212 protein-coding genes and 1 tRNA gene are annotated in these 225253 nt (G+C 68.2%); 101 read left to right on the forward strand and 112 right to left on the reverse strand.

Annotation, left to right across the window (positions count from 1 at the left end; genetic code table 11):
• Nucleotides 1-67: 67 nt before the first annotated feature.
• From ACP7A3_RS10110 to ACP7A3_RS10120, 3 genes are all read left to right on the forward strand, one after another.
• Nucleotides 68-2797, forward strand: a complete 2730-nt coding sequence (locus tag ACP7A3_RS10110) for an ATP-dependent DNA helicase (protein WP_426255492.1) — start codon at nt 68-70, stop codon at nt 2795-2797.
• Nucleotides 2794-3333: a SixA phosphatase family protein gene (locus ACP7A3_RS10115; RefSeq protein WP_426255493.1), complete on the forward strand. Its 540-nt coding sequence runs from the start codon at nt 2794-2796 to the stop codon at nt 3331-3333. Before ACP7A3_RS10110 ends, ACP7A3_RS10115 begins: the two co-directional genes overlap by 4 nt.
• A 69-nt stretch (nt 3334-3402) precedes the next feature.
• Nucleotides 3403-4503, forward strand: coding sequence for an AI-2E family transporter (locus ACP7A3_RS10120; RefSeq protein ID WP_043060993.1), 1101 nt, complete (start codon nt 3403-3405; stop codon nt 4501-4503).
• 115 nt (nt 4504-4618) lie between these two features.
• Here the strand turns inward: ACP7A3_RS10120 and ACP7A3_RS10125 are convergent, their stop codons facing one another.
• The 12 genes from ACP7A3_RS10125 to ACP7A3_RS10180 all read right to left on the reverse strand — a co-directional run bounded on the left by ACP7A3_RS10125 (nt 4619) and on the right by ACP7A3_RS10180 (nt 16523).
• Entirely contained in the window at nt 4619-4993 is a 375-nt protein-coding gene (locus tag ACP7A3_RS10125; RefSeq protein ID WP_426255494.1) for a hypothetical protein, read from the reverse strand.
• 85 nt (nt 4994-5078) lie between these two features.
• A complete protein-coding gene (gene ftsH, locus ACP7A3_RS10130; RefSeq protein WP_017980441.1) occupies nt 5079-7058 on the reverse strand; it encodes an ATP-dependent zinc metalloprotease FtsH in 1980 nt (659 codons plus the stop codon).
• A gap of 74 nt (nt 7059-7132) precedes the next feature.
• On the reverse strand, nt 7133-8158 hold the full coding sequence (gene tilS, locus ACP7A3_RS10135; RefSeq protein ID WP_426255495.1) for a tRNA lysidine(34) synthetase TilS: 1026 nt from the start codon (nt 8156-8158) through the stop codon (nt 7133-7135).
• A complete protein-coding gene (locus ACP7A3_RS10140) occupies nt 8121-9065 on the reverse strand; it encodes a hypothetical protein (protein WP_426255496.1) in 945 nt (314 codons plus the stop codon). Before ACP7A3_RS10140 ends, tilS begins: the two co-directional genes overlap by 38 nt.
• Nucleotides 9066-9141: 76 nt before the next feature.
• Nucleotides 9142-10125, reverse strand: coding sequence for a helix-turn-helix domain-containing protein (locus ACP7A3_RS10145; protein ID WP_426255497.1), 984 nt, complete (start codon nt 10123-10125; stop codon nt 9142-9144).
• 102 nt (nt 10126-10227) lie between these two features.
• Entirely contained in the window at nt 10228-12501 is a 2274-nt protein-coding gene (gene ptsP / locus ACP7A3_RS10150; protein ID WP_043060989.1) for a phosphoenolpyruvate--protein phosphotransferase, read from the reverse strand.
• A 45-nt stretch (nt 12502-12546) separates the two neighbouring features.
• Complete coding sequence (locus ACP7A3_RS10155) at nt 12547-12735, reverse strand: hypothetical protein (RefSeq protein WP_244057197.1); 189 nt, start codon at nt 12733-12735, stop codon at nt 12547-12549.
• On the reverse strand, nt 12728-13753 hold the full coding sequence (gene ruvB / locus ACP7A3_RS10160) for a Holliday junction branch migration DNA helicase RuvB (RefSeq protein WP_426255498.1): 1026 nt from the start codon (nt 13751-13753) through the stop codon (nt 12728-12730). The genes ACP7A3_RS10155 and ruvB overlap by 8 nt, the downstream gene beginning before the upstream one ends.
• Before the next feature lie 203 nt (nt 13754-13956).
• Nucleotides 13957-14553 (reverse strand): Holliday junction branch migration protein RuvA, encoded by a 597-nt coding sequence (gene ruvA, locus ACP7A3_RS10165; protein WP_017980432.1) that lies wholly within the window; start codon nt 14551-14553, stop codon nt 13957-13959.
• On the reverse strand, nt 14550-15056 hold the full coding sequence (gene ruvC / locus ACP7A3_RS10170; protein WP_017980431.1) for a crossover junction endodeoxyribonuclease RuvC: 507 nt from the start codon (nt 15054-15056) through the stop codon (nt 14550-14552). The genes ruvA and ruvC overlap by 4 nt, the downstream gene beginning before the upstream one ends.
• A gap of 154 nt (nt 15057-15210) precedes the next feature.
• Nucleotides 15211-15954, reverse strand: coding sequence for a YebC/PmpR family DNA-binding transcriptional regulator (locus tag ACP7A3_RS10175; RefSeq protein ID WP_017980430.1), 744 nt, complete (start codon nt 15952-15954; stop codon nt 15211-15213).
• Between the two features lie 29 nt (nt 15955-15983).
• Nucleotides 15984-16523 (reverse strand): DUF1003 domain-containing protein, encoded by a 540-nt coding sequence (locus ACP7A3_RS10180; protein WP_116460241.1) that lies wholly within the window; start codon nt 16521-16523, stop codon nt 15984-15986.
• A 122-nt stretch (nt 16524-16645) separates the two neighbouring features.
• On the opposite strand from ACP7A3_RS10180, the gene ACP7A3_RS10185 reads away from it, so the two are divergent.
• The gene (locus ACP7A3_RS10185) at nt 16646-18109 is read left to right on the forward strand and encodes an ATP-binding protein (RefSeq protein WP_017980428.1); all 1464 of its coding nucleotides are present in this window, start codon (nt 16646-16648) and stop codon (nt 18107-18109) included.
• 6 nt (nt 18110-18115) lie between these two features.
• Here the strand turns inward: ACP7A3_RS10185 and ACP7A3_RS10190 are convergent, their stop codons facing one another.
• The 4 genes from ACP7A3_RS10190 to ACP7A3_RS10205 form a co-directional block, all read right to left on the reverse strand.
• Entirely contained in the window at nt 18116-18553 is a 438-nt protein-coding gene (locus tag ACP7A3_RS10190; protein WP_426255499.1) for a nuclear transport factor 2 family protein, read from the reverse strand.
• Between the two features lie 68 nt (nt 18554-18621).
• Entirely contained in the window at nt 18622-18912 is a 291-nt protein-coding gene (locus ACP7A3_RS10195) for a DUF1294 domain-containing protein (RefSeq protein ID WP_017980426.1), read from the reverse strand.
• A gap of 52 nt (nt 18913-18964) precedes the next feature.
• The gene (locus ACP7A3_RS10200; RefSeq protein WP_018250588.1) at nt 18965-19228 is read right to left on the reverse strand and encodes a DUF2312 domain-containing protein; all 264 of its coding nucleotides are present in this window, start codon (nt 19226-19228) and stop codon (nt 18965-18967) included.
• 118 nt (nt 19229-19346) lie between these two features.
• Nucleotides 19347-19736, reverse strand: coding sequence for a DUF1244 domain-containing protein (locus ACP7A3_RS10205; RefSeq protein WP_426255500.1), 390 nt, complete (start codon nt 19734-19736; stop codon nt 19347-19349).
• 75 nt (nt 19737-19811) lie between these two features.
• On the opposite strand from ACP7A3_RS10205, the gene pyk reads away from it, so the two are divergent.
• Nucleotides 19812-21266, forward strand: coding sequence for a pyruvate kinase (pyk, locus tag ACP7A3_RS10210; RefSeq protein WP_017980423.1), 1455 nt, complete (start codon nt 19812-19814; stop codon nt 21264-21266).
• Between the two features lie 167 nt (nt 21267-21433).
• Nucleotides 21434-22453 carry a glycosyltransferase family 2 protein gene (locus ACP7A3_RS10215; protein WP_426255501.1) on the forward strand — a complete coding sequence of 340 codons (1020 nt, stop codon included), beginning with the start codon at nt 21434-21436 and terminating at the stop codon, nt 22451-22453.
• A gap of 179 nt (nt 22454-22632) precedes the next feature.
• Here the strand turns inward: ACP7A3_RS10215 and ACP7A3_RS10220 are convergent, their stop codons facing one another.
• Nucleotides 22633-23361 (reverse strand): class I SAM-dependent methyltransferase, encoded by a 729-nt coding sequence (locus tag ACP7A3_RS10220; RefSeq protein WP_063686912.1) that lies wholly within the window; start codon nt 23359-23361, stop codon nt 22633-22635.
• A gap of 3 nt (nt 23362-23364) precedes the next feature.
• Nucleotides 23365-23796 carry a GtrA family protein gene (locus ACP7A3_RS10225; RefSeq protein WP_043060904.1) on the reverse strand — a complete coding sequence of 144 codons (432 nt, stop codon included), beginning with the start codon at nt 23794-23796 and terminating at the stop codon, nt 23365-23367.
• Between the two features lie 59 nt (nt 23797-23855).
• Between ACP7A3_RS10225 and ACP7A3_RS10230 the strand changes: the two genes are divergently transcribed.
• Nucleotides 23856-25637, forward strand: coding sequence for an AcrB/AcrD/AcrF family protein (locus ACP7A3_RS10230; RefSeq protein ID WP_426255502.1), 1782 nt, complete (start codon nt 23856-23858; stop codon nt 25635-25637).
• Between the two features lie 184 nt (nt 25638-25821).
• On the opposite strand, the gene ACP7A3_RS10235 is transcribed toward ACP7A3_RS10230, so the two are convergent.
• Complete coding sequence (locus ACP7A3_RS10235) at nt 25822-27093, reverse strand: dicarboxylate/amino acid:cation symporter (RefSeq protein WP_426255503.1); 1272 nt, start codon at nt 27091-27093, stop codon at nt 25822-25824.
• Between the two features lie 327 nt (nt 27094-27420).
• Between ACP7A3_RS10235 and ACP7A3_RS10240 the strand changes: the two genes are divergently transcribed.
• Nucleotides 27421-27981, forward strand: a complete 561-nt coding sequence (locus ACP7A3_RS10240) for a hypothetical protein (RefSeq protein WP_426255504.1) — start codon at nt 27421-27423, stop codon at nt 27979-27981.
• Between the two features lie 226 nt (nt 27982-28207).
• On the opposite strand, the gene ACP7A3_RS10245 is transcribed toward ACP7A3_RS10240, so the two are convergent.
• Nucleotides 28208-28282, reverse strand: a tRNA-Thr gene (locus ACP7A3_RS10245).
• Nucleotides 28283-28388: 106 nt separating this feature from the next.
• Between ACP7A3_RS10245 and ACP7A3_RS10250 the strand changes: the two genes are divergently transcribed.
• Nucleotides 28389-28544, forward strand: coding sequence for a hypothetical protein (locus ACP7A3_RS10250; RefSeq protein WP_244057170.1), 156 nt, complete (start codon nt 28389-28391; stop codon nt 28542-28544).
• Here the strand turns inward: ACP7A3_RS10250 and ACP7A3_RS10255 are convergent.
• The gene (locus tag ACP7A3_RS10255; RefSeq protein WP_426255505.1) at nt 28541-30343 is read right to left on the reverse strand and encodes an aminopeptidase P family protein; all 1803 of its coding nucleotides are present in this window, start codon (nt 30341-30343) and stop codon (nt 28541-28543) included. The genes ACP7A3_RS10250 and ACP7A3_RS10255 overlap by 4 nt on opposite strands.
• Before the next feature lie 152 nt (nt 30344-30495).
• Entirely contained in the window at nt 30496-31425 is a 930-nt protein-coding gene (locus tag ACP7A3_RS10260) for a DUF808 domain-containing protein (RefSeq protein ID WP_426255506.1), read from the reverse strand.
• A gap of 186 nt (nt 31426-31611) precedes the next feature.
• Here ACP7A3_RS10260 and ACP7A3_RS10265 point away from each other — a divergent pair, with 186 nt between their 5' ends.
• The 3 genes from ACP7A3_RS10265 to ACP7A3_RS10275 are packed head-to-tail and all read left to right on the forward strand — an operon-like array spanning nt 31612 to nt 34630.
• Nucleotides 31612-33672 carry a S9 family peptidase gene (locus ACP7A3_RS10265; RefSeq protein ID WP_426255661.1) on the forward strand — a complete coding sequence of 687 codons (2061 nt, stop codon included), beginning with the start codon at nt 31612-31614 and terminating at the stop codon, nt 33670-33672.
• Complete coding sequence (locus ACP7A3_RS10270; protein ID WP_043060919.1) at nt 33669-34235, forward strand: DedA family protein; 567 nt, start codon at nt 33669-33671, stop codon at nt 34233-34235. The genes ACP7A3_RS10265 and ACP7A3_RS10270 overlap by 4 nt, the downstream gene beginning before the upstream one ends.
• Nucleotides 34232-34630, forward strand: a complete 399-nt coding sequence (locus tag ACP7A3_RS10275) for an acyl-CoA thioesterase (protein WP_426255507.1) — start codon at nt 34232-34234, stop codon at nt 34628-34630. The genes ACP7A3_RS10270 and ACP7A3_RS10275 overlap by 4 nt, the downstream gene beginning before the upstream one ends.
• 1335 nt (nt 34631-35965) lie before the next feature.
• On the opposite strand, the gene ppc is transcribed toward ACP7A3_RS10275, so the two are convergent.
• The 3 genes from ppc to ACP7A3_RS10290 form a co-directional block, all read right to left on the reverse strand.
• The gene (gene ppc / locus ACP7A3_RS10280) at nt 35966-38650 is read right to left on the reverse strand and encodes a phosphoenolpyruvate carboxylase (protein WP_426255508.1); all 2685 of its coding nucleotides are present in this window, start codon (nt 38648-38650) and stop codon (nt 35966-35968) included.
• A gap of 227 nt (nt 38651-38877) precedes the next feature.
• The gene (locus tag ACP7A3_RS10285; RefSeq protein ID WP_426255509.1) at nt 38878-39333 is read right to left on the reverse strand and encodes a hypothetical protein; all 456 of its coding nucleotides are present in this window, start codon (nt 39331-39333) and stop codon (nt 38878-38880) included.
• Between the two features lie 28 nt (nt 39334-39361).
• Entirely contained in the window at nt 39362-39928 is a 567-nt protein-coding gene (locus ACP7A3_RS10290; RefSeq protein WP_017980402.1) for an HNH endonuclease, read from the reverse strand.
• A gap of 116 nt (nt 39929-40044) precedes the next feature.
• Between ACP7A3_RS10290 and gluQRS the strand changes: the two genes are divergently transcribed.
• The 6 genes from gluQRS (at nt 40045) to ACP7A3_RS10320 (ending at nt 45709) form a co-directional block, all read left to right on the forward strand.
• Nucleotides 40045-40938 carry a tRNA glutamyl-Q(34) synthetase GluQRS gene (gene gluQRS, locus ACP7A3_RS10295; RefSeq protein ID WP_426255510.1) on the forward strand — a complete coding sequence of 298 codons (894 nt, stop codon included), beginning with the start codon at nt 40045-40047 and terminating at the stop codon, nt 40936-40938.
• A gap of 9 nt (nt 40939-40947) precedes the next feature.
• Nucleotides 40948-41178 carry a twin transmembrane helix small protein gene (locus ACP7A3_RS10300; RefSeq protein WP_017980400.1) on the forward strand — a complete coding sequence of 77 codons (231 nt, stop codon included), beginning with the start codon at nt 40948-40950 and terminating at the stop codon, nt 41176-41178.
• A gap of 18 nt (nt 41179-41196) precedes the next feature.
• Nucleotides 41197-41745, forward strand: a complete 549-nt coding sequence (locus ACP7A3_RS10305) for a cob(I)yrinic acid a,c-diamide adenosyltransferase (RefSeq protein WP_147037443.1) — start codon at nt 41197-41199, stop codon at nt 41743-41745.
• 835 nt (nt 41746-42580) lie between these two features.
• Nucleotides 42581-43915, forward strand: a complete 1335-nt coding sequence (locus ACP7A3_RS10310; protein WP_147035880.1) for a NupC/NupG family nucleoside CNT transporter — start codon at nt 42581-42583, stop codon at nt 43913-43915.
• A 4-nt stretch (nt 43916-43919) separates the two neighbouring features.
• Nucleotides 43920-44345 carry a hypothetical protein gene (locus ACP7A3_RS10315; protein WP_426255511.1) on the forward strand — a complete coding sequence of 142 codons (426 nt, stop codon included), beginning with the start codon at nt 43920-43922 and terminating at the stop codon, nt 44343-44345.
• Nucleotides 44342-45709 carry an amino acid permease gene (locus ACP7A3_RS10320; protein WP_426255512.1) on the forward strand — a complete coding sequence of 456 codons (1368 nt, stop codon included), beginning with the start codon at nt 44342-44344 and terminating at the stop codon, nt 45707-45709. The genes ACP7A3_RS10315 and ACP7A3_RS10320 overlap by 4 nt, the downstream gene beginning before the upstream one ends.
• Before the next feature lie 71 nt (nt 45710-45780).
• Here the strand turns inward: ACP7A3_RS10320 and ACP7A3_RS10325 are convergent, their stop codons facing one another.
• Together ACP7A3_RS10325 and ACP7A3_RS10330 are read right to left on the reverse strand one after the other, a co-directional pair.
• The gene (locus ACP7A3_RS10325; RefSeq protein ID WP_017980396.1) at nt 45781-45927 is read right to left on the reverse strand and encodes a hypothetical protein; all 147 of its coding nucleotides are present in this window, start codon (nt 45925-45927) and stop codon (nt 45781-45783) included.
• Between the two features lie 11 nt (nt 45928-45938).
• Nucleotides 45939-46808: a 3-hydroxybutyryl-CoA dehydrogenase gene (locus ACP7A3_RS10330; RefSeq protein ID WP_426255662.1), complete on the reverse strand. Its 870-nt coding sequence runs from the start codon at nt 46806-46808 to the stop codon at nt 45939-45941.
• 92 nt (nt 46809-46900) lie between these two features.
• Between ACP7A3_RS10330 and ACP7A3_RS10335 the strand changes: the two genes are divergently transcribed.
• Nucleotides 46901-47746, forward strand: coding sequence for a CPBP family intramembrane glutamic endopeptidase (locus tag ACP7A3_RS10335; RefSeq protein WP_244057147.1), 846 nt, complete (start codon nt 46901-46903; stop codon nt 47744-47746).
• 11 nt (nt 47747-47757) lie between these two features.
• On the forward strand, nt 47758-48825 hold the full coding sequence (locus ACP7A3_RS10340; RefSeq protein ID WP_426255513.1) for a DUF1176 domain-containing protein: 1068 nt from the start codon (nt 47758-47760) through the stop codon (nt 48823-48825).
• 22 nt (nt 48826-48847) lie between these two features.
• Here the strand turns inward: ACP7A3_RS10340 and egtD are convergent, their stop codons facing one another.
• On the reverse strand, nt 48848-49825 hold the full coding sequence (gene egtD, locus ACP7A3_RS10345) for an L-histidine N(alpha)-methyltransferase (RefSeq protein WP_294313707.1): 978 nt from the start codon (nt 49823-49825) through the stop codon (nt 48848-48850).
• Nucleotides 49825-51081 carry an ergothioneine biosynthesis protein EgtB gene (gene egtB / locus ACP7A3_RS10350; protein WP_426255514.1) on the reverse strand — a complete coding sequence of 419 codons (1257 nt, stop codon included), beginning with the start codon at nt 51079-51081 and terminating at the stop codon, nt 49825-49827. Before egtB ends, egtD begins: the two co-directional genes overlap by 1 nt.
• Before the next feature lie 371 nt (nt 51082-51452).
• On the opposite strand from egtB, the gene ACP7A3_RS10355 reads away from it, so the two are divergent.
• The 6 genes from ACP7A3_RS10355 (at nt 51453) to ACP7A3_RS10380 (ending at nt 55355) form a co-directional block, all read left to right on the forward strand.
• Nucleotides 51453-52133: a queuosine precursor transporter gene (locus ACP7A3_RS10355; RefSeq protein ID WP_426255515.1), complete on the forward strand. Its 681-nt coding sequence runs from the start codon at nt 51453-51455 to the stop codon at nt 52131-52133.
• A gap of 148 nt (nt 52134-52281) precedes the next feature.
• Nucleotides 52282-53181: an acetylglutamate kinase gene (argB, locus tag ACP7A3_RS10360; RefSeq protein ID WP_043060974.1), complete on the forward strand. Its 900-nt coding sequence runs from the start codon at nt 52282-52284 to the stop codon at nt 53179-53181.
• A gap of 69 nt (nt 53182-53250) precedes the next feature.
• Nucleotides 53251-53562 carry a YggT family protein gene (locus ACP7A3_RS10365; protein WP_017980388.1) on the forward strand — a complete coding sequence of 104 codons (312 nt, stop codon included), beginning with the start codon at nt 53251-53253 and terminating at the stop codon, nt 53560-53562.
• 10 nt (nt 53563-53572) lie between these two features.
• Nucleotides 53573-53875: a DUF167 domain-containing protein gene (locus ACP7A3_RS10370; protein WP_426255516.1), complete on the forward strand. Its 303-nt coding sequence runs from the start codon at nt 53573-53575 to the stop codon at nt 53873-53875.
• Entirely contained in the window at nt 53872-54738 is an 867-nt protein-coding gene (folD, locus tag ACP7A3_RS10375; RefSeq protein ID WP_426255517.1) for a bifunctional methylenetetrahydrofolate dehydrogenase/methenyltetrahydrofolate cyclohydrolase FolD, read from the forward strand. The genes ACP7A3_RS10370 and folD overlap by 4 nt, the downstream gene beginning before the upstream one ends.
• Nucleotides 54735-55355, forward strand: coding sequence for a MarC family protein (locus ACP7A3_RS10380; RefSeq protein ID WP_043060971.1), 621 nt, complete (start codon nt 54735-54737; stop codon nt 55353-55355). Before folD ends, ACP7A3_RS10380 begins: the two co-directional genes overlap by 4 nt.
• Before the next feature lie 6 nt (nt 55356-55361).
• Here ACP7A3_RS10380 and ACP7A3_RS10385 read toward each other — a convergent pair whose 3' ends face one another.
• A complete protein-coding gene (locus tag ACP7A3_RS10385; RefSeq protein ID WP_017980384.1) occupies nt 55362-55946 on the reverse strand; it encodes an NADPH-dependent FMN reductase in 585 nt (194 codons plus the stop codon).
• A gap of 133 nt (nt 55947-56079) precedes the next feature.
• Between ACP7A3_RS10385 and ACP7A3_RS10390 the strand changes: the two genes are divergently transcribed.
• Both ACP7A3_RS10390 and ACP7A3_RS10395 read left to right on the forward strand, forming a co-directional pair.
• Entirely contained in the window at nt 56080-58278 is a 2199-nt protein-coding gene (locus ACP7A3_RS10390; RefSeq protein WP_426255518.1) for a transglycosylase domain-containing protein, read from the forward strand.
• A 67-nt stretch (nt 58279-58345) separates the two neighbouring features.
• Nucleotides 58346-58654 (forward strand): hypothetical protein, encoded by a 309-nt coding sequence (locus tag ACP7A3_RS10395; protein ID WP_426255519.1) that lies wholly within the window; start codon nt 58346-58348, stop codon nt 58652-58654.
• 4 nt (nt 58655-58658) lie between these two features.
• Here the strand turns inward: ACP7A3_RS10395 and ACP7A3_RS10400 are convergent, their stop codons facing one another.
• Complete coding sequence (locus ACP7A3_RS10400; protein ID WP_426255520.1) at nt 58659-60461, reverse strand: DUF885 domain-containing protein; 1803 nt, start codon at nt 60459-60461, stop codon at nt 58659-58661.
• Nucleotides 60462-60557: 96 nt separating this feature from the next.
• On the opposite strand from ACP7A3_RS10400, the gene ACP7A3_RS10405 reads away from it, so the two are divergent.
• Entirely contained in the window at nt 60558-61559 is a 1002-nt protein-coding gene (locus tag ACP7A3_RS10405) for a threonine aldolase family protein (protein ID WP_426255521.1), read from the forward strand.
• The gene (locus ACP7A3_RS10410) at nt 61556-62488 is read left to right on the forward strand and encodes a DMT family transporter (protein WP_426255522.1); all 933 of its coding nucleotides are present in this window, start codon (nt 61556-61558) and stop codon (nt 62486-62488) included. Before ACP7A3_RS10405 ends, ACP7A3_RS10410 begins: the two co-directional genes overlap by 4 nt.
• Here ACP7A3_RS10410 and ACP7A3_RS10415 read toward each other — a convergent pair.
• Together ACP7A3_RS10415 and ACP7A3_RS10420 are read right to left on the reverse strand one after the other, a co-directional pair.
• Complete coding sequence (locus ACP7A3_RS10415) at nt 62401-63216, reverse strand: NAD(P)-dependent oxidoreductase (protein WP_426255523.1); 816 nt, start codon at nt 63214-63216, stop codon at nt 62401-62403. The two genes, ACP7A3_RS10410 and ACP7A3_RS10415, sit on opposite strands and share 88 nt — an antisense overlap.
• 142 nt (nt 63217-63358) lie before the next feature.
• Nucleotides 63359-65032: a M28 family metallopeptidase gene (locus ACP7A3_RS10420; RefSeq protein ID WP_426255524.1), complete on the reverse strand. Its 1674-nt coding sequence runs from the start codon at nt 65030-65032 to the stop codon at nt 63359-63361.
• 119 nt (nt 65033-65151) lie between these two features.
• On the opposite strand from ACP7A3_RS10420, the gene pepN reads away from it, so the two are divergent.
• The 4 genes from pepN to ung all read left to right on the forward strand — a co-directional run bounded on the left by pepN (nt 65152) and on the right by ung (nt 70636).
• The gene (pepN, locus tag ACP7A3_RS10425; protein WP_426255525.1) at nt 65152-67770 is read left to right on the forward strand and encodes an aminopeptidase N; all 2619 of its coding nucleotides are present in this window, start codon (nt 65152-65154) and stop codon (nt 67768-67770) included.
• Nucleotides 67771-68227: 457 nt separating this feature from the next.
• Nucleotides 68228-69544 carry a S41 family peptidase gene (locus ACP7A3_RS10430; RefSeq protein ID WP_426255663.1) on the forward strand — a complete coding sequence of 439 codons (1317 nt, stop codon included), beginning with the start codon at nt 68228-68230 and terminating at the stop codon, nt 69542-69544.
• Between the two features lie 51 nt (nt 69545-69595).
• Nucleotides 69596-69925, forward strand: a complete 330-nt coding sequence (locus ACP7A3_RS10435) for an alkylphosphonate utilization protein (RefSeq protein ID WP_017980375.1) — start codon at nt 69596-69598, stop codon at nt 69923-69925.
• The gene (ung, locus tag ACP7A3_RS10440; protein WP_426255526.1) at nt 69926-70636 is read left to right on the forward strand and encodes a uracil-DNA glycosylase; all 711 of its coding nucleotides are present in this window, start codon (nt 69926-69928) and stop codon (nt 70634-70636) included. It abuts the gene before it with no gap.
• 246 nt (nt 70637-70882) lie between these two features.
• On the opposite strand, the gene ACP7A3_RS10445 is transcribed toward ung, so the two are convergent.
• Nucleotides 70883-71596 (reverse strand): hypothetical protein, encoded by a 714-nt coding sequence (locus ACP7A3_RS10445; RefSeq protein WP_017980373.1) that lies wholly within the window; start codon nt 71594-71596, stop codon nt 70883-70885.
• A gap of 140 nt (nt 71597-71736) precedes the next feature.
• Between ACP7A3_RS10445 and ACP7A3_RS10450 the strand changes: the two genes are divergently transcribed.
• Together ACP7A3_RS10450 and ACP7A3_RS10455 are read left to right on the forward strand one after the other, a co-directional pair.
• Nucleotides 71737-72000 (forward strand): type II toxin-antitoxin system Phd/YefM family antitoxin, encoded by a 264-nt coding sequence (locus ACP7A3_RS10450; RefSeq protein ID WP_426255527.1) that lies wholly within the window; start codon nt 71737-71739, stop codon nt 71998-72000.
• Nucleotides 71997-72263 carry a Txe/YoeB family addiction module toxin gene (locus tag ACP7A3_RS10455; RefSeq protein WP_294313685.1) on the forward strand — a complete coding sequence of 89 codons (267 nt, stop codon included), beginning with the start codon at nt 71997-71999 and terminating at the stop codon, nt 72261-72263. The genes ACP7A3_RS10450 and ACP7A3_RS10455 overlap by 4 nt, the downstream gene beginning before the upstream one ends.
• Nucleotides 72264-72279: 16 nt before the next feature.
• On the opposite strand, the gene ACP7A3_RS10460 is transcribed toward ACP7A3_RS10455, so the two are convergent.
• From ACP7A3_RS10460 to ACP7A3_RS10490, 7 genes are all read right to left on the reverse strand, one after another.
• Nucleotides 72280-72843, reverse strand: a complete 564-nt coding sequence (locus ACP7A3_RS10460; protein WP_244057108.1) for a hypothetical protein — start codon at nt 72841-72843, stop codon at nt 72280-72282.
• A complete protein-coding gene (locus ACP7A3_RS10465) occupies nt 72833-73357 on the reverse strand; it encodes a hypothetical protein (RefSeq protein ID WP_426255528.1) in 525 nt (174 codons plus the stop codon). Before ACP7A3_RS10465 ends, ACP7A3_RS10460 begins: the two co-directional genes overlap by 11 nt.
• A gap of 66 nt (nt 73358-73423) precedes the next feature.
• On the reverse strand, nt 73424-75331 hold the full coding sequence (gene thiC / locus ACP7A3_RS10470; protein WP_426255529.1) for a phosphomethylpyrimidine synthase ThiC: 1908 nt from the start codon (nt 75329-75331) through the stop codon (nt 73424-73426).
• A 374-nt stretch (nt 75332-75705) separates the two neighbouring features.
• Complete coding sequence (locus ACP7A3_RS10475; RefSeq protein ID WP_294210730.1) at nt 75706-76728, reverse strand: ferritin-like domain-containing protein; 1023 nt, start codon at nt 76726-76728, stop codon at nt 75706-75708.
• 41 nt (nt 76729-76769) lie between these two features.
• On the reverse strand, nt 76770-77885 hold the full coding sequence (locus tag ACP7A3_RS10480; protein WP_017980367.1) for a ferritin-like domain-containing protein: 1116 nt from the start codon (nt 77883-77885) through the stop codon (nt 76770-76772).
• Between the two features lie 919 nt (nt 77886-78804).
• Nucleotides 78805-79857, reverse strand: coding sequence for a ferritin-like domain-containing protein (locus tag ACP7A3_RS10485; RefSeq protein ID WP_244057096.1), 1053 nt, complete (start codon nt 79855-79857; stop codon nt 78805-78807).
• An 11-nt stretch (nt 79858-79868) separates the two neighbouring features.
• Nucleotides 79869-80882, reverse strand: a complete 1014-nt coding sequence (locus ACP7A3_RS10490; protein WP_017980365.1) for a ferritin-like domain-containing protein — start codon at nt 80880-80882, stop codon at nt 79869-79871.
• A gap of 199 nt (nt 80883-81081) precedes the next feature.
• Here ACP7A3_RS10490 and ACP7A3_RS10495 point away from each other — a divergent pair, with 199 nt between their 5' ends.
• The gene (locus ACP7A3_RS10495) at nt 81082-81675 is read left to right on the forward strand and encodes a sigma-70 family RNA polymerase sigma factor (RefSeq protein ID WP_426255530.1); all 594 of its coding nucleotides are present in this window, start codon (nt 81082-81084) and stop codon (nt 81673-81675) included.
• Nucleotides 81662-82402 (forward strand): anti-sigma factor, encoded by a 741-nt coding sequence (locus tag ACP7A3_RS10500; RefSeq protein ID WP_426255531.1) that lies wholly within the window; start codon nt 81662-81664, stop codon nt 82400-82402. The genes ACP7A3_RS10495 and ACP7A3_RS10500 overlap by 14 nt, the downstream gene beginning before the upstream one ends.
• 177 nt (nt 82403-82579) lie before the next feature.
• Here ACP7A3_RS10500 and ACP7A3_RS10505 read toward each other — a convergent pair whose 3' ends face one another.
• From ACP7A3_RS10505 to hemC, 7 genes are all read right to left on the reverse strand, one after another.
• Complete coding sequence (locus ACP7A3_RS10505) at nt 82580-83425, reverse strand: MipA/OmpV family protein (RefSeq protein ID WP_043060957.1); 846 nt, start codon at nt 83423-83425, stop codon at nt 82580-82582.
• 67 nt (nt 83426-83492) lie between these two features.
• Nucleotides 83493-83879, reverse strand: a complete 387-nt coding sequence (locus tag ACP7A3_RS10510) for a DUF2141 domain-containing protein (protein WP_017980361.1) — start codon at nt 83877-83879, stop codon at nt 83493-83495.
• Nucleotides 83848-84660, reverse strand: coding sequence for a sterol desaturase family protein (locus ACP7A3_RS10515; RefSeq protein ID WP_426255664.1), 813 nt, complete (start codon nt 84658-84660; stop codon nt 83848-83850). Before ACP7A3_RS10515 ends, ACP7A3_RS10510 begins: the two co-directional genes overlap by 32 nt.
• Nucleotides 84661-85315: 655 nt before the next feature.
• Nucleotides 85316-85822 carry a GNAT family N-acetyltransferase gene (locus ACP7A3_RS10520; RefSeq protein ID WP_426255532.1) on the reverse strand — a complete coding sequence of 169 codons (507 nt, stop codon included), beginning with the start codon at nt 85820-85822 and terminating at the stop codon, nt 85316-85318.
• A gap of 8 nt (nt 85823-85830) precedes the next feature.
• The gene (locus ACP7A3_RS10525) at nt 85831-86781 is read right to left on the reverse strand and encodes a hypothetical protein (protein ID WP_426255533.1); all 951 of its coding nucleotides are present in this window, start codon (nt 86779-86781) and stop codon (nt 85831-85833) included.
• Complete coding sequence (locus ACP7A3_RS10530; protein ID WP_426255534.1) at nt 86778-87476, reverse strand: uroporphyrinogen-III synthase; 699 nt, start codon at nt 87474-87476, stop codon at nt 86778-86780. The genes ACP7A3_RS10525 and ACP7A3_RS10530 overlap by 4 nt, the downstream gene beginning before the upstream one ends.
• A complete protein-coding gene (hemC, locus tag ACP7A3_RS10535) occupies nt 87473-88387 on the reverse strand; it encodes a hydroxymethylbilane synthase (RefSeq protein ID WP_426255535.1) in 915 nt (304 codons plus the stop codon). Before hemC ends, ACP7A3_RS10530 begins: the two co-directional genes overlap by 4 nt.
• Nucleotides 88388-88565: 178 nt before the next feature.
• Here hemC and tsaD point away from each other — a divergent pair, with 178 nt between their 5' ends.
• From tsaD to ACP7A3_RS10550, 3 genes are all read left to right on the forward strand, one after another.
• Nucleotides 88566-89594, forward strand: coding sequence for a tRNA (adenosine(37)-N6)-threonylcarbamoyltransferase complex transferase subunit TsaD (gene tsaD / locus ACP7A3_RS10540; protein ID WP_426255536.1), 1029 nt, complete (start codon nt 88566-88568; stop codon nt 89592-89594).
• Between the two features lie 151 nt (nt 89595-89745).
• A complete protein-coding gene (locus ACP7A3_RS10545; RefSeq protein ID WP_426255537.1) occupies nt 89746-90723 on the forward strand; it encodes an NAD(P)H-dependent glycerol-3-phosphate dehydrogenase in 978 nt (325 codons plus the stop codon).
• A gap of 230 nt (nt 90724-90953) precedes the next feature.
• The gene (locus ACP7A3_RS10550) at nt 90954-93998 is read left to right on the forward strand and encodes a TonB-dependent receptor domain-containing protein (protein WP_426255538.1); all 3045 of its coding nucleotides are present in this window, start codon (nt 90954-90956) and stop codon (nt 93996-93998) included.
• Nucleotides 93999-94247: 249 nt separating this feature from the next.
• Here ACP7A3_RS10550 and purD read toward each other — a convergent pair whose 3' ends face one another.
• Nucleotides 94248-95507 carry a phosphoribosylamine--glycine ligase gene (gene purD / locus ACP7A3_RS10555; protein ID WP_426255539.1) on the reverse strand — a complete coding sequence of 420 codons (1260 nt, stop codon included), beginning with the start codon at nt 95505-95507 and terminating at the stop codon, nt 94248-94250.
• Here purD and xseA point away from each other — a divergent pair.
• The 5 genes from xseA (at nt 95506) to ACP7A3_RS10580 (ending at nt 105136) form a co-directional block, all read left to right on the forward strand.
• Complete coding sequence (gene xseA, locus ACP7A3_RS10560; RefSeq protein WP_426255540.1) at nt 95506-96924, forward strand: exodeoxyribonuclease VII large subunit; 1419 nt, start codon at nt 95506-95508, stop codon at nt 96922-96924. The two genes, purD and xseA, sit on opposite strands and share 2 nt — an antisense overlap.
• Nucleotides 96925-96952: 28 nt before the next feature.
• Complete coding sequence (locus ACP7A3_RS10565; protein WP_241890371.1) at nt 96953-97153, forward strand: DUF2093 domain-containing protein; 201 nt, start codon at nt 96953-96955, stop codon at nt 97151-97153.
• Entirely contained in the window at nt 97150-98040 is an 891-nt protein-coding gene (locus ACP7A3_RS10570; protein ID WP_426255541.1) for a M23 family metallopeptidase, read from the forward strand. Before ACP7A3_RS10565 ends, ACP7A3_RS10570 begins: the two co-directional genes overlap by 4 nt.
• Before the next feature lie 556 nt (nt 98041-98596).
• Nucleotides 98597-101671: a TonB-dependent receptor domain-containing protein gene (locus ACP7A3_RS10575; RefSeq protein WP_017980348.1), complete on the forward strand. Its 3075-nt coding sequence runs from the start codon at nt 98597-98599 to the stop codon at nt 101669-101671.
• A 90-nt stretch (nt 101672-101761) separates the two neighbouring features.
• Nucleotides 101762-105136, forward strand: coding sequence for a TonB-dependent receptor domain-containing protein (locus tag ACP7A3_RS10580; RefSeq protein ID WP_426255542.1), 3375 nt, complete (start codon nt 101762-101764; stop codon nt 105134-105136).
• Nucleotides 105137-105192: 56 nt separating this feature from the next.
• Here the strand turns inward: ACP7A3_RS10580 and clpB are convergent, their stop codons facing one another.
• Nucleotides 105193-107772 carry an ATP-dependent chaperone ClpB gene (clpB, locus tag ACP7A3_RS10585; RefSeq protein ID WP_426255543.1) on the reverse strand — a complete coding sequence of 860 codons (2580 nt, stop codon included), beginning with the start codon at nt 107770-107772 and terminating at the stop codon, nt 105193-105195.
• Between the two features lie 155 nt (nt 107773-107927).
• On the opposite strand from clpB, the gene ACP7A3_RS10590 reads away from it, so the two are divergent.
• From ACP7A3_RS10590 to ACP7A3_RS10600, 3 genes are all read left to right on the forward strand, one after another.
• Nucleotides 107928-110762 carry a M16 family metallopeptidase gene (locus ACP7A3_RS10590; RefSeq protein WP_426255544.1) on the forward strand — a complete coding sequence of 945 codons (2835 nt, stop codon included), beginning with the start codon at nt 107928-107930 and terminating at the stop codon, nt 110760-110762.
• A gap of 12 nt (nt 110763-110774) precedes the next feature.
• Nucleotides 110775-111074, forward strand: coding sequence for a hypothetical protein (locus tag ACP7A3_RS10595; RefSeq protein ID WP_017980344.1), 300 nt, complete (start codon nt 110775-110777; stop codon nt 111072-111074).
• A 148-nt stretch (nt 111075-111222) separates the two neighbouring features.
• Nucleotides 111223-111510 (forward strand): hypothetical protein, encoded by a 288-nt coding sequence (locus ACP7A3_RS10600; RefSeq protein WP_426255545.1) that lies wholly within the window; start codon nt 111223-111225, stop codon nt 111508-111510.
• 171 nt (nt 111511-111681) lie between these two features.
• Here the strand turns inward: ACP7A3_RS10600 and ACP7A3_RS10605 are convergent, their stop codons facing one another.
• The 5 genes from ACP7A3_RS10605 to ACP7A3_RS10625 form a co-directional block, all read right to left on the reverse strand.
• Entirely contained in the window at nt 111682-112737 is a 1056-nt protein-coding gene (locus ACP7A3_RS10605; protein ID WP_426255546.1) for a 5-(carboxyamino)imidazole ribonucleotide synthase, read from the reverse strand.
• Entirely contained in the window at nt 112737-113219 is a 483-nt protein-coding gene (purE, locus tag ACP7A3_RS10610) for a 5-(carboxyamino)imidazole ribonucleotide mutase (protein ID WP_426255547.1), read from the reverse strand. The genes ACP7A3_RS10605 and purE overlap by 1 nt, the downstream gene beginning before the upstream one ends.
• A gap of 501 nt (nt 113220-113720) precedes the next feature.
• On the reverse strand, nt 113721-114407 hold the full coding sequence (gpmA, locus tag ACP7A3_RS10615) for a 2,3-diphosphoglycerate-dependent phosphoglycerate mutase (protein ID WP_426255548.1): 687 nt from the start codon (nt 114405-114407) through the stop codon (nt 113721-113723).
• 346 nt (nt 114408-114753) lie between these two features.
• Nucleotides 114754-115863, reverse strand: coding sequence for a M14 family metallopeptidase (locus tag ACP7A3_RS10620; RefSeq protein WP_426255549.1), 1110 nt, complete (start codon nt 115861-115863; stop codon nt 114754-114756).
• A gap of 131 nt (nt 115864-115994) precedes the next feature.
• Nucleotides 115995-116600 (reverse strand): DUF4136 domain-containing protein, encoded by a 606-nt coding sequence (locus ACP7A3_RS10625; RefSeq protein WP_017980338.1) that lies wholly within the window; start codon nt 116598-116600, stop codon nt 115995-115997.
• A 138-nt stretch (nt 116601-116738) separates the two neighbouring features.
• On the opposite strand from ACP7A3_RS10625, the gene ykgO reads away from it, so the two are divergent.
• Nucleotides 116739-116864 carry a type B 50S ribosomal protein L36 gene (gene ykgO / locus ACP7A3_RS10630; protein WP_003046794.1) on the forward strand — a complete coding sequence of 42 codons (126 nt, stop codon included), beginning with the start codon at nt 116739-116741 and terminating at the stop codon, nt 116862-116864.
• A gap of 11 nt (nt 116865-116875) precedes the next feature.
• Nucleotides 116876-117511, forward strand: coding sequence for an HAD family hydrolase (locus ACP7A3_RS10635; protein ID WP_426255550.1), 636 nt, complete (start codon nt 116876-116878; stop codon nt 117509-117511).
• A 276-nt stretch (nt 117512-117787) separates the two neighbouring features.
• Here the strand turns inward: ACP7A3_RS10635 and ACP7A3_RS10640 are convergent, their stop codons facing one another.
• Together ACP7A3_RS10640 and ACP7A3_RS10645 are read right to left on the reverse strand one after the other, a co-directional pair.
• Complete coding sequence (locus tag ACP7A3_RS10640; RefSeq protein ID WP_017980336.1) at nt 117788-119890, reverse strand: RelA/SpoT family protein; 2103 nt, start codon at nt 119888-119890, stop codon at nt 117788-117790.
• Between the two features lie 122 nt (nt 119891-120012).
• Entirely contained in the window at nt 120013-120336 is a 324-nt protein-coding gene (locus ACP7A3_RS10645) for a CC_3452 family protein (RefSeq protein WP_426255551.1), read from the reverse strand.
• 145 nt (nt 120337-120481) lie between these two features.
• Between ACP7A3_RS10645 and ACP7A3_RS10650 the strand changes: the two genes are divergently transcribed.
• Entirely contained in the window at nt 120482-120991 is a 510-nt protein-coding gene (locus tag ACP7A3_RS10650; protein WP_017980334.1) for a winged helix-turn-helix transcriptional regulator, read from the forward strand.
• A gap of 97 nt (nt 120992-121088) precedes the next feature.
• Entirely contained in the window at nt 121089-122018 is a 930-nt protein-coding gene (locus ACP7A3_RS10655; RefSeq protein ID WP_426255552.1) for a GGDEF domain-containing protein, read from the forward strand.
• A gap of 36 nt (nt 122019-122054) precedes the next feature.
• Here ACP7A3_RS10655 and ACP7A3_RS10660 read toward each other — a convergent pair whose 3' ends face one another.
• The 4 genes from ACP7A3_RS10660 to ACP7A3_RS10675 all read right to left on the reverse strand — a co-directional run bounded on the left by ACP7A3_RS10660 (nt 122055) and on the right by ACP7A3_RS10675 (nt 126561).
• Nucleotides 122055-122831, reverse strand: coding sequence for a sulfite exporter TauE/SafE family protein (locus ACP7A3_RS10660; RefSeq protein ID WP_294313653.1), 777 nt, complete (start codon nt 122829-122831; stop codon nt 122055-122057).
• A gap of 16 nt (nt 122832-122847) precedes the next feature.
• On the reverse strand, nt 122848-124071 hold the full coding sequence (locus ACP7A3_RS10665) for an LL-diaminopimelate aminotransferase (protein WP_017980331.1): 1224 nt from the start codon (nt 124069-124071) through the stop codon (nt 122848-122850).
• Between the two features lie 67 nt (nt 124072-124138).
• Nucleotides 124139-125317, reverse strand: coding sequence for a GGDEF domain-containing protein (locus tag ACP7A3_RS10670; RefSeq protein WP_426255553.1), 1179 nt, complete (start codon nt 125315-125317; stop codon nt 124139-124141).
• Nucleotides 125317-126561, reverse strand: coding sequence for an HD-GYP domain-containing protein (locus tag ACP7A3_RS10675; protein ID WP_294210261.1), 1245 nt, complete (start codon nt 126559-126561; stop codon nt 125317-125319). The genes ACP7A3_RS10670 and ACP7A3_RS10675 overlap by 1 nt, the downstream gene beginning before the upstream one ends.
• 219 nt (nt 126562-126780) lie before the next feature.
• Here ACP7A3_RS10675 and ACP7A3_RS10680 point away from each other — a divergent pair, with 219 nt between their 5' ends.
• The 3 genes from ACP7A3_RS10680 to clpS all read left to right on the forward strand — a co-directional run bounded on the left by ACP7A3_RS10680 (nt 126781) and on the right by clpS (nt 129961).
• The gene (locus tag ACP7A3_RS10680) at nt 126781-128553 is read left to right on the forward strand and encodes a PHA/PHB synthase family protein (protein ID WP_426255554.1); all 1773 of its coding nucleotides are present in this window, start codon (nt 126781-126783) and stop codon (nt 128551-128553) included.
• Between the two features lie 94 nt (nt 128554-128647).
• Nucleotides 128648-129460: a TIGR01841 family phasin gene (phaP, locus tag ACP7A3_RS10685; protein WP_426255555.1), complete on the forward strand. Its 813-nt coding sequence runs from the start codon at nt 128648-128650 to the stop codon at nt 129458-129460.
• Nucleotides 129461-129619: 159 nt separating this feature from the next.
• Entirely contained in the window at nt 129620-129961 is a 342-nt protein-coding gene (gene clpS / locus ACP7A3_RS10690) for an ATP-dependent Clp protease adapter ClpS (protein ID WP_017980326.1), read from the forward strand.
• Between the two features lie 110 nt (nt 129962-130071).
• Here the strand turns inward: clpS and ACP7A3_RS10695 are convergent, their stop codons facing one another.
• Nucleotides 130072-130803: a Crp/Fnr family transcriptional regulator gene (locus ACP7A3_RS10695; protein WP_017980325.1), complete on the reverse strand. Its 732-nt coding sequence runs from the start codon at nt 130801-130803 to the stop codon at nt 130072-130074.
• 133 nt (nt 130804-130936) lie between these two features.
• Between ACP7A3_RS10695 and murA the strand changes: the two genes are divergently transcribed.
• Complete coding sequence (gene murA, locus ACP7A3_RS10700) at nt 130937-132220, forward strand: UDP-N-acetylglucosamine 1-carboxyvinyltransferase (protein ID WP_063686748.1); 1284 nt, start codon at nt 130937-130939, stop codon at nt 132218-132220.
• Between the two features lie 400 nt (nt 132221-132620).
• Here the strand turns inward: murA and ACP7A3_RS10705 are convergent, their stop codons facing one another.
• The 3 genes from ACP7A3_RS10705 to ACP7A3_RS10715 form a co-directional block, all read right to left on the reverse strand.
• On the reverse strand, nt 132621-133553 hold the full coding sequence (locus tag ACP7A3_RS10705; protein WP_426255556.1) for an AEC family transporter: 933 nt from the start codon (nt 133551-133553) through the stop codon (nt 132621-132623).
• Nucleotides 133554-133581: 28 nt separating this feature from the next.
• Complete coding sequence (locus tag ACP7A3_RS10710; protein ID WP_331362083.1) at nt 133582-134100, reverse strand: phosphoribosyltransferase; 519 nt, start codon at nt 134098-134100, stop codon at nt 133582-133584.
• Between the two features lie 212 nt (nt 134101-134312).
• Nucleotides 134313-136001, reverse strand: coding sequence for a class I adenylate-forming enzyme family protein (locus ACP7A3_RS10715; RefSeq protein WP_426255557.1), 1689 nt, complete (start codon nt 135999-136001; stop codon nt 134313-134315).
• Nucleotides 136002-136067: 66 nt separating this feature from the next.
• On the opposite strand from ACP7A3_RS10715, the gene lgt reads away from it, so the two are divergent.
• The 8 genes from lgt (at nt 136068) to phbB (ending at nt 145202) form a co-directional block, all read left to right on the forward strand.
• Nucleotides 136068-136985, forward strand: a complete 918-nt coding sequence (lgt, locus tag ACP7A3_RS10720; protein WP_426255558.1) for a prolipoprotein diacylglyceryl transferase — start codon at nt 136068-136070, stop codon at nt 136983-136985.
• A gap of 261 nt (nt 136986-137246) precedes the next feature.
• Complete coding sequence (locus ACP7A3_RS10725; protein WP_426255559.1) at nt 137247-138323, forward strand: class I SAM-dependent methyltransferase; 1077 nt, start codon at nt 137247-137249, stop codon at nt 138321-138323.
• Nucleotides 138320-138829, forward strand: a complete 510-nt coding sequence (locus ACP7A3_RS10730; protein ID WP_426255560.1) for a GNAT family N-acetyltransferase — start codon at nt 138320-138322, stop codon at nt 138827-138829. The genes ACP7A3_RS10725 and ACP7A3_RS10730 overlap by 4 nt, the downstream gene beginning before the upstream one ends.
• Nucleotides 138826-139593: a peptidoglycan editing factor PgeF gene (pgeF, locus tag ACP7A3_RS10735; protein WP_426255561.1), complete on the forward strand. Its 768-nt coding sequence runs from the start codon at nt 138826-138828 to the stop codon at nt 139591-139593. The genes ACP7A3_RS10730 and pgeF overlap by 4 nt, the downstream gene beginning before the upstream one ends.
• Nucleotides 139594-139783: 190 nt before the next feature.
• Nucleotides 139784-141097, forward strand: coding sequence for a cystathionine gamma-synthase family protein (locus ACP7A3_RS10740; protein ID WP_018250601.1), 1314 nt, complete (start codon nt 139784-139786; stop codon nt 141095-141097).
• A gap of 85 nt (nt 141098-141182) precedes the next feature.
• Nucleotides 141183-143384 (forward strand): molybdopterin cofactor-binding domain-containing protein, encoded by a 2202-nt coding sequence (locus ACP7A3_RS10745; RefSeq protein WP_426255562.1) that lies wholly within the window; start codon nt 141183-141185, stop codon nt 143382-143384.
• Nucleotides 143381-144382 (forward strand): ferrochelatase, encoded by a 1002-nt coding sequence (gene hemH, locus ACP7A3_RS10750; RefSeq protein WP_426255563.1) that lies wholly within the window; start codon nt 143381-143383, stop codon nt 144380-144382. Before ACP7A3_RS10745 ends, hemH begins: the two co-directional genes overlap by 4 nt.
• 97 nt (nt 144383-144479) lie before the next feature.
• Nucleotides 144480-145202, forward strand: a complete 723-nt coding sequence (gene phbB, locus ACP7A3_RS10755) for an acetoacetyl-CoA reductase (protein WP_426255564.1) — start codon at nt 144480-144482, stop codon at nt 145200-145202.
• 362 nt (nt 145203-145564) lie between these two features.
• On the opposite strand, the gene ACP7A3_RS10760 is transcribed toward phbB, so the two are convergent.
• Nucleotides 145565-145933: a glycine zipper 2TM domain-containing protein gene (locus tag ACP7A3_RS10760; RefSeq protein WP_017980312.1), complete on the reverse strand. Its 369-nt coding sequence runs from the start codon at nt 145931-145933 to the stop codon at nt 145565-145567.
• A 176-nt stretch (nt 145934-146109) separates the two neighbouring features.
• On the opposite strand from ACP7A3_RS10760, the gene ACP7A3_RS10765 reads away from it, so the two are divergent.
• Entirely contained in the window at nt 146110-147123 is a 1014-nt protein-coding gene (locus ACP7A3_RS10765; protein WP_426255565.1) for an esterase-like activity of phytase family protein, read from the forward strand.
• Between the two features lie 135 nt (nt 147124-147258).
• Here the strand turns inward: ACP7A3_RS10765 and rpmB are convergent, their stop codons facing one another.
• Nucleotides 147259-147558: a 50S ribosomal protein L28 gene (gene rpmB, locus ACP7A3_RS10770; protein ID WP_017980310.1), complete on the reverse strand. Its 300-nt coding sequence runs from the start codon at nt 147556-147558 to the stop codon at nt 147259-147261.
• 168 nt (nt 147559-147726) lie between these two features.
• Here rpmB and ACP7A3_RS10775 point away from each other — a divergent pair, with 168 nt between their 5' ends.
• Nucleotides 147727-147936: a hypothetical protein gene (locus ACP7A3_RS10775; RefSeq protein ID WP_017980309.1), complete on the forward strand. Its 210-nt coding sequence runs from the start codon at nt 147727-147729 to the stop codon at nt 147934-147936.
• Nucleotides 147937-147999: 63 nt separating this feature from the next.
• On the forward strand, nt 148000-148428 hold the full coding sequence (locus ACP7A3_RS10780) for a nucleoside deaminase (protein WP_043060924.1): 429 nt from the start codon (nt 148000-148002) through the stop codon (nt 148426-148428).
• A 278-nt stretch (nt 148429-148706) separates the two neighbouring features.
• On the opposite strand, the gene ACP7A3_RS10785 is transcribed toward ACP7A3_RS10780, so the two are convergent.
• A complete protein-coding gene (locus tag ACP7A3_RS10785) occupies nt 148707-149381 on the reverse strand; it encodes an OmpA family protein (RefSeq protein WP_018250602.1) in 675 nt (224 codons plus the stop codon).
• A gap of 187 nt (nt 149382-149568) precedes the next feature.
• On the opposite strand from ACP7A3_RS10785, the gene ACP7A3_RS10790 reads away from it, so the two are divergent.
• A complete protein-coding gene (locus tag ACP7A3_RS10790; protein ID WP_017980306.1) occupies nt 149569-150870 on the forward strand; it encodes a hemolysin family protein in 1302 nt (433 codons plus the stop codon).
• Between the two features lie 125 nt (nt 150871-150995).
• Nucleotides 150996-151436 (forward strand): DUF983 domain-containing protein, encoded by a 441-nt coding sequence (locus tag ACP7A3_RS10795; protein WP_017980305.1) that lies wholly within the window; start codon nt 150996-150998, stop codon nt 151434-151436.
• A gap of 9 nt (nt 151437-151445) precedes the next feature.
• Here ACP7A3_RS10795 and ACP7A3_RS10800 read toward each other — a convergent pair whose 3' ends face one another.
• The 3 genes from ACP7A3_RS10800 to ACP7A3_RS10810 all read right to left on the reverse strand — a co-directional run bounded on the left by ACP7A3_RS10800 (nt 151446) and on the right by ACP7A3_RS10810 (nt 154260).
• Nucleotides 151446-152138 carry a hypothetical protein gene (locus ACP7A3_RS10800; RefSeq protein WP_426255566.1) on the reverse strand — a complete coding sequence of 231 codons (693 nt, stop codon included), beginning with the start codon at nt 152136-152138 and terminating at the stop codon, nt 151446-151448.
• A 45-nt stretch (nt 152139-152183) separates the two neighbouring features.
• The gene (locus ACP7A3_RS10805; RefSeq protein WP_426255567.1) at nt 152184-154001 is read right to left on the reverse strand and encodes an AsmA family protein; all 1818 of its coding nucleotides are present in this window, start codon (nt 153999-154001) and stop codon (nt 152184-152186) included.
• 97 nt (nt 154002-154098) lie between these two features.
• The gene (locus ACP7A3_RS10810; protein WP_078462240.1) at nt 154099-154260 is read right to left on the reverse strand and encodes a DUF1674 domain-containing protein; all 162 of its coding nucleotides are present in this window, start codon (nt 154258-154260) and stop codon (nt 154099-154101) included.
• A gap of 57 nt (nt 154261-154317) precedes the next feature.
• On the opposite strand from ACP7A3_RS10810, the gene ACP7A3_RS10815 reads away from it, so the two are divergent.
• The 4 genes from ACP7A3_RS10815 (at nt 154318) to purH (ending at nt 160152) form a co-directional block, all read left to right on the forward strand.
• Entirely contained in the window at nt 154318-155646 is a 1329-nt protein-coding gene (locus ACP7A3_RS10815; protein WP_426255568.1) for an RsmB/NOP family class I SAM-dependent RNA methyltransferase, read from the forward strand.
• Between the two features lie 218 nt (nt 155647-155864).
• A complete protein-coding gene (gene rpe / locus ACP7A3_RS10820; RefSeq protein WP_043060902.1) occupies nt 155865-156521 on the forward strand; it encodes a ribulose-phosphate 3-epimerase in 657 nt (218 codons plus the stop codon).
• Nucleotides 156522-156528: 7 nt separating this feature from the next.
• Entirely contained in the window at nt 156529-158292 is a 1764-nt protein-coding gene (locus tag ACP7A3_RS10825) for a heparinase II/III family protein (RefSeq protein ID WP_426255569.1), read from the forward strand.
• Between the two features lie 297 nt (nt 158293-158589).
• Nucleotides 158590-160152 (forward strand): bifunctional phosphoribosylaminoimidazolecarboxamide formyltransferase/IMP cyclohydrolase, encoded by a 1563-nt coding sequence (gene purH, locus ACP7A3_RS10830; RefSeq protein WP_426255570.1) that lies wholly within the window; start codon nt 158590-158592, stop codon nt 160150-160152.
• A gap of 169 nt (nt 160153-160321) precedes the next feature.
• Here the strand turns inward: purH and ACP7A3_RS10835 are convergent, their stop codons facing one another.
• The 4 genes from ACP7A3_RS10835 to nadB all read right to left on the reverse strand — a co-directional run bounded on the left by ACP7A3_RS10835 (nt 160322) and on the right by nadB (nt 167801).
• Nucleotides 160322-161836, reverse strand: a complete 1515-nt coding sequence (locus ACP7A3_RS10835; protein ID WP_147037470.1) for a lipopolysaccharide biosynthesis protein — start codon at nt 161834-161836, stop codon at nt 160322-160324.
• 130 nt (nt 161837-161966) lie between these two features.
• Nucleotides 161967-164735 (reverse strand): DNA polymerase I, encoded by a 2769-nt coding sequence (gene polA, locus ACP7A3_RS10840; RefSeq protein WP_426255571.1) that lies wholly within the window; start codon nt 164733-164735, stop codon nt 161967-161969.
• A gap of 246 nt (nt 164736-164981) precedes the next feature.
• Entirely contained in the window at nt 164982-166052 is a 1071-nt protein-coding gene (locus ACP7A3_RS10845) for a serine hydrolase (RefSeq protein ID WP_426255572.1), read from the reverse strand.
• Between the two features lie 156 nt (nt 166053-166208).
• Nucleotides 166209-167801 carry an L-aspartate oxidase gene (gene nadB / locus ACP7A3_RS10850; RefSeq protein ID WP_426255573.1) on the reverse strand — a complete coding sequence of 531 codons (1593 nt, stop codon included), beginning with the start codon at nt 167799-167801 and terminating at the stop codon, nt 166209-166211.
• Between the two features lie 300 nt (nt 167802-168101).
• On the opposite strand from nadB, the gene ACP7A3_RS10855 reads away from it, so the two are divergent.
• Nucleotides 168102-168458, forward strand: coding sequence for a hypothetical protein (locus tag ACP7A3_RS10855; RefSeq protein ID WP_426255574.1), 357 nt, complete (start codon nt 168102-168104; stop codon nt 168456-168458).
• 31 nt (nt 168459-168489) lie between these two features.
• Here the strand turns inward: ACP7A3_RS10855 and ACP7A3_RS10860 are convergent, their stop codons facing one another.
• The 3 genes from ACP7A3_RS10860 to ACP7A3_RS10870 form a co-directional block, all read right to left on the reverse strand.
• A complete protein-coding gene (locus tag ACP7A3_RS10860) occupies nt 168490-170121 on the reverse strand; it encodes a TadG family pilus assembly protein (RefSeq protein WP_426255575.1) in 1632 nt (543 codons plus the stop codon).
• The gene (locus tag ACP7A3_RS10865) at nt 170118-170588 is read right to left on the reverse strand and encodes a TadE/TadG family type IV pilus assembly protein (protein WP_426255576.1); all 471 of its coding nucleotides are present in this window, start codon (nt 170586-170588) and stop codon (nt 170118-170120) included. The genes ACP7A3_RS10860 and ACP7A3_RS10865 overlap by 4 nt, the downstream gene beginning before the upstream one ends.
• A gap of 152 nt (nt 170589-170740) precedes the next feature.
• Nucleotides 170741-171661, reverse strand: coding sequence for an ABC transporter ATP-binding protein (locus ACP7A3_RS10870; protein WP_017980289.1), 921 nt, complete (start codon nt 171659-171661; stop codon nt 170741-170743).
• A 151-nt stretch (nt 171662-171812) separates the two neighbouring features.
• Here ACP7A3_RS10870 and ACP7A3_RS10875 point away from each other — a divergent pair, with 151 nt between their 5' ends.
• Nucleotides 171813-172049, forward strand: a complete 237-nt coding sequence (locus ACP7A3_RS10875; RefSeq protein WP_017980288.1) for a zinc-finger domain-containing protein — start codon at nt 171813-171815, stop codon at nt 172047-172049.
• Nucleotides 172050-172085: 36 nt separating this feature from the next.
• Nucleotides 172086-173513 carry a metalloprotease TldD gene (gene tldD, locus ACP7A3_RS10880; RefSeq protein WP_426255577.1) on the forward strand — a complete coding sequence of 476 codons (1428 nt, stop codon included), beginning with the start codon at nt 172086-172088 and terminating at the stop codon, nt 173511-173513.
• Nucleotides 173514-173517: 4 nt separating this feature from the next.
• On the opposite strand, the gene ACP7A3_RS10885 is transcribed toward tldD, so the two are convergent.
• Together ACP7A3_RS10885 and ACP7A3_RS10890 are read right to left on the reverse strand one after the other, a co-directional pair.
• Complete coding sequence (locus ACP7A3_RS10885; protein ID WP_294216949.1) at nt 173518-173814, reverse strand: CcdB family protein; 297 nt, start codon at nt 173812-173814, stop codon at nt 173518-173520.
• Nucleotides 173814-174059 (reverse strand): type II toxin-antitoxin system CcdA family antitoxin, encoded by a 246-nt coding sequence (locus tag ACP7A3_RS10890; protein WP_294216855.1) that lies wholly within the window; start codon nt 174057-174059, stop codon nt 173814-173816. The genes ACP7A3_RS10885 and ACP7A3_RS10890 overlap by 1 nt, the downstream gene beginning before the upstream one ends.
• A 47-nt stretch (nt 174060-174106) precedes the next feature.
• Here ACP7A3_RS10890 and ACP7A3_RS10895 point away from each other — a divergent pair, with 47 nt between their 5' ends.
• From ACP7A3_RS10895 to ACP7A3_RS10905, 3 genes are all read left to right on the forward strand, one after another.
• Nucleotides 174107-174307 carry a DUF2007 domain-containing protein gene (locus ACP7A3_RS10895; RefSeq protein ID WP_426255578.1) on the forward strand — a complete coding sequence of 67 codons (201 nt, stop codon included), beginning with the start codon at nt 174107-174109 and terminating at the stop codon, nt 174305-174307.
• 141 nt (nt 174308-174448) lie between these two features.
• Entirely contained in the window at nt 174449-174787 is a 339-nt protein-coding gene (locus tag ACP7A3_RS10900; RefSeq protein ID WP_017980283.1) for a P-II family nitrogen regulator, read from the forward strand.
• 10 nt (nt 174788-174797) lie between these two features.
• The gene (locus ACP7A3_RS10905) at nt 174798-176156 is read left to right on the forward strand and encodes an ammonium transporter (protein WP_426255579.1); all 1359 of its coding nucleotides are present in this window, start codon (nt 174798-174800) and stop codon (nt 176154-176156) included.
• 558 nt (nt 176157-176714) lie between these two features.
• On the opposite strand, the gene ribH is transcribed toward ACP7A3_RS10905, so the two are convergent.
• From ribH to ACP7A3_RS10935, 6 genes are all read right to left on the reverse strand, one after another.
• Complete coding sequence (ribH, locus tag ACP7A3_RS10910) at nt 176715-177134, reverse strand: 6,7-dimethyl-8-ribityllumazine synthase (protein WP_043060888.1); 420 nt, start codon at nt 177132-177134, stop codon at nt 176715-176717.
• 3 nt (nt 177135-177137) lie between these two features.
• Nucleotides 177138-178277, reverse strand: a complete 1140-nt coding sequence (gene ribB / locus ACP7A3_RS10915) for a 3,4-dihydroxy-2-butanone-4-phosphate synthase (RefSeq protein ID WP_063686709.1) — start codon at nt 178275-178277, stop codon at nt 177138-177140.
• Nucleotides 178267-178881 (reverse strand): riboflavin synthase, encoded by a 615-nt coding sequence (locus ACP7A3_RS10920; protein WP_426255580.1) that lies wholly within the window; start codon nt 178879-178881, stop codon nt 178267-178269. The genes ribB and ACP7A3_RS10920 overlap by 11 nt, the downstream gene beginning before the upstream one ends.
• Nucleotides 178866-179912: a bifunctional diaminohydroxyphosphoribosylaminopyrimidine deaminase/5-amino-6-(5-phosphoribosylamino)uracil reductase RibD gene (gene ribD, locus ACP7A3_RS10925; RefSeq protein WP_426255581.1), complete on the reverse strand. Its 1047-nt coding sequence runs from the start codon at nt 179910-179912 to the stop codon at nt 178866-178868. Before ribD ends, ACP7A3_RS10920 begins: the two co-directional genes overlap by 16 nt.
• A gap of 20 nt (nt 179913-179932) precedes the next feature.
• The gene (locus ACP7A3_RS10930; protein ID WP_017980277.1) at nt 179933-180280 is read right to left on the reverse strand and encodes a hypothetical protein; all 348 of its coding nucleotides are present in this window, start codon (nt 180278-180280) and stop codon (nt 179933-179935) included.
• A 156-nt stretch (nt 180281-180436) separates the two neighbouring features.
• Nucleotides 180437-181510, reverse strand: coding sequence for a DUF3667 domain-containing protein (locus ACP7A3_RS10935; RefSeq protein WP_043060885.1), 1074 nt, complete (start codon nt 181508-181510; stop codon nt 180437-180439).
• A 79-nt stretch (nt 181511-181589) separates the two neighbouring features.
• Here ACP7A3_RS10935 and ACP7A3_RS10940 point away from each other — a divergent pair, with 79 nt between their 5' ends.
• The 13 genes from ACP7A3_RS10940 to ACP7A3_RS11000 all read left to right on the forward strand — a co-directional run bounded on the left by ACP7A3_RS10940 (nt 181590) and on the right by ACP7A3_RS11000 (nt 191429).
• The gene (locus ACP7A3_RS10940; protein ID WP_426255582.1) at nt 181590-182852 is read left to right on the forward strand and encodes a glutamate-5-semialdehyde dehydrogenase; all 1263 of its coding nucleotides are present in this window, start codon (nt 181590-181592) and stop codon (nt 182850-182852) included.
• A gap of 31 nt (nt 182853-182883) precedes the next feature.
• The gene (locus tag ACP7A3_RS10945; RefSeq protein WP_017980274.1) at nt 182884-183138 is read left to right on the forward strand and encodes a hypothetical protein; all 255 of its coding nucleotides are present in this window, start codon (nt 182884-182886) and stop codon (nt 183136-183138) included.
• Entirely contained in the window at nt 183135-183422 is a 288-nt protein-coding gene (locus ACP7A3_RS10950) for a type II toxin-antitoxin system RelE/ParE family toxin (protein WP_426255583.1), read from the forward strand. Before ACP7A3_RS10945 ends, ACP7A3_RS10950 begins: the two co-directional genes overlap by 4 nt.
• Complete coding sequence (locus ACP7A3_RS10955) at nt 183419-184000, forward strand: nicotinate-nucleotide adenylyltransferase (RefSeq protein WP_017980272.1); 582 nt, start codon at nt 183419-183421, stop codon at nt 183998-184000. The genes ACP7A3_RS10950 and ACP7A3_RS10955 overlap by 4 nt, the downstream gene beginning before the upstream one ends.
• Nucleotides 184001-184027: 27 nt before the next feature.
• A complete protein-coding gene (rsfS, locus tag ACP7A3_RS10960) occupies nt 184028-184471 on the forward strand; it encodes a ribosome silencing factor (RefSeq protein ID WP_426255584.1) in 444 nt (147 codons plus the stop codon).
• A gap of 1 nt (nt 184472) precedes the next feature.
• Nucleotides 184473-184895, forward strand: coding sequence for a 23S rRNA (pseudouridine(1915)-N(3))-methyltransferase RlmH (locus ACP7A3_RS10965; protein WP_063686692.1), 423 nt, complete (start codon nt 184473-184475; stop codon nt 184893-184895).
• Nucleotides 184895-186154, forward strand: coding sequence for a murein hydrolase activator EnvC family protein (locus tag ACP7A3_RS10970; protein WP_426255585.1), 1260 nt, complete (start codon nt 184895-184897; stop codon nt 186152-186154). The genes ACP7A3_RS10965 and ACP7A3_RS10970 overlap by 1 nt, the downstream gene beginning before the upstream one ends.
• Before the next feature lie 215 nt (nt 186155-186369).
• Complete coding sequence (locus tag ACP7A3_RS10975) at nt 186370-187722, forward strand: S41 family peptidase (protein WP_017980268.1); 1353 nt, start codon at nt 186370-186372, stop codon at nt 187720-187722.
• The gene (locus tag ACP7A3_RS10980) at nt 187719-188213 is read left to right on the forward strand and encodes a disulfide bond formation protein B (RefSeq protein WP_426255586.1); all 495 of its coding nucleotides are present in this window, start codon (nt 187719-187721) and stop codon (nt 188211-188213) included. The genes ACP7A3_RS10975 and ACP7A3_RS10980 overlap by 4 nt, the downstream gene beginning before the upstream one ends.
• Nucleotides 188210-188773, forward strand: a complete 564-nt coding sequence (locus tag ACP7A3_RS10985) for a demethoxyubiquinone hydroxylase family protein (protein WP_241890331.1) — start codon at nt 188210-188212, stop codon at nt 188771-188773. The genes ACP7A3_RS10980 and ACP7A3_RS10985 overlap by 4 nt, the downstream gene beginning before the upstream one ends.
• Nucleotides 188774-188784: 11 nt before the next feature.
• Nucleotides 188785-189291: a hypothetical protein gene (locus ACP7A3_RS10990; protein WP_426255587.1), complete on the forward strand. Its 507-nt coding sequence runs from the start codon at nt 188785-188787 to the stop codon at nt 189289-189291.
• Between the two features lie 217 nt (nt 189292-189508).
• Nucleotides 189509-190018 (forward strand): DUF2306 domain-containing protein, encoded by a 510-nt coding sequence (locus ACP7A3_RS10995; RefSeq protein WP_426255588.1) that lies wholly within the window; start codon nt 189509-189511, stop codon nt 190016-190018.
• A gap of 4 nt (nt 190019-190022) precedes the next feature.
• The gene (locus ACP7A3_RS11000; RefSeq protein WP_426255589.1) at nt 190023-191429 is read left to right on the forward strand and encodes a hypothetical protein; all 1407 of its coding nucleotides are present in this window, start codon (nt 190023-190025) and stop codon (nt 191427-191429) included.
• Here the strand turns inward: ACP7A3_RS11000 and ACP7A3_RS11005 are convergent.
• On the reverse strand, nt 191420-192058 hold the full coding sequence (locus tag ACP7A3_RS11005; protein ID WP_017980262.1) for a DedA family protein: 639 nt from the start codon (nt 192056-192058) through the stop codon (nt 191420-191422). The genes ACP7A3_RS11000 and ACP7A3_RS11005 overlap by 10 nt on opposite strands.
• Before the next feature lie 74 nt (nt 192059-192132).
• Between ACP7A3_RS11005 and ACP7A3_RS11010 the strand changes: the two genes are divergently transcribed.
• The gene (locus tag ACP7A3_RS11010; RefSeq protein ID WP_426255590.1) at nt 192133-192927 is read left to right on the forward strand and encodes an aldo/keto reductase; all 795 of its coding nucleotides are present in this window, start codon (nt 192133-192135) and stop codon (nt 192925-192927) included.
• A 414-nt stretch (nt 192928-193341) separates the two neighbouring features.
• Here ACP7A3_RS11010 and ACP7A3_RS11015 read toward each other — a convergent pair whose 3' ends face one another.
• From ACP7A3_RS11015 to ACP7A3_RS11025, 3 genes are all read right to left on the reverse strand, one after another.
• A complete protein-coding gene (locus ACP7A3_RS11015; protein ID WP_426255591.1) occupies nt 193342-194736 on the reverse strand; it encodes a UdgX family uracil-DNA binding protein in 1395 nt (464 codons plus the stop codon).
• Nucleotides 194737-194972: 236 nt separating this feature from the next.
• Nucleotides 194973-195455, reverse strand: a complete 483-nt coding sequence (locus tag ACP7A3_RS11020) for a hemerythrin domain-containing protein (protein WP_043061101.1) — start codon at nt 195453-195455, stop codon at nt 194973-194975.
• A gap of 64 nt (nt 195456-195519) precedes the next feature.
• Nucleotides 195520-196767 (reverse strand): putative DNA modification/repair radical SAM protein, encoded by a 1248-nt coding sequence (locus ACP7A3_RS11025; protein WP_426255592.1) that lies wholly within the window; start codon nt 196765-196767, stop codon nt 195520-195522.
• 118 nt (nt 196768-196885) lie between these two features.
• Between ACP7A3_RS11025 and ACP7A3_RS11030 the strand changes: the two genes are divergently transcribed.
• Nucleotides 196886-197092, forward strand: a complete 207-nt coding sequence (locus ACP7A3_RS11030; RefSeq protein WP_426255593.1) for a hypothetical protein — start codon at nt 196886-196888, stop codon at nt 197090-197092.
• Here ACP7A3_RS11030 and ACP7A3_RS11035 read toward each other — a convergent pair.
• The 4 genes from ACP7A3_RS11035 to ACP7A3_RS11050 form a co-directional block, all read right to left on the reverse strand.
• Nucleotides 197034-200423, reverse strand: a complete 3390-nt coding sequence (locus tag ACP7A3_RS11035) for a chromosome segregation SMC family protein (RefSeq protein ID WP_426255594.1) — start codon at nt 200421-200423, stop codon at nt 197034-197036. The two genes, ACP7A3_RS11030 and ACP7A3_RS11035, sit on opposite strands and share 59 nt — an antisense overlap.
• Before the next feature lie 209 nt (nt 200424-200632).
• Nucleotides 200633-201367 carry a thioredoxin domain-containing protein gene (locus ACP7A3_RS11040; protein WP_017980256.1) on the reverse strand — a complete coding sequence of 245 codons (735 nt, stop codon included), beginning with the start codon at nt 201365-201367 and terminating at the stop codon, nt 200633-200635.
• A 23-nt stretch (nt 201368-201390) separates the two neighbouring features.
• Complete coding sequence (locus tag ACP7A3_RS11045) at nt 201391-202059, reverse strand: DsbA family protein (protein WP_147036841.1); 669 nt, start codon at nt 202057-202059, stop codon at nt 201391-201393.
• The gene (locus ACP7A3_RS11050) at nt 202059-202571 is read right to left on the reverse strand and encodes a DUF721 domain-containing protein (RefSeq protein WP_226341869.1); all 513 of its coding nucleotides are present in this window, start codon (nt 202569-202571) and stop codon (nt 202059-202061) included. Before ACP7A3_RS11050 ends, ACP7A3_RS11045 begins: the two co-directional genes overlap by 1 nt.
• Before the next feature lie 26 nt (nt 202572-202597).
• Here ACP7A3_RS11050 and ACP7A3_RS11055 point away from each other — a divergent pair, with 26 nt between their 5' ends.
• From ACP7A3_RS11055 to nudC, 3 genes are read left to right on the forward strand one after another with little or no spacing between them, the layout of a single operon-like run.
• Nucleotides 202598-203656 carry an A/G-specific adenine glycosylase gene (locus tag ACP7A3_RS11055; RefSeq protein WP_426255595.1) on the forward strand — a complete coding sequence of 353 codons (1059 nt, stop codon included), beginning with the start codon at nt 202598-202600 and terminating at the stop codon, nt 203654-203656.
• Nucleotides 203653-205032: a serine hydrolase domain-containing protein gene (locus ACP7A3_RS11060; RefSeq protein ID WP_426255596.1), complete on the forward strand. Its 1380-nt coding sequence runs from the start codon at nt 203653-203655 to the stop codon at nt 205030-205032. Before ACP7A3_RS11055 ends, ACP7A3_RS11060 begins: the two co-directional genes overlap by 4 nt.
• Nucleotides 205029-205922 (forward strand): NAD(+) diphosphatase, encoded by an 894-nt coding sequence (gene nudC / locus ACP7A3_RS11065; protein WP_426255597.1) that lies wholly within the window; start codon nt 205029-205031, stop codon nt 205920-205922. The genes ACP7A3_RS11060 and nudC overlap by 4 nt, the downstream gene beginning before the upstream one ends.
• A gap of 225 nt (nt 205923-206147) precedes the next feature.
• Here nudC and ACP7A3_RS11070 read toward each other — a convergent pair whose 3' ends face one another.
• Complete coding sequence (locus ACP7A3_RS11070; protein ID WP_426255598.1) at nt 206148-207458, reverse strand: glycoside hydrolase family 130 protein; 1311 nt, start codon at nt 207456-207458, stop codon at nt 206148-206150.
• 178 nt (nt 207459-207636) lie between these two features.
• On the opposite strand from ACP7A3_RS11070, the gene ACP7A3_RS11075 reads away from it, so the two are divergent.
• The gene (locus ACP7A3_RS11075) at nt 207637-208635 is read left to right on the forward strand and encodes a PfkB family carbohydrate kinase (RefSeq protein WP_426255599.1); all 999 of its coding nucleotides are present in this window, start codon (nt 207637-207639) and stop codon (nt 208633-208635) included.
• Here the strand turns inward: ACP7A3_RS11075 and rarD are convergent.
• The gene (rarD, locus tag ACP7A3_RS11080) at nt 208602-209510 is read right to left on the reverse strand and encodes an EamA family transporter RarD (protein WP_426255600.1); all 909 of its coding nucleotides are present in this window, start codon (nt 209508-209510) and stop codon (nt 208602-208604) included. The two genes, ACP7A3_RS11075 and rarD, sit on opposite strands and share 34 nt — an antisense overlap.
• Nucleotides 209511-209592: 82 nt before the next feature.
• On the opposite strand from rarD, the gene ACP7A3_RS11085 reads away from it, so the two are divergent.
• Nucleotides 209593-209823: a hypothetical protein gene (locus ACP7A3_RS11085; RefSeq protein ID WP_017980247.1), complete on the forward strand. Its 231-nt coding sequence runs from the start codon at nt 209593-209595 to the stop codon at nt 209821-209823.
• 283 nt (nt 209824-210106) lie between these two features.
• On the opposite strand, the gene ACP7A3_RS11090 is transcribed toward ACP7A3_RS11085, so the two are convergent.
• From ACP7A3_RS11090 to ACP7A3_RS11145, 12 genes are all read right to left on the reverse strand, one after another.
• The gene (locus tag ACP7A3_RS11090) at nt 210107-210529 is read right to left on the reverse strand and encodes a MarR family transcriptional regulator (protein WP_017980246.1); all 423 of its coding nucleotides are present in this window, start codon (nt 210527-210529) and stop codon (nt 210107-210109) included.
• 101 nt (nt 210530-210630) lie between these two features.
• Entirely contained in the window at nt 210631-210978 is a 348-nt protein-coding gene (locus ACP7A3_RS11095; RefSeq protein WP_017980245.1) for a hypothetical protein, read from the reverse strand.
• The gene (locus tag ACP7A3_RS11100; RefSeq protein ID WP_063686656.1) at nt 210975-211988 is read right to left on the reverse strand and encodes a chemotaxis protein CheB; all 1014 of its coding nucleotides are present in this window, start codon (nt 211986-211988) and stop codon (nt 210975-210977) included. The genes ACP7A3_RS11095 and ACP7A3_RS11100 overlap by 4 nt, the downstream gene beginning before the upstream one ends.
• Before the next feature lie 41 nt (nt 211989-212029).
• A complete protein-coding gene (locus tag ACP7A3_RS11105) occupies nt 212030-212473 on the reverse strand; it encodes a chemotaxis protein CheW (protein ID WP_017980243.1) in 444 nt (147 codons plus the stop codon).
• Nucleotides 212474-212493: 20 nt separating this feature from the next.
• Nucleotides 212494-212874 carry a response regulator gene (locus tag ACP7A3_RS11110; protein ID WP_017980242.1) on the reverse strand — a complete coding sequence of 127 codons (381 nt, stop codon included), beginning with the start codon at nt 212872-212874 and terminating at the stop codon, nt 212494-212496.
• A gap of 29 nt (nt 212875-212903) precedes the next feature.
• Complete coding sequence (locus ACP7A3_RS11115; protein WP_017980241.1) at nt 212904-213473, reverse strand: chemotaxis protein CheD; 570 nt, start codon at nt 213471-213473, stop codon at nt 212904-212906.
• A complete protein-coding gene (locus ACP7A3_RS11120) occupies nt 213470-214492 on the reverse strand; it encodes a protein-glutamate methylesterase/protein-glutamine glutaminase (protein ID WP_024310334.1) in 1023 nt (340 codons plus the stop codon). The genes ACP7A3_RS11115 and ACP7A3_RS11120 overlap by 4 nt, the downstream gene beginning before the upstream one ends.
• Nucleotides 214489-215355 (reverse strand): CheR family methyltransferase, encoded by an 867-nt coding sequence (locus ACP7A3_RS11125; protein WP_241890318.1) that lies wholly within the window; start codon nt 215353-215355, stop codon nt 214489-214491. The genes ACP7A3_RS11120 and ACP7A3_RS11125 overlap by 4 nt, the downstream gene beginning before the upstream one ends.
• Nucleotides 215352-217583 carry a chemotaxis protein CheA gene (locus ACP7A3_RS11130; RefSeq protein WP_426255665.1) on the reverse strand — a complete coding sequence of 744 codons (2232 nt, stop codon included), beginning with the start codon at nt 217581-217583 and terminating at the stop codon, nt 215352-215354. Before ACP7A3_RS11130 ends, ACP7A3_RS11125 begins: the two co-directional genes overlap by 4 nt.
• Nucleotides 217584-217594: 11 nt before the next feature.
• Nucleotides 217595-217879: an STAS domain-containing protein gene (locus ACP7A3_RS11135; protein ID WP_043061119.1), complete on the reverse strand. Its 285-nt coding sequence runs from the start codon at nt 217877-217879 to the stop codon at nt 217595-217597.
• A 56-nt stretch (nt 217880-217935) separates the two neighbouring features.
• Nucleotides 217936-219375: a methyl-accepting chemotaxis protein gene (locus tag ACP7A3_RS11140; RefSeq protein WP_426255601.1), complete on the reverse strand. Its 1440-nt coding sequence runs from the start codon at nt 219373-219375 to the stop codon at nt 217936-217938.
• 276 nt (nt 219376-219651) lie between these two features.
• Nucleotides 219652-221088: a methyl-accepting chemotaxis protein gene (locus tag ACP7A3_RS11145; RefSeq protein WP_426255602.1), complete on the reverse strand. Its 1437-nt coding sequence runs from the start codon at nt 221086-221088 to the stop codon at nt 219652-219654.
• A 176-nt stretch (nt 221089-221264) separates the two neighbouring features.
• Between ACP7A3_RS11145 and ACP7A3_RS11150 the strand changes: the two genes are divergently transcribed.
• A complete protein-coding gene (locus tag ACP7A3_RS11150; protein WP_426255603.1) occupies nt 221265-221792 on the forward strand; it encodes a gamma carbonic anhydrase family protein in 528 nt (175 codons plus the stop codon).
• Here ACP7A3_RS11150 and ACP7A3_RS11155 read toward each other — a convergent pair.
• Genes ACP7A3_RS11155 through hmgA form a run of 4 tightly spaced genes read right to left on the reverse strand, consistent with a single transcriptional unit; the run spans nt 221783 to nt 225097 of the window.
• Entirely contained in the window at nt 221783-222748 is a 966-nt protein-coding gene (locus ACP7A3_RS11155; protein WP_426255604.1) for an alpha/beta fold hydrolase, read from the reverse strand. The two genes, ACP7A3_RS11150 and ACP7A3_RS11155, sit on opposite strands and share 10 nt — an antisense overlap.
• Nucleotides 222749-222807: 59 nt before the next feature.
• On the reverse strand, nt 222808-223164 hold the full coding sequence (locus ACP7A3_RS11160; RefSeq protein ID WP_147036458.1) for a Rieske (2Fe-2S) protein: 357 nt from the start codon (nt 223162-223164) through the stop codon (nt 222808-222810).
• Complete coding sequence (gene maiA, locus ACP7A3_RS11165; protein WP_426255605.1) at nt 223161-223790, reverse strand: maleylacetoacetate isomerase; 630 nt, start codon at nt 223788-223790, stop codon at nt 223161-223163. Before maiA ends, ACP7A3_RS11160 begins: the two co-directional genes overlap by 4 nt.
• A complete protein-coding gene (gene hmgA, locus ACP7A3_RS11170) occupies nt 223787-225097 on the reverse strand; it encodes a homogentisate 1,2-dioxygenase (RefSeq protein WP_147036456.1) in 1311 nt (436 codons plus the stop codon). Before hmgA ends, maiA begins: the two co-directional genes overlap by 4 nt.
• Nucleotides 225098-225253 lie beyond the last annotated feature (156 nt).

The raw sequence follows: 225253 nt of genomic DNA on the forward strand, positions 1-225253 counted from the left end.
AGGATGACGTTCGCCGCGCGCGGGTTGGCGAGTTGCCATTCCGTTCCGGTGGAGTACAGCGGCACCGGTGATCCCTTATCCCGCCCTCCACGCCAGCCATGGCGGCATCTGGATCGCGACCGCGGAGGGTACGCGGCCGATCGGGCGCGGCGAGGCGATCCGCATCGCGGCGGATACGCCGGTGATCCTGCTCAACGCCGCATTGGTCGCGCAGCGGCTGGGCTACCCCGAGCTGTCGGGCCTCGACCTGCTCGAACTGTTCGCCTTCCTCCACCCCGCGCGCTTCGCGGTGCCGACGCCCAAGGGGCTCGCGCGGGCGGTCGATCTGTCACCGCCGACGCGTGACGAGGATGTCGCCGCTTTCCTGCGCGAGGCTGCCGCAGCCCTGCTTGCCGTGCCGGAGGGCGACTGGCCCGAACGGGAGGGCGCGTGGACCGCGGTGCAGTCGCTCGGCCGGCTGCGCTGGCCTTGGGCCCCCGCGATCGGCCCGCTGATCGCCAAGCCGCGCACCAACGAACGCTGGCTGTTCGCCGCGCTGCCCGAATGGGAGGAGCACGCCCCGCGCCCCGCACCGCTGTCTGCGACCGTCCCCCCTGGCGATGCCGAGGCACGGCTCCACGCCCTCACCGGCGCGGGCGCCGAGGAGCGCACTGGCCAGCGCGCCTTCGCCGCCGCCGCCACCGAAGCCTTCGCCCCGCGTGCGATGCGTGATGCGCCCAACATGGTCCTTGCAGAGGCGGGGACGGGGATCGGCAAGACCTTGGGCTATCTCGCCCCCGCCTCGCTCTGGGCCGAGCGCGCGGGCGGCGCGGTGTGGATCAGCACCTATACCAAGGCGCTGCAACGCCAGCTCGCCAAGGAAACCGAGCGAGTCTTCCCCGACGCCGCGGTGCGCCGCGAGAAGGTGGTGACGCGCAAGGGCCGCGAAAATTACCTGTGCCTGCTGAACCTGGAGGATGCGTTGCAGGGCGGCTTTGCCGGCCGCGCCGCGATCCTCGCGCATCTGGTCGCGCGCTGGGCGGCCTATAGCGCCGACGGCGACATGGTCGGTGGCGACCTGCCCGGCTGGCTGCCGACCCTATTTCGCCGCAACGGCCCGGCGGCGCTGACCGATCGGCGCGGCGAATGCGTCTATGCCGGCTGCCCGCATTACCGGAAGTGCTTCATCGAACGCGCCGCGCGCGCCTCGGCGGACGCGGACATCGTGATCGCCAACCATGCCCTCGTCATGGTCAACGCCGCGCGCGGGCGGGAGACGACGACGCGCCCGACCCGCTACGTCTTCGACGAAGGCCATCACCTGTTCGAAGCGGCCGATTCGATGTTCGCCACGGCGCTGACCGGGCAGGAGACGATCGAACTCAGGCGCTGGATCCTGGGTCCCGAAAGCGGCGGGCGGGGGCGGCGGCGCGGGCTTCAGGCGCGCCTGTCGGATGTCGCGAGCTATGACGAACAGGGCGGCATCGCGATCCAGGATGCGGTGGAGGCGGCACGCAACCTCGCCAGCGACGGCTGGCTGGGGCGGATCGCCGAAGGTGCGCCGTTCGGGCCGATCGAGCATCTGCTCGCTGCCGTCCGCGGCCTCACCTACGCCCGCGCGGAACAGCCGGGCGACGCCGGCTATGGCCTCGAAACCGAACTCGCCGAACCGACCCCCGAACTGATCGAAGCCGCCGCCCCCGCTGCCGCCGCGCTCGACGCGCTGGTCCGCCCCTTGGTGACGCTCGGCCGCCGGCTGGAGGCGGTGCTGGCGGAGGCGCCCGACTGGATGGACGGCCCGGCACGTGCGCGGATTGAGGGCGCGATCGCCTCGATCGGGTGGCGGGCGGAGACGGTAGCGGCGTGGCTGTCGCTGCTCGCGCGCGTCGGCGGCCCCGCCGATCCCGACCATGTCGACTGGCTCGCGGTCGAGCGGATCGAGGGGCGCGAATATGACATGGGCCTCCACCGCCACTGGCTCGATCCCACGCGGCCCTTCGCCGAAGTGGTATTGAAGCCGGCGCATGGCGTGCTCGTCACCTCGGCGACGCTGACCGGCGGTGGCGACTGGCCGACCGCGGAGGCCCGCGTCGGCGCGCCGCACCTCGCCCGCGCACCGTCGCGGTTCGAGGCGCCGAGTCCCTTTGCCTATGAACGCCAGGCCGAGGTGCTGATCGTCACCGACGTCAAGCGTGGCGACCTGCCCGCGCTCGCCAATGCCTATGCGCGGCTGATCGTCGCGGCGGGCGGCGGCACGCTCGGCCTGTTTACCGCGATCCGCCGCCTGCGCGGCGTCCACGGCCGCATCGCCGACCGGCTGGCACGCGAGGGGCTGCCGCTCCACGCGCAGCACGTCGACCCGATCGATACGGGCACGTTGGTCGACATCTTCCGCGACGATCCCGCCGCCTCTTTGCTCGGCACCGATGCGTTGCGCGACGGGGTGGACGTGCCTGGATCGTCGCTGCGGCTCGTCGTGATGGAGGGCGTGCCCTGGCCCAAGCCGAGCGTGCTCCACGCCGCGCGCCGGCTGGCGGGGGGCGGTTCGGCCTATGACGACCGTATTGTCCGCGCGCGGCTCGCCCAGGCGTTCGGGCGCCTCATCCGCCGCGCCGACGATTCGGGGGCGTTCGTGATGCTGTCGGCCGCGATGCCGTCGCGGTTGCTCGCTGCCTTCCCGCCCGGCGTCGCCGTGACGCGCGTGACGCTGGACGAGGCGGTCGCCCGTGTCGCTGCGCGCAGTGGTGGGCGGCTTTCCTTGTCGCCCGCGATCGGGCATGAGGCGCGCATCGCGGTCGAGGACGGAGACGCCGGTTGAAGACGCTGACGCTGCTGCGCCACGCCAAGTCCGGCTGGGACGATCCCGTCGCTCGTGATTTCGACCGTCCCTTGAACGACAAGGGGCGCCGCGCCGCGCAGACGATGGGCCGGCACATGCGCGACGAGGGGCTCGTCTTCGACCATATCGTCGCCTCGCCCGCGGTGCGCGTGATGGAGACGCTCGACGCGATCGCCAGCGGCTATGGTCGCAAGCTGGAACCGGTGTGGGAACGGCGCATCTACCTCGCCTCCGCCGCGACGTTGCTCGACGTCGTGCATGAGCTGCCGGAAGAGGCGCAACGGGTCCTGATGGTCGGCCACAACCCCGGTCTCGAGGATCTGGCGATGCTGCTGGTGCCGTTTGGCGGCGGCGCGTTGCGCGACCGGCTCGAGGAAAAATACCCGACCGCGACGCTCGCCGAGATGGCGACCGGGGCAGAATGCTGGCGTGCGGTCGCCGAGGGACAGGCGCGGCTCGACCGCTACGTCCGCCCGCGCGACCTCGATCCCGCGCTCGGCCCCGACGAGCGGTGACGGACCCGAAACGGTCCTGACGGGTTCTTGCCCCGTCCCGCAGTCGGCGGGGGTGCAGACGGGGGCGATATGATCGACAGGCGACGGCTGGAATCGGGGGGACTGATCGTCTTCCTCGTGGCGGTGAGCGTGGGTCTGCTCGCGATCGTGTCGTCGTTCATCGGCGCGCTGCTGTGGGCGGTGCTCGCCGCGATCCTGTTCCAGTCGCTGTTCCAATGGCTGCTCAAGCGCTGGCCGGGGCACCGCAACCGGGCGGCGGCGGCGACCTTGCTCATCATCTTCGTCGCGGTGATCATCCCGACGCTGGCGATCGGCGGCATGGTGATCGACCAGACCGCCGGCGTCTATGCCAAGGTGCAAAGCGGCCAGATCGATTTCGCCAGTTACTTCAAGCAGGTGCACGACGGCCTGCCGCAATGGGTGCAGCGCCCGCTCGATCGATCTGGCCTCGGCAGTTTCGACAACGCGCAGGCCCGCATCGTGGAAGCGGTGCGCTCCAGCTTCCGCGGCATCGCGTCGCAGGCGCTGTCGATCGGCCGGAACACGGCGGCGTTCCTGCTCGCCTTCGGTGTCGGGCTCTACGTCACCTATTTCCTGCTGCGCGACGGCGATCGGCTCGCGCCGAAGATCCGGGACGCGCTGCCGCTGGAACGCGCCGTGGCCGACCGCCTGCTCGGTCGTTTCGTCGCGGTGGTGCGCGCGACGATCAAGGGATCGGTGCTCGTCGCACTCGCGCAGGGTGCGCTGGGCGCGATCACCTTCTGGATCGTCGGTCTGCCGGCGGCGCTGCTATGGGGCCTGTTGATGGCACTCGTCGCGCTGCTGCCCGCGGTGGGGCCGGCCCTCGTCTGGGGGCCGGTCGCGATCTATCTGCTCGCGACGGGTGCCATTTGGCAGGCCGTGGTCGTCATCGTCTCGGGCGTCGCGGTGATCGGCCTGGCCGACAATATCCTGCGGCCGATCTTGGTCGGCCGGGACACGGGCATCCCCGATTGGCTGGTGTTGGTGACGACGCTGGGCGGCATCGAGGTGGCGGGGCTCAGCGGCATCGTCGTCGGCCCGCTGGTCGCCGCGCTGTTCCTCACCGGCTGGCAGATCCTGACCGACGAGCGCGAGGGGCGGCGGGTGACGGCGGGCGTCGACGCCGAGGACGCACCGCGCGAGGCGTGACGTGCCACGCCAAGAACGCCGTTCACCCTGAGCTTGTGAAGGGTAGCTCTCCGCAGGTGCTAAGTTTGGGGAACGCGCCCTTCGACAGGCTCAGGGCGAACGGCTGGGAAGAACGTTAATTCCGTTGGCACGGATAGGTCTTGGCCAACACCCGCGCATAGCCGTCCTTCAGCGGCAGTTTCTTGTCCGCCGGCGACAGCGCATCCAGCCCGCCCAGCATCTCGAGGATGCCGACCGATTCGCCATCGGGGATGCAGGCGATCGGCGGCTTGCCCGCAGCGACCCGCGCCGCCCCCTCCGCACGAAGCTGGCGCGTCGCGGCATCGGCTTCCGCCTTCAGCACCGGATAGTCGGGGTTGGTCAGCGCGGTGAAGGGGTTCGCGCGCAGCGGCGCGGCCTTGGCCAGGAAGGTGCCGACGCTCATCGCGGCAGCGGCAGGCGTGGCGAGGCCCAGCGAAACGGCAAGGGCGATCAAAGACTTATACGACAACGGCGGCACTCCGGATGGGAATGCCGCCGCATAATCGGATCAAACTGACGGCGGGCTGAACCGCCCCCCGTCTCTGTCGTTCGGATCAGGCGCCGAGCGGTGCCGGATTGCCGAAGGGACCGCCCGGACGGCGCGTCTTCGGGATCGAGGTGCCGGCGCGCGGCACGCTCGCCTTCGGACCCGACGGATCGCTGCGGCCGATCTCCTCACCGGCGATCAGCTTCTTGATCTCGTCGCCCGACAGCGTCTCATATTCGAGCAATGCGCCGGCCAGCAGGTGGAGCTGGTCGACATGGTCGGTCAGCAGCTGCTTGGCACGGGTCAGACCGCCTTCGACGATGCTCTTGATCTCGTCGTCGATCAGCTGCGCGGTCGCATTGGACATGCGAACCGGCTGGCTCGACGAATAGCCGAGGAAGCTTTCACCTTCCGGCTGCGCATATTCGACCGGGCCGACCTTGTCCGACATGCCCCATTTGGTGACCATGTCGCGGGCAAGACCGGTAGCGTACTGGATATCGCCCGACGCGCCCGACGACACCTTGTCGTACCCGAAGATGATCTCTTCGGCGACACGGCCACCCATCGCCACCGCCAAGTTCGCATACATCTTGTCGCGATGGTAGCTGTAGCTGTCGCGCTCCGGCAGGCGCATCACCATGCCCAGTGCGCGACCGCGCGGGATGATCGTCGCCTTGTGGATCGGGTCGGACGCCTGTTCGTGGATCGACACGATCGCGTGGCCCGCCTCGTGATAGGCGGTCATACGCTTCTCGTCCTCGGTCATGACCATCGACCGCCGCTCGGCGCCCATCATGACCTTGTCCTTCGCCTCTTCAAACTCGGCCATCGCCACCAGGCGCTTGCCCTTGCGCGCGCCCATCAGCGCGGCTTCGTTGACGAGGTTGGCGAGGTCGGCACCCGAGAAGCCCGGCGTACCGCGTGCGATCGTGCGCGCATCGACGTCGGGCGCCAGCGGCACCTTCTTCATATGGACTTCCAGGATCTTGACGCGACCCTCGATATCCGGCCGCGGCACGACAACCTGGCGGTCGAAGCGGCCCGGACGCAGCAGCGCGGGGTCGAGCACGTCGGGGCGGTTGGTCGCCGCGACGATGATGATCCCCTCGTTCGCCTCGAACCCGTCCATCTCGACCAGCAGCTGGTTCAGCGTCTGTTCGCGCTCGTCATTGCCATTGCCCAGGCCCGCACCGCGATGGCGGCCGACCGCGTCGATTTCGTCGATGAAGACGATGCACGGCGCGCTCTTCTTGGCCTGTTCGAACATGTCGCGGACGCGGCTCGCGCCGACGCCGACGAACATCTCGACGAAGTCCGAACCCGAAATGGTGAAGAAGGGCACGCCTGCCTCACCCGCGATCGCGCGGGCGAGCAGCGTCTTGCCGGTGCCGGGCGAGCCGACCAGCAGCGCGCCCTTGGGGATCTTGCCGCCCAGCCGCGCGAACTTGGACGGATCCTTCAGGAAGTCGACGATTTCGGTCAGCTCGGCACGCGCCTCGTCGATGCCGGCGACATCGTCGAACGTGACCTTGCCTTCCTTCTGCGTCAGCATGCGGGCACGGCTCTTGCCGAAGCCCATCGCGCCACCGCCGGTATTCTTCTGCATCTGCTTGATGACGAAGAAGGCGATGCCCAGGAACAGCAGGAACGGCAGCGACTGGTACAGCAGCACCATCCACACCGACGTGCCCTCATCGGGCTTGGCGGAGATCGTCACGTTCTTCTGGCGCAGATGCGGCACCAGCGTCGGATCGCTGATCGGATAGGTGCGGAACTTCTCGCCGCTCGTATAGGTGCCGGTGATCATGTCGCGGCTGATCGCCACGTCCTTCACCGTGCCCTCGTCGATCTGGTCGAGGAATTTCGAATAGGCGACGGTATTGCTGTTCGCGGCGCTGGTGCGGCCATCGAACATCGTCACGAACAGACCGAGCGCCAGCAGGATGCCGACCCAGATCAGCAGGCTCTTCATCCAGGGGCTGCCGCCGCCGTTGCCGCCATCATTCCCGCCGTCGCCGCGCGGCTGCTTGTCGTTGTCGTTCATGGGGTGCCTTTCACCGCACAAGATAGGCGCATGGAGGTTAATGGCAATGGAACACCCCGGCGGAATTGCGCCGATCAGCCGGCCGGCGACGACGAACGCCGCGGTGGGGCGGGGCGGAAGCGCCATTCGGGTCCATGCGGGCTGGCGATGACCCCCGCCTGCGTCGCGCGACGACCGGCCATGAGCGCATCGAGCAACGCCTCGATATTCGCCGATTCGTTCCACTGCGTGGTCGCAACGGCATTGGTCGCGATCACCTCTCCGATCGCGCGGCGTGCCAGCCGGCGCAGCACCTCGCGCGGCAGATCGGCGGCGTCGAGCCGGATGCTCGCGTCGAGGATGCGCACGCGCGTGCGCCACAGCCAGTCGACGATCGCGCGCAGATCGCCGTCCGCTTCCGCCAGCGCGGTCGCCGATCGGGCGAGCTGGGGCGGGCCGAGCCATTCATTGCCCTCGATCAGCCGGCGAAAGCGCGTGCGATCGTGTGCCGGATCGTGGTTGCTGGGATCGTCGACGAACGGCACGTCGGCACGCCGGACGATCGCGCGCAGCTCCGCGCGCCGCCATTCGAGCAGCGGCCGCACGATCGTCATACCTTCAACCATGGCCCGTGCCCGCACGCCGGCCAGCCCCGCAATCCCCGATCCGCGCGCGGCCCGCATCAGGAAGGTTTCGGCCTGATCGTCGACATGATGCGCCGTCGCGATCGCATCGACCCCCAGCGCGCGCGCATGGTCGGTCAGCAGCGCATAGCGCGCGCGCCGCGCCGCCGCCTGGATGCTCGCGCCGCCGATCGGTTCGGCGGGTGTCAGTATCGTATGCGGCACGCCGATCGCGCGGCAGTGATCGGTGACCATTGCCGCCTCCGCCGCCGCCTCCGCGCGCAGGCGATGGTCGACGGTCGCGACATGCAGCCCCTCGACCCCGCCGGCCTGCGCCAGCGTCAGCATCGCCATGCTGTCCGGCCCGCCCGAGACGGCCAGCAGGATACCGCCGCGCGGGGCGTGCCCCAGCGCGCGGATCAGGTCGTCCCGAAACCGCTGGCCTTCCGGCCCTGCGGGATCACTGGCATTTGGCGGCGGTGCGGCCCTTTTCGACATTCGCCTTCATCTGGCTGGAGATCTTGCTGCCGTATACGTCGGTCAGCTCGCCATAAACCTTGCACGCATCGGCCGGCTTGTTGAGCTTCATCAGTGCCTGCGCGAGATAATAGAGGCTTTCCGGCGCGCGTTCGCCATCCGGCATCTTCTTGTAATTGTCGTAGAATGCCATCGAGGCAAGGCTGGGCTTGCCCTCGTCCAGGTACGATCGGCCGAGCAGGTTCTGCGCATAGCTTGCGCGGCGATGCTTGGGATAGGTGGCGACCACCTTCTTCAGTTGCGCCTCGGCCTGCGGATATTGCTTCGCCGCCCACAGGCGATAGCCGTAGAGATAGTCGTCCTCGGGCGCGTCGCCGGTCGAGGGCTTCTCGACCTTGGCGGCGTTGGCGGAGGGCGCGGTGTCGCCCGCGGCGGCGACCGCGGTGGAGGTCGGGGTCTTCGCCGGCGTACGCCCAGGCTTGGCCGGCGCGTCGCTCGCCGCCGTGTCGCCGGTCAACGGCGCCGAGGCGGGGGTTTCGGCCAGCGCCGGCGTGCTCGCCATCGTCTTCAGCTTGGCATCGGTGCTGCGCTTGTACGCGTCGAAGGCGTCCTGCAGCTGGCGGACCTTATAGCCGTTCTGCTCGATCTGATCGGTCATCGACGCCATCTGGCTTTCCAGCGCGGTCACGCGGCTGGTCAGGTCGGCGACGGCGCTGGTCGCGGGCACGCCGCCGATTGGCTGCGGCGTATCGGGACGCGTGATCTCCGGCTGGAGATACTGGCCGGCGCCGCCTGGGAAGACCTTGCGCTGCACCGCGCGCATTTCGCTTTCCAGCTTGCCGACGCGGCCTTCGACGTTGCTTTGTGCCGATGCGGCGACCGGCGTCAGGATGGTGGCGGCAGCGAGCGCCCAGATGATCGTACGCATGGATGTGGCGCCCCCCGGCGCAGCCTTGGTTAACACGAAACGAGTCATAGCTGCATTGCCATGCCTGTCGCCAGCCTTAAGGCGCGGACGAATTGCCCGTCGTTGCCGGCGGTGGCGTCGGCGCCGTCTCGGCGGATTGCAAATTCGCCCGCTGCGTCTCGCTGGTCGCGGGACGATCGGCGAGACGCTCGCTGCGGCGGGGCGAGCGTTCTTCGCTCGATCGCATCGCGCTCGTCGCGGCGGCGCTGGGCGTCGCGGTCGGTGCCGGGGCGCCGGACAGGCGGGCGGCGATCGCCGCGCCGCTGACGCGCACGTCCTTGATCGCGCGCGATCCGTCGCCCAGCGGCGGGATGGCGGTGCCGTTCAGCGTCACGTCCAGCTTGTCGGGACGGCCGACATTGATCTTGGGATCGTTGGCGGTCGCCGGCACGGCAAAGGTTTCGCCCGGCTTCATCGTGCCGAGGTACAGCGTCTTGTTGTCGGCGTCATAGACGCGCAGCCACACTTCGTCCTTAGCCGTCAGCACCACCTGCCCGCCGGTCGGCGCGGCCGGCGTCGCGGCGGCGGTCGGCCGGGGCGTCACCGCCTGCGCCACCACGGCATCCTGCGCGGCGGGCGGCGTGGCGCCGTGCTGCTGGAACAGGTTGGTGCCATACCACAGACCGGCCAGGATCAGGACGGCGAGCGCGATGCCGACGCCCAGCACAGCGACGCCGCGCGAGGGCACGCGTGCCGGATCGGCGGTTTCATAAGGCACATATTCGGGCTGGCGCGGCCCCATCCGGTCGAGTTCGCGGCGCAGGTCGGCGGCCAGCTCCACCTCGTCCATACCCACGGCGCGGGCATAGGCCTTTGCGAAGCCCATCGCATAGGTGGGCGAGGGCAGGGCGCCATAATCGCCCGCTTCCAGCGCCTCCAGATGGCGCTGCGGCACGCGGGTGCGTGCGGCGATCTCCGCCAGGCTCAGGCCCCGGCTGTCCCGCGCGGCACGCAACCGATCGCCCGGCCGGGCCGGTTCGACGGGGGTGGGGGCAGGCTGGCCGGATTCGACCTCGTCCATTCGTATCTCCGGGGGAGGGGCGTTTGCGGATCGCTGACGGGCGGGACATTCCCCGATGGACTGCTGCAAGTCAACGCGCCCGAAACCCTATTCGGCGAGGTTTCAGGCCATGTCGACGCCTTGCGAGGTTGCCCAATCACTTAGCGCGGCGCGCATGTCGCGCGGCGGCCGGGCGATCAGCTCGGTCACGAACGCGCGGACTGCGTCATGGTCCAGGCTGCGTACCATCGCCTTGATCGGGCCGATCGCGGCGGGGGTGATCGACAGGCGGTTGATGCCCAGGCCGATCAGCGCCATCGCCTCCACCGGCCGCCCGCCCATCTCGCCGCACACCCCCAGGTCGACGCCCGCTTCGCGGCATGGCCCGACGACGCGCGACAGGAAGCGCAGGATCGACGGGCTCAGCCAGTCATAGCGTTCGGCGAGCCGCGGGTTGGCGCGATCGGCGGCGAACAGGAATTGCGTCAGGTCGTTCGTGCCGACCGACAGGAAGTCGAGATCGGGCAGCAGCAGGTCGAGCTGCTCGGCGAGCGCAGGCACTTCCAGCATCGCGCCATAGCGGATGCCCGTCGGCAGCCGCCGGCCGCGCGCGCCCAGCCATTGGCGCTGTGCCTCGAACAGCGCCTTCGCCTCGGCGAACTCCCAGGCCTCGCTGACCATCGGGAACATGACGTTGAGCGTGCGGCCCGACGCCGCCTCGATCAGCGCGCGCGCCTGCACCTTCATCAGGCCATCGCGATCCAGCGCCAGCCGCAACGCGCGCCAGCCCATCGCCGGATTCTCTTCGTCGGCATCGGCCTTGTTGAGATAGGGCAGCGCCTTGTCGCCACCGATGTCGACGGTGCGGAAGATCACCGGGCGATCCCCGGCGGCGTCCATCACCTCCTTGTAGAGGCGCTGCTGGCGTTCGCGCTGCGGCAGCGTCGCCGATACGAGGAACTGGAATTCGGTACGGAACAGGCCGATGCCGTCCGCCCCCGTCGTGTCGAGCGCCGCGACGTCATCGCGCAGGCCGGCATTGACCATCAGCGTGATGCGATGCCCGTCCTTCGTCACCGGCGGCACGTCGCGCAACGCGGCAAAGGCGGCCTTGCGCTTCTGGCGCAGCGCCAGCTTCGCCTCGAACGCCTCTTCCATCCCGCCCGACGGCCGCACGAACACGTTGCCCGCCACCGAATCGAGCAGCAGCAGGTCGCCCTCGGCGATCTGGCGGCGCACGTCGCGCACCCGGCCCAGCACCGGCACGCCCATCGCCCGCGCGACGATCGTCACGTGCGCGGTCAGCGACCCTTCCTCCAGCACCACGCCCTTCAACCGGCGCTTGTCATATTCCAGCAGCTCGGCCGGCCCCAGGTTGCGCGCGATCAGGATCGTATCCTGCCGCAGGCCCAGCTGCGCGGCGGTGCCCATCTGGCCCGACACGATGCGCAGCAGCCGGTTCGACAGATCCTCCAGGTCGTGCATGCGATCGGCGAGCAGCGGATCGTCGATCTGGCGCATGCGCTGGCGGGTGCGCTGCTGGACGCGCTCGATCGCCGCTTCCGCGGTCAGGCCGCTGTCGATCGCTTCATTGATCCGCCGTGCCCAGCCTTCGTCATAGGCGAACATCTTGTAGGTCTGCAGGACCTCCTCATGCTCGCCGCCGACGCCGAACTCCGCCTCGCGCGTCATCCGGTCGATCTGTTCGCGCATCTTGTCGAACGCGGCATAGACGCGGTGGCGCTCGGCGTCGGTATCCTCGGCGACGGTATGTTCGACGACGATGCGCGGCTGGTGGAAGACGGCATAGCCAGACCCCATGCCCTCGACCAGTTTCTGCCCCGGCAGGCGGATCGCAGCAGTCGACTTCTCGCGCCCGCTGGCGCCCGCCGCCGTGTCGATCAGCCCGGCATTGGCGATCAGCTCGGACAGCACCATCGCCACAGTCTGCAACGCCTCGATCTCGACGTCCTGGTACTTGCGCTGCTCGCTGTGCTGCACCGCAAGAACGCCCACCGCGCGCTCGCGCCGGATGATCGGCACGCCGGCAAAGCTGTGATAGCGTTCCTCGCCCGTCTCGGGCTTGTAGGCGAAGTCCGGATGGCTCGCGGCTTCGTCGAGGTTCAGGACCTCGACATCGTCGGCGATCGTGCCGACCAAGCCCTCGCCCAGCGCCAGCTTGGTGACATGGACCGCCGCCTGATCGAGCCCGCGCGTCGCAAACAGCTCCAACACGCCCTCGCGCAGCAGATAGATCGAACAGACCTCGCTATCCATCGCCTCGGCGATGATGCCGACGACGGCGTTCAGCTTCGCCTGCGCCGGGTTGCGCCCGGCCATGACGTCGTGAAGGCGGGTGAGGATTTCGCGGGCGGAGGCGACGGCCGAGCTGGGCATGTGCCTAGGGCTAACAGATGCCGCGGGCGGGTGCCACGCAACAATCTAGCGGAACGCAGTTTCCATCACTGTGCCGATCAGTCCAAGGACTGGAAACGTCAGGGCATAGATGACCACGATCCGCCGTGTGCTCCGCGCATAGCCCGGACGCAGCAGGAACCAGAAGAACACCACCGGCAGCACGATCAGGCCGAGCATCAACGGCGGGCTGATCGGCCGGGATGCCTCAGGCATCGAACAGCCCGTCCTGACTGCCCACCGGCGGGTTCAGCCCCAGATGCTTCCACCCGCCCGCGTTCAGCACGCGCCCGCGCGCGGTGCGGGCGACGAGGCCGAGCTGGATCAGATAAGGCTCGATCACCTCCTCGATCGTGTCACGCGGTTCGCTGAGGCCCGCGGCCAGCGTTTCGACGCCCACCGGGCCGCCGCGATAGATATCGGCGATCATATGAAGGTAGCGCCGATCCATCGCGTCGAGGCCCAGCGCATCCACCTCCAGCCGGTTGAGCGCGCGGTCGGCGGCGATCCGATCGACCGTCGGCGTGCCCGCGACATTGGCGAAGTCGCGCACCCGGCGCAGCAGCCGCCCGGCGATCCGCGGCGTCCCGCGCGCGCGCCGCGCGATTTCGGCGGCGCCGTCGGGCGCGATCGCCAGCTCGAGCAGCCCGGCGGCGCGCGTCACCACGCGGGTCAGCTCGTCCACCGTATAGAATTGCAGGCGGACGGGAATGCCGAAGCGATCGCGCAGCGGCGTCGTCAGCAGCCCCTGCCGCGTCGTCGCGCCGACCAGCGTAAAGCGCGGCAGGTCGATCCGGACCGAGCGTGCCGACGGCCCCTCGCCGATCATCAGATCGAGCGCGCGGTCCTCCATCGCCGGATACAGCACCTCCTCGACCGCGGGTTGCAGGCGGTGGATCTCGTCGATGAACAGCACGTCGCCGTCCTCGAGATTCGTGAGCAATGCGGCGAGGTCGCCCGACTTGGCGATGACGGGGCCGCTGGTTGCGCGGAATCCCACGCCCATCTCGCGCGCGATGATCTGCGCCAGTGTCGTCTTCCCCAGCCCCGGCGGCCCGAAGAACAGCACATGGTCCAGTGCATCCCCGCGCCCCCGCGCCGCCTCGATGAACACGCGCAAATTCTCGCGCGCCGCCTGCTGCCCGACGAAATCGTCGAGGCTCTTGGGGCGCAGCGCCGCGTCCACATCCTCGGGACGGCGGCTGGCGGTGAGGAGGCGGTCGCTATCGGTCACGACGCGCTGTCGTGTTCTGGATCAGACAGCGCGACCCATGGGTTTGCCTGTCTTGCCGAACGAGGTGGCAGGGACAAGCGGAGACGTCGGCATACCCACGCGTCTCCGCGACCTGCGATCCACGCCGACGGCGCGTCATCCACGGTGATCGTCACGGTCGCCATAGGTCGCTCCTAAACAGTGCGGAACGAAGCGGCAACGCCCTACTTCGCCGCCTTGCGCAGCGCCAGCCGCACCAGCGCGTCGAGCGTCGCGCCCGGGCCCAGATCCTCCTCCGCCGCACCGACCGCGTTCGCGGCCTCGGCGGGGCGGAAGCCGAGGTTGAGCAGCGCCGACACCGCATCCGCACTGGCGCCGACCGGCACCACTTGTGCGGCGGCGGCGGGGCCGAGTGCAACGGTGCCCACTTTGTCCTTCAGCTCGCGCACGATCCGTTCGGCAAGCTTCGGGCCGACGCCGTTCGCCCGCGCGACCATCGCCTTGTCCTGCGCCGACACCGCGCGCGCGATTTCCTGCGTGTCCAGCGCCGACAGGATGGCGAGCGCGACGCGCGATCCCACGCCCTGCACGCCGGTGAGCAGGCGGAACCAGTCGCGCTCTTCGGCGCGCGCGAAGCCGACCAGGCGGATCGAATCCTCGGCGACCAGCATCTCGGTGTGCAGCATCGCCGCTTCGCCCACAGGGCCGATCGCCGCGAGCGTGCGTGCCGAGGCGCCCACCAGATAGCCGACGCCGCCGACGTCGATCACGGCATGGTCGATGCCCGTCGAATCGAGCCGGCCCTTGAGATGTGCGATCATGCCGTCACCCTAGCGCGGCGCGCCATGCCCTGGGCAGAGGCAAGATGGTGGGCGTGCGTGATCGCCACGGCCAGCGCGTCGGCGGCGTCGGGGCCGGCGAGCTTGGCGCCCGGCAGCAGCACCGCCATCATCGCCTGAATCTGCCGCTTTTCCGCGCCGCCCGTCCCGACGACCGCCTTCTTGACGGTCGAGGGGTGATATTCACCGATATGCAGCCCCGCGCTGGCGGCCGCGAGCAGCACCACGCCGCGCGCCTGCCCTAGCTTCAGCGTCGACTGCGCATTGGTGTTGCCCAGCACCTCTTCCACCGCCGCGCCGTCGGGCCGCTCGGCGAGGATCACGTCGACCAGCGCGGCATGCAGGTTCGACAGGCGGCGGGGCAGGGGCATCGACGGATCGGTCTTGATCTGGCCGTTGGCGATATGCCGCAACCGGTTGCCGTCGGCATGGATGACGCCCCAGCCCGTCGTGCCGAGTCCGGGGTCGAGGCCGAGGATGATCATGGATCATTTCTCCCTCGCTTCAGCGGGGGAGGGGGACCGCTCGCCAAAGGCGAGTGGTGGAGGGGGGCCGCCGTGGAACGGCGGCTGCGCCGCCGCCCCCTCCACCATGCTGCGCATGGTCCCCCTCCCCCGCTTCGCGAGGGAGGAATGAGACTCAACCCAGCTTCTCCATCACCTCGTCGGATACTTCGTAATTGCCCCACACGGTCTGCACGTCGTCGTCGTCGTCCAGCGCGTCGATCAGCTTGAACAGCGTCGCGGCATCGGCTTCGGTCACCGCGACCATCGTCTGCGGGCGCCAGGCGAGCTTCGCGCCTTCCGCTTCGCCGAGCACCGGCTCCAGCGCCTTGGCGACCTCGTGCAGATCCGCCTGCGCGGTCCAGATCTCGTGGCCTTCCTCGGTCGAGGTCACGTCCTCGGCCCCCGCCTCCAGCGCGGCCTCGAACACCTTTTCGGCGTCGCCGGCACTGGCGGGATAGTTGATCAGGCCGACGCGGTCGAACGCATGACTCACCGATCCGGACGCGCCGAGGTTGCCGCCGTTCTTCGACACCGCGGTGCGCACGTTGGTGGCGGTGCGGTTGCGGTTGTCGCTCAGCGCCTCGATGATCAGGCTGACGCCGCCGGGGCCGAAGCCCTCGTAGCGGATTTCCTCGTAATTCTCGGTATCGCCCTTCGACGCCTTGTCGATCGCGCGCTGGATATTGTCCTTGGGCATCGACTGCGCCTTGGCGGCGTTCACCGCGGCGCGCAGGCGCGGGTTCATGTCGGGGTCGGGCAAACCCATCTTCGCCGCCACGGTGATTTCGCGGCTGAGCTTGGAAAACATGCCCGAGCGCTTCTTATCCTGCGCGCCCTTGCGGTGCATGATGTTCTTGAACTTGGAATGGCCTGCCATGGATGCCTCTAGCGGATAATCCCGTGCCCTTACGCCGCGGACGCCGCATTCGCCAGCCTGTCGATCTTTTCCTCCAACGCCGTCAGGCGATCGAGGATCACGCCGTCCAGCTTTTCGTGCAGGCGCAGGATGTCCAACTCGGCACGCAAATTGGTCTCGTAGTCCAGGCTGGCGGCCAGCCGGTCCTTCGCCGCCTGGCGGTTCTGGCTCATCATGATGACCGGTGCCTGGATCGCGGCGAGCGTCGAGAGCATCAGGTTGAGGAAGATATAGGGGTAGGGATCGAACGCCGCGCCGAAATGCGCGAGCACGTCCGAATTGAGCAGCATCCAGCCGAGCAGCACCACGGTGAAGCTGATGATGAAGCCCCAGGACCCGCCGATCGCCGCGACCTTGTCGGCCAGCCGGTCGCCGACACTGGCGCGCGCATCGGCCTCGTCGGCGGCGTCGCGGCTGACCAATGTGCCGCTTTCGATACTGTCGAGAACGCGGCGCTCCTCGGCATCGAGCGCATGCGCGGGCTTGCGCAGCAGCCGCAGGGCGAGGTCGGCGAACGGAATCTGGGCCATGCGGGGCATCCTCGCGCAGGGATAGCGGAACGGAACCGGCCCGTACTGGCCCGATCGCCACGGGGCAACCGGGCGCAAACCGCTTGCCCGATGCCCCCCGGATCGGCCAAACGGCAGCCACAATGACCGTCAGCGTAGACATGGGAGCCGACGAGCGCGGCGCGCCCGTGACCATGGACCTCGAAGAACTCCTCGCCACCCGATTGCTTGTTCAGGGCAATTCCGGGTCGGGCAAGTCGCATCTGTTGCGCCGCCTGCTCGAAGGATCGGCGGGGCAGGTGCAGCAGGTGGTGATCGACCCCGAGGGCGATTTCGTCACGCTCGCCGGCCCCTATGGCCATGTCGTGATCGAGGCAGCGGATTATTCGGTGCCGGAAATCGCGCGCATCGCCACCCGCCTGCGCGAACATCGCGCCAGCGTCGTGCTGAGCCTGGAGGGACTCGAAGCAGAAGGGCAGATGCGCTGCGCCGCCGCCTTCCTGTCGGCGCTGTTCGATGCGCCGCGCGAACATTGGTATCCGGCGCTGGTCGTCGTCGACGAGGCGCAATTGTTCGCGCCGACGACGGGCGGCGAAGTGGCCGAAGAGGTGCGCCGCGCGTCGCTCAGCGCGATGACAAATCTGATGTGTCGCGGCCGCAAGCGCGGCCTCGCTGGCGTGATCGCGACGCAGCGCCTTGCCAAGCTCGCCAAGAACGTCGCCGCGGAAGCGTCCAACTTCCTGATGGGCCGCACCTTCCTCGACATCGACATGGCGCGCGCCGCTGATCTACTCGGCATGGAACGGCGCCAGGCGGACGGCATCCGCGATCTGGCGCGCGGCACCTTCCTGGCGCTAGGCCCCGCCGTGTCGCGACGGCCGATCACGGTGAAGATCGGTGCGGTCGCCACCTCCGCGCGCTCGGGCAGCCCCAAGCTGACGCCGCTACCCAGCGCGCCGGTCGAGAATTTGCAAGAACTCATCTTCGCGCCGCCGCCTGAAGAGGCGCCGCAGCTGCCGATGAGCTTCGATCCGCGCCCGCGTCGCGTGCCGACCGACGAATTGTTGGACACGATCGAACGCCCCGCCGCGCCGGCGACGCTCGCGCCACTGCCGGACAAGTCGGACGTCGAGGTCGAGGCGATCTACGCGAGTGTCCTCGAAGCGATCGTCGCCGACCGCGACTCCGCGCTGCGTCCGCCATCGGTGCTGTTTCAGGACTTCCAGGTCCGCTGCCGCATGGCCGGCCTCGCCAAGCCGCCGCTCGACCTGCCCGGCTTCACCCGGCGACTGTCCGCGGCCCGTGCCGGCATCTTCGACGTCACCGATCCCGACTGGGCCGAGGCGATGGAGCTCGCCAACACCTTGCCCGACGACATGATCGGCGCCTTCCTGCTGATCGCGCGTGCGGCGCGGGCCGGCGAGCCATGTCCATCGGACGTGGCATTGGCGGAAACCTACGGCACCAGCTCGCTGGGCCGGGTCCGCCGCCTGATCGGCTATATCGAGAGCCGCGAGCTGATCGTCGCCCGAGTCGACCTGTCCGGCAAGCGCTCGATCACCATCCCGCGCCTCGGCTGGACGACTGCGGCGAGCGAGGCGGCGTAGGCGCGGCTATCTCGCCGGAGGAATCGGCGTGTACTGCGCCGATACGAGCTTCCATCCGTTCGGCGCGCGCATCGCGACATAGCGGACGCGGATCGAACGGGTGACCGTCGTGCCGTCGGGACGCGTCATGGTGATCGTCCACCGCTCCGTCTCGATGCCCGTCGCGCCGCGTACGACGATCTGCCGTTCGCTGCCCTGCATCGGCGGCGCCGGCCGGCGATCCTCGGGCCGGTAGAAGCCGAGCACCTTCGCCCGATCGTCGACGTCGCCGACCGGAGAGATCTCCTGATACTCGGGGTCGAGCGTATCGGCGAGCGCCGCTGCGTCGAAGTCCGTGCGGGCGGTGTTGAAGCGCTCCACCAGCCGTTCGATCGCTGCCGCATCGGGGGAAGGGGGTGCGGGCGTCGCCGCTGCCAGCATCGCCATTGCCCATCCGATCGCCATATACCCCGCCCCTCGCCCGTGTGATGTATATGGCTAATACGGTGCGACGGCGTGGGTCAAGCGGTGCGTCAGACCAGCAGCGTCGCCAGACCTATCGCAAGGCCCGCATGGACCATCGCGATCAGGTCGAGCTGCGTTGCGAACGGCTGCTTGCGCGTCTTGTGGCGAAACCGCCGTCGCGCCCAGAGCGCGCCCGGCGATCCGCCGAACAGCGCCAGGGCGAGCAGGGTCGATTCGCGTACCCGCCAGCCACCCGATGCGGCGCGCGCCTTGTCATGGGCGAAGGCGAGCACCGTCATCAGGTTGATCGCCGCCAGCGCCAGTGCGGCGGGGACGAGGAATGCGGATGGAGTCGGCATCGCTTACGATGCGTATCGACGTCTTAGGAAATCGTGACCTGCAATTCGCAGATCAGATCATGCCCAGCGCCTGCATATACACCTCGAGGATCGCTTCCTCTTCCTGATACTCTTCCTTCTTCTTCTTGCGGATCGAAAGGATCTTACGGATCGCCTTGGGATCGTAGCCGCGGCCCTTGGCTTCGGCCATCACGTCCTTGATGTCGTCGGCGATGCCCTTCTTCTCTTCCTCGAGTCGCTCGGCGCGTTCGATCAGCAGGCGCAGTTCGTCCGCCGCGACCTGGCCGCCGCCCATGCCTTCTTGCCGGTCTTCCATATGTCCCACCCGCCACGGGTCGCCCGTGGCCCTTCTGATTCGCGTGAAAAGGATGCCGGCGCCGGGCCGGCAGGGGGGTGCGTCTAGGCGTTAACCGGTTTGCGCTCAACCCCGGCCCTCAACCCCGGCCGGGCTCGGTCATCGCGGGTGGATCGGATGCGGGAAAGCTCTCGTCCAGCGCTTCGTCCAGGGTCGCATCCTTGGTGGCGTCGGCGGGGGGATTGCGCGTCATGCTCACGTCCATCCGCGCAAGCTGTTCGGGCGTCGCCTCAGTCTGGTAGCGCGCCTTCCACTCGGCCTGCGGCATGCCGTAGATCGTCTCGCGGGCGGTGGCCTTGTCCAGCCCGCCCGCTTCTTCGATCCAGTCCGACAGGCAATTGCGGCAGAATCCGGCCAGCCCCATCAGGTCGATGTTCTGCGCGTCGGTGCGATGGCGCAGGTGGCGGACGAGGCGGCGGAACGCCTGCGCGGCGACCGCATCGGGTAGCGAATCGAGTTTGTCGGTCACGGGCGTCTCCGATAGGTTGATCGCGAGTAGATAGGGATTAGAGGGAAGCGCGGCCATTCCCCAGGAGCCTGTTTCATGACCACTGCCATCGCGCCCCGATCGAGGAAGGTCCGCGTCCTCGCGACTCTCGGTCCGGCGAGCAATTCCCCCGAGATGATCGCCACGCTGTTCCAAGCGGGCGCCGACGCGTTCCGCGTCAATATGAGCCACGGCGACCAGCAGTCCAAGGTTGCGGTGATCGAGGCGATCCGCGCGCTCGAAAAAGAGTTCGGCCGTCCGACGACGATCCTCGCCGATCTGCAGGGCCCCAAGCTGCGCGTCGGCAAGTTCGACGGCGGCCGGACCGTGCTGGAGCATAACAGCACCTTCGTGCTCGATCGCGATCCCACGCCGGGCGATGCGACCCGCGTCGAACTGCCGCACAAGGAAATCTTCGAAGCGATCGAGCCGGGCGCGCGCCTGCTGCTCGACGACGGCAAGCTGGTGCTGCGCGTCACCGACCACGATTCCGACCGGATCACGACGGTCGTCGAGGTTGGCGGTCCGCTGTCGAACAACAAGGGGCTGAACGTTCCCGACGTCGTGCTGCCGATGGCGGCGCTGACCGAAAAGGATCGCAGCGACCTCGCCTTCGCGGTCGACCAGGGCGTCGACTGGATCGCCCTGAGCTTCGTGCAGCGGCCCGAGGATCTGTGGGAGGCGCGCAAGCTGATCGGCGGCAAGGCCGCGCTGCTCGCCAAGATCGAAAAGCCGCAGGCGATCGATCGCTTGGAAGAGATCGTCGAGGCGTGCGACGGCGTCATGGTCGCGCGCGGCGACCTGGGCGTCGAACTGCCGCCGCAGTCGGTGCCGCCCTTGCAGAAGCGCATCGTCGAAACCGCGCGCCGCCTCGGCCGTCCGGTCGTCGTCGCGACGCAGATGCTCGAATCGATGATCCAGAGCCCGTCGCCGACCCGCGCCGAAGTGTCCGACGTCGCCACCGCGATCTACGACGGCGCCGACGCGATCATGCTGTCGGCGGAAAGCGCCGCGGGCCAGTGGCCGGTCGAATCGGTCGCGATGATGAACTCGATCGGCGTCTCGGTCGAAAGCGATCCGATGCACGGCGACCGCGTCCACTTCACCGTGATGCGTCCCGATCCGACGACCGCCGACGCACTGGCGGAAGCGGCCAAGCAGATCGCCAAGACCGTGTCGGCGACCGCGATCATCTGCTTCACCACCTCGGGCTCGACCGCGCGCCGCATCGCGCGCGAGCGGCCGTCGGTGCCGTTGCTGGTGCTGACCCCCAACCGCGACACCGCGCGCCGCCTCGGCCTGCTGTGGGGCACGCATGCCGTCCACACCCGCGACGTCGAATCGTTCGAGGACATGGTCGGCAAGGCGAAGCGCATGGCGCTGCGCACGGGCATCGCCCATGCGGGCGATCGCGTGATCGTGATGGCGGGCGTCCCCTTCCGCACGCCGGGGTCGACCAACGTGCTCCACGTCGTCCACATCACCGGCGACGAACTGCGCGACTACGCCTGAGCGAACTCCCTCCGTCACCCCGGCCGAAGAGCCGGGGTCCCGCTTCTTCCCGGCGCTGACGAAGAAGCGGGACCCCGGGTCTAGCCCCGGGGTGACGGTAAGTGACGGTTTTCATCCATACGATACGTATGGATGACGGGGGCCGGACCCGTTACAGACGGAGCGTTATGTACCGTCCCGCGCTGTCCGTCGTCATTCCCTGCTACAATGAGGCCGCGTGCCTCGAGCTGCTGCACGCGCGCGTCTCGGCCGCGGCACGGGCGGCGGTGGGCGACGATCACGAGATCGTCCTGATCAACGACGGCAGCCGCGACGACAGCTGGCCGGTGATGCAGCGCCTGTCCGCCGCCGACCCGCGCGTCGTCGCGATCAACCTGTCGCGCAACCACGGCCATCAGCTCGCGCTGACCGCGGGGCTCGACCTGTGTTCGGGCGAGCAGATCCTCATCATCGACGCCGATCTGCAGGACCCGCCCGAATTGCTCGCTGACATGCGCGCGACGATGGCGGCGCAGAAGGCGGACGTCGTCTACGCGGTGCGCCGCAAGCGCGACGGCGAGACGATCTTCAAGAAAGCCACCGCCGCCGCCTTCTACCGCGTGCTCGATCGCGTCACCGATACGCCGATCCCTTTGGACACCGGCGACTTCCGCCTGATGAGCCGCCGCGCGCTCGATGCGCTGCTGTCGCTGCCCGAACAGGCGCGCTTCATCCGCGGCATGGTTGCCTGGGTCGGCTTCCGGCAGGTGCCGTTTCCCTATGATCGCGCCGAGCGCCACGCCGGCGAGACCAACTATCCGCTCGGCAAGATGGTGCGCCTCGCCTTCGACGCGGTGACCGGCTTCTCCACCGCGCCGCTGCGCTTCGCCAGCCATGCCTCGGTGATCCTGGCGGCGGCATCGCTGCTGTTGCTCGTCTACATCCTGTGGGGCTTCTTCGAAGGCTCGCCGGTGCAGGGCTGGACGTCGACGATGCTCGTCGTAACCGTCCTGAGCGCGGTGCAGATGTTCGTGCTGGGGATGATCGGCGAATATCTCGGCCGGCTCTACATCGAATCGAAGCGGCGGCCGCTGTACCTCGTCGCCGACATCGCCGGCCCGGTGAAAGGCCATTCGACGCTCGGCTTCAACGCCGCCGAGCCCTCGCCGGAGTTCGAGGTCGCCGAGGAGCGCAAGGCGGCGGAGTGAAAAGGCGGTTGCGCCGTATCCGCCCCCTCCGTCAGCGCTGACGCGCTGCCACCTCCCCCTGGCGGGGGAGGACGTGTCCCGTAATGCCTCCCCCGCCAGGGGGAGGTGGCGCGCCGAAGGCGTGACGGAGGGGGAGGACACGGTGCCCCATGGTTTCGCCGCGACGGTTCTCCGCCGACCTACCGCGGCTCCGCCAGCGTCACGATCGACACGCCCGGCGTCAGCGGCACGCGGCCGACCGCATGGCGCTCCAGCCGGAAGATCGCCTCGAACAGCGCGTTCAGCGGCTTGGCGGGCGGCGAATCGTCGCTGTCGTCGCGGCCGGTCAAACGGCCCGCGATCCGGGCCGCAGCCGCAAGCGGGAACAGCAGCGAATTGAAATAGGTGAGCTTCCGGCTCTTCAGCCCCGCCGCCTCGATCGCCTTGACCAGGCTGGCCTTGGAATAGCGGCGGTGGTGGTGGTTCACCACGTCGTGCGCGCTCCACATCCACTGGTGCGCCGGCACCGCGATCAGGATCTTGCCGCCCGGCTTCAACAGGCTCGCCATGCCCTTCAGCGCGGCGACATCGTCCTCGATATGCTCGACGACGTCGAGCACCGCGACCAGATCGTACGATCCCTTCGCCACGCCGGGCAGGTCGGGCAGGGGGGCATCGCCCACCGGCTTGCCGAGTCGCTCGCTCGCGATCGATCGCGCGGCGGGATCGATCTCGATCGCGTCGACCTCGCCGAACTGGCCGAGCATCGGCAGATTGTGCCCGGTGCCGCAGCCGATCTCCAGGATGCGCGCGCCCTTGGGTACGTTGCCGTAGCGCTCCAGATAGTCGCTCAGGATGTCGCGACGCGCGCGATACCACCAATGGGTGGAATCATGCGCCGCCATGCGGTCGTAGACGATGCGGTCCATGATTTAAGCGAACACCAGCCAGCGATTGAGGATGAAGGTGACGATGGTGGCCAATGCCACCGCAGGCAGCAGCGGCGCCCAGCCGGGAAGCCCCAGCACGGCCGTGCCGATCCACGTCACCAGCGCGTTCAGGGCCATGCCGGTGCCCTGTACCGCGACGAACTGCAGCTGCTGGCGGGGGCCGCGCCGTTCGGCGCCCTGTCCCTTGAAGCTCCAGCGGCTGTGCATGACGTAGCCGAATATCACCGCCACCGCAAAGGCGGGCGGCACGGCATAGACGGCATGCTCGCGCGCGAAGACCCACAAAGTCAGCGGCAGGTAGACCGCCGAATAGATCAGCGTCGACAGCCCTCCGGTGATCCCAAAGCGCAGGATCTGGCCGCGCATGTCGTCGGCTTGCAGGATGTGGAGCAGGGCAGGCGCTTCCCTCGTCATCGGCCAGCCCCTAAAGGCAATGCGCCGGGAACGAAACGGTCAATTCGAGGGTCGCCAGTTTGTATAATCCCCCCCGCGGTCGGCTGGCCGATACGCTCGACAGGCGCTGGATCGCGCTGACGCTGCTCGCCTGGGTGGCGGTCGCGGCCTGGTACGTCTGGAACGACTGGAACATGGTGCGCTGGCTGTCGCTTGGCGACACCGACGACAATATGCGGCTGATGCAGGTCCGCGCGTGGCTGGCGGGCCAAGGCTGGTACGATCTCACCAACTATCGCCTCAATCCGCCCGTCGGCTTCAATATTCACTGGAGCCGCATCGTCGATCTGCCGATCGCCGGCCTCATCCTGTTTTTCCGCCTGTTCACCAGCAATTACTGGGCGGAGCGGCTGGCCTGCGGCATCGCGCCGCTGATCCCGCTGTCGATCACGATGCTGGGCGTCGGCGCCACCGTGCGGCGGCTGATCCATCCTTTGGCATGGCCGCTGGCGATCGTTTTCCTGCTCGGCACCGCCGCCACAATGCTGATGTTCCTGCCCGAACGCATCGATCATCACGGCTGGCAGCTCGCGATGCTCAGCCTGACCGTCGCCGGCCTGTGCGACCAGCGTGATCGCCGCGGGGGCCTGATGGTCGGCCTCGCCAGCGCGGTCAGCCTGTCGATCGGGCTGGAAATGCTGCCCTATTGCGCGATGGCCGGCGCGATCCTGGCGCTGCGCTGGGTGTGGGACCGGGCTGAGGCGCGGCGACTCGCTGCCTATGCGGTCAGCCTCGGCGGTGGTGCGGCGCTGGGCTTTGCCGCCTTCGCCTCCAATGCCAATTACGCGATGCGCTGCGACGCGCTGACTCCCGTGTGGCTCAGCGTCTGCGTCGCGGCGGGCGCGCTGCTGCTCCTGATGGCATGGGCGAACCCAGAATCGCGGGCCCTGCGTATCGCGATGGCGGTGGTCGCGGGCGGCGTGATCGTCGCGGGCTTCGTCCATTTCTTCCCGCAATGCCTCGGCCGGCCCGAAGGCGTATCGCCTGAGCTGGAGAAGAACTGGCTGAACAACGTCCGCGAAGCCAAGCCGATCTACAAACACCCCTTCCGCCTCGCCTTCCCGATCGCGGCGCTGCCGATCGTCGGCATGCTGGGCGTGCTGTGGGGGACGTGGCGCGCGCGGCGGACGCCGGCGCTGATCGGCTGGACCGCGGTGGCGCTCTTCGTCGTCTTCGCGACGCTGATGCTGCTGTGGCAGGTGCGGGCCGGGCCGGCGGCGCAGATGCTCGCGGTGCCGGGCGCCACCTTGCTCGGCTGGATCATCCTGCCGTGGCTGCTCAACCATCGCTCGCTGCCCGTCCGCGTCGGCGGCACGGTGGCGGCGTTCCTGTTGGTCAGTGGGATGTTCGCCGGGCTGATCATCAAATACCTGCCGGTCGCGCGCCCGAACGCCTATACCAAGCGGGTCAACGGCGCGACGGGCAATTGCGTCCGCTACACGGTGCTGAAGGCGCTCGATCACTATCCGGCGCAGACGATCTTCACCTTCGTCGATCTGGGGCCGCGGCTCATCACCGTGACGCACCACGATGCCATCGCCGGGCCGTACCACCGCAACGGCGATGCGATCCTCGACGTGCAGCATGCGTTCGGCGGGACAGCGGATCAGGCACATGCCATCATCCGCCGCCACGGCGCGACGATGCTGCTCGTCTGCCCCAACCATTCGGAATCGACCAATTACCGCGCGCGTGATCCGGGCGGCTTCTACGACCAGCTCGCCCACGGCCAGACGCCGACGTGGCTGACGCCGCTGCCGCTGCCCAAGGGGTCGCCGCTGCGGCTGTTCAAGGTCGACTGACCGACCGGCGTTTTGGGCAGCGCATTCATTCCTCCCCCGCCAGGGGGAGGTGGCATGCCGCAGGCATGACGGAGGGGGAGGTCAGTGTAACGCTCCTGTTACGCAGCGTCTCCTATCCGCCCCCTCCGTCACCGCCTCCCCCTGGCGGGGGAGGAATGAAGGCGCTGCCCCGAATCGCGCGCCCCTAGGCGGCGAGCGCCTCCCCCGCCGGCAGGTCCTCGCTCAGCCGCTGGCGCTTGGCGACGATCGCCGGCACCAGCGCCTGGCCCGCGACGTTCACCGCGGTGCGCCCCATGTCGAGGATGGGATCGATCGCCAGCAGCAGCCCCGCGCCCTCCAGCGGCAGGCCCAGCGTCGATAGCGTCAGCGTCAGCATCACGAGCGCGCCGGTCAGTCCCGCGGTCGCCGCCGATCCCAGCACCGAAACCGCGACGATCAGCAGATAATCGGTCCCGTGCAGCGGGATGCCGTAATATTGCGCGACGAACAGCGCCGCGATCGCGGGATAGATGGCGGCACATCCATCCATCTTCGTCGTCGCCGCGAACGGCACGGCAAAGGCGGCATAGCCGCGCGGTACGCCCAGCCCTTGCTCCACCACCTGCTCGGTGACGGGCAGCGTCGCGATCGACGAGCGCGAGACGAAGCCCAGCTGGATCGCCGGCCAGGCGGCGGCGAAGAACCGCCGCGGGCTCATCCCGTTCGCCAGCAGCAGCAGAGGGTAGACGACGAACAGCACCAGCGCGAGGCCGACATAGACCGCGATGGCGAACGTGCCGAGCGCCGACAGCGACTGCCAGCCGTAGCGGACGATCGCACTGCCCAGCAGCGCGCCCGTCCCGACCGGGGTCAGCCGCACCACCCAGCGCAGGATGCGCCGGAAGATCGCGAGCGCCGACGCATTGAACGCCAGGAACGGCGCCCCCGCCTCGCCCGTCCGCACCGCGGCGACGCCGATCGCGATCGCGACGACGATCAGCTGCAGCACGTTGAACGACAGCTTCGTGCTCGCGCCGCCGTCCTTCAGCGCCGTCGATGCCTCCAGCCCCAGGATGTTCGCCGGCACCAGCCCGCGCAGGAAATCGAGCCACGACCCCGCCGTATCCGGCCGTACCGCGGCGGCGGCGCTCACCCCGGCATGCGCGCCTGGTTGCAGCACAATGCCCAGCGTCAGCCCGATCGATACCGCGATCAGGGCGGTGATGCCGAACCAGATGAACGTGCTCGCCACCAGCTTCGCCGCATTGTTGAGGTCGCGCAGCGCCGCGATCGACGCGACGATCGCGGTGAACACCAAAGGCACCACCAGCGCCTTCAACAGCTGGACGAACATTTCGCCGACGATCCGCAACGCGTCGGCCAGGCCGGTGAGGTCATAGCTGCGGGCAACGAAGCCCAGCACGAGGCCAAGGGCCATGCCGATGAAGACCTGTACGCCGAACGATGGGCGGGTCATGCGCCGAATTCCTGTGTCATCGCACCGATGTAGGCCCGTCGCGGCGGAAGGGGAGGCAAGAAAAGCGCGGGGGCATGAAACCCATGGTTGCGTGTTTAGGTGCCTCCGATCGATCGCGGAGCAACCGCGATCTGGTGGGTATCTCAAGGGCGCTTTGCCCCGCCGCAGCGGTAAGATCCTAGGGAGATAGGATTGCCAAAGATTTTAACACGTCAGACCGAGGATCAGGTTGCGCTGTTCACGACTAAAGCCCTCGTGGCATTGTCTTGGGGGAGATGGCTATATTGGCCCATGGTGAAAAGCGAATCGTCCAGCATACCCGCCCGAATGAAAGGCTGGCTGCCGGAATTGCTACTGTCCGGTGCGGTCATCGCCATCGTTGGCTCCACCGCTTGGTTTAAGTTACCAGTGGCGGCGTGGGGGCCGGCCCTCATTGCCGCCTTGGGGGTGATGTATTCTCGCATGTCATCCCGCGAGCAAGTGCGTGTCGCCGAGAGGAAGTTGTTCCTTGATCTGATGCAACGTCGGGTGGCGTGGCTTGATCAACTCGCAGATGCTGTTGGTAAGCGCGATGCCGAAGCCAGATTGATGTTGGAGCGCCTGTTGCGTGGCGACCCCCCGGGCGAGCCTGAACAGCTTTGGCGTATGCACGACTGCCAAAGAGACGCGCAGTGGCTATTCGATCACCCCATTTCCGAGTTGGTGGCCCAATTGATCGCCGCGTCAGCTGCGGTTGATGATACGCGCCTTAAGGCCCGGCAAGGTGATCGTTCGGCGGCGCTCTCGGTGAGCGAGAAGGGGTGGATAGTGGTGAACCTCATGACCGCCATAACCGCGGCCATCCGCCCTTACCTGTATGTCGGCGACATTAAGGCACCTCGGGCATGACGCTATCCAATTGTGAATTGTTGGCAATAACACTCAAGGTTAGGCGGGGTCATGCTTGCAACGCGCCACGCTTTATTGGGGAGCATCGACGCCGCGATGGTAGCGTGCGCCCGCTACGATGAGCTTTCCAAAGCCGCGAGCGTTTAGCCGACTTTCGATCCCACCGTTGTCCGGTCATTATCTCCCCGAGGGGAGGAGCGATTTAACCGCTAAGTCATTGAAAAAATGGTGCTGCCGGTGAGGATTGAACTCACGACCTCAGCCTTACCAAGGATGCGCTCTACCACTGAGCTACGGCAGCACTCGTTTTTCACTCGTTTTTCCGCCGGCGTTCGCCGCGGGAAGGGCGCCTAGAGACGACCGGGGGCGGATTGTCAAGCGTTACCGGACGGGGCTAGGGTCCGGGCATGGCAAATAGCGACGAACGGGCCGCCCGGCTGGCCGCGCAGCTGCGCGCGAACCTGCATCGGCGCAAGGCGCAGGCGCGCGCGGTGGCGGCGGGCACCGATCGCGGCACTGCGCCCGCGCCGGCGCCGCCACCGACCGACGGATCGGCCGATTAACCGCCGATCGGCGCGCATTTGGCGTTGAGCCACGCGCGCTCCGCAATGTCGAGTTCGGGGCCGATCCGCGCCGCCACCTCGGCATGATAGGCGTCCAGCCAGTCGCGCTCGTCGCGGGTCAGCAGCGCCGGGTCGATCAGCGTCCGCTCGATCGGCGCGAAGGTGAGCGTCTCGAAGCGCAGCATCGTCCGCTCGCGGTCGCCGCCGGGGATGGCGGCGGGGACGATCAGCAGCAGGTTCTCGATCCGGATGCCGTATTCGCCGGCCTTGTAATAGCCCGGCTCGTTCGACAGCATCATGCCCGCGCGCAGCGGCTCCAGGCTCGCGCCGCCGGGATAATTGGGCGCCGCGATCCGCTGCGGCCCTTCATGCACCGACAGATAGCTGCCGATGCCGTGGCCGGTGCCATGCGAGAAATCGAGCCCCGCCTCCCACAGTGGCCGGCGGGCGAAGGCGTCGATCTGCGCGCCGCTGGTCCCGTCGGGGAAGACCGCGGTGGCGATGGCGATATGGCCCTTCAGCACGCGGGTGAAGCGGTCGCGCATCTCAGCGGTCGGCGGCCCGACCGGCACGACGCGGGTCACGTCGGTGGTGCCGTCCGCATATTGCCCGCCCGAATCGATCAGGAACAGCTGGCCGGGCAGGATCGGGGCGTTCGACTCTTCGGTGACGTGATAATGCGGGCTGGCGCCATGCGCGCCGGTGGCCGAGATCGTGTCGAACGACGTGTCGAGCAGGCAGCCGGTCTGTTGGCGGAAGGCGAGCAGCTGCGCCGCGGCGGACAGTTCGGTCTGGCCGCCCTTGGGCGCCTCCGCCTCGATCCAGCGCAGGAAGCGGCTCAGCGCGGCGCCGTCGCGGATGCTGGCGGCGCGATGGCCGGCGATCTCGGCGGGGTTCTTCAGCGCCTTGGCGAGCACGACGGGGTCGCGCAGCGCCAGCACCTTGGCGCCGCCCGCGGTCAGCGCGTCGAACACCGCGGCGACGGCGCGTTCGGGATCGGCGGCGACGCGCTGGCCGGCATAGCCGCGCAACGCGGGCGCGAAGGCGTCGCGGTCATGAATGCGGACGGCATTGCCGAGATGCTGGCGCACCGCATCGTCGACCTTTTCGGGCGCGACGAACAGGTCGGTCGTGCCGTCGCTGCCGACGATCGCATAGGAGAGCGCGACCGGCGTGTGCGCGACATCGGTGCCGCGCACGTTGAGCGCCCAGGCGATCGAATCGAGCGCGGTCAGCACCACCGCATCGGCGCGCTGCGCGCCCAGCCAGTCGGCGATCGCGGCGCGCTTGGCGGCGGAGGACTGGCCCGCGTGCGTATCGGCGTGGACGCTCATCCGGGCGGGTGAGGGCGCGGGGCGGTCGGTCCACACGGCGTCGATCGGGTTGCTGTCGACCGGCACCAGCGTCACGCCGCGGTCGGCGAGCGCGGCGGCGGTCTCCTTCGCCCAGGCGCTGGTGTGCAACCACGGATCGTAGCCGATGCGGCTCCCCTCGCCGGCATTGGCGGCGAGCCAGCCGGCGATGCTCTCCTGCGGCACGGGGACATAGGCCCAGTCGTCCGCCGACACCTGTTCGCGCACCTGCAGCGTATAGCGGCCATCGGTGAAGATCGCCGCCTTTTCCGCCAGCACCACCGCGCTGCCCGCCGATCCGCCGAAGCCGGTCAACCAGCCCAGCCGCTGCGCATAGGCGCCGACATATTCGCTCATATGCTCGTCGGTCAGCGGCACGACGAAGCCGTCGAGGCCGCGGGCGGCGAGCTCTGCGCGGAGGGCGGCGAGGTTGGCATGAGGGGTCATCAAAGGGGTCCGTCAAAAGTCACAAAAGTCACGCCCAGGCATGTGTTTTCGCTCTAGCACCGGGAGCGCCACAAGCCGAGTCGGTCCCGCTTTGCACGGCAGGAGCGTGTAGGACAGTTTCCCTTCGTGGCGATCCAACATTGGTGCGCGGATCAGTGCCGTTTGGGCAGCAGGTGCAGCACGCCCGCGATGACGCCGCCGATGACGATCCCGACGATGCCCGACCCGATCGCCCCGACCAGCCAGCCGACGACGCCGGACAGCACGCCGGACGCCGCCGCGGCGACCTCTGCTGCATGGTGGATGATATGCGGGATGGCGGTGAACCCGAACGCCTCCATCCCGTGGACGATGATGCCGCCGCCCACCCACACCATCGCCGCAGTGCCGATGATCGACAATGCCGACAGGACGCGCGGCATCGCCGCGACCAGGCCGCGGCCCAGCGCCTGGCTGCCCGATCCCGGTCGGCGGGCGAGGTGTAGGCCGATATCGTCCATCTTCACGATCAGCGCGACCAGACCATAGACGCCCGCGGTGATCGCCACCGCGACGAGCGCCAGCGCGATCGCCTGATTGACCAGGCTCTGATCGGCGAGCTCCGCGAGCGCGATCGCCATGATCTCGCCCGACAGGATCAGGTCGGTACGGATCGCGCTCGACACCTGCCGGTTCTCCAGCTCTTCCGGCGAGGTGGCGGCCGTGGCCTCGTCGCCATGGCCGTGGCCGGTCAGCGCGCCGATGATCTTCTCTGCCGCCTCGAAACACAGGAAGGCGCCGCCCGCCATCAGGATCGGCGTGATCGCCCAGGGCGCCAGCGCGCTCAGGATCAGCGCCGCGGGCAGCAGGAACAGCAGCTTGTTGCGCAGGGAGCCCTTGGCGATCTTCCAGATGATCGGCAGCTCGCGCGCGGGGCTGAGGCCGACGACATAGGTCGGCGTCACCGCGGTATCGTCGATCACCACGCCCGCCGCCTTCGCCCCCGCCTTGCCCGCCGCACCCGCGACATCGTCCAGGCTGGCGGCGGCAAGCTTCGCCATCGCCGCGATATCGTCGAGCAGTGCGACCAGTCCGCCGGCCATGTGTGTTCCCCTGTGTTATCCGCGATGTGCATGGCGGCGCGCGCGCACGGGTTCAACTGCGGTCGTGTTGCTGGCGTGTTGCTGGAGCGGGCCACCAGCCCTCCCGCATCGTCACCCCGGACGTGATCCGGGGTGACGGAGAGGATGGCGTTCCCATCGCCCGCCATCCTGTTCTACAGCAAGGCGATGACCGACCCCACGCCCCCCGTCGCCGAGCGCCGCCCCCACAGTTTCACCACGCACGGTGTGACGATCGACGACCCCTATGCCTGGCTGAAGGACCCCAACTATCCCGAGGTCACCGACCCCGACGTCCTCGCCTATCTCGAAGCCGAGAACGCCTATTTCGAAGCCGTCATGGCGCCGCACCAGCCGCTGGTCGACACGCTGTACGAAGAGATGAAGGCGCGCATCAAGGAGGACGAATCCTCGGTCCCGCAAAAGGACGGCGACTGGCTCTACTGGACCGCCTTCGAAACCGGCGGCCAGTATCGCAAATGGTGGCGCAAGCCCGTCGCGGGCGGGCCGGACGAACTGCTGCTCGACGAGCCCGCCCTTGCCGAGGGCAAGGAATATTTCCGCCTCGGCGCCTTCGCGATCAGCAACAACGGGCGGCTGCTCGCCTATGCGATCGACGACAGCGGTGCCGAGCGGTTCGAGGTGCGCGTAAAGGACCTCTCCACCGGCGAGCATCTGCCCGAGGTCATCCCCGGCATGCTGTCCGAGATCGTCTGGACCGCCGACGATACGGGCTTCCTGTACGGCGTCGCCAACGACCAGTGGCGCACCGACAATGCGCGCTTCCACCGGCTCGGCACGCCCGTAGCGGACGACGTCGAGCTGTTCCACGAGGATGACGAAGGCTATCGCGTCGCGGTCGCCGAGACGAGCGATCGGCAGTGGATCGTCATCGGCACCGGCGATCACGTCACCAGCGAAGTCCGGTTGCTGCCCGCCAACGACCCCTTCGCCACGCCGATTCTGGTCGCGCCCCGCCAGGAGGGCCGCGAGTATGACGTCGACGCGCACGACGGCACGCTGTTCATCCACACCAACGATACCGATCCGATGTGGCGGCTGTGTACCGCCAGCCTCGACGCGCCCGGCGACTGGCACGAGCTGATCCCCGCCGACCCGCATTTCTACATGACCGGGGTCGAATGCTATCGGGACTTCTTCGTCGTCGAAGGGCGCCGCGACGGCCTCGATCAGATCGCCATCCACCGCTACGATGCGCCGACCGTGCCCCAGCCGATCACCTTCCCGGAGGCGAGCTATGCCGCGGGCCTGGGGGACAATCCCGAATATGACGTCGCGACGCTGCGGCTGGGCTATGAATCGATGGTCACGCCGGGCACGGTCTATGACTATGACGTCGCCACCGGCGGCCTTACCGTCCTGAAGGTGCAGGAAATTCCGGCCGGCTATGACGCCGCCGGCTATCGCACCGAGCGGCTGAAGATCACGGTCCGCGACGGCACGCAGGTGCCCGTATCGATCGTCTATCCGGCGGGCTTCCAGCGTGACGGGTCGCAGCCGCTGTTCCTCTACGCCTATGGCGCCTACGGCTATGCGATCCCGCCGGGCTTTTCGACCGGGCGCCTCAGCCTGCTCGACCGCGGCTTCGCTTATGCCATCGCGCATATCCGCGGCGGCGACGACCTCGGCCAGCAATGGTATCACGACGGCAAGCTCGAAAAGCGCACCAACACGTTCAACGACTTCGTCGACGTCGCCAAGGGGCTGATCGAGCAGGGGTGGACCAGCGCCGGCCGCATCGCCACCGCGGGCCGCTCGGCGGGAGGCGAGCTGATGGGCGCGATCGTCAACTCCGACCCCGATCTGTGGGGCGCGGTGATCGCCGACGTGCCGTTCGTCGACGTGCTCAACACGATGCTCGACGCCGATCTGCCGCTGACGCCGGGCGAATGGCCCGAATGGGGCAATCCGATCGAGGATAAGGCGGCGTTCGACCTGATCCGGTCGTACAGCCCCTACGACAATGTCACGGCGCAGGATTATCCGCCGATGTTCATCTCGGGCGGATTGAACGATCCGCGCGTCACCTATTGGGAACCGGCGAAATGGGCGGCCAAGCTGCGAAGCTCCAAGACCGATGACAATGTGCTGCTGCTGAAAACCAACATGGGGGCAGGGCATGGCGGGAAATCCGGCCGCTTCGAATCGTTACGCGAGGCCGCGGAGGAACATGCCTTCGTGTTGTGGCAGTTAGGAATAAGCGGCTGAGCATCGAGACACTGATCGCCGAATACGGCTTGGCCGCCGTCTTCTTGGGCGCGGGGATCGAAGGCGAGACGATGGTGCTCGCCGGCGGCCTGTTCGCGCATGAAGGCATGCTGTCGCTGCCCGGCGCGATGATCGCGGCGGCGTGCGGGTCGTTCGTCGCCGACCAATTGTTCTTCGCGGCGGGGCGGCGCTTCCGCTCGCACCGCTGGGTGCAGCGCGCGCAGAAAAAGCCCGCCTTCGCCAAGGCGTTGACGACGCTGGAACGCTATCCGGTCGGCTTCATCTTCGCCTTTCGCTTCCTGTACGGCCTGCGCACCGTCAGTCCGATCGCGATCGGCACCACGCATGTCCGCACGCGCCAATTCCTGTGGATCAATGCGGTCGCCGCGGCCGTGTGGGGGGCGCTGTTCACCAGCCTCGGCTATGTGTTCGGCACGGGGATCGCCGAGTTGCTTGGCCGCTATCGCCCGCACGGGCGGCAATGGCTGTGGGTCGCGGGCGCGGCGGTGTTGCTGGGCGGCGCCTTTGCGGCCTTCCGCTGGTGGCGGAGCCGACGGGCATGAGCGCGCGCTTCACGAGGACGATCACCGCCGCGGCGGAGGACATCGACGAACTCGGCCACGTCAACAATGCCGTATGGGTGCGCTGGATCCAGGACATCGCCGTCGCCCACTGGGATGCGGTGGCTCCGGCGGAGCATCGCGAGACGATGGTCTGGGTCGTGACCCGCCACGAAATCGACTATCGCGGCAATGTCGTCGCAGGCGAGACGGTGACCGGCGAAACCTGGGTCCCCGAACCGCCCAAGGGCGCCCGCTTCGACCGCCATGTCCGCTTCACCGGCGCCGACGGCAAGGTGAAGGTGGAGGCAGTCACGACCTGGGCCCTGCTGGAACGCGCCACCGGCCGCCTGATGCGCGTCCGGCCGGACGTGGCAGCGCCGTTCCTGGCCAACTGATCCGCCCTCCACAAACTTACGTCACCCCAGCGCAGGCTGGGGTCCACCGGGCCGCCTTGGGGGTGGTCAGAGCCTCCAGCCGTCCCCCTCGCCGCGGAGTGAACCCCGGAACGAGTCCGGGGTGACGGGGTGTGTCTGGCGTGCCTTGGCGCGCCGCCTCAGCGTCGGCTGCGGCCGCCTGATGCGCGTGCGACCCGAGGTGGCGGCGCCGTTTCTACCGTAAGTCCTCCCTCGCTTCAGCGGGGGAGGGGGACCGCCGCCGCAGGCGGTGGTGGAGGGGGCGTTTCCGCATACGGTCCGTTCGCCGTATCCTCCCCCTCCGACCGCCTGCGGCGGCCACCTCCCCCTGGCGGGGGAGGACTTGCATCACCCACTATTCCGCAGCGCTGGAACGCGTAACCGGCCGCCTGATGCGCGTGCGACCCGAGGTGGCGGCGCCGTTTCTGGCCAAGTGATCCGCCCTCCACAAACTTACGTCACCCCAGCGCAGGCTGGGGTCCACCGGGCCGCCAGGGGGTGGCCAGAGCCTCCAGCCATTCCCCTCGCCGCGGAGTGGACCCCGGACCAAGTCCGGGGTGACGGGGTGTGCCTGGCGTGCCTTGGCGCGTCGCCTCAGCGGGGGCTGCGGGCGACTGAGGCGCGTCCAGCCGGAGGTGGCGGCGCCGTTTCTACCGTAATTCCTCCCTCGCTTCAGCGGGGGAGGGGGACCGCCGCCGCAGGCGGTGGTGGAGGGGGCGTTGCCGCATACGGTCCGTTCGCCGTACCCTCCCCCTCCGACCGCCTGCGGCGGCCACCTCCCCCTGGCGGGGGAGGGCTTACGTCACCCACTATTCCGCAGCGCTGGAACGCGTAACCGGCCGCCTGATGCGCGTGCGGCCGGACGTGGCAGCGCCGTTTCTGGCCAGCTGATCCGCCCTCCACAAACGTGCGTCACCCCAGCGCAGGCTGGGGTCCACCGGGCCGCCCGGGGGTGGCCAGAGCCTCCAGCCGTCCCCCTCGCCGCGGAGTGGACCCCGGAACAAGTCCGGGGTGACGGAGTGTGTCTGGCGAGCCTTGGCGCGCCGCCTCAGCGTCGGCTGCGGGCGACTGAGGCGCGTGCGGCCGGAGGTGGCGGCGCCGTTCCTAGCCAGCTGATCCGCCCTCCACAAACGTGCGTCACCCCAGCGCAGGCTGGGGTCCACCGGGCCGCCAGGGGGTGGCCAGAGCCTCCAGCCGTCCCCCTCGCCGCGGAGTGGATCCCGGACCAAGTCCGGGGTGACGGGGTGTGTCTGGCGTGCCTTGGCGCGCCGCCGCCGCGTCGGCTATGGACGCCCTCAGGGCATGACGCGCGCCGTCTCACCCACTATTCCGCAGCGCCGTCGCGATCGCGTTGATCGACAGCAGGATGCCCTCGCCGATCCGCGGATCGTCTTCGCCCGCGCGGTGGCGCTTCATCAGTTCGATCTGCAGGAAGTTGAGCGGCTCGATATACGGCAGCCGCAGCCGGATCGAGGCATCGAGCGCCGGGTGCTTGTCCAGCAACCGCGTCTGCCCCGTCACGTCGAGCAACCCGTCATGCGTCAGATGCCACGCATCGCGGATGCGTGTGAAGATGCCGTCGCGCAGGGCCTTGTCTTCGACCAGTTCGGCATAATGGCCGGCGATGGCGATGTCGGACTTCGCCAGCACCATCTCCATATTCGCGAGCGTCGCGGCGAACAGCGGCCACCCCTGCGCCATGTCGCGCAGCAGCGCCTTGTCTTCGAACGCCGCAATCGCCTGGCCGACGCCATACCAGCCGGGCAGCATCGTGCGCGCCTGCGCCCAGCTGAACACCCAGGGGATGGCGCGCAGGTCCTCGATCGCGTCGCTCTTCTTGCGGCTCGCCGGGCGGCTGCCGATCTTCAGCCCGGCGATCTCGCCGATCGGCGTCATCTGGCGGAAGAAGGTGCGGAAGCCGTCCGTGCCGTAGACGAGGTCGCGATAGGCGTGGAATGCGGTGTCGGACAGCGCGTCCATCGCGCCGGTGAAGTCGGCATTCTGCGCGTTCGACAGCCGCTCGGGCTCCAGGCTGGCGAGCAACGTCGCCGAGGCGATCGCCTCCAGATTGGTCATCGCGCTGTCGCGCGTCCCGTATTTCGCCGCGATCACCTCACCCTGTTCGGTGATGCGGATGCGGCCTTGGACCGTGCCGGGCGGCTGCGCGCGGATCGCCGCAAAGGCGCTGCCGCCGCCGCGCCCCACCGCACCGCCGCGACCGTGGAACAGCTGCATGCCGACGCCCGCCGCCTCGAACACGGGTTTGAGCGCGGTCGACGCCTTGGACAGCTGCCAGGTGGAGGTCAGGTAGCCGCCATCCTTGTTGCTGTCCGAATAGCCGATCATCACCTCCTGATGGCCGCGCTTTGCTGCGATGTGCGCGATCTCGGGCAGCGCAAACCAGTCGGTCATGATGCCGGGCGCGGCCTCCAGATCGCCGACCGTCTCGAACAGCGGCACCGCCATGATCGCCGCGGACGGCTCGTCGCCACCGCGATACAGGCCCACTTCCTTCAGCAGCAGGTTGATCTCGAGCAGGTCGGACACCGACTGCGCCATCGACACGATATAGTTGGTGATGCACGCCGGGCCGTAGGTCGCATGCGCCTCCGCCGCGGCCAGCACGATCTGCAATTCGGACTGCGTCTCGTCCGAATAGGTGGTGAAGCGGCTGGCGAGCGGCCGCGCATGCGCCAGTTCGCGCCGCAGCAGCGCGACGCGTGCGGCCTCGTCGAGGCTAAGATAATCGTCCTCGACGCCTGCGGTCTTGAGCAGTTCGGCGACGACGCGTTCGTGGACCGCGCTGTTCTGGCGCAGGTCGAGCGTCGCCAAGTGGAACCCGAACGTCTCGACCGCGCGGATCAGCCGGCCGAGCGCGCCACCGGTCTTGAGCGCCCCGGCGCTCGCCAGCGCATGCGCGATCGCGGCAAGGTCGGCGCGGAACGCCTGCGGGTCGGGATAGGGCTCGCCGGTCAGCCGGCCGGGGCGCGCGGCGGGCTTGCCGGTCAGTGTCTCGTGCGTCGCGGCGAGCCGCGCATAAATGCCCGACAGCGCGCGGCGATAGGGTTCGTCGCTGCGGCTGGCGGCGGTGTCGCCGCTCGCGTCCGCCAGCGCGACGACCGCCGCGTCCACCGCGGCATGTTCGGTCGAGATCGACAGCTCCGCACCCAGCGCATGCACCGCGTCGAGGTAGAAGCCGAGCACCGCCTCCGCCGCGCGCGACAGCGCGGTGCGCAGCGAATCGGCGGTGACGAAGGGGTTGCCGTCGCGGTCGCCGCCGATCCAGCTGCCCGGCTTCACGAAGCTCGGCACGCGCTCCCCGAACGCGCGGTCCCAGCGCTGGTACAGCGCGGGGAGGGCGGGCAGGAACACGTCGCGCATGTAGCTCAGCGCCGTCTCGACCTCGTCGGTCACGTACAGTCGCTCACGGCGCAGCACGCGCGTCTGCCACAGCAACGCGATCTGGCGGGTGATCGCATCGTCGACCAGATCGCCGTCGGGCGTCTCGCTACGGCCCGCATCTTTCAGCACCATCAGCTCGGCGATGCGGTTCTTGTGGTCGATCATGCTCTTGCGCCGCACCTCGGTGGGATGGGCGGTCAGCACGGGGACGATCAGCGCATGGGCGAGCAGCCGCTGCACCTCCGCCCGGTCGATCCCCTCCGCCTGCAACGTCGCGAGCGCCGCGGCGACGTCCGCCCCCTGTTCGGCGGCGATGCCCTGGCGATCCTCGGCCAAATTGGCGAGCATCGAGAAGAGCATGAATCCGCGGACGAAATCGAGCGTCTCGTCGAGGCCCAGGTCCTGCAGGTGGCGATGCACCGCATCGCCGTCGCCGGTGCCGCGATGGCGCTCCACCGACGCCCGCCGGATCGCCTCGGTCGCCTCGAACAGCGCCTCGCCGCCATAGGCGCGAATGACGTCGCCGAGCTTCGCGCCCAGGAAGCGCACGTCGGGGTTGTTGGCGATCGGCGGAAGCGAAGCGGGGTCGATGTTGGCCATGCCCGCATGCTGCGCTGCGGCAGGGATCGGGTCAACCGGGCTTGGGGTTTCGAAGCGGAAAGCTGAGGTGAGGGCACTCGCCCCACCCGTTCCGTCACCCCGGACTCGTTCCGGGGTCCACCGAGCCGCAAGGGGGCGGCAAGAGCCTCCAGCCACCCCCCTCGCCGCAGAGTGGACCCCGGACCAAGTCCGGGGTGGCGGCGTGGATGGGAGGCCTACGCCGCCCCCTATTGCGCCCGCGTGCCCTGGTTGCTCAGCGTATCGCCCAGCACCGGCGTGGTCGGCTGCGCCGGGGGGGCTCGGCCGGCGTCGCGGGCGGCGCGCCATTCGCTTTCCTCTTCCGACGTCACCGTGCCGTCGTGGTTGAGGTCCATCTGGTCGAAGCGGCGCATCGTGCCCTCGCTCCATTCGATCTGGCTGATCACGCCGTCCTTGTTGCGGTCCAGCCCCATCAGGCGGCTGTTCTGGCGCGGCAGCTCGGTCGCGTCGATGCGGTCGTCGCCGTTGCGGTCCAGGCTGCGGAAGCGCTGCTCCATCGCGGTCGAGAAATCGACGCGGCTGGTGACGGCAGGCGGCACGAAGCCTGCCGCATTGGCGACCGCATCCGCCTGCGCCGCTTTCTCCTCGCTCTTCTTGCCGCATGCGCTCAGCAGGGCCACCGCAAGAACCAGCGATGCCGTCATTCCGTGTCGCCGCAACTATCGTCTCCGCTTATGCTTCCAGCTCAACATCCCAGTAGAGCCAGTCGTGCCATGTGTCGTGCAGATAGTTGGGCGGAAAGGCGCGGCCATGTTCCTGAAGGTGCCAGTTGGTCGGGCGGATCGGCTCGACATACAGCGGCATGCCCGCTTGCTTCGGCGTGCGCCCGCCCTTCTTGAGGTTGCAGGGCGCGCAGGCGGTGACGACATTCTCCCACGTCGTCCGGCCCCCTTGCGCGCGCGGCACGACATGGTCGAACGTCAGGTCGCGGCTGACCCCGCAATATTGGCAGGCGAAGCGATCGCGCAGGAACAGGTTGAAGCGGGTGAAGGCCGGAAAGGCGGAGGGGCGCACATATTGTTTCAGTGCGATGACCGACGGCAGCTTGATCGCCGCATTCGGGCTGCGCACCTCACGCTCGTAATGCGCGACGATGTCGACCCGGTCGAGGAACACCGCCTTGACTGCGGTCTGCCACGGCCAGACGCTCAAGGGATAATAGGACAAAGGCGTATAGTCCGCGTTGAGCACCAACGCGGGGCAATTGTCGGGATGGCGGATCAGATCGGGATGAAACACGGCTCCTCCCACGGGTTACCCATGGGCCATGTCGCCCATGAGAGTGACGGGGGTATGACAGCACGCGCCCTTGGGTGCGGTCAAGCGGCTTGCGGTGGCCGGCGGGGCCGCGCGGCATGAGCGCCTCCGGTGCCGGCACCGTCGTCACGCGCTTCGCCCCCAGCCCCACGGGCCTGCTGCACCTGGGCCATGCCTATGCGGCGATCCAGGCGCACGACCACGCCCGCGCCAAGGGCGGCCGCTTCCTGCTGCGGATCGAGGATATCGACGGGACGCGCAGCCGCGAGCCATTCGTCGCCGGCATCCTCGACGATCTCGCCTGGCTGGGACTGTCGTGGGACGGCCCGGTGGTCCGCCAATCGCAGCGGTTGGCGCTGTACGACGCGGCGCTCGCCCGGCTGCGCGCGGCGGGGCTGCTCTACCCGTGTTTCTGCACTCGCGCCGATATCGCGCGCGAGATTGCGGAGAGCGCCAGCGCGCCGCACCACGGCCCGGACGGACCGGTCTATCCCGGCCTGTGCCGCCATCTCGACCCGGCCATGGCGGCGGCGCGGATCGCGGCAGGCGAGCCGCACGCCTGGCGGCTGTGCATGGACGCGGCGCTGGCCCGCACCGGCCCGCTCCACTGGCACGACAGTGACGCGGGCGATCGCACCGCCGATCCGGCGGCGTTCGGCGACGTCGTGCTCGCGCGGAAGGACGCGCCCGCCAGCTATCACCTCGCGGTGACGGTGGACGATGCCGCCCAGGGCGTCACCCACGTCGTCCGCGGCGTCGATCTCTACCCGGCGACCGACGTCCACCGCCTGCTGCAGGCGCTGCTCGACCTGCCGACGCCGCTCTATCGCCACCATCCGCTGCTGACCGGCCCGGATGGCACGCGGCTCGCCAAGCGCAACGGCGCCCCCGCGCTTGCCGATCTGCGGCAGGCGGGCAAGGACGGCCTCGCCCTTGCCGAACGCTTGCGCGCCGGGCGGCTTCCCATTGGCTTTGCCGCGCACGATGCTTAAGTATGTCGCATGAACACCTTCCTCGTCATTCTGCTGATCGCGGCGATGCTGGCGACGGTGGTCGCGCTGGTGCGGGGCGTCATCGCCTTCCTCCAGGATAGTCACGCCCAGGTCCGCAATGGCGAAGGGCCATCCGCGGCCTCGCTCAAATCGAACAAGATGATGCAGATGCGCGTCTTCTTCCAGGCGCTGGCGATCCTCATCATCGTCGTCATCCTGTTCGTCGGCGGCCGCACCTGAGCCGCTGACACCCGGACGATGGTCAAGCTGAACCGCATCTACACGCGCACCGGCGACGCGGGCACGACGGGCCTCGTCGACGGATCGCGCGTGTCGAAGGCCGCCGCGGTGATGCAGGCGATCGGCGATGTCGACGAGGCGAACAGCGCGATCGGCGTGGCAATCGCCGCCTTGCAGGGCGCCGCGCCCGCGGACCGGCTGCTCGTCATCCAGAACGACCTGTTCGATCTCGGCGCCGATATCGCCACACCGATGGGGATCGAGGGCGCGCTGCGCATCGTGCCCGCCCAGGTCGCGCGGCTGGAGGCGGAGATCGACGCGATGAACGAGGGCCTGTCCCCGCTCACCAGCTTCATCCTGCCCGGCGGCACCCCCGCGGCAGCGGCGCTCCACCTCGCCCGCGCGATCGTCCGCCGCGCGGAACGCAGCGTCGTGACGATGGGCAGCGAGGCGACACAGGCCCTCGCCTATCTCAACCGCCTGTCCGACTGGCTCTTCGTCGCCACCCGTGTGGTGAACGGGGCAGGCGAGGGCGACGTCCTGTGGAAGCCCGGCGCCAGCCGATAGGGCGGGGCGGGGGCGTCTCGCGCGCCACGCATCGTCGTCCCAGCGAAGGCAGGGATCCCCCGTAATCAGTGCCCACCCAAAGCCACAGCCGTTCCCCAACGCTGCGGTAACGCGCCAAGGCATACCAAAAACACTCCGTCACCCCGGACTCGTTCCGGGGTCCACTCTGCGGCGAGGGGGACGGCCGGAGCCTCTTGCCGCTCCCTCGCGGCCCGGTGGACCCCGGACCAAGTCCGGGGTGACGGAGTGGGTGCGGCGACGGCAATGCATGTAGCAGAAGCCTGAAGCAGGACCTGTATGTGGAGGGCACAAGCCGCAGCCCTATGCCCCAACCCGCGCCGGAACGACGACTGTGGCGGCCGGAACCGAGCCAACAAAAGTCCCGTCACCCCGGACTCGTTCCGGGGTCCACTCCGCGGCGAGGGGGACGGCCGGAGCCTCTTGCCGTTCCCCTGCGGTCCGGTGGACCCCGGATCAAGTCCGGGGTGACGGCGTGGGTGCGGCAAGGTGGCGCGCCACAGCGCCGACGAAGTCGCCAACCCCCCGCCGGCCCTGTCCTACACGCCCCCATCTGCTACACCCCCGCCATGACCCGTCCGCCCTTCGCCCCGCCGATGCGCGACGGGCGCCGCGGGGCCCTCGCTTCCGACGATAGCATACCGTCCACTTCGTCCACTTCCGCGCGCCCTCTCCCGCGCAAACCCCGATTCGCGCCATCACCGCGCCCCACCGGAGCGCCGCGCTTCAATCCTCACTTTCCTCGACAAAAAGCGCGTGTATGCTGCCCCGTCGCTGCCGGGGGGCCGCGGCTTTTCCCTATCCTCGCGGAAACACCATGAACCGTATCCTGATCGGCGTTGCCGGCATCCTCGTCATCCTCGGCATCGCCTTCGCGCTGTCTACCGACCGCAAGGCGATCCGGCTGCGCGTCGTCGGCGCGGCGTTCGCGTTGCAGGCGGCGATCGCGACGATCGTGCTCTACTGGGGGCCGGGTCGTGCGGCGCTGGCGGGGGCGTCGGCGGGCGTGTCGGCGCTGCTCGGCTATTCGCAGCGGGGCACGGAGTTTCTGTTCGGCAAGCTCGCCAGCCCCGATATCGGCGGCCAGAGCTTCGCGATCGCGGCGCTGCCGGTCATCATCTTCTTCGCCAGCCTCGTTTCGATCCTCTACTACCTCGGCGTCATGCAGGTCGTGGTCCGCTGGGTCGGTGGCGCGATCGAAAAGGTGATCGGCACCTCGAAGGTCGAATCCTTGTGTGCCGCGGCCAACATCTTCGTCGGCCAGTCCGAATCGCCGCTGGTGATCCGCCCCTATCTCGCCGGCCTCACCCCGCCGCAGCTGTTCACGGTGATGACCAGCGGCATGGCGGGCGTCGCGGGCACGATCCTTGCGGCCTATGCCTCGATGGGCATCCGCATCGAATATCTCCTCGCCGCCAGCTTCATGGCTGCGCCGGGCGGCATCCTGATGGCCAAGATCATCATGCCCGATCGCTCCATGCCGCCCGAAGGCGAGCTGCCGCTGGGCGACGTGCCCGACGAAAATCGCGTGATCGCGCTCGCCGACCATCGCATCAGCGGCGCCGGCCCCGCCGCCTTGCTGCCGGAAGGCACGCCGGGCGAGCCGCTGCCCGAAGCGACGCATGACGAGGAAAAGCCCGCCAACCTCATCATGGCCGCCGCGCAGGGTGCGCAGACCGGCGTGCGCCTCGCCGTCGCGGTCGGCGCGATGGTGCTCGCCTTCGTCGCGCTGGTCGCGCTGGCCAACGGCCTGCTCGGCGGGTTCGGCAATATGATCGGCCTGCCGGGCTTAAGCTTCCAGGCGTTGCTCGGCTATCTCTTCCAGCCCGTGATGTTCCTGCTCAACGTGCCGTGGAACGAGGCGGGGATTGCCGGTGGCCTATTCGGCGAGAAGATCGTGCTGAACGAATTCGTCGCCTATATCGATCTCGGCAAGCAGGCCGCGCAGCTCAGCCCGCGCACCATCGCCGTCGTCACCTTCGCGCTGTGCGGCTTCGCCAATTTCTCGTCGATCGCCATCCAGATGGCGGTGACGGGCAGCCTCGCCCCCAACCAGCGCCCGATGATCGCCAAGCTCGGCCTGCGCGCGCTCGCTGCGGGCAGCCTCGCCAACCTGATGTCGGCGGCGCTCGCCGGCCTGCTGATCGGCTGACGTCATGCGTCTTAGCGATTTCATTGAGGCGACACTTTCGGAGATTGGACTCGGGGTGCAGCGGGCCAAGGTTCGCTCTAAGAACCTTATGGCGGTAGCTCCCAATCGGGTGGCTAACCAAGAGGTCGGCGGTAAAACGGAAGTGACATTTGATGTCGCGCTGGCCCTGACCAACACGACTATTTCCGAAAGCCAAGCTGGCGGTAAGGCTGGCTTCGGCGTAAACATTTCTGTGGTAAAGGCAGAAATTGGCACCGACGGAACAGTTAAGTCAACCGACAGCGACAGTAAAGCCCATACGCATCGGGTGACTTTTTCTGTACCCGTCTACTTGGCTGCTCATTTTCGTCAGCCGGGCGCGCTGGCTGAAGAAGAGCAGGCGCTGCAAGAGATAGACACGCGCCAGGAAACGCAGCGCGGGTCGAAATGACGAAACTTGGCCTCAAACGGACATTGGGGCCGGGCCAGCTGGCGATGATCGCGATCGGCGGGGCGGTCGGCACCGGGCTGTTCCTGGGCAGCGGCTTCGCGATCCAGCTCGCCGGGCCGGCGGTGCTGGTCAGTTATGCGATCGGTGGCCTCATTACGCTGGCGCTGATGGGGTGCCTGGCCGAAATGACCGTCGCCGATCCGGCGACCGGATCGTTCGGGCTGTTCGCCGAACGCTACCTCGGCCGGTTCGCCGGTTTCCTCGTCCGCTACGCCTATGTCACCTGCATCATCCTGGCGATCGGGACGGAGGTGACCGCGGTCGCGATCTATATGCGCTATTGGCTGCCCGACGTGGCCGGCGCGTGGTGGATTGGCGGGTTCGGTTTGGCGCTGCTCGCCGTCAACCTCGTCAGCGTGCGGGCGTTCGGCGCGGTCGAATATCTGTTTTCGGCGATCAAGGTCGTCGCGATCCTCGCCTTCATCGCGCTCGGCCTGTGGGTGATCGGCCGCGGCGCACCGGGCGTCGGGCTGGCGAACTACACCGCCCATGGCGGCTTCGCGCCGCACGGTATCGGCGGCATCTGGAGCGCGGTGATCGTCTCGATCTTCAGCTACCTCAGTATCGAAATGATCGCGGTCGCAGCCGGCGAGGCACGCGATCCGGAACGCGCGATCGTCCGCGCCTTCCGCTCGACGATGCTGCGCCTCGCGCTCTTCTACCTAGGCAGCCTGGCGGTGATGCTGGCGGTGCTGCCGTGGACGCAGGCCGGCACGGCGACCAGCCCCTTCGTGACGGTGATGGCGGCGAGCGGCCTGCCCTATGCGGCAGGCGTCATCAACGCCGTCGTGCTGGTCGCGGCATTGTCGGCGATGAACAGCCAGCTCTACACCGCCTCGCGCATGCTGTTCAGCCTGGCGGACAGCGGCCTCGCGCCGCGGCGGCTCGGCGCGGTGGATGTGCGCGGCGTGCCGGTAGCGGCATTGCTCGTATCGGCGGCGGGGATTGCGGTGGCGGGCGGCGTCTATGCGTGGCGGCCCGATGCAGCGCTCGGCGTGATGATCGCCGTGTCGATCTTCGGCGCGCTGTTCACCTGGGGCATGATCTTCGTCACGCACCTCGCCTTCCGGCGACGGCACGGCGTGCCGGCGGGGTTCCGGATGTGGGGCTATCCATGGGTGAGCCTCGCCGGTGTGGCAGCGATCCTCGCGATCCTGGCGACGACGCCCTTCACCGCCGCCTTCTCGCTGACGCTGGTTTATGGCGTGCCGGTGCTGGCGGTGTTGGCGGGGGTGTATGCGGCATTCCTACGCCCACTTTCGTCATCCCGGCGGACGCCGGGATCCATGGGTACGAGGGGCTGATCGTAGCACGCGCCAATCGACGGCATCGAGTCCATGGATCCCGGCGTTCGCCGGGATGACGAAAAACGGGGTCATTCCCCCGTCCGGGTCTTCACCTTGTTGGGCAAATCCTTGCCCTTGGTCCGGCGCGAAGGCAGCTGCACCGGGTTCTTCTTCTTCCATTCCTTGAAGGTCATCGGACCTTCGGGCGTGTCGACGATCGTGTCGTCCAGGCTCATGGCCAGTCTCCTCAGCGCGTCGGCTCGGGTTGCGGTCCGCTGTAATCGTAGAAGCCGCGGCCGGTCTTGCGGCCGTACCAGCCGGCCTCGACATACTTCATTAGCAGCGGGGCCGGGCGGAACTTGGGGTCGCCGGTGCCCTCGAACAACACGCGGGTGATTTCGAGGCAGGTGTCGAGGCCGATGAAGTCGGCCAGCGTCAGCGGCCCCATCGGATGGTTGAGGCCCAATTGGCAGGCAAGGTCGATGTCGCGGATCGTCGCGACGCCCTCGCCGAGCGCGAAGATCGCCTCGTTGATCATCGGCATCAGCACACGGTTGACGATGAAGCCCGGCGCGTCGTTGGCGCGGACCACCGCCTTGCCCAGGCGCTCGGCATAATCCTCGATGACGCCGACGGTGGCGTCCGACGTCGCAAGGCCGCGGATCACCTCGATCAGGCCCATCACCGGCACCGGATTGAAGAAATGCACGCCGATGAACCGCGCCGGATCGGGCGTCGCCTGGGCGAGGCGGGTAATCGGGATCGACGAGGTGTTCGACGCGAGGATCGCATCCGGCCTGAGCACCTTGCCGACGGTGCCGAAGATCGCCCGCTTGATCTCCTCGCGCTCGGTCGCCGCCTCGATGACGAGGCCGCAAGGCGCCATGGCGGCGACGTCACCCACCGGCTCGATCCGGTCGAGCGTCGCGTCACGCGTCGCGGCGTCGATCCTTTCCTTCTCGACCGCACGGGCGAGCAGCTTGGCGATCCCCGCCTTACCCGCCTCGGCGCGCTCGACCGACACGTCGGACAGGATCACGCGATAGCCCGCCGCCGCGCTCACCTGCGCGATGCCGGCGCCCATCTGGCCCGCACCGATCACACCCACTGCCTGCATCATGTCTCTCCATCGATCGCTTTGCCGTTCGCCATAGCCGCTTTCCCGCCGCCTGCCAGCCGGATAGGCTCGCACGCACAGAGGAGAGGGGCATGATCGTATTGGGGGATAGCGGCCTGTTGCGGCCGGGCCGATGGCGGTGGCTGGCGGCGCTCGGCTGGATGGTCGCGCTGTTCGCGGTGATGAGCGTCCTGCTCTTTCCCGGCTGGCTGCATGCGGCACCCGCCTATCGCGATGCGGTGCGGATCGGATCGGTGCTGGTCGCCTACGCGGTCTATGCGCTGGCGGTCCGCTACGGCGAGCGTCGCGCGCCGGTGGAGATCGCCGCCCGGCCGTTGCTGCCCGAACTGCTCGCCGGCCTCGCGATCGGGGCGGGGATGTTCGCGCTCGTCTTCACCAGCCTGCGCCTGCTCGGCGTCTATACGCTCGCGCCCGGCCAATGGGGCGACTGGCCGAGCGACATCGTCTGGGCGCTGCGTACCGGGTTCGCCGAGGAATTGCTGCTGCGCCTCGTCGTGTTCCGTCTGCTGATGCGCGCGGGCGGCCTGTGGCCGGCACTGGCGATCTCGGCGCTGCTGTTCGGTGCGATGCACCTCGCCAACCCCAATGCGACGCTGGTCGCCGCGCTGGCGATCGCGGTGGAGGCGGGGCTGATGCTCGCCGCTTTCTACCTCGTCACCGGGCGCATCTGGATGGCGGTGGGGGTGCATGCCGCGTGGAATTTCGTCCAGGGGCCGGTGTTCGGCGCGCGCGTGTCGGGCGGCACCGACACGGGCAGCCTGTTCGTCAGCGCGCCCGTGCAGGGCAGCCCCGACTGGCTGAGCGGCGGCGCCTTCGGACCCGAAGCGTCGCTGCCCGCGGTGATCGTCGGCTTCGTCATCTTCGTCGTGGTGCTGCGGGCGGCGTTGCGGCGTTGGAACCGGGAACCCGTTCGCTGAGTAGGACCATCATGACCCGCCATGTCGCCCTCGCCGCCCTGATGCTCGCCGCCTGCTCCAGCCAGCCGCAGGCTGACGCGACGCCAACCCGGACGCCGGAGGCCACGCCCCGCACGGCGGCACGTCCGCCCGCGACGGCGAAGACGGATGCGCCGGTCACGCCGAAACCCGGCGTGCTCAAGACGTTCGGCGACTGGCAGGTCGGCTGCGACAATGGGCTGGTGTGTACCATGGCGTCGCTGCTACCCGACGATGGTGCCGGTGCGGGCGCGACGCTCAACCTCACGCGCGACCCGGGCCCGCAGGGTCGCTATCATGCGATGTCGGGGGAGGGCGCGACCGATGCGTCGGGGCGCACGCCCGCGGCCCGTTTCACCGTCGACGGTCGTGATCTGGGCAGCGACGCAAATGCCCTTGCCGCCGCCATGGCGAACGGTCGGGTTCTCAAAGTGCCCGGCGGCACGATCTCGCTAAAGGGCGCTTCGGCCGCGTTGCGCTACATCGATGCGATGCAGGGGCGCGCGGGGACCGTGACGGCCACCGTCGCGAAGGGCGCCAAGCCCGCAGCGAGCGTGCCGCCCGCACCGGCGCTGCCGATCGTCGCCGCACAGCGGCTGACGCCCTATACCGCCAAGCTGCCGGCATCCGTGGTCGCGACGATGAAGCGGATCGGCCGGTGCGACCTGTCCGAAGGGATGGACTCAACCCCCTCGGTCGCCAGGACGCCGGACGGTCGCCTGCTGGTGATCCAGCCCTGTTCGGCGGGGGCGTATAACGTCATCGGCGCGCTGTTCGTCGTCCGCGGCACCGACGTCCGCCCGGCGCAGACCGACGCGCCCGCCGGCTTCGACGCGACGGGCGCGGATTCACAGACCCCGGTCCATAGCGTCGTCAACGGCGATTTCGACCGCAACGTCCTGACCAGTTACGCCAAGGGCCGTGGCCTGGGGGATTGCGGTGTGGGGCAGACCTTCGCGTGGGACGGCAGCCGCTATCGTCTGGTGTCGCAGGACGAGATGAGCGAATGCCGCGGCAATACCGAGTATATCGCGACATGGCGCGCCACGATGCGGCCGTGACGCCTTGCGGCGGCTGGCGCGCTTACGGCGCCGGCCGCTCCGGCTGCGCTTCGGCGAGGTAGAGGCCGAACAGCCCCTTGGGGTCGGTCCATTCGCGGATCGGCGTCCACCCGCCCGAACGCAGCAGGATACGTGCATCGCGCGAGGCGTATTTGTGGCTGTTCTCGGTGTGGATGCTCTCGCCTGCACCGATGGCGAAGGGGCGCCCTTCGATGGTGAAGGCGACGTCGCGCTGCGCCACCAGATGCATTTCGATCCGCGCCCGATCGTCGTTCCAGCGCGCTTCGTGCGCGAAGGCGTCGACCGGGATCGTGCCGTCCAGCTCGCGATTGATCCGGTCCAGCAGATTGAGGTTGAACGCCGCCGTCACACCCGCCGCATCGTCATAGGCGGCGACCAGCGTGCTTTCGTCCTTGATCCGGTCCATGCCGATCAGCAGCATCGCGCCTTCGCCCAGCGACGCGCGCATCGCGCGCAACAGGTCGACCGCCATCAGCGGGATCATGTTGCCGATCGTCGAACCGGGGAAGAAGCCGAGCTTCGGTGTGTCCGCCACCTCGGCCGGCAGCGTCAGCGGCCGCATGAAGTCCGCCTCGAACGGCAACACGGTCAGGTCGGGGAAGGCTTCGCTGAGCACGCGCGACGATTCGCGTAGGAAATCGCCCGAAATGTCGATCGGCACATAGGCGGACGGCGCGGCACAGCGCAGCAGCAGCGGCGTCTTGGTCGACGATCCCGATCCGAACTCCACCACCGCGCGGCCGCGGCCGACGACCTCGGTCACCTCGGGGCAGATCTCTTCCAGGATCGCGGTTTCGGTACGCGTCGGATAATATTCCGGCAGCACGGTGATGTCCTCGAACAGCTCCGATCCGCGGCGATCGTAGAACCAGCGGGCGGGGATCGCGCGCGGGCGCCGCTCAAGCCCCGACAGCACGTCGGCACGGAATTGCGGATCGGCGAGGCTCGCCTGACCGTCCTCGATTTCGGGCTTCAGCATCAGATATCCTTGGCGAGCCGGACGCCGGTGAATTGCCAGCGCTGGTGGGGGTAGAAGAAATTGCGATAGCAGGGGCGCACATGGCCGCGGGGCGTGGCGCAGCTGCCGCCGCGCAGCACGGACTGCCCGCTCATGAACTTGCCATTATATTCGCCGACCGCGCCGTCGACGGTGCGAAAGCCGGGGTAGGGGCGATAGGCGCTGCCCGTCCATTCCCACACGTCGCCGAAAAAGGCGGGATCGCCGGGGGCGGCGGGGCGCGGCTCGACCGGGCCGGCGCCGTCCATCTGGTTACCACCGGCCGCGTCGGCCGCTTGCGCAGCGGCCTCCCATTCGAACTCGGTCGGCAGGCGCGCGCCGGCCCAGGCAGCATAGGCGTCCGCTTCGTACAGGCTGACGTGCGTCACCGGCGCGGCGGGATCGATCGGCCGGCGTCCATCCAGGCCGAAGCGCGTCCACACGCCGTCCTGCCGTTCCCAATAGAGTGGCGCGGCGATGCCGTTCGCCTTCACCCATGCCCAACCGTCGGCGAGCCAGTGCCGCGCGTCCGCATAGCCGCCATCGGCGATGAACGCCGCCCATTCGCCATTGGTGACCGTGCGGTCGGCGATGGCGTGGCGGGCCAGCAACGCATCGTGCCGCGGCCCCTCGCAATCGAAGGCGAAACCATCGCCATCGTGCCCGACGCGGACGATTCCCGCATCGCGCTCGATCCAGCGGATCGGCCCCGGCATCGCGACCGGCACCTTGGGCGCGGCGGGCCACAGCGCGGGCTCCAGCGGATTTTCACCGAACAGGTGCAGGATATCGGTGACGAGCAGTTCCTGATGCTGCTCTTCGTGATGACAGCCCAGCGCCACCAGCTCGCGGGCGGCATCGGGCAGGCCGGGCAGCGCCGACAGCAGCGCCGCATCGACATAGGCGCGATAGGCCAGCACCTCGTCCAGCGTCGGCCGGGTGATCATGCCGCGGCGATCGCGCGCGTGACGGCGGCCCTCCGCCTCGTAATAACTGTTGAACAGGAACGGGAAGCGTTCGTCATGCAGCACATAGCCGTCCACGTGATCGCGCAGCACGAAGGTTTCGAAAAACCAGGTGGTATGCGCGAGATGCCATTTGGCCGGCGACGCATCGGGCATCGACTGGACGCTGGCGTCGGCGTCGGACAGCGGCGCGGTCAGCGCGACGGTGAGGGCGCGAACCCGATCATAACGTGCGGCAAGGGCGGCATCAGGGCCGGGTGCGATCTTCAACATGGCCGGCCCCTCCTGCGCAAAGCGCGTCCGTCACGCGCGCGCAAGATGCTGAAGCGCATGACAGCCCAAAGGGTTGCGCCGAGCCGATGATAAAGTGGATTCGTCCCGATCGATATTGCGCCCGGTCGCAAGTCCTCCCCCGCCAGGGGGAGGTGGCATGCCGCAGGCATGACGGAGGGGGAGGTCAGCGCAGCGCTTCGGCTCCTGTCCGCCGCCTCCGCCCCGCCTCCCACAGCGCCATCCCCGCCGGAAGAGGACGAGCCCGCCCCATCGCCTGGCGATTGCCCCCAGCCTCTTGAAAGCAAAGGCCGCCGAACCCGCCACGCGCCAATCCCTTTGACGCGCGCGCCAAAGCCGATAGGGTCCGCGCGATGGACGACACCCACGCCGCGCCGATCCCGCGCTCGCTCTTCGCCTTTTCGATCTTTTACGGCGGCATGGTCTGCATCGCGGGCGTGCTCGGCAACAAGCAGGTGGCGCTGGGGCCGTTGTCCGCGCTGGGCCCGTTGGTCGGGCTGGGGCCGCTGGCGGTCGAAGCGGGAATCTTCGCCTTCCTGCTGCTCGTCGTCACCTCCAGCGCGATGGCCGAACTGCACGGGCGCGGCATCGCCAACCGGCTGGTGCAGATCGGCTTCGTGCCGCTGATCGTTTCGATCCTGTTGTCGTTCATCGTCCATGCGCTGCCCGCCGCGCCCGAGATGCAGCCGGCCAATCGCGATGCGATCCAGCTCGTGCTCGGCGGTACGTGGCGCATCTGGCTGGGCGGAATCGTCGCCTATGGCATCTCGCAGACGCTGAACGTCACGATCTTCGCGGCGCTGAAGGGGCGCGAGGGCGGCGGCCTCCTCTGGCTGCGTGCCGGCATCGCCAGCATGCTCAGCCAGATCGTCGATACCTTGCTGTTCGTCACCATCGCCTTCGCCGGCGTCTTCCCGATCGGCGAGCTGCTGGCCGGGCAGATGATCGTCAAGGTCGTGCTCTCGGCGCTCCTCGTGCCGCCGCTGATCTACGTGTTCGTCGGCCTCGGCAAGCGGCTCGACCGCCAGGCCTAAGTTCCCCAAGTCCTCCCCCGCCAGGGGGAGGTGGCAGCGAAGCTGACGGAGGGGGCGGTCAGCGACGCCGCCCGTCATGGCCCGCCACGCCTCTGTCGCGCGGCGGCAGGACTATGAGGACCGCCCTTGGACCGCTAAAGGCCGCCGCATGACCGACTCCGCCGCCACCGCTGCCCTGCTCGCCAAGGCCGAAACGCTGACCGAGGCTCTGCCCTATCTGCAGCGCTATGCCGGTCAGACCTTCGTCGTGAAATACGGCGGCCATGCGATGGGCGATCCGGAACTGGCGCGCGATTTCGCCGAAGACGTCGTGTTGTTGAAGGCGGTCGGCATCAATCCCGTTGTCGTTCACGGCGGCGGGCCGCAGATCGGCGCGATGCTGAAGCGTTTGGGCGTCGAATCGCGCTTCATCGACGGCCTGCGCGTCACCGACGCCGAAACCGCGCGCATCGCCGAAATGGTGCTGGCGGGATCGATCAACAAGGAAATCGTCGCCTGGATCGGGCAGGCGGGGGGCCGCGCGGTCGGCATTTCGGGGAAGGACGCGAACCTCGTCACCGCGATGAAGGTCGGTCGCGACACGCCCGATACGTTGCAGGGGATCGAACGTCACGTCGATCTGGGTTTCGTCGGCGAACCGGTGGCGGTCGACCGCACCATCATCGATACGCTGTCGGCCAGCGGCATCATCCCCGTCGTCGCGCCGATCGCTCTGGGTGCGGACGGACACACTTACAACATCAACGCCGATACGATGGCGGGGGCGATCGCCGCGGCGCTGGGTGCCTCGCGCTTCTTCCTGCTCACCGACGTCGCGGGCGTGCTGGACAAGGACAAGGTGCTTCTGACCGACCTCGACCCCGCGGGCATCGCGGCGCTGAAGGCGGACGGCACGATCTCGGGCGGCATGATCCCCAAGGTGGATACCTGCGTCGCCGCGGTCGAGGCGGGGGTGGACGCCGCGGTGATCCTCGACGGGCGGGTGCCGCATGCGATGCTGCTCGAAATCTTCACCTCGGCAGGCGCGGGGACGTTGGTCCACGCCTGACCGACAGCGCTTGGCCGCGCCGGGTTTAATCGCTAGGTCCGGCCTCTACCCATAATCCGGAGCCCAGGCGTGGTCGCGCTTTCCCTGATTCAGATCATCATGATCCTGCTCGACGTGCTGTGGTGGATCATCATGGTCCAGTTCGTGCTGTCGCTGCTGATCGTGTTCAACGTCATCAACACGTCGAACAATTTCGTGCGCTCGCTCCACTACGGGCTCGATTCGCTGACGGAGCCGCTCTACCGCCCGCTCCGCCGCGTTCTGCCCAACATAAATGGAATCGATCTGGCGCCGCTCGCGGTGCTAATCATCATCCGCATCCTAGACTCCGTCCTCCTCCCCAATATCGCCGCTGCGATCCTGACCAACGGCGCGGCCTGAGGCGTCGCCGATGGCCGCCTGGACGGTGCGCGACGATGGCATCGTCCTTGCCGTTCGAGTGACACCCCGTAGTGGGCGCGATGCCTTACTGGCTGCCACCGAAGATCATTTTGCCGCGCGACTGGCCGCCGCACCGGTCGACGGCAAGGCGAATGCGGCGCTTCTCGCGCTGGTGGCGGACCGGTTCGGCGTTCCGAAGCGCGCGGTCGCGCTTATCGGCGGAGACACCGCGCGATTGAAGCGGCTGCATGTTGCGGGGGATGCGGCCGTGCTGGCGAAAACCGCTGCCGCCCTCTATGACGTGGCGCCATGACCGCCACGATCATCGACGGCAAGGCGCACGCCCTTGCGCTCCGTACCCGCACCGCCGCGCATGTCGCCGCCTTCCGCGACGCGACCGGCCGGGCGCCCGGCCTAGCCGTCGTCCTGGTCGGCGAGGATCCGGCGTCGTCGGTCTATGTCCGTTCCAAGGGCAAGGCGACGCGTGAGGCCGGGATGGAGAGCTTCGAGCATCGCCTGCCCGCCGACACGGATGCGGATGCTTTATTGGCTCTGGTACGGCGGCTGAATGCCGATCCGACCGTCGACGGCATCCTTGTTCAGCTGCCCCTGCCGAAGCATATCGATGCCGAAGCGGTGCTGCTCGCGATCGATCCGGACAAGGACGTCGACGGTTTTCACCCGGTCAACGCGGGACGCCTCGCGATCGGTGCGGAGGGGTTCGTGCCCTGTACGCCGCTGGGTTGTCTGATGCTGCTGCGCGACATCCATCCCAGCCTGTCGGGCATGGAGGCGGTGGTCGTCGGTCGGTCGAACATCGTCGGCAAGCCGATGGCACAGCTGTTGTTGCAGCAAAGCTGCACCGTCACCGTCGTCCACAGCCGCACGCGCGATGTCGCGGCGCATTGCCGGGCCGCCGATATCGTCGTCGCGGCGGTGGGCATCCCCCATTTCATCCAGGGCGACTGGATCAAGCCGGGCGCGACGGTGATCGACGTGGGCATCAACCGGACCGAGACGGGGCTGGTCGGCGACGTCGATTTCGCTGCCGCCAAGGACGTGGCTGGCGCCATCACGCCGGTCCCCGGCGGCGTCGGTCCGATGACGATCGCCTGTCTGATCCGCAACACGTACATATCCGCCTGCCGCCGCGAGGGCATGAGCGTCGCATCGTGATCGAGCTGTTCGTCTCGTCGCTCATCACCTTCTTCGTGGTGATCGACCCGCCGGGGTGCGCACCCATCTATGCCGGCCTGTCGTCGGGCGCGTCGCCGCTGCAGCGCCGCAGCATGGCCATCCGCGCGGTCGGCGTAGCAAGCGCGATCCTGTTCGTCTTCGCGCTGTTCGGCGAGAAACTGCTCCACGGCCTGGGCATCAGCCTGGCGAGCTTCCGCATCGCGGGCGGCATCATGCTGTTCCTCATCGCGCTGGAAATGGTGTTCGAGAAGCGCACGCAGCGCCGCGAGGATCGCGCCGCGGAGGTCGCCGCCGATCCGGAAGTGGAGGACGTGTCGATCTTCCCGATGGCGATGCCGATGATCGCCGGACCGGGATCGATCGCGACCGTGATGCTGCTAATGGCGCGTACGAACGGGCTGGAAGCGACGCTGGTCGTGCTGGCCGCGATGGTGACGATCCTGCTGCTTACGCTGGTCGCGCTGCTCGCCGCGGGGCCGCTGATGCGGCTGCTCGGTACGCGGATCGAGGCGGTGATCACGCGTCTGCTCGGCGTTCTGCTGGCGGCGCTGGCGGTGCAGTTCGTGATGGACGGGTTGCAGGTCAGCCTGCGCTGATCGGCTTTATCGCGGCGCCACCAGCGGTGCGAAGCGGGCGACCTGACGACCGATCAGGCACAGTTGATCGTAGACGGCGGGATCGCTCGCGCCACCTTCGTCATCGAATTTGGTGATCTGCGTGTTAATGGCCGCGGCAAAGGGCGTCGGCCAGCCGCGCAACGCGTGGACGATCGAGCGCAGCGCCGCAATCGTCGATCCCGTCGCCTGCCAGCCATAAGCGGTGGCGATCAGCCCCACGGGCAGGTCGGCGAGATAGGGGCGTTCGTCGCGCGCGGTTTCCTCCAGCAGGTCGAGCGCGTTCTTGACCACGCCCGAGATGCTGCCGTGATAGCCCGGGCTGGCGATGATGACCGCCGATGCGCCGCGCACCGCGGCGACGAACGCCTGTTCGTCCTCCGTCCGGCTCGTCGCGCGCGGATCGTAGAGCGGCAGGCGCGCCATGTCGGCGCCGCCGAACATCCGCGTTGCAAAGCCCTCGCGTTCCGCCGCGTCGAGCGCAATGCGCAACGCGCGCTCGGTCGAGGAAACTCCGCCGATCGTGCCGCCGATACCGACGACGAGCGGGGGTGAGGAGGGCTGCTGGGTCATGACCCCGCGATAGCGCTCCCCGCGAGCCTGCGCCAGCCGCTGGCGTTCGCGCCTGCAAAAGGGTAAATGGGCCTGCACCTCCCCCACAGCGTCCGGCCCTTGCGCGTGCTGTTGTAGGATAGTAATACACGTCATGGCTGACCGCTGGGACGAGCCGATGCGTCACGAACCGATCGATACCAACCGCCGCGGCAGCATCGGCCAGCGCTACGACCTCGACGACGGGGAAGATCGCTTCGAATCGGCGCCGCGCTGGCGTCGCGACGAGGCGCGGGCGCCGGACGAGGATCGGTACGCCGGGCGGTTCGACGCCTTCCTCGATTCCGAACAGGACGCCGTGGCAGAGCCGCCGCCCCGTCGGCCTCGCCATATCGGCCGCTGGATTTTGCGCGGTATCGCCGCGGGCATCGTCCTGCTGGTCATCGCGATCGGCTGGCTCGCCGTGACCGCGCCACTCAGCAAGTCGCTGCAGCCGCCGACGCCGCCGTCGATTACGCTGACCGCGGACGACGGCACGCCGATCGCCCGGCGGGGGGCGATCATCGACAAGCCGGTCGACGCCGCCAAGCTTCCCCCGCACGTCACCGAGGCGTTTCTGGCGATCGAGGACCGGCGCTTCCGGTCGCACTGGGGCATCGATCCGCGCGGCATCTTGCGCGCTTTCGTCCACAACGTCGGATCGGGCGGCGTGCGGGAGGGGGGCAGCACGATCACGCAGCAGCTCGCCAAGAACGCCTTTCTCGACTCAGACCGCACCGCGGCGCGCAAAATCCGCGAGGTCATGATCGCCTTCTGGTTGGAAGCGTGGCTGTCGAAGGATGAAATCCTGTCGCGGTATCTGTCGAACGTCTATTTCGGCGACAACGTCTATGGCCTGCGCGCGGCGTCGAAACATTATTTCGGCCGCGAACCGGAAAAGATGAATATCGGGCAGGCGGCGATGCTGGCGGGGCTGGTCAAGGCGCCCTCGCGCCTTGCCCCGACGAGCAATCTGGAAGGTGCGCGCAAGCGCGAGATGGTCGTGGTGCGCGCGATGGTCGATGCCGGGTTCCTGACCAAGGCCGAAGCCGCAGATGTCCAGCCGCAGCGCGTGCTGGCGAGCCGCCCGACGAGCCTGCCGAGCGGCACCTATTTTGCCGACTGGGTGCTGCCGCAGGCGCGCGACCAGGCGGGCGAGATCAAGACCGAAGCGACGGTGAAGACGACGCTCGACCGCCGATTGCAGCGCACCGCCGAACGTGTCGTGCGGCAGGCGGGGCTGCGGCAGGCGCAAGTGGCGCTGGTCGCGATGCGACGCGACGGCCGCGTTGTCGCGATGGTCGGCGGCAAGGATTACACCAAAAGCCCGTTCAACCGGGCGACGCAGGCGCAGCGACAGCCCGGATCGACGTTCAAACTGTTCGTCTACCTTGCCGCGATGCGGAAGGGCATGACGCCCGACACGATGGCGGACGACACGCCGGTCGAGATCGCCGGGTGGAAGCCGAAGAACGACGATGGGCGCTATCTGGGGCCCATCCCGCTGCGCCGTGCCTTCGCGCGTTCGTCCAACGTGGTCGCGGCTCGGCTGACGCAGGAAGTCGGGGTGCGCAACGTCATCAAGGCGGCGCGCGACCTGGGCATCACGACGCCGATCCCGAACGAGGCGACGATCGGCCTCGGCACGGCGGAAGTCTCGTTGCTCGAACTGACCGCAGCCTATGCGGCGATCGCCAACGGCCAATATCCGGTGCGACCGCGCGGGCTGGAAGAAACGGGCGACAACAAGAGCTGGTACGAATCGCTGACCGGCGGCACCACCAAGATGCCCGACGACATCCGCGAGAAGATGCTCGACCTGCTGTCGTCGTCGCTGCGCGGTACGGGACGCGAGGCCGTGCTGAGCACGGACGCTTATGGCAAGACCGGCACGTCGCAACAGAGCCGCGATGCGTGGTTTATCGGCTTTGCCGGCGATCTGGTCGTCGGTGTCTGGGTCGGCAACGACGACAGCTCGCCCAATCCTGGCCTGCACGGCGGCGGCGTACCGGCGCAAATCTGGCGGAACTTCATGGTTTCCGCGCTCGGCCTCGCGCCGCCACAGGCACCGGTGGTGGTCGAGGAGAATGCCAGCGATCCCGAAACGATCGTCGGGCCGGAAGACCCCGTCGGCGACATGATCGACCAGGCGGGGCCGGAGGTCGAAGGAACGCTCGACGGCCTGGGCCTGCAGATGAAGATGGGGCGCGACGGCAGCATCAGCATCACGCCCGGCCGCGACCGCGAACCGGATGCCCCACGAGAGCCTCGCGAGCCGCGTGCACGGGGTGATGAGGGTGGCGAACGGGAATGATCCGGACGGCCCAAGGCATTTCGATGAATCAGCCCAACCTTCGGCTTTACAAACTACTCCTGCGGCGATGACGCGGAGGGACGATGCAGCCGGTGCAGCTCCGGCTGATGTCGGCCCATCTTTTCCGGTCACCGTTCACTGTGCCAGCCCGTGCTTACTGACGCTGATCCTAGCGGCGGAGGACGACCCGATCCTGCCGATAGCCGGCGGCCACCAACTCGCCGCGCTCGGCCGCCGGGGGAATGCGATCCGGTGGTGCCCTCTCCCTTATGCCGGCCACGACTTCAATGCGGCCTATGAGGGCATTCCCAATCAGACGGTGCGGCAGATGGTCGGACGGTTCCTGGCCGAGAATGATCCCGGCCCGGCCCGCTGATCCATTACTTCGTCGCCATCCACGCGCGGACCTTGTCCTCCAGCACCGGCATCGGCAGCGCGCCGCTGTCGAGGACCGCGGCGTGGAAGCCGCGCGGATCGAAGGATGCGCCCTGCTTGGCCTGCGCTTCCGCCTTCAGCTTCAGGATGGTGAGCTGCCCGATCTTATAGGCAAGCGCTTGCCCCGGGATGGCGATGTAGCGTTCGACCTCGGCGGTCGCGTCCGTCTTTGCCATGGCGGAGTGGGTCAGCATATAATCGATCGCCTGCTCGCGGCTCCACCCCTTGGCGTGGATGCCGGTGTCGACGACGAGGCGCATCGCGCGTAGCATTTCGTCGTTGAGGCCGCCCATCCGCTGGTAGGGATCGGTTTCCATGCCCAGCGGCTTCCACAGCGTTTCCGCATAGAGCGCCCACCCTTCGACATAGGCGGTGTTGCCGCCGAAGCGCATGAAGGCGGGCAGCGCGGCATTTTCCTGCGCAAGGCTGATCTGGAAGTGATGGCCCGGCACCGCTTCGTGCAGGAACAGCGTTTCCATGCCCCAGGTGTAGCGGACCGGCAGGTCATAGGTGTTGTAGTAGAAGACGCCCGGCCGCGTCCCGTCGGGGGTGCCGCCCTGGTAGCTACCCGCCGCATCGCTCTTCGCGCGGTAATCGGGCACCGGCCGGATTTCGAGCGGCGTCTTGGGGATCACGCCGAACTGTTCGCGCACGCGGGCGTCGATGCGCTTGCCGATCGCTTCAAAACCTTCGCGCACGGCTTCGGCGCTCGTTGGCTGGAAGCGCTTTTCGGTGCGGAGATAGTCGAAGAAGGCGGGCAGCGTGCCCGTGAAGCCCGCAGCGGTCTTTTGCGCCTCCATTTCGCGCGTGATGCGCGCGACTTCGCTGAGGCCCAATTGGTGGACCTGCTCGGCGGGCAGCGGCAGCGTCGTATTCTGCTCGATGCGATAGGCATAGAGCGCCGCGCCGCCGGGCAAGGCCGACAGGCCGACGGTCGCACGCGCCTTGGGCAGATAGTCGGTCTTCAGGAAATCGCGCATGCGCGTGTGCGCCGGGGTGATGACGTCGCGAACCTGCGCGGCATAGGCCGCGGTCAGCCGCTGCCGGTCGGCGGCGGAGATGCTGGCGGGGAACATCGTGACCGGCGCGTAGAACACCGATCCTTCGACGCCCTGCGCGATCAGCGCATCGAACTGCGCGATCATATTCTCCACGACCAGCCGCGGCTGGACGACGCCTTTCGCCATGCCTTCGCGGAAGCGGGCGATCGCGCGATCGTACAGCGCGGCATAGCCGGCGTTGCGCTTCAGATTGTTTTCGTAATCGGTGACCGTCTTGAACGGTGCCGCCCCCTTGCCGCCCGCGAAATCGGGATAGAAGGTCTGGAAGCCGCTGAAATGATCCATCGGCAGCAGCCGGTCGACCGCCTGGATCGCGGGAGCATAGCCGCGCAGGTTGATCTCCGCCTGATTGCGGAACACGTCATAGGCGAGCTGGTCGACGCGGGTCAGCTTCGACCGGTCGATCGCCTTCAGCGCGGCGAGGTCGGATTCGAGGTTGCGCTTGTCGCGCGCGGTCGCGGGATCGCTGATGTAATCGCCGAAGCGATCGGCATAGCGCAGGTCGCCGCGGAAGATCGCACTGATCGGGTTGAGCGCCAGATCGCGTTCGTCGCTGTCGTAAAACAGGCGCTTGAGCTTCATATCCTCCGCGCCATCGCCGGGCAGCGGGGCGGGCGGCGGCAGCGCCTGGCCGAGGGCCGGCGCGGCGACGGAGGCGAGCAGCAAGGCCGCAGCAAGAAAACGCATCTATAAATCCCCTTCTCCAGCAGCACTTAGCAAGGCCGGGCGGGGATGCGATAGCCATGGTTGACGCTGTACCCCGTTGCGCCGCAAGGCAGGGGCATGCGCTTCTTTTCCGACAATGCCGCGACCGTGCATCCCCGCGTGATGGCGGCGATGGCCGACGCCAACCATCTCGACACTGCCTATGACGGCGATGGCCTGTCGCGCAGTCTCGATGCGCGTCTGTCCGATCTGTTCGGCACGGATGTCGCGGCCTTGTGGGTGCCGACCGGAACCGCGGCTAACTGCCTCGCGCTCGCCGCGCTGTGTCCGCCGCATGGCGGGGTGATCTGCCACCGCGACGCGCATATCCAGAACGATGAGGGCGGCGCGCCGGAATTCTTCACCCATGGCGCCAAGCTGTTCCTGGCCGATGGTGACGGTGCGAAGGTGACGCCCGAGACGATCGCGGCGGTGGCCGATGCGATCCCCAATGACGTCCACCGCGTGCAGCCGCATGCGATCTCGATCACCAACGCCACCGAATATGGCCGGGTCTACACGCCAGACGACGTGGCGGTGATCGGCGCGCTGGCGAAGCGCCGTGGGCTGGGCCTGCACATGGACGGTGCGCGCTTCGCCAATGCGGTGGCGACGCTCGGCTGCACGCCCGCCGCGGTGACGTGGCAAGCGGGCGTCGACGCGCTCAGCTTCGGCTTCGTCAAGAACGGCGCGATGAGTGCGGAACTGCTGGTCTTCTTCCGCCCGGACCTTGCCGACGTGACCCGCTATCGCCGCAAGCGGGCCGGACTGCTGTTTTCGAAGGGGCGCTATCTCGCCGCGCAGGTGATCGCGATGCTGGAGGACGACCTGTGGCTGGCGAACGCACGCGCCGCCAATGCCTGCGCCAGCGCACTCGCGGCGGCGGCCGGCGGCCGTCTGGTCCATCCGGTCGAGGCGAATGAGGTGTTCCTGCGGGTGACGCCCGAAGAAGCGGCGGCGCTGAGAGCGCAGGGGTTCGATTTCTACGATTGGGCGCCCGGCGAAATCCGGCTGGTGACGGCGTGGGACAGCGCGGCGGATCATGTCGCGGCACTCGCCAAGGCGATCGCGGCGCTGTGAGCGACACCGTGACGGGAGGGGCGCCGCCGCCGCAATCGACCCGGGCCGCGATCCTGATCCCGTTCGCGATCGTCACGCTGATCTGGGGATCGACGTGGCTGGTGATCCGCGATCAGCTGGGCGTCGTGCCGCCGAGCTGGTCGGTGACGTATCGCTTCATCGTCGCAGGCATCGCGATGGCGCTGGTCGCGAAGGTGAAAGGCGAACGGTGGGCGCTCGATACACGCGGCTGGATGTTCGCCGGCGCGGTCGGGCTGCTGCAATTCTGTCTGAACTTCAACTTCGTCTATCGGGCGGAACATTACATCACGTCGGGGCTGGTCGCGGTGGTCTTCGCGATGCTGCTCGTGCCCAATGCGCTGCTGGCGCGCCTCTTTCTCGGCCAGCGGATGGGGCGTCAGCTGATTGCCGGGTCCGCCGTGGCGATGGCGGGCATCGCGCTGCTGTTCCTGCACGAAGCGCGGACCGGACCGGCCGGCGCCGCGGCGACGCTGGCAGGGATCGGCTTCACCGCCATCGCCATTTTGTCGGCGTCCGGTGCCAATGTGTTGCAGGCGACGCCGACCGCGAAACGCTATCCGATGCTGTCGACGTTGGCGGTCGCGATGCTGATCGGGGCGGCGATCGACGGGGCGGTCGCCTGGACGCTGACCGGACCGCCGGTGGTCGAGATGCGCGCGGGCTATTGGGCGGGCATCCTGTATCTGGGGCTGTTCGGCTCGGCCTTCGCCTTCCCGCTCTATTACCGCGTGCTGCGCGTGATCGGGCCGGCCAAGGCGGCCTATTCCAGCGTCATCGTCCCCGTCATCGCGATGCTGCTGTCGACGCTGTTCGAGGATTATCACTGGTCGCCGCTCGCCGCGGCGGGCGCAGGGCTGGCCGGCATCGGACTGGTCATCGCATTGAGCGCGCGCAGGCCCAACCGGTAATCGGGATAGGCCGGGCGCCAGCCGAGCAAGCGTTTGGCCTTGCCGTTCGCGACGCGGCGGTTCTCGGCGTAAAAGGCGCGTGCCATCGGCGAGAGCGTCTCCAGCGCGACGATCGGTGGCGGCGGAAGGCGGAGCAGCCCGGCGGCGAATGCGACCACGTCGTCCTGCGGACAGGGGCGATCGTCGGCGAGATTGTAGGCGCCCGGCGGGGCGGGGCGGGCGGCAAGGACGCCGGCGACGATATCGTCGACATGGACGCGGCTGAACACCTGCGTCGGCAGGCCGACACGATGGGCGCGCCCCTCCGCCACGCGATCGAGCGGCGAGCGGCCGGGGCCGTAGATGCCGGGCAGGCGGAAGACATGCGCGCCGCGGGACAGCCAGGCGGCATCGGCGGCGGTGCGCGCGGAGCGGCGGCCCGTGCCGGTGGGGGCGGTTTCGTCGACCCAGGCGCCGCCCGCATCGCCGTAGACACCGGTCGAGGACAGATAGCCGAGCCAGCGGTCGTGCAGCGCATCGCCGTAGCGGGACAGGACGGGGTCGGCGTCCCCCTCTGGCGGGACCGAGGACAGGACATGGGTGGCGGTGGCCAGCGCGGCGCGGACGGCAGGTTCGTCGTCGAAGCGGAGCGTGCCGTTTCGGCCGTCGCGGGTGGTGCCAATGGTCGCGTCCGGCCAGGCGGCGGCGATGCGGGCGGCGGTGTAGCCGAGGCCGAAGATCAGGAGCATGGGGTTTCCCCGCATGCTCCGTCACCCCGGACTCGTTCCGGGGTCCACTCTGCGGCTAGGGGGACGGCTGGCGCCGCTTGCCGTTCCCTTGCGGCCCGGTGGACCCCGGACCGAGTCCGGGGTGACGAGAAGGAGGGGCCACTCACTGCGCCATCGGGCCGTTGTAGGTGGTGCCGAAATAATCGCCCTTGTTCCAGGTCGGGCGCTGCGGCGCGTCGGCGACGGCGCGGGCGATGGCGTAATTGGTCGCGACGAAGCGGACGCCCTGATCCCACAGGATCGGCTGGCTGAGGTCGTCGCAGGGACGATGGTAGCAGCGGCTGAGGAAATCCTCGAACGGCTTGGCGCCGGCGCCCTTGACCCCCGGCCACAGGAACAGCGATGGAATGCCCTTCTTGACGAAGTTGAAGTGATCCGAACGGGTGAAGAACCCCTGTTCGGGCATCGGATCGGGCGACAGGCCGATGCCGATCGCGTTCACCGCCTTTGTCACGATCGGGCCGAGGCTGGAACGGTCGGCACCGAAGGCGATCATATCCTCGAACGTGTAGAGTAGCACCGGCATATCGAGGTTGATGTCCGCGACGATCGTCTGGAGCGGCACGGTCGGATGGTCGACGAAATAGCTCGATCCGATCAGCCCCTTCTCCTCGCCCGTCACGGCGAGGAACATCACCGTCCGCTTGGGCCGCGTGGGCGCCGTGGCGAAGCGCTTGGCCTCTTCGATCAGGCTGGCGATGCCGATCGCATTGTCGAGCGCGCCGTTGTTGATCCGATCGCGGCCGGGCGCGTCGTCCGGGCGGGCGGGCGAGACGCCGATATGGTCGAGGTGCGCCGACAGGATGACAACCTCCTTGCCGACCGTGGGGTCGGTGCCGGGGACGATGCCGACGACGTTGCTGCTGGCGGCGGGGGTGAAGCTGGTCCGCGTCGTTGCGGCGAGCGTGCCCTTGAGCGCGACGGGCGTGTAGGTCGGATCGGCCCGCTGCGCTTCGGCGACGATCGCCGACCAGGGCGTCGCGGCGCCCTCGAACAACGTTGCGGCGGCGGCCTGGCTCAGCGTGCCGAGCACCGGGGTGGTGGGTGCGGCGCTGGTGCCGGTGCCGTCGGGCTTGGCCCAGGTGGTCTTGGGCGAGGCATAGCCGCCGACCAGCGCCGCGAACGGGCGCTGGCGCGGACCGGCGCGCGGGGCATCCAGCATGACGATGCCGATGGCGCCACGGGCCGCCGCAATCTGCGCCTTGGTGGCGGCGGAGCCGAAATAGGCCCGCTCTTCGCCGGGGAAACGCGTCGGCGATCCGGCGAAGATCGCGACGATCTTGCCGCGCACGTCCATGCCCCGATAGTCGTCGACGCCGAATTGCGGCGCGGCGATGCCGCGGCCGGCGAAGACGACCGGCGCCGTGACGCTGGTATCGGCGCGCGCCGGGTTGGGGCTGGGGATATAATCGGTACCGAACACGAGCGGCCGGGTGCGTCCTGCCGCGTCGGTCCAGCGCATCGTGCCTTCGCTCGCCGCCTTGTAAATCGTCAGCGGCACGTGTTGCAGGTAGCTGCCGGCATCGCCCGCCGGGCGCAGGCCCGCCGCCTGGAATTGCGCCGCGACGTATTGCGCGGCGACGTCGTAATCCGGCGTTCCCGCCTCCCGCCCCCGCAACGCATCGGAGGCGAGGAACATGACGTGCGTACGCATCGCGGCCTGATCGGCCGGCAGGATGGCTGCGGTGTCGGCCGCGGCCATGTTGGTAGGGCCGGTCTGGGCGGGAGCGGACGCGACGAGGGTCAGCGCGGCAAGCGCGCCGGGAATACGGATCATGCTGGAAAGTCCCGACTATCGATCGTGCCAGCGTAACGGCACCGCCGCGGGTGGCAAGATACCGGAAAAGGCCGCAAGCGATGGCTGGCGGGGGGCGTGGGGGCTCCTATAAAGGACCCATGCTCGACGTTTCCAACAGCATCGCCCAGCCCGCCGTCTCCGCGCCCGCCGCGGCGATCAGTCGGCACGATTACCGGCCGCCGGCCTGGGCCGTGCCCGAAACGCGGCTGGTGTTCGATCTGGATGCCGCCGCGACGCGGGTGACGGCGACGCTGTCGGTGATGCGCAATCCCGATGGCGGTGCGGGCCAGCCGCTGCGGCTCGACGGGGCGGGGCAGGAATTGCTGGCGGTGCGGGTGGACGGCGTTGCGGTGCGCGACTGGCGGATCGAGGGGGAGCAGCTGGTCGTCCCGCTGACCGGCGACGCGCATATGGTCGAGACCGAGGTGGAGATCGCCCCCGAACGCAACACGCAGCTGATGGGCCTGTACGCCAGCGGCGGCATCCTGTGTACGCAATGCGAGGCGGAAGGCTTTCGCCGGATCACCTATTTCCCCGACCGGCCCGACGTGCTGAGCCGCTACAGCGTGCGGCTGGTGGCGGACAAGGCGCGCTATCCGGTGCTGCTCGCCAATGGCGATCCGGTCGAGAGCGGCGACCTGGAGGATGGGCGGCATTGGGCGGAGTGGAACGATCCCTTCCCCAAACCCAGCTATCTGTTCGCGATCGTCGCAGGGAATCTGGCGGTCAATCGCGGTAGTTTCGTCACGCAATCGGGCCGCGAAGTCGCGCTGGGCATCTGGGTGCGCGCCGCCGATATCGACAAGACGCATCATGCGCTTCACGCGCTGAAGCTGTCGATGGCGTGGGACGAACGCGTCTATGGCCGCGAATACGACCTCGACGTGTTCAACATCGTTGCGGTCGACGATTTCAACTTCGGCGCGATGGAGAACAAGGGGCTGAACATCTTCAACAGCCGCTACATCCTCGCCGATCCCGACACGGCCACCGATTACGATTATGACGCGATCGCCGCGGTGGTGGCGCACGAATATTTCCACAATTGGTCGGGCAACCGCATCACCTGCCGCGACTGGTTCCAGCTGTCGCTGAAGGAAGGCTTCACCGTCTATCGCGACCAGGGCTTTTCGGCGGATCAGGGGTCGGCGGCGGTCAAGCGGATCGAGGACGTGCGCGGCCTGCGTGCGGCGCAGTTCCCCGAGGACGCCGGCCCGCTCGCGCATCCGGTGCGTCCCGAAAGCTACCTCGAGATCAGCAACTTCTACACGGCGACGATCTACAACAAGGGCGCCGAGCTGATCCGCATGATGGCGACGATCCTGGGACCCCAGGCGTTCCGCGCCGCGACCGACCTGTATTTCAGCCGCTTCGACGGGACGGCGGCGACGTGCGAGGATTTCGTCGCCTGCATGGAAGAGGCGAGCGGCATCGACCTGACGCAATTCCGCTTGTGGTACAGCCAGGCCGGCACGCCGCGTGTCGCCGCCAGTCTGGGCCATGAGGCGGGCGAGGGCCGTGCGACGCTGCGCCTCGCCCAGCACGTCCCCGCGACACCGGGGCAGGAGACGAAGCAGCCGATGGTGCTGCCGCTGAAAATCCGGCTGTTCGGCGCGGAGACGGGCCAGCCGATCGGGCCGGAGCGGCTGGTGCTGCTGGACGCGGCGGCGAGCACGATCGTGTTCGATGGCGTCACCGAACGCCCCGTCCTGTCGATCAACCGCGGCTTTTCGGCGCCGGTGATCGTCGAAAGCGATCGCAGCGCCGCCGACCTCGCCTTCCTCAGCGGCCATGACGACGATCCGTTCGCCCGCTACGAGGCGATGCAGCAGCTGATGCTCGATACGTTGGTGGCGGGTGCGGTCGAGGGGCGGGCGGACCATGGTGCGGTGATCGCCGCGGTCGCCGATACGCTGGGCAATCGCGATCTCGACCCCGCCTTCATCGCCGAGGCGGTGCTGCTGCCGTCCGAGAGCTTCATCGGCGACCAGCTGGCGCTGGTCGATCCCGATGCGATCTTCGCGGCGCGCGAAAGCCTGCGCCGGGCACTCGGCACCGAACTCGCCGATGTGTGGCGGCATGCCTATGAGGCGGGTCCGCGCGAGGCCTATGCCTATACGCCGGTCGCCAAGGGGCTGCGGCGGCTGCGCAATGTGGCGCTGGGCTATATCGCCGCGAGTGGTGCGGGGGACGCGGCGAGCCTCGCCTTCCGCCAGTTCGAGCGCGCCGACAATATGACCGATCGGCAGGGGGCGCTGACGACGCTGGCGAGCGGCTATTCCGACGAGCGCGAGGCGGCGCTCGACATCTTCTACAATCGCTATGCCGGCAACAGCCTGGTCATCGACAAATGGTTCCAGACGCAGGCGCTCGCCAGCCGTGACGATACCGGGCGGCTGGTCGAGGAGCTGGCGCGGCATCCCGATTTCACGCTCGCCAATCCCAATCGCGCCCGATCGCTGATCGGGGCATTCGGGGCGAACCAGCGTGCGTTCAACGCACCGGATGGTTCGGGGTATCGCTTCCTCGCCGAACAGCTGATCCAGCTCGACAAGCTGAACCCGCAGACCGCGGCGAAGCTGTTGCCGCCGCTGGGGCGCTGGCGGCGCTTCGATTCGATCCGGTCGGCGGCGATGCGCGCCGCGCTGGAGCGGATCGTCGCGGTCCCCGGCCTGTCGCGCGACCTGTTCGAACAGGCCTCGAAGAGCCTGGGGTGATCGGGCGGCGGTCAGGGCGAGGGGGAGCGGACGCCGAGCCCCGCTGGCGATCCACCGATCGGGGAGTCGCGCGCCGATCGGCATAAAGGTTTGCCGACGCCGAATACTTCGGTCGAACGTGCCGATGTCCTTGCTGTTCGCGGTCGCCCAAGATGTGCCGCCGACGTGCTGCTGCGGCAAGACAGGACGCTGATCCAGATTAATTCGGTTGTTACTGCGATCCATGTTGCGTGTCTTTCGGCGCAAGCATAGGCTGCACTGGTCTCGGGGTGGGAGAAGACGTGTGAGCGTACGGCGTGGGGTTGGGATTCTGGCGCTGGCGGCGCTGTTGTCGGGCTGTGGTGACGGCGGATCGGGCGGCGGCGGGGCGACGGGCAGCACGCCGACTCCAACGTCCACGGCGACGCCGACCCCCACCGCCAGCAATGGGTGTTCGCTGCGCAGCCGCCAGGATTGGGTGCTGGCGCAGATGAAGGAATGGTATCTGTTCTACGATACCCTTCCGAACAGCCTGGATCCGAGCGGCTACACCAACGTCGACGATTATCTGGATGCGCTGACCGCGACGGCGCGGTCGCAGCGCAAGGATCGGTATTTCACCTATCTGACGTCGATCCAGCAGGAAAACGCCTATTACAGCCAAGGGTCCAGCGCGGGTTTCGGCTGGCGGCTGGGGCTCGATTCGTCGGGGCGGCTGTACGTCACCGAAGCCTATGAAAGCGCGCCGGCGCTGACCGCGGGGATCGATCGCGGCGCGGAAATCCTGGCGATCGGCACGTCGTCGAGCAATTTGCAGACCGTCAGCAGCCTGTACAATGCCGGCGGCAGCGCGCTGAGCGATTCGCTGGGGCCGAGCACGACCGGTACGCAGCGCTATTTCCAGATCCGTGACGCCAGCGGCACGCGGACCGTGGCGGTGACGAAGACCGACTTCACGCTCAGCCCGGTGTCCAACCGGTACGGCGTCAAGATCATCACCGACAACGGCCAGCGCTACGGTTACGTGAACCTGCGCACCTTCATCACCACGGCGAACGACCAGCTGCGCAGCGCCTTCGCCCAGTTCAAGGCGGCGGGCATCACCAACGTCGTCGTCGACCTGCGCTATAATGGCGGTGGCCTTATCGACACTGCGGTCGTCATGAGCAACCTGCTCGGTGGCAACCGCGCGACGACGGACGTGATGAGCTACATGACCTTCCGTCCGGAAAAGGCGTCGGAGAACACGACCTATCTGTTCCAGTCCGAGCCGAACGCCATCGCGGCGACCAAGATCGCCTTTATCGGCACGGGTAGCACCGCATCGGCCAGCGAGTTCGTCATCAACGCCTTCGTCCCCTATCTGGGCGCCAACGACGGGCTGATCGGCGGCAACACCTATGGCAAGCCGGTGGGGCAGATCGCGCTGGACCAGAAGTCCTGCGACGACCGGCTGCGCGTTATCGCCTTCGCGTTGCAGAATGCGGCGCGGCAGGGGGCCTATTATAACGGCCTCGCCAGCACGATGGTGTCGACCTGCCAAGCGGGCGACGACATTTCGTATCCGATGGGCGATGCGCGCGAGGCATCGACGCGGGCGGCGCTCGACTTCCTGCAGGGCAAGAGCTGCACGCGCATTTCCGCCTCGGCGAGCGCGAGCGCGAATGCGGGCAGCGGAACCGGCCCGATGGCAACGCGGGCCTCGTTGCTGACCGACGTGCCCGAGCGCGAGGCGCTGATGCCGCCGGTCGAACGCCGTACGCCGGCGCAGCGCGAGGTGCCGGGGCTGTACTGACGCCGCGCGCTTTTGCCGATATGGCCACCCCCGACCAACATCGGGGGTGACATGCAGGACGACGACAGCTTCGTATACGACGAGGCGAGCGGCGAGTGGATCAGCGCCAGCGACGCGGCGGCGAAGGCGGCCGCGTCCGGCGGTGCGGGCGGTGGCGGCGACAGCGCCGTCGAGGTGCGCGACGCGGTCGGCAATTTGCTGGCCGATGGCGACCAGGTGACGCTGATCAAGGACCTGACCGTCAAGGGCGCGGGCCAGACGCTGAAACGCGGCACGCTGATCAAGAGCATCCGGCTGACCGGCGATGCGCAGGAGATCGACTGCAAGTTCGACGGGATCAAGGGGCTGGTGCTGCGCGCCGAGTTCGTGCGGAAGCGCTGAATGGACGTGGCGGACATCGGCCGGCGGCGGCTGGACCCGAGCTGGCGCACGGCGCTCGACCCGGTGCTGGCGGGCGACGCGATGGCGGACCTGCGCCGCTTTCTGAGCGCGGAAGAGGCGGCGGGGAAGGCCATCCTTCCGCCACCAAACGAGTGGTTTCGGGCGCTGGAGCTGACGCCGCTCGACGCGGTGAAGGTCGTGATCCTGGGGCAGGACCCGTACCACGGGCCGGGGCAGGCGCATGGCCTGAGCTTTTCGGTGCAGCCGGGGGTGAAGGTGCCGCCGTCGCTGCGCAACATCTTCAAGGAATTGCACGACGATCTGGGCGTCTCCGTCCCCGGACACGGGCATCTGGAGCGCTGGGCGAGGGCGGGCGTGCTGCTGCTCAACAGCGTGCTGACCGTCGAACAGGGGCGTGCCGCGGCGCATGCCGGCCGGGGGTGGGAGGCGTTCACCGACGCGGTGATCCGCGCGGTCGCGGCCAAGCCCGAGCCGGTCGTGTTCCTGCTGTGGGGCGCGCATGCGCAGAAGAAGGCGGCGTTCGTCACGGACGTGGCGCACGGCGGGCGGCATCTGGTGCTGCGATCGCCGCACCCGTCGCCGCTGTCGGCGTATACCGGCTGGTTCGGCAGCAAGCCGTTCAGCCAGGCGAACGCCTTCCTGACCGCGCACGGTCGCGGGCCGGTGGACTGGGCGTTGCCGGCGGTGTGAGGCAAGGCATGGCCGCGTCCTTCCGTTCACCCTGAGCCTGTCGAAGGGTGCTTGTCCGCGAGCGAGATGCTGTGGGCGGACCCGCTCTTCGACAGTGAGCAGGTGAAGCCATCCCCCGGATGGTTTCAGCCGAGCCGGGAGGCTGGGCGACCTGCTCACCAGGGCGAACGGGATGGGGGCAGGCGGTTTCCTCGGGCCGATTGCGCGCGGAAGTGGACGAAGTGGACGGTACGTCATCGTCCGGAATCACGCCGAGCCGGCGTCGCCCATCGCCGCGAGGTCGCGCTCCCACGCTTCGTCGCTGGCGCGCAGCTCGGCGCGGTGCGCCGCCTCTTCACGCGCCGCCGCGGCCCGCTCCTCGATCGCATCCTGCTCCGCCTCCGACACGAAGCGCGGCGGCTGGTAGCGGACGAAGGGTTTCGGCAGCGGGTCGCCGGCCTCGCGGGCATAGGCGTCCGCCTCGACCTGATCGATCATGCGGTTGAGGCAGAGCGTCGCAGCATCGGGCGAGCGCTCGGCGCGCACCGTATCCATCCATGCGCCGTAGCGGACGGGATCGCGGTAGCGCAGCAGGAACATCGTCAGCTTTTCGTCATAGCGGCGGCGTTCGCCGATCTGTTCGCCCTTGTAGAAGATCGGCGTGGCGACGCCGTGGATCGCGCGGGAAAAGGCGGCGTCGGACAGGCGCTGGATCGCCTGGTCGAGCGCGGCATCCCAGGCGAAGCGGAAGCTTTGCGCATCGGTGCGCGCGCGCAGGGCATAAGCGGCGCTGGTGCTGATCCCGACGCGCTTGCATGCACTATCGACACAGCCGCATTCGGCGAGCGCGCGGATGAAGTCGACCTGCCGCTGCGGCGTCCAGCCATCGTGGCGATGGCGGAGTTCGACCGTGTCGAAATCGAGCGGGTTACGGGGCGCGGCCTTGCGGCGGCGGGGCGAGCGATGGGGTGCATGGGACATGCGTCGCCATTGGGCAGGTTTTGCGCGTGTAGGACAGGGGGGTGGCGGAAAGGCGCGGTTTTCTGCGGGGTGTGGGGTGAGGGCGTCCTATGGGGTAAAGGCTGTCGTATTGCGGCGGGTAATTGACATTGGACAGGTTGTTGTCCATCTTCGCTGTCATGCAGGCCGTCAGCTATTCCGAAGCGCGTGAAAACCTGAAGGCGATGATCGACAAGGTCGTCGCCGATCGTGCGCCGCTGGCCATCACACGCCAGCGCGGCGAGGGTGCGGTGCTGATTTCCGAGAGCGAATGGGCGTCGATCGAAGAGACGCTGTACCTGCTGCGCTCGCCCAAGAACGCCGAGCGCTTGCTGGAGGCGGTGCGTGGGTTCGAAGCGGGTGAGGAAGGCGTCGCGTTTCCGTGAGGGTGTCGTTCTGGCCGACGGCGTGGGACGATTACCGCCATTGGCAAGACAGCGATCCGAAGACGACCGACAAGATCAATGCGCTGATCGAGGAATGCCGGCGTCACCCGTTCAAGGGGACGGGTAAACCCGAGCCACTCGGCGGTAATCTATCAGGCTGGTGGTCGCGCCGGATCAATTCCGAGCATCGGCTGGTGTATCGCGTCGCTGGCAGCGGTGACGAGCAGGTGCTGCAAGTGGCGCAGTGCCGATATCATTATTGATGAGCCTTGATGGCCACTACGCCTCCGGCGGTAATGGCCCATCCGAGTCGTCGCGCTCAAGTTTCTTGTCGCGCCGGGCGTCCCAAACCCGCTCCTGCTGCCGCGTCAGCGTTACCGGATCGGACGTGCTGCCTCGCAGATCGATGAGCTGAAGATGGACAAGGCGCGTTTGCAGCGAGATCGTGTTCGACCGGTCGAACAGATTTTTAACACCGAACCGCAGCGCCTCGCCGCGCGTCCCGTATTTGCTGTCGACTTGGCCAGCGACGACCAGCAATCCCTCTTCGACGTTGGTCGACGTCTGGATGAAGGCGCCGATAATGCCTTCGACGGTGATCATGACGCTCTGCGATGGTTCGACAATGACATATTCATGGGCCGCGAGTTCGAATGTTGGCCCATCTTCCAGCAGCGAATGTACGACGCTCCAGCGGCCCGCCCGGTTCATCCGCAGGATACGGCCGGGGTTCAGCGTGTAGGCCGCTTCCTTGAGTGCGTCGGGCGTGAAGGGTCTGATCTGTAACAACCGCTCGCTGTGCAAACGGCTGATCTGCCGGTTGGTGAGGACGTTACCGTACATGCTGCTCTCCCAAGCCGGCTACAACGACGCCGTGTAGGCCGGCAATGATGCGCTCCAACTCCGCCCGCCGTGCCGCGTATGTATTGCGTTCTCGGAGTAGCTCGGCTCCGGCCGGGCCGGCGGCATTCCGGTCCGCCAGATGCGCGAGCCGGTCATCGTAATATCCCATCAGGAATGTCAGCGCGTTGAGATGCGTCGAGCGCTGCTGGACGGCGAGCGTCGCTGCAGCCTCGGTCCGGATGCTATCGGACTCAGCGCGCTGTGAGCGCATTTGGACCTGCTGCAGGATTAACGTGCAGATCAGTCCCGCGACGGCCAGGCCTGAGAATAACGCGTTCGTGACCCCAAACGCATCGCCGAACTGCCCGCGCGCGGCGAGGTTGGGGATCATCCATGCCACACCGGCATAGACGCCCGCCTGGACCACGATCACCGCCACGGCCAGGATCGCCGCATCCCGCCAACCAACACCGTTTATCGTCACGCCGCTCGCCATCGCAGCAACGATGGCCAAGCGCCCGAGCGGCGACCAGCGGAGATTACTCCGAAACGGCGGGACCTCGCCGGCGTGGTGGTAGGTTCACTCAGCCGCCGGCAGATACACCTCGCTGCCCTTCTTGCGGAACTTCTCGCTCATTTCCGCCATGCCGGCTTCGGCGTCCGTTTCGCTTGGGGCTGCCCCTCCACCATGCTGCGCATGGTCCCCCTCCCCGCGGAGCGGGGAGGAATTGAGGAAGGTGTCGATGCCGGCATTCTGCTTCGCCGCAAAGTCGCGCACCTCCTGCGTGATCTTCATGCTGCAGAACTTCGGGCCGCACATCGAGCAGAAGTGGGCGGTCTTGGCGCCTTCGGCGGGGAGCGTCTGGTCGTGGTATTGCTCGGCCGTTTCGGGGTCGAGGCTCAGGTTGAACTGGTCGCGCCAGCGGAACTCGAACCTCGCGCGGCTGAGGGCGTCGTCGCGGACCTGGGCGGCGGGGTGGCCCTTGGCGAGGTCGGCGGCGTGGGCGGCGAGCTTGTACGTCACCACGCCGACCTTCACGTCGTCGCGGTCGGGCAGGCCGAGGTGCTCCTTGGGCGTGACGTAGCAGAGCATCGCGGTGCCGTACCAACCGATCATCGCGGCGCCGATGCCACTGGTGATGTGGTCGTAACCGGGGGCGATGTCCGTCGTGAGCGGCCCGAGCGTATAGAAAGGCGCTTCGCCGCACGCTTCGAGCTGCTTGTCCATGTTCGCCTTGATCTTGTGCATCGGCACGTGGCCGGGACCTTCGATCATGACCTGGACGTCCTGCGCCCAGGCGCGGTGGGTGAGTTCGCCAAGCGTGTAGAGCTCGCTGAACTGCGCTTCGTCGTTGGCGTCGGCGATCGATCCGGGGCGGAGGCCGTCGCCGAGGCTGTAGGCGATGTCATACGCCTTCATGATCTCGGTGATCTCGTCGAAGCGTTCGTAGAGGAACGATTCCTTGTGATGCGCGAGGCACCATTTCGCCATGATGCTGCCGCCGCGGCTGACGATGCCGGTGACGCGCTTGGCGGTCATCGGGATGTAGGGCAGGCGGACGCCGGCGTGGATGGTGAAATAGTCGACGCCCTGTTCGGCCTGTTCGATCAGCGTGTCGCGGAAGATCTCCCAGGTCAGATCCTCGGCGATGCCGCCGACCTTTTCGAGCGCCTGGTAGATCGGCACGGTGCCGATCGGCACGGGGCTGTTGCGGATGATCCATTCGCGCGTGTCGTGGATGTTGCGGCCCGTCGACAGGTCCATGACCGTGTCTGCGCCCCAGCGGATCGACCAGACGAGCTTGTCGACTTCGGAGGCGACGTTGCTGGCGACCGCGCTGTTGCCGATGTTGGCGTTGATCTTCACGAGGAAGTTGCGGCCGATCGCCATCGGTTCGGATTCGGGGTGGTTGACGTTGTTGGGGATGATCGCGCGGCCGCGGGCGACCTCGTCGCGGACGAATTCCGGCGTCACGTAATCGGGGATGGCGGCGCCGAAGCTTTCGCCGTCGCGAGCGTATTCGCGCAGACGTTCGCGGCCGAGGTTTTCGCGGGTGGCGACGTACTCCATCTCGGGCGTGATGATGCCGCGGCGGGCATAGTGCATCTGGCTGAGGTTGCCGCCGGCCTTGGCGCGGAGCGGCTTGCGGCCGGTGTGGGGGAATTGGGGGACGCCGCCGGACCGGTCGGGGCCGAGCTGGCCGTTGTCTTCGGGGCGGATGGCGCGGCCGTCGTACGCCTCGGTGTCGCCGCGGGCGTCGATCCACTGGCGGCGCAGCTGGGGCAGGCCGGCCATGATGTCGATGCGGGCGTTGGGGTCGGTATAGGGGCCGGAGGTGTCGTAGACGCGGACGGGGGGCTCGCCCGACGATGGGTCGAGGTGGATTTCGCGCATCGCGACGTTGAGCGGGCCGACGTGGACTTTCTTCGAACCGCGGATCGGACCTGTCGTGACGCCGATTTCGGTGCGGGCGGGGATGTCGGCCATGGGTCTTGCTCTCCAAATACGGAGAGCGGGCGGTTCATGGGTGTGAAACCGCTCCCTCCCTCCGCCGGTGTCAACCGGATCAGGTTCAGCGGGTCGCGGCCTCGTGGCCGCCTCTCAAGCGCCGATAGGGACCCCATCAAAGTATTACTTTGATGGGAACCCGGTAGCGCTCCCCCGGGGATGACAGGGGTTTACGCGCTTTTTCGGGAGGGCGCCATCCCATTCCTCCCCCGCCAGGGGGAGGGGGACCGTTCGGCTTCAGCCGAATGGTGGAGGGGGAGGTCGCGGGCGCGGACTATCGTCAACGTACCGCCGTCCTCCCCCTCCGTCAGCTTCGCTGCCACCTCCCCCTGGCGGGGGAGGAGTTGTTGGGGTTAGCCGCTGGCGGCGCTGGTGCGGATGTTGCCGTTGATGCCGTTGGGGAAGAAGCCGCCGGCCGTCACCGCGGCCTTGTTGAGGAAGACGATGTTGAGCACCTGGCCGGTCGAGCGGCTGTAGACGATGCCGTTCGAATCGGTCGGCACGATGTTGGCGGTGGTGGTGTCGCCGATGCCCTGGTCGGTGTCGCTGGCGCCGTCCAGGCTGTCGCGCGCGTCGGAGATGAGGCGCGCGTTGTTAAGGATCGCCGGGTTGTAGAGGATCGACGAGGCGTCGATGCCCTTGCGGTACAGGACCGAACGGATCAGGCCTGCGTGATAGCTTTCGGCGGCGAGGATGCCGGCGGCGGCTTCCAGATACACTTTGTTGCCGATCGCGGGCGCGGCGCCCTTGTACGCGCTGACGCCGACGTCTTCGAACAGATAGGCGCCGAGCAGGAAGCTGATGTCGTCGGCATAGGGGTTGAACGTGCCGCTGGCGCCCACCACGCCGGCCGCGCGGGCGGCGGCGGTGAAGGCACCGTTGGCGTCGCCCGAAATGTTGATCGCCGGCATCGCCACCGCCGCGCCGACGCCGTTTGCTCCGGCGCCCAAGGCGGTGCGCAGGAAGGTGACGTGGGCGATTTCGTCTTTGGCGATCTCGCGCGCATATTGCGCGACGACCGGGTCCTGGAAGGGCACCTGCGCGCCGCCGGTCACCGTGCCGCCGATGCCGACGCCGGTGGTGAGGCCGGGATTCAGGCCCTGGCCGAAGGCGGCCCAGCTGTAGAATTGCGCCTCGAGATATTCGAGGTTGAGCGCGAAGTTGAGCACGTCGGCGTCCGCGGCGATCGGCGTCGGGCTGCCGGTGGGGGTGGGGGTCGGCGTCGCGGTGCCGCCGGTGTCGCCCCCGCAGGCGGCGAGCAGCGAGAGCGCCCCCGCCGAAGCGGCGGCGCCGCCGGCATAGCGCAGGAAGGCGCGGCGTTCGGCACGGCGATCGGCGATCGCGGAAAGGATGGTATCGGTCGGAAGATCGGTCATCGGGTCTGTCCCTGGCGAAATCGGATGGAGCGCGTCGGCGATCAGGAGGCGGTGGCCGCCTTGATCGTGCCGTTGAGGCCGGCGGGGAAGAACCCGCCCGCGCTCGTCGCCGCGGCATTGAGATAGACGATGTTGAGCACCTGATTGGGGCTGCGGCTGTAGACGACGGCGTTCGCGTCCGCCGGCACGATGTTCGACACCGGGAAGGTTGGCGCGGGCGTCGGCGAGGCGGTTGCGGTGGGGGTCGGCGTCGGCGTGGGGGTGGGCGTCGGCGTCGGGGTCGGCGTCGCGGTGACGCCGCCCGCGGGCGCGGTGGTGGTGCCGGGCGTGATGCCCTGGTCGATGTCGGTCGCGCCGTCCAGGCTGTCGCGCGCGTCGGAGATGCCCTGCACCCAGCCGATCAGCGGCGACCCCGAGACGAGGCCCTTGCGGTACAGCTCGCCGCGGATCGTCGCGGCGTGATACGCCTCGGTCGCCATGATGCCGGCCGCAGCCTCGACATAGGTCTTGGTGAGCAGCGGCGCCGCGCCCTTGTACGCGGTGACGCCGACGTCTTCGAAGATGAAGGCGGCGAGGAGGAAGGCATCCTCGTTCGCATACGGATTGAACGTCTGGCCGGCGGTGATGATCTTCGCGGCGACCGCGGCGGCGGAGAAGGCGCTGTTGGGGCCGACCGACAGGTCGAGCGCGGGCTGCGCGACGACCGTGCTGCTGCCCAAGGCGTTGCGCAGGAAGGTGACGTGCGCGACCTCGTCCGCAGCGATTTCACGCGCGTAGCGGGCAATGATCGGATCGGCGAAGGGCACGGCGGTGGCGCCGGTCGCATTCACCGACCCCGCCGTGCCGGCGCCACCGAGCAGGCTCGACGAAATGCCCGCACCGGTGGTGGCGTACGCGTAGAATTGCGCTTCGAGATATTCGAGGTTGAGCGCGAAGTTCAGGATATCCTGATCGGTATAGGTCGGCGTCGGGGTCGCAGTGGGCGTCGGCGTCGGCGTCGACTGGGCGGACGCGCCGCTGGCGAGACCCAGCGCCCCGGTGACGGCCATGGCGCCCAAAGCATCGCGGAAGAAGGCGCGGCGCTGTTCGCGGCGGTCGACGCGGGCGTCGAGGGCGGCGATCAGCCGGTCGCTGTCGATATCGGTACGGGCGGTCATGACTTCAGGGTCCTCCCCAAACACGCGGGCGGCGGCGGACCGCCGAGAATGACAACAGCCGTTCCGCATCCCGCCGGACGCGTCAACCCCGCATGGCGGGGAAAGCGCTCGGCTCGGCGTGTCTGCGTACCATTGGGGAAGGTCGGGGTGCGGTCGTCAGGCGGCGGCGGCGGCGATGGTTCGCGCGAAGCCGCGAAGCCGCGACGGAAGAACGGATTTCGCGCAGAGGCGCGGAGGACGCAGAGGGGGGCTATGCGCCCTTGGGTGAGGGAAAAGGAGCATCGCCCAGATCAAGGCCGAAGGCGGCTTGCAGACGACGCCAATTCCTCCCCCGCCAGGGGGAGGTGGCATGCCGGAGGCATGACGGAGGGGGAGGAAACACCAAGCGATGTGTCTCTTACCGCCCCCTCCGTCACCGCTTCGCGGCGCCACCTCCCCTTGGCGGGGGAGGAATGGAGTCGGTCGGCCATCCCAGCGCAGGCTGCGATCGTCCAGTCAGGGGATGGGACAGTAGTGGCAAGAGACCCCAGCCGGCGCTGGGGTGACGGACTTGGGGTGGGGGATCGATGTCGGGGGCGGTTCGGGCAGGCCATGCGGTCATGCACGCTCCGGCTTCGCGCTTGTGGTGTGGCCGTCCCTCAAAAATGAAATTCCTACCCCGCCAGGGGGAGGAATGACTCCGGCCGTTATCCTAGCGCAGGCTGGAAGCTTTTGATCAGGGCGCTGGCGGCCGCGACAGACCCCAGTCTGCGCTGGGGTGATAGTTCCGCACCGGGGGAGCAAATCTTGAAACGAAAATCCTCCCCCACCCGGGGGGCAGGTGGAGGAGGATCCATGACCGGCCCGTCCACGGAAGGAACGGACGGTCGCCGGGCACCCAAAGGGGGGGAGGGGGAGCGGGTGCCCGAGGTGTTACCCGTCAGCCGAGGCCGACGGTGAAGGCGGGATTGGGATTGTTGGTGCCGTTGGGGAAGAAACCACCACGCGTGCGGTTCGATCCATTGACGTTGAGATAGGCGATATTGTGGACCTGCTGGCTCGTCCGGCTGTACGCGATGCCGTTCGCGTCGGTCGGCACGATGTTCGAAATGCCGGTCGTGAGATTGCCGATATTGCTGCCGGCAATGCCCTGATCGTCGTCGCCGTTGGTGCCGCCGGTCGTACCGTCGAGCAGATCGCGCGCGTCGGAGATCTTGGTCGTCGCGGTGATGATGTCGCCATTGGTGACACCACGCGTGTACAGAATCGTGCGGACGAGACCGGCGTGATAGGCCTCTGCCGCGAGGATGCCCGCCGCCGCGTCGAGGTACATCGACGAGATGACCGGCGAGGCGCCCTTGTACGCCGTCACGCCGATATCTTCGAAGATATAGGCGCCGAGCAGGAAGTTGGTCGGGCTGGCGTACGGATCGAACAGGCCGTCCGACGCGACCACGCCGGCGGCGCGCGCCGCCGCGGTGAAGGCGCCGGTCGAGGTGCCCGAAATGTCGATCGCGGGCTGTGCCACCACCGACGTGCCGAGCGCGGCGCGCAGGAAGTTGACGTGGGCGATTTCGTCATAGGCGATCTCGCGCGCATATTGGCCGATCAGCGGATCGCCGCTGAAGTCGACCGCGCGCGGGAAGCCCGCACCGCTGCCGGTGATGACCGCGCCCTGCGTGCCGCTGCCGGTCAGCTGCGCGGCGGTAAGGCCAGTGCCGAAGGCGGCATAGCTGTAGAATTGCGCCTCGAGATATTCGAGGTTGAGCGCAAAGTTCAGCACCGCGACGTCGGTGCTGACCGCGGTCGGCGTCGGCGTGGGGGTGGGAGCCGGCGTCTGCGCCGAATCGTTGTTGTCACCGCAGGCTGCGAGCAGCGACAGGCCACCGACGGCGGCGGCACCGCCCACGGCGGTCTTCATGAAGGCGCGGCGCGCGTTGCGGCGGGCGGTCGTCTTCTCGATGATCTCGAGGACCGAAACTTCCTTGGTCATGTCGGGTCCCCTCAGTTCGCGCCGCTGGTGCGGATGGCGGCGTTGCCGTTGTTGATACCGGCCGGGAAGAACCCGCCCGACGAAACCGCAGACCGGTTCAGGTAGACGACGTTGAGCGTCTGCGCAGGCGTGCGGCTGAAGGCCAGGCCGTTGCTGTCGAGCGGCACGATGTTCGACACGAGGTTCCCCGACTGGGTGGTCGGCGAAATGCCCTGGTCGAGATCGGTCGAACCATCGACCGAATCGCGCAGGTTCGAGATCGAATCGGCGGCGGTGCGCAGCGACGCGACGTTGAGGCCGCGGGCATAGAGTGCGGTGCGGACCAGTGCGGCGTGATAGGCCTCTACCGCGAGGATGCCGGCGGCCGCCTCAAGATAGGTCTTGTTGTTGATCAGCGCGCCGGCTGCGCCCTTATAGGCGGTGACGCCGACGTCTTCGAAGATGTAGGCGGCGAGCAGGAAGCTGTTGTCGTCGGCATAGGGATCGAAGCCGGCGAGCGACGGGCTGGTGCTCGACGCCGCGGCGGCGAAGGCGCCACCCGAAGATCCGGAGATGTTGATCGTCGGCTGTGCGGCGATCAGCGCGTCGCTGCCGCTGCTGCCACGGATCGCAGTGCGCAGGAAGGTGACGTGCGCGACCTCATCCGCCGCGATTTCGCGCGCATAGGCGGCGATGGCGGGATCGGTGAAGTTGACCTTGCGCGCCGAGCCGGCGCCGGTGCCGGTGATGACGGCGCCCTGCGTGCCCACGCCGCCGGTCAGCAGGTTGTTGGGCAGGCCGGTGCCATAAGCGGCATAGCTGTAGAACTGCGCTTCGAGATATTCGAGGTTGAGCGCGAAGTTGAGGACGTCGACTTCCGACAGCGCGGTCGACTGCGCCTGCGCGGCGGTGGCCAGCGAGAGGCTGGCGGCACCTGCGGCGGTCATCGCGGCGGCGCCCATCATGTTACGGAAGAAGTCGCGCCGGTCTTCGCGGCGCCTCGCTTCGGCGTCGAACGCCTCGATGAGCTGATCCGTTTGAGTCATCGTCAGCCTGCCTTTCCTCACCTGTACCGGCCAGCCTCACGTCTCTCAGGCGCGGCGATGCGCTTGGATCGGGATGACCAACGGCAGGTACGTTCGGAGGCGACAAAAAGATGCGCGCAATAAAAATATATAATGCGCAGCGCCTTATGACGGGCTGGAGGCTTGCCCGGCCGGCGGCGGCCGCTTAGCCTTCGACCCCGTGGTGCCCGCCGACGATCCTGCCGACCTGCCCCCCCTGCCCGCTGCGGCGGCGCGTGCGCGCCTGGTCGAGGCGCTGATGGCGACGGGGGCGGCGGACCGCGAGGCCTTCCGCCGCGTCTATTCGCTGACATCCGCGAAGCTTTTCGGCATCTGCCTGCGTATCTGCGGCGACAGGCAGGCCGCGGAGGACGTGTTGCACGACGTCTACATCACCATCTGGCAGCGCGCGGGCGCGTATCAGCCGGGGCGGGCGAGTCCGATTTCGTGGCTGGCGACGATCGCGCGCAACCGGGCGATCGACTGGCGGCGGCGGCACGGGCGCGTCACCGCGCCGATCGAGGAGGCCGAGGCGGTGGCCGACGGCGCGTTGCGCCAGGACGACGTGCTGATGGCCGAAGAGGCGCAGGCGCGGCTGCATCTGTGCCTCGAAAGGTTGGAGGAACGGCAGCGCGGGGCGATCCGGCGCGCCTTCTTCGGCGGCCTGACCTATGCCGAGCTGGCGGTGCAGGCGGCGGTGCCGCTGGGGACGATGAAGAGCTGGGTGCGGCGCGGGCTGCTGGCGCTGAAGGGATGCCTCGATGGCGAGCGCTGAACCGGACGATATCGGGCCCGACGACCTCGCCGCGGCCGAACTGGCGCTGGGGCTGCTGGACGGCGAGGCGCGTGTCGCGGCGCTGGCGCGGGTGGCGGCGGATCCGGCGTTCGCGCTGGCGGTGGCATGGTGGGAGGCGCGCTTTGCCGCCCTATTCGCCGATGGCGCCGATATTGCGGTGCCGCCCGCCGTGCTGCGGCGGATCGAGGCGTCGTTGGATGGCATGGGCCGCGATGACGGGCGATGGGCCCCGGCCGCGAACGACAATCCGGGTGTCGGACTGTGGCGCGGGGCGGCGATCTCGGCGGGGCTGGCGGCGTGCCTGCTGCTCGTGGTGACGGTGATGCTGGCGCTGCGGCCGGCGCCCGAACCCGTGCGCGTCCCCGTGCCGGTCGCGGCGCAGGCGCCGTTGCTCGCTGCGCTGGCGCCGAGCGAGGGCAAGGGCGTGCCGATCGCCGCGGCCTATGATCGCGAGACCGGCGTGGTGCGGATCGGCGGCGCGGTGGCGGTGCCGGCCGGGCGGTCGGCCGAGCTGTGGGCGATCCGCGGCAGCGCGGCGCCGCGCTCGCTGGGCGTGATGGCGGCGGGCCGGGTGGTCGTGCCGGCAGGGCTGCGGGCGGAGATGGCGGCGGATACGGTGCTGGCGATCTCGATCGAGCCGGCGGGCGGATCGCCGACCGGGTTGCCGACCGGGCCGGTGGTGGTGGCGGGTAAGCTGGCGGGGTGAGGTGCGGGGCGTTACGGTCGCCCCATCCACTTCGTCACCCCGGACTTGGTCCGGGGTCCACTGGGCCGCACGGGGGAGGCTGGAGCTTCTTGCCATTCCCCTCGCCGCAGAGTGGACCCCGGACCAAGTCCGGGGTGACGGGGATATTGGGGTGAGGGGCGCTGACCCTCGACAGCCTCAGAACGTGTACGCCACGCCCACCGCGCCGAGCCACTGATTGCGCGAGCCGGCGATGCTGACCACCGGGCTGTCGCCGAAGTCGTTGAGCATGCGGCGATAGGTGCCGCCGGCGACGACCTTCCAGCCGTGCAGCAGGTTGCCGGTCAGCGAATAGGTGGCGAGGCCGCCGATCGAATAATTCTTCCAGCCGCCGCGCGCATTGTAGGTCGGCAGACCGCTGGCGATCGCCTGCGTCGGCGAGATCGAGAAATAGCTGGTCGCATAGCCGCGGCCGGCATGTTCCGCGGTGGCGAACAGGCCGACCGCCGCCTTGGTGCTGAGCGGGGTGAGATAGTTGATGCTCGGCTGCCAGATGCCGCTGTCGTGCGCGCCGGCGACGTCGTGGCGGTAGCTGAGCGAGACCGACAATTTGTCGTAGGGGCTGGTGATGACGCCGGTCTTGCCGATGCCGACATAGCCGCCAAGTTCGATCGCGGTCTTCACCTTGCCCAGCGCCTTCACGCGCGGATCGTCGATGCTGTCGAGGCTGGAGCGGTTGAAGTTGACGACGCCGATCGGGCCGGCCTGAATGTCCCACACGGGACCGGGTTCGTTGCGGATCAGGTCGACGCTGGCGCGGTTGCCGGCGAGCAGGAAGGCATAGCCCTTCACCGAACCGACCGCGGCGGGTGCGGGCACCCAGCGATAGTCGTTCGAGCCTTCATAGTCGCTGAGGTACACGCCGGCGACGCCCGCGGTGATCGTGTCGCGGTTCGTGTCAAACTCGGCAGGGGTTTCCTGCGCGAACGCGGGTACGGCGAACGCGGCGGACGCGGCGAGCGCGGCCAAATACTTGAACGACACGGGAAAGGCTCCAACCTGTTACGTGACCGTAACGCAGCGGTTGCGGAATCTTTCCCGTAGCAACCGATTAGAAGATGTAGCGCATTCTGATCTGTTGCTGATTTGCATCACTCGTCACCGTGAAGCGCGCGGCGGCGAAGCGCGGCGCGCCGAAGCGGATCGGCGGGTTGCGCGAGAATCCGAAGCCTTCGCGCGGGATGCCGGCGAGCGTATCGAGCTTGGCATTGTTGTTTTCGTCGTGGATCACCGCGACCGCGTAATTGCCCAGCGGCAGCCCGTCGAAGTGCAGCGCATGCGTCGAGGCGGGGACGGAGCGGGTGACGGCGTTGGCATCGTCGACGCAGGCGGGGAAATTGTCCGGGTCCGCGGTCAGGCAGACGCGCAAGCTTCCCTTGGCCGAGCGCATCTGGCTGACGCCGACGTCAAGCCGCGCGATCGGCGCGGCGCCCAGCATCAGCACCGCCGCCGGCAGCAGGCCCGCCAGCGCCAGCGTGCGCGCGCGCCGCCTTGGCGTGGGCCCGCGCGAAATCCCCGACCCCCCGGTCGGTGCCGCACAGGCGATCCCAGAAGCGGAAATACAGCCCATAATTGCACCCGTATTGCTCATGATGGCGTTGATGATGGCTCGCGGTGATGAGCCAGCCCCCCAATGGTCCCCCCCACATGAACCGCGGGAAAACCTCCCATCCCATGTGATTGGTTACGCCCATAACGGTCATGAGGCCGAGCACGAAGCCCAGCGCGCCGATGTGGATCGGAATCAGCAGCACCAGTAGCGGAATTACCACAGCGCCGGTCACCGCCTCGATCGGGTGGAACGCCATCGCCGCCCAGGCGGTGGGCGGCCGGCTGGCGTGGTGGACGGCATGCGCGGCCTTGAACACCGCGGGCCGGTGCATCCAGCGATGCGTCCAGTAGAACCAGGTGTCGTGGAGGAACAGGTACACGACCACCGACAGCGGCACGTACCAGAGCGGCCGCGCGTGGACGTCGTCGTAGATGCGGGTCCAGCCGTGCGCCTTCCACCCCCAGGCGAGGATGCCCGCCGGCACGCCGTAGATGGCAGCGGACGCGAGGCTCCAGGCGACTTCGCGGCGCATCTGTGCGTCGAGCCCGCGGTAGAGGCCGGGGTGTTTGAGGCGCGTCGCCGCGGCGAAGGCGCCCGACACGATCAGATAGCGGACACCGACGATCAGCGTCATCGCCAGAGCGGACAGGGTGACGGCGAGCAGCATGCCGGTGGTGTAGCGGATTGTGGGGGTGGGGGATACGGGGTGCCCGCATCCGTTCGTCACGCGGACTTGGTGGAGGATGAGGTCCGCCCTATGCCTGCCGTCATCCCGGACTCGTTCCGGGGTCCACCGGGACAAAGGATAGTCGGTGCCCCGCGCTCATTCCTCCCCCGCCAGGGCGCATCGGGATGAACGGCCCCCGGCCGTTCAAGATCATGCCGGGGGCATCATCGACCCGAGGCGGTGGTGCCGCCGAAGGCGGTGACGGAGGGGGCGGACAGGAACGCCTCCGGCTGTCGAAGCGCTGCCCTTACCTCCCCCTCCGTCATGCCTGCGGCATGCCACCTCCCCCTGGCGGGGGAGGACTTTTCGGCCAAACCGGAGGTGACGGAGGGGGGCGAGGGTTCGTGCGACTCAACGTGGACGGCGCGGCGCTTGTCGGCCGCATTGCGCCTGCGCTGTTGCCCGGCTTGGTGGGTGACGAAGCCCGCCACATCTCCTTCGTCACCCCGGACTTGGTCCGGGGTCCACCGGGCCGCGGGGGGACGGCCTGCGCCTCCAGCCTTCCCCCTCGCCGCGGAGTGGACCCCGGAACGAGTCCGGGGTGACGGAGTGGGTGGGGGGCGCGTCGGTGTCTCGCGAGGGGGGTGGACGTCGATCAGCGTTCGAGGATGTGGATGGGGCGGTCCTTGTACAGGGCGTCGCGCACCGCGGTGTAGCCGAGCTTGGCCGCCAGGCGGAGCGAGGGGGTGTTGGCGGGGTCGATGATGCAGGTGGTGCGGGCGATGCCTTGGGCGTCGGCCCAGCCGAGCGCCGCCGTCATCGCCGCCCGCGCGAATCCGCGGCCGTGGGCGTGGGGGGCGAGGACCCAGTTCGCCTCTGGCAGCGTCAGCGGCGGGTCGATCGTCCGGCGCGCCTCCATCAGGCCGCCTTCGCCGAGGACGGTGCCGTCGGGCGCGCAGAACACCCAGCTGCCATAGCCGAACGCCTGCCACTGGCCGATCGAGCGGAGCAGGCGCAGCCACACCTCTTCGCGGCTGCGGGGCACGCCGCCGATCATCGTATAGACCGCCGGGTCCGCCCACATGGCGGCGAGCGCGTCGAGGTGATCGGGGTGGTGGCCGGTGACGATCAGCCGGTCGGTGGTGACGACGGGGGCGATCATGCGCGCCGTTACATGCCGACCGAGGTGGTTTCCTGCGTGTTCGTATCGGGATCGGTCGCCTGCGTGGTATCGGCGGGCGTCTGGGCCTGCACCGTCGTCGGCGGGATCGGGCGGGCGACCGCCTGACCCATCAGCGCGGCGTTTTCGATGAGGTCAAGCGCGCGGCGTGCCTCGATATAGCGGTCGGCGGCCTGCATCCAGTTGCCGGCCTGCGCGGCGCCGGGCAGGCGCGCGACCTCGGCGCGGGCGGCCTCCACCTGGCCGCCGTCGAGCAGGCGGCGCGCGCGGGCGAGCCGGTCGGCGGGGCGGGGCGAGGGGGTGCCGGCCTGGCGCAGTACGACCAGGCCGGCGACTTCGCGGCGCAGGCTGGCGAGCCAGCCGTCGGTGCTGACCGAGGCGATGTCGGGCGCGATCGCCTCCAGCCCCTGGCGCAGATCCTCCAGCGTCACCGGCTGGCGTGCAGCGTCGATGACCGCGGCGACCGCCTTGGGTTGCGCGGTGCCGAAGCGGCTGCGCAGCTGCTCCTCGAGATAGCCGAGGCCGACACCGCGATCGAGCGCACGGCGCGCGGCGACGGCGATCAGCAGCCCCTCGGCGCGGCCGGCCTGCGCGGCGGCGGCGTTGGCATCGGTGGTGACGGCGGCGGTGCGCGTTTCGAGCGCCGACAATTGTCCGGCGAGCGTCGCTTCGCGCGAGGCGAGCGCATTGGGGTCGAGCTGCGGGTTGGTCCGCTCGCCATTGGCGTTGAGCGGCAAGGCGGGGTTGTAGTTCACCGGTTCGGGCGTCGCCTTTTGCGCGCTTGTCGTCCCGCCCAGCCAGGGGACGTGGCGCATCAGATAGCCGGTCAGCACCGCGCCCGCGACGAAGGCCAGCGCGATGATCGCCAGGAAGACGCCGGTGCGCAGGCCCTGCGCTCCGCGGGCGCCCGACGGCGGATCGATCGGCACATAATCGCTCATGGCGCCTTATCCCCGGCCCCCGCCGCAGGGTCAATCGCTGGCGTGCATGCCGCCGCCCCGACCCGGCACAGGGCGGCGTCGGTGGGGGTGTCGGCGGTGAGCGCGAGCGCCCAGCCGTCGCCGGCCGCGGCACGGACGGCGGGGCTCAGCGCGGCGATGCCGGTGGCGCTGCGGTCGGGTAGCAAGGTGGCGACGCGGGTAGCGGCGCGGACCGAATGGAGCAGGACGATGCGGTGTCGCGCGGCGCGGGCGAAGGCGGCGGGGTCTACGGCGATCGCGTCACTGGCGTAGACGATGCGCGTCGGGTGGCCGCTGTCGATGTGGTCGCGGCCGGCGAGGTGGAGCGGGCGGGTGAAGCTGGCGGCGGCGAGGGCCTCGGCGACGCCGCCGGTGCCGACGACCGCGACCGTGAGGCCGGCGCCGCGCGCTGCCTCGGCGGTTTGCGCGCCGACCGCGATCACGGGCAGATGCGCGAGGCCTGCGAGCTTGGGGCCGGCGTGGCGCACCGCATTGGCGCTGGTGATCAAGAGCGCGTCGTGGGCGGCGGGGTCGGGGGCATCCCACGGCACCGGCACGGTCGCGAACAGCGGGACGGCGGCGGCGTCCACGCCGAGCGCGTGCAGGCGGGCGAGGGTGCGCGCGGTGCCTGGTTCTGGGCGGACGACCAGCACGCCCGAGAGCGCAATTCCCGTCACGGCGCGAACAGGCTGCGGACGCTGGAGGGCGCGCGGGCGAGCAGGTCGGCGGCGAGCTCCGCGGCGATGAGCGCGCCGTCGGTGCCTTCGCCAATGCCGTCGACGTGGAGGCTGCCGTCCTCGGCGATCAGTTCGGCGCGCAGGGTGAGCATCTCGCCCGACAAAGCGGCAAGCGCGGCAACGGGGGAGTGGCAGTCGGCGCCCAAGGCGGCGAGCAGCGCGCGCTCCGTCAGGACGCAGGCGCTGGTCGCGGGATCGTCGATCGCGGCGACGGCGATCATGGCTTCGTCATGGCTGGCGAGCACCTCGATCCCGACGGCGCCCTGCGCGGGGGCGGGCAGCATCTCGTCGGTCGGGATGGCGCGGCCGACACCGTCGCGCCCCAGCCGGTCGAGGCCTGCGGCGGCGAGCAGGGTCGCGTCCGCTTCCCCGGCGGCGAGCTTGGCGAGGCGGGTGTCGACGTTGCCGCGGAACAGCACGACTTGCAGGTCGGGGCGCAGCCGCAGCAGCTGCGCGCGGCGGCGCGGCGAGCTGGTGCCGACGACGGCGCCGCGCGGCAGCTCCGCGACGCTGTCCGCGCCGATCAGCCGGTCGCGCACATCGGCGCGCGGCAGCATCGCGGCGATGCGAATCTCGGCCGGCCGGATCGTTTCGACATCCTTCATCGAATGGACTGCGGCGTCGATCTCGCGGGCGAGCAAAGCGCGGTCGAGTTCCTTGGTCCACAGCGCCTTGCCACCGATCTCGGCAAGCGCGCGGTCCTGCACGCGGTCGCCGGTGGTGCGGATGACGACGAGGTCGATCTCGTCCGGCGTCCAGCCGTGTGCGGCGCACAAAGCGTCGCGGACCATATTGGCCTGGGTCAGCGCCAGCGGCGATCCGCGCGTGCCGAGTTTGAACCTGATCGCCATCGTTTCATCCATTCACACCCTCACCCTTCCGGCGCTGCGCGCCTCCCTCCCTCTCCCGCCGGGAGAGGGAAGAGCCGCCAAAGGCGGCGAAGGGTGAGGGTGTTTCCAATCCTGCCGCCAGCCATGCCCAAACCCCCACCCTTCGACAACCTCCGTGCGGCGCGATAGAAGGCCGGCCATGCCCCCCCGGATCATCCTCGGCCTCGAATCCTCGTGCGACGAAACCGCCGCCGCGCTCATCACCAGCGACCGGCAGGTGCTCAGCCATCGCCTTGCGGGGCAGGAGGCGGCGCATGCGCCGTTCGGCGGCGTGGTGCCCGAAATTGCGGCGCGCGCGCATGTCGAGGCGCTGGAGCCGCTGGTCGCGGCGGCGCTCAAGGATGCGGGATTGCGGCTGGATCAGGTCGATGCAATCGCGGCGACCGCAGGGCCGGGGCTGATCGGCGGCGTGATGGTGGGCCTCGTCACCGGCAAGGCGCTGGCCCATGCCGCGGGCAAGCCGTTCGTCGCGGTCAATCATCTGGAGGGGCATGCGCTGAGTCCGCGGCTGTCCGATCCGGACCTCGCCTTTCCCTATCTGCTGCTGCTGGTGTCGGGCGGGCATTGCCAGCTGCTGCTGGTCGAGGGCGTCGGCCGCTATCGCCGGATCGCGACGACGATCGACGATGCCGCGGGCGAGGCGTTCGACAAGACCGCGAAGCTGCTCGGCCTGGGCTTTCCCGGCGGGCCGAACGTCGAGAAGGCGGCGGCACTGGGGCAGCCGGTCGTGCCGTTGCCGCGACCGCTGAAGGGATCGGCCGAGCCACATTTTTCCTTCGCCGGCCTCAAGAGCGCGGTGGCGCGGGCGGTGGGGCATCATGCGCCCGAGGATATTGCCGCATCCTTCCAGGCGGCGGTGGTCGATTGCCTGATCGACCGGACGCGGCGGGGGATCGCCGGTGTCGAAGCGACGGCGCTGGTCGTCGCGGGCGGGGTCGCGGCGAACGGTGCAGTGCGCGCTGCGCTGCAGGCGCTCGCCGCCGAGCATGGCCTGCGCTTCGTCGCGCCGCCCCTGTGGCTGTGCACCGATAATGCGGCGATGATCGGCTGGGCGGGGGCGGAGCGCTTCGCCGCCGGGTTGACCGATCCGCTCGATACGCCGGCGCGGGCCAGATGGCCGCTCGATCCGGGGGCAGAGGCGGTGCGCGGTGCGGGGGTGAAGGCGTGACGCGTGACGGCAATGGCATGATGTCTTACCCCGTTCGTGCTGAGCCTGTCGAAGCACGGCCATCCGCGAACGCTATGCCCGCGGCACGGCGCCCTTCGACAGGCTCAGGGCGAACGGAGTGTGTGAGGTTGGGCGTCCAAGGATGAGCAGCATGAAGATCGGGGTCATCGGCGGCGGCGCCTGGGGTACGGCACTGGCGCAGGTCGCGGCGCATCGCGGCGAGCCGGTGACATTGTGGGCGCGCGAGCCGGAGGTGGTGGCGGGCATCAACGACGCCCACGAAAACCGGCTGTTCCTGGCCGGCGTGCCGCTGTCGCCGTCGATCCGCGCGACGTCCGATTTCGGTGACCTTAATGCAGTTGACGCTCTGCTGGTCGTCGCGCCGGCGCAGCATGTCGGCGGCGTGCTCGCGCAGATCGACGTCGGTACGCGGCCGCTGGTGCTGTGCGCCAAGGGGATCGAGGCGGGGACGCGGCGGCTGGTGGGCGAGGTGGCCAAGGCCGTCCATCCGCAGGCGCCGATCGCGGTGCTCTCCGGCCCGACCTTCGCGCATGAGGTGGCGGCGGGCCTGCCGACCGCGGTGACGCTGGCGGTGGCGGACGAAGCGTTGGGCGAGGCGCTGGCCGCACGGCTCGCGGCGCCGCACTTCCGCCCCTATGCCAGCCGCGACGTGATCGGCGCGGAGATCGGCGGCGCGGTGAAGAACGTGCTCGCGATTGCGTGCGGCGTGGTGGAGGGCGCGGGGCTCGGGCAGAATGCGCGCGCGGCGCTGATCGCGCGAGGCTTTGCCGAGATGACGCGCTTCGGCCTGGCGCGCGGCGCGCGGGCGGATACGCTCGCAGGCCTGTCGGGGCTGGGCGATCTGGTGCTGACCTGTTCGTCGACGAGCAGCCGCAATTTCTCGCTGGGGTTGGGCCTGGGGCAGGGGCAGGCCGCGGCGGACCTGCTCGCCGACCGGCGGACGGTGGCGGAGGGCGCGTTCACCGCACCGGTACTGGCCGAGGCGGCGGCGGAGGCCGGCGTCGACATGCCGGTGACCGCGGCGGTGTGCCGCCTGCTCGATGGCGCCCCCGCGGCGGACGTGATCGGTGCGCTGCTCGCCCGCCCGCTGCGTGCCGAACTGGGCTAATCGCGCCGCAATCCGAACGCTGCATGAACGAGCGCATCGTGCGGGCGGGCGTTCGGCGCCCGCGTCGCACGGCTCGGCGTGGCGAAAGGGTGAGTGATGCTTTCCTGTCACAGCGGTGACAAAATGGTATGCAAAGGTATCACTGCGGTATTGACGCCGTCTCCCGGATAGGAAAACTTGTCTGACGTAAAGAGGCTCCATGGTAGCGAGCCTCGGTGAGAGGCAAGGCTATGATTGGGAAGAATGGGGTTTCGCTCGTGGCGCTGGCAGGCAGCCTGGCGATGGTGGGCGCACCCGCGCTGGCACAGACCACCGCGACCGACGATACCAATATCGGACAATCTCCGCAGGAAGCCGCCGCCAAGGCCGCGACCGCCGCGGGCGAGACGCCGCCGGCCGCGCAGCCGGGTGGCGATATCGTCGTGACGGGCACGCGCATCGTTCGCCCCAACGTCACCGCCGCCGCGCCGATCACCTCGGTCACCTCCGCCGACATCCGCGCGCAGGCCGCAGTGAACGTCGAGGACGTGCTGAACCGCCTGCCGCAGGTCGCGCCGGACGCGCAGCAGACCTATAACGATTCCGACGGGCGCCAGCGCATCAAGCTGCGCAGCCTGGGCTTCGAGCGCACGCTGGTGCTGATCGACGGCAAGCGCCTGGGCACGCAGAACGGCCAGGATACGGGCATCATCCCGACAACGCTGCTGGAGCGCGTCGACGTGCTGACCGGCGGTGCGTCGTCGGTCTATGGATCGGACGCGGTCGCGGGCGTGGTCAACTTCGTCCTGAAGAAGGATTTCGAAGGGCTGCAGCTCGACGCCAATTACAATTTCTACAATCACAACAACAAGGACACGGTCGTGTCGCCGCTGGCGCGTGCGGCGGGCTTCACGTCGCCGCGCGGCTGGACCAACGACGGCGGCCGGGCCGACCTGACGCTGACCGCGGGCCATGGCTTCTTCGACGACAAGGTCCATGTCAGCGGCTTCGTCAATTACAAGAACACCGACGAGGTCGCGCTGACCTCGCGCTCGAACGCGGGCTGTTACCTGACGCAGCTGCAGCTCAATGGCCCGCTGTCGTGCGGCCTGACGCCGAGCAGCTCTACGAGCGGCCTCATCACGCCGCAGTCGGGCCCGAATGCCGGCGCGCAGCTGGTCAACAACCCCAATGGCACGCGCACCTTCGTGCCGTTCGGCACGGGCCAGGGCAATGCGTCCAACTATTTCAGCGGCTATGCCTATCAGCGTCCCAGCGAGCGCGTGAACGCCGGCGGCTTCGTGACCGCCGAGCTGGCACCGGAGGCGGAGCTCTACGCATCGGGCCTGTGGTTCCGCGACAAGTCGTACACCAACTATCCGACGATCGCGAGCGGCACGGTCAACGTGTCCTGCGCCAACCCCTTCCTGTCGGCCAGCCAAGCGACCGCGATCGGTTGCGGCGTCGCGGGTGCGACCAGCGTGCCGGTCAGCCTCGCCTATCGCCTGGGCGAGATGAACGACCGCCCCGACACCTTCGTCAACACCGGCGTGCGCCTGACCGGCGGCGTGCGCGGCAAGGTGGGCGACGCGTGGACCTATGACGTCGGCGGCGTCTATGCGCGCAACCATCAGGATTACATCCCGAGCTTCCGCACCCCCGGCAATCTGCAGAATGCGGTGAACGTCGGTGGCACCGCGGCGAACCCGGTCTGCGCGAGCGGCGCGGCAGGCTGCGTGCCCTTCGACATCTTCAGCGCGGGCAACACCAATCCGGCGCTGATCAACTATCTGTTCACGACCGGCACGTCGCAGACCACGGGTACGTTGTACGACGTGCTCGCCAACGTCAGCGGCGACCTCGGCAAATACGGCATCACCTCGCCGTTCGCAGACCAGGGCGTGGCGATCGCGCTGGGCGCCGAATATCGCAAGGACACGCTGAAATCGACCGCCGACGCCAGCTATCGCAGCGCGCTGGGCGGCGCCGACAGCTATCTCAGCCAGGATGTGTGGGAAGCGAACGCCGAAGTGCAGGTGCCGCTGATCGAGCACAAGCCGTTCGTCGAACTGGCGCAGGTCAACGGCGGCTATCGCCTGTCGAAGTACAGCAGCAATCCGTCGACCTTCAACACCTGGAAGATCGAGGGCATCTACGCGCCGGTGAAGGACATCACCTTCCGTGCCTCGTTCAACAAGGCGCAGCGCGCGCCGACGGTGGTCGAGATCCGGCAGGCGACGAACATCGACTTCGCCGCCGGCGGTGCGGGCACGTTCAACGACTTCTGCGCGCCGACGCCGATCCCCGGCCCGAATGGCGTGACCTATGGCGCGCCGCTCGCCTCGCGTGAGGTGTGCCGTGCGACCGGCCTGTCCGACGCGCTATATGGCAGCACCAGCCTGTTGTGCAGCAACGGCACGACGCCGAACGGCACCGCGGCCTGCACCGTGCGCTCGGGCGGCTTCACCGCCGATCCGGAGACGGCCTACACGCAGACCTATGGCCTGGTGCTGAAGCCGCGGTTCGTGCGCGGCCTGGTGTTCTCGGTCGACCGGTATCGGATCAAGATCGACAACTCGCTGGGTTACAACGATTACAGCTATTACACCGATGGCTGTCTGCGCTCGGGCGGTGACCAGTTCTTCTGCCAGGGCATCGTCCGCAACGCGAACGGCACGTTGTTCTCGAACGCGGCGAGCAACCCGACGACGGGCTTCATCCGTCAGGGCACCAGCAACTATTACACCTCGATCGCGCGCGGCTACGACTTCCAGGCGCAATATCCGATGGAGCTGGGCAGCGCGGGCCGCATCGACTGGAGCTTCAACGGCTCGCTGACGACCTTTGCCGGGGGCCAGGATTCGCCGGTGCAGCCCGAGCGCAACTGCGCGGGCTATTACGGCAACGGCTGCGGCCAGCTGATCCCGAAGTGGAGCCACGGCCTGCGCGCGACCTATACGACCGAAGGGCGTGGCTTCAGTGCATCGTTCAATTGGCGCTACGTGGGGTCGCTGACCAACGCCGACAATTCGGGCGATCCCGCGATCGGTGGCACGGCGGCGCGCGCGCGGACGAGCTATTACCGGGTCGCCCCGGCGAATTACTTCGACCTGGCGCTCAACTTCGCGATCGCCAAGCAGTTCTCGCTGCGCCTGATCGCGAACAACCTGCTCGACAAGGCGGCGCCGATCGTGCCGGATTCGTACAATATCAGCCTGGCCCGCGGGAACACGATCCCGCAGCGCTATGACTCGCTGGGTCGTAACATCGCGATCGGGACGACGATCAACTTCTGATATTTGGATTGGGAATGAGAAAAGGCCCGTCGGAGCGATCCGGCGGGCCTTTTTTGTGTCCCGGTGCCCCCCCTTCTTCGTCATTCCCGCGGAGGCGGGAATCCAGACACGCTAGCGTCGCGCCTCCAGCCGAAACGTCAGAGGTTATGGATTCCCGCTTTCGCGGGAATGACGGTGTGGGCTGGGTAAGGGCGAGGGCGAGGGCGAGGGCGTCGGCGTGGGCGAGGGCGTGGGTGTCGAGCGCGCGCCCTACCGCGCCAGTTCGCGCCAGCCGATGTCGCGGCGGCAGAAGCCGTCGGCGAAGTCGATGGCGTCGACGCCGCGATAGGCCGCGTCGCGGGCGGTGCGGATGTCGGGGCCGGTGGCGGTGACGGCCAGGACGCGGCCGCCGGACGCTGCCAGCGTATCGCCGGACTGCTTCGTGCCCGCTTGGAAGACGACTGTGCCGGTCGCTTCCGCCGCATCGATGCCGCGGATAGCGCCGCCGGCCTTGGGGGTGCCGGGATAGCCCGCCGCGGCGAGGACGACGGTCATCGCGGTGTCGTCCGAAAAAGCGATGTCGCCGAGCAGCGCGAGCCGGCCTTCGGCGGTGGCCAGCATCACCGCGAGCAGATCGCCCTGGAAGCGCATCATCAACACCTGGCATTCGGGGTCGCCGAAGCGGGCGTTATATTCGATCAGCTTCGGGCCCGTCCGGGTCAGCATCAGCCCGGCGTAGAGGACGCCGCTGAACGGCATGCCTTCCTCCCGCATCGCCTTGACGGTGGGCGCGACGATCTCGGCGATCGCACGCTCCTCCAGGTCGGGGGTGAGGACGGGGGCGGGGCTGTAGGCGCCCATGCCGCCGGTGTTGGGGCCGGTATCGCCCTCGCCGACGCGCTTGTGATCCTGCGCGCTGCCGAAGGGGAGCAGGGCATGGCCGTCGGTGAGGACGAACAGGCTGGCCTCTTCGCCCTCCAGGAATTCCTCGAGCACGACGGGCGCGTCGCCCTGCGCGAACATCGCGTCGAAGGCGGCCATCGCCTCGGCCTCGCTGGTCGCGATCACCACCCCCTTGCCCGCGGCGAGGCCGTCCGCCTTGATGACGACGGGATAGCCGAAGGTTGCGGCGAGCGCCGCCTCCGCCTCCGCGCGGCTGTTCACGCGGACGTAACCGGCGGTCGGGATGCCGGCGCGGCGGCACAGGTCCTTGGTAAAGCCCTTCGACCCTTCCAGCTGCGCGGCGGCCTTGTCGGGGCCGAAGACGGGGACGTCGGCGGCGCGCAAACTGTCGGCGAGGCCATCGACCAGCGGCGCTTCGGGGCCGATCACGACCAGGCCAATCTCTTGCGCCCGCACGAAATCGATCACCGCGGCGTGATCCGTCGCGTCGAGGGCGACGCACGTCGCATGCTGCGCGATGCCGGGGTTGCCTGGCGCGGCATAGAGCGTATCGAGGGTCGGCGATTGCGCCAGTTTCCACGCCAATGCGTGTTCGCGGCCGCCTGAGCCCAGCAGCAGGACGTTCATGCCAGAGTTCCTATCCGATACCGATGATGCCCGGCTGCTAGCCGAGGAGCGCCCCGGCGACAACGCGCTCGCGCTGTCGGTGGGCGAGCTGAGCTTCAAGCTGAAGCGGATGGTGGAGGGGGAGTTCGGCCACGTCCGGCTGCGCGGCGAGATTTCGGGCTACAAGCGGGCCGCCTCGGGCCACGTCTATCTGGCGCTGAAGGACGATGCCGCGGTGATCGACGGCGTGATGTGGAAGGGGCAGGTGAACGCGCTGGCCTTCGCGCCGCAGGACGGGATCGAGGTGATCGCGACCGGTAAGCTGACCACCTATCCCGGCCGGTCCAAATACCAGATCGTCATCGAGCGGATGGAGCTGGCCGGCGCGGGCGCGCTGATGGCGCTGTTCGAGAAATTGAAGGCCAAGCTGGCGGGCGAGGGGCTGTTCGATCGCGAGCGCAAGGTCGCGCTGCCCTATCTGCCGCGCACGATCGGGGTGGTGACGTCGCCGACCGGCGCGGTGATCCGCGATATCCTGCACCGGCTGGAAGATCGCTGCCCGAGCCATGTCATCGTCTGGCCGGTGAAGGTGCAGGGGCAGGGCGCGGCCGAGGAGGTGGCAGCGGCGGTGCGTGGCTTCGATGCGATCCCGGCGGACGGGCCGGTGCCGCGGCCCGATCTCGTCATCGTCGCGCGCGGCGGCGGCTCGATCGAGGATCTGTGGGCGTTCAACGAAGAGGTGGTGGTGCGCGCGGTCGCGGACTGCACGATCCCGATCATCTCGGCCGTGGGGCATGAGACCGACACGACCCTGTGCGATTTCGCCGCCGACCTGCGCGCGCCGACGCCGACTGCGGCCGCCGAGCTGGCGGTGCCGGTGCTCGCCGACCTGCGCTACACGATCCAGAGCCATGGTAGCCGGACGCAGCGGTGCGCCAATCGCTATGTCGAGCGCGGGCGCGAGCGGCTGACCGCGCTCGCCCGGCTGCTGCCGAAGCGCGAGGCGCTGCTGGGGCCGCAGCGGCAGCGGGCGGACGATGCCGGGCAACGGCTGGACCGGGGGCTGGAGCGGCGGGTGACGCTGGCGCGTGGTAGCCTCGACCGGTCGGCGGGGGCGCTGCGGCCGGCGGTGCTGGAGCGACAGGTGGAGCGCGGGCGCGAGCGGCTGGCGGCGACGTGGCGGTTGGTACAGTCGCTCAACCCCGATGCGGTGCTGGACCGTGGCTATGCACGAGTGACGGCGCGCGACGGCACGACCTTGTCCTCGGCGGCGGCGGTGCGCGCGGCGGGGGCGGTGACGCTGCGCTTCCGCGACGACAGCGTCGATGCGGTGGTGGGCGACGTTGCGCCCGAGCCCGCCCCAGTATCCCCTAAGGTTGAGCGCAAGGCGGCGCGCGCCTATGTCGCCCCCACGCCCGACCAGCCGACGTTATTGTGACGGCTGGGCTCTGATACGGACACAAGACATGCTCGTTTCCAATTCCGACCGGCCCGCGCGGCTGCACTATATGGCCAATGGCTTTCGCGTGCTGGCGCCGGGCGACCATGTGACCTGCGCGGTGAGCGGGGCCCGCGTGCCGATTGACCTGCTGCGCTATTGGAGCGTCGCCCGGCAGGAAGCCTATGCGACCGCCGCGATCGCTAGCGAGGCGATGCGCCCGCAATGAGGCGTGCCGGGAGGCGCGGCGCTCTGCTGCTCGCGCTGATCCTTGGTGTGGCGGCACCCGGCGTGGCGCAGCAGGCGCCGATCGTGCGCGGCGCCGGACCCTTGCCGGCCGGCGCGTCCGCGCTGCGGCTGGAGGGGGCGCCGATGCAGGGCGCGCTGGTGCGCGGCCATGCGCGCCCCGGCACGCGGCTGACGCTGGACGGGCATGACGTGCCGGTCGCAGCGGACGGCACGTTCGTGCTCGGCTTCGACCGGGACGCGCCTGCCGCCGCGACGCTCGTCGAGCGGTTGGCGGGCCCCGCCGGCACCCCGCTGGTCGTGACCACGACGCTGACCGTCGCGCCGCGGGCGTGGCGGATCGAGCGGCTCAATACCCTTCCGCGCTTCCCCGCACCCGATCCGGTGATGGCGCAGCTGCGCCCGCCCGAACTCGCGCAGATCGCCGCGGCGCGCGCGATCGAGACCGACGCTCAGGGGTGGCGGCAGCGCTTCGTCTGGCCGGCGGTCGGCCGTATTTCGGGCTGGTTCGGGTCGCAGCGCGTCTATCGCGGCGAGCCGGGCGCCTATCATTCGGGCACCGACGTGGCGCTGCCGGTGGGCGCGCCCGTCGTCGCGCCGGCGGACGGCGTCGTGATCCTGGCTGCGGATCACCCCTTCACGCTGGAGGGCAATCTGCTGATGATCGACCATGGCATGGGGCTGAACAGCGCGTTCCTGCACCTGTCGCGCATCGACGTGGCGGTGGGCGATCACGTCCGCCAGGGGCAGGTGATCGGCGCGGTCGGCAAAACCGGGCGCGCGACCGGTCCCCATCTCCACTGGAGCCTGCGCTGGCGCGATGCGCGCCTCGACCCGATGCTCGTCGCGGGGGCGATGCCGGCCAAGTAAGCCGGCTTTTTCACGATCGGATGATGGCGCGCGCGCTCGCAGGGCACGCGGTAGCGGACCCGCGTGCCGCACAGGCAGGACATAGTAGATGTCCTATCCTTTTCGACTAGACCATGGCGACGGGTGATGGTTGGGGAATGCCCAAGCCAAGCCATTAGGTCAGCATACGTCCAAATTGCCCCGTCGCGCAGGCGCAGGCTTTGTCAACTGGACCATGCGGGTGTTCCGCCACACCAGACGACATAAACATATGATTAAAAGCCGTTTCGGAACAAATTGGCCGGTCGGTGAACCAAGATGCCTGTCAGCGCGTTCTGCCCGTCAGCGGGCAGGATTCCCGATCCGGCCTGCCATGCAGGGCAGGCATTGTGTCATTTCGGCGACACCGGCGCGCAAAGATGAGCCGCGGATGAATGACGGCTTTACACCCTAAATACGCGAACGCATTCCTGTCCCATGTCCTTTGGAAGCCGAATGCGGCTTGAGGGGGCTTGGCCATGCCTGGAACCGGCACCGTCACAACGGGCCGGCCATCCGGGTCAAGCGAGGGAAGACGATGACCACGATGTACCGCTTTACGCGAAAGGCGGCCCTGCTCGCCGCCGCGACGCCGTTCGTGCTGCTGTCCGCCGGCGTCGCCGCGGCGCAGACCACCCCGGCTCCGCAGCCGACCACCGATTCGTCGGATCAGACCGCAGCCGCCGCACCGCAGACCCCAGCACAGCCGCAGGAAGCGTCGACCGGCAACGACATCGTCGTCACCGGCTCGATCATCCGCGGCGCCGATGCCGGCCCGTCGCCGGTCAGCACGATCACGACCGAGAACCTCGACGTGCGCGGCATCAACACCGTGCAGGCGGGCATCCAGGCGCTGTCGTCGAACAACGGCCCGGCGCTGACCAATTCGTTCACCGCCAATGGCGCGTTCGCTTCGGGTGCATCGTCGGTGTCGCTGCGCGGCCTGTCGACCAACTCGACGCTGGTGCTGTTCGACGGCCTGCGCGCCGCTTACTATCCGCTGTCGGATGACGGTTCGCGCAATTTCGTCGACCTCAACACCATCCCGGACGACATCGTCGAGCGCGTCGACGTGCTGCGCGACGGCGCTTCGTCCAGCTACGGCGCGGACGCGATCGCGGGCGTGGTCAACATCATCACCAAGCGTTCGTTCCAGGGCATCGCCGGCCGCGTCGAAGCGGGCATCGCGGAGCGTGGCTACAACGCCAACCAGCGCCTGTCGCTGACCGCCGGCACCGGCGATCTCGATGAGAAGGGCTATAACGCCTATATCAGCGGCTTCTATTACCGCAGCGAAGGCGTGAAGGCGTCGTCGCTGCCGGCGCCGTACAACACGAGCGACGAGCGCAGCCTGTGCAGCAACCGCACCGGCACCACGGTGTGCGGCCCGAACAACATCGCCAACAGCGTCGGCCCGAACGGCACGCTGCCCGGCTTCTCGATCGGCACCGGCAACTTCTACGTCCGTCCGGCCGACGCGACCAACACGACCGCGCTGGGCCGCTATCAGTTCCTGAACCCGGCGCTGGGCTGCGTCGTCGGCACGCCGTACAACCTGACCGCAACCGACCTCGCCAACAACCCGACCGCGCCGGGCACCGTCTGCCAGGTCGACACCCAGAACCTGTACGGCAACGTGACCCCGGACATCGAACGCTTCGGCGGTTCGGCCAAGTTCACCGCCAAGGTCGGCGACACGTCGGAGGCCTATTTCCAGGTCAACTTCCAGCAGTCGACGTCGAGCTACACGGGCGTTCCGGCGACGATCCGCGCCAACGCACCCGCGGGCATCCTCTTCCCGCAATATTCGACCTCGCAGGGCCCGACGCCGTCGATCGATCCGCGTTCGGCGATCCTGGCGCTGCCGGTCTACATCTGCCCGCGCGGTACGACCGCGGCCTGCACCGCGGCGAACGGCACGCTCAACCCGAACAACCCGTTCGCAGGGCTCGGCCAGGTGGCGCGCATCGTCGGCACGCTCGCCAACGAGCGTGAGTTCAACGAAACCCGCAGCCGCGTCTATCGCGCCGCGATGGGCATCAACGGCACCATCTTCGGCGACGTCGACTATCGCGTCGACGCCACCGCGATGCACACCGATCTGCGTCGTCGCACCGATGGCTACGTCTACATTCAGCACCTGCTCGATGTGATCAACGACGGCAGCTACAACTTCCTCAACCCCGGCCAGAACAGCCAGGCGGTGCGCGACTATCTGACGCCGCAGTTCATCAACAACAGCTCGTCGGATCTGTACCAGGCGCAGTTCACCCTGGGTAAGGCGCTGATGGCGCTGCCGGGTGGCGACCTGCGCGTGGCGCTCGGTGGCTCGATCTTCTACGAAGCGGTCGACGCGCCCAGCGGCAACCCGGACACCAACGGCCCGACGCAGCGCTATTTCCGCCTGAACGCATTCGGCACCAGCGGCAACCGCACCGTCACCTCGGCCTTCGGTGAAATCAACGCGCCGATCCTCGACCAGCTGACGCTGAACGCATCGGGTCGCTACGACCATTATTCGACCGGTCAGAGCGCGTTCTCGCCGAAGTTCGGCGCGATCTTCAACCCGATCCGTCAGGTCACCGTGCGCGGCACCTATTCGCGCGGCTTCCGTATCCCCTCGTTCGGCGAGGCGAATGCCCTGCCGACGACGGGTTACGTGACGCAGCAGCTGTCGAGCATTCCGGCGGCGTTCCTGGCGCAGTACACCAACCGCGGTTCGACCACGCCGTGCTCGGCTGCGGCACCGACCGCCTGCTCGTCGTACATCACGGCCTATTCGATCGGTCAGACCACGCTGGCATCGCCGAACCTGCAGCCTGAAAAGTCGCGCAGCTTCACCGCCGGCATCAAGTTCGAGCCGATCCGCAGCCTGTCGTTCACGGTCGATTACTACAACATCCGCAAGACCGGCGCGATCACCACGCCGGATCTGTCGCCGGCGATCGCGGCCTATTATGCGGGCACGGCGATCCCCGCCGGGTTCGACGTCATCGCCGACGCGGTCGACGTCAACAACCCGACCGCCAAGCCCAAGATCGCGTTCGTCCGCTCGCAGCTGATCAACGCGCAGACGATCAAGTCGGAAGGCATCGATTTTGGCGCCAACGGCTTCGTCAACTTCGGCAACGTGAAGTGGACCACGGCGCTGAACGCCAGCCTCATCCTGGAGCTGAGCACCACCGTCGACGGCGTGCGCCAGACCTATGTCGACACGCTCGGCAACTTCAACCTGACGGCCGGTTCGGGCACGTTCGAGTGGAAGGGCAACTGGGCCAACACGTTCGACTTCGGCGATTTCGCGCTGACCGGCACCGTCAACTACACGTCGGGTTACGACCTGTCGGCGATGGACCAGGGCGACGCGTACAAGGACTGCGGTCAGGCACCGGCCTATTTCGGCTGCCGCGTGAAGAGCTACATCACGGCGGATGCGAACGCGACGTTCCGGGTGAACGACAAGTTCTCGTTCTACGTGAACGTGCTGAACGTCTTCAACCGCCTGCCTCCGATCGATCCGGTCACGTACGGCGCGTATCTGTACAACGCCGTCCAGGGTGGCGACGGCATCTTCGGCCGCCAGTATCGCGCGGGCGTGAAGTTCGGCTTCTAACGACGGTATCCTGCCCCTCCGCGGAGGGGTGGCGACTCAAGGACGGGGCGGCTCTGCGGAGCCGCCCCTTTTTTGTGCTTCGAAGCGGCAGTGGCGCTGTATGAAAAAGAAGCGGGTGCCCTCCTGCCGCTACAAAAAGCGGCACCCGTACGGATGAATTTGAGGAACAGCGTCGCAAACGTGGCATTTTTGCTACAGGCCCGGCTAAACGTACCTCAGTCCGGATCGGTCTGTTTACAGCCGAAATGTGTCGGATCATTTCTGTCCCATGTCGTTCCTGCGTCGCTTGGCGGCGAAGGGAGGGCGCAGCAGCCTTTGTCCAGCGATCTTCAGGGGAGCGGGCTCGGGCAAGCAAAAGGGACCATGATGACAGCTTTCACCCGTTCGACGCGCAAGGCCGCGCTGCTTGCAGCCGTGACGCCGTTCGCGATTTTGTACGCTGGCACGGCTTCGGCTCAGGCCACGACGGATACGACGACGGCCGCGGATGCGACCGCTGCGGCAGCACAGACTTCGCAGGATACGCCGACGAGCGGCGCCGACATCATCGTCACCGGATCGATCGTTCGTAATCCGGCTGCGGCAACGGCCTCGCCGGTCATCTCCGTGTCGGCGCAGGACCTGCAGAATCGCGGTGTCACGACGGTCGCCGACGCGTTGCAGCTGCTGACCGCGAACAATGCCGGCACCGTGCCGCCGAGCTGGTCGTCGTTCGGCTTCGCGACGGGTGCCAGCTCGCCGTCGCTGCGCGGTTTGAACAATGCTTATACGCTGACCTTGTTCGACGGCCTGCGCACCGCGCCATTCCCGCTTGCCGATGACGGTTATCGCAACTTCGTCGATATCAATACGATCCCCGGCTCGGTGGTCGATCGCATCGACACGCTGCTCGACGGTGCCTCGGCGACCTATGGTTCGGACGCGATTGCGGGCGTCGTCAACGTTATCATCAAGCGGCAAGTCACTGGCGTGCATCTCAATGCCTCGGCCGGTATCTCGCAGCGCGGCGATAACGGCGAGCAGCGGATCAGCGGCACGGCAGGCTATGGCGATCTCGATAGCCAGGGCTTCAACGTCTACGTCAATGGCGAATACCAGAAGAGCGACCCGCTGTTCCTGCGCAACCGTGGCTATCCGTTCAATTCCGCCGACCAGAGCCGCATCTGCGGCACTACGGCACAGGGCTGTCTGACCAACGGTATCCGTAATGGCATCCAATACGATGGTACGTATAACGGATTCCAATCGACCCGTGTGCCCTTCGTCCGTCCGTACGATCCGACCACGGGTGCCGCGCTTGGTGGCTATCAGCTGCTCAGCCCAGCACTCGGCTGCCAAGGCTTGCAGGCGCATACGATTACCGCGGCGGAACGCGCTGCGTCGGCTGCCGCTGGCATTCCTATTGCCGGTTCGACGCCGGCCACGGTCTGCCAGGAGGATCTGGTCAACGAATATCGTGCGTATAACTCGAATATCGAGCGCAAGGGTGCGACGATCCGGGCGACGGGTCGCCTCGGCGCGGACACCGAAGTCTACGCGATGTTCAACTATTACAACACGACGACCCGCGATAACAATTCCGGCCCGCAGGGCTTTACGGGTCAGACGGCTGCTGGCGGCCTTCAAGCGACCGTCAGCAGCATCCTGCTGCCGGCCTATGTCTGCGCCGGCGGCATCGGATCGATCGGCACCGTCGGTGGCCTGACCAATGCCATCGTCGCCAATGGCTGCACCGCAGCCAACGGCACGCTGAACCCGAACAACCCATTCGCAGCTCAGGGCCAGCTCGCGCGCCTCGTCGCCCTTCCGCAGACGACGCGGAACACCTCGACCAACACCAAGACGTATCGCTTCTCGGCGGGCATCAATGGTGTGTTCGGCGATGGTTTCAATTACAACGTGGCAGCCACGGCGTCGAAGGTCACGCTTCAGACGATCAACAATGGCTACATTTATCTTCAAGGCCTGTTGAACGCTATCGCGCAAGGTACGTATAACTTCGTCGACCAGACGCAGAATACGGCCGCGCAAACCGCGCAGGTATTCCCGGAGAACCGCAATACCTCGTTCTCGAAGCTGGGTCAGGTCCAGGCATCGGTGAACAAGGACCTGTTCACGCTGCCGGGCGGCCGCTTCAACGTTGCGGTGATCGGCGGGTATCGTCACGAGGAGATCAACAACCCGAGCGCTAACCCGGCGAACAACGTCAATCCCAATGCACGCTACTTCGGTGTCAATGCCGTTGGCGTGTCCGGAAAGCGCGACGTCTGGTCGGCTGGTTACGAAATCACCGCACCGATCCTCGACTCGCTGAAGGTCAAGGCCGAAGGATCGTACGATCATTATTCGACCGGCCAGAGCCGCTTCTCGCCGAAGTTCGAAGCGGAATTCCGTCCGATCGAGCAAGTCAAGCTGCGTGGCACCTACTCGCGCGGGTTCCGTATTCCCAGCTTCAGCGAATCGTTTGCGCTGCCGACCACCGGCTACGTTAATGCGACGATCAACTGCGCCTCGGCGACCTATGCCGCGTTCTGCGCGGCACATAAGAGCAACCCGTCCTATTATCAGGGCGGTTACTCCTATGGCCTGACGTCGAGCGGCAACCCGAACTTGAAGCCTGAAACTACGGAAGGCTTCACTGGCGGTGTCGTGCTGACGCCGGTTCGCAATGTCACCTTCACGGTCGATTATTATCAGACCAAGATCAACAACGTGATCATCGCGGCGCAGGTCAGCGCCGACCAGATCGCACAATATTACACCAACAATGGCCAAGTAACGGCGCCGGGTATCGTCCTGACGCCGGGCGTTGCGGACCAGCAAAACCCGAACGCCTTGCCTTTGCTGGGATTTGCTAGCGGGTCTTACAAGAATGCCGATACCTACCTCGTGCGCGGTATCGACTTCTCCGCAAGCGTGAACTTCCCGATCACGGCAGACGTGAAGTGGATTTCCACTGCAAACGCATCGCACCTTCTGCGCCTCCAACAGACGCTCGAGGACGGAACGGTGCAGCGCTATGATGGTACGCTCGGTCCCTGCAACATCTCGTCTTGCTCCGGTGCGCCGAAATGGCGTGCGTCGTGGCAGAACACGTTGGACTTCAATGGCCGCGGCAACGTCAGCCTGACGTCCTATTACACCAGCAGCTACTCATCCGTCGCAACCGACTCTCTCGGTATCTATGGCGATTGCGCAGGGAGCGCCGCGACGGGTCAGCTGGTCAGCTACAACAACGGCGATCCGGTGCAGTGCCGGTCGAAGTCGGTGTTCTACATGGACGGCCACGCTGAGATTAAGGTGCAGGACAAGTTCACCTTCTATCTCGACGTGAAGAACCTGCTCGACAAGAAGCCGTCGTACGATCCGAACGCGGCATACGGCTTGTATCAGTTCAACCCGGCATGGGGCGACAGCCTGTTCATCGGCCGCTACTTCCGCTTCGGCGCGAAGGTCGATTTCTAAACAGACCGTGAGGCGAAAAAAAGGGGCGGCTTCCGCGAGGAGGCCGCCCCTTTTGTTTACGCTACGTCCAGCACTAGCTTTCCATCCCCCTCATCCACCTTCACCGTCGATCCGTCCTTCACTTCGCCGCGCAGGATCGCTTCGGCGAGGGGATCCTGGAGGTGGCGTTGCACGGCGCGGCGGAGGGGTCTTGCGCCGTAGACGGGGTCGTAGCCGACTCGGCCCAGCCATTCGCGGGCCGCATCGGTGAGTTCCAGCGTGATCTTACGATCTGCCAGAAGCTTCGCGACGCGGGCGACCTGGATATCGACGATCGGGCCCATGTGGCCTTGCCCCAGACGGTGGAAGAGGATGATCTCGTCCAGCCGGTTGAGGAATTCCGGGCGGAAGTGGGCGCGGACGATCTCCATCACCTGCGGTTCGACGCTGTCGACCGATTGGCCGTCCTCGAGGTTCGCCAGATATTGGCTGCCGAGGTTGGACGTCAGGATGATGATCGTGTTGCTGAAGTCGACGGTGCGGCCCTGGCCATCGGTCAGGCGGCCGTCGTCGAGGACTTGCAGGAGCACGTTGAAGACGTCGCCGTGCGCCTTTTCCACCTCGTCGAACAGCACGACCTGGTAGGGCCGGCGCCGCACCGCCTCGGTCAGCACGCCGCCTTCCTCATAGCCGACATAGCCGGGAGGCGCGCCGATCAGGCGGGCGACGGCGTGCTTCTCCATGAATTCGCTCATGTCGATGCGCACCATCGCGGCGGGATCGTCGAACAGGAATTCGGCGAGCGCCTTGGTCAGTTCGGTCTTGCCGACGCCCGTCGGCCCGAGGAACAGGAAGGAGCCGAGCGGCCGGTTCGGGTCCTGTAGACCCGCGCGGGCGCGGCGGACGGCGGTGGAGACGGCGCGCACCGCATCGGACTGGCCGATGACGCGGGCGCCGAGCACCTCCTCCATCTTGAGCAGCTTTTCGCGCTCGCCTTCCAGCATGCGGTCGACGGGCACGCCGGTCCAGCGGCTGACGACGCCGGCGATGTCGTCTGCGGTCACTTCCTCGCGCAGCATCGCGCCCTGGGTGGCGCCCTGGGCTTCGGCGAGCTGCTTTTCGAGCGCGGGGATGCGCCCGTAGGAGAGCTCGCCCGCCTTGGCGAGGTCGCCGCCGCGCTGCGCCTGTTCCAGTTCGAGCCGGGCGGCGTCGAGCTGTTCCTTTAGCTTGGCTTCGCCGGCGATCTTGTCCTTTTCCGCCTGCCAGCGGGTGGTCAGTTCGGCCGATTGCTGTTCGAGGTTGGCGAGTTCCCCCTCCAGCGTTTCGAGGCGATCGACGCTGGCCGCATCGGTTTCGCGGCGCAGGCCCTCACGCTCGATCTTCAGGCGCAGGATGCGGCGGTCGAGGCTTTCGATCTCCTCGGGCTTCGATTCCACCTCCATGCGGATGCGGCTGGCGGCCTCGTCCATGAGGTCGATCGCCTTGTCGGGCAGGAAGCGATCGGTGATGTAGCGGTTGGACAGCGTCGCTGCGGACACCAGAGCGCCGTCGGTGATGCGCACCCCGTGGTGCATCTCATATTTGTCCTTCAGGCCGCGCAGGATGCTGATCGTATCCTCGACCGTCGGTTCGCCGACGAACACGGGCTGGAAGCGGCGCTGGAGCGCGGGGTCTTTCTCGACATATTTGCGATATTCGTCGAGCGTGGTCGCGCCGACGCAATGCAGTTCGCCGCGGGCGAGCGCGGGTTTGAGCAGATTGCCGGCGTCCATCGCACCGTCGGATTTGCCGGCGCCGATCAGCTGGTGCATCTCGTCGATGAACAGGATGATGTCGCCTTCGGCGCCCTTCACCTCGTCGATGACGCCCTTCAGCCGCTCCTCGAACTCGCCACGATATTTCGCGCCGGCGATCAGCGCGCCCATGTCGAGCGCCATCAGCGTCTTGTCCTTCAGGCCGTCGGGCACGTCGCCATTGGCGATGCGCAGCGCGAGACCCTCGACGATCGCGGTCTTGCCGACGCCGGGTTCGCCGATGAGGACGGGATTGTTCTTGGTGCGGCGCGCGAGAACCTGGATCGTGCGGCGGATTTCCTCGTCGCGGCCGATCACGGGGTCGAGCTTGCCGTCGCGCGCCGCCTGCGTCAGGTCGCGCGCGAACTTCTTGAGTGCGTCGTAGCGATCCTCTGCCGAGGCGGTGTCGGCGGTGCGACCGCCGCGCAGGTCGTTGATCGCGGCGTTCAGCCCCTCGGCGGTGACGCCGGCGGTCTTGAGCGCCTTGCCCGCGGCGGTGGTCTGCGCGAGCGCGAGGGCGAGCAGCAGCCGTTCGACGGTGACGTAGCTGTCACCGGCTTTCTGCGCGACCTGTTCGGCCGAATCGAGGACGCGGACGGTGTCGTTGTCGAGACCGGGCGTCTGTTGCGCGCCCGAGCCGCTGACCGCAGGGATCTTCGCGAGCGCGGCGTCGGTGTCCGCGGTGGCGCGGCGCGCGTCGCCGCCGGCCGCCTGGATCAGTCCGGCGGCCATGCCCTGCTCGTCTTCGAGCAGCGCCTTCAACAGGTGTTCGGGCGCAATCCGCTGATGATTCATGCGGATCGCGACGGTTTGCGCCGATTGCAGAAAGCCCTTGGCGCGGTCGGTAAACTTTTCGAGGTTCATCACTTACCCCTTCCTCACTGGGCAGGAATGTAGTGTTGCCTTTGTGCAACACAATAGTCGTCGATGGTTTCATCCGACACCGCTTGCCAGTTGTCGGGGCGGGGCTATGCTCGCCGCCGTTCACGTCCATTACGGGACGCTCTCGGGGGGATTGCATGACGACGATCAAATTTGCCGCGCTGGCCGGGGCCGCGACGCTTGCGCTTGCGCTGCCCGCCGTTGCGCAGACCACGCCCGCGGCGGTGAAGGCCGCGCCGGTGTCGGCGTTGGTGAAGGAAGTGAACATCCCGTACCAGCAGTTCACGCTGAAGAACGGGCTGCGCGTGATCGTCCACACCGATCGCAAGGCGCCGGTCGTCGCGGTCAGCGTCTGGTATGACGTCGGGTCGAAGCACGAGCCGCAGGGTTCGACCGGCTTCGCGCATCTGTTCGAACATCTGATGTTCAACGGATCGGAAAATGCCCCGGGCGACTTCTTCGCGCCGCTGAAGCAGATCGGCGCAACCGACCTCAACGGCACGACCTATTTCGATCGCACCAATTATTTCGAGACGGTGCCGACCGGCGCGCTCGACCGTGCGCTGTTCCTGGAGAGCGATCGCATGGGCTATCTGCTCGGGGCGATCACGCAAGGCGTGCTCGACGAGCAGCGCGGCGTCGTCCAGAACGAAAAGCGCCAGGGCGACAACCGCCCCTACGGCCTGCTCGATTATGCGGTGACCGAGGGGCTGTTCCCGACGACGCATCCGTATGGCCACGACACGATCGGTTCGATGGCGGACCTCGACGCCGCCAGCCTGGAGACGGTGAAGAACTGGTTCCGCAGCCATTACGGCCCGAACAATGCGGTGTTGGTGCTGTCGGGCGATATCGATGCCGCGACCGCCAAGCCGCTGGTCGAAAAGTATTTCGGTGCCATAAAGCCGGGCCCCAAGAGCCAATTGCCGGTCGCGCCGGTGGTCACGCTGCCCGCGGCGAAGACGGTGACGCTGAAGGACCGCGTCGCGGCGGTGATGCTGTCGCGCAACTGGGCGGTGCCGGGCCTGAACGACAAGGACAGCGCGGGGCTGGATGTCGCGGCGGGCGTGCTGGGCGGCATGGCCTCGTCACGCTTCGCCAACGAGCTGGTGCGCAAGGAAAAGCTGTTCACTCAGCTGAGCGCCGACAACAGCGACTTCGCGCAAATCGGCGTATTCTCGATCAACGGGCTGGTGCGGCCCGGCGTCGATCCGGCGGTTGCGGCGCAGCGGCTGGACGCGGTGATCGCGGACTTCCTGCGCACCGGGCCGACCGCGGACGAAGTGTCGCGCTATGTCACGGCGACGATCTCGGCGCGGCTGCGCAGCCTGGAATCGGTGAACGGCAAGGCATCGGTGCTGGCGGAGGGCGCGCTCTATTCGAACGATCCGGGCTTCTATAAGAAGGAGCTGGCCGAACTCGCCGCGCAAACGCCGGCGAGCGTCAAGGCCGCGGCGGACAAGTGGCTGAGCCGCCCGGTGCTGGCGGTGAACGTCGTCCCCGGCGCGCGCGACGCCTATGCCGAAGCCAAGGTGCCGCCGAAGGTGGATGTCGTCGCAGCCCCGGAGCAGCCCGCCAAGGGCACGCGCGGCGCGATGCCCGGCGTGGGCGCGATCACCGGCCTCACCTTCCCGAAGATCGAGCGGGCGCAGCTGAAGAACGGCATCGAGATCGTCTATGCGCAGCGCAGCGCGCTGCCGGTCACGCAGGCGGTGCTGAGCTTCGATGCGGGCTATGCGTCGGACGTGCCCGACAAGCTGGGCACGCAGCTCGTCGCGCTGATGATGATGGACGAGGGCACCGACCGGTATGACGCCAACGCGCTTGCCGAGGCGCGCGAGCGGCTGGGCATGCAGCTGAGTGCCGCTGCCAGCAACGATCGCAGCACGCTGTTCATGGGCGTGCCGAGCGCGAACCTGAACGGTGCGCTCGACCTGTTCGCGGAAGTCGCGCGGCACCCGACCTATGCCGATGCCGAGGTCGCGCGCTTCAAGGCGCAGCAGGTTGCGGGCATCCAGCAGGAGCTGACCAATCCCGGCGCCTTGGCGCAGCGGATGACGACGCGGCTGCTCGCGGCGGGTACGCCCTATGCCAAGGCGCAGGGCTCCGGCGATCCGGTGGCGGTGGCATCGCTGACCCCCGCCGACCTGCGCCGCTTCGAACAGGCGTGGCTGCGCCCCGACAAGGCGAAGATCTTCGTCGTTTCCGACCGGCCGCTGGGCGAGGTGAAGGCGGCGCTCGACGCGCGCTTCGGCGACTGGCAGGGCACGGGCACGCCCGGCACCAAGACGTTCGGGGGGGCGCAACCGTCGCTCACCCCGCGCATCGTGCTGGTCGATCGTCCGGACAGCCCGCAGTCGATCGTCGTCGGTGCGCAGCGCACCGGACTGAAGGGCACGGATGATCTGCTGGCGCTCAACACCGTCAACGACGCGCTGGGCGGCAGCTTCCTCAGCCGCTTCAACATGGATCTGCGCGAAGAGAAGCACTGGTCCTATGGCGCGGGCGGACGGTTCCAGGTGTCCGAATATGCCGCGCCCTATGTGATGCAGGCGGGCGTGCAGGCGGACAAGACGGGGCCGTCGGTCGCGTCGGCGCGCGACGATGTGACGCAGTTCGTCACGACCAAGCCGATGACCGAAACCGAATATGGCCTGGCGATCAACGGCGCGATCCTGCAGCTGCCCGGCCAGTTCCAGACGTCGCAGGCGGTGCTCGGCGCGATGCAGACCAACGACCTGCTGAAGCGCCCCGACGATTATTACGCGATGCTGCCGACGCGGCTGCGCGCGCTGACGCTGCCCGAATTGCGCAGCGCGGCGGCGCAGACGATCAAGCCGGGCCAGTTCAGCTGGATCGTGGTGGGCGACGCGGCCAAGGTGAAGCCGCAGCTTGACACGCTCGGCCTGCCGGTCGAGGTCATCCCCGCAAGCGCGGTGGCCAATGTAACCCCCTCCACCACCGCGAAATAAGGAGAGACGCGCATGGCCGATGTCGATGGCAGCTGGGATTGCACCGTAAAGTCGCCGCTGGGCGACCAGAACCTGACGCTGACCGTCCAGAGCGACGGCGGCAGCTTCACCGGCACTGCATCGGGCGCGATGGGCTCGAGCGACGTGTCGGGCGAGGTATCGGGCAACACGATCCGCTGGAAGCAGCAGATGACCGTGCCGATGCCGATGACGCTCGACTGCGAAGCGACCGCCGAGGGCGACACGCTGACCGGCACCGTCGGCGCGGGCGCGTTCGGCAGCTTCCCGCTGAACGGCAAGCGCACCGGCTGATCGTTCGGTTCGTCAGGGTAACGGGCGGCCCGTCTTCCGAGAGGAAGGCGGGTCGCTTTCGTATGTCCGTGGTATCGTAGGTCGACTACAGCGTCAGCGGACTAGCGAACACGCGTGACGGTCGGGCCGTCACGTTCAGGAGGCAGGATTGAAGCGCAACCCGATGTTGCTCCTCGCCGCACTGTTGTTCCTGGTCGCCTTTGTCGCAGGCGCCATCGAAGCGCTGATCGTCCGCGCATATCTCGAGGCCGCCGTTATGGGCGCTTGGGCCCACTTCATCGCCTTCTTTGGGCTGGAGCCTATGGCGGGGCCTAGGGAAATCTGCCTCGACTATTGTGCGCCCCCATTGCCATTTTTAGCAGGCTGGATCGGTTTGGCGGCTTTCGGCGTCGCGTGGCTTATCTTGGTAACGGCGTGGTGGCGCTCCAAGCGCTGATGGCCGATGTGCCGATCCCATCAGACTTTGCAGCGCTGGCGAACGACCCTCACCCTTCCGCGGCTTCGCCGCTCCCTCCCTCTCCCGCTGGGAGAGGGAAGGGGCCCGCTCGGCGTAGCCGGGTGGGAAGGGTGAGGACGGTAAGGTGAAAAGGCAAGCGTATCCCGCCTGTTACCGCTTCACCCGCGTCACATGGCCCATCTTGCGGCCCGGTCGGGCGGAGCCTTTGCCGTAGAGGTGGAGGTGGGCGCCGGCTTCCGTCAGGGCGGGTTGCCATGCATCGTCGCCGATCAGGTTTTCGAGGGTCACCTCGCGCCCCGTCAGCGTCGTGGCGCCGAGGGGGAGGCCGCAGATGGCGCGGATGTGGTTTTCGAATTGCGAGGTGTCGGCGCCCTCGATCGTCCAATGGCCGGAATTGTGGACGCGGGGGGCCATTTCGTTGAACACCGGACCGTCGCTGCCCACGAAGAATTCGCAGGCGAGGACGCCGACATAGCCGAGTTCGTCGGCGATGCGGCAGGCGAGCGCGGTGGCTTCCTCGGCCTGCGCGACGATCTCGGCCGGCGCGGGGACGGTGGAGGTGCGCAGGATCGCGTCGCGGTGGACGTTGTGCGGCGGATCGTAGCGGACGCTGGCGCCGTCCTGGCCGCGCGCGATCAGGATCGAAAATTCGTGGGTGAAGGCGATAAAGCCTTCGAGCACCGCCGGGCCGCCGATCGTCGCCCAGGCTTCGGCCGCGTCGGCGGCGTCGCGGATCACTGCCTGACCCTTGCCGTCATAGCCGAAGCGCGTCGTCTTGAGGATCGCGGGATAGCCGATGCGGTCGAGCGCGGCGGTCAGATCCGCCTCGCTGTTCACCGGCGCCCAGGGGGCGGGGCGGCCACCGACGGTCTCGACGAAGCGCTTTTCGGCGACCCGATCCTGCGCGACGCGCAGCGCGGCGGGGTTGGGGTGGACGGGGACGCGCTGGCTGAGCCATTCGACGGGCGTGACGTCGATATTCTCGAACTCATAGGTCACGACGTCGCAGGCGGCGGCGAAGTCGGCGAGGACGATGCGGTTGTGGTAGTCGGCGCGGGTCAGGCTGGAGGCGGTCTGCGCGGCGACGCTTTCGCGATCGGGGGCGAGGACGTGGGTGCGATAGCCCAGTTGCGCGGCGGCGACGGCAAGCATGCGGCCCAATTGGCCGCCACCCAGAATGCCGATCGTCGAACCGGGGGGCAGCATCAGGCGGGCTCGTCCGCGACGGCGTCGGTCTGGCGCTGGCGCCACGCCTGTAGCCGTTCCGACAGCGCGGGGTCGTTGATGCCAAGGATCGCGGCGGCGAGCAGGCCGGCGTTGGTCGCCCCCGCTTTGCCGATCGCGAGGCAACCGACGGGGATGCCGGCGGGCATCTGGACGATCGAGAGCAGGCTGTCCTGGCCCGACAAGGCCTTGCTCTGGACGGGGACGCCGAGGACGGGAAGGTGCGTCATCGCCGCGGCCATGCCGGGCAGGTGCGCCGCGCCGCCCGCACCGGCGATCACGACCTTCAGGCCGCGATCCGCCGCCGACTTGGCGTAATCGTACAGGCGGTCGGGGGTGCGGTGCGCGGAGACGACCTTCGTCTCATGCGGCACGCCCAGCTCGGCCAGCACGTCGGCAGCGCCGCGCATCGTGTCCCAGTCGGACGTCGAACCCATGATGATGCCGACCAGCGGAGTGTCCATGGCCGTCGTCTATCGGGGGCGGGCGGCGAGGGCAACGCCCTGGCGCGCGCTTCCGTAGGGGAAAGATAGACGACATGAACGCCTGAAGGGAAACGTTCGGGGGGTATCGTTTCCGCTTTGGTGGTGATCGGGCATGGCGCTGGGTTGTGGCGGATGATGGGGGTGTAGGCAGGGGGGCGGGATTTGGGTTTTGGTGCAGGGGGTTGGGGCGGAGTTGGTTCCAACATGCATGTCGCCGGGTGCGTTGTTGGCGCCTCCGATCCCACGACCGTCATTCCCGCGGAGGCGGGAATCCAGAACCTCTGACGTTTCGGCTGGAGGCGCGACGGTAGCGCGTCTGGATTCCCGCCTTCGCGGGAATGACGAAGAGGGGAGGGGGGCGCTTTTTCGTCTTCGTCATCCCGGCGGAGGCCGGGATCCATGGATGCGGTGCCGTTGCTGGTGCGCACGCCATCGGCGTTGCGTGTCCATGGATCCCGGCGTGCGCCGGGATGACGAATGTCAGCGCTCGCTCAGGTAGTAGCGGTCCGTGGCGTTCAAATCCGCGTCTAGGTCGTAGACGATCGGCTGGCCGGTGGGGATTTCGAGGCTGGTGATGTCGTCATCGGAGATGCCCGACAGGTGCTTCACTAGCGCACGCAAGCTGTTGCCGTGCGCGGAGATCAGGACGGACTGGCCGTCCTTCAGCGCGGGGGCGATCCGCTGTTCCCAATAGGGCAGAACGCGGGCGATCGTGTCCTTCAGGCTTTCGGTCTGCGGGATGGCGATGCCGGCGTAGCGGCGGTCCTGGCTGAGGTCGTAGGCGCTGCCGGCTTCGAGCGGGGGCGGCGGAATGTCGAAGCTGCGGCGCCAGATGTGAACCTGCTCGTCACCGTGCTTCGCCGCCGTCTCCGCCTTGTCGAGACCGGTGAGGCCGCCATAATGGCGTTCGTTGAGGCGCCAGTCCTTTTCGACCGGCAGCCACAGCCGGCCCATCGCTTCGAGCGCGAGATTGAGCGTCTTGATCGCCCGCGTCTGCAGCGAGGTGAAGGTCATGTCGAAATCGAGGCCCTTGGCCGCCATCAGCTCGCCCGCGGCGCGCGCTTCGGCCGCGCCCTTGTCGGTGACGTCGACGTCCCACCAGCCGGTGAAGCGGTTTTCGAGGTTCCAGGCGGACTGGCCGTGGCGGATCAGGACTAGGCGAGGCATGCGGGCTCCCGTGGGTCGAGGGGTCTGTGGTTCGGGGCGGGGATAGTGCGTGGGGGGGCGTGTGTCGATTGACCCGCTTTTCGGGGCGCTGGGGGAGCGTGGGTTTTGATTCACGCGAAGACGCTAAGACGCGAAGAGAAGAAGGGTGTTCACGCGGAGACGCGGAGACGCGGAGAAAGTGCGCGCGGTCGCTCCGGTCGCGTTCCATCAACCATCGGTTGACGCAAGAGGGCCGCGCCTGCGGCGAGGCGCACGTCCCTCCGCGTCTCCGCGTCTCCGCGTGATCCTGCTTTCTTCTTCGCGTCTTAGCGTCTTCGCGTGAATCACCCTTCTCGCGACGGCAGCGTCAGATCGTGTCGATCATCTCCGTCAACACTTCGAGGCACGAGACGGCGAGGGCCTTGGAGCGTTCGCCCGACCAGCCGTATTCTGCGTCGGGATTAGGATCGTGGTCCTTGAACGGCATTTCCAGCGTCACCGACACCGCGCCGAAGCGCTGCGCCAGCTGATTGGTCGACATGGAGAGGTTGGCGTTGCCGGCGCTCGATTTCTCATAGCCCTTTTCGACCTGGAAATCGGGGGTATGCGCGGCGAGGCGGTGGCCGAAGTCGTAGAATTTGGCGCCGTGTTCCTCGGTCCAGTTGGGGATGCCTTCGAAACCGGCGATGAAGTTCGCCGGGATCGCCTCGTCGCCATGGACATCGATCGCGAAGGCGACGCCGGTTTCGTCCATCGCATTGCGGACGCACAGCACTTCGGGGCTGCGTTCGGGCGAGGGCGCATGCCATTCGCGGTTGAGGTTCACGCCCGCGGCATTGGTGCGCAAATGGCCGCGGCGGGTGCCGTCGGGGTTCATGTTGGGGACGACGTGGATGGTCGCCTTGTCCAGCAGGGCCTTGGCGGCATCGCTGGTCAGCCAGTCGAGCGCGCCGTCCATCCACCATTCGGCCATCGATTCGCCGGGATGCTGGCGCGCATAGAGCCAGACGGGCTTCGGGCCGTTGCCGATCCTGAAATAGTCGATCGCCTGCCCGTCGAGCGTGGTGCCGAGCTGGCGGTGCTCGACGCCCGGCTTCGCCGCGGTGCGCGCGACCAGATCGTGGTGCATTTCCATCGTGTACGGCGCGAAATAGGCGAACCAGGCGAGCTGGCCCTCGACCGTATAGTCGAACGAGAGGACACCGTTGTCGTAGTGGGTGTCGATCATCCGCCAATGGACGCGATCGGTGCTTGCGCGCGTCTTGTAGCCGGGCCAGCCGAACGGATAGGCCGATTCGCCGGCATTGAGGATGCGGAAGGTGAGCCGACGGCCGTGCGCGCCCGCGACGCGGAACGAAAACCATTGGAAGAAGTCCGACTGGTGATCCTTCACGATCTCCAGGTCGATGCGGTCGCCGTCGATCGCAACGAGGCGGATGTTGCCGCCGTCGAAGCCGGCGTCGATGGTGATGGTCATGGGCGGGGCCGATCGGTTTGGGGGGAGGGATGGTGCTGCCCTCACCCTTCCGGCGCTGCGCGCCTCCCTCCCTCTCCCGCCGGGAGAGGGAAGAGCCGCCGCCGGCGGCGAAGGGTGAGGGCGTTAGCCGCTTACTTCACGCTGATCGTGCGGCCGGACTGGCCGGGGAAGCCGGTGAAGAGCGCGCGGGCGAGGCGGGCGGCCTGCTGGTCGGCGCGCTTGATGTCGCTGACGCCCTGCGCCTTGCCTTCCCAGATCGGCGACAGATCGGTGCGGCGCTTGATCGTGACGCTCAGCTCGGCGACGAGCAGCTCGGTCGGGCGGCTCTTGCCGATCGGGAAGCTGAGGCCCCCGCCAAGGCCGACGCCGCCCCCGCTGCGCCCGCCGCTGAAGCCGCCACCGCCCAGGCCGATGCTGACCGGTGACTGGCGCGGCGGCCCTTCGCGGCTGGTGCGGGTGAAGCCGACGGTCGCGACATAATCGGGCATCGCGCCCTGCGGCGGCACGGTATAGCCGGCCTTCAGCAGTTCGGTCTGCACCGCGGCGGCATAGGTCTTGAATTCCAGACTGGCCGGCGCGCCGCCCGACAGCGGTTCGACCGCGATCGTGCCGCGCGGGATCGGTTCGCCGAGATGGTAGCGGATCACGTCCGTCGGCGGCAGCGGACCTGCCGTGGTGGCGCAGCCGGCGAGCAGCGCGGCGGAGATGCCGAGGGCCAGGAACGGGCGGAGTGTCATGGAGGGGCAGCCTTTGCGATACGTTGCGCTTGGGAAACGCTCTAACGCCTGCGCCGTTGCTTGACTATTGGGCCCTTGCTCTCTAGGCGCTCGCGCTTTCACCGACACCTTATAAACACGAAAAGAAGCGAATCGATCATGAAGATCCGCAACAGCCTGAAGTCGCTCAAGGACCGTCATCGCGACAACCGCGTGATCCGTCGCCGCGGCCGCACCTACGTCATCAACAAGACCAACCGTCGCTTCAAGGCGCGTCAGGGCTAAGCCACTTGGGCTTGGCTCCAGCCGATGTCGAGGCTGCCGTCACGCCGACGGCGGTCATCTTCGATATCGGCCGGGTCTTGTACGACTGGGATCCCCGGATCCTCTACCGGCGCCTGATCGACGACGATCGGGCGCTCGATGCGTTCCTGCGCGACGTCGTCACGCACGAATGGCATTTCCAGCATGACGCTGGGCGCGACTTCGCCGAGACCTCGGCGGAGCTTTCCGCGTTGTATCCGCAGCATGCCGATCTGATCGCCGCCTGGGGGCCGCGGTTCCTGGAGAGCATCGGCGATCCGATGCCGGGCATGCCCGCACTGGTCGACGAACTGGAGGCGGCGGGCGTGCCGCTGTTCGGCATCACCAACTTCAGCCACGAATTCTGGCCGCCGTTCCGTGCGCGCGAATCGGCGATGTTCGATCGCTTCCGCGACATCGTGGTGTCGGGCGCGGAGAAGATGGTGAAGCCGGATCCGGCGATCTACCGGCTGGCGCTGGCGCGGTTCGGGCTGGAGGCGGGCCGCACGGTGTTCATCGACGACAATGCGGCGAACGTCGCGGGCGCGAAGAGCGTCGGGCTGATTGCGCTGCATTTCGAGGGTGAGCCGAAGCTGCGGCGGGGACTGCAGGCGTTGGGGTTGCTGTAAGCCCAGCCGCTCGTTCGTCATCCCGGCGAAGGCCGGGATCCATGGTTTCGGTGTTGCTGATGGGGTGGACGCCATAAGCGTTGCGCGTCCATGGATCCCGGCGTGCGCCGGGATGACGGAGGTTGGGTGGGGTGTGCCTTCCCCTCGTTCCGTCATTCCCGCGCAGGCGGGAATCCAGACACGCTACCCTCTAGGCATGAGGCGCGAGCGTTAGCGGTTATGGATTCCCGCCTTCGCGGGAATGACGGGTGTAGGGGGCTGGGGGCGGTAGTTCCCCTACACCCGCTCCACCGCGTTTACCGCATCCGCCGCGCGCAGGGCGGCGATCAGGCGCATCAGCTGGTGGATGTCGTGGACTTCGACGTCGATGACGTTGGTGTGGAAGATCGTGTCGCGCGTATCGAGGCGCAGCGCGATGATGTTCGCGCGGTGCGCGCCGATGATGGTCGAGACGATGCCGAGCGCGCCGGGTTCGTTCTTCACCTGCACCGAGATGCGCGCGACCGCGCCTTCGCTCTGGTCGCCCCAGTCGACATCGACCCAGTCGGTTTCGTCGGCGCCGCGTTCGGCGAGTTCGGCGAGGACGCGGCAGTCGATCGCGTGTACCTCGATCCCCGCATCAGGGCGGCGCAGGCCGACGATGCGGTCGCCGGGCACCGGGTGGCAGCATTCGGCGAGGTCGAAGGCGACGCCGGGGGTCAGCCCCTTGATCGAGATGGCGGTCGATTGCGGCGCGATCAGCGCGAGGTCGGCGCCGGCCGAGCCGGGCATCAGCGCCTCCATCACCGTCGCGTCGGACAGCGTGCGCCGCGCGATCCCCGCCATCAGCGTCGCCTCGTCACCCATCTTCAGCCGCGACAGCGCATGGGTGAGCGCATCGGGGCCGAGCGGCGCGGGCAGGCGGCGGACGATATCGTCGTAGAGCTTGCGGCCGAGCGCGATCAGCTCGGCGCGTTCGGTCTGGCGCAAATGCCGGCGGATCGCGGCCAGCGCCTTGCCGGTGATCGCGAAGTTGAGCCAGCCGGGCTGCGGCACCTGCCCCTTCGAGCGGAGCACCTGCACCTGGTCGCCATTCTCGATGACGGTCGATAAAGGCACGACGCGGCCGTTGATCTTGGCGCCCACTGCCTGGTCGCCGAGATCGGTGTGGACGGCATAGGCGAAGTCGATCGGCGTCGCGCCCTTGGGCAGCTGGATCAGCTCACCCTTCGGCGTGAAGGCGAAGATGCGATCCTGGTACATCGCCATGCGCGTATGTTCGAGCAGCTCTTCGGGGCTGCCCGCGGTTTCCAGGATTTCGACGAGGTCGGCGATCCAGCTGTGCTGGCTGTCGGCGCGGACCTTCTTTTCCTTGTACGCCCAATGCGCAGCGAGGCCGAATTCGGCCTCCGCATGCATCTCCGGCGTCCGGATCTGGATCTCGATACGCGCATTGTCGGCGTGGATCACGGACGTGTGCAGCGAGCGATAGCCGTTGCGCTTGGGCGTCGAGATATAATCCTTGAACCGCCCCGGCACCATCGGCCAGCGGCGGTGGATGATGCCGAGCGCGGTGTAGCAATCTTCGACCGTCGGCACGATCGCGCGGAACGCCATGATGTCCGAGAGTTGCTCGAAGCTGATGTGGCGCTCGCTCATCTTGCGCCAGATCGAATAGGGATGCTTCTCGCGCCCCGTCACCTCGGCATCGACGCCGGCGCGCCCCAACAGCAGCTTCAGGCCCGATCCGATCTTGGCGATGCGGTCGCCGCCGCCGGTCTTGAGCAGGTCCAGCCGCTTGGTGATCGATTCATACGCTTCGGGTTCGAGCTGCGCGAAGGCGAGCGTCTGCATCTCCTTCATGAACTCGTACATGCCGATCCGCTCGGCGAGCGGGGCGTAGATATCCATCGTCTCCTTCGCGATCCGCCGCCGCTTTTCGGGCTTGGGGATGTGATGGAGCGTGCGCATGTTGTGCAGGCGGTCGGCGAGCTTGACCAGCAGGACGCGGATGTCGTCCGACATGGCGAGCAGGAACTTGCGCAGGTTTTCGGCGGCGCGCTCGTTCTCGGTCTGCGCCTCGATCTTCGACAACTTGGTGACGCCATCGACCAGTCGCGCGACGTTGCCGCCGAACAGGCGCGTGATCTCTTCGGGCGTGGCGACCGTATCCTCGATCGTATCGTGGAGAATCGCGGTGGCGATCGTCTCGTCGTCGAGCCTCAGGTCGGTGAGGATGCCCGCCACCTCGATCGGGTGGCTGAAATAGGGGTCGCCGCTGGCGCGCTTCTGGGAGCCATGCGCCTGCATCGAGAAGACATAGGCGCGGTTGAGCAGCGCTTCATCCGCGTCGGGGTCGTAATCGAGGACCCGATCGACCAGTTCATATTGCCGTAGCACGGCCTACACATGGGCGAGGGGCATGCCGCTTTGCAACACAATGTTGCAGAGCGGCAGGCGATTTTGCGGGATACATCAACGATGGGTCGAGGACGCGCGGATCGACACGTCCTCGCAACACCTTACGCCTTCTTGGCCTTGGCGTTGCACTTGGCCAGCTGGTCAGCGTCATAGGCGGTGCCCCCGACGGTGAAGCTGGACAGCGTGCCGACTTCGCGTGCGACCAGTTCGCACAGCACGGCGGGACGCTCGGGCGCCTGGCCGGCGACGAAGCCGCCTTCGCGGGCGCGCCATACGGTCGAGCGGGTGATGAAGCTCGCCTTGGCGGAGGGTGCCGTGGGGACGGCGACATAGGTGTCCGTGGCGGCGGCGCCGGCGGCGGTCGCACCGAACAGCGTGGAGATGGCGAGCGCCAGCGTGGGGGCGAGCGTGGACAGCAGCTTCATGACGAGGGGTCCTCCCGAACCGATTCGCAGGTGATGACGATGCGCGCCCGCTACCGATTTCGGTTTCAGGTTGCAACGGAAAACGTATAAAGGCTGTCTTGTCGGCCGGTTTGTGCGATATGCTGCCGACGATCAGACGAGGATCATGATGCCGACACCGGCCGATGGGCCCGATTCCGCGTGTACCGCGCCGATCCGGGAGACTCTGCGCGAAACGTTGCGGGAATGCAGCCTGCCCGCGGCGCTGGAGGCGATGGGCGAGCGCTGGGCGTTCCTGATCCTGCGCGCGGCGTTCAATGGCCTGCACCATTTCGAGGAATTCCAGGCCGAGCTGGGCATCGCCCGCAATATCCTGGCGAACCGGCTGGGGCGGCTGGTCGACCATGGCATTCTGCAGCGCGAGGCAATGCCCGCCGACCGGCGCAAGATCCGCTATACGCTGACCGAAAAGGGCCACGCGCTGCTACCGACGATGATCGCGCTGCGGCAATGGGGCGAGCGCTGGGAATTGTGCGCGCCGGCCTTTCCGATCCTGGTCGATGCGCGCGACCGTCGCCCGATCGCGCCGGTGGCGGTGCAGGCGCATGACGGACGCATATTGGGCAAGGGCGACCTGATCTGGGCGCTGCCGGAGGATGTCGACGACCCGACGTAAGCGGCGCCGACAATACTACCCTACAGCATGGTACTAATGCTGTTAACCCATTCAACTTCATTGATAGTTTTTGCGATCCGCGTCACAACGGCGCCCTATGCAGGTGATGTTTGAACGCGCGCGCGACGCGCTTGCCTTCCTCGAACATCAGCGGTTGGAGCCGACCGTCCCACATTACGGCCTCGCGCTGATCCATGTCACCGGTGGCAATGCCGCTTTGTCGCGCGAGATCGCCGGGCTGATCGGCGATGGCTTTCGTTTGACCGCGACCGATGCCGCGCGGATGATCGCCCGGTACGTCCCGTTGCCGGTTCCGACGGGGATCGCGGACCATGCCGAGCGGCTGGGATCGCTGGCGGACGAAGCGCGCGCCGTCACGCGGACGGCGGGGGCGAACGTCGGCGACCTGGTGCGGGAGGCGCAGGGGGCGTTGCCGTTGGGCGACGAGACGGTTCAGCGTCTGGCCGCGGCCGAGACCGAGCTGGCCATGCTGCGGCAGCAGTTCGAAACGCTGAAGAAGGCGATGGTCGCCGACGTGCGGCGTGCGATCGATCCCGAACACGATCCGCTGACCAGCGCACTCAAGCCCGCCTTTGCCGGCCACGTCCTCGATCAGATCGACAAGCACGACCAGCGTCATGTGATCGTGATGCTCAGCATCGACGGACTGGTCGAGATCAATCGCGAATTCGGCACGAGCGTGGGCGACAATGTGCTCAACGGCTTTGCCGCCAAGATCCAGAAGCAATTCCCCGAGCAGGAAGTGATCCGCTGGGCCGGCAATGAGTTCATCGTCGTCGTGCCCGACCGGACGATCACCGCGGTGCGCAGCCAGGCCGAGGACGTGCTGTCACTGCTCGAATCGCGCAAGTTCAAGCTGGCGGAAACCGGCGAATGGATCGGGACGGTGACCGCATCGGGGGCGGTGGTGATGGATCAGGGCGACGATTTCCCCGCGATGCTCGGCCGGGCGCGGGAGACGCTGGCCGGCGCGGTCGCCGCCGGAGGGAATCGCGTCGCGGTGTGATCGCACAGGGCCCCGCCGTGCGATGGGCGCCGCGGCTTACAGCAGCAGCTTGACCCCGACGATGGCGAGGACGGTCGCCAGCACCGGACGAAGCGCCGCCTCGCGCATCACGCCCGCCAGCAGGCTGCCGACGACGATACCCGGGATCGATCCGATCAGCAGCGATCCGAGCAGGCCGAGATCGACCGAACCGAGCAGCCAATGGCCCGTGCCCGCCAGCAGCGTCAGCGGCACGGCATGCGCGATGTCGGCGCCGACGAGGCTTTTGAGCGGATGGCGCGGGTAGAGGACGAGCAGCGCGGTCATGCCGAGCGCGCCCGCACCGACCGAGGTCAGCGACACCAGCACGCCGAGGATCGCGCCGAGCAGCACGGTGAGCGCCACCGGTTCGCGCCCGTCGGTCTCCCCCAGCCGGGGGGTGAGGGCGGCGACGATGCGGTGGCGCAGCAGCGTCGCGACGGCGGACACGACCAGCACGACGCCGAGCAGCGTGGCGAGCAGATGCTGCGTCGCGGACGAATGCTCGCTCGCCTGGCCCAGCAGCAGCAGCGTGACGATCGTCGTGGGCACGCTGCCCAACGCCAGCCGGCGCACGATGCTCCAGTCGAGCGTGCCGCGCCAGCCGTGGACGGTGGTGCCCACCGTCTTGGTCGCCGCGGCATAGAGCAGGTCGGTGCCGACCGCGGTCGCGGGATGGAAACCGAAGGCGAGCACCAGGATCGGCGTCATCAGCGATCCGCCACCCACCCCGGTCAGGCCGACGAGGACGCCGACGAGCACGCCGGCGAGCGAATAGAGCGGTTCGATGGTCATGCGCGGCGGTCGCCGCTCAACCGGTTTTCTGGCCTGCGGATTGGCTGGGGGTGTTGACCCCCATGGATTGCAGGTAGCGCTTCACGTTGCGCGCCGCCTGGCGCAGTCGCTGTTCGTTTTCGACCAGGGCAATGCGCACGAAGCCTTCTCCATTTTCGCCGTAGCCCACCCCTGGCGCAACCGCGACATGGGCGTGAGTCAGCAATTGTTTGGAGAACTCAAGGCTGCCTAAGTGCGCGACTGCGGGCGGCAGCGGCGCCCAGGCGAACATGCTGGCGCGAGGGGACGGAATGTCCCAGCCGGCGCGGCCGAAGCTTTCGACCAGCACGTCGCGGCGCTTGTGGTAGAGTTGGCGGTTCTTCTCGACGATGTCCTGCGGGCCGTTGAGCGCGGCGCAGGCGGCGGCCTGGATGGGCGTGAAGGCGCCATAGTCGAGGTACGACTTCACGCGTGTCATCGCCGCGATCAGCTTGGCGTTGCCGACCGCGAAGCCGATGCGCCAGCCGGCCATGCTGTAGGTTTTGCTGAGCGAGGTAAATTCGATCGCGACGTCCTTGGCGCCCTTCACCTGCAGGATCGAAGGCGTCGGATTGCCGTCGTAATACAGCTCCGAATAGGCGAGGTCGCTGATGATCCAGACCTTGTTCTCGCGCGCCCAGGCGACGAGGCGTTCGTAGAAGGCAAGGTCGACCGCTTCGGCCGTCGGGTTGGACGGATAATTGACCACCAGCACCGACGGGCGCGGCACGGTGAAGGCCATCGCGCGCTCGAGACTTTCGAAATAGGCCTCGTCGGGTGTCGTCGGCACCGCGCGGATCGTCGCGCCGGCGATGATGAAACCGAAGGTGTGGATCGGATAGGACGGGTTGGGCGCGAGGATGACGTCGCCGGGCGCGGTGATTGCGGTCGCGAGGCTGGCGAGCCCCTCCTTCGATCCCATCGTCACCACGACCTCGGTCTCGGGATCGAGATCGACACCGAAGCGGCGGCCATAGTAATTCGCCTGTGCGCGGCGCAGGCCGGGGATACCCTTGGACTGCGAATAGCCGTGCGCGTCGGGCTTTTTCGTCACCTCGATCAGCTTGTCGAGGACGTGCGGCGGCGGCGGCAGATCGGGGTTGCCCATGCCGAGATCGATGATGTCCTCGCCCGCCGCGCGCGCCGCGGCCCGCATGCCGTTGACTTCGGCAATGACATAGGGCGGCAGGCGCTTGATGCGGTAGAATTCGTCGTCGGACATGGCTCACCTGATCGTGGACGCCATGACCCTAACGCGCAGGCGCGGGTTTCACCACTTCAATCGGGCGTCACCCGTCGGGTTCGCCCGGTTGCGCGACGATGACGCGGTTCTTGCCCGCGCGCTTGGCGGCGTAGAGCGCGGCGTCGGCGGCGCGCATCGCGGCGCGCGGATCGCTTTCCAGCGGCGCGAGGCCAATCGAGACGGTGATGCAGCCGATCGACGTGCCCGTTTCCGAATTGACGAAGCTGCGCATTTCCAGCCCCTCGCGCATACCTTCGAGCAAGGGCCGCGCGCCGTCGATCGCCATGCCGGGGAACAGGCAGGCGAATTCCTCACCGCCGTGGCGTGCCACCACCGCCTTGTCACCGAGCGCGGTCTTGAGGTGGCGCGCGACGACCTTCAGCACGCGGTCGCCCGCCTCATGGCCGTGGATATCGTTGATCCGCTTGAAATCGTCGATGTCGCAGAGGGCGACGCAGCGCGGCTCCGCCCCGGTCTCGCGGGCGAGCCGGGCATCGAAGCTGCGGCGGTTGGGCAAGCGGGTCAGATGATCCTGCTCGGCGGTGCGGCGCGCGGCGTTGAGCCGGCTGCGCAGCCGCGTCGTCTCACGCTCCATCGTGTCGAGCTGGTGCGCGAGATCGCGCGTCGCATCGACGGCGGCGGTGGTGAGCATCACCAACCGCCCGAGCGATGCCTCGGGATCGGCCGCCATTTCCTGCATCGTGCCGCCCAGCGCCGCTTCATAGGCCCGCGCCGAATCGCTCGACCGGCCGAGGAGACGGCTATTTTCGAGCATCGCCGCCTGGAGCGTGTCGCCGAGATCGGCGAGCGTCGCGGCATGGTTGCGCTCGGCGAGCGCCTGCGTCGGCAGTCGGTCGAGAAAGGCGGGCGAGACGGGCTCGCCGGTGCGGACGCGTGTGTCGATTGCCTCGGCCAGCGCGGGATCGTCGCCGATCGCATAGCTGCGCGCGATCAGCAGATGGTCGGGACTGGGATCGAGATCGTGCGTGTGGAGGAAGGCGACGATCCGGTCGATCAGCTCGTGATTGGCGGTGCGGCGCATCATCGCGACCGCGCCGTCGCGGTCACCGGCTGCGCCGCTTGGCGCGTTGCTGCGCGGGGGCAGCGCCGCGGAGGCGGAGGGAGCGGTAGCGGCCGGCGCGGATGCGCGTGCGGGGGGCGTGTCGAGCCCCTTCCACCACGAGGCGAGGCGCGGCAGCCGCGCCGCATTGCTACTGTGCGGCATCAGCGACCCCCCGCCGCGCGCAGCAGCGGTGCGTCATGCGGCTGGATGCCGGCCTGGACGTCGGCGAGCAGCGCGGGCCAGCGATCCGGGAACCAATAGTCGCCGCGCTCGCGCCGCAGCACCGGATCCTGCGTCGTGTCGACGTCCTCGATCCCCAGGAAGCGTGAATCGGGCACGTGGTAGAAGGTGCGGACCAGCGGCGCATAGGGGTCGGCGCTGCCGTCGAGCACGATGCCGAGCCGGTTGGAGTTGAGCCGCACCAGCGCGTGCAGCGGCTGGATGCCGAGGTTGACGATGAAGGCGTCGAGCAGGTCGGGGTCGAAATGCCCCTCCCATTCCAGCATCCGCGCCAGCGCCTCATGCGGCGACCAGGGACGCTTGTAGGGGCGGACCGAGGTGACCGCGTCATAGACGTCGCAGATCGCGGCAATGCGCGCGTGCAGGCTGATCTGGTCGCCCTTCAGCCGTTCGGGATAGCCGCTGCCGTCGAGCCGTTCGTGGTGGTGCAGGCAGACGTCGAGCGCGATGCGGGACGCGGTGGCGTCCTTACGCAGCATCGCATGCCCGTCCGACGGGTGGCGGCGCATCACCAGCCATTCGTCCTGACCGAGCTGCCCCGCCTTGTCGAGGATCGTCGTGGGGGTCGCCACCTTGCCGATATCGTGCAGCAGCCCCGCGGCGCCGATCTCGCGCACCTCGGCCTCGGGCAGGCCGAGATGGAGCGCGAGGTCGACCATCAGCGCACAGACCGCGATCGAGTGCAGATAGGTGTATTCGTTGTTCATCTTGAGGCGCGTGACCTTGACGAACGCCGCCCGGTCGCGCTGCAACGCGACCGAAATGTCGTCGACCACCGGGGTCACGGCTTCCAGATCGATCGCGCGGCCCAGGCGCGCTTCCTGGAACATGGCGATGACATGTTCCTTCGACCGGTCGATCGTCTGCGTCAGGTCGTCGGGCTGCGGCCCGCTGCGCCGTTTACGCCGCTCGACCGGCAAGGGCGCGACCACGGCGGGCGCTTCGACCTGGCGACGGCGTTCGGCCTCGGGGATCACGGTGACGCCGCGCCCCTTGGTGGTGTCGATCGTGACATGCTGGATCGCCGACGAGCGCAGCCGATCCAGTTCGGCCTCGGTCTTGATCAGGAAGCTGCGGCGCCAGAACGGATTGTCGATCCATGCCCCTTCCATGGCATCGACATACATGCCCACCTGGACCTCGCGCGTGGCAACGCGGATCAGCATGACGGCGTCTCTCTATGCGGGGTGATGTGAATGCTGTTCATGAACCCGCAAATGCGCCCCGGTGCTTTACGATTGGTTGTAAACCGACCCATTCTGGCGGTCGGGGCGCCAGTTTGAGTGATTTGCCTCGGAACCGAAACCGACGGACGGCAGCACGACGATCGCGGTTCCCACCATCGGCCGCCGCCGCTACGGTCACCGCGATAAGAAGAGGATGCCATGGCCGATCCCAAGACCGATTCGTCCGACGCGCCGCGCAGCGCTTATGGCACCGGAGCGGCGCCGGACCTTGCCGATCTGCAGCATTGGACCTGGGTGATGGGCCGCGCGCAGCAGATGATGATGGAACAGGGCATCAGCGTGTTCGCGGCGGGCGCCGCCGGGCCTGGTGGCCCCGTATCGGCCGAGGGCCAGAGCCGGCTGGCGCAGCAGGTACAGGACTATTGGGCGGACAATCTGGCGCTGTGGCAGCGCTTCGTCGATCCCGCCGCCGCGCCGCCGCCGCCGCCGGAATCGGAAGGCGATGCCCGCGACAAGCGCTTCAAGGCGGCGGCATGGCGCGAGGACCCGTGGTTCGACTGGATCCGCCGCAGCTACAATCTGATCGCCGACCATCTGCTACGCGGAGTCGAGGCGCTGGAGGGCGTGCCCGACAAGCAGCGCGAGCAGCTGCGCTTCGCCGCGCGCGGGCTGGTCGATGCGATGAGCCCGTCGAACTTCGCGCTGACCAATCCGGAAGTGGTCGCCAGGACGATCGAGACCAAGGGCCAGAACCTGCTCGACGGCATGAAACACATGCTTGCCGACATCGGCAAGGGGCAGCTGACCCACACCAGCGACGGTGCGTTCGAGGTGGGGCGCAACCTGGCGATGACGCCGGGCAAGGTGGTGAAGCGTACGCCGCTGTACGAGCTGATCCAGTATACGCCGACGACGCCGGACGTGCTGGCAACGCCGCTGGTAATCTTTCCGCCATGGATCAACCGCTATTACATCCTCGACCTGACGCCCGAGAAAAGCTTCATCCGCTGGGCGGTGGAGCAGGGCATCACCGTCTTCATGGTGTCCTGGAAGTCGGCGGACGCGTCGATGAAAGACGTGATCTGGGACGATTACGTCACCGCGCAGGTCGATGCGATCGACACGATCCGGGCGCTGCTCGACGTGCCGGCGGTGCATACGATCGGTTATTGTGTCGCGGGCACGACGCTGGCGGCGACGCTGGCACTGCTCGCCGCGCGTGGGCAATCGGACACGGTGGCAAGCGCCACCTTCTTCACCGCGCAGGTCGATTTCTCCGCGGCGGGCGAATTGCAGAATTTCGTGACCGACGATCAGCTGGCGGTGATCGGCACGCTGTCGCCGCAGGGGTTCCTGGATGGGCGCTATCTGGCGGCGACGTTCAACCTGCTGCGCGGGCGCGACCTGATCTGGAATTACGTCACCAACAATTATCTGCTCGGCGCGGATTACATGCCGTTCGACCTGCTCCACTGGAACGGCGACACGACCAATCTGCCGGCGAAATGGCATTTGTCGTACCTGACCGATCTGTACCGCGACAATCTGCTGGTGCAGCCGGGCGCGATGTCGGTGGCGGGCGAGGCGCTGGACCTCACCCGCGTGACGACGCCCGCCTATGTGCAGGCGGGGCGCGAGGACCATATCGCGCCGGCGGAGAGCGTGTGGAAGATCACGCATCTGTTCCAGGGGCCGCTGCGCTTCGTGCTGGCGGGGTCGGGCCATATCGCGGGCGTGGTCAATCCGCCGGCCGCGGGCAAATACCAATATTGGACGAACGACGCCGCTGCGGACTCGCTCGCCGACTTCGTGGCGGGTGCGACCGAGACGAAGGGCAGCTGGTGGCCGGACTGGCTTGCATGGCTGCGAACCCTGTCGCCCGACACAGTGCCGGCAAAGGGCGCGCGGCAACCCGGAGGCGGCGCGCTGGCGGCGCTTTGCGATGCGCCTGGCGAGTATGTCAAAGCCTGAGAACGTTCTCATGTTGCAGCGCACAAAAATGCGCTTGACGTAGCGTCGCCGCTCCCTATTTGTGCGTTGCAGCATAATAGCTGGAGTAGGAGCCGTGGACGATACCGCCCCCAAGCCGCCGGTAAAGCCTGCCAAGGTCGCCCGTCGTCCGGAGCGTCCCGTCGCCACGCCGCCGCAAGCGGCGGTCAAGCCGTCGCTGCCCAAGGCCAAGGTCGCCAAGAAGAGCGTGCCGGCCGTGCCGCTCGCGACGACGCCGACGGCCGCCGACATCGTTCCGCCGCTCGCGTCGATCGTGCCCGCTTCGGTCGTTCCCGACGTGGCTGTCGAAGCGGCGCCGGTGACGCGCGAGCCTGCTCCCGAACTGCCGGTCGCACCGAACGCGGCCGCGCGACCACCCGTCGTCCCCACCACCGACCCGATCGCTGCGGCAACGACCGCGCCGATCGCCCCCTACGCAGCGAAGGAAGTCATCATGGAAACGATCGAAACCATCACCGCCAAGACCCAGACCGCGTTCGCCGACGCGACCGAGCGCGCCAAGGGTGCGGTCGAAAAGAGCCAGAAGATGTTCGAAGACGCGAACGAATTCGGCAAGGGCAATATCGAAGCGATGGTCGAATCGTCGAAGATCGCCGTGCGCGGTCTCGAAGCGCTCGGCCAGGACGCCGCCGCCTTCGCCAAGAAGTCGTTCGAAGAGGCGACCGCCGCCGCCAAGACGATGACCAGCGTCAAGTCGCCGACCGACTTCTTCAAGCTGCAGTCGGACTATGCCCGTTCGGCGTTCGACGCGATGGTGCAGCAGACCTCGCGCAACACCGAAGCCATGCTGAAGCTGGCCGGTGAAGTGGCGCAGCCGCTGTCGAACCGCGTCGCGCTGGCCGCGGAAAAGATGAAGGTCGTCGCGTAACCTGACGCAATGGACCGAAGAGGGGGCGGCCGCAGCGATGCGGTCGCCCCTTTTCGTTGGATGGCGGGCGGGGCGCCGTCAACTTTTGCGCGACCCCCTTGCCCCGGGCATGCCCGATGCCATATTTTCGCGATCCACATGATAGTTGAACCGATCACCATGGCCGAACGCCGCGACGACGGAACGGATGACGGCAACGACGGCGGCGCCGGCACGGGCCTCGCCACCAAGACGCGCACGCGCACCAAGCAGCCGACGCCCTATCGCGTCCTGATGCTGAACGACGATTACACGCCGATGGAATTCGTCGTCCTGTGCCTGCAACGCTTCTTCCGCATGAACATGGAAGAGGCGACGCGGGTGATGCTGCACGTCCACCAGAAGGGCGTCGGGGTGTGCGGGGTCTTCTCCTACGAGGTGGCGGAGACCAAGGTCGGGCAGGTCATCGACTTCGCGCGGCAGAACCAGCACCCGCTGCAATGCACGCTGGAGAAGGCATGATCGCGGGTTTGCGCTCGCGCTAAGGCGCGACGACGGTTTGCGCGCAACCGATATTCGCCATTGTCGTCATCCCGGCGGAGGCTGGGATGTCGCAGCAGCGCTGGCGCGCCTTACCGGGCCGGTGGCAGCCAGCCGAGATCGATATGCTGCGTGCGGTCGATATGATGCGCGGTGCGGGCGAGCGCGTGTTCGTTGAGGAAGGTGATCCGGCCGCCGTCGCGGGCCAGCAGGCCTTCGTCCTCCAATTGGCGCAACATGCGGTTGACGTGAACCGCGGTGAGGCCGGTCGCATCGCCGATCTGTTCCTGCGTCAGGCAGGGCGAAAAGCTGTCCTGCACGCTGGCATCCAGGCGCCGGTGGCGGTTGCGCAGGCCGATCAGCAGCGCGCAGATGCGCGCCTTGGCCGATCCGCGCCCCAAGTTCGCCATCCGGTCGGTCAGCGCGACGCGTTCGATCTGGTCGCGAACGAGCAACAGGCCGGCGATGCGCGGATGATCGACGATCAGCGCGGCGATCTGCGCGCGATCGATGATGGCGACGGTGCTTTCGGTCAGCGCCATCAGCGTTTCGGGCGCGCTGCGGTAGACGAGCGCGGGCGTGGCGATCAGGTCGCCGGGGAACAGGAAGCGCAGGATCTGGCGGCTGCCGTCGGGCAGGATGATGTAGCTCATCAGCGATCCGTGGCGGATGACGAACAGCTCCGTCGCGCGGTCATGCTCGCGCAGCAGCACCGCGCCGCGTCGCACCGTCCGCTCGCGCGTTTCGAGTCCGTCGAGCGCGCGCCGTTCGCTGGCGGATAGCTCTGTCAGTTCGCCGAGCCGGTCGGCGAGGCCACTCCCCACGCTGTATCATCCCCCTGAACCCCTGAGGGGCGGGGGTTAGCGAAAGGACAGAAACGCGTGCATTAAAGTCGATCAAGCGCGCGGCGTTCATTGGCAACTTGCACCCGTCGACCGGCGCGCTAGACGCTATGCCATGGACCGTATCCTTATCCGTGGCGGCAACCGCCTGTCGGGGCGCCTGCCGATTTCGGGCGCGAAGAATGCCGCGCTGACGCTGATGCCGTGTGCGCTGCTGACCGACGAGCCGCTGACGCTGCGCAACCTGCCGCGGCTCGCCGACGTCGACGGGTTCGGTCACCTGCTCAACCAGCTGGGCGCGTCGACCGCGATTCAGGGCACGCGGCCCGAGGATTTCGGGCGGGTGATGACGATCCGGGCGGGGCAGCTGACCTCGACCGAGGCGCCCTATGACATCGTGCGCAAGATGCGCGCGTCGATCCTGGTGCTGGGCCCGGTGCTGGCGCGCGCGGGCGAGGCGCGGGTGTCGCTGCCTGGCGGCTGCGCGATCGGCAACCGCCCGATCGACCTGCATCTGAAGGCACTGGAGGCGATCGGCGCCGAACTCGAGATGGCGGCAGGCTACGTCAAGGCGACCGCGCCCGGCGGGCGTTTGTCGGGCGGGCGCTATCGCTTCCCCGTCGTGTCGGTCGGCGCGACCGAGAATGTCGTGATGGCGGCGGTGCTGGCGAAGGGCACCAGCGTGATCGAGAATGCGGCGCGCGAGCCCGAGATCGTCGACCTATGCAATTGCCTGGTCGCGATGGGCGCGCGGATCGGCGGCATCGGCACCGATACGCTGGAGATCGAGGGCGTCGACCGGCTGCACGGCGCGACCTATGCCGTCATGCCCGACCGGATCGAGGCGGGCAGCTATGCCTGCGCCGCGGCGATCACCGGCGGCAGCCTGGAGCTGGTCGGCGCGAATGCCGGCGACATGCAGGCGACGATCGACGGCCTGCGCGAGGCGGGCGTGACGGTGACCGAGACGCGCGATGGCGTGAAGGTGGAGGCATCGGGTCCGCTCGGCCCGGTGACGCTGTCGACCGCGCCGTACCCCGGCTTCGCGACCGACATGCAGGCGCAGTTCATGGCGATGCTGTGCAAGGCGGACGGCGCCAGCGTGCTGACCGAGACGATCTTCGAAAATCGCTACATGCACGTGCCCGAACTGGCGCGCATGGGCGCGGACATCCAGGTCCATGGCCGTACCGCGGTGGTGAAGGGCGTCGACCGGCTGGTTGGCGCGCCGGTGATGGCGACCGACCTGCGCGCGTCGATGAGCCTGATCCTCGCCGGCCTCGCGGCGGAAGGCGAGACCGCGGTCGCGCGCGTCTATCACCTCGACCGCGGCTATGAGCGGCTGGAGGAAAAGCTGTCGGCGGTCGGCGCGGATATCGAACGGGCGAGCGACGGGTAAGGTCGTTCCTTACTTGCTAGGACCGATCGACATTCATTCACGCCACGATACGACGAGGTGAATACAAGACGGTTCGCGCGGAGGCGCGGAGGACGCAGAGGTGTCGCGTTTGCCGCGCGAGCGGCCTGTCTATCTCGGTCGAGGTCAAGGCGAAGCGCTGCCACGCGCGTGACATCTCTGCGTGCTCCGCGCCTCCGCGCGAGCAAAACCCTTTTCTTCGGGTCTTTCCGCTCTTCGAAAAATCCATCACGACGGCGAATGTCGATCGGTCCTACAGCGGGAGGGGGCTTCGGCATATACGACGCGCGCCGTATCCTCCCCCTCCTTCAACGCTGGCGCGCTGCCACCTCCCCCTGGCGGGGGAGGATTGATGCCAAGAGTCCGCGGCGCGATTGGTGGCTTACAGCACCCACCAGGCCACGGCCGTCACCGTCACCAGCGATAGGATCGTCGACATCAGGATCGCGCGGGCGGCGAGCGTCACCTCCTGCGCGTAAAGTTCGGCGACCATGAACGGCCCGGTGCCGGTCGGCAGCGCGGCGACGATCAGCGCGGCGGCGGCATAGGGCTTAGGGAGGGGCAGCAGCCATAACGCGATCAGCGTGACGAGTGGCTGCACCACCAGCTTGGCGACGACCGCGAAGCCCAGTTCAGCGGGCTCGCCCGTTCCCCGCCGCTGTGCGAGGAACATGCCGATCGTCACCAGCGCGACCGGGGTCGCCGATCCGCCCAGCATCATTAGGACGGTCGCGGCCGGGGTTGGCAGGCCGAGGCCGGTTAGGGCGTACAGCGCGCCCGCGACCGGCGCGGCGACGATCGGGTTGCGCAATACCGATCCGAAGACCCGCGCGATCGTCGCGATCCGCAGCCCCTTGCCGTCGAGATCGACCTCGACCAGCATCAGCGAAAAGGCGAATAACGCACAGCTGGTCAGCAGCGCGGCGATGACCGCGGCGGCGAGGCCTTCCGGCCCCAGCAGGCCGTGCGCGATCGGGATGCCCATATAGGCGCAGTTGGAAAAGCTGGCGGTCAGCGCATCGAGCGAGCGGCGCGCCATGCTGCGGGGCATGCCGGCGACGCGCGGGGTGGCCCAATAGGACAGCGCGAAGGTCGCGACCATGCCGATCGCGAACACCAGCGTGAAGCGCGGCTGCGCGAGCGTCGCCCAATCCGCCTCCGCCACGAAATCGAACAGCAAGGCGGGCAGCGCTAGCCAGACGACATAGGTGTTGAGGATGCTGACCGCGCCTGCATCCAGACCGCGCAGCCGGGCGAAGGCGAAGCCCGCCAGGATCAGCACGAAGATCGGCAGGATGGTGGCGAGGATCGTCATCGCGGGCGTTGCGGGTTGCGCGGGCGGATCAGGCGATCCGGTCCGGCACTTCCGCCGCATCCGCGGCGATCGATTCGCTGGACGCGACGGCTTCCCACGGGAAGACGAACCAGTCCTTGACGACGTCGCGGTCGATGGTGCGCGCGGCGAACTCGACGCGTTCGGCCGAGCGGCTGTTGTCGATCAGCGTGGCGAAGCGGACATTGGCGGCATCGCCGTCCGCCGCGGCGAGCGCGGCGCGGACGAAGGCGATGGTGCGACCCGAATCGTTGATGTCGTCGAGGAACAGCAGGCGCTCGCCCGCGCGGGACCGGGCGGCAAGAGCGGCAAGGCCCGCCTGCGTTACCGCGTCGCTGTCGCGGGCGGACAGATCGATCGAGCGCATCGGCACGTCGATCGCATGGCTGAGGTAGACGGCGGGCACCAGGCCGCCGCGGCCGATGCCGACGATCGTGTCGGGGCGCCAGTCACCGGCGGCGATCGCATCGCGCAGGGTCAGGACGGCGGCGACGACGGCGTCGTGCGGGATGGGAGTGAACACGGGCATCCGCCCTTTTTGCCGCATTGCGGCACAGGGGCAAGCGTGGGGTGGTGTGACCCTCTGCCTTCGTCATCCCGGCGGACGCCGGGATCCATGGATGCGGAACAGCCGTGGGGTGCAAGTTGCGGGTCGCGCCGAGACCATGGATTCCGGCGTGCGCCGGAATGACGAAGGGTGGGGGTGTGGCTCCAGCCCCCCTTGCACGATGGCGGCTGGCCTCAGCCCGCCGCCGCAATCGCGCGATAGGTGTTGCGGAGGGACACCTTGTCGATCTTCTCGGTGCCCAGCCGTGGCAGGGCCACCGGGGAAACCCAGATGCGCGCGGGCACCTTGAAGGCGGCGATATGGTCGGCGAGGAACGCCTGTAGCGCCGGCTGATCCAGCGCCGTGTCGCCGCGCAGATGCACCACCGCGCCCGGCACCTCGCCGAAGCGGTCGTCGGGCAGGCCGAACACCGCAGCCTCCGCGACGTCGGGATGGGCGTAGAGCGCGGCTTCGACCTCCTGGCAGGCGATGTTTTCGCCGCCGCGGATCACGATGTCCTTGGCGCGATCGACGATGAACAGGTAGCCGTCCGCGTCGAGATAGCCGATGTCGCCGGTGCGGAAATATCCGTCCGAGGTCATGCACGCCGCGGTCGCGTCCGGCCGGTTCCAATAGCCGAGGAAGTTGGCGATCGAGCGGACCGCGATCTCGCCACGCGCGCCCTGCGGTACGGGCGCCCCGTCATCGTCGAGGATCGCGAGGTCCACCAGCGGGGCGGAGGCACGCCCGGCGCTGTCGGGCTTGGCGAGATAGTTGCTGCGCCAATTGCCGGTGCCGATGCCGTTCGTCTCGGTCAGGCCATAGCCGATCAGCGGCGCCGATCCGCCCATCTCCGCATCGATGCGGCGGACATGCTCGACCGGGCGCGGCGCGCCGCCCGCGGCGAAATCGGTGACGGTGGAGAGGTCGAAGGAGACGCGATCGGGATGCGTCAGGATTTCGAAGCTCATCAGCGGCACGCCGACGAAATAGCTGATCCGCTCCGCCTGGATCAGGCGCATCGCCTCGACCGCGTCCCATTTGCGCATCAGGACGAGCTTGCGACCCATGGCAAAGCTCTGCAGCATCACCGGCACCTCGGCGGTGACGTGGAACAGCGGCAACGTCAGCAGCGTCGATAGCTGTTCGGTCGGCGGATTGCCGTCCTGCGTCGCGAGGCCGAGCATCATCAGCGCCTGTGCGAGATAGTTGAACGTGCCTTGCACCACGCCGCGGTGATCGGCGATCGCGCCCTTCGACCGGCCGGTCGATCCGGAGGTGAACAGGATGGTCGCGTGATCGGTGCCCGCGACATCGGGCAACGCGGCCTCCTCGCCACCCGCCGCGGTGATCGCGCCCAGCGCCTCGGCGAGCGGCAGCGTATCGTCGATCGCCACCACCTGCGCCGACGATCCGGCCAGCCGCTGCGCGCGCGGGCCGTCGGCGAAGACGAGGCGCGCCTCCACCTCGTCGATCGCCGCGGCCAGTTCCTCCGCCTGCCACCAGCCGTTGAGCAGGGTGGCGACGCCGCCCGCCATCAATATGCCCATGTAGAGGACGATCCACGACGGCGAATTGCGCATGGCGATACCCACCCGGTCGCCTTTCGCCACGCGGTGCGTGGCGACGAGGGCGCCAGCGACCGCGCGCGCGGCGGCATAGACATCAGCGAAGGTCAGCCGTTCGTCGCCGGCGACCAGAAAGGTCTTGTCGGCATGCTCAAGGCAATAATGCGCGAAATAGTGCGGCAAGGCAGGTGGTGCGGCGGCGATGATCGGATAGCGGCGCCCGCCGCGCTCCGCCTCGCCCAGCGCCAGCATGCCCCCCGGCCCGGTCAGTGCCGCCATCGTGGCGTCCATCCGCTCGTCGAGGGTCGTCCGCATGCATGCTCTCCGCTTGGTCTTGTGCCTTTGCCCCACTATGCAGGGGCGAAACCCAGGGGGAAAGCCTTGATCCTGCCGTTGCTCGCCGCCGCCGCCCCACTCGCCGATCCGCTGGTGGGTTCCGGGGGCGGCCATATCCGCTTCGCCGATTTGGGACTTGATCCCATGGTGTTCCCCCACAGCAGTATTCCGCTGCGCTGGTACAGCCTTGCCTATATCGGCGGCATCTTGCTCGGCTGGTGGTATCTGCTGAAGCTGCTCGCCCAGCCCGGGGCGCCGATGGCGCGGCGCCATGCCGACGACCTCGTCTTCTATGCGACGCTGGGCATCATCCTGGGTGGGCGGATCGGCTATGTGCTGTTCTACGCGCCCGAGATGCTGCTGCATCCGGTGCGCATCCTGCGGCTGTGGGACGGCGGCATGAGCTTCCACGGCGGCGTCATCGGGACGTCGCTGGGGATCATCCTGTTCGCGCGCAAGCACAAGCTCGACTGGCTGCGCGTCCACGACTACCTCGCCTGCTGCGTGCCCTTCGGCTTGTTCTTCGGCCGGCTCGCCAATTTCGTAAACGGCGAATTGTGGGGCAAGCCCGCCGATGTACCCTGGGCGATCGTGTTCGAACGCACCGTGCCCTTCGGCATCCCCGAGCCGGCGCGCCATCCCAGCCAGCTGTACGAAGCGGGGATGGAGGGGATCATCCTGTTCGCCGTCCTGTGGTTCGCCTTCTGGCGCACCAAGGCGCGCTACCAGCCGGGCAAGCTCGTCGGGCTGTTCGTGCTGGGCTATGGCATCGCGCGGTTCATCGTGGAATTCTTCCGCGAACCCGATCCGCAGTTCCACGGCACCTTCATCGAGGCGACCGGCATCCACATGGGCCAGTGGCTGTGCGTGCCGATGATCGCGGGCGGCCTGTATCTGGTGCTGACCGCCAAGAGTCGCCGCACGCGGGTGGAACCGATCGCGGGGACGGAGAGCGTGGCCTGACGAAAGTCCTCCCCCGCCAGGGCGCATCGGGATGAACGGCCCCCAAGCCGTTCAAGATCATGCCGGGGGCATGATCGACCCGATGCGGGGGACCGTTCGGCGCTAGCCGAATGGTGGAGGGGGAGGTAGGCGACGCAGTTTATAACGGCGTGCGCCGCTTACCTCCCCCTCCGTCAGCGCTGTCGCGCTGCCACCTCCCCCTGGCGGGGGAGGACTGGAAGGAGCCTTGCGCCCACCGCCCGGCCACGGCATCTGCCGCGCGTGACCGACGTGACCGATATTCCCGACGCTCCGCTGCCCGACCGGCTCGCCCGTGCGATCACGCTGGCGGGACCGATGCCGGTGTCGCAGTTCATGGCCGCCGCCAATGCGCACTATTATGCGACGCAGCAGGCGATCGGTGCGGGCGGCGACTTCGTGACCGCGCCCGAGATCAGCCAGATGTTCGGCGAGCTGATCGGCCTGTGGTGCGCCGACCTGTGGGACCGCGCCGGCCGCCCCGAGGTCGCCTGGGTCGAGCTGGGGCCGGGCCGGGGCACGCTCGCCGCCGATGCCCGGCGCGCGATGGCGAAGGCGGGGTTCGAACCGCCCGTCCATTTCGTCGAGACTAGCCCGCGGCTGCGCGACCTGCAGGCCGCCGCGGTGCCGGGTGCGACCTTCCATGATTCGGTCGACAGCCTGCCGACGACCGAAGCGCTGATCGTCGTCGCCAACGAATTCTTCGATGCGCTGCCGATCCGCCAGCTGATCCGCCGCGGCGCCAAGGAGCAGGGCGGCGGCTGGCACGAGCGGCTGGTCGCCTGCCAGGACACGCTGTTTCTCCCCATCGCGGGCAAGCCCGTGCCGCCGGAGGTGCTGCCCGAACCGTTGCGCGATGCCCCCGCCGGGTCGGTGCTGGAAATTTCGCCCGCCAGCGTCACGGTGATGACCGCGCTTGCCCGCCGCATCGTCGCGCAGGGCGGCGCGATGTTGGCGATCGATTATGGGTATGAAGGCCCGGCGCTCGGCGACACGTTGCAGGCGGTGCGCGGCCATGGCTTCGCCAATCCGTTCGACACGCCGGGCACGGTCGATCTCAGCGCACATGTCGATTTCACCACGCTCGCCGCCGCGGCGCAGGGGGCGGGCGCGGTCGCCTGGGGGCCGATCTCGCAGCGTGACTTGCTGGGGGGCCTCGGCATCGACACGCGCGCGACCGCGCTGGCACGGGCGACGCCGGACAAAGCTGAGGCGATCCTGGCCGATCGCGCGCGGCTGATGAGCGATATGGGGACGCTGTTCCGCGCGCTGGCGGTGACGCGCGCAGACTGGCCGGTGCCGGCGGCGTTCGGCGCATGACCGCGACGCTGCGTACCCCCACGGTGGCCGATGCGGAGGCGATCGCCGCGCTGTTTGCCGCATGCTTCACCGCGACCTTCGGGCATCTGTACGATCCGGCTGATCTTGCCGCCTTTCTCGACGGCATGACGGTTCCCGCGTGGCGGCGCGAGCTGGCCGATCCCGCCTTCGCCTTCCTGCTCGCCGAGGAGGAGGGCCGCGCGGTCGGCTTTGCCAAGCTGGGGCCGCAGGGGCTGCCGGTGACGCCGACCGGCCCGATGATCGAACTGCGCCAGCTGTACCTTACCGCCGACCAGCAGGGCAGCGGGCTTGCCGCGCGGATGATGGACTGGGTGATCGCCACCGCGCGGGACCGTGGCGCGCGCGAGCTGTTCCTGTCGGTGTACGTCGACAATCATCGCGCCCGTCGCTTCTACGAACGCTATGGCTTCGCGGACGTCGGCCGCTACACCTTCATGGTCGGCAACCACGCCGACGAGGATCATCTGATGCGGCTGGTGCTGTGAGCGACGTCGAGGTGATCCGCGCGCGCGGGCTGGGCGATGTGCCGCACGGTTTTCTCGGGCGGCGCGGCGGCGTGTCGCAGGGGGTGGTCGCGGGCCTGAACGTCGGCCTTGGATCGCAGGACGATCCCGCAGCGGTCGCGGAGAATCGACGGCGGGCGGCGGCGGCGGTGCTGCCCGGTGCGCCGCTCGCATCGCTGTATCAGGTTCATTCGGCGGACGTGGTGCGCGTCAACGCCGCCTATCCCGATGCCGAGCGCCCGCATGCCGACGCGCTCGTCACCGAACGCCCGGGATTGCTGCTCGGCATCCTGACCGCGGATTGCGCGCCGGTGCTGTTCGCGGATGCGCAGGCGGGCGTGGTCGGCGCGGCGCATGCCGGGTGGAAGGGGGCGCTGGCCGGCGTCACCGATGCGACGATCGCCGCGATGGAGAAGATCGGGGCACGGCGCGATCGGATCGCCGCCGCGATCGGCCCGTGCATCGCACGCGCGTCGTACGAGGTGGATGAGGGGTTCCTCGCGCGTTTCACGGCGGTCGATCCGGAGAATGAGCGCTTCTTTGCGAGCGGTCGGGACGGGCGCTACCAGTTCGACCTCGAGGCCTATGTGACGCATCGGCTCGCTGCCGCTGGCCTTGCCCGGATCGAGGCGCTGGGGCTGGATACCTATGCGCAGTCCGACCGCTTCTACAGCTACCGCCGCGCGACGCATAAGGGCGAGCCGGATTACGGGCGGCAGATCAGTCTGATCGGGTTGCCTGCCTGAGCCACCCCGTCATCCCGGCGAACGCCGGGATCCATGGACCCGGTGCAAGGGTGGGGCACGAGCCGTGAGCCTCCCACGTCCATGGATTCCGGCGTGCGCCGGAATGACGAAGACGAGGGGCCGGGCGCGCCTGTATACTAGTATCCAACGTTACCAGTCGGCGCTATGCTCTTCGGTAAAGGAGAGTACCATGCCCGATGAAGCACAGATCACCGGCGTCGGGGGCAATCTGCCCGCCAACACGCCGCAGACGATCGGTGACCGCAAGCTGAAGCCGTCGACGATGATGATGGGCCACGGCTTCGACCCGGCCTTGTCCGAAGGCGCGCTGAAGCCGCCGATCTTCCTCACCTCCACCTTCGTCTTCCCCAATGCCGCAGCGGGCAAGCGCCATTTCGAGGGCGTGACCGGCAAGCGGCCGGGCGGGGCCGATGGCCTCGTCTATTCGCGCTTCAACGGACCGAACCAGGAAATCCTGGAGGATCGCCTGGCGATCTGGGACGAGGCGGAGGATGCGCTCGCCTTTTCGAGCGGCATGTCGGCGATCGCGACGCTGTTCCTCGCGATGACCAAGCCGGGCGACACGATCGTCCATTCCGGCCCGCTGTATGCGGCGACCGAGACGCTGATCGGCCGCATCCTCGGCAAGTTCGGGGTGAAGTGGCTCGACTTCCCGGCCGGTGCGACGCGCGAGGAGATCGACGCGGTGCTGACCGAGGCGGCGACCGGCAACGTCGCGCTGATCTATCTCGAAAGCCCGGCGAACCCGACCAACGCGCTGGTCGATATCGAGGCGGTGGCGGCGAGCCGCGACGCAATCTTCGCCGATGCGGCGGAAAAGCCACCGATCGCGATCGACAACACCTTCCTCGGGCCGCTTTGGCAGCAGCCGTTGCGCCACGGCGCGGATATCGTCGTCTACAGCCTCACCAAATATGCCGGCGGGCATAGCGATCTGGTCGCGGGTGGTGTGCTGGGGTCGAAGGCGCACATCAACACGATCCGGTCGATGCGCAACACGATCGGCACGATCTGCGATCCCAATACCGCATGGATGCTGCTGCGGTCGCTGGAAACGCTGGAACTGCGCATGAGCCGCGCGGGCGAGAATGCCGCCAAGGTCTGCGCCTATCTGCGCACGCATCCAAAGGTCGAGCGCGTCGGCTATCTCGGCTTCTTTGGCGATGAGCCGGGGCAGGAGCGGCAGGCGGACATCTATCGCCGCCATTGCTCGGGCGCCGGCTCCACTTTCTCGCTGATCCTGAAGGGCGGCGAGGCGGAGGCGTTCCGCTTTCTCGATGCGCTGCGTATCGCCAAGCTCGCCGTGTCGCTGGGCGGCACCGAGACGCTCGCGAGCCATCCGGCGGCGATGACCCACTTGTCGGTTCCGCAGGAGCGCAAGGACGCGCTGGGGATTACCGACAGCCTGGTGCGCATCTCGATCGGCGTCGAGGATGCCGACGATCTGATCGCCGACTTTGCGCAGGCGCTGGACGCGATCTAAGCGACGGGCGCCCCTCCCGATTTCAGGAGGGGCGCCCGCCATCAACCCGCTTCCGCCCGCAGCCCGGCCCCGGTAGAGCCGCTGCATGGCAGGGATCAGCAGGCGCAAGGTGATCGTCGCGGGGGGCGCGGGCGTCGGGCTGGTCGTCGCCTGGGGGCTGTGGCCGCGCGCTTATGCCCCGAACCTCGCGACCGCGCCCGGCGAGATCGCATTCGGCGCGTGGCTGAAGATCGGCGACGATGGCCATGTCACCGTCGCGGTGCCGCAGCTGGAACACGGGCAGGGCATCTACACTGCATTGGCGCAGGTGGTGGCCGACGAACTGGGTGCCGACTGGCGGACGGTCGGCGTCGAGGCGGCGCCGATCAACCCGCTCTATGCCAACCCGCTGGCGCTCGAATCGCTGTTCGAAGGCACGCTCGCGCGGCTGCCGCAGCATCTCTACGACAGCTATGCGCAGCGCAGCGACGCGATGCTGACCGGCGGATCGACCAGTCTTCGCATGTTCGAGGACGATGCGCGCACCGCGGGCGCGACCGCGCGGGCGCTGCTGTGCAAGGCGGCGGCACGACGCTGGGGCGTCACCTGGACCGATTGCAGCGCGGAGGCGGGTTTCATCGTCCACGGCCGCGACCGGTTACGCTTCGCCGCGCTGGCGGCGGAGGCGGCGCGCGAGAGCGTGCCCAAACCCCTGCCAATCGGCGTCGCGGGGGCGGGCAAGCTCGCGGGACAGGCGGTGCCGCGGATCGACGTACCCGCGAAGGTCGATGGTTCGGCCAGCTTTGCGGGGGATATCCGCCTGCCCGACATGGTGCATGCCGCGATCCGGCAGGGGCCGATCGGCGATGCGCGGTTGGTCGCGGTCGACCGGGCGGCGGCGGATCGCATTCGCGGCGTGCTGGCGGTCGTCGAGAATCCCAAGTGGGTGGCAGCAGTTGCGACGACCTGGTGGGCCGCGAATCGCGCGCTGGAGGCGCTCGCGCCGCGCTTCGCCAGCGACACGCCGCTCGCCGACGATGCCGGGATCGACCGCGCGCTGACCGACGCGCTGGCCGCACCGGGGCAGACCATGGCCGCGACCGGCGACCCGGCGCGCTTGCTGGAGGGCGGCGGCGTCGTCTCTTCGGACTATCGCGTCGGGCTGGGCGTGCATGCCGCGCTGGAGACCGCGAGCGCGGCGGCGGCGTATCGCGACGGGCGGCTGGAGCTGTGGTTGCCCACCGCGGCCCCCGCGGCGGCGCGGGCGGCGGCGGCGCGCGTGGCGGGTCTGTCGCCGGGGGCGGTGGTGATCCACCGCACGCTGTCGGGCGGCGACTTCGGTGCGCGGCTGGAGACGGTGATCGCCGAACAGGCGGCGTTACTGACGATGCAGCTGAAGCGTCCGGTCAATCTCGTCTGGTCGCGCGGCGAGGAGACGCTGCACGATCGCTTCCGCCCGCCCGCCCGCGCGACGTTGCGCGCGCGCCTGTCGAGCAACGGCGCGATTGCCGCCTGGGACGCAGCGATCGCGGCGCCTGCGACGGGCCATGCGCTCGCCCGGCGGCTGCTCCCCGGCGCGGGCGCGCTGCTGGGGCGCGGCGATCCCTATGCGGTGGCGGGCGCGACGCCGGTCTATCGCATCCCGGCCTATGCCATTGCGCATCATCCCGCCGACATCGGCATCGAAACCGGCCACCTGCGCGGCGGCGCGCATGGCTACACCGCCTTCTTCACCGAATGCTTCATCGACGAGCTGGCGCATGTCGCGGGCACCGAACCCTTGTCCTACCGGATCGGCATGCTGGGTGGCGAGCCGCGGCTGGCACGCTGCCTGACGACGGTGGCGGCGCTGGGCGGCTGGGACGGCGGTGCCGACGGATCGGGGCAGGGCATCGCCGCGCATGCCTTTCGCGGCAGCCGCATCGCGGTGCTGGCGGAGGTGTCGGCGGAGGATGGCGGGCGGATCCGCGTCGACCGGCTCGTCGCGGCGGTGGATTGCGGGCGGATCGTCAATCCCGACCTCGTTCGCCAGCAAATCGAGGGCGGCCTGATCTTCGGCATGGCGCAGGCACTGGGCGCCTCGACCGGTGTTGCGAAGGGGCGGACGCGCGCGCATGGGTTTGCGGGGCTCAACCTGCCGCGCCTCGCGGACAGTCCCGATATCGTCGTCGAACTCATCGCATCGGGCGAGGCGCCCGGCGGGGTGGGCGAACTGGGCGTGCCCGCGGTCGCGCCCGCGATCGCCAATGCCGTCTTCTCCGCGACCGGTAGGCGGCTGCGCACACTGCCGCTACAGCCGACGTCATGACGATTCCCGCCGGCCATCCCGCGATTCCGCCCCGCAAGATCGGGGTATTGCTCACCAATCTCGGCACGCCCGACGCGCCCGATCCGAAATCGGTGAAACGCTATCTGGGCGAATTCCTGTCCGATCGGCGCGTCGTCGAAATCCCGGCGATCGCGTGGCAGCCGATCCTGCGCGGCATCATCCTCAACACCCGCCCGAAAAAGTCCGCGCATGCCTATGGCCTGGTGTGGAGCGACGAAGGGTCGCCGCTCGCCGCGATCACGCGCCGGCAGGCACAGGCGCTGACGGACGCGTTCGGCGAAGGCGTGATCGTCGATTATGCGATGCGCTACGGCAATCCGGCGATCGCCGACCGGCTGGCCGCACTGAAGGATGCCGGGTGCGAGCGCATCCTGATCGCGCCGTTATATCCGCAATATTGTGCGGCGACGACCGCGACCGCCAACGACAAGGCCTTCGCCGCGCTGGCCGGCATGCGCTGGCAGCCGGCAATCCGCACGCTGCCGCCGTATCACGACGACCCCGCCTATATCGCCGCGCTGAAGGAGAGCATCGAATCGCAGCTCGCGGGCCTCGATTTCGTGCCGGAGCGGATCGTCGCCAGCTTCCACGGCATGCCGAAGCGGACGCTGGAGCTGGGCGACCCCTATCACTGCCACTGCCAGAAGACCGCGCGGCTGCTGTCCGAGGCCATGAATCGCGAGCTCACCATCGCCTTCCAGTCGCGCTTCGGTCCGGCGAAATGGCTGGGGCCGGCGACCGATGAGACGCTGGAGGCGCTGCCCGCGCAAGGCGTGCGCAAGGTTGCGGTGGTCGCGCCGGGCTTTTCCGCTGATTGCCTCGAGACGCTGGAGGAACTGGCCATCCGCGGCCGCGAAAGCTTCATCGCGGCGGGCGGCACGGACTTCGCCTATATGCCCTGCCTGAACGACGGCGCGCCGGGCATGGCGATGCTGCGGACCTTGCTGCAGCGCGAGCTGCAAGGCTGGATTCCGTAACGAAATATGGAAATACCGGTCCGGCCCCGGTTCCGCCATTGCCACCGTCCGGGCGCCCGCCTAGCGTCCCACCGAACGTCTAACGGGAGAGGTTGGAATGGCCAGAGTAGCGATCGTCACCGGTGGTACGCGTGGCATCGGCGAGGCGATCAGCCTTGCCCTGAAAGAGGCCGGTATCACCGTCGCCGCCAATTACGCCGGCAATGACGAACGAGCGCGCGAGTTCACCGAGCGGACGGGCGTCGCCGCCTACAAATGGGACGTCGCGGATTACGACGCTTGCCAGGAGGGCTGCGCGAAGGTCGCCGCGGATTTGGGGCCGGTCGACATCGTCGTCAACAATGCGGGCATCACGCGCGACGGCACGATCCTGAAGATGACCTACCAGATGTGGAAAGAGGTCATGGACACCAACCTGGGTGGTTGCTTCAACATGGCCAAGGCCACCTTCCCCGGCATGCGCGAGCGCAAATGGGGGCGGATCGTCAACATCGGTTCGATCAACGGCCAGGCGGGCCAGTACGGCCAAGTGAACTATGCCGCGGCGAAGAGCGGCATCCACGGCTTCACCAAGGCATTGGCGCAGGAAGGCGCGCGCGCCGGCGTGACGGTGAACGCGATCGCGCCGGGCTATATCGACACCGACATGGTGGCGGCGGTGCCAAGCGACGTGCTGGAGAAGATCGTCGCCAAGATCCCCGTCGGCCGCCTGGGTCAGGCGAGCGAAATCGCGCGTGGCGTCGCCTTCCTGTGTTCGGAAGATGCGGGCTTCGTGACGGGATCGACGCTGAGCCTGAACGGCGGCCAACACATGTACTGACGATGCGAGGGGCGTAGCCCAGGCTACGCCCCGATGCGCGCGCAACGCGCACGCACGCATCGGCACGGCCGGCGGGTCGCCAAGGGCGAACCCGTCCGACGACGGCTTTGCCGGCGTCCTGATTGGGCGGCGCCGTTTCCCGAAAACGCTCCGTCACCCCGGACGCCTTCCGGGGTCCACCGGGCCGCTGGGGGAGCGCCCGAGCCTTTTGCCTTCCCCCCGCCGCGGAGTGGACCCCGGACCAAGTCCGGGGTGACGGCGTGCGTGGGGCGGGGGCACGAATCTCGCACACAACACAAGGCCCGGCCTTCCCGAAGGAAGACCGGGCCTCGCACCCCGTTACGCTACGCGGGGCTTAACGCTTACCGGCAATAGCCGGGGCGATCCGAGCGCTCGACCGCGCGGCCGGCGAGGGCACCCGCACCGGCGCCGAGGACGGTGCCGAGCGTGCGATCGCCACGGGTGTCGATCGTGCGGCCGAGCAGGCCACCGGCGATCGCACCGAGCACCGTACCGGTGGTGCCGTCGTTGCAGCGGCGGGCGTAGCCGCGGTCGCGGTAATAGCCACGGTCGCCGCGATAGACGCGATCGTCACGATAGCCGCGGTCATAGGCGTAGCCGCGATCGTAACCGCCGTAATAGCCGCGCTGCGCCGAGGCGGCGCTAACCGGCACGAGGGCCGAGGCGGTCATGGCGAGCGCCGCACCGGCGAGGCTCAGGGTCTTCAGCATGGGTCTTCTCCCGTCCGTAATCTGTCCGTTTCGACGGCGATGCGGGGGGCACCTGCCCGTCGTCGATGGATGCCTTCTGCCCGAGTCGCGTTGACCCGACCCTGAATGCGCCCGTTATCGTCCGTTCAGGCAGAGCAGGGGTGCCGCCTGCCGTTCCGCACCCTATGAGGCGCGGCATGCGTGTGCTGTTCGTCATCCTGGCGGTGTTGTTGATCGTTCCCGGCTGGGCGGGGGAAGAACGCCTGCCGTTGTTGGGGCGACACCCCGAACTGACCGTGCGGCGCGTCGTTCTCGACCCCGCCGATCCGACGCATCGGCGGCTGGGATCGCTGACCTATCTGGGCGGTGCCGAGCTGCGCAGCCGCGATCCGGCGTTTGGCGGCTATTCGTCGCTGCGGGTGGAGCGACGGCCGAACGGCGACCGGTTCACGCTGCTCAGCGATGGCGGCAATATCGTCGCCTTCACGATGGGCGCGGACTGGCGGCCGCATGGCGTTCAGTTCCAGAACCTGCCGCAGGGACCGGGCACCGGTTGGGAGAAGCGCGACCGCGACACCGAATCGATGGCGGCCGATCCGGTGACGGGGCAGATCTGGGTGGGATATGAGCGCTATAACGCCATCTGGCGCTACGCTCCCGGTTTTGCGCGCGCCGAGGCACAGCGCACGCCGCCTGAGATGGCGCGCTGGCCGATCAACGGCGGCCCCGAATCGCTCGCGCGCCTGCCGGATGGGCGATTCGTGACGATCAGCGAGGATGCGCATGTCCCGCGGACGCATTGGACGGGCGCGGAAGCCGAAAGGCTGCACAGCCGCACAGCGTTACTCTTCCCCGGCGATCCGATCCGCACGCGGCCGGTCTATTTCGCCTATATGCCCTACGGGCGCTACGACCCCGCCGATGCGACCGCCTTGCCCAACGGCGACCTGCTGGTGCTCGATCGGGTGTTCCGGTTGCCCTTTCGGTTCAGCATTCGCCTGTCGCTGGTGCCGGCGTCGGCGATTCGCGCGGGCAGTGTGGCGCGTGGGCAGTTGCTCGCGACGCTCGATTCGCCGCTGATCCACGACAATTTCGAAGGCGTGGCGACGACGATCGAAAACGGCGCGACGATCGTCTGGCTGGTGTCTGACGACAACCAACTGCCTCTGCAGCGGACGCTGCTGCTCAAATTCCGGCTCGATTCGCGTTGACGCACCGCGCGCGGCCGAAGATCGGGCGGTCCGCCCGCGCCGGCTGTTCGCGCCGCCATCACCAACGGCAAAAGCCCGCCACTCCGGGGAGCAGCGGGCCTTGGCAAGCCGGAAACGGACGTCGCTGTCGGCCGCTTACGCGGCGGCGGCGGTCGCCGACAGCTTCTTGACGATTTCGCGCTTCAGACGGCGGCAGCGCAGCGACAGCTTGTCGTCACCGGTCTTCACCAGCCAGTTGTCGAGACCGCCGTTGTGCTCGACCGAGCGCAGGCCGTGGGTCGACACGCGCAGACGCACACTCTTCTCGAGCGAATCGGACATCAGCGTGACGTTCTGCAGGTTCGGCAGGAACGTGCGCTTGGTCTTGTTGTTGGCGTGGGAAACGTTGTGACCCACCTGCCGGCCCTTGCCGGTCAGCTCGCAAATGCGCGACATGGCTTTAAATCCTGAATTCGGTTGCCCGGAAAGCCGGCGCCACTAGCGGCTTCGCGGCGATCCGTCAACCATGGGGCGATCCACGCACCGTCGCACGCCGGGTGCAACGGACTCGGACACGCGGCGTTGTTACGCCATCGTAAAGGTCACGAACAGGGGACGGTTCACATGCGCACGTTGCTGGCATTGCTCGGGGTCATCGCGCTCATCGTCGTGGCGCTGATGTATTTCGGCTTCATCAATATCGATCAGACGCGCCCGGCCCTGGTGCAGGCGCCGCAGTTCAAGGCCGACGTCGCGCGTGTCAGCGTCGGCACCGAGAAGAAGACGGTGGAGGTGCCGACCGTGAACGTCGAACGGCCGGGCAACGCCCAATAAGGGGCGCTTTCGCGAATCGGGGATCGGGGGCAGGAGGGGCAGATGTTTCCCCTGCCGCCCCCCATGCGACGCGCCCTCGACGCGGCCGCCGCCGCCGCCGCGGCTGGCGAGGTGCCGGTGGGGGCGGTGCTGCTGTGGCGCGGCGAGGTGATCGCCGAGGCGGCCAATGCGCCGCGCGCGCTGTGCGATCCCACCGCCCATGCCGAAATGCGCGTTATCCGCGAGGCCGCGGCGCGGTTGGGCCGCGAGCGGCTGGAGGAGGCGGATCTGTGGGTGACGCTGGAGCCCTGCGCGATGTGCGCGGGGGCGATCGCGCATGCCCGGATCGGGCGGCTCTATTATGGTGCGAGCGACCCCAAGGGTGGGGCGATCGAACACGGGCCGCGGTTGTTTTCACAACCCACCGTGCATCACCGGCCGGAGGTGTACGGCGGGATCGGCGAGGCTGAGGCGGCGGCGCTGCTGCGGGCCTTCTTTCGCGACCGGCGGTGAGCGGGTTCGCGCGAAGACGCTAAGACGCGAAGGGGTCGCGCTGTGGCGCCGCGTTGGCCTGTTTCATGGAGTGTGCGCGCAGAGGCACGGAGGGCGCAGAGAGGTGTGCGCGGTAGGTCGGCGCAGCCTGCTTCTCATGTCATGAGGGGCACCTGACGGTGCCGTAGGCGGACCATCTTGGCGTCTTCGCGTCTTCGCGCGCACCAAAACGGTGCCGCAGCGCGCGCCGTCGCGCAAAACACCCGCCGGCACCGATGGCACCGGCGGGCAAAGGCGTCTTACTGACGCAAATCGTTCTGCGAGATCGGCACGATCTTGATTTCGACACGGCGGTTGGCGGCGCGGCCGGCTTCGGTGTCGTTCGAGGCGACCGGGTTGCTCTCGCCGAAGCCGCGGGTGCCGATGCGGGCGGCCTGCACGCCATGCGCGGCCAGATAGTCGGCGACCGACACGGCGCGGCGTTCCGACAGCTGCTGGTTGTACGATTCCGAGCCGGTCGAATCGGTAAAGCCGTACACGTCGACGAACGTCTGGTTGTACTGCGACAGCGTGTCGGCGACCTGATCGAGCGTGCGCTGGAACTGCGGCTGCACCGCGGCGCTGTTATAGCCGAAGGTGATGCCCGACGGGATGTTGAGGATCAGATTGTCGCCTTCGCGCGTCACCTGCACGTCGGTGCCGGCGGTGCGGGCGCGCAGGTCGCGCTCCTGCTTGTCCATGTACGCGCCGATGCCGGCCCCCGCGAGGCCGCCGATGCCGGCGCCCAGGATCTTGGCGGTACGATCGTTGCGGCCGCCGACGAGGTCGCCGAGCAGATAGCCGCCGAGCGCGCCGCCGATGCCGCCGATCGCGGTCGACGAGATGCGGCGCTGGCCGGTTTCCGGATCGGTGGTGCAGGCGCTGGTCGTAACGAGCGCCGTGAGCGCGGCGGCAGCGAGGAATTTGGAGCGCATGATGTCCCTTTGCTTACAATTGGCCTTCGTCTGGGGGAATAACTCAGGTCCGAAGCGGCTTGTTCCGCCTGCGATCTGAACGGTGGATGAGCCGGGGGGCGATGCGCGTGCCACGCACTTTCCGCGGCCACCGTGCAATCAGGCGGTTGTCGCGGCCGGACTTGTACGGCAAAGACACGTCACGCCGATGGCACCGCTTCCGCCCTTTCCCTGGATCGACGTCCTCATCATCCTCGCGCTTGTCGCGTTGAACGGCGTATTCGCGATGAGCGAACTCGCGATCGTCTCGTCGCGCAAGGCGCGGCTGGAGGCGATGGCGCGCTCGGGGCGCAAAGGGCCCGCCGCCGCGCTGAAGCTCGCCGCCGATCCCGGCAAGTTCCTGTCCTCCGTGCAGATCGGCATCACGCTGATCGGCATTCTGGCGGGTGCTTATTCGGGATCGAGCCTGGGCAGCCCCACCGCCGCGCGGCTGCAACTGCTGGGCCTGTCCGCTCACACGGCGGAAACGCTGGGCTTCGCGCTGGTGATCGGCCTCACCACCTATGCCTCGCTGATCATCGGTGAGCTCGTTCCCAAGCAATTCGCGCTGCGTAAGCCCGAAACGGTCGCCAGCCTGGTGGCGCTGCCGATGCGCTATATCGCGCTAGTCTGCGCGCCCCTCGTCTGGGTACTCGATTCGTCGAGCGCGCTCGTCTTTCGCATCCTCGGCCTCAATCGCGAATCGGAAGATCAGGTAACAGCGGAAGAGCTGCACCTGATCGTCGCCGAAGCGAGCAAGTCGGGCGTGATCGAGGAGCATGAGCGCACGATCATCTCGGGCGTCGTCCGCCTCGCGGACCGGCCGGTGCGCGAGGTGATGACGCCGCGCACCGAAGTCGACTGGCTCGATTGCAACCTCGACGCGGACCGGATCCGCGACATCCTGCTCGCCACGCCGCACACCCGGCTGCCCGTGGCGGAGGGGTCGGTCGATGCGGTCGTCGGCGTCGTCCAGTCGCGCGACATCGCGTCTGCGCTGTTCCGGGGCGAGCCGCTCGACCTCAAGACGTTGATGCGCAAGGCGCCGGTCGTGATCGATCGGATCGACGCGATGGACGCGCTGATCGCGCTGCGCCAGGCGGAAGTGCCGATGGCGCTGATCCACGACGAATACGGTCATTTCGAAGGGATCGTGACGCCGGCCGACCTGCTCGCCGCGATCGCCGGCGAGTTCGCGAGCGATGCCGATCCCGACGAGGCCCCCTCCGTGGTGGTGCGCGACGACGGATCGTTGCTGGTCGCCGGCACTATGGCGGCCGACGCGCTCGCCGAACGGCTGGGGATCGACCTGCCCGAGGATCGCGATTACGCGACCGTCGCTGGTCTAGCCTTAGCCGCTTTCCGCCATTTGCCGGGCGAGGGCGAGCATTTCGAGGAACAGGGCTGGCGGTTCGAGGTCGTCGACCTCGATGGCCGCCGCATCGACAAATTGCTCGTCAGCGAAATGTGATGGGGCCGGCCGGTATGCCGGTGGCATCCGTTTCGATGCGATCTCGCTAACATAAGGCAAGGTCCGCCTGGCGTAGGACAATTCGTCCCATCGACGGCGGGGCCGGGCGTGCCCACCTATTGCAGATGGAACAGCCCGACACGCCCGCCAAGCCCTCCACATTCCGCTGGATCCTGCACTGCGGCTGGAAGGGACTGTGTCCGCGCTGCGGCGAGGGGCGGATGTTCCGATCGTGGCTGAAGATCGTCGATCGCTGCGAGCATTGCGGGCTCGACTATCGCTTCGCCGCGCCGGACGATGGCCCCGCCTTCTTCTCGTTGTGCATCATCGCCCTGCCGCTGATCTTCTTCGTCGTGTGGCTGCAGGTAGCGTTCGAGCCGCCCGTCTGGGTGCATCTGATCACATCGGTGCCGGTGATGGTCGCGGGGACTTTATTGCCGCTGCGGCCGATCAAGGGCTGGCTGGTCGCATCGCAATTCGTCAACCGCGCGCAGGAAGCGGGCACGCAAGGTCTCTGGCGCCGCCTGCACGGCACCGACGACGTGACCAACGATTTCGATCAGTAAGACGGCCGGTTACAGCCGACCAAAGACGCGTTCGAACCCGGCCGTGTCGCCCGCGGCGAGGAAGCGGGCCTGTTCGATCCAGCGGTCGCGCTCCATCCGGCCGGCGAACGGTCCCAGCTGCGCATCGAGTGCCGCAGCCTGTTCCACGCTGAGCGCGGCGACCTGACCCACGGTACTGATGCCGAGTTCGCCCAGACGCGCGGCGAGCTTGGGGCCGAGGCCCTTCAGCGTCGACACGGGGGCACCGGCGGGATCGGCGGAGACGGGCGCAGGCGCTGCCGGAGCGGACGCGGCTTCCTGCGCCGGTGCCGCGTCCAGCGGTGCGCTGGCGGCGATCGGTTCGTCGGCGATCGGATCGGTCGCCGCGGGCATGTCGGGTGCGGGATCGGTCGCCTGCGGTGCCGGAGCGGAGACAGGCGGCGTCGGGACGGGCGCGGGGGCCGCTACCGGAGGCGGTGGCGGGGCTATTGGTGTCGGTGCAGGCGTGTCGTCCGCGGTCCGCGCCACTTCGGCATTATATTCGGCGATGTCGCGCTCCGCCGTGCGGCGCTGCCGCTTGAGGCGGATGCCCCAGATGATCGCGACGATCGTCAGCAGCGCGAAGATGGCGATGATCGCCAGATGCGCGGCGGTGAAGGCATCGGTGGTGCTCGGGATCAGACTGGCGCCCGAGGCGCCGCCGGCGGAGGCGGTGTCGTTCATGCGTATGATCCTAGCGATGGCGTGCCGAGGGGGCGAGGGGGATTGTCATGAGCCCAGCACGCGTGCCGACAGCGCCGCGCAATCCGCGTCGCCCGCGCGCGGTTCCTGCTTGCCGGTGATCGCGCGGCCCAGCGCCTTCAACACGTTGCCGACCGATTTGACCTGCGCCGGCACGACGATCTCGGGCGCGCTCAGCGTGCCGGTGAGGAAGGCGGCGCCGGGCAGGCGGAGCAGGCCGTCGCCCTTGGGCGCACCGGTCAGCCGAATGTCGAGCCGTTCGGCGGGGAAACGCACCGTGCCGGTGCCGCGTAGCTGGCTGGCGCTGGTGTCGACGATCATCGGCGCGGCGTGGCCCAGGCCGTCCGTCACCTTCAGCCCGACGACGACGCAGCGCAGACGGGCCCGTTCGCTCTCCCCCGCCAGCAGCGCGCGTCCGGCATCGAAACCCAGCGCCGCGGCGTAGCGCTGCGGCAGCGTGCCGTCGCGCACCACGAAACCGATGCGGCCGTCGGACCGCCCCACCGCCGCGCGGATCGTATCGCCCCGCCCGGTCAGGCGCGCGCGCGCTGCGATCCGCCCGGTGAAGTCGCCGCCGGTGCCGGGCAGCGCCGCGACGCGCGTGCCGCTCAGCCGCATATCAACGGTCAGCAGCGGGCTGGGCGCCCCGTCGCGCTGGTCGACGCGCAGGCTGCCCTTGGCGGTGCCATCGGCGAGCACCAGCGTCAGCGGCGCGACGTCGAGCCGCTTGTGGTCGAGCGTCAATACCGTCGACAGTGCGCGAATAGGCGTCGGTCCGCTGCGGCTGACCACGCGTGCGATGCGGAGCGATATCCGGCCGTCGGTTTCGCCGATCTTGCTGAGGTCGATCCGCGTATCGGGCACGACATGCGGGCCGATCGCGCGTTCGCGCGCCGCGGCTTCCGCGCGGCCTTCGTCGGAGGCGAGATCGCCGAAATCGAAGCGGTTGGCGGTGACGGCGCCGTCCAGCTTCGTGCGGCCGTCCTGCTTGTCGACCGTGACATGGCCGGCGATGTCGGACTGGCCGATCGTGCCCTTCAGGTCGTTGACGATCCACTTGGGCGCGTCGTGGCGGACGTGTGCGGTCAGTACGACGGGTTGCGTGCCGAACAGCCCCGCTTCGATCACGGCGTCGATCAGGCGGAGGTCCGCGGCGCGCGCGGTGACGTCCAGCGTCATCGCATCGGTGTCGAGCGGCACGTCGGTGCTGCCCTTGGCGCGCATCGACAGCCGGTCGCCGTCGATCGTCGCGGTGAAGGGCCAGGGGCCAGGGGATGGCTGTGCGACCGAGGCGCCGTCGAGCGCGATGCGGACGGGTACGCCGCGGATCGTGCCATTGCCCCTGGCGTGCAGGCCTTGTGCGTCGGACGAGACCTGCACCACGGCGCTGCGGCGGCGCTTGTCGTCGCGATAGCGGATGGTGGCGTCGCGGATCGTCAACCCTTTGAGGTCGCTCGACGCGCCGCCGCTTTCCGCCTCGCCGGGTCGCGACCAGTTGGTGCGGCCGTTGGCATCGCGCACCAGCGCCAGGTGCAACCCGTCCGCGACGATATCGCGCGGGCGGAAGGTGCCGGTCAACAGCGGCCAGACGGGAAAGGTGACCCGCGCTTCGCGCAAGGTCAGGAAGTTGCCGGTGCCGGCCCAGCCCGCCTGTGGGATCGTGACGTCGCGGACGCGGATCGTCGGGGTGAAGCCGATCGCATCCACCCGGTCCATCGCACCGATCACCACCGGTCGCCCGAAACGCTTGGCCAGCCGATCGGCGACCACGCCCTTCAACACGCCATAGGGAAAGGCCGCGATGACCAGCAGCAACACCAGCGGCACCGCGACAAGGACAGGCACGTAACGCCTGCCGGCGCGGAGACGGGGGGTCATGCCAGCGGGACGCGCCGCAACGCCATTGGTTCCGGCACGGTCCTTCGCTCCGGTCGATGCCGGATCAGAAATCGATCGCGATGCCCTTCAATTCCCAGTCCCCGTAGCGCGTGGGATCGAGCCCCAACGGGTCTTCCGTCTTCGGCTCGACCGGCTCCGGGGTGGGCACGGGCGGGTTCTTGCTGAGATAGGCGGGCGGCTTCAGATGTTCGGGACGTTGGCCCATCGCGTCTCTCCGGTCTAAGGGACCCGTATATCGTTCCGAACCGAAGGTTTCTCAAGCTTGCCCGATCCCCGCCGTCCCCGAGCCGGTTACCGTTTCAATCGTGAGCCCGCCGCCGCTGCCGAGCCGCTCGGCACGCCGTCGCGCCGCGCCGCCATCCGCCTGCTCGACGCGGTGCTGCGCCGGGGCGAGCCACTGGAGCAGGCGCTGGTCGCGGCGACGCGCCACGTCTACGGTCCCGACCGGGGGCTGGCGCATGCGATCGCGGCGGAGGTGCTGCGGCGTCTGCCCGATCTCGACGCGCTGATCGATTCGGTGACGGAACGCCCGCTGCCCGAGGATGCCAAGGCACGCATGGCGCTGCGCATCGCGCTGGTGCAGGCGCTGGTGCTGGGCACGCCGCATCACGCCGCGATCGCGACCGTGCTGCCGCTGGTCGACGGCGGGCCGCGCAAGCTGGTGCATGGCGTGTTCGGCGCGATCGTCCGGTCGGGCGTGCTGCTGCCCGAAATTCCCGCGCTGCCGCCGAAGGTCGAGGCGCGCTGGGACGCCGCCTGGGGGCCTGAGATGGTCGAGGGTGCGGCGCAGGCGATCGCCGCGCCGCCACCGCTGGACCTCAGCCTCGCCGACCCCGCCGAGACCGAACACTGGGCGCGCGAGCTTGGCGGCACCAGCCTGATGCCGGGTCACGTCCGCCTGACCGACGCTGCCGCGGTGACCGAACTGCCCGGCTTTGCCGAGGGGCGCTGGTGGGTACAGGATATCGCCGCCTCCATTCCCGCGCGGTTGCTGGCCGACGGGATCGCCGACGGCGCGCACGCGATCGATCTGTGCGCGGCGCCCGGCGGCAAGACGCTGCAACTCGCCGCTGCCGGTTATCGCGTGGCTGCGGTCGATGTCTCCAACGCCCGGATCAAGCGGCTGCGCGAGAACCTGTTCCGCACGCGGCTGAAGGCGGAGGTGATCGCCGCCGACGTGCTGAAATGGGCGCCGGATGCGCCCGCCGATGCATTGCTGATCGACGCGCCGTGCAGCGCCACCGGCATCTTCCGCCGCCATCCCGACGTACTCCACCGCGTCCACCCGGCGATCATCGAGGAGATGGCGGGCCTGCAGGCGCGCCTCCTCGCGCGTGCGGCGGACTGGGTGAAGCCGGGCGGGCGTCTCGTCTTCGCCACGTGCAGTCTGGAGCCGGCGGAGGGCGAGGCGCAGTTAGAGCGCTTCCTGGCCGATCGCCCCGATTATGCGGTCGACGCCCCCGATGCGGCGCTGCTGCCGCCGGGCATCCCGGTGCAGCCGGGCGGTTACGTCCGCACGCTGCCGGGAATGCTGGCGGCCGAGGGCGGCTGCGACGGCTTCTTCATCGCAAGGTTGCGGCGGAAGAGCTGACGCTGAAATTCCTCCCCCGCCAGGGGGAGGTGGCGCGGCGAAGCCGCGACGGAGGGGGAGGACGACGGCGTCTTCCGTTTTCAGACCCCGCCCTGTCCTCCCCCTCCACCACTCGGCTGACGCCGAGCGGTCCCCCTCCCCCTGGCGGGGGAGGACTTGTGTGGTCGTAAACATCCGGCATGCATTGCCATCGCCCGACAGGGGCTTAGAGAGGCGCCATGCAGCCGGTCCGCATCGCCCCGTCCATCCTGTCCGCCGATTTCGCCAAATTGGGCGAAGAGGTCCGCGCCATCGATGCCGCGGGCGCCGACTGGATCCATATCGACGTCATGGACGGCCATTTCGTCCCCAACATCACAATCGGCCCGGCGGTGGTGAAGGCGCTGCGCCCACACACGACCAAGCCGTTCGACGTCCACCTGATGATTTCGCCGGTCGATCTGTACCTCGATGCGTTTGCCGAGGCGGGCGCCGACACGATCACCGTCCATCCGGAGGCGGGGCCCCACGTCCACCGCACGATCCAGCATATCAAGGGGTTGGGCAAGCGCGCCGGCGTCGTGCTCAATCCGGCGACGCCGGCCAAGATGCTCGACTATCTGATCGACATGGTCGACCTGGTCCTCGTGATGAGCGTCAACCCCGGCTTCGGCGGGCAGAGCTTCATCGACAGCCAGCTGAAGAAGATCGCCGCGATCCGCAAGATGATCGATCACAGCGGCCGTGCCATCGACCTGGAGGTCGATGGCGGCGTCGATGCGACGCACGCCCGCCGCTGTGTCGAGGCGGGTGCCGATGCGCTGGTCGCCGGCACCGCGGCCTTCCGTGGCGGGCCGGCCTGCTACGCCGCCAACATCGCCGCGCTGCGGGGCTGATGCGCGGATGAGCGACCTGTCGCCCCACCGTCATCCCGTGACCCCGCTCGACGGGCCGGATGCGCCCGATGGGATCGAGGAGGGCAAGCGCCTGATGCGCGTCGGCGGCGACAAGGGGCTCAGCCTCGCCGAGCGGCTCGCCGAACGCTTTCACAAGCTGACGTGGCGCACGCCGATCCACACGATGCGACTGAAGGGCCGCTATCCGCTGAAGCTGGTCGCGGTGCCTGACGATCCCGTGATGGGCGACGTGCGGCGCGGCCATGCGTTGCTGCGTGGTGAGCTGGCGTACCAGGGCGAGACGCACCCGATCGATACGCTGGCGTTCAAGCGCGGCGACTGGGGCCGGCCGTTTGCCGATTACGTCCACAGCTTCGCGTGGCTGCGCGATCTGTCGACCGTGGCGACGCGCGCGCAGGGTGCGCCGATCGCCGAGGCGCTGATGGCGCGCTGGCTCGACGATTATGCCGAGCGGATCGATCCGCTGGCGTGGCGCCCCGATCTGTGGGGCCGGCGGCTGCTGTTCTGGACGTGCCACGCGCCGCTGATCCTGTCGTCCACCGACCTCGTCTATCGATCGAGCGTTCTCAACACGCTGGCGCGCGGCGCCCGCCATCTGGATCGCGGTGCGGACAAGGCGCCGCCGGGCGCGCCGCGGATCGCCGCCTGGTGCGGGGTCATCACCGCCGGTCTGCTGATCCCCGGCGGCGACCCGCGCCGGGCGTTCGGCGAGGCGGGCCTCGCGCGCGCGCTGGCGAGTGGTTTGAGCGACGACGGCGGTTCGGCGTCGCGCAGCCCGGCGATGCTCGCCGACACGATCCAGCTGCTCAGCACCTTGCGCGAGGTCTACACGGCGCGGCGCGAAGAGATGCCCGAGGCGGCGCAGACCGCGCTCGCCCGTGCGGTGCCGGCGCTGCTCGGCGTCATGCACGGTGATCGCATGCTGGCGAGCTGGCAGGGTGCCGGCCCGGCGACCGCCGACGATCTCGCCGCGCTGATCGAGGCGAGCGGCATCCGCACCCGCCCGCTGCGTCAGGCCCGCGACTGGGGCTATCAGCGGCTCGCCGCGGGCGGCGCGGTTCTGATCGTCGATGCCGCTCCGCCGCCGATCGCCAAGGTGGTGGAGGGTGGCTGCGCCTCGACGCTGGCCTTCGAATTTTCGGATGGCGAGCAGCGGTTGATCGTCAATTGCGGCGGCGCGCGTGCGGCCGTCGCGCAATTGCCCGCCGCCTTTGCCGAAGGGTTGCGCACCACCGCGGCGCATTCGACGCTGACCGTCGGCGATTCCAACTCCACCGCGATCCACGCTGACGGCACGCTGGGTCGCGGCGTCGCGCAGGTCGAGCTGTCGCGCCAGGAATCGGACGTGGCGAGCCGGATCGAGGCGAGCCACGACGGCTATGTCCGCCGCTGGGGCCTTATCCACCGCCGCCAGTTGATGCTGACCGGCGACGGCAAGGAACTGCGCGGCGAGGACGCACTGCTGCCGCAGGGGCGCCGCCGCAAGGCGGGCATGGCGCCCTTCTGCGTCCGCTTCCACCTCGGTGCGGGCGTGCAGGCCTCGCCCACCGCCGACGGCCTCGCGGCGTTGCTCCGCCTGCCCGGCGGTGCGCTGTGGCAGTTCCGCTGCCGCGGGGGGATGCTGACGATCGAGGATTCGCTGTGGATCGACGGCGAAGGCCGCCCGGTCGCGACGCAGCAACTGGTCGTGTCGGGAGAGGCGCCCGCCGGCGGCGCCAACGTCAGCTGGGCGCTGAAGCGCGCGATCTGACCTAGTGGATGACTGACGCTCCATTCCTCCCCCGCCAGGGGGAGGGGGACCGTTCGGCGCAGCCGAATGGTGGAGGGGGAGGGCAGCAGCGCGTTTCCTCAATGGCGTCACCCTTTCCTCCCCCTCCGTCACCGCTGGCGCGGTGCCACCTCCCCCTGGCGGGGGAGGAATGTGTCATGGTGCCCGATTGCTCTGGCGCGGCCGTATTCGAGGCAGTCGAGCACAACTCCCACCTGTTCCCCGACGCCATCCGTCGCTAGGGAACGCGCGCGAGACTCCTCCCCCGCTAGGACCATCATGACCACGATCCCCATCCGCCGCGCCCTGTTGTCCGTGTCCGACAAGACGGGGGTCGTCGATCTCGCCCGCGCGCTGGCCGACAAGGGTGTCGAGCTCGTTTCGACGGGCGGCACCGCCAAAGCGCTCCGCGATGCCGGCCTGACCGTGAAGGACGTCAGCGACCTTACCGGCTTCCCCGAGATGATGGACGGCCGCGTCAAGACGCTGCACCCGATGGTCCACGGCGGCCTGCTCGCGGTGCGCGACGACGCCGAGCATGCCAAGGCGATGACCGACCACAATATCGGTGCGATCGACCTCGTCGTCGTGAACCTCTACCCGTTCGAGGCGACCGTAGCCCGCGGCGCGGACCGCGATACGGTGATCGAGAACATCGACATCGGCGGCCCCAGCATGGTGCGCTCCGCCGCCAAGAATCACGCTTATGTCGCGATCGTCACCGACCCCGCCGACTACGCCATCGTCGCGACCGGCGAGACCAGCCTCGACCAGCGCCGCCTGTTCGCCGCCAAGGCCTTCGCTGCCACCGCGTCCTATGACGGCGCGATCGCACGCTGGTTCGGCACGGTCGACCAGGCCGAGGCGTTCCCGCCGGTGCTGCCCGTCGCGATGCGCCGCGCGGCAACGCTGCGCTATGGCGAGAACCCGCATCAGTCCGCCGCCTTCTACGCCAGCCATGACGGCGTGCGGGGCATCGGCCAGGCGCGGCAGGTGCAGGGCAAGGAGCTATCCTACAACAACCTCAACGACGCCGACGCGGCGCTGGAACTGGTCGCCGAATTCCGCGACGCCGCGCCGACCTGCGTTATCGTCAAACATGCCAACCCGTGTGGTGTCGCGACGGGCAAGACGCTGGAAGACGCCTATGCCGAGGCGTTCGCCTGCGACACCGTGTCGGCATTCGGCGGCATCATCGCCGTCAACCGCCCGCTCGATGCGGCGACCGCGAAGGCGATCACCGGCATCTTCACCGAAGTCGTCGTCGCGCCGGATGCCGACGAAGAGGCGCTCGCGCTGTTCGCCGCCAAGAAGAACCTGCGCCTGCTGCTGACCGGCGAGCTGCCGGATCCGGCGCGTGCCGGCCTGTTCGCCAAGACGATCGCCGGCGGCTGGCTGGTGCAGGATCGCGACGCCGGCGTGCCCGGTGACCTGCAAGTCGTCACCAAGCGTGCGCCGACCGAGCAGGAGCTTGCCGACTGCCGCTTCGCCTGGACGATCGCCAAGCACGTCAAGTCGAACGCGATCGTCTATGCCAAGGACGGCGCGACCGCCGGCGTCGGCGCAGGCCAGATGAACCGCCTCGAATCCGCCCGCATCGCGGCGTGGAAGGCGAAGGACGCGGCGGAGAAGGCCGGTTGGGCCCAGCCGAGGACGATCGGCTCGGCCGTGGCGTCCGACGCCTTCTTCCCCTTTGCCGACGGCCTGATGGCGGCGGTAGAGGCCGGCGCGACGGCGGTGATCCAGCCGGGCGGTTCGATCCGCGACGACGAGGTGATCGCGGCGGCGGATGCGGCGGGCCTGGCGATGGTCTTCACCGGCATGCGTCACTTCCGCCACTGATCTGGCCGATAAGTCCTCCCCCGCCAGGGGGAGGGGGGACCGTTCGGCGTCAGCCGAATGGTGGAGGGGGAGGTAAGCGGCGCGCGTCGTTTTTTTGAGGACGTCGCTTTCCGCCCCCTCCGTCACCGCTTCGCGGCGCCACCTCCCCCTGGCGGGGGAGGACTTCGGTTCACCGCACCGGCGATCCGACGTTGGGCAGCGTCGCTTCCTCCGCGGTCGGCATCTTGCCGAACAAGGCCCGGTCCGCCGGGCCGAACGCCCATTTCCACAGCACGAACAGATAAGTCGCGGCGATCGCGGGTTCGCCGCCGGCGAGCTCCAGCCATTCGAAGTCGTGCGGCAGCATCGTGAACGCCGCGCCGACGACGATCGCGGCCAGCGCCGCCCCCGCCAGCGACCAGCGCCACGGGGATACCGGTGCGGACAGGATCCGCCCGAGCAGCCGGGCTTTGATGATCGAGGTAAGGCCGACGCCGATCATCAGCGCCACTGCCGGCCCCGCCGCCTGCCACGTCTGCGGCAGGCCCAGCCGTCGCATGCCGAGGATCAGCGCGAAGCTCAGTGCGATCTGCACGCCCAGCATCGCGATGGAGATCATCAGGTTACGGTGGCGCGCGGTATAGACCAGCGCCGATTCGCACACCGCGCCGGTCGAGGCGAGCACTTCGGCGAACAGCAGGAAGCCGAGCGCCGCGCTGCCCGACACGAATTGCGGCCCGACGACGCCCATCACCGCTTCGGCGGGAATCGAACCCATCAGCGCAAGGCCGGTCTGCGCCGCCATGATCCAGAAGGCGACCTGCCGCACCTGATTGGCGATGGCGACGCGATCGTTCACCGCCAGGCTCTGCGTGATGACGGGGCCGAGGATGGGATCGAAGCTGGTTTTCAGCTTCTGCGGCAGCGATGCGACCTGCTGCGCCATGTAATAGATGCCGACGACCTTGGGTTCGAACATCACGCCCAGGATGAAGCGATCGACGTTGCGCGTGCCCCATTCCAGCGCGTCCGCCCCGGCCAAGGGCGCATTGGCGCGAGCGAGGCGGAACAGCTGCCCCAGATGCGGCGACCAGCCATGCGGCACGCCGTAGCTGCGGATGAAGGGCACGAAGCTGGCGATCAGCGCCGCGATCATCGACGCGACATAGGAGAGGACGAGGCCATCCTTGATCGTGACGAACGAGAACACCCAGGCGGCGATCGAGATCGTCCATGGCTCGACCACCGCGCGTGCGGTGACGGTCGCCTTCACATTGTGGCGATAGGCGAGGGCGGCGAGGCTGACGTCGGACCAGGCGACCGCGACGATGATGCAGGGCAGGAAGCGGTCCAGCCCCGTCACATGCGTGTTGGCGTACATCACCTCCGGAAAGGCGATCAGCACCGCACTCGCCGCCATCGACAGGACGAAGGCGAGCGCGAGCGCGTCCCACACCACGCAGACGTGCGGCTGGTCGGAGGAGGACAGGGCTTGCGCAAGGCCACGCTTCAGGCCGAGCGTTGCGACGAGCGCGGCGAGTTCGACCACCACCACGGCAAGCGCGAAGCGGCCGACGAGGTCCGGGCCGTATAGCCGGCCCGCGATGAACAGGAACGGGATGCGCGCGGCGAGGCGCAGGACGAAGCCCGCGATATTGGTGCGGCCGCCTTTGGCGAGCGCATCGATGTCTTTGGTTTCGGTCACGACAGAACGGGCAAGCCGCCCTCACCCTTCCGCGCCTTCGGCGCTCCCTCCCTCTCCCATTGGGAGAGGGAAGGGGCCCGCCCGGCGCAGCCGGGTGGGAAGGGTGAGGGCGGGCGCGGGACGGCCACGATCAATGCGCCGCCCCCCAGCTCGCACCGACGCCAATCTCAATTCCCAGCGGCACCGACAGAGAAACAGCCGGTGCGGCAGCCTCTGCCATGACGCGCTCGATCACCGGCTTGGCCGCCTCGACGTCGCCTTCGGGCAATTCGAATACCAGTTCGTCGTGGACCTGCAGCAGCATCTGCACGTTCGGCAGCCCCGCGGCGAGCAGAGCGGGCTCCATCCGCACCATCGCGCGCTTGATGATGTCGGCACTGGTGCCCTGGATCGGCGCGTTGATCGCGGCGCGTTCGGCGCCCTGGCGTTCGTGTTGCACCTTGCTGCGGATGCGCGGGAAGTGCGTCTTCCGCCCGAATAGCGTCGTCGTATAGCCGCGCTCGCGCACGCTCTGCGTCGTCTCGGCGATGTAAGTGTTGATGCCGGGGAAGCGATCGAAATAGCGGTCGATCATCGCCTGCGCCTCGTCGGCGGTGACGTCGAGCCGCCCCGCCAGCCCCCAGCGGCTGATGCCGTAGAGAATCGCGAAGTTGATCGTCTTCGCCCGTCCGCGCGTGTCGCGGTTGACCTCGCCGAATAGCTCCATCGCGGTGAGAGAGTGGATGTCATCGCCATTGGCAAAGGCGGCCTTCAGCGCCGGGACGTCCGCCATATGCGCCGCCAGCCGCAGCTCGATCTGCGAATAGTCGGCCGCCAGGATGACGTTGCCCGGCTCGGCGACGAAGGCGTCGCGGATCTGCCGCCCCACCTCGGTGCGGATCGGGATGTTCTGCAAGTTCGGCTCGGTCGAGGACAACCGCCCGGTCTGTGCGCCCGTCAGGCTGTAGCTGGTATGGACGCGGCCAGTGCGCGGGTTGATCTCATTCTGCAGCGCGTCGGTATAGGTGTTCTTGAGCTTGGTCAGCTGGCGCCAGTCGAGCACACGCGCGGCGATCTCGGCACCGGGCGAATCCTTGTCGGCGGCAATCCGCTCCAATTCGTTGACGTCGGTCGAATAGACGCCGGACTTGCCCTTGCGGCCGCCCTTGATGCCCATCCGTTCGAACAGCACATCGCCAAGCTGCTTGGGGCTGCCGATCGTGAACGGCGCCCCTGCGAGGCCGTGGATCACGGTTTCGAGCGCGGCGATCTGCTCGCTGAACCCGGCCGACAGCGCCGACAATTTCTCGCGATCGACCTTGATCCCGCGCGTCTCCATCCGCGCGATCACCGGCACTAGTGGGCGGTCGACCATTTCATAGACGCGCGTCGCTTCTTCGGCGGGCAGCCGCGCCTTGAAGCGTTTCCACAGGCGATAGGTGACGTCGGCGTCCTCGGCGGCATAGCGGGTCGCCGATTTCAGATCGATCTCGTGGAAGCCGCGCTGCGATTTCCCCGTGCCGACCACGTCCTTGTAGGCGATGCAGCTGTGCGACAGATGCGTCGCAGCAAGCTCGTCCATGCCGTGGCCGTGGAGCCCGGCGTCGAGGTCGAAGCTCATGACGATCGTATCGTCGTGTGGCGCCACCGTGATGCCGACAAGGCCGAGCACGATCATGTCGAACTTCAAATTGTGCCCGATCTTGAGGACCGAGGCGTCCTCACACAGCGTCTTCAGCCGCGCGATCGCCTCGGCCCGGTCGATCTGCACCGGGCTTTCCGCCAGTAGGTCGGTCGTGCCGTGGCCCAAGGGGATGTAGCACGCCTTGTTGGCGCCCAAGGCTAGCGACACGCCGACCAGGTCGCAGCGTGTCGCGTCGGTGCCGGTCGTCTCGGTATCGATCGCGACCCAGCCTTGGTGTTGCGCCTCGGCGACCCAACGGTCGAGCGTCGTGGCATCGACCACCGTTTCATAGCCATCATGGTCGCATGGCGGATCGGCCTCGAACGGCACGTCGGCGGGCGCCGCGACGGGGGCATCGGCCACCTGACCCAGCCGGTTCATCAGCGTCTTGAAGCCGTGATGTTCCAGGAAGGCGCGCAAGGGTGCATCGGGAATGCCGCTCGCGGGCAGTTCCAGTTCCTCGAGCGGGTGAACCAGCGGCACGTCGCAGGCCAATTCGACCAGCTTGCGGCTGAGGCGCGCGGCCTCGGCATGTTCGATCAGATTTTCGCGCAGCTTGCCCTTCTTGAACGTGTCGGACGCCGCCGCGGCGAGCACGCCCTCGACATCGCCATGTTCCAGGATCAGCTTGGCGGCGGTCTTCGGGCCGACGCCGGGGACGCCCGGCACGTTGTCGACGCTGTCGCCCATCAGTGCGAGCACGTCGCCGAGCTTTTCCGGGCCGACGCCGAACTTCTCCACCACCGCATCGGGCCCCAGCCGGCGGTTGTTCATCGTGTCGAGCATGTCGACCGACGGATCGGTCATCAGCTGCATCAGATCCTTGTCGGAACTGACGATCGTCACCTGCCAGCCCTGCGCCAGCGCGGCCTTGGTGTAGCTCGCGATCAGATCGTCCGCCTCCCAGCCTTCCTCTTCGATGCAGGGCAGCGAGAAGGCGCGGGTGGCGTCGCGGATCATCGGGAATTGCGGGACCAGATCTTCCGGCGGCGGCGGACGGTGCGCCTTGTATTGATCGTACATCGCGTTGCGGAAGGTCTGCGACGATTTGTCGAGGATGACCGCCATGTGCGTCGGGCCATCCGCCTTGTGCAGCTCGTCGGCGAGCTTCCACAGCATGGCGGTATAGCCATAGACGGCGCCGACCGGCTCGCCGTGCCGGTTGGTGAGCGGCGGCAGGCGATGGTAGGCGCGGAAGATATAGCCCGAGCCGTCGACGAGATAGAGATGGGGCATCGTGGGTGCCGTTTAGCGGATCGGCGGGGGCGCACCAACCTCTGGCGAGCAGGGCCGCAAGCTTTGGCGGAGTGTGGCTTTTGGGGCACAAACGGGGCCAACTCCTCCCTCGCTTCAGCGGGGGAGGGGGACCGCTCGGCGATAGCCGAGTGGTGGAGGGGGCGGTTCCACAAGCGCGACGTTCGCCGTATCCTCCCCCTCCGTCAGCGCTGGCGCGCTGCCACCTCCCCCTGGCGGGGGAGGACTTTAGGAGGTGGCGTCGTTCGCGACGGCGGCGGCCACCGCCTGGATCAGTTGCTGGCGTTCGCGGATCGGGCGGCGGCTGTCGCCGATCATCACCGCGATCGCGTAGCGGCGGCCGTCGGGGGCGGTGAGCAGGCCGACGTCGTTGAAGCCGGCGTTGCGCGAGCCCAGGTCCTGACCCGTGCCCGTCTTGTGCGCGATCTTCCACCCCGCCGGGATCGCGGCGCGCAGGCGGGCGCGGCCGGTGACCGAGGCGCCCATCGTGTCGAGCAGGATGCGCGTCGAGGTTTCGCTGAACAATTCGCCGCGGGCGAGGCGCGCGAGCGCATCGGCGATGGCGAGCGGCGCGGCGCCGTCGGGCGGATCGTTGACGTAGGCGTCGAGCGCGGCGGCGCGCACCTCGGGCGACAGGCGAGAGCGGGCGAGTTCGAAACCATTGCCCTTCGACATGGTCGCCTGGTTCCAGACGAGGCCGGCGGTCTTCGACTGGAGCAGGCGTTCGCCGGGACCGAAGCGGATGTCGCCAAGCTGCTTGCGTTCGATCATCGCGCGCACCGCCTGTGGCCCGCCGACATAGGTCAGCAGGCGGTCGTTGGCGGTATTGTCGCTGTGCGTGAGGGCACGGGTGAGCAGTTCGCCGACGGTGGTGTGATAGCCGTCGCCCTTCACCAGCATCGCGATCGGCTGGTGGAACAGCGTCAGATCCTGGTCGCGGACGACGACGGGATCGTCGAGCCGTGCCTTGCCCTGATCGCGCAGGTCCATCAGCGTCATCGCGACCCACAATTTGCTGACCGATTGCTGCGGCATGCGGGTGCGCGCGCCGGGCGAGGTAACGGTCCAGCCATCGTCGACCGCGCGGATCGCGATGCCGAACTTGCCGTCGAAATTGCGGGCGAGGCTGTCGATCGCCGCGGTGAGGCGGGCGGGCGCGACCCGGCGCGGCGGCGGCGCGGCGGCGGGGATGGGGATCGACACCGCCGCAGAGGGCGTGGTCACCGCCGGCACCGGGCCGTTGCCGCCCGGCCGCGCATTCGAACCGCAGGCAGCGAGTGCGGCGCAGACGCCGGTCATCAGGATGGATCGGGCCGACCGGCCGTACGCTATCATAATCGTGAACTGGCCCCCGCTAGGCGTAGCATCCTCCATATCCGCCATTTCGGGTGCGGATACCGGCGAAACAAGCCGCTGCGGTGAAGCGCGGCGCACGCGCGGCGAATCGCGTCGGCATCAAGGCACCAACACTGTGTCGACCGCCTCCGCCGCCGTCTGCGGATAGTCGAGCGTGTAATGCAGCCCGCGGCTTTCGTGGCGGTGCAGCGCCGATCGCACGATCAGCTCGGCGGTCTGGAGCAGGTTCCGGAGCTCGATCAGGTCGGGCGTCACGCGGAAATGGCCGTAGTAATCGGCGACCTCGCCGGTCAGCATCTGGATGCGATGCTGCGCCCGCTCCAGCCGCTTCGTGGTGCGGACGATGCCGACGTAATTCCACATGAAGCGGCGGATTTCGGTCCAGTTCTGCTTGATGACCACCTCTTCGTCCGAATCGGTGACGCGGCTTTCGTCCCAGGGCCGGATGACGGGGACGGGGGGCAGGCTGTCCCAATGCGCGGCGATATGGTCGGCGCACGCCTCGCCGAACACGAAACATTCGAGCAGAGAGTTGGACGCGAGGCGGTTGGCGCCGTGTAGTCCGCTTTCGGTGCATTCGCCCGCGGCATAGAGGCCGGGCAGGTCGGTGCGGCCGTCGCGGTCGATGACGATGCCGCCGCATGTGTAATGCTGCGCGGGCACGACCGGGATTGGCTGCGTCGTCATGTCGATGCCGAGGCCGAGCAGCTTTTCGTAGATGTTGGGGAAGTGGCCCTTCACGAACTCCGGCGGCTGGTGGCTGATGTCGAGATGGACGTAATCGAGGCCGTAGCGCTTGATCTCCGCATCGATCGCCCGCGCCACGACGTCGCGCGGCGCCAGCTCCATCCGCTCGGCGTCGTAATAGGACATGAAGCGCTTGCCGGTGGTCGGGTTGATCAGTCGTCCGCCCTCGCCGCGCACCGCTTCGGTGATGAGGAAGTTCTTGACCTCGAGATTGTAAAGGCAGGTCGGGTGGAACTGCATCATCTCCATATTGGAGACGCGGCAGCCCGCGCGCCATGCCATCGCGATGCCGTCGCCCGTCGCGCCGCGCGGCGCGGTGGAGAAGAGGTAGGTGCGGCCTGCGCCCCCCGTGGCGAGGATCGTCGCGCGCGCGGTGTAGAGGGTGACGCGGCCCGTGCCCCGATCGACCGCATAGACGCCCCAGACGTTGCCCGCGCCCGAATAGCGCTGTTCGTGCCGGCTGGTTGCGAGGTCGATCGCGACCTGATCGGGGACGAGCGTGATATTGGGATGCGCCTCGGCGGCGCGTTGCAGCGCCTCCTGGACCGCCCAGCCGGTCGCGTCGGCGACATGGACGATGCGGCGATGCGAATGGCCGCCTTCGCGGGTGAGGTGGAGCGCGTTCCCTTCCGTGGCGAAGGGGACGCCGAGCTGCGTCAGCCGTTGAATCGCGGCGGGGGCGTTCTCGACGACGAATTCGACGATATCGCGGTCGTTCAGGCCGGCGCCGGCGACCATCGTATCCTCGACATGGTTCTCAAACGTGTCGCCGGGTTCGAGCACCGCGGCGATTCCGCCCTGCGCCCAGGCGGTCGATCCTTCGTTGAGCGCGCCCTTGGCGAGGACGGTGACCTTGAACCGGTCCGCGAGATTGAGCGCCGCGGTGAGCCCGGCGGCGCCCGAGCCGACGATCAGCACGTCGGTGGCGGGGGGTGATTCGCTCATCGCGGGGCGCTTTCGTGGCCGCGGAAGTGGACGAAGTGGACGATACGTATCGTCCGGAAACGCCCCCCGTACGTCCCACCGCAAGGATGGCGGCCGGCGGGCAGGGCGGGACGGGGATCAGGCATCGGACCGCTGTGGCATAAACCGGGGCGTGTAGGACAGCCGGTTTCGCATAGGGGCCGGCCGATCCCGCAATCGGCACGAGGGCGGGAAACCGATTGCTGCGCTCTGCGTCTTGTGACTCACATGTGACAGGTTCGACGCGGCCTCGGGAAAAGCCGCTTCAGGGAGGCGGTGCCCATGACCGTTCTGATCGGACAGACGCAATATTCCGTCGCCGCGCGCGCGGCGTTGCAGCGCCATCGATCGATCCGCGACCATTTCGCGGCCGAGCTGTTCGCCGAGCCGGCGCTGGAGGCGCTGCTGCAATTGTTCATCGCGCAGGAGGAGGGCGTGCGGCTCAGCATGCTGACGCTCAGCCGGCAGTGCAGCGTGTCCGAATCGACCGGCCTGCGCTGGATCGCCCGGCTGGAGGCGCTGGGCTATTGCGAGCGGATTGCCGATCATCAGGACCATCGGCGTTCGTGGATCGTGATGAGTGACGAGGGATGTCGGCGGATGCGGCGAGCGCTGGATACGCAGCCGCGCGAGGCGTGAGGGCGGTGGCCTTCTCACGGGGTGGGGCGGGTTAGCCGACGAGTGCGGGTGCGCCGCAGCGTGCGCCGACGACGCGCAGGTCGGCCTGGCCGATGCGGACGCCGGCAAGCTGCTGCACTTGTTCGAGGATGCCGTCGAGCGCGGGCGCCACGCCCGACAGGGCGCTGAGCAGAGGAGCGGTGACCGGCGACGTGCTGACCGTCAGGCCGAGCACGCTGATCCGGAGATCGAGCCGCTGGAGCAGCGAGGCGATGAGGCCACCGAAGGCTTGGGTGGTGTTGATCGTCTTGACCGCACGGTCGGCGATATCGCCGGGGGTGAAGGTCGCCCGCGTCCAGTCGCTGCCGCCGACCTGCACGTCGGCGAGGCCGGTCACGGCGGTCACCAGCACCGACAGCAAGGTGGCCGGCTGGGGCTGGAGCGGCGCATTGAGGTTGCGCAGTGCGGTGTCGGACACCTGGCCGATGATGGCGCGCATCGGCGTGACCCGCCCATCGACGCCGACGGTCGCGCCGCCGGTGCCGCAGGCGACCGAGGCGAGCCGTGCCTCGCCGCCGGCGCCCTCCAGGATCACCGGCAAATTGGCGGTGGCGAGGCCGAGGCCGGCAACGTCGATCCGCGCGTTGAGTGCGATGCGAATCTGCGAGGTGCTGACCGTTACCGACGAATCGCGGCCGACGCGCACCCAGGGCGAGGTGGCGACGCGGCTGCCGATGATGACCGTCGCCTTGGTCGATCCGACGCCCATCACCTGTCCGCCGAGGTCGAGCGTCAGCTGGCGGTCGCCGCCGGTGCCGATCAGCGCTTCGCGCAGCAGTTCGTCCGCGCCGACTTTGAGCGATTTCAGGATGGTGCCGTCGCCGAGCTTCACGATGCGGGCGAGATCGACCTTGGTCGGGGGCAGTTTGACCGCGATGCTGCGCAGCACGGAGGCGCCGGTGCCCGGCGTCGCCGCATCGGCCATCGCGGTGACGAGCGTCGGCAGGTCGACCACCGCCGAGGCGGTGCTGTCGAACGTGCCCAGGCCGACCCCGGCGCGCGTCTTGAGCAGGCCGGACAAAGCGTAGAGATCGACGTTGGCGCCGACCAAAGCGTTATAATCGGCGACGCTGAGGTTCAGATCGACGCCCGCCAATTGCGACAGCAGCATGCCCGGAAGGCCGCCCTGAACGTTGACCAGGCGGCTGCCGACGCTGATCGCCGCCTCCCCCGTCCGCGCGGCGATCGCCGCGGCGCGCAGGTCGACGTAGCGCCGACCGGTGAGGATGCCGGAGAAGAAGAGGGGGATGCGCTGGCTTGCCAGCACCTGCACCGCGGCGACGCCATTGGCGGCCGGCTGGAAGCGCGCCGCGACCGCGACCGCCGGATCGGGGTTGTAGGCGCCCGATTGCGCGGTGACGATCGTGACGCTGGGCGCGCTGTCAGCGGCGACGGCGCCTTGCGCCGCGGTGCGCGGGTCGCCGCCCTGCAGGACGGCGGCCATCGCGGCGCGATCGGTGATGCCTTGCAGCTGCCGCTTGCGCACGACCATCCAGCCGTAATCGACGGCGAGCGAGGCGGCGCTGAGGAAGATGATGATCAGGAAGACCGACATGACCGCGACGCTGCCGCGCCGGTCGCGCGCCAGCTGTCCGAACGGGGGGACCGCTAATCGAACCCTCACAGGCCCCCCAGCAGGATGGTAGCGCGCTGGACGATGCGGCTGGGCGGCGCGGGCACGAAGGGCAGGCGCAGATTGCCGTCGCGGCTGGCGTCATAGCTGACCGTGATGGTCAGCTGGCCCGTCCCCTCGCTGACCGCGATCGTGGCGCGCTGCATGTCGTAGCGGCCGAGATTCTTGAGGTGTTCGGTCGCCTTGGTGGTGGCGAGGCTGCGCCGTTCGGTGGCGTCGAGGCCGGCGATGGCGGCGCGGGCGCCGTCGTTCGCCGCCTGCTGGATGCCGTTCGCGACCAGGAACCACCAGGCGTAGGAGATGATGCCGAAGGTCAGCATCAGCATCACCGGCAACAGGACGGCGAATTCGATCAGCATCGATCCGCCCGTATGGGACAGAATTGCCGCAATCCTCCTGCGGCCGCGGCCCACGGTGCGGGCGCTGACGGCGTCGGTGCGAACATCAACTCCGGTCATTCTTTTTCCTCCATGACGGGGCATGGAGGATGTCGCCTCAAGTCGATCTAAACATTTCTGTCAGAACGACTTTGAGGTGATTTTCGGACCGGATTCGTTTGTTTGGCGAACTATTGCCGACGTGCGGTTTTGTTTCGCTATCGTAAGGTTGCTCAGGCGTCGGTGCGGGTGAGGCTGAGGAACACGTCTTCCAGATCGGGTTCTTTGGTCGTCACGTCGACGATGCCGAAGCCGTCGTTCTGCACCGCGGCGAGGACTTCGCCGGCATTCACCCGATCCTTGGCATAGGTGATTTCGAGCGTCCGGCTGCCTTTCAGGACGATCTTGGCGAAACAGGCGTTTTGCGGCGGCGTTGCGACGTCGCGGTCGACGGTGACCGCCACCACCTTTTCTTGTGCCTTGCCGACGAGGTCGCGCGTTGGTTCGTTGGCGATCAGGCGGCCGTGGTTGATGATCGCGATGCGATCGCACAATTCCTCGGCCTCTTCGAGGTAGTGGGTGGTGAGGACGACGGTGACGCCGGCGGCGTTCAATTCGCGGACATAAGCCCACAATTGCTGGCGCAGCTGGATGTCGACGCCTGCGGTCGGTTCGTCGAGGACGAGGACGGGGGGCGAATGGACCATCGCCTTGGCCACCATCAGCCGCCGCTTCATGCCGCCCGACAGCGTGCGGGCATAGGCGTTCGCCTTATCCTCCAGATGCACCGCGCGCAGTAGGTCGAGGCTGCGGCGCTGCGATTTGGGAACGCCGTAGAGGCCTGCCTGGATCTCCAGCGTCTCGATCGGCGTGAAGAAGGGGTCGAACAGGATTTCCTGGTTGACGATGCCGATCGACGCCTTGGCGTTGCGCGGATGCGCGTCGATGTCGAAACCCCAGATTTCGGCGCTGCCCTCGGTCTTGTTCACCAGGCCGGCGAGGATGTTGATGAGCGTCGATTTCCCTGCGCCATTGGGGCCGAGCAGGCCGAAGATCTGGCCGCGGGGCACGTCGAAGCTAACCCCGTCGAGCGCGCGCTTGCCGCCCTGATAGGTCTTGCAGAGGTTCTGGATGCGGATCGCGGCCTCGGTCATGGAGCGGGGCATACGCTTGTCGTGGCGGGGTGCAACCCATTCCGGTGGATGCATCCTCTCCTTCATCGTCATTCCCGCGACGGCGGGAATGACGAACGGGGGAGAGCGCGGAGGATTGATGGGACGAGCGTGCCTTGCTATCCGCGCATCCATGATCGCGCCGCCCGAAATCGTCCGTGTCTCCCAACGCCGCGTCGCCTGCGACGGCGCCACCGACATTCCCGGCGGTGCGGCGCTCGGCCATCCGCGCGTGTTCCTGCAGATCGACGAGCATGGCTATATCGACTGCGGATATTGCGATCGGCGCTTCGTGCTGATCGGCGGGCCGGCGGATGGCGTCGATCAGGCGACGTTGCGCGACATTTCGGAAGGCGCGAGCCCGCGCTAACTAGCCGGGCCGCATCGCGCGCCTATATTGGCGGGTATGACCGTATCCGCCGATCCCCGCTCGTTCCTGTATCGCGACGCGCTGTCGCCCGACGCCGCGCTGCGGCTGACCGCCGAAACGCTGGGGGCCGCCGACGATGGCGAACTCTATCTGCAATATCGCAAGGCCGAGGCGTTCGGCTTCGATGACGGGCGGCTGAAGACCGCGAGCTACGACACCAATGCGGGCTTCGGCCTGCGCGCCGTGTCGGGCGAGATGACCGCCTTCGCGCACGCCAACGAGCTGTCCGAAGCGGCGATCCGCCGCGCGGGCGAGACGATGGCGCTGATCGACCCGTCGAAAGGGGCGAAGGCGCCGCCGCCGCAGGGCAACAACCGCCACCTCTATACCGACGCCGATCCGCTCGATCTGGTGCCGTTCGCCGACAAGGTGAACCTGTGTCAGACGATCGATGCCGCGGCGCGCGCGCGCGATCCGCGCGTGGCGCAGGTGTCGGTGGGCCTCAGCGGCACGTGGAGCGTGGTCGAGATCGTGCGGCCCGACGGCTTCGTCGCGACCGACGTGCGGCCACTGGTGCGGCTCAACATCCAGATCGTCGTCGAACAGAATGGCCGGCGCGAGACGGGCAGCTTCGGCATCGGCGGTCGCTATCTGTACGAGCGGCTGATGGAGCCGGCGGTGTGGAACCGCGGAATCGACGAGGCGCTGGCGCAGGCTTTGGTCAACCTCGAATCGGTCGCGGCGCCGGCGGGCGAGATGACCGTGCTGCTCGGGCCGGGTTGGCCCGGCGTGCTGCTGCACGAGGCGATCGGCCATGGGCTGGAGGGCGACTTCAACCGCAAGGGCACGTCTGCGTTCTCGGGCCGGATCGGCGAGCGTGTCGCGGCGCCCGGCGTGACGGTGGTCGATGACGGGTCACTGGCTGACCGGCGCGGGTCGCTGTCGATCGACGACGAGGGCACGCCGACGCGCGAGACGGTGCTGATCGAGGACGGTATCCTGAAGGGCTATATGCAGGACCGACTCAATGCGCGGCTGATGGGCGTGGCCGCGACGGGCAATGGGCGGCGCGAAAGCTTTGCGCATGCGCCGATGCCGCGGATGACCAACACCTTCATGAAGGACGGCACGGACGATCCCGCCGAGCTGCTATCCCGCGTGAAGACCGGCATCTTCGCCAAGAGCTTCGGCGGCGGGCAGGTGGATATCGTTTCGGGCAAGTTCGTCTTTTCCTGCACCGAGGCGTACCGGATCGAGAACGGCAAGCTGGGCGCGCCGATCAAGGGCGCGACGCTGATCGGCGACGGGCCGACGGTGCTGACCAAGGTGCTGGGCATCGGCAACGACTTCTCGCTGGACGAAGGGATCGGCGTGTGCGGCAAGGGCGGACAGAGCGTGCCCGCGGGCGTGGGTCAGCCGACGCTGCTGGTCGATGGGCTGACGGTGGGGGGTACGGCGGCCTGAGGGTTCAGAAGCCGTTGATGAGGAAGTCGAGCGCGGCCTTGATCGTCCATTCCTGATCCGCGAGCGATCCGATGCGTCCACGGAGCAGTTTGGCGTCCAGCGTGACGGCGAAGTGCGTGGCGAGCAGCCATGGTTCGCCGTCCAACGTCACCTTAGGGTTCAGCCGGCCGACGACGTTTGTATCATCGGAAGGGTCGATCAGCGGGATCACCAGCCGCGTACGGTGGACACTCGCCAGTGGAGACTGGACGTCGACGACATGTGCGCCGTCGGGCAGAATGTAGACGTCGAATTGGGCCATCACCAGGCGCGGTACTTTTCGAGTGGATGACCGTTTTTCTCGTACCAGCGGTTCCAGCCTTCGATGGCGTGAGCATTATCCTCGCGCCATCGCGCCTCCTGCGCAGCTTTGATCGCCACGCGTAGCGCGTCTTCACTCACTCGGGACATATTGACCCCGGCTTCCCTGGCAGCCGCGACGATGCCGGTGTCGATCGAGACGTTGACGGCCTTGCGCTTGCCGGTGCGGATCGGATCGTGCTTCATACGGTGAAAGTATGCGCATCATCCATGCGCGTCAACGGAGTGCAACCATGTCCCTCGTCGAACTCGGTCGGTACGATCGCAACCTGGCCAACATCCTCGTCGGGCGGCTGGCGGCGGAGGGGATTGCGGCGATCGCCTTCGATGGCGGCGCGAGCATCGCCGATGGCAGCTATCTGCTGGTTCCGGTCCGCGTGATGGTCGACGAGGACGATCTGACGGCGGCGCAGGACATCGTCGGCACTGCCTGATTTTTGGGCAGAGAAAGCGCGCTGCACAATAATCTGACGTTGCTCGCACCGACTGCGCACGAAATGCCCTGAAATCCTGCCAAATCGTAAATGGCACGGTCGTTGCGATGCAGCATGCCGTCTGATGCGAAGGGGGCAGGGATGAAGCTGGTCATTGCGATCATCAAGCCGTTCAAGCTCGACGAGGTGAGGGAAGCGCTCACCACGTTGGGGGTGGCAGGGATGACGGTTACCGAGGTCAAGGGGTTCGGCCGCCAGAAGGGCCAGACCGAAATCTACCGCGGCGCCGAATACAGCACCAACATGGTGCCCAAGATCAAGATCGAGGTGGTGTGCGCCGCCGACCTGGCCGACCGGGTCGTCGAGGCGATCCAGGCATCGGCGAACACCGGCGCGATCGGCGACGGCAAGATCTTCGTGCTCGACGTCGGACAGGCGGTGCGCATCCGCACCGGCGAAACCGACGATTCGGCGCTCTGAGGGGGGTAAGATGAAGCTGACACAGAAATTCGCCGGTGTCGGGGCGGCCTGCGCTGCCGCGGCCTTCACCGCACTGCCGGCCTTCGCCCAGGCAGCGCCCGCGGCGGCACCCGTCGTCGCGACGGTCAACAAGGGCGACACCGCCTGGATGATGACCAGCACCGTGCTGGTGATGATGATGATCCTGCCGGGCCTGGCGCTGTTCTACGGCGGTCTCACCCGTGCGAAGAACATGCTGTCGGTGATGACGCAGATCGGCGCGGTCGCGTGCCTCGCGATGCTGATCTGGGTGATGTACGGCTATTCCCTCGCCTTCGGTCCCGACCTTGCCGGTGGCGGGGTGCTGACCAACTTCATCGCCAGCTTCGACAAGGCGTTCCTGAAGGGCGTGACCGCGGCGTCGCAGTCGGCGACCTTCACTGCGGGCGTCGAAATCCCAGAATATGTCTTCATCTGCTTCCAGATGACCTTTGCCGCGATCACCGTCGCACTGGTGCTGGGATCGGTGGTCGAGCGGATGAAGTTCAGCGCAGTGATGGCGTTCGGCGCCGTCTGGCTGACGATCGTCTACTTCCCGATCGCACACATGGTGTGGGCATCGTCGGGCCTCTTCTTCAAAGCGGGCGCGCTCGACTTCGCGGGCGGCACCGTGGTGCACATCAACGCGGGCGTCTCGGCGCTGGTCGCATCGCTGATGCTCGGCAAGCGCATGGGCTATCCCAATACGCCGATGCCGCCGCATTCGCTGACCCTGACGGGCGTCGGCACCGGCCTGCTGTGGGTCGGCTGGTTCGGGTTCAATGCGGGTAGCGCGCTGGAAGCCAATGGCTCGGCGGGTCTTGCGATGATCAACACCTTCGTCGCGACCGCGAGCGGCGGCCTGTTCTGGATGCTGATCGAGCGGGTGCGCGGTCACAAGGGGTCGGCGCTGGGCTTTTGTTCGGGCATCGTCGCCGGCCTGGTCGCGGTGACGCCGGCGGCGGGCAATTCGGGTCCGTTCGGCGCGATCGTGCTGGGTGCGGTTGCTTCCGTGGTCTGCTTCTTCGCGGTGTCGGTGCTGAAGCCCAAGCTCGGCTACGACGACGCGCTCGACGCCTTCGGCGTGCATGGCATCGGCGGCATGATCGGCGCGATCGGCACGGGCATCGTCTATGCCCCGTCGCTCGGCGGACCGGGTGCGGCGGATTACGCCATGGGCGCCAAGCTGCTGGTGCAGATCGAGGCGGTCGCAACGACGATCGTCTGGGCATCGATCGGCACGGTGATCGCGATCACCATCGCCAAGCTGCTCACCGGCCTGCGCGTCAGCCCCGAAGTCGAGCAGGAAGGCCTCGACCTCGGCGAGCACGGCGAGCGCGCCTACAATTGATCGGGAGCGGGACGCTAGGTCCCGCACCCCACCGACGTTCCTCCTGCGGACGACCCTGGCCCGGTACGGTGACGTACCGGGTCTTTTTTTGTGTTCGCGCGAAGACGCGAAGACGCGAAGGGGGTGCGTGAGGGGTGGGCGTCAGCCTGTCTTTCTCGTGATGGGGAGGGCAGGTGGCTGGCGGCGGGTGCCCACCGCTTTGTGGCTTCGCGGCTTCGCGTAAATTTTTTTTGCGCGCAGAGGCGCGGAGGCGCGGAGGCGCGGAGGTGTTTTGCTCCGCCCCGTTCGTGCTGAGCTTGTCGAAGCACGTCGTTCCACAGGGGCGGGGGTGCGTGCGGTAACCCGCCCTTCGACAGGCTCAGGGCGAACGGGGTGTGTGGGAGCACGGCCCGCCCTGCCCCGCCTTCGTCATCCCGGCGAAAGCCGGGATCCATGGAAACGCGACGCAGCGGTTGCGTGCCTACGTCAGTCGCACTCCCGTCCATGGATCCCGGCGTGCGCCGGGATGACGAGGGAGGGGGAAGGGGGCATGGGCGGTACGTTGCGTGAGCGCGGGCCTCAGCCCAGTTGCGCGCGGAGGTCCATCATAGCGATCGCCGCTTGGGCCGCACCGCCGCCCTTGTCGAGCTGGCCGGGGTCGGCGCGGGTGATCGCCTGCGCTTCGTTCTCGGTGGTGAGGATGCCGTTGCCGATGGCGAGGCCGTCCATGGTCAGCGCCATGATACCGCGCGCGCTTTCGTTCGAGACGATTTCGAAATGATAGGTTTCGCCGCGGATCACCACGCCCAGCGCGACGAAGGCGTCGTAGCGGCTGGTGTCGGACGCCAGCGCGATCGCGCCCGGCACCTCGAGCGCGCCGGGCACCGTCACCGTCTCATGCGTGTGGCCCGCCGCCTCGATCGCAGCGCGGGCGCCGGCGAGCAGCATGTCGTTGAGATGGTCGTAGAAGCGGGCTTCGACGATGAGGATATTGGCCATGGGTCAGCCTTCGCCTTCGATGCGGCGCTCGGCGACGATCGACAGGCCGTAGCCGTCGAGTCCCACGAGCGTGTGGTGGGTGTTGGTCAGCAGGATCATGTCATGCACGCCGAGCTCGGCGAGGATCATCGCGCCGACGCCATAGTCGCGCAATTCCTCCATCGGCACCTCGACCTGCTCGCCGGCATGGCGGCGGACGGCGGTGGTGAAGCCGTCGGCGCGCTGGCGGTTGATGATGACGATGACGCCTGAGCCTTCCTTGGCGATCATCTCCATCGAGCGCTGGAGCATGCGGCTGCGGTCGCCGTCCTCGCCGAACACGTCGGCGAAGGGCGAGAGCGCGTGCATGCGCACCAGCACCGGCTGCGTCACGTCGAGCCGGCCCTTCACCAAAGCGATCTGTTCCGTGCCCGTTGCGGTGTTGCGATAGGCGCGCACCGCCCATTCGCCGCCCCAGCGGCTGGTGAAGCGCGTTTCCGACACCAGCGACACGAGATGGTCGTAGCGGCGGCGATAGGCGATCAGATCGCGGATCGTGCCGATCTTGAGGTTGTGGAATTGCGCGAAGGTGACGAGGTCGTCCATCCGCGCCATCGTGCCATCCTCGTTCATGATCTCGCAGATCACGCCCGAGGGGTTGAGGCCGGCGAGGCGCGAGACGTCGACCGCCGCCTCGGTATGCCCTGCGCGCACCAGTACGCCGCCGTCGCGCGCGACCAGCGGGAAGACGTGGCCGGGCGTCACGATATCGGCGCGGCCCTTAGCCGAATCGGTCGCGACCGCGATCGTGCGGGCGCGGTCGGCGGCGGAGATGCCGGTCGTCACGCCTTCGCGCGCCTCGATCGAGACAGTGAAGGCGGTTTCGTGGCGGGTGCCGTTGTTACGGCTCATCAGGTCGAGCCCGAGCTCCTCGACGCGGGTGCGCGTCATCGCGAGGCAGATGAGGCCGCGGCCGTGACGGGCCATGAAGTTGATCTTTTCAGGCGTCGCCATCTGCGCGGGGATGACGAGGTCGCCCTCATTCTCGCGATCCTCGTCGTCGACGAGGATGAACATGCGGCCGTTGCGCGCCTCGTCGATGATCTCTTCAGGGCTGGACAGGAAGGCGTGGCGCAGCTGGGCGATCTCAGGGTTAGCGGCCACGATAATGCTCCATGCGTTGCAGATAGCGGGCGAGGACGTCGATCTCGATATTGACCATCTGGCCCTGGGCGAGCGCGCCGAGCGTCGTCACCGCCTGGGTGTGGGGGATGAGGTTGACCGAGAAGTGCGTGACGTCCCCATGATCCTCGACCGTGTTGACGGTGAGCGAGACGCCGTCGATCGTGATCGATCCCTTGGGCGCGATGAACGGCGCGAGGGCGGCGGGGACGGCGAAGCCGATGCGGTGCGAATCGCCCTCCGGACAGATGCCGATCACTTCGGCGATGCCGTCGACATGGCCGGTGACGATATGGCCGCCGAGTTCGTCGCCGAGCCTCATCGCGCGTTCGAGGTTGAGGCGGCGGCCGGGGGTCCATTGGTCGCGTGCGGTGCGGGCGATCGTCTCGCCGGAGACCTGGACGTCGAACCAATGGGTGTCGGCCGTGCCCTTGTCGATGACGGTCAGGCAGACGCCCGAACAGGCGATCGAGGCGCCGAGGTCGATCGTGTCGGGGTCGTAGGACGTGGCGATGCGCACGCGCGTGTCGCCCTCGCTCTGAACCCGTTCGATCGTGCCGATATCGCTGACTATGCCGGTGAACATGGGGTGCGCTCGTAGACCTCGAGCCGGTCGCTGCCAAGCTGGCGCGCATCGTGGAGCTGCCAGCGGCCGTGTGCCGATCCGAGATCGGTGAGGCCGATCGCGCCGATCGCGGGCAGGCCGCCGCCGATGACGATGGGCGCGCGGTAGAGGAGCAGGCGATCGACGAGGTCGTCTCGCAAGAAGGTGGCGGCGGTGCCCGCGCCGCCCTCGACGAGCAAATGGTCACCGGGGAGGGTGGCGATGGCGGCGGGGGAGGGGATTACCAATACTTCGTCATCCCGGCGCAGGCCGGGATCCATGGATGGGGGGACGCTCGATCCTTGGGCCGCGCCGTGTCCATGGATCCCGACGTTCGTCGGGATGACGAAGGAGGGGGAGGACGACAGGACCACCCGCTGCGGGCTTCGCCCCTCCAGCCCCGGTAGGCGTACGTCGAGGGTCGGGCGGTCCGCCTCCCATGTTCCCCGGCCGACGAGGATCGCTTCGTGGCGGGCGCGTTCGAGGTGGGCGTGGGCGCGCGCCTCTGGACCGGTGATCCAGCGGCTGGTGCCATCGGCGAGAGCGATGCAACCGTCGAGCGAGGTGGCAAGCTTCAGCGTCACGAACGGGCGGCCGAGCCGGCGGCGGGTGAGGAAGCCGGCCATACTGCGCGCTGCATCGGTGGCAAGCAGGCCGACCGTCACTGCCACACCGGCGGCACGGAGCCGGGCGATGCCCTGGCCGTTGGTGCGCGGGTCGGGATCGCCGAGCGCGATTACCACACGCGCGATGCCGGCCGCGATCAGCAGATCGGTGCAGGCGGGGCCACGCGCCGAGAGATGCGCGCAGGGTTCGAGCGTGACATATGCGGTGGCGCCTCGTGCGGCGTCGCCCGCTTGGGCCAATGCCATCGCCTCGGCATGCGGGCGACCGCCGGGCTGGGTCCAGCCGCGACCGACGACACGATCGTCGCGGACGATGATGCAGCCGACATTGGGATTGGGCGTGGTGCGGCCGCGCGTGCGCTCGGCGAGCGCGAGCGCGGCGGCCATCCAGCGCGAATCGTCCGTTATCACAGCCCCATTTTATTCATCGCGTCATCGACCTTCTTGAACTGGCTGCGCAATTTCTCCTCGCGCGCCTTCTGCGCGGCGATGCGCTTGTCCTGTTCGACCTTGTCGATCGCCTGCTGCGCCTTGATCTCCGCATCGGTGCGGTTGGCGGCGTAATTCTTGAAGTAGATGATGTTGGGTTGATAGGGTTCGGGCGGAATGTCGTTGCGCATGAAGGCGTAGACGAAGAACCCCGTGATCGCGATCGCCAGCGCAAGGAAGCCGAGGTCGCGCGGCTCGCGCTGCGACAGGAAGAAGCGCAGGTCGCGAATGGCCCGCACTGGCGAGAAGCGGCTGAAGAACTGCATCGGGGAAAGATAGGCGCAGGCTCGCGACTCGACCAGCCCCTCCCTTGCAAACGGCCGTTCGTGCTGAGCCTGTCTAAGCACGGCTGTCCGGGGGCGTTACGCTCGTGGCAACCTGCCCTTCGACAGGCTCAGGGCGAACGGTGCGAGGGTTGGGGGTCAGTCGGTCAGCCCGTGGACCAGCAGCAGCGACACGAAGGTGAGCAGCGCCGCCCAGGCGAAGACGAGCAGCACCGCGGTACGCCACAAGGCGGAAAAGGTGCGCAGCGAATAGGCGCCGCGCAGCTGGCGGAACATGTGGATCGGCGGCAGCGCGAAGACGGCGAGCACGATCCAGCCGCTACCGATGCCGATGACGCCGGCGATCATCAGCGTGATCACCATCAGCATCATGAAGGCGAGGCTGTACGTGACGAAGATCGCGTGATCGTACAGGCCGAAGCGGCGGCGCCAGAGGAAGAGCAACGCGACGAAGGGCGTCGAGATGGGGATCAGCAGCCAGCTGTATTTGTACGCGCTCGATTGCAGCTTGTAGAGCGCGAGGCCGGGATTCTTGTTGGCCTTTTCCAGACCATGGTCGAGGCTGGCCCAGCCGGTCTTGGCGTTGGTGAACGACGTTTCCACGTTGTCGCCGCCGGTCCCGCCCGCCTGGGTCCGCTTCAGCGCGGCGATCGCGGTCTGCAAGCCAGCGATGTCCTGATCGATCTTTTCGGTCGGTTTGCCCGCAGCGACCAGCTTGGCGCGTGTCTTCTGGGCAAGGTCGAGCTGCTTTTCCACCTTCTCAACGCCGCCGGCGATGCCGACGATGTGGCGGCTGACGCCTTCGGGTGTCGCGAGTTCGGCGATGTCGCCGCCCAGCGCGCTGATCGTCGCGAACATCAGGAAGACGGTGAACAGGAACACCGCGAGCGGCGAGACGAACCGCGCGCGCTCGCCGGCGACGTAGCGGCGGGTGAGATCGCCCGGCCGCCACACCAGCATCGGCAGCGTGCGCCAGATCTTGCCTTCGAAATGGAAGACGCCGTGCGCGATCTCATGCCCGATCGCGCCGATCGTGCGGTGGACGTGGCCGCTCTGTCCGCAGGCGTGGCAATGCGCCCCAATCAACCGCGTGCCGCAATTGAGGCACAGGCCGTGGCCGTGCTCGCGTGATTCCCCGGCGTGCGGCTCCACCGTGCGGGCGGCGAGCGCGCCCGTGATGAAGTCCCCTGCTGCTGCAATATCCCCCGACATGGTAGCAGCTTAGCAAGCTGTATCGGCCGGGCAAGATCGTCTTCGTGGCATAAGGCGGGGTGGCGTGGTAACGAACGGCATGGCCGACGCAGACAGTACGCACGAAATGATCGCAGACATGGGCGCGCGTGCGCGCCGCGCCGCCCGCATGCTGGCGGCTCTGCCGACGGCGGCGAAGGCGGCCGGGCTGCGCGCCGCGGCGGCGACGGTGCGTGAACAGGCGCCGGCGATCCTCGATGCCAATGCGCGCGACATGGCGGCGGGCGAGGCGCGCGGCCTCAGTGGCGCGCTGCTCGACCGGCTGCGGCTGGATACGGCGCGGATCGAGGGGATCGCAGCGGGGATCGACGCGGTGGCGGGGCTGGACGACCCGGTCGGGCAGGTGATCGATCGCCGCGAGCGGCCCAACGGCCTGCAGCTGACCCGCGTGCGCGTGCCGATCGGGGTGATCGGCATCATCTACGAATCGCGGCCCAACGTGACCGCGGACGCGGCGGCATTGTGCGTGATGGCGGGCAATGCGGTGATCCTGCGCGGCGGCAGCGAGGCGATCCACAGCAATAGCGCGATCCATGCAGCGCTCATCGCGGGGCTGGAGCAGGCGGCGCTGCCGGCGGAGGCGGTGCAGCTGGTGCCGACGACCGATCGTGCCGCGGTGGGGGCGATGCTGACCGCCGATGGCCTGATCGACCTGATCGTCCCGCGCGGCGGCAAGAGCCTGGTCGCGCGCGTGCAGACGGAGGCGCGCGTGCCGGTGCTGGCGCATCTCGACGGGATCAATCACGTCTACGTCGATGGCTCGGCCGATCCGGCGATGGCGGAGCGGGTGGTGCTGGATGCGAAGATGCGGCGGACCGGCATCTGCGGGGCGATGGAGACGCTGCTGATCGATCGCGACTTTGCCAGGCCAGCGGAGTTGGTGACAGCGCTGCAACAGGCCGGATGCGAAGTCCGTGGCGATCCCGTCGAGGCGGCGTTCGGCGAGATCGTCGTGCCGGTCAGCGCCGAGGATTGGGACACCGAATATCTCGATGCGATCGCCTCCGTCGCGCTGGTCGATGGGGTCGAGGGGGCGATGGCGCATATCGCGCGGCACGGATCGCACCATACCGACGCGATCGTCGCCGAGGATGCGGGGGTTGCGGAGCGATTCCTGAACGGCGTCGACAGTGCGATCGTGCTGTGGAACGCCTCCACGCAATTCGCCGATGGCGGCGAATTCGGGCTGGGCGCGGAGATCGGCATCGCGACGGGGCGGCTGCACGCGCGCGGGCCGGTCGCGCTGGAGGGGCTGACGACGTACAAATGGATCGGCCGCGGCACGGGGCAGGTGCGCGGTTGAAGACTCCCGACGCAAGGGATAGCATCCGCTAATGAACGCTCCGGTATCGATCAATGCACCGCTCGATCCTGCCACGCTGGCGATCGTCGAGGAACTGGCCCGTTCACGTGGCATCACCGGCGAAGAATTTGCGGCGGACGCTATCCGCAAAGTTGCCGAACACGACATCGAACTACGAGCCTTTATTCAGGAAGGTATCGATTCGATCGAACGCGATGGCGGCATAAGCCAAGAGGATATGGAAGCGTGGTTCGAGGAGCGCGTGGCCGCCCGTAAACGGGGATGAGGCCCGTCACCTGGGCTCCCCGCGCGAAGGCCGACCTTGCGCGGATCGACGTGTTTTATGCCGAACGCGATCCCGATTTTGCCGACGAGATAGGGCGGGCGGCCATTGCTGCTAGCCGCTTCCTCGGTGAGTTTCCCGCTGCCGGCCCGATCGTTGACCGGGACGCGCGTAAGTGGCGGATCGCGGAAACTGACTTTCTTCTGCTGTATCGGATCACCTTCACCGGCGTTGAGATTCTTCGCGTCCGTCATGGGCGTGAAGACTGGCAGCGAGCCGCGCCATGAAAACCGGCCTGCTCGGCGGATCGTTCAACCCGGCGCATCGCGGGCATCGGGCGATCACGCTAGCCGCGATCCGGGCGCTGGAGCTCGACGAGGCGTGGTGGCTGGTGTCGCCGGGCAATCCGCTCAAGAGCGGCGCGCGCGACATGGCGCCGCTGGCGGCGCGGCTCGCGTCGGCCAAGCGGATGGCGCGGCGGGCACCGATCCGGGCGAGCGATATCGAGGCGCGGCTCAATACGCGCTACACGCTCGACACGCTGCGCCAATTGCAGCGGCGTTACCCGCGGCGGCAGTTTATCTGGTTGATGGGGGCGGACAATCTGGCGCAGTTTCATCGCTGGCGCGGGTGGCGCGAGATCGCCCGCACGATGCCGATTGCGGTGATCGCGCGTCCGGGGTATGACGACAAGGCCCTCGCGGGTGTCGCGATGGGTTGGCTGCGGCGCTTCCAACGGCCCGCACGCCAGGCGAAGCATTGGACCTCGTGGAGTTTGCCGGCACTCGTGCTGTTGCGCTTCCGCCCCGACCCGACCTCCGCCACCGCGGTCCGTGCGGCCGATCCCGACTGGCACCGGCACTGATGCCGGCCCAGCAACCCAGGAGTCCCCTTGGCGAGTACCCCCCAGGCCGTGCGTCCGGCCGACCCGGCCGAAGTCGAAGCGCTGCTGCGACTGATCCTGACGTCGCTGGACGACGATCAGGCCGAAGAGGTCATTTCGATCCCGCTCGCGGGCAAATCGACGATCGCCGACCATATGGTGATCGCCAGCGGCCGATCGACGCGGCAGGTCGCATCGATGGCCAACAAGATCGCCGAAAAGGTGAAGGCCGAGTTCGGCCGTCCGGTGCGGATCGAAGGGCTGCAGACCGCCGACTGGGTGCTGATCGACGCCAATGACGTCATCGTCCACCTGTTCCGGCCGGAGGTGCGCACCTTCTATAACCTGGAGCGCATGTGGCAGTTCGGCGATACCGTGTCGTCGTCGCTGAAGCCGCTTCCCCCGGAAGTCCTCAACCGGCCGAAGACCCCCACCGCGACGGAAGAGGCCTGACATCCTTCTCCACATCGTGGCGCGCGGCAAGATCGGGCGATCGCCCGAGGCGGAGCTGGTCGATCGCTATCTGAAGCGGATCGTCTGGCCGACGCGCGTCACCGAGCTGCCCGATACCGGCGGCAAGGTGCCCGCAATGGAGCCGCAGACGGTGCGGGTGATGCTGGACGAGAAGGGCGAGGTGCTCGGCTCGCTGGACTTTGCGCGGCGGATCGAGCGGTGGCGCGATAGCGGCACGCGCGAGCTGCGCTTCCTGATCGGCGCCGCTGACGGGTTCGACGATGCCGAGCGGGCGGGCGCGGACTTGTTGCTGTCGTTCGGGCGCGCGACCTGGCCGCACATGCTGGCGCGGGCGATGCTGGCCGAGCAGCTGTTCCGCGCGACCGCGATTCTGGCGGGGCATCCCTATCATCGGGAGGGGTGATGGCTGCCATCCCGCGCCCACCCTCACCCTTCCGCGGCTACGCCGCTCCCTCCCTCTCCCGCTGGGAGAGGGAAAAGCCGCCGAAGGCGGCGAAGGGTGAGGGTAGGCGCGTCGCATTCTGTTGTCTCGCTTTCCTCACACTCGCGGTGCCTGCCGAAAGCCAGCCTGTCGTCGATCAGCGCCAGCGGCTCGTCGCGGCCAAGCGCGACGCGGTGATCGCCACGCGTCGCGCCGAAGCGTTGGCGCGCGACGCGGCGGCCGAACGCAATGCTGCGGACAAGGCGCGGGCCGAGGAGGCGGCGCTGGCGGCGCGGGTGCGTGCTGCGGAGGCCAATCTGGCGGCGGCGCGGGCGCGGCAGGCGATCGTCACGCGATTGCTGGCGGATCAGCAGACGACTCTTGCCACGCAGCAGGCGCCGGTCGCGCGATTGCTCGCGGCGCTGACCGCCTTGGCGCGCCGGCCGGCGGTGGTCGCGATCGCGCAGCCGGGATCGATCGACGACCTCGTCCACGTCCGCGCCGTGCTGGGCGGCGCGCTGCCGCTGGTGCAGCAGCGGACCGATGGCGTGCGGCGGCAGATCGCGCAGACGCGGGGGCTGGAGCAGGATGCGGCGGTCGCCGCGGCGGCGCTGCGGCGCGGGCGGGCACAGCTGGAGACGAACCGGATCGCGCTCGCGACGCTGGAGGCGGCGCACCGGCGTCGCGCCAGCGCGCTCGGCCGCAATGCGATGAGCGAGGAGGATCGGGCGCTGGCACTGGGCGAACGCGCGCGGGACCTGGTCGAATCGCTCGGCGACGATGCAATGGCACAGGCGACCGCGGCGGATCTGGCGGCACTGCCTGGTCCTCTGCCGCGCCCACTGGCGCCCGGCACGCGCGTACCGGTGCCGGCGGCGGGGGCGTATCGCCTGCCGGTGCGCGGGCGGCTCGTCACCGGGACGGGCGAGATTTCCGACGCGGGCGTGCGGTCGCGCGGGCTGACCTTTGCGGTCGCGGCGGGTGCGCCGGTGGTGGCGCCGGCGGGGGGCGTGGTGCGCTATGCCAAGGCGTATCGCGGCTATGGCACGATCGTGATCCTCGACCATGGCGACGGCTGGACCAGCCTCGTCACCGGGCTCGCCGCTTCGGGCGTTCGCCCGGGCGAGCGTATCGCGGCAGGAGCGCCTTTGGGCAGGGCGGCGGGGGGCGAAGAGCCTCACATCACCGTCGAATTGCGTCGCCGCGGGCGGCCGGTGGATATCGCCGCGCTGCTGGGCTGAGGGTGCCCGACGGTTCGCGTCGACCAAGCGTGTCCGATCTTCCGGTTCGTTATTGCCTCGCCCCGCTCGCAATGACGGCAGGGGCCGTGCGGCGGCGATAGCCGGATCGGCAGCAGGCGCGCTGCGCCGTCAGCGACGGTTCAGCCTCGCCGTGCTTTGCTCCGGCTCGCAAAAGGGATAGACGTGCGGGGTTTTCCCGCCTTGCAGGACTTTCGATGCCCCGTCCGCTGCTGACCGCGACTGCTATCATCGGTTCCCTGTCCCTGATCCCGCTCGCCACGCAGGCGATGGCGGCGGTGGACACGGATACCTATCGCGAATTCGACCAGTTCCTCGACGTCTTCAACCGGATCAAGGCCGATTACGTCGACAAGGTCGACGACAAGAAGCTGATCAAGGGCGCGATCGAGGGCATGCTCGCGAGCCTCGACCCGCACTCGAGCTATGTCGACGCGCTCGACTACGACAACCTCAAGATCCAGACCGAGGGCAATTACGGCGGCCTAGGCCTCACCGTCCAGATGGAGGACGGCGCGGTAAAGGTCGTCGCGCCGCAGGAGGATACGCCTGCCTATCGCGCCGGCGTGAAGTCGGGTGATTACATCACGCATATCGACGGCAAGCTGATCTACGGCGAGACGCTGGACGAGGCGGTGGCGCTGATGCGCGGCAAGCCGGGCAGCAAGATCAGCATGACGATCGTCCGCCCCGGACAGGACAAGCCGCTCGACATCACGATGACGCGCGAGGTGATCGTACAGCGCCCGGTGAAGTGGGAGGTGCGCGGCGACGTCGGCTACATCAACATCAACACCTTCTCCGAAAGCACCGGCGCGGATACGCGCGCGGCGATCATGGCGATCGACAAGAGCCTGGGTCATCGGCCGCTGGGCTATGTGGTCGACCTGCGCGACAATGGCGGCGGTTTGCTGACGCAGGCGATCGCGGTGAGCGACGCCTTCCTGGATCATGGCGAGATCGTATCGCAGCGCGGGCGCGAGAAGAGCGACATCGAACGTTATTTCGCCAAGCCGGGTGACGATGCGCACGGGCTGCCGGTGGTGGTGTTGACAAACCCGGGTACGGCCTCGGCGTCCGAAATCGTCGCGGGCGCGCTGCAGGATCATCACCGCGCGCTGATCATGGGCGAGCGCAGCTTCGGCAAGGGATCGGTGCAGACGCTGCTGCCGCTGGGCCCGCAGACCGCGCTGCGCCTGACCACGGCGCGCTATTACACGCCGTCGGGCCGCAGCGTGCAGGAAGGCGGCATCGAGCCCGATATCCGCGTGCCGCAGATCAGCGATCCCGACATCAAGACGCGCCCCGTGTTCCGCGAGGCCGACCTGCGCCGCCACCTGATCAATGAGGTGAAGGCGGACAACAAGATCCTCGAGGAAGACACCAAGGACGATCCGCGCTTTGCGATGACGGCGGAGCAGTTGAAGAAGCAGGGGATCGACGACTTCCAGCTCTATTATGCGCTGAAGACGGTCGCGCGGCTGGGCGGCGCGGCGCAGGTCGCCGCGGCGACGAAGCCGGTGCCCTCCAGCCGGCCGGGCGGCAAGTGAGCCGCGCGTTCACGCCCGCCGAGCGGCGCGCGCGGGCGCTCGCGCTGCTGCTGCCCGCGGCGTTGCTGGCGGGGGCGTGGTTCTCTCAGCTCGTCGGGCACCTCTACCCGTGCGAAATGTGCCACTGGCAGCGCTGGCCGCATTATGCGGCGCTGCCGTTCGCGCTGCTGGCGTTCGTCGTGCCGCAGCGGAGCATCGCCAAGGCGCTGGTGGTGATCGCCGCGCTGCTGATCGCGGTATCGGGCGCGATCGGCGTGGCGCATGCCGGCGTCGAATATCATTGGTGGGAGGGCTTTACCGCCTGCACCCAGACGGTCGACCTGCGCGGGCTGGGCCCGGATGCGCGACTGGAGGCGCTGATGCACGCGCCCATGGTGCGCTGTGATACGCCGCAATGGACGCTGATCGGCATCTCGCTCGCCGGGTTCAACGCGATCTTTTCGCTGGGTGGCGCGTTGCTGATCCTATGGTGGATGAGGAAGGCACGATGACCGCGACGATCGCGAACGCGCGCAGGCCGCACTGGCGCCCCGGCGACCGGCGCGAAGCGACGAAGGCGATGATCCGCGTCGATCAGGCGGGCGAATATGGCGCGACGCGTATCTATGCGGGCCAGCTGGCGGTGCTGGGCGACCGGCATCCGGCGTCGCGTGCGATCCATCATATGGCCGCCCAAGAGGAGCGGCACCGCGCCTTCTTCGATGCGATGATGGCGCGCCGCGGCGTGCGGCCGACGCTGTTCCAGCCGTTCTGGGATAAGGCGGGCTTCGCCTTGGGTGCGATCACCGCGGCGATCGGGCCGAATGCGGCGATGGCCTGCACTGCGGCGGTCGAGACCGAGATCGACAAACACTATCAGCAGCAGCGCGACGAACTGGGCGACAGCGATCCCGAATTGTCGGACGCGATCGCCGATTTCCAGGCCGAGGAGCTGGAGCATCGCGACCATGCGCTGGCCGCGGGCGCGGAACAGGCGGTCGGTTATCCGATCCTGTCGGGCCTGATCCGGCTGGGCTGCAAGGTCGCGATCGCCACCGCCAAGAGGATTTGAGAGGACGACTCATGCGAGCCTTCATCGCCACCGCCTTGATGCTGACCGCCGGCCCCGCGTTCGCGCAGGAGTTTACGCGGGGCGCGCAGCCGACGGCCCAGCCCCCGGCGCAGACGGTCAGCACGAAGCCGGCGCTGCCCGGCGCGCCCAAGCCGGTCGTGATCCAGGCACCGGGCGAGGTCGCCAAACGGGCGCCGATCAACGGCGTGCTCGTCCTCTATGGCAACGAACGCTGCCCGACGAACAGCGACGGGCAGGAAATCGTGGTGTGCGAGCGCCGCAGCGCGCGCGAGCAATATCGCGTGCCCAAGGAATTGCGCGAATTCCAGGTGACGCCGCAGAACGAAAGTTGGGCGGCACGGGCTCAGGGTACGCTGGATGCCGGTGTCGGTGCGAACAGCACGGGGAGTTGCTCGACGGTGGGGGCCGGCGGGCAGACCGGCTGCTTCCTGCAAAGCGCGCGGGCGGCGCGTAAGGAGAATCAGGCGCGCAAGGCGGAAGAGGCGCGGGTTCCGTAAGGGGGCTGCCTCACACTCTCTCGTCACCCCGGACGTGGTCCGGGGTCCACTCTGCGTCGAGGGGGACGGCTGGAGGCACAGGCGCCACCCCCGCGGCCCGGTGGACCCCGGACCAAGTCCGGGGTGACGGGGGGTGTGAGGCGGAGGACGTGGCTCCTACCAACGACTTGGCGGCTCGTGCCGCGTCGGCTACCCTCGTGGTCAGGGGGATGCGCGCATGGCGACGGCGATTGGACGGGGCGGAACACAGGTAAAGCCTTGGGCCGCCGACACCTATGAAAAGGCGCTGGCGGTCGGCGCGCTGCTGCTGCTCGCCGCCGTGCTGACGGCGATCCTTCGCGGGCAGGCGCAATGGGTGTTGGTGCCGGGGATCGTCTGGGCGCATATCCTCACCATTCTCGTCGCGCTCGTCCTGACGCCGGTCATCCTGCTGTCACCGCGCGGGGACAGGCGGCATCGCATATTGGGGCGGATTTGGGCGGCGGCGATGCTGCTGACCGCATTGCTGTCGTTCGGTATCCGCGAGGCGAACGGTGGCTTCAGCTTTATCCATATCCTGTCGGCCTGGGTCGTCATCCAGGTGCCGCTGCTCTGGTATGCGGCGCGCACCCACAAGGTTGCGCTGCACCGGGGCAGCGTGCGCGGCATGGTGACGGGGGCGCTGCTGATCGCGGGCTTTTTCACCTTCCCGTTCGGCCGGCTGCTCGGGCGCTGGCTGTTCGGCTGAGCACATGCGCGGCGTCCGCATCGTCCTGTTCGCACTCGTCTGGCTGAGCTGTGTCTGGTTCGGATCGTGGGAGCGCAACGACAATCAGGCGACGCGGATGTACGCCGCGATCGGGCTGGTCGAGCGCGGCGATGCCTCGATCGATCCCTATGCCACGCTGACGATCGACAAGGCGATGTTCGGCGGGCGCACCTATCTGGACAAGCCACCGGGCATGACGCTGATGGCACTGCCCGCGGTGTGGATCGCCGATCGTGTCACCGGCGATCGGGCGAGCCATTACGACAGCGCGATCGGGGGCTATGACTTCGATCGCTACCTGCGGCTGCGCGTGCGGCTGGCGGTGGCCATGGGGCCCGCGCTGCTGACCGCGCTCGCCGCGGTGCTGCTGTTCGATCTGGGCGTGGGGCTGAGCGGCAGCGCGAGCGCGGGGCTGTTCGCTGCGTTGGGCTATGCGCTCGGTACGCCGGTGTGGGGCTGGTCGACGACGCTGCTGGGGCATGCGGTGGTCGCGGACCTGTATGTCGTGGCGATCTGGGCTGTGTGGCGCGGACTGTCCCTGCCGCGGGGGGCGAGCGGCCATGCGCTGCTGGCCGGCGTGGCGCTCGGTTGGGCGGTGGTGGTCGAGCATCAGGCGGTGCTGGCCGGCGCAGTGATTGCGCTGTGGGCGGCGTGGGCGGCGCGCGAGCGGGCGGATCGCGCCTGGCTGATCGGCGCGGCGCTGATCGGCGGGGCGATCGCGCTGGTCCCGTTCGCGACCTACAACCTCGTCGCCTTCGGCACGCCGTTCCGGATCGGCTATGCCGGCGTCGTCGGCTGGGAGGGCATGCACCAAGGGCTGTTCGGGCTGGGCGTGCCGCGGCTGTCGGTGCTGCGCGAGGTGACGATCGGCGCACGCTATGGGTTGGTCTGGGTCGCGCCGGTGCTGGTGCTGGCGCCATATGGCCTATGGATGTGGGGACAGCGACCGCGGACGTGCAGCCTGGCGGTTGCGGCAGCGCTGGCGGCGATCGTCGTGCTGCTGGTCAATGCGGCCTATGTCTATTGGCAGGGCGGCAACACCACCGGGCCACGGTTCGCAATCCCCGCGGTGCCGTCGCTGGCGATGGGCCTCGCCGCGGCCTGGGCGCATGCCGGCGACCGCAGCATCCGGATCGGCATGGCGCTGCTACTGGCGCTATCGATCGCGATCAATGCGGCGATCGCCTCGGCGGAGATTTTCGCGCCGCCGGGCAGCGCCTTTCCGGTATGGCAGGCGGTGATCGCCGGGCCGTTCGCCAACGGTGTCCTGCGCACCATGCCGAGCGAGTGGTTCGGCTTGAGCCCCTGGGCGGGCTTCCGCTGGTGGTGCGCGCTCGCGCTGCCGATGCTGGGATGGCTTGCCTGGCGGGTGCGGCGGGTTCAGGCCTGAGGCGTGCGCTTCAGGCCGCGGACGCGGTGCCAGATGTAGAAGGCGACGAGGGCGATCAGGACGATGCCGATCGCGAGGTCCGCGCGGTGGAAGGCGGCCTTGACGCGGGGGTCGCTGTCCCACTTGCTGCCCAGCTTCATGCCGACCCAGGCGAGGCCGAAGCACCAGGGCCAGCTGCCGAGGAAGGTGTAGACGTGGAAGGGCACCAGCCGCATCCGCGCGACGCCCGCCGGGAAGGCGATGAAGCTGCGGATGACGGGGAGCAGGCGGCCGATCAGCACCGCGATCGAACCCCAGCGCGCGAAGAAGCGATCGGCGGCGTCGAGCTCGCCCGGGCCGATCAGCAGATAGCGGCCCCAGCGTTCCGCGACCGGGCGGCCGCCGCGCTTGCCGATCTCATAGGCGACGATCGAGCCGAGGTTGCAGCCGATCGCGCCCGCGGTCGCCGCCAGATACAGGTCGAAGCGGCCGGTCGAGACGAGATAGCCCGCGAACGGCATGATGATCTCGGACGGCAGGGGAATGCAGGCGCTTTCGATCGCCATCAGGATCGCGATGCCGACGTAGCCGCCGCTGGAGATGACCCAGATCGTGAAGGTGGCGAGGACGCCCAGGATTTTCTCGAACATGGGCGGGGGGCTTGGCGGATCGCACGGGTTTAGGGAAGGGGGAACCGGATACGCTGCTGGGACGCCGTGCGACGATGACCGATCTGACGCTGAACGATGGCCGGACCATGCCCCAATTGGGCTTCGGCACCTGGAAACTGCCCGATGCGCAGGCACCTTTGGTGGTGCGCGGCGCGCTCGATGCCGGATACCGGCTGATCGACACCGCGGCGATCTATCGCAACGAACGCGGCGTCGGCGAAGGGCTGGCGGGCAGCGAGGCCTTCGTCACGACCAAGCTGTGGAACGACCGGCAGGGCGATCCCGAGGCCGCGCTGGACGAGAGCCTGGCGCTGCTGGGGATGGACGCGGTCGACCTGTATCTGATCCACTGGCCCGCGCCGGGGCAGGGGCAGTATGTCGAGGCGTGGAAGGCGCTGGTGCGCCTGCGTGACGCGGGCAAGACGCGATCGATCGGCGTGTCGAACTTCCTGCCCGAGCATCTCGACGCGATTATCGATGCGACGGGCGTGACGCCGGTGCTCAACCAGATCGAGCTGCACCCGCGGCACCAGCGGCTGGAAGAGCGGGCGTATCACGAGGCGCATGGCATCGTAACGCAGAGTTGGAGCCCGCTGGGGCAGGGTGGCGACCTGTTGCAGGACGCGGCGATCGTACGCATCGCGGACAAGCATGCGCGGTCGGCGGCACAGGTGGTGCTGGCCTGGCATCTGGGGCATGGCTTTTCGGTGATCCCGAAGGCGGCGGATCCGGAGCATATGCGCGATAATTTCGTCGCGGCGGACCTGACGCTGGACGACGAAGATATGGCCGCGATCGATGCGCTCGACCGGCAGGAGCGGATGGGCGAGGACGCGCGGGCGATGTGATGGGTCCGCGACATGGGCAATACGAACACCTTAACGGAAACGATTTGGCCCTATCGTTTCCGTACGTGACGTGATGATGAGAACGAGCGGATCTGAAGATTCGATCTATCTGAAGAGGCCGATGTAGGACGGCGACTGGGAATTCCCCTGCCGTGCCAATGTCTTGTTGTAGAGAGCCTCCAACAGGTTCGTTACAGCGAGGCGATGTAGTCGGGGCCGGAGCGGTTGTCGGCATCTCGTATATCGCGAGGGCGTCGCTTCCCTCCCCCTCCGTCACCGCTTTGCGGTGCCACCTCCCCCTGGCGGGGGAGGACTTGGGTTGTCCTCCCTCGCTTTAGCGGGGGAGGGGGGCCGCCGGGCGCAGTCCGGTGGTGGAGGGGGCGTTTCCGCATAGGGCCCGGGGCAGACTCAGCGTTAGCCTAGCGCTGCCTTCGCCTGTTTCAGGTCTTCGACGAAGCGCGCGTATTCGTCGGCCTTTTGCGTTTCGTCGGGCAGGCGCAGCAGATAGCTGGGGTGGACGGTGATCCAAGCCTCGCCGCCCTCGGGGAGGGTGATGGCTTTGCCGCGTTCGCGGCCGATCGTGACCGTCCGGCCCAGTAAGGAACGTGCGGCGGTGGCGCCGAGCGCGACCGTGACGCGCGGGCGGATGAGCATTTGTTCCTGTTCGATCCACCAGCGGCAGGCCTGGATTTCGCCGGTGTCGGGCTTGGCGTGGATGCGGCGCTTGCCGCGCTGTTCGAATTTGAAGTGCTTCACCGCATTGGTGACGTAGACGCGGGCGCGGTCGATCTCGGCTTCGGCGATGGCGCGGTTGAACACCTGTCCGGCGGGGCCCACGAACGGCGTGCCGGCGAGGTCCTCCTGATCGCCCGGCTGTTCGCCGACGAACATCAGCGGCGCATCGACCGGGCCTTCGCCGAAGACGGTCTGCGTCGCGTGCTTGTAGAGGTGGCAGCGGGTGCAGGCCGCCGCTTCGTCGCGCAGCGCCGCCCAGGCGGCGGTGGCATTGTCGCCGATGGCCGGCGCCTCGCGTGACTGGGTGATCATGCCGCTTTCCCGTGCCTGTGCGCCGGCGATCAGCTGCCCGACCAGCGCGGTTTCGGGCATGTTCTTCCAATACTTCCGCGGCATTTCCTTCAGCATCGCGCCGATCTTGACGCGCGCGGGGTTGAAGATGCTGGCGTAATAGGTCTTCCACACCTCTTCGGTGGGATCGCCGTCGGGCGCGTCGGCCTTTTGTGCGCCGGGTCCTTCGGACAGCGCCTTGCCGTCCCAGTGGAGCGAGACCTCGGGCGTCAGGATCGACCAGCGCATGCTGGCGAAGCGGTTGACGAAGAAGGCGGCGTTGGCGCGGACGATATGATGGTCCGGTTCGAACCAGGCGACGTAGCGCGTGCCCTCATCGTCCTGTTCCTCGCGGAAGCGGAGGAAGGCGCGCATCTTGTGGATGTCGCGGCGAACCGATTTGGCGAGGCCTTCGAGACGGCGAACGAGCGGGTCGGCCTGATCCTCGATCAGTTTCGGTTCGCGGCGCAGGCGGGCGAGCGCGGTGTAGAGGAGCGCGAACCGTTCGGGATCGCTCGACAACACGACGCTGCGGGCGAGATCGATGAAGGCGCGGGGGACGGAGAGGGTGCCACTGGCGGGCGGCGTGGGCGTGTTGTCGGCGGCGGTGGCGAACAGGTCGGCGGGGGTGTCGCCGACCTGCCAGACGATGTCATCCGGGGGGACGTCGGCTGCGGCGAGGGGCCGGGCGGCGTCGCGCCACGCGTCGAAGTCGTCGGGGGTGGGGAGGGTGATTATGCGCATCACACTCTTTCGTCACCCCGGACTCGTTCCGGGGTCCACTCTGCGGCGAGGGGGATGGCTGGGGCCTCTTGCAGTTCCCTCGCGGCCCGGTGGACTCCGGAACAAGTCCGGAGTGACGAGGTATTTGGGGCAGGCGATGGAGACAGTAGCGCGAGACGTCCCCCCGTGGGCCGGTGGACCCCGGACCAAGTCCGGGGTGACGGGGTGGTTGGGGTAGGCGTACCGAACCTCACCGATCAGTCGCGGTCGTCGCCGCCGGCGGGCTTTTCCTTGGCAAGCTTCAGCTCCTCGGGCTTGCGCTCTTCGTAGATCGCGGCGAGTTCCTTCTCGGTCTTGCTGTCGAGCTCGTCGGCCGCGGCGGGGAACATCTCTTCCTCTTCCTCGGTGATGTGGTGTTCGTAGCGGCGACGCATGTGGAAGAACTTCTCGTTCCACTCGTCCGACGACACCTCCAGCTCGGTCATTTCGGCGAGCAGGTCGTCGACCTCCTTGTGCTCGGACACCGAATGGCGCGCGTCGTCGCGCAGTTCGGGGTCGCGCAGCATCGTGGCGTAGAGCGATTCCTCCTCGGCGGCGGCATGTGCCTGCACTTCGAGGCGGAAGGTTTCGAACAATTTGCCGCGCTTGGCCGTATCGGTCAGTTCGGCCAGCTCCTTCAGCATCTTGCGCTGCTTGTCGTGGTCGCGCTTCAGGTCTGCGTAGATGTCGGCGAGGGCCATGGGTGTGTCTCCTTCGCATCGCCCAACCGGCGAGCGCGCACGGCGTTTCACTCGCGAGTCATTCTCATGCGGCGAAGAGTTCAAGCTGCTGCTTTTTGGGCGCGACGAGCGGCGTCAGGTCGGCGCGGTCGCTGAGCAGGACCGGGCGCCAATCCTCTGCGACGATGAAGGGGCGGACTTTGGCGACGCTGACCGTCAGGCGCGCGACATCGTCCAGGCGCAGGCGACGCCAGCGGCGGGTGGCGACGATGCGGTCGACCGCTTTCACGCCGAGGCCGGGCACGCGGAGCAGCATTTCGCGGGGCGCGCGGTTGACGTCGACCGGGAAGCGGTCGCGAAACTTGAGTGCCCAGGCGAGCTTCGGGTCGATGTCGAGCGGCAGCATGCCGGTCGCGTCGTCCGCGGCGGCGACGACCTCGGCCGGGCTGTAATCGTAGAAGCGCATCAGCCAGTCGGACTGATACAGGCGATGTTCCCGCATCAACGGCGGGCGTTGCAGCGGCAGCACGGTGCTGGCGTCGGGGATCGGGCTGAACGCGCTGTAATAGACGCGGCGCAAGCCAAAGCGATCGTAGAGCGTCGAGGCGCGTGCGACGATTTCGCCATCGGTGGCGGCGTCGGCGCCGACGATCATCTGCGTCGACTGGCCGGCGGGGGCGAAGCGGGGGGCGGATTTGTACTTCTTGCGTGCATCGCCATTGTCGGCGATCGCACCCTTCACGTCGCGCATCGCGCCTTCGATCCGGGTGCCGTCCTTTTCGGGGGCGAGGCGCTTCAGGCCGCTGACCGTCGGCAGTTCGACATTGATCGAGACGCGGTCGGCGTAGAGGCCGGCCTGATGGACCAGCATCGGGTCGGCGTCGGGGATCGTCTTAAGATGGATATAGCCGCGGAAGTGATGGTCTTCGCGTAACGACCGCGCGACCTCGACCATCTGCTCCATCGTGTAGTTCGACGATTTGATGATGCCGGACGAGAGGAACAGCCCCTCGATATAGTTGCGCTTGTAGAAGGCGATCGTCAGGTCGACGACCTCCTTGGCGGTGAAGCGCGCGCGGCGGACGTTGCTGCTCTTGCGGTTGATGCAATAATGGCAGTCGAAGATGCAGCTGTTGGTCAGCAGGATCTTGAGCAGGCTGATGCAGCGACCGTCGGGGGCGTAGGCGTGGCAGATGCCCATGCCCTCGGTCGAGCCCAGTCCCTTGCCGTCCCGGCTGTTGCGCTTGGCGGTGCCCGACGAGGCGCAGGACGCATCGTATTTCGCCGCATCGGCGAGGATTTCCAGCTTCTGGCGGGTGTCGAGCTGGGCCATTCGTTCTATATACGTTCCGCGATCGTCGCCGGCAAGGGGCGGAGGCAACACGATTTTTGGTCTCAGTCATCGCCCCGCAATGATGGTGCGCGATAAGGCCCGCCAAGGAGAGTCGGAGATGACGACAGAGGACATGCCCTATCTGTCCGCGCGCTCGTTCGCCGAGGCGGTGCGGTCGATCCAGGCGGACCATCCCGCCGCGGCGGCGGCGCATCAGGCGATGTGCCTTGCCTATACCGGCCGCGTGCTGGCCGGCCTGCGCGCCGCTATTCCGCCGCGAGCAGGCTGGTCGCACCGCCCAGATCGACCGATACCAGCCGGCTGACGCCGCGTTCGACCATGGTGACGCCGAACAAGCGGTGCATGCGGCTCATCGTCACCGCATTGTGCGTGACGATCAGATAACGGGTCTGCGTTTCGCGCGTCATCCGGTCGAGCAGGTCGCAGAAGCGTTCGATATTGGCGTCGTCCAGCGGCGCATCGACCTCGTCGAGGACGCAGATCGGCGCTGGGTTGGTGAGGAACAAGGCGAAGATCAGCGCGACCGCGGTCAACGCCTGTTCGCCGCCTGAGAGCAATGTGAGCGACTGCAGTCGCTTGCCGGGTGGTTGCGCCATGATCTCCAGCCCCGCCTCGAGCGGATCGTCCGAATCGACCAGCGCGAGGTGCGCGGCGCCCCCGTCGAACAGCGTGGTGAACAGGCGGCGGAAATGGCCGTCGACGGCTTCGAACGCGGCGGTGAGACGCTGGCGGCCTTCGCGGTTGAGCGTGCCGATCGAGCCGCGCAGGCGGTGGACCGCCTCGACCAATTCGTCGCGTTCGGCGGCGTTGCTCTTGCCGCTCGCTTCCAGCTCGGCGAGCTCGCGTTCGGCGACGAGGTTGACCGGGCCGATGCGCTCGCGATCGGCGGTGAGGCGTTCGTGGGCGCTGCTTTCCGCGGCGGGTGTGCCGACGTCGGTGCCGGCGAAACCCAGGCGTTCGGGAAGCACGGGGGCGGGGCATTCGAAACGTTCGCCCGACAGGCGGCCCATCTCGACGCGGCGTAATTCCTGCGATTCGAGGCGGGCGGCGGCGCCGGCGCGGGCTTCGCGGGCTTGAGACAGCGCCTCGATCGCGCGGCGTTGCGCGTCGTCGGCGCGGCGGGCGGCGGCATCGGCGTCGCGTTCGGCGGCGGCGTGCATATCCGCGTCCCGGCGGGCGGCGTCATGTTCGGCATGGGCGGTGGCGATCGCGGCGTCGAGCGCGGCGGGGCGATCGGCGGCATCGGCAGCCTCTTTGGCGAGCGCGACCTCTCGGACGTCCATGTCGGCGATGCGCTTGGCGGCCTCGCCCGCGCGGGCGCGCCAGCTGCGGGTGTCGGCTTGCGCGGCGGCTAGCCTCTCACGGTTGGACTGGACCGCGCGGTCGAGCGCGGCGCGCTCGCCACGCGCCTGCGCGACGGCGGTGCGGCAGCGCTCGGCGACGGCGGAGAGGGCGGCGACCGCGGCGGCGCTGTCGCGGCCGTCGGGCAGAGCGGCGCGCGCGGTTTCGGCGGCGGCGCGGTCTGCCTCGGCCTCGTCGTGTTCGGTGGCGACGCGCAACGCGCGGGCGTCGAGATCGGCGCGCTGCCCGGCGAGGCGTTCGAGCGCGGTGGTGGCGCGGTCTTCGGCGCGTTCGGCATCGCGGATGGCGGTGTCGGCCTGAGTGAGGGCAGATCGGGCGGCTTGCGCGGCCGTCCGGGCGGCGGCGATGCGGCGGTCGATGTCGGCGCGGGCGGTGTCGGCGGCCTCCGCGATGGCGGCGGCGGCGGGGCGTGCCGCCTGCAGGGTTTTCAGGCGGTTGAGGCGTTCGAGCCGCTCCGCCGCGGCGGCACCGCTGCCGCTCGCGACATGGCCGTCCCAGCGGCGCGTGTGCCCGGCCGGGGTGACGAGGCGCTGGCCGACCGCGAGCGGCTGGCCGTCGTCGGTATCGGCGACGAAGGACTGGGCGAGGCGGCGGGCAAGCGCGGCGGGGGCGGTGACGTGGTCGGCAAGCGACGTCGTGCCGGGCGGCGGGGCGGGATCGCCCGGCTGCGGCGTGGCACCGGTCCAGGCGGCGGGGTCGCCCTCCAGCTCGTCGCCAAGCGCGGCGGCGAGCGCGCGTTCGTAGCCGGCGGCGGGGGCGAGGCGATCGAGCAGCTTTTGCTTGCCCGTCCGCTGGGTGGCGCGGGTAAGCGCGGCGATCTCGGCATCGATCTGGGCGAGGTCGGCGCGGGTGGCGGCGCGGGTGGTTTCGGCGGCGTCGCGGCCGGCGATGGCGGCGCGTTCCTCCACCTCCGCCTGGGCCAGCGCGTCGCGCGCCTGTTCGGCGCGGGCGAGGGCCTGTTGCCGGCGTGTGGCGGCCTCGTCACGGGCGGCAGTGAGCGGGGCGGCGTCGCCCAGCGCGGCGAGCGCCTGGGCGACCTGTGCGACGTCGCGGCGGGCGCGGTCGGCACGGGCGCGGGCAGCGGCGAGCGCGGCATCGGCGACGCGGGTTTCGGCGGCTTCGCTCGCCTGGCGCGCGAGGCCCTGGGCGAGGGCGACCTCGGCATCGCGGGCGTGGCGTTCGGCGTCGGCGAGCGTCGCGTCGAGGCGGGGCGCCTCGTCGGCGGCGGAGAGGATCGCGCGGTCGAGCGCCTTCACCTCGTCGGCGAGGCGGGCGAGCGCCTGCGCGGCATCGGCGGCGAGCGTGCCTTCGCGTGCGCGATCGTCGGCGATGCGGCGGCGCGCCTCGTCCAATTCGCTCACCCGGCGCGCGGCGGCGGCGCGTTGCGCGCGGAGCGTGGTGAGGCGGTGGCCGAGATCGTTGGCGGCGTCTCGCGCGGCGAGCGCGGCGGCGCGGGTGGTGGCGACGGCGGCCATGGCGTCGGCCTGTGCGGCGGCGGCGATGCGTTCGGCGTCGGTCGTCTCGGCGACGCGGGTGTCGGCGGCGGTCGCTTCGGCGCGCGCGGCATCGGCGGCCGCGGCGGCGTCGCGCCAGCGCGCGAAGATCATGCGCGCTTCGGCGAGGCGGATCTTCGCCGACAGCTCGCGATAGCGTTCGGCGGCGCGGGCCTGGCGGCGCAAGGAGGCGGCGCGCGCGTCCTGATCGGCGATCAGTTCGCCGAGGCGTTCGAGGTTCGCTTCGGTCGCGCGCAGTTTCTGTTCGGCGTCCTTGCGGCGGACGTGGAGGCCGGCGATCCCCGCCGCTTCTTCCAGCATCGCGCGGCGTTCGGCTGGCTTGGCGGCGATGACCGCGCTGATCCGGTTCTGGCTGACGAGCGCGGGACTGTGCGCGCCGGTGGCGGCGTCGGCGAACAGGAGCGCGACGTCCTTGGCGCGCACGTCGCGGCCGTCGATGCGATAGGCGCTGCCGGCGCCGCGTTCGATGCGGCGGACGACTTCGCGCTCGTCGCCGTCCGCGGCGTCGAGCAGGATCGAGACTTCGGCGAAGGCGCGCGGCGGGCGCGTCGCGGTGCCGGCGAAGATGACGTCCTCCATCCCCGCGCCGCGCAGCGACTTGGCGCTCGATTCGCCCATCGTCCAGCGCAGCGCTTCGAGCAGGTTGGACTTGCCGCAGCCGTTCGGGCCGACGACGCCGGTCAGCCCCGGCTCGATATGGAGGTCGGCGGGGTCGACGAAGCTTTTGAACCCGGCAATGCGGAGCCGCTTGATCTGCACGAGGGTGGGGTGGCTGTTCTGTTGTGCGGTGGCAAGCTGCGCGGCGTTTTTTGATTCACGCGAAGACGCGAAGACGCGAAGAGGTCAGGCTTGGCGCCGCAGGCATTCCCCTCTCGCACCCGAACCGCATAGGCGATCGGCGCTAGATAGGGGCGGCTGCGCCGCATGCGCGACCTCTTTGCGTCTTCGCGTCTTCGCGCGAAAACCCTTTACGCGCCCGCGGCCTTGAGCAGCGGTTCGAACTGGCCCCAGCTGCTGACGTCGGTTTTCTTGCCGTTGATGAGGAGCGTCGGCGTGCCGGTGACGGTGCCGTCGGCGCCCTTGTCCTGCGTCTGCTTGGTCCAGCGGTCGATCTGGCTCATGTCGCCGAGGCACTGCATCGCCTTGGCTTCGGGGATGCCGCGCTGCTTGGCGAAGTCGATCAGGCCCATCTGCTGCGCCATCATCTTGATCGCGTCGACGGGCTTGGCGGTCTGCAACTGCTGCTGCTGCGCGGGGGTCATCGCCTGGAGCTTGTTGAGGAAGCCTTCCTGCGACTGATACATCTGTTCGAGGATCGGGAAGAATGCGGCCTTGTCCGCGCAATTGCCGAGCAGCGCAGGGGGTACGTCCGGGGCGCCGTGGACCAGGAATTCGCGATATTCGAAGCTGACCTTGCCAGATTTCACGTAATTCATCAGCGATTCGAAGCCGTCGCGCGCGAAGGCGCCGCAGACCGGGCATAGGCGCGAGCCATATTCGACGACCTTGATCGGCGCGTTCGGGTTGCCGACGATCGTGCCTTCCGCGGTGCGCGAGACGACGTCGGTCCAGTTCTGGCCCGACGGCGCGGCGACAGCGGCGACGGGGCTGGCGGGCGCGGCGGGGGTGCCGGTGCCATCCTTCGAACAGGCGTTGAGCGCCAGCGGCAGGACGAGCAAGGCGGCGGTGAGGCGGGTCTTCATGGCGTTACGCTCCATCACGAAAATCACTTGAGGCCCTTGGCACGCAGTACGGGGGCGAGGGTGTTCCAGTCGCCCGGCGGTTGCAGCGTGCCGTCGACATAGAAGCTGGGGGTGCTGTTCACCTCGATCGGCGCGTCGCCGGTCATCGCGGTGATCCGCGCGACCTCTGCCTTGTCGGCGAAACAGGCGTTGATCCGGGCCGGCGTCAGGCCGCGGGCACGCATCGCGGCGGTGAGGCCGCCGGCATCGGCATAGGTGCGCGCCTGGACGATCGGCGGCTTGGTATCGATGTCGGGATGCGCCGCCTGATACTCGCCGACCTTCTTCAGCCACACCGGCTGCGTCGCGAAGATCATCGCATGCGCGCCCGCGAAACCGCGGGGCCCCGCGCAGCGGGCGAGGATCGCCGCGCCCAGATCGGCGGGATCTCGGATCAGGTGGCGGTATTCAAGGCTGAGCCCGCCCGAGCGGATCATCTTGCCCTTCAGCTCCGGCTCGCTCTCTTTAGCGAAGACGGCGCAGTGCGGGCAGGTGTAGCTGCCATATTCGATCAGCTTCACGCGCGCGGTGGGGTTGCCGAAGACATAGGCGCCCTTCGCGGTCTGGTGCGCAGGCGCGGCCGACCAGTCGGTGACGGGCGCGGTGGCGGCCACCGTGAGAAGCGCGATCGGGAGCAAACGGGAAAGCGGCATCAGCTGATCCTGGGCAGGGTGCGCGGCGCGTGGACGCCGGCGGCGAGAGCTTCGAGCACGGCGCGCAATTCGGGGTCGGCGATCGTCTTCAACCCTTCGCCGATCTCGGCGGGCGCCTCACGCGGGGCGGCGGGGGCGCTGCGCGGCATACGCTTGGCGACGTCGCCCTGGCGGATCGTCAGTTTCGCGACCGCGGCATAGCCGAAGAAGCGGTTGACGCGCTCGACGATCTCGGGCGCGATATGCTGCATCATCGGGGCATGCGCGCCGCGCACGACGATGGTGAGCACGCCGTCCGCCTTCTGCCCCGGCGGGAAGCGCAGCGATTCGGGTGCCGATGCCGCCGCCCAGCGTTCGCCGACGATCTCCGGCCAGCGCGTGACGAGCGCGCTCTGCACAAAGCCGAATCGCTTGAATGCGGCGCCATGGATCGCGGGCAGCAGTTCGCTGACCGCGCGGGCGCGATTCTGGCGAGGGGCTTCGGTATCGGTGGCGCGGGCGCGCTTGCTCATCCGCGGCTCCATGCCATAGCGGATGCGTGGACGCTACACGCTCTTATCCCGAACCTGCGGCGATCGCGCCGCTTCTACTCGCCTGGTACGACGTTCACCGCCGCGCGTTGCCGTGGCGGGCGCTGCCCGGCGAGATGGCGGACCCGTATCGCGTGTGGCTGTCGGAGGTGATGCTTCAGCAGACCACGGTCGCGGCGGTGCGGCCGCGGTTCGAGGCGTGGGTGGCGCGCTGGCCGGATTTCGATGCTCTTGCGGCGGCGGACGAGGCGGAGGTGATGGCCGCCTGGGCGGGGCTGGGCTATTATGCCCGCGCGCGCAATCTGGTGGCGGCGGCGAAGGTCGTGGTGGCGGAGCATAATGGCGCGTTCCCTCCAGACGAGGCGACGCTCAGGACGCTGCCGGGCCTGGGCGCCTATACCGCGGCGGCGGTGGCGGCGATCGCCTTTGGACAACGCGCGGTGGTGGTCGATGCCAATGTCGAGCGCGTCGTCGCGCGGCTGTTCGCGATTCGCGAGGCGTTGCCGGGCGCGCGGATGGCGATCCGTGCGGCGGCCGATCGGGTGACGCCGGATGCGCGCGCGGGCGACTTTGCGCAGGCGATGATGGATCTGGGGTCGGGCATCTGCACGCCGAAGAAGCCGTCGTGCCTGCTGTGCCCGTTGCAGGGCGAATGCCGGGCGTTCCGCGAGGGCGATCCCGAGCGGCTGCCGGTGAAGGCGGCGAAGAAGGCCAAGCCGCAGCGGCACGGCACGATCTTCTGGCTGGAGCGTGCCGGCGCGGTGTGGCTGGTGCGGCGGCCGGGCAAGGGGCTGCTTGGCGGCATGCGCGCGCTGCCGACCGGGCCGTGGGCGGATGCGCCGCCGGGCCTCGCCGATGCGCCGGTCGCGGCGGCGTGGGAGTTGCGCAACGCAACTGTCGCGCACGGCTTTACCCATTTCGATCTGCAACTGGCGCTTGCCGTCGCGGAAGGCGAGGGCCATCACCCGCTTCACGGCGAATGGTGGCCGATCGACGATCTGGATCGCGCCGGCCTGCCGACGCTGTTCGCAAAAGCCGCCGCGGCGGTGCTGAGGAGGGATGGATGAGGCGCGTTCATGGGATCGTCGGTGCTGGTCTGGTCGCGCTGGTCGCGAGCGCTGGGTTTGCGGGGCAGGCACGCCAGGCCGCACCCGCACCCGCACCCGCACCCGCACCCGCGCCTGCGGTCGTGCAGCGCGGGTCGGTCGATACGCTGGGCCGTGCGGTGCTGCCGGGCACGCAGGCGCTGTTCGACGGCTATGTCCGCGACGACAAGATGCCGGGCATCGTCGGCGCCTTCGGTGTGGGCGATCGGCCGACCTGGTTCGTCTCGGCCGGGCGGATCGCCACCGACGCCGACGCGCCCGCCGCGACGCCTGATACGCTGTGGCGCGTCTATTCGATGACCAAGCCGGTGACGGCGATGGCGGCGATGATCCTGATCGAAGAGGGCAAGATCGGCCTCGACGACCCGCTGTCCAAATATATCCCCGCCTTCAAGCAGATGCGCGTCTTCACCAACCCGGACGTGACGCTCGATTCGGTGCCGGCAAAAAGCGAGATCACGATCCGCGAGCTGCTGACCCATACGTCGGGCCTGGGCTATAACATCAACGCCAAGGGCCCCCTGCTCAAGCTGCTGGAGACGAAGGGTATACTGCCGGCGGCGGTGAACACGCGGATCGAGGCGGCGGCGCGGCGCACCCGACCCGCGACGCTCGCCGACTTCGCCGATCGCGTCGCGAGCATCCCGCTCGTCTACCAGCCGGGCACGCGCTGGCATTATTCGATCGGCCTCGACGTGATGGGCCGCGTGATCGAGGTGGCGTCGGGCATGCCGTTCGACCGCTTCGTCCAGCAGCGCCTCTTCGACCCGCTGAAGATGACGTCGAGCTTCTGGACCGTGCCGGCGCGTGACGCATCGCGCCTCGCGACCAATTACGCGATCGTCGGCGATCAATTGTCGCCGCTCGATCCCGGTGCGACGTCGGTGTGGCTGAAGCCGCCGAGCTTTCCCTATGGCGGCGCCGGGCTGGTCATGTCGGCGCGCGACTATGACCGGTTCCTGCACATGCTGGCCGATGAGGGCACGCTGGACGGCGTGCGGGTCATGAAGCCCGAGACGGTGCGGCTCGCCATGTCGAACCTGCTGCCGGCGGGCGTCACCTTCGGCGGGGTGGATGGCAATACCGGGGGCACGCAGGCCGCGACGCCGATGGGCTTCGGCGCGGGCGGTTCGGTGTATCTCGCCGATGGGCCGGGGGGCATGCCCTCCAAGGGCACCTATGGCTGGGGCGGTGCGGCGGGCACGGTGGCGTTCGTGGATCCGGTGAAGAAGGTGCGCGGTACGATCATGGTCAATTATTTCCCCGCCGATCGCTGGCCGGTGCGGCAGGAGACGGTGCGCGCGCTGGCCGCCGATCTGTCGCGGTTCAAGCGATGAGCGTCGCCCCCGGATTTACGGCCATCGGATTCACGGGCGGCACGCTCGATCGCGCCGATGCGCTGCGCCACGATCCGGCGGCGCTGGCGGCGAAGCTCGACTGGCGGGCGCGGTTGCTGCGGCTCGACGGGCTGATGCCGGCGGCGGACGACGACGGACGACTGGTGTGGGACAGCCTCGCGGCACTGCCGGAGGACGCCGAGGTCATCCTGCTGGGGCTGGATGAGGCCGGCCGCGCGCATGTCGCCGCGCTGTTGCCGCAGAGTGGCGAGGGTACGGTGCCGGCGATGCGCAGCCCGGCGCTGATGGGCCTGCTCGCCAGCCTTCAGCCGGGCGAGGCGGCGACCTATGCCGCGGCGCGCAGCCTGATCGACTGGCACAGCCGCCATCGCTTCTGCGCCCGTTGCGGCGGCACGACGCACCTGTTCCGCGGCGGCTGGGGGCGGCAGTGCGACGTCTGCGCGACCGAACATTTTCCGCGCGTCGACCCCGTCGTCATCATGATCGCCGAACATGACGGCCGCGCGCTGCTGGGGCGCGGCAAGGGCTGGCCCGAGGGGCGCTATTCGGCGCTCGCCGGCTTCGTCGAGCCTGCCGAATCGGTGGAGGAAGCGGTGGCGCGCGAGATCGTCGAGGAAGCGGGCGTGCGCGTCACCGACGTGCGCTATATCGCAAGCCAGCCCTGGCCGTTCCCGTCATCGCTGATGATCGCCTGCATCGGCCGGGCGGAGGACGATACGATCACGCTCGACACCAACGAGCTGGAGGATGCGATCTGGGTGGAGCGCGACGTGGTGCGTGCCGTGCTGGCGGGAGAACCCGGCCCGTTCCTGCCGCCGCCGCCCTATGCGATCGCGCATACGCTGCTGACGGTGTGGGCTGAGGGGTAAAGCGGGTCGAAGTCCTCCCCCGCAAGGGGGAGGGGGACCGCCACGCGCCAGCGTGGCGGTGGAGGGGGAGGGCGGCGGTGTACTCTGAAAACGACGAGTGCCGCGGTCCTCCCCCTCCGTCAGCTTCGCTGCCACCGCATCGGGTCGATCATGCCCCCGGCATGATCTTGAACGGCCGGGGGCCGTTCATCCCGATGCGCCCTGGCGGGGGAGAAATTTTGAGGGTCAGCGCATCGCTGCGATGAGGTCGTCGAGGGGCGCGATGGCGAAGCTCGTCATGTCGTCGGCGAGGGCATAGGGTAGCAGCAGCGTGCGGCCGCGGACCATGGCGCCGCAGGAATAGACGACGTTCGGGACATAGCCGTCCCAGGTTTCGCCATCGGGCGCGATCATCGGTTCGGGCAGGCGGCCGAGCACCTTCGTCGGATCGTCGCGGTCGAGCAGGGCGGCGCCGATGCAATAGCTTCTGACCATGCCGACGCCATGGGTGAGGACCAGCCAGCCCTCGTCGATTTCGATCGGAGAGCCGCAATTGCCGATCTGCACGAATTCCCAGGGGTATGCGGGCTCCATGATCCGTACCGGGTGGTCCCAGGCGAGCGGGGTGTCGCTGGTGGCGTACCACAGGTTTTCATTGTCGTGGCGGAACAGCGCGGCGAATTGGCCGCCGATCTTGCGCGGGAACAGCGCCATACCCTTGCCGCTCGCCACCGGCCCTTCGACCGGGTGCATGTGGAACAAGCGGAAATCGTCGGTCTGAAGCAGTTCCTGCCGCGCGCTTTCGGCGCAGACGGCGGTGTAGCTGCCCATATAGGTGGTGCGGCCGTCGTCCTCGCGGAACTGGACGAGGCGCAGGTCCTCGATCCCGCGGCTCTGGCTAGGGACGACGGGGAACAGCACGGTTTCGGACGGCTCGCGCGCGTCGCGGCAGTTGAGCTGCACCAGGGCCTTGGCGCCGATCTGGCGGACGAGTTCGGGATCGGGCTCCTCCACCACCGGCGGCACGCCCTGCGGTCCGGGCGGATGGAGGACGAGGTCGTCGTCGTCCGGCCCCCAGGTGCCGGTGCGGAAGGTGACGGAGGACAAATGCCCCTCGCCGATCCCGCGCAGCGACAGGACGAAGCGGATCGCGCCGTCCGCGCAGTCGCTCTGGTCGGGATGGGGGACGATGCTGGGGTTGAACAGCGCGGCGGCTTCGAACGAATATTCGGCGCTGCAATAGCCGCCGATCAGCATGCGGCGCGCTTCCGACAGATCGGGCGACAGGTCGAGTTGCGCCGCGACCTCGTCGAACCGGCGTAGCAGCAGTGCGGGCACTTCGCGATGGCGGGCGCCGAGGCCCTCGACGATCGCCTCGACGAGGTCGGCCGTGCGCGCATCGTCGAGTGCGAGCAGGCGATCGACGATCCGGTCGCCACGCGGCGCGCCCTCGACCGCGAACGGGGCGGGGTCTTCGGGCAGGAAGGGACGGATGACGGTACGCTTGGGATCGGGAAGCAGCGTCGGCTTCAGATGGCGGACGAACGTTGCGGCCAAGGCACCCTCCAGAGGTTGTCGCGATAGACGCGCGAACCGGCGCGGCGGGTCCGTCGCCTGTCGGTCCTTCCTGTCAGGAAATGTTGCTCATCCTGTCCTTCCCATATGATGGATGCCATTTTCATCTGTTCGAGCGCATGGCGACGTGGCAGGCGGGGAAACGGATCGGGAGGGGTTCATGGGGACGTTGCTGGCATTCGGCGAGATCATGTTGCGCCTGTCGCCGCCGGGGCGCGAGCTCCTGTTGCAGACGCCGAAGCTGGACGTGTGGGTCGCGGGGGCGGAGGCGAATGTCGCGACGGCGCTCGCGCGGCTGGGCCATGACGTGCGCTTTGCCAGCCAGGTGCCGGACAACGACCTCGGCCGATCGGCGATCGCGACGTTGCGCAGCCATGGCGTCGATACGCGCGGCATCGCGCTGGGCGGCGCGCGCATGGGATTGTATTTCGTCACCTCCGGCGCCGGGATGCGCGCGACCGAGGTAATCTACGACCGGGCGCATTCCGCCTTTGCCGAGGCGCCGGCATCGGCGTGGGACTGGGATGCGCTGCTCGACGGCGTCGATGGCATGCATCTGTCAGGGATCACCCCGGCGCTGGGCGCGGTAGCGGCACAGAGCGCCATCGCGGCGGTGGAGGCGGCGGCGGCGCGCAACATCCCGATATCGTTCGACGGCAATTACCGCGCGAAATTGTGGGAGCGGTGGGATGGCGATCCGCGTGGTCTGCTGACGCAATTGGTCGCGCGGGCCAGCCTGTTCTTCGGCAACCATCGCGATATCGCGTTGCTGCTCGGCACGCCGTTCGAGGCGGGCGATGCGCGCGCCGCGGCGGAGGCGGCGTTCGCGGCGTTTCCGACGCTGCAGACGATCGCCTCGACCGCGCGGACGGTCGAGAATGTCGATCTCCATTATCTGTCGGCGCGGATCGACACGCGCGAGACCTGGGTGGAGACGCCGCAGGTGACGCTGGCGGGGATCGTCGACCGGATCGGCGGCGGCGATGCCTTTGCGGCGGGCGTGCTGCACGCGCTGCGCCGGGGGCAGGGGATTGCGGCGGCGGCGGAGGCGGGCGTGGCGCTGACCGCGCTGAAACATTCGCTGCCGGGTGACGCCGCGCTGTTCCGGCAGGCGGACCTCGACGCCTATCTGGCCGGCGGGCTGGACGTGCGCCGCTGAGCCGCGGCGGCGGCGACGCTGCTCCATGCATAGAGGCCGCACCCGGCCCAGATGAGCGCGAAGGTGGCGAGCTGCGCCGGGCGTACGGGCTCGTGATAGAGCAGCACCGCTTCAAGGAACTGGAGCGTCGGCGCGATGAACTGGAGCAGCCCGATCGTCGTGTAGCGCAGCGTGCGCGCGGCGGCGGCGAACAGCAGCAGCGGCGCGGCGGTGACGGGGCCGGCGAGGACGAGCAGCAGGTCCATCCCCGTCCCGCTGCCGAAGGCTGAGGTGCCGTTGCGCCCGGCGACGATCAGGATGGCGAGCGCGACGGGTGTGATCAGCGCGGTTTCGACGGTCAGCCCGCCGAGCGAATCGATCGCGCAAATCTTCCGCAGGAAGCCGTAGAAGGCGAAGCTGAGCGCCAGGGTAAGCGAGATCCAGATCGCGCCGCCGCCGTTCAGCGCGAAGATGAGCACGCCGCACGCAGCGAGTCCGATCGCGATGGCCTGCACCCGGCCCAGCCGCTCGTGCAGCAACAGCGTACCGAGCGCGACATTGACCAGCGGATTGATGAAATAGCCGAGGCTCGCTTCGACCAGATGCGCGTTATCGACCGCCCAGATGTAGACGAACCAGTTGATCGCGATCAGCGTCGCGCTGCCCGCCAGCATCAGCAAGGTGCGGCCACGCGCGACGGCCAGCAGCGGGCGCAGCCGCCGGGTGGCGACGACGATCACCGCGAGCAGGACCAGCGACCAGAGCACGCGGTGTGCGATCACCTGGAGCGGCGGGACACCCGACAGCAGGTGCAGATAGAGCGGCAGCGCCCCCCATAACGTATAGGCGCCGATGCCCTGGAGCAGGCCGGTGCGGGTGGAGGAGGCGGCGGACATGGTGCGCGCTGTGCCGGGTCGATCGGGGTGAGGCAAGCGCGCGGCGCTTTTCCTTGGCCCCCCAGCCGGCTAGGGGCGGGCGATGACCAGCGGCGCGCTCCATGACCTGTTTCTGTCGACGCTGATTCGTCGGGCCGGCGGCAACCGGCGGCGCTGGCGATTGGTGACGGGGGACCTGCGCGTCTACCCCATCGCCACCCATCCGCATTGCAACTGGTCGGTGACGCCGTCCGGCACCGCCGCCGAGAATGATATCGTCGAACGGATCGCCGACGATCTGCGCGCCGCTCATCCCATCCTTGTTGAAGATTAGACGCCTATCCTCGCAAAAAGGATTGTCTCCGGAACGGTTGCTTTCAAAACCAGCCCAGCATAAACGTCGATTGCCGACATGACAGAAATGTCATGTCATGTCGATAGGTTCTTATTGGGAAAGAACGGGATGGCGCCCGAGACGCACGAGCGGATATGCACCCAATTGTCCGAGGTGCTCGTGCTGTTAGATCAGCAACACTGTCCGGTCGCTGCCCTTTACGTCGCACATGCGCTCGACGCGCTGTGCTATGCGCGCAGCGACCGCGGAGACCCGGGATCGTCTACGGTACTACAGTGATGTCGGTCAGCCAGGTGCGGATGATCTGACGGGCGCGGTCGCTCAGCGCCAGCATCGTCACGCGCCGATCGGTGATATCGTCGCTGCCGTCGATCAGCCCCCGTTCCTGCAACAGCTTCACCCAGCGCAGCGCCGTGGTGCGCGGCACGCCGGCCGCGGCGCAACAGGCGTTCGTGGTGACCGCGCGGCCACCCTGGCCCTCGGCGAACAGGAACAGCATGATGTCGAGGCCCGGATTGGCGAACAGCGACGCATCGAGATGCGTGGTCAGCCGCCGGCGCGATGCCGTGAAGGCCCGTGCGAGCGCGTAGAGATGTTCGTCCGGCGTCGCGCTCACCGCGATGGGTGAGAGCAGACCGTTATTGGCATTCTGATCGCTAAACAGAGCGGCGTCCTGTCCTCGCATTGCGCTTCCCATCGTGCCCCGCTTTTGGTTTCACTGTCAGCGCATAAACTTAGCCGGTCCGAAATCAAGTGGTGTCGTGCGAGACTATATCGGTCAAACGATCAATCGATTGGGTCGATCGGCACCCCTTCGGCCCGATAGCGATCGACCGCGCGGCGGATGTTGCCGCCCATTTCCTCCAGCGTGACCGCGGCGATCCGCTGTTCGACCGGGGCGCAGGAGCGCAGCAGGTCGGCGACGGCGAGCTGCGCCTGCGTGATCCGGTCGATCCCCTGCAGGCTGTGCATGTGGTGGCGCAGCGTGTCGGGATTGCCGGCGAGATCGAAGGCGAGGTCGGCGAGCAGGCCGGTGATCCCGACCAGCTCGTCCGCCAGCGCATGGGCGAGGGCCGGTTCACAGCCCGGCGTGATCGGGGTGGCGGATCCCATGTCGACGGGCAGCCCGATCACTTGTTGCACAGTTTCAGAAGGGTGCGGGCGAGCTGGTCCGCGGGGACCGGCTGGTTCGCCATGCGCCGCGCCATCGTATAGCCCTGGCTCCGATCCTCGGCAGGCGTGATGTAGAAGCCGTTGCCCGCCGACAGAGCGCGCACGCCGGCATCGCCGTCCTCGCCATCCGCGCCCAGCAGCAAGCCGACCGATTCGGCGCCCGCCGCCTTCGCGACCGAGGCGAACAGGATCGAGATCGACGGCCGCTCGCCCGCAACCGGATCGCGCGGCAGCATGCGCAGCTTGCCGTTCGGCCAGGAATCGACGACGACATGCGTCTCGCCCGGGGGCGCGAGATAGATCGTGCCCTGTTCGACCGGCATGCCGTCTTCGGCCAGCACGATCTTGGGCGCGATTTCCGCGGCCAGCTTGTCGATCATCGTACCGGCGAGGCCGGCGCCCAGATGCTGGACGACGACGGTCGGCGGGCAGTTCGCCGGGAAGGCGCCGAACAGTTCGAACAAGGTCTGCGTTGCCGCAGCCTCACCGCCGATCGCGAGCAGGCGGCCGTTCCAGTCGAGCGGCGGCGCGGCCACCACCTTGGTCGCGCCGGCGGCCTTCACCGCAGCGCCCTTGGCGGCCTTGATCCGCTTGCCGAGCTTGGCGAGGATCTTGTCGAACTCCGCCGCGACCGCGACCTTGGGCTTGGGGAAACAGTCGATCGCGCCCAGCCGCAGCGCCTCGATCGATGCTTCCGCGCCCGCTTCGGTCCGCGTCGAGAACATGATGACCGGCATCGGCCGCTGTTCCATCAGCTCGGCGAGATATTCGAGGCCGCTCATCCCCGGCATTTCGACGTCCAGCGTCATGACGTCGGGAACCAGCTTGTCGCGCATGACGCGGGCTTCCTCGGCGCCGTCGGCCGAACCGACGACGGTGACGCCCGGAATGCGCTCGAGCGCGCCCGACAGCAGCGCGCGCATGGTGAGCGAATCATCGACGACGAGAACTTTAACCGGGGCGGCGGCCATGCCTGTTATCCTTGGGTAACGAGAAGACGGAGGGTAATCGTTCAGGCAGCGTCGGAGAGCGAAGCCGAGCTATCGACCAGCCGCTCCAGCGCGAGCACTAGGATCAGCCGCTGATCGATCGTCGCCAGTCCTTCAAGGAATTGGGCGGCGGGCGTTTCGCCGATATCGGGCAGCGGCTGCATACCATCGTCAGGAATGCTGACGATATCGTTGACGGCGTCGACGATAAGTCCCTGCAACTGTTCGCCGATCCGCACGACGATGATGACGTGGCGCGACGACGGGTCGGTCGAGCCCCAGCCCAGGCGATGGCTGAGATCGAGCACGGGCAGCACGACGCCGCGCAGGTTGACGACACCGCGCACATGGGCGGGCACGTTGGGCAGCGGCGTGGCCGGCGACCAAGCGCGGATTTCGCGAATCGCCATGATGTCGACGCCGAGAACCTGTTCGCCGATCTGGAAGGTGATGAGCTGACGGGACATGATGTTATTCCTGTTGCAAATCAGTGCAGGACGCGGCGGATCGCCGCTGCGAGCTTGTCGGGATGGAACGGCTTGACGATCCAACCTGTAGCGCCCGCCGAGCGCGCGCGCTGCTTCTTTTCATCCGAGCTTTCCGTGGTGAGCACCAGGATCGGCAGGTTGCGATGCCGGTCCTGTTCGCGCACCTTTTCGATCAGGCCGAAGCCATCGAGACGCGGCATATTGATGTCGGTGATGAGCAGGTCGGGACCGTTGCCCGACGAACAGGCGCCACCGAGCCGTTCGAGTGCATCGACGCCGTCTTCGGCCTCGAGGACGTTGTAGCCCATGTCGGTCAGCGCTGCCTTCAGCAGCATCCGCATACTGGGCGAATCGTCCACGGTCATGATCATGCTGGACACGGCAGTTCCTTTTTGGGGGAGGGGGTTCATCAGAAGAATTCCACATCGCCGACGGCATCGGCGATGACGGGAGCGGGAGCGGCGACGCGCGGTTTTTCGACCGGGCGATCGGTGGCGATGCGGCAGCGGGCAAGGCCCAGCGTCGGACGGAATTCGATCCGGCGCGCGCCGTGGCCGCCGACGTCCTCACCGACCAGCGCGATGCGTTCGTCGCGCAGGAAGCGGCGGGCGAACAGCGCGTTGGTCGCGCCGATATCGCGGAACCCGTCGCGCAGGCTGGCGCCGCCATAGATGCGCGCCTTCAGGTTCGATCGCGTCGCGCCCATCGACATCATCGCGTTGATCAGCACTTCCATCGCATAGACGCCGTAGCGTTGCAGCGAGCGCACGTCGGTCTCGCCGCTGCCCGGCTCGGCGAGCAGGAAGTGGTTGAGGCCGCCGACCTTGGCGATCGGATCGTAGAGGCAGGCCGAGATGCAGCTGCCGAGCACGGTCGTCAGCACGACGCCGGCGTCGTCGGACACCTTGGTTTCGCCCTGCAGGATGTTGATCCGGCGCAGGCCGTCGGAGGCGCGGGGAAGGTTCGACAATGGGGTCATGCACGGCACTCCGCCATCAGTCGCGCCGCGATCTTCGACAGCGGCAGCTGCGCGGTCACCGCGCCCATCTGGAACGCCGCGGCGGGCATGCCGTAGACAACGCAGCTGTCGGCATCCTGGCCGATGGTCATCGCGCCCTTGTCGCGCATCGCCTTCAGCCCCTGCGCGCCGTCGGCGCCCATGCCGGTGAGGATCGCGCCGACCGCGGATGCGCCGGCCCAGCGCGCGACCGAATGGAACAGCCGGTCGACCGAGGGGCGGTGCCCGCTCATCTTCTCGTCCTCGACCAGGCGGCAACGGCGCAACGTCCCGCCGGTGATCTCGGTATGATAGGCGCCGCCGGGTGCGACATAGACATGCCCCACCTCCAGCGGCGCGCCGGGGCGCGCGACGCTGACGTGCGGCGCCGACAGCCGGTCGAGCCGCGCGGCGAAGGTCGGCACGTAGCTTTCGGGCATATGCTGGACGATGACCGTCGGTGGACAATTGACCGGGAAGCCGCCGAGCAGCTCGATCAGCGTCTCGACGCCGCCGGTCGACGATCCGATCGCGATCATCGCGTCCTGGCGCGGCACGTAATCGGCGGCGGGGGCGCGCTGGACCGGTGCCGCCTGGAAGCGGGGGCGGACGCGGCTCTTCGCCGCGGCCTTGACCAGCCGCGTCAGATCGTTGCCGAGGCCGCCGCCGAACGCCTGCTTGGGCTTTTCGTAGCAGTCGAACGCCCCCAGTTCGAGCGCGCGGATCGTCGCTTCCGCGCCCTTGCCGGTCAGCGTCGACAGCATGACGACGGGCATGGGGCGCAGGCGCATGATCTTTTCGAGGAAGTCGAGGCCGTTCATCCCCGGCATCTCGATATCGAGCGTGATGACGTCGGGGTTGAGCGACTTGATCATCTCGCGTGCGGTCATCGGCCCGTCGGCGGTGCCGACGACCTCGATATCCGGATCCTGCGACAGGCTGTGCGACACCATCGCGCGCATCGTCGGCGAATCATCGACCACTAGAGCGCGGACCGTCATGCCGTCACTTTCTGAAAGGTGGTGCGGCCGACGCAGGCGAAGCGTGGCGCGACCGAGTTGGAGAGCCGCTCGGAATGCCCGATGTACAGGAATCCGCCGGGAACGAGGTGGTCGGCAAGCCGGGTCTGCAGGCGTTCCTTGGTCGGTTCGTCGAAGTAGATCATGACGTTGCGGCAAAAGATCGCGTCGAACTGCCCCTTCATCGGCCAGTTTTCGAGCAGGTTGAGCTTGCGGAAGGCGACGCGCTCACGGATCAGCGGATGAACCTCCGCCTGATTGCCGTCGCGCGTCATCCAGATCGAGCGCAGCGACTGCGGCACGCCCGATGCGGTATCCAAGGTGTAGCGGCCAGCCTTGGCCGCGGCGAGGATTTCGGTCGACAGGTCGGTCGCCAGCACGCGCAGATCGGTGCGCGCGAGGCGCTGGCCGTTGCCGCGTTCCTGGCCGAAGATCGCCATCAGCAGCGAATAGGGTTCCTCGCCACTGGAGCAGGCTGCCGACCACAGGCGCACCTTGCCGCGCGTCGTCAGCCGCGCGTCGAGCGCCGGCCAGCAATGCTCCATGAAGTGATCGAAGTGATGCGATTCACGGAAGAAGCTGGTGTGATTGGTGGTCAGCGCATCCAGCGCCTGCGTGCGTTCGACCGGATCGGTGCCGATCAGCGCGACATATTGGGCGAAGGTCGTCAGCCCGCAGGCGCGCACCCGCGGTGCCAGCCGGCCATAGACGAGCTGCATCTTGTTCGGCGGCAGCAGGATGCCCGCCGCCTCGTACACGAATTCGCTGATCGCCTGATGATCGGCAACCTCAAAGCGGAATTCGGTCGGTCGCTGTCCGACGAGTGTCGCGGCGGCGGCGCTCATGCGGCGAGGCTCAGCGGCGCGTGCGGCGGCGTGGTGTGGCGCGGGTCACGGCGCCAGCGCGAGATCAGCGCATCGACGTCGAGGATCAGCGCGACGCGGCCGTCGCCCAGGATGGTGGCACCGGCAAGGCCGGGGATGGCTTCGTAATTCGCCTCGAGGCTCTTCACGACGACCTGGCGCTGGTCCTGGATCGAATCGACCATCAGCACCGCCTGGCCGTGATCGGATTCGACCACGATCAGCACCGCATCCTCAGGATTGGTCTGCGCGCCGTGGATGCCGAGCTGTTCGGCGACGCGGTGGACCGGCACGTAGGAGCCTCGCACGTCGAGCAGCGACGCGGTCGGGCCGAGCACCTTCACGCCGTCTTCGTCGGGGCGCAGGCTTTCGACGATATGGCCCAGCGGGATGACGAAGGTCTGGTCGCCGACGGTGACGATCATGCCGTCGAGCACCGCCAGCGTCAGCGGCAGCGACAGCGCGAAGGTCGACCCCGAGCCCAGCGTCGAGGTGATGCCGATCCGCCCGCCCAGCGCTTGCACATTCTTGCGCACCACGTCCATGCCGACGCCGCGGCCGGAGATGTTGGAGACGGTCGCCGCGGTCGAGAAGCCGGGGGCGAAGATCAGATTGTCTATCTCTTCCTCGTTCAGGATCGCGTCGGCGGTGATGATGCCGCGCTCGATCGCCTTGGCGCGCACGCGCTTGCGGTCGATGCCGCGGCCGTCGTCGGCGACGGTGATGACGATGCGGCCCGAATGGTGCGCGGCCGACAGCGTGACGACGCCTTCTTCCGGCTTGCCCGCGGCGAGGCGATCGGCCGGCGTTTCGAGGCCGTGGTCGACCGCGTTGCGGATCAGGTGGGTCAACGGTTCGCCGATGCGTTCGACGACGGTCTTGTCGACCTCGGTCATCTCACCGACGATGTCGAGGCGGACGCGCTTGCCGGTTTCGACCTCCAGTTCGCGGATGATGCGCGGCACGCGGCTGAAGACGGTCTTCATCGGCTGCGCGCGGATCGCCATCGTCGATTCCTGCAGCTCGCGCGTCAGGTGATCGAGGTCGGTCAGTTCGCTGATGCCGCCGGCGCCATGTTCGGACAGGCGCTGCGCCAGCATCGCCTGGGTGATGACGAGCTCGCCGACCAGATTGACGAGGCGGTCGAGCTTGTCGAGGTCGACGCGGATCGTCTGCGCGGGCGGCGCGGCCGCGGGGAGCGGCGCGGCGGGTTCGGTGGGCAGGACCGTCGCGACCGGGGCGGGCGCCGCCGGCGCGGGGGCCGCTATCGGCGCAGGCGCCGGTTCGGGCGCCGCAGCCACCGGAGCGGGCTTCGGGGCGGCGGCGGCGGGCACGGGCGCGGCAGCGGGCAGGATCTCCTCGACCGGGGCCGATGCGGGTGCGGCCGGCATGACGTCGGCGAGCATGTCGGCGATCAGATCGTCATCCGACACGGCGGGTTCGCCGATGCGGGTGACGGTGAGTTCGCAATCGCCGATGAATTCGAAGATGCCGCGGATATCGTCTTCGGCGACGCTGCCCGGCACGATCGCGGTCCAGCCGAGATACGAGCGTTCCGGGTGCAGTTCGGACAGTAGCGGCAGGCGCGACACGTCCGCGGCGAGCACTTCGCCCTCGAGCAGCGTCAGCTCGCGCACCAGCAGCAGCGGGTCGCCGCCATTGTCGAGCGCGTTGGTGCCGGGCACGAAGGTGACGGTCCAGTCGCCGGGATTGCCGAGGCTTTCTTCCGGTTCGGGGACGCTTTCGCACATTTCGAATAGGTCGTCGAAATCGTCGATCGGGGCGGCGGCGGGCGCTGCGGCCACCGGTTCGGGCGCGGCCTCCACCACGGCCCCGGGCGTCGAGGCGGCGACGAGGCGCGCGAGCATCGGGCCGTCGGCGGGCGCATCGCCACCGTCGCGCGCCGCGGCGACGTGATCGGACAGCATGTCGAACGCGCCGACGATCGTGCCGAGCAGGTCCGACGTCAGATCGAGCGTGCCGTTGCGCACCAGGTCGAGCAGCGTTTCATATTCGTGGGTGAACGCCTGCAGCCGCTCGTGCCCGAACGCGCCCGCGCCGCCCTTGATCGAATGGACCGACCGAAAGATCGTGTTGATCGTTTCGGTGTCGTGCCCGCCCTGGCGGACGGAGGCGAAGCTCGCCTCCATCGTCGCGAGACCTTCCTCGCATTCCTGAAAGAAGATCTGCTGGATCTCGTCGAGGTTCATCATCAATCCTTTCAGGCGCCGCAGGTCGGTTCGAGCGCGGTGTCGAGCCGGGCGACGATCATCATCCGTTCCAGCGCCTCGCTGGGCCGATCGATGCGGAAATCGAGACCGCGCGCGATCGCGGTGGTGCGGGCGCTGACCAGCACCTGGAGGCAGGCCTGGCCGACCCGCGCGACCTCTGCCCCGTCGAGGCGCAGCGCCTCACCGCGCTCGATCAGGCCGAGCAGCGCGTGGCGCAGCGGCACGGCCGCCGAGGTATCGAGCGTGGGGGCAAGCGGAAGCGATGGCACGGACATACGGGTTCGACTTTCCTACGGACGGCACGACGACGATCGGAGTGGCTGCGGACGCATCAGAACGCCGACCAATCGTCGTCCGCGATCGCCACGGCGGCGTTGCCAACCCGGGGACGGGCGAGGCGACGGCCCGCTTCGGCGGCGCGTTGCTGAAGATGATGCACACTATTGCTGACGGAATGACGAACGACGCGCACACCATGACCGGCATCGGTGTCGCCGACGCGGAAGTGGGCGACTTGGCGGGCAAGTTCGCTTGCTTCGCCAGACAGTTCCCGGGCGGCGGCGGTAGCCTGTTCGACCATGGCGGCATTCTGCTGCGTCAGGCTGTCCATTTCGCCGACGGCCGTGTTGACCTGCTGCAAGCCGGTCGATTGCTGTTCGGCGGCGATGGCGATCTGCGCGACGAGGCCGTTGATCTCGCCGAAGCGGCCGATCAGGCGCTGCAAGGCCTGGCCGGTTTCGCTGACCAAAGCGACGCCGGCATCGACCTGTTCGGACGAGGCGTTGATGCGCGTCTTCACGTCCTTGGCCGCCTCGGCCGAGCGCTGCGCGAGCGCGCGCACTTCGGATGCGACGACGGCGAAGCCCTTGCCCGCGTCGCCGGCGCGTGCCGCCTCGACGCCCGCGTTCAGCGCGAGCAGGTTGGTCTGGAAGGCAATGCCGTCGATGACGCTGATGATCTCGGAAATCTCGGCGGAGGCGCGTTCGATGCCGCCCATCGCCTCGACCGCGCGTGCGACGACGGCCCCCGATTGTTCGGCCTCGGTCTGCGCGGCGGCGACCACGTCGTTGGCGCGCGTCGCGCCCGTGGCGGCCTGTCGGACCGTCTTGGTGATCTCGTCCATCGCCGCGGCGGTTTCTTCCAGGCTCGCCGCCTGCTGCTCGGTGCGCTGCGACAGATCGTCCGACGCCTGGAGAATGCCCTGCGAGCCATGGTTGATGCGGGTGGCGGCCTGATCGACCGCGGTCATCGCGGTGCGGATCGCGTCCATCGCCGCATTGAAGTCGTCGCGCAGCGATTCGAAATCCGCCGGGAAGGCTGCGGTGATGCGGAAGGTGAGGTCGCCCTGCGCGAGCGCGCCGAGCCCTTCGCCGAGCGCAGCGGCCATGCACCGCTGCGCCTCGGCGGTGTTCGCCTTTTCCATATTGGTGCGGAAGACCGCCATGGCGGTGGTCATCCGGCCGACGCAGTCGCGGTTTTCGGTATAGGCGATCGGCGAATCGAGGTCGCCGTTGGCCAGCGCCTCCATGCGCAGCACGGTGTCGACATAGGGCGTGCAGATAAGGCGACCGGCCATCACCGTCGTCGCAACGATGCCGGCGACCGCAGCGGCAACGACGGCGATGTCGAACGCCGGGCCGATCGCGAGCGTGCCCGTTGCGGTGAGCGCGGTGATCGCCACGGCAATGCCTCCCAGCGTCGCGTGCGTTCCCGCCAACACCCGGAATTTCGTGCGGATGGGCGCGTGTTTGGCGAACCATTCCAGTGTCATCAGACCCTCCCTCAGGGCCCGGAAAGGCAAGTCCCCCCGGACCATAAGCGCGGGTTGTCGCGACACGTGTTTAACGAGCGGTTGAGCAACCGAAATGGGTGCAATTTTCAGTCGCTTCGTACCGATTCGCGCCGAATGACGGCGGGGTATGCGGGAAGCGGGAGGACGGGCGACGACACGATAACGGTCGTCGTTCAATCGAACCGACATGGCGTCGCCTTTCTATCAAAGCCGGAGGGAAGAAGACCGGCAGGCACGGGCCCGCCGATCGCGGGATCAGAATTCGGACCAGTCGTCGCTCGGCGCCACGGCCACCGCCGCTCCGCCACCGGTGGCGCGGCGGCTGGCACGGGCGATGCGGCGGCCGGCGTCGGCAGCGCGATTCTGGAGCTGGTGGACCGCCGGCACCGCCGCCTTTGGTTCGCCTTCGCCCACCTTGAAGCGGGCGACATGCCGGGCGAGCTCGTCCGATTCGGCGGATAGGCTGCGCGCTGCGGCGGTGGCTTCCTCGACCATCGCGGCGTTCTGCTGCGTTACGCCGTCCATCTCGCTGACCGCAGTGTTGACCTGTTGCAGGCCGGTCGCCTGCTGTTCGGCGGCGGTGGCGATCTGGCCGACGAGATTGCTGATTTCGCCGAAGCGGCCGATGATCCGTTGCAGCGCCTGACCGGTCTCGCTGACCAGCTCGACGCCCGCTTCGACCTGTTCGGACGAGGCGTTGATGCGCGTCTTCACGTCCTTGGCCGCCTCGGCCGAGCGCTGCGCCAGGGCCCGCACTTCGGAGGCGACCACCGCGAAGCCCTTGCCGGCGTCGCCCGCGCGTGCCGCCTCGACGCCCGCGTTCAGCGCCAGCAGATTGGTCTGGAAGGCGATGCCGTCGATGACGCTGATGATTTCCGAAATTTCGTTCGACGAGCGTTCGATGCCGCCCATCGCCTCGACCGCGCGGGCGACGACGGCGCCCGATTGTTCGGCCTCGACGCGCGCTTCCTCGACGACACCATTGGCGCGGACCGCGCCCGCGGCCGTCTGACGGACGGTCGAGGTGATCTCGTCCATCGCGGCGGCGGTTTCCTCCAGGCTTGCGGCCTGCTGTTCGGTGCGCTGCGACAGATCGTCGGAGGCCTGGCGGATGTCGATCGCGCCGCTGTTGATGCCGTTGGTGGCATCGGTGACCGCGCTCATCGTTTCGGCGACGGCGTCCATCGCACGGTTATAGTCGATGCGGAGCTGTTCGTATTCGGCCGGGAAGGCGCGGTCGATGCGATAGCTGAGATCGCCGCCGGCAAGGCGGGTCAGCCCTTCGCCGAGCGAGCCGACGATGATCTGCTGCGCGGCAGCCCCGGCCTGGACGCGCTCGGCGTTTGCCTTGAAAATCTCCATCGCGCGCGAAATGCGGCCGATGCAGTCGCGATAGTCGGTGTTAGCGATCGGCGTGGTCAGATCGCCCGCAGCCAGCCCCTCCATCCGGACGACGGTGGCGACATAGGGATCGCTGATCAGCTTGCCGGCGACGAACACGGTCGCCATGGTAAGCGCGGTTAGCACGCAGGCGACGGCGAGATACACATGGACCTGCGACGGATCGGCGAGCGCCGCGAGATAGGTGGTGGCGATCCCGCCTGCGGTGAACAGGCCAAGGATCACCAGCAGGACCTTGAACTTCAATCTGATGGGGGCACTTTTTTCGAACCAATTCAGCATCGTCGGCATTCCTTTTCGTCAAGACCGTCGAGCTGAAGCGGCTCCCCCCTCCGGGCCACCGATGCTTCTCGGAATCGATTGGTCCGCTTTGCGTGAAAAGGGTAAAGGCCCGGTAAACTACGTCCATTCTGGCACTGAACCGTTTTGGATATGTGTGCTCAAAATGGCTGGCGAAGGACATGTCGATGACCTGTTACGCTTTGGACGATGCCCGACCCGACCTTGCCGCCGACGCCTATGTCGCGCCGGGCGCGCAGGTGATCGGGCGCGTGATGCTGGGCGCGCGGGCGTCAGTCTGGTTTAATGCGGTGCTGCGCGGCGACAACGATCCGATCACGATCGGCGCGGGCAGCAACGTGCAGGACGGCGCGATGGTGCATGCCGATCCCGGCGTGCCGACGACGATCGGGCAGGGCGTGACGATCGGGCACCACGCGATCGTCCATGGCGCGACCGTCGGCGACAATTGCCTGATCGGCATGGGCGCGACGCTGCTCAACCGTGCGGTGATCGGTGCCGATTCGCTGGTCGGCGCGGGCGCGCTTGTGACGGAGGGCAAGACCTTCCCGCCCGGATCATTGATCGTCGGCAGCCCGGCGCGGGTGCTGCGGCCGCTGACTGAGACGGAGATCGCCGGCCTCAGGCTGTCGGCGGCGACCTATGTCGCCAATGCCGAACGCTATCGCACCGGGCTGCGCGCGCTTCAGGCGTAGCGCGCCGACGCCTCCGCGACGAAGCGGGCGGTCTCTTCCGGCTGGGTGACGGGGATCATGTGGCCGCCCTCGATCACGTCGATCCGCGCGCCGGGAATCGCCGCGGCGGTGCGGTGGCCGTGCAGCTCTGGGTCGAGGACATGGTCTTCGCGCGCGTAGAGGATCGACAGCGGCACGCGAAGGTCGCCGTAGCGCGCGGCGATCGCGCCGATGTCGCTGGCGGCATGCGACAGGTCCGCCGCCGCCGCCGCGATCGCCGCAGGGCGGGCGGACAGCGCGCCGCCGCCGCGGGTGACGAAGTCGGCGGGCGGCGCTTCGGGCGCGAAGACCGCGGCGAGCGTCCGTTCCGAGGTGAGGCGACTCAATGGCGTGGCGATCGTGCTCGCCATCAGCCGGCGCAGCGACGGCGGGATGGCGGCAAGGCTGCGGAACGCTTCGGGTACGCCGTCCTGCGGCTGGGTGAGGGGGCAGATCAGCGCGAGGCCGCGGATCAGCGCCGGATGGTCGAGCGCCAGCGCCAGCGCGATGGCGCCGCCCAGCGAATGGCCGACGAGCAACGGCCGGTCGATCCCCAACGCTTCGATGAAGCGCGCGACGATCCCCGCCTGTTCGACGATGTTCGGTTCGCGATCCTCGTCGGCGGTCGAATAGCCCGAGCCGGGACGGTCGACGAGGATGACGCGATGGTCCTTCGCCAGAATATCGAGCATGCCATAGCCGAAGTTGCGCAGCTGGCCGGCAAGGCCGTGGACCATGACGATCGCGGGGCCGGTGCCCTTGTCGACATAATGCAGCCGCGCGCCATCGACGCGGATGTAGCGGCCGTCGGGCGGCACCTGCCGCTCGGCATCGCGTGCGAGCCGATCCGAATAGAAGGAGAGCCCGAGCCCGCCGGCGACCGTCAGCGCCGCGCCGCCCACCAGGCTGCCGAGGGTCCAGCGTGTCGCGCTCTGCATGCCCGTCTCCGTCGCTCAAGGTTCGAAGTGACGAGGCGTAGCATGGATTGGGGCGCGGATCACGCGGTGGTGACGATCCCGTCGACGACGGTGACGGGCCATGCCGTCAGATGCTGGCCGACGCAGGGGCCGCCGACGCAGCGGCCATCCGCAATCGTGAACAGCGCACCGTGCCAATTGCAGGCGATGAGGTCGCCCGCGGGGGTGAGATAGTCGTCGAGCGTCTGCGTCAGCGGCACGCCGGCATGGGGACAGCGGTCGACATAGCCGACGACGCCATCGCCCTGCCGCACGACGAAGCCGTGAAAGCGGCCGGCGCGCATCTGGAGCACGAAATTGCGCGCCGTGCCGTCGGCGATGTCGGTCAGCGGGGCGAGCGCGACGCCGGCGGGAGTGGTGGAGAGGCGTTCGGTCACGCGTCCGCGCCGGGCTGGCGGCTGGGGTGGGCGGCTTCCGCCAGATCCGCGGTGCGCGCGGCGGCGGCGACCATGCGCGGGTAGGGCGTGGTGTCTACGCCGAACCGCTCGGCGGAATAGAGCGCCGGGACGGCGATACAATCGGCGAGCGTGGGGGTGTCGCCGTAGCAGAAGGTGCCGCCGTGACGCTCTGCAAGCGCCTCGAACGCCGCGAACCCCAGCCCCATCCAATGCGCCATCCAGGCGTTGACCTGCGTATCGCTCGCGCCGAAATCTTGGCGCAGCGCCTTCAGCGTGCGCAGATTGTGAAGCGGGTGGACGTCCGTCGCGATCGTCGCGACCATCGCGCGGACGATGGCGCGGCCGTTGGCATCGGCGGGCAGCAGGGCGGGGGTGGGGAAGCGATCCTCCAGCCATTCGAGGATCGCGACGCTCTGCGTCAGGATCAGGCCGTCGACCTCCAGCGCGGGCACCAGCCGCTGGGGGTTGAGCGCGGCATAATCGGGATCGGTGTGGCCCCCGGTGCGCAGGTCGTGGTTGACCTGTTCGTAGGCGATGCCCTTCAGCGCCAGCGCGATGCGCACGCGATAGGCGGCGCCCGAGCGCCAGTAACCGTGCAGGATCATGCCATTGGGTCCTTGGGCAGCTGGGCCTTCGGAAAGTCGTTCCACACCGCGTCGTAATCGAGCTGGGCGTGTTCGAGCGCGTATGTCGTCGGGCGATAGGGCCAGCAACTTTCCAGCATGAAGGCCATCGTGCCGTCGATCTTGTGGGGCTTCAACTCCGCCGCCGACGCGCCTTGCCAGCTCGCGACATCGGGGCCGTGGCCGGCCATCAGATTGTGCAGCGAAATGCCGCCGGGCGAGAAACCGTCCGCCTTGGCGTCATAGGCGCCGGTGATCAGGCCCATCGCCTCGCTCATCACGTTGCGGTGGAACCAGGGCGGGCGGAACGTGTCCTCCGCCACCATCCAGCGCGGGGGGAAGATCACGAAGTCCGCATTGGCGCGGCCGGGCACGTCGCTGGGTGAGGTGAGGACGGTAAAGATCGACGGATCGGGATGGTCGAAGCTGACCGTGTTGATCGTGTTGAAGCGCGACAGGTCGTAGCGCCATGGGGCGAGATTGCCGTGCCATGCCACCACGTCGAGCGGGCTATGGTCGAGCGTCATCGTCCACAGCGATCCCATGAACTTCTGGATCACCTCGGTCGGTTCGTCGCGATCCTCGAACCACGCGACCGGCGTTTCGAAATCGCGCGGATTGGCGAGGCCGTTGGCGCCGATGGGGCCGAGATCGGGCAGGCGGAAGAGGCTGCCGTGATTTTCACAGACATAGCCGCGTGCCGCGCCGTCGGGCAGCAGCGCGCGGAAGCGGACGCCACGGGGGATCAGCGCGATCTGGCCGGGCGCGACGTCGAGGCGGCCGAGTTCGGTCAACAGCTGCAGGCGGCCGGCCTGGGGCACGAACAGCAATTCGCCGTCGGCATCCATGAAGACGCGGGTGCTCATGTCGGCATTGGCGGCGTAGACGTGCATCGCGACGCCTTCGAGGTCTGCCGGATGCCGGTTGGCGAGCATCGTCGTCATGCCGTCGATCAGGTCGGTGCCTGGCGGCGACTCCGCGACCGGGTTCCAGCGCAGGCGGTTCGGCGCGAGCGGCGCGTCGTCGGTGCCGGGGGCGAAGCGCTTCGCGCCGTCGTAGCGCGTATAGGGCGGGTGCTCCGCGGTCGGACGCATGCGGTACAGCCACGAGCGGCGATTCTCATGGCGCGGTGCGGTGAAGGCGGTGCCGGAGAGCTGCTCGGCGTAAAGGCCGAAGGCGGGGCGCTGCGGCGAATTACGACCGATCGGGAGCGCGCCGGGGACGGCCTCGGTCGCGATATGGTTGCCGAAGCCGGGGATATAGTCGCTGCGGGGGTGGTGGTCGGTCATTGTTCTGGCGTCCTCTCCTGTTTCCACCACCCCGGTGTCGTACCGCGTTGTCGGTTGCCCCACATCCTTCGTCACTCCGGACGTGTTCCGGAGTCCACTGATCCGCGCGGAAAAGGCAAGAGGCTCAGGACTTCCCCCTCGCCGCGGAGTGGACCC

The organism is Sphingomonas sp. DC5200-1 (genome assembly GCF_049897245.1).
GTDB classification, from domain to species: Bacteria; Pseudomonadota; Alphaproteobacteria; order Sphingomonadales; family Sphingomonadaceae; genus Sphingomonas; species Sphingomonas aquatilis.

Bases quoted from the DNA above. Each gene is read 5' to 3' on its own strand.
- ACP7A3_RS10865 (WP_426255576.1), bottom strand. From the start codon at position 170,588: ATGACCGGAGTTGATGTTCGCACCGACGCCGTCAGCGCCCGCACCGTG.
- ACP7A3_RS11140 (WP_426255601.1), bottom strand. From the start codon at position 219,375: ATGACACTGGAATGGTTCGCCAAACACGCGCCCATCCGCACGAAATTC.
- clpB (WP_426255543.1), bottom strand. From the start codon at position 107,772: ATGAACCTCGAAAAGTTTACCGACCGCGCCAAGGGCTTTCTGCAATCG.
- ACP7A3_RS10310 (WP_147035880.1), top strand. From the start codon at position 42,581: ATGAACCGTATCCTGATCGGCGTTGCCGGCATCCTCGTCATCCTCGGC.
- ruvC (WP_017980431.1), bottom strand. From the start codon at position 15,056: ATGATCATCCTCGGCCTCGACCCCGGACTCGGCACGACGGGCTGGGGC.
- ACP7A3_RS11040 (WP_017980256.1), bottom strand. From the start codon at position 201,367: ATGAAGACCCGCCTCACCGCCGCCTTGCTCGTCCTGCCGCTGGCGCTC.
- ACP7A3_RS11010 (WP_426255590.1), top strand. From the start codon at position 192,133: ATGACCGATCTGACGCTGAACGATGGCCGGACCATGCCCCAATTGGGC.
- ribD (WP_426255581.1), bottom strand. From the start codon at position 179,912: ATGGCCGCCGCGCTCGCGCTCGCCGAGCGCACGCGCGGCCGCACCACG.
- ACP7A3_RS10255 (WP_426255505.1), bottom strand. From the start codon at position 30,343: ATGACCCCTCATGCCAACCTCGCCGCCCTCCGCGCAGAGCTCGCCGCC.
- polA (WP_426255571.1), bottom strand. From the start codon at position 164,735: ATGCCCCATCTCTATCTCGTCGACGGCTCGGGCTATATCTTCCGCGCC.
- ACP7A3_RS10265 (WP_426255661.1), top strand. From the start codon at position 31,612: ATGACCGACCCCACGCCCCCCGTCGCCGAGCGCCGCCCCCACAGTTTC.
- ACP7A3_RS10570 (WP_426255541.1), top strand. From the start codon at position 97,150: ATGAGGCGTGCCGGGAGGCGCGGCGCTCTGCTGCTCGCGCTGATCCTT.
- ACP7A3_RS10590 (WP_426255544.1), top strand. From the start codon at position 107,928: ATGACGACGATCAAATTTGCCGCGCTGGCCGGGGCCGCGACGCTTGCG.
- ACP7A3_RS11050 (WP_226341869.1), bottom strand. From the start codon at position 202,571: ATGAGCAAGCGCGCCCGCGCCACCGATACCGAAGCCCCTCGCCAGAAT.
- ACP7A3_RS10320 (WP_426255512.1), top strand. From the start codon at position 44,342: ATGACGAAACTTGGCCTCAAACGGACATTGGGGCCGGGCCAGCTGGCG.
- ACP7A3_RS10655 (WP_426255552.1), top strand. From the start codon at position 121,089: ATGCAGGTGATGTTTGAACGCGCGCGCGACGCGCTTGCCTTCCTCGAA.
- phbB (WP_426255564.1), top strand. From the start codon at position 144,480: ATGGCCAGAGTAGCGATCGTCACCGGTGGTACGCGTGGCATCGGCGAG.
- ACP7A3_RS10400 (WP_426255520.1), bottom strand. From the start codon at position 60,461: ATGCGTTTTCTTGCTGCGGCCTTGCTGCTCGCCTCCGTCGCCGCGCCG.
- ACP7A3_RS10575 (WP_017980348.1), top strand. From the start codon at position 98,597: ATGACCACGATGTACCGCTTTACGCGAAAGGCGGCCCTGCTCGCCGCC.
- ACP7A3_RS10445 (WP_017980373.1), bottom strand. From the start codon at position 71,596: ATGTCCCATGCACCCCATCGCTCGCCCCGCCGCCGCAAGGCCGCGCCC.
- argB (WP_043060974.1), top strand. From the start codon at position 52,282: ATGACCGACTCCGCCGCCACCGCTGCCCTGCTCGCCAAGGCCGAAACG.
- ACP7A3_RS10330 (WP_426255662.1), bottom strand. From the start codon at position 46,808: ATGCAGGCAGTGGGTGTGATCGGTGCGGGCCAGATGGGCGCCGGCATC.
- ACP7A3_RS10215 (WP_426255501.1), top strand. From the start codon at position 21,434: ATGTACCGTCCCGCGCTGTCCGTCGTCATTCCCTGCTACAATGAGGCC.
- ACP7A3_RS10970 (WP_426255585.1), top strand. From the start codon at position 184,895: ATGGCTGCCATCCCGCGCCCACCCTCACCCTTCCGCGGCTACGCCGCT.
- tsaD (WP_426255536.1), top strand. From the start codon at position 88,566: ATGCCCCCCCGGATCATCCTCGGCCTCGAATCCTCGTGCGACGAAACC.
- ACP7A3_RS10790 (WP_017980306.1), top strand. From the start codon at position 149,569: ATGGCACCGCTTCCGCCCTTTCCCTGGATCGACGTCCTCATCATCCTC.
- ACP7A3_RS11130 (WP_426255665.1), bottom strand. From the start codon at position 217,583: ATGAACCTCGACGAGATCCAGCAGATCTTCTTTCAGGAATGCGAGGAA.
- ACP7A3_RS10660 (WP_294313653.1), bottom strand. From the start codon at position 122,831: ATGACCATCGAACCGCTCTATTCGCTCGCCGGCGTGCTCGTCGGCGTC.
- rarD (WP_426255600.1), bottom strand. From the start codon at position 209,510: ATGTCCGCCGCCTCCTCCACCCGCACCGGCCTGCTCCAGGGCATCGGC.
- ACP7A3_RS10650 (WP_017980334.1), top strand. From the start codon at position 120,482: ATGATGCCGACACCGGCCGATGGGCCCGATTCCGCGTGTACCGCGCCG.
- ACP7A3_RS10935 (WP_043060885.1), bottom strand. From the start codon at position 181,510: ATGTCGGGGGATATTGCAGCAGCAGGGGACTTCATCACGGGCGCGCTC.
- ACP7A3_RS10825 (WP_426255569.1), top strand. From the start codon at position 156,529: ATGAGCGACCTGTCGCCCCACCGTCATCCCGTGACCCCGCTCGACGGG.
- ACP7A3_RS10510 (WP_017980361.1), bottom strand. From the start codon at position 83,879: ATGCTGGGCGCCGCGCCGATCGCGCGGCTTGACGTCGGCGTCAGCCAG.
- ACP7A3_RS11135 (WP_043061119.1), bottom strand. From the start codon at position 217,879: ATGTCCGTGCCATCGCTTCCGCTTGCCCCCACGCTCGATACCTCGGCG.
- ACP7A3_RS10475 (WP_294210730.1), bottom strand. From the start codon at position 76,728: ATGACCGATCTTCCGACCGATACCATCCTTTCCGCGATCGCCGATCGC.
- ACP7A3_RS11000 (WP_426255589.1), top strand. From the start codon at position 190,023: ATGCGCGGCGTCCGCATCGTCCTGTTCGCACTCGTCTGGCTGAGCTGT.
- ACP7A3_RS10185 (WP_017980428.1), top strand. From the start codon at position 16,646: ATGACCGTCAGCGTAGACATGGGAGCCGACGAGCGCGGCGCGCCCGTG.
- pepN (WP_426255525.1), top strand. From the start codon at position 65,152: ATGCTCGACGTTTCCAACAGCATCGCCCAGCCCGCCGTCTCCGCGCCC.
- ACP7A3_RS10795 (WP_017980305.1), top strand. From the start codon at position 150,996: ATGGAACAGCCCGACACGCCCGCCAAGCCCTCCACATTCCGCTGGATC.
- ACP7A3_RS11090 (WP_017980246.1), bottom strand. From the start codon at position 210,529: ATGCGAGGACAGGACGCCGCTCTGTTTAGCGATCAGAATGCCAATAAC.
- ACP7A3_RS10300 (WP_017980400.1), top strand. From the start codon at position 40,948: ATGAACACCTTCCTCGTCATTCTGCTGATCGCGGCGATGCTGGCGACG.
- ACP7A3_RS10240 (WP_426255504.1), top strand. From the start codon at position 27,421: ATGAAAGGCTGGCTGCCGGAATTGCTACTGTCCGGTGCGGTCATCGCC.
- ACP7A3_RS10905 (WP_426255579.1), top strand. From the start codon at position 174,798: ATGAAGCTGACACAGAAATTCGCCGGTGTCGGGGCGGCCTGCGCTGCC.
- xseA (WP_426255540.1), top strand. From the start codon at position 95,506: ATGCCAGAGTTCCTATCCGATACCGATGATGCCCGGCTGCTAGCCGAG.
- ACP7A3_RS11020 (WP_043061101.1), bottom strand. From the start codon at position 195,455: ATGGCCCTCGCCGACATCTACGCAGACCTGAAGCGCGACCACGACAAG.
- gluQRS (WP_426255510.1), top strand. From the start codon at position 40,045: ATGAGCGCCTCCGGTGCCGGCACCGTCGTCACGCGCTTCGCCCCCAGC.
- egtD (WP_294313707.1), bottom strand. From the start codon at position 49,825: ATGCTGAAGCCCGAAATCGAGGACGGTCAGGCGAGCCTCGCCGATCCG.
- ACP7A3_RS10845 (WP_426255572.1), bottom strand. From the start codon at position 166,052: ATGACCGGCGTCTGCGCCGCACTCGCTGCCTGCGGTTCGAATGCGCGG.
- ACP7A3_RS10385 (WP_017980384.1), bottom strand. From the start codon at position 55,946: ATGACCCAGCAGCCCTCCTCACCCCCGCTCGTCGTCGGTATCGGCGGC.
- ACP7A3_RS11025 (WP_426255592.1), bottom strand. From the start codon at position 196,767: ATGGCCCAGCTCGACACCCGCCAGAAGCTGGAAATCCTCGCCGATGCG.
- ACP7A3_RS10235 (WP_426255503.1), bottom strand. From the start codon at position 27,093: ATGACCCGCCCATCGTTCGGCGTACAGGTCTTCATCGGCATGGCCCTT.
- nudC (WP_426255597.1), top strand. From the start codon at position 205,029: ATGAGCGTCGCCCCCGGATTTACGGCCATCGGATTCACGGGCGGCACG.
- ACP7A3_RS10550 (WP_426255538.1), top strand. From the start codon at position 90,954: ATGATTGGGAAGAATGGGGTTTCGCTCGTGGCGCTGGCAGGCAGCCTG.
- hemH (WP_426255563.1), top strand. From the start codon at position 143,381: ATGACGATTCCCGCCGGCCATCCCGCGATTCCGCCCCGCAAGATCGGG.
- ACP7A3_RS10120 (WP_043060993.1), top strand. From the start codon at position 3,403: ATGATCGACAGGCGACGGCTGGAATCGGGGGGACTGATCGTCTTCCTC.
- ACP7A3_RS10520 (WP_426255532.1), bottom strand. From the start codon at position 85,822: ATGATCGCCCCCGTCGTCACCACCGACCGGCTGATCGTCACCGGCCAC.
- ACP7A3_RS10945 (WP_017980274.1), top strand. From the start codon at position 182,884: ATGAACGCTCCGGTATCGATCAATGCACCGCTCGATCCTGCCACGCTG.
- ACP7A3_RS10175 (WP_017980430.1), bottom strand. From the start codon at position 15,954: ATGGCAGGCCATTCCAAGTTCAAGAACATCATGCACCGCAAGGGCGCG.
- ACP7A3_RS10370 (WP_426255516.1), top strand. From the start codon at position 53,573: ATGGCCGCCTGGACGGTGCGCGACGATGGCATCGTCCTTGCCGTTCGA.
- ACP7A3_RS10390 (WP_426255518.1), top strand. From the start codon at position 56,080: ATGGCTGACCGCTGGGACGAGCCGATGCGTCACGAACCGATCGATACC.
- thiC (WP_426255529.1), bottom strand. From the start codon at position 75,331: ATGGCCGACATCCCCGCCCGCACCGAAATCGGCGTCACGACAGGTCCG.
- ACP7A3_RS10900 (WP_017980283.1), top strand. From the start codon at position 174,449: ATGAAGCTGGTCATTGCGATCATCAAGCCGTTCAAGCTCGACGAGGTG.
- ACP7A3_RS10250 (WP_244057170.1), top strand. From the start codon at position 28,389: ATGGCAAATAGCGACGAACGGGCCGCCCGGCTGGCCGCGCAGCTGCGC.
- ACP7A3_RS10890 (WP_294216855.1), bottom strand. From the start codon at position 174,059: ATGAAGCACGATCCGATCCGCACCGGCAAGCGCAAGGCCGTCAACGTC.
- gpmA (WP_426255548.1), bottom strand. From the start codon at position 114,407: ATGCCTCGCCTAGTCCTGATCCGCCACGGCCAGTCCGCCTGGAACCTC.
- ppc (WP_426255508.1), bottom strand. From the start codon at position 38,650: ATGGCCAACATCGACCCCGCTTCGCTTCCGCCGATCGCCAACAACCCC.
- ACP7A3_RS11060 (WP_426255596.1), top strand. From the start codon at position 203,653: ATGAGGCGCGTTCATGGGATCGTCGGTGCTGGTCTGGTCGCGCTGGTC.
- ACP7A3_RS11125 (WP_241890318.1), bottom strand. From the start codon at position 215,355: ATGAGCGCCGCCGCCGCGACACTCGTCGGACAGCGACCGACCGAATTC.
- ACP7A3_RS11075 (WP_426255599.1), top strand. From the start codon at position 207,637: ATGGGGACGTTGCTGGCATTCGGCGAGATCATGTTGCGCCTGTCGCCG.
- ACP7A3_RS10810 (WP_078462240.1), bottom strand. From the start codon at position 154,260: ATGGGCCAACGTCCCGAACATCTGAAGCCGCCCGCCTATCTCAGCAAG.
- ACP7A3_RS10870 (WP_017980289.1), bottom strand. From the start codon at position 171,661: ATGACCGAGGCCGCGATCCGCATCCAGAACCTCTGCAAGACCTATCAG.
- ACP7A3_RS10885 (WP_294216949.1), bottom strand. From the start codon at position 173,814: ATGGCCCAATTCGACGTCTACATTCTGCCCGACGGCGCACATGTCGTC.
- ACP7A3_RS10930 (WP_017980277.1), bottom strand. From the start codon at position 180,280: ATGCAGTTCTTCAGCCGCTTCTCGCCAGTGCGGGCCATTCGCGACCTG.
- purD (WP_426255539.1), bottom strand. From the start codon at position 95,507: ATGAACGTCCTGCTGCTGGGCTCAGGCGGCCGCGAACACGCATTGGCG.
- ACP7A3_RS10285 (WP_426255509.1), bottom strand. From the start codon at position 39,333: ATGACGGCATCGCTGGTTCTTGCGGTGGCCCTGCTGAGCGCATGCGGC.
- ACP7A3_RS10325 (WP_017980396.1), bottom strand. From the start codon at position 45,927: ATGAGCCTGGACGACACGATCGTCGACACGCCCGAAGGTCCGATGACC.
- ACP7A3_RS10955 (WP_017980272.1), top strand. From the start codon at position 183,419: ATGAAAACCGGCCTGCTCGGCGGATCGTTCAACCCGGCGCATCGCGGG.
- pyk (WP_017980423.1), top strand. From the start codon at position 19,812: ATGACCACTGCCATCGCGCCCCGATCGAGGAAGGTCCGCGTCCTCGCG.
- ACP7A3_RS10180 (WP_116460241.1), bottom strand. From the start codon at position 16,523: ATGGCCCAGATTCCGTTCGCCGACCTCGCCCTGCGGCTGCTGCGCAAG.
- tilS (WP_426255495.1), bottom strand. From the start codon at position 8,158: ATGTCGAAAAGGGCCGCACCGCCGCCAAATGCCAGTGATCCCGCAGGG.
- ACP7A3_RS10145 (WP_426255497.1), bottom strand. From the start codon at position 10,125: ATGGACGAGGTCGAATCCGGCCAGCCTGCCCCCACCCCCGTCGAACCG.
- ung (WP_426255526.1), top strand. From the start codon at position 69,926: ATGGACGTGGCGGACATCGGCCGGCGGCGGCTGGACCCGAGCTGGCGC.
- rpe (WP_043060902.1), top strand. From the start codon at position 155,865: ATGCAGCCGGTCCGCATCGCCCCGTCCATCCTGTCCGCCGATTTCGCC.
- ACP7A3_RS10490 (WP_017980365.1), bottom strand. From the start codon at position 80,882: ATGACTCAAACGGATCAGCTCATCGAGGCGTTCGACGCCGAAGCGAGG.
- ACP7A3_RS10190 (WP_426255499.1), bottom strand. From the start codon at position 18,553: ATGGCGATCGGATGGGCAATGGCGATGCTGGCAGCGGCGACGCCCGCA.
- ACP7A3_RS10415 (WP_426255523.1), bottom strand. From the start codon at position 63,216: ATGCTCCTGATCTTCGGCCTCGGCTACACCGCCGCCCGCATCGCCGCC.
- ACP7A3_RS11085 (WP_017980247.1), top strand. From the start codon at position 209,593: ATGACCAGCGGCGCGCTCCATGACCTGTTTCTGTCGACGCTGATTCGT.
- ACP7A3_RS11015 (WP_426255591.1), bottom strand. From the start codon at position 194,736: ATGCGCATAATCACCCTCCCCACCCCCGACGACTTCGACGCGTGGCGC.
- ACP7A3_RS10705 (WP_426255556.1), bottom strand. From the start codon at position 133,553: ATGACGATCCTCGCCACCATCCTGCCGATCTTCGTGCTGATCCTGGCG.
- ACP7A3_RS10665 (WP_017980331.1), bottom strand. From the start codon at position 124,071: ATGTCCGACGACGAATTCTACCGCATCAAGCGCCTGCCGCCCTATGTC.
- ACP7A3_RS11105 (WP_017980243.1), bottom strand. From the start codon at position 212,473: ATGTCCCGTCAGCTCATCACCTTCCAGATCGGCGAACAGGTTCTCGGC.
- ACP7A3_RS10645 (WP_426255551.1), bottom strand. From the start codon at position 120,336: ATGAAGCTGCTGTCCACGCTCGCCCCCACGCTGGCGCTCGCCATCTCC.
- ribH (WP_043060888.1), bottom strand. From the start codon at position 177,134: ATGGCCAATATCCTCATCGTCGAAGCCCGCTTCTACGACCATCTCAAC.
- ACP7A3_RS10595 (WP_017980344.1), top strand. From the start codon at position 110,775: ATGGCCGATGTCGATGGCAGCTGGGATTGCACCGTAAAGTCGCCGCTG.
- rpmB (WP_017980310.1), bottom strand. From the start codon at position 147,558: ATGTCGCGCATTTGCGAGCTGACCGGCAAGGGCCGGCAGGTGGGTCAC.
- ACP7A3_RS10875 (WP_017980288.1), top strand. From the start codon at position 171,813: ATGATCGCGCCGCCCGAAATCGTCCGTGTCTCCCAACGCCGCGTCGCC.
- ftsH (WP_017980441.1), bottom strand. From the start codon at position 7,058: ATGAACGACAACGACAAGCAGCCGCGCGGCGACGGCGGGAATGATGGC.
- ACP7A3_RS10605 (WP_426255546.1), bottom strand. From the start codon at position 112,737: ATGCTGCCCCCCGGTTCGACGATCGGCATTCTGGGTGGCGGCCAATTG.
- ACP7A3_RS10305 (WP_147037443.1), top strand. From the start codon at position 41,197: ATGGTCAAGCTGAACCGCATCTACACGCGCACCGGCGACGCGGGCACG.
- ACP7A3_RS10780 (WP_043060924.1), top strand. From the start codon at position 148,000: ATGCGACGCGCCCTCGACGCGGCCGCCGCCGCCGCCGCGGCTGGCGAG.
- ACP7A3_RS10950 (WP_426255583.1), top strand. From the start codon at position 183,135: ATGAGGCCCGTCACCTGGGCTCCCCGCGCGAAGGCCGACCTTGCGCGG.
- clpS (WP_017980326.1), top strand. From the start codon at position 129,620: ATGGCCGAACGCCGCGACGACGGAACGGATGACGGCAACGACGGCGGC.
- ACP7A3_RS10420 (WP_426255524.1), bottom strand. From the start codon at position 65,032: ATGATCCGTATTCCCGGCGCGCTTGCCGCGCTGACCCTCGTCGCGTCC.
- ptsP (WP_043060989.1), bottom strand. From the start codon at position 12,501: ATGCCCAGCTCGGCCGTCGCCTCCGCCCGCGAAATCCTCACCCGCCTT.
- ykgO (WP_003046794.1), top strand. From the start codon at position 116,739: ATGAAGATCCGCAACAGCCTGAAGTCGCTCAAGGACCGTCATCGCGAC.
- ACP7A3_RS10435 (WP_017980375.1), top strand. From the start codon at position 69,596: ATGCAGGACGACGACAGCTTCGTATACGACGAGGCGAGCGGCGAGTGG.
- ACP7A3_RS10745 (WP_426255562.1), top strand. From the start codon at position 141,183: ATGGCAGGGATCAGCAGGCGCAAGGTGATCGTCGCGGGGGGCGCGGGC.
- ACP7A3_RS10760 (WP_017980312.1), bottom strand. From the start codon at position 145,933: ATGCTGAAGACCCTGAGCCTCGCCGGTGCGGCGCTCGCCATGACCGCC.
- ACP7A3_RS10355 (WP_426255515.1), top strand. From the start codon at position 51,453: ATGGACGACACCCACGCCGCGCCGATCCCGCGCTCGCTCTTCGCCTTT.
- ACP7A3_RS10480 (WP_017980367.1), bottom strand. From the start codon at position 77,885: ATGACCGCCCGTACCGATATCGACAGCGACCGGCTGATCGCCGCCCTC.
- hemC (WP_426255535.1), bottom strand. From the start codon at position 88,387: ATGGCGATCAGGTTCAAACTCGGCACGCGCGGATCGCCGCTGGCGCTG.
- ACP7A3_RS10895 (WP_426255578.1), top strand. From the start codon at position 174,107: ATGTCCCTCGTCGAACTCGGTCGGTACGATCGCAACCTGGCCAACATC.
- ACP7A3_RS10740 (WP_018250601.1), top strand. From the start codon at position 139,784: ATGCCCGATGAAGCACAGATCACCGGCGTCGGGGGCAATCTGCCCGCC.
- egtB (WP_426255514.1), bottom strand. From the start codon at position 51,081: ATGTTGAAGATCGCACCCGGCCCTGATGCCGCCCTTGCCGCACGTTAT.
- ACP7A3_RS10545 (WP_426255537.1), top strand. From the start codon at position 89,746: ATGAAGATCGGGGTCATCGGCGGCGGCGCCTGGGGTACGGCACTGGCG.
- ACP7A3_RS10985 (WP_241890331.1), top strand. From the start codon at position 188,210: ATGACCGCGACGATCGCGAACGCGCGCAGGCCGCACTGGCGCCCCGGC.
- ACP7A3_RS10260 (WP_426255506.1), bottom strand. From the start codon at position 31,425: ATGGCCGGCGGACTGGTCGCACTGCTCGACGATATCGCGGCGATGGCG.
- ACP7A3_RS10225 (WP_043060904.1), bottom strand. From the start codon at position 23,796: ATGACGAGGGAAGCGCCTGCCCTGCTCCACATCCTGCAAGCCGACGAC.
- ACP7A3_RS10765 (WP_426255565.1), top strand. From the start codon at position 146,110: ATGCGTGTGCTGTTCGTCATCCTGGCGGTGTTGTTGATCGTTCCCGGC.
- ACP7A3_RS10785 (WP_018250602.1), bottom strand. From the start codon at position 149,381: ATGCGCTCCAAATTCCTCGCTGCCGCCGCGCTCACGGCGCTCGTTACG.
- ACP7A3_RS11030 (WP_426255593.1), top strand. From the start codon at position 196,886: ATGACGACAGAGGACATGCCCTATCTGTCCGCGCGCTCGTTCGCCGAG.
- ACP7A3_RS10675 (WP_294210261.1), bottom strand. From the start codon at position 126,561: ATGCTGATCCGCGTTGCCACGCGCGAGGTCCAGGTGGGCATGTATGTC.
- ACP7A3_RS11100 (WP_063686656.1), bottom strand. From the start codon at position 211,988: ATGGCCGCCGCCCCGGTTAAAGTTCTCGTCGTCGATGATTCGCTCACC.
- ACP7A3_RS10275 (WP_426255507.1), top strand. From the start codon at position 34,232: ATGAGCGCGCGCTTCACGAGGACGATCACCGCCGCGGCGGAGGACATC.
- ACP7A3_RS10625 (WP_017980338.1), bottom strand. From the start codon at position 116,600: ATGACACTCCGCCCGTTCCTGGCCCTCGGCATCTCCGCCGCGCTGCTC.
- ACP7A3_RS10515 (WP_426255664.1), bottom strand. From the start codon at position 84,660: ATGCTGCTCGCCGTCACCCTGTCCGCTCTGGCGATGACGCTGATCGTC.
- nadB (WP_426255573.1), bottom strand. From the start codon at position 167,801: ATGAGCGAATCACCCCCCGCCACCGACGTGCTGATCGTCGGCTCGGGC.
- ACP7A3_RS10460 (WP_244057108.1), bottom strand. From the start codon at position 72,843: ATGTACGGTAACGTCCTCACCAACCGGCAGATCAGCCGTTTGCACAGC.
- ACP7A3_RS11155 (WP_426255604.1), bottom strand. From the start codon at position 222,748: ATGCAGAGCGCGACACGCTGGACCCTCGGCAGCCTGGTGGGCGGCGCG.
- ACP7A3_RS11115 (WP_017980241.1), bottom strand. From the start codon at position 213,473: ATGACCCCATTGTCGAACCTTCCCCGCGCCTCCGACGGCCTGCGCCGG.
- ACP7A3_RS10140 (WP_426255496.1), bottom strand. From the start codon at position 9,065: ATGCGTACGATCATCTGGGCGCTCGCTGCCGCCACCATCCTGACGCCG.
- ACP7A3_RS10715 (WP_426255557.1), bottom strand. From the start codon at position 136,001: ATGCGGACGACCCTCGACGAGCGGATGGACGCCACGATGGCGGCACTG.
- ACP7A3_RS10855 (WP_426255574.1), top strand. From the start codon at position 168,102: ATGACCGTTCTGATCGGACAGACGCAATATTCCGTCGCCGCGCGCGCG.
- ACP7A3_RS11120 (WP_024310334.1), bottom strand. From the start codon at position 214,492: ATGACGGTCCGCGCTCTAGTGGTCGATGATTCGCCGACGATGCGCGCG.
- tldD (WP_426255577.1), top strand. From the start codon at position 172,086: ATGACCGTATCCGCCGATCCCCGCTCGTTCCTGTATCGCGACGCGCTG.
- ACP7A3_RS10155 (WP_244057197.1), bottom strand. From the start codon at position 12,735: ATGCCTGAGGCATCCCGGCCGATCAGCCCGCCGTTGATGCTCGGCCTG.
- ACP7A3_RS10395 (WP_426255519.1), top strand. From the start codon at position 58,346: ATGACGCGGAGGGACGATGCAGCCGGTGCAGCTCCGGCTGATGTCGGC.
- murA (WP_063686748.1), top strand. From the start codon at position 130,937: ATGGACCGTATCCTTATCCGTGGCGGCAACCGCCTGTCGGGGCGCCTG.
- maiA (WP_426255605.1), bottom strand. From the start codon at position 223,790: ATGATCCTGCACGGTTACTGGCGCTCGGGCGCCGCCTATCGCGTGCGC.
- ACP7A3_RS10995 (WP_426255588.1), top strand. From the start codon at position 189,509: ATGGCGACGGCGATTGGACGGGGCGGAACACAGGTAAAGCCTTGGGCC.
- ACP7A3_RS10200 (WP_018250588.1), bottom strand. From the start codon at position 19,228: ATGGAAGACCGGCAAGAAGGCATGGGCGGCGGCCAGGTCGCGGCGGAC.
- ACP7A3_RS11005 (WP_017980262.1), bottom strand. From the start codon at position 192,058: ATGTTCGAGAAAATCCTGGGCGTCCTCGCCACCTTCACGATCTGGGTC.
- ruvA (WP_017980432.1), bottom strand. From the start codon at position 14,553: ATGATCGCACATCTCAAGGGCCGGCTCGATTCGACGGGCATCGACCAT.
- ACP7A3_RS11045 (WP_147036841.1), bottom strand. From the start codon at position 202,059: ATGCCGCTTTCCCGTTTGCTCCCGATCGCGCTTCTCACGGTGGCCGCC.
- purH (WP_426255570.1), top strand. From the start codon at position 158,590: ATGACCACGATCCCCATCCGCCGCGCCCTGTTGTCCGTGTCCGACAAG.
- ACP7A3_RS10710 (WP_331362083.1), bottom strand. From the start codon at position 134,100: ATGCCCGTGTTCACTCCCATCCCGCACGACGCCGTCGTCGCCGCCGTC.
- ACP7A3_RS10775 (WP_017980309.1), top strand. From the start codon at position 147,727: ATGCGCACGTTGCTGGCATTGCTCGGGGTCATCGCGCTCATCGTCGTG.
- ACP7A3_RS10940 (WP_426255582.1), top strand. From the start codon at position 181,590: ATGGCCGACGCAGACAGTACGCACGAAATGATCGCAGACATGGGCGCG.
- ACP7A3_RS10525 (WP_426255533.1), bottom strand. From the start codon at position 86,781: ATGAGCGATTATGTGCCGATCGATCCGCCGTCGGGCGCCCGCGGAGCG.
- ACP7A3_RS10485 (WP_244057096.1), bottom strand. From the start codon at position 79,857: ATGACCAAGGAAGTTTCGGTCCTCGAGATCATCGAGAAGACGACCGCC.
- ACP7A3_RS10920 (WP_426255580.1), bottom strand. From the start codon at position 178,881: ATGTTCACCGGCATAGTCAGCGATATCGGCACGATCGAACGGGTTCAG.
- ACP7A3_RS11150 (WP_426255603.1), top strand. From the start codon at position 221,265: ATGACCTGTTACGCTTTGGACGATGCCCGACCCGACCTTGCCGCCGAC.
- purE (WP_426255547.1), bottom strand. From the start codon at position 113,219: ATGGACACTCCGCTGGTCGGCATCATCATGGGTTCGACGTCCGACTGG.
- hmgA (WP_147036456.1), bottom strand. From the start codon at position 225,097: ATGACCGACCACCACCCCCGCAGCGACTATATCCCCGGCTTCGGCAAC.
- ACP7A3_RS10315 (WP_426255511.1), top strand. From the start codon at position 43,920: ATGCGTCTTAGCGATTTCATTGAGGCGACACTTTCGGAGATTGGACTC.
- ACP7A3_RS10220 (WP_063686912.1), bottom strand. From the start codon at position 23,361: ATGGACCGCATCGTCTACGACCGCATGGCGGCGCATGATTCCACCCAT.
- ACP7A3_RS10800 (WP_426255566.1), bottom strand. From the start codon at position 152,138: ATGAACGACACCGCCTCCGCCGGCGGCGCCTCGGGCGCCAGTCTGATC.
- ACP7A3_RS10680 (WP_426255554.1), top strand. From the start codon at position 126,781: ATGGCCGATCCCAAGACCGATTCGTCCGACGCGCCGCGCAGCGCTTAT.
- ACP7A3_RS10335 (WP_244057147.1), top strand. From the start codon at position 46,901: ATGATCGTATTGGGGGATAGCGGCCTGTTGCGGCCGGGCCGATGGCGG.
- ACP7A3_RS10990 (WP_426255587.1), top strand. From the start codon at position 188,785: ATGCGAGCCTTCATCGCCACCGCCTTGATGCTGACCGCCGGCCCCGCG.
- ACP7A3_RS10500 (WP_426255531.1), top strand. From the start codon at position 81,662: ATGGCGAGCGCTGAACCGGACGATATCGGGCCCGACGACCTCGCCGCG.
- ACP7A3_RS10340 (WP_426255513.1), top strand. From the start codon at position 47,758: ATGACCCGCCATGTCGCCCTCGCCGCCCTGATGCTCGCCGCCTGCTCC.
- ACP7A3_RS10670 (WP_426255553.1), bottom strand. From the start codon at position 125,317: ATGCCGCACAGTAGCAATGCGGCGCGGCTGCCGCGCCTCGCCTCGTGG.
- ACP7A3_RS10620 (WP_426255549.1), bottom strand. From the start codon at position 115,863: ATGACCATCACCATCGACGCCGGCTTCGACGGCGGCAACATCCGCCTC.
- ACP7A3_RS10975 (WP_017980268.1), top strand. From the start codon at position 186,370: ATGCCCCGTCCGCTGCTGACCGCGACTGCTATCATCGGTTCCCTGTCC.
- ACP7A3_RS10565 (WP_241890371.1), top strand. From the start codon at position 96,953: ATGCTCGTTTCCAATTCCGACCGGCCCGCGCGGCTGCACTATATGGCC.
- ACP7A3_RS10730 (WP_426255560.1), top strand. From the start codon at position 138,320: ATGACCGCGACGCTGCGTACCCCCACGGTGGCCGATGCGGAGGCGATC.
- ACP7A3_RS10405 (WP_426255521.1), top strand. From the start codon at position 60,558: ATGCGCTTCTTTTCCGACAATGCCGCGACCGTGCATCCCCGCGTGATG.
- ACP7A3_RS11145 (WP_426255602.1), bottom strand. From the start codon at position 221,088: ATGCCGACGATGCTGAATTGGTTCGAAAAAAGTGCCCCCATCAGATTG.
- ACP7A3_RS10195 (WP_017980426.1), bottom strand. From the start codon at position 18,912: ATGCCGACTCCATCCGCATTCCTCGTCCCCGCCGCACTGGCGCTGGCG.
- folD (WP_426255517.1), top strand. From the start codon at position 53,872: ATGACCGCCACGATCATCGACGGCAAGGCGCACGCCCTTGCGCTCCGT.